This is a genomic window from Mucilaginibacter myungsuensis, assembly GCF_015222005.1.
In the GTDB taxonomy this organism is placed as follows: Bacteria; Bacteroidota; Bacteroidia; order Sphingobacteriales; family Sphingobacteriaceae; genus Mucilaginibacter; species Mucilaginibacter myungsuensis.
The window spans coordinates 1-168818 of sequence record NZ_JADFFL010000011.1; the positions used below are offsets into that span (position 1 = coordinate 1).

Annotated in this window: 138 protein-coding genes, 1 tRNA gene and 1 pseudogene; 80 read left to right on the forward strand and 60 right to left on the reverse strand. The window is 45.8% G+C overall.

Annotation, left to right across the window (positions count from 1 at the left end; genetic code table 11):
- Nucleotides 1-191 precede the first annotated feature (191 nt).
- Nucleotides 192-2672, reverse strand: coding sequence for a zinc-dependent metalloprotease (locus IRJ16_RS20620; protein WP_194113550.1), 2481 nt, complete (start codon nt 2670-2672; stop codon nt 192-194).
- Between the two features lie 224 nt (nt 2673-2896).
- On the opposite strand from IRJ16_RS20620, the gene IRJ16_RS20625 reads away from it, so the two are divergent.
- On the forward strand, nt 2897-4117 hold the full coding sequence (locus IRJ16_RS20625) for a GAF domain-containing sensor histidine kinase (protein ID WP_194113551.1): 1221 nt from the start codon (nt 2897-2899) through the stop codon (nt 4115-4117).
- A 212-nt stretch (nt 4118-4329) separates the two neighbouring features.
- On the opposite strand, the gene IRJ16_RS20630 is transcribed toward IRJ16_RS20625, so the two are convergent.
- Complete coding sequence (locus IRJ16_RS20630; protein WP_194113552.1) at nt 4330-6420, reverse strand: heavy metal translocating P-type ATPase; 2091 nt, start codon at nt 6418-6420, stop codon at nt 4330-4332.
- A 151-nt stretch (nt 6421-6571) separates the two neighbouring features.
- Here IRJ16_RS20630 and IRJ16_RS20635 point away from each other — a divergent pair, with 151 nt between their 5' ends.
- The 14 genes from IRJ16_RS20635 (at nt 6572) to IRJ16_RS20700 (ending at nt 36916) form a co-directional block, all read left to right on the forward strand.
- Entirely contained in the window at nt 6572-8155 is a 1584-nt protein-coding gene (locus IRJ16_RS20635; protein WP_194113553.1) for a glycoside hydrolase family 172 protein, read from the forward strand.
- Nucleotides 8156-8171: 16 nt separating this feature from the next.
- Nucleotides 8172-9020: an SGNH/GDSL hydrolase family protein gene (locus IRJ16_RS20640; RefSeq protein ID WP_194113554.1), complete on the forward strand. Its 849-nt coding sequence runs from the start codon at nt 8172-8174 to the stop codon at nt 9018-9020.
- A gap of 136 nt (nt 9021-9156) precedes the next feature.
- On the forward strand, nt 9157-10278 hold the full coding sequence (locus IRJ16_RS20645) for an SPFH domain-containing protein (protein WP_194113555.1): 1122 nt from the start codon (nt 9157-9159) through the stop codon (nt 10276-10278).
- A gap of 12 nt (nt 10279-10290) precedes the next feature.
- The gene (locus IRJ16_RS20650) at nt 10291-11421 is read left to right on the forward strand and encodes a PepSY domain-containing protein (protein WP_194113556.1); all 1131 of its coding nucleotides are present in this window, start codon (nt 10291-10293) and stop codon (nt 11419-11421) included.
- A gap of 18 nt (nt 11422-11439) precedes the next feature.
- Nucleotides 11440-11988, forward strand: a complete 549-nt coding sequence (locus IRJ16_RS20655; protein ID WP_194113557.1) for a hypothetical protein — start codon at nt 11440-11442, stop codon at nt 11986-11988.
- Between the two features lie 135 nt (nt 11989-12123).
- Complete coding sequence (locus IRJ16_RS20660; protein WP_194113558.1) at nt 12124-12804, forward strand: hypothetical protein; 681 nt, start codon at nt 12124-12126, stop codon at nt 12802-12804.
- Between the two features lie 341 nt (nt 12805-13145).
- On the forward strand, nt 13146-21692 hold the full coding sequence (locus tag IRJ16_RS20665; protein ID WP_194113559.1) for a carboxypeptidase-like regulatory domain-containing protein: 8547 nt from the start codon (nt 13146-13148) through the stop codon (nt 21690-21692).
- 113 nt (nt 21693-21805) lie between these two features.
- The gene (locus tag IRJ16_RS20670; protein WP_194113560.1) at nt 21806-24589 is read left to right on the forward strand and encodes a carboxypeptidase-like regulatory domain-containing protein; all 2784 of its coding nucleotides are present in this window, start codon (nt 21806-21808) and stop codon (nt 24587-24589) included.
- Between the two features lie 82 nt (nt 24590-24671).
- A complete protein-coding gene (locus IRJ16_RS20675) occupies nt 24672-27470 on the forward strand; it encodes a carboxypeptidase-like regulatory domain-containing protein (RefSeq protein WP_194113561.1) in 2799 nt (932 codons plus the stop codon).
- A gap of 52 nt (nt 27471-27522) precedes the next feature.
- On the forward strand, nt 27523-30327 hold the full coding sequence (locus tag IRJ16_RS20680; protein WP_194113562.1) for a hypothetical protein: 2805 nt from the start codon (nt 27523-27525) through the stop codon (nt 30325-30327).
- Between the two features lie 41 nt (nt 30328-30368).
- The gene (locus IRJ16_RS20685; RefSeq protein ID WP_194113563.1) at nt 30369-33215 is read left to right on the forward strand and encodes a carboxypeptidase-like regulatory domain-containing protein; all 2847 of its coding nucleotides are present in this window, start codon (nt 30369-30371) and stop codon (nt 33213-33215) included.
- Between the two features lie 172 nt (nt 33216-33387).
- Entirely contained in the window at nt 33388-34944 is a 1557-nt protein-coding gene (locus IRJ16_RS20690) for an amino acid permease (protein ID WP_194113564.1), read from the forward strand.
- Between the two features lie 119 nt (nt 34945-35063).
- Nucleotides 35064-36338 carry an MFS transporter gene (locus IRJ16_RS20695; RefSeq protein ID WP_228080379.1) on the forward strand — a complete coding sequence of 425 codons (1275 nt, stop codon included), beginning with the start codon at nt 35064-35066 and terminating at the stop codon, nt 36336-36338.
- A gap of 8 nt (nt 36339-36346) precedes the next feature.
- Nucleotides 36347-36916 (forward strand): MarC family protein, encoded by a 570-nt coding sequence (locus IRJ16_RS20700; protein WP_194113566.1) that lies wholly within the window; start codon nt 36347-36349, stop codon nt 36914-36916.
- 175 nt (nt 36917-37091) lie between these two features.
- Here IRJ16_RS20700 and IRJ16_RS20705 read toward each other — a convergent pair whose 3' ends face one another.
- On the reverse strand, nt 37092-38024 hold the full coding sequence (locus tag IRJ16_RS20705) for an outer membrane beta-barrel protein (protein WP_194113692.1): 933 nt from the start codon (nt 38022-38024) through the stop codon (nt 37092-37094).
- A 345-nt stretch (nt 38025-38369) separates the two neighbouring features.
- Between IRJ16_RS20705 and IRJ16_RS20710 the strand changes: the two genes are divergently transcribed.
- The 5 genes from IRJ16_RS20710 to prmA all read left to right on the forward strand — a co-directional run bounded on the left by IRJ16_RS20710 (nt 38370) and on the right by prmA (nt 42256).
- Entirely contained in the window at nt 38370-38618 is a 249-nt protein-coding gene (locus tag IRJ16_RS20710; RefSeq protein ID WP_194113567.1) for a type B 50S ribosomal protein L31, read from the forward strand.
- Nucleotides 38619-38685: 67 nt separating this feature from the next.
- Nucleotides 38686-39873: a putative sugar nucleotidyl transferase gene (locus IRJ16_RS20715; protein ID WP_194113568.1), complete on the forward strand. Its 1188-nt coding sequence runs from the start codon at nt 38686-38688 to the stop codon at nt 39871-39873.
- Nucleotides 39874-40006: 133 nt separating this feature from the next.
- Entirely contained in the window at nt 40007-40771 is a 765-nt protein-coding gene (gene tpiA, locus IRJ16_RS20720) for a triose-phosphate isomerase (protein ID WP_194113569.1), read from the forward strand.
- Nucleotides 40772-40871: 100 nt separating this feature from the next.
- A complete protein-coding gene (locus IRJ16_RS20725) occupies nt 40872-41366 on the forward strand; it encodes a hypothetical protein (RefSeq protein WP_194113570.1) in 495 nt (164 codons plus the stop codon).
- 53 nt (nt 41367-41419) lie between these two features.
- Complete coding sequence (gene prmA, locus IRJ16_RS20730) at nt 41420-42256, forward strand: 50S ribosomal protein L11 methyltransferase (RefSeq protein ID WP_194113571.1); 837 nt, start codon at nt 41420-41422, stop codon at nt 42254-42256.
- Nucleotides 42257-42259: 3 nt separating this feature from the next.
- On the opposite strand, the gene IRJ16_RS20735 is transcribed toward prmA, so the two are convergent.
- Together IRJ16_RS20735 and IRJ16_RS20740 are read right to left on the reverse strand one after the other, a co-directional pair.
- Entirely contained in the window at nt 42260-44107 is a 1848-nt protein-coding gene (locus IRJ16_RS20735) for a chloride channel protein (RefSeq protein ID WP_194113572.1), read from the reverse strand.
- A 59-nt stretch (nt 44108-44166) separates the two neighbouring features.
- Entirely contained in the window at nt 44167-44880 is a 714-nt protein-coding gene (locus tag IRJ16_RS20740; RefSeq protein ID WP_194113573.1) for an energy transducer TonB, read from the reverse strand.
- A gap of 139 nt (nt 44881-45019) precedes the next feature.
- On the opposite strand from IRJ16_RS20740, the gene IRJ16_RS20745 reads away from it, so the two are divergent.
- The 3 genes from IRJ16_RS20745 to IRJ16_RS20755 all read left to right on the forward strand — a co-directional run bounded on the left by IRJ16_RS20745 (nt 45020) and on the right by IRJ16_RS20755 (nt 48695).
- Nucleotides 45020-45610, forward strand: a complete 591-nt coding sequence (locus IRJ16_RS20745; RefSeq protein ID WP_228080381.1) for an acyl-CoA thioesterase — start codon at nt 45020-45022, stop codon at nt 45608-45610.
- A gap of 2 nt (nt 45611-45612) precedes the next feature.
- Nucleotides 45613-47514: an ATP-binding protein gene (locus IRJ16_RS20750; RefSeq protein WP_194113574.1), complete on the forward strand. Its 1902-nt coding sequence runs from the start codon at nt 45613-45615 to the stop codon at nt 47512-47514.
- Nucleotides 47515-47627: 113 nt separating this feature from the next.
- Nucleotides 47628-48695, forward strand: a complete 1068-nt coding sequence (locus IRJ16_RS20755) for a fatty acid desaturase (protein WP_194113575.1) — start codon at nt 47628-47630, stop codon at nt 48693-48695.
- A 76-nt stretch (nt 48696-48771) separates the two neighbouring features.
- On the opposite strand, the gene murA is transcribed toward IRJ16_RS20755, so the two are convergent.
- Nucleotides 48772-50082 (reverse strand): UDP-N-acetylglucosamine 1-carboxyvinyltransferase, encoded by a 1311-nt coding sequence (gene murA, locus IRJ16_RS20760; RefSeq protein WP_194113576.1) that lies wholly within the window; start codon nt 50080-50082, stop codon nt 48772-48774.
- A 107-nt stretch (nt 50083-50189) separates the two neighbouring features.
- Nucleotides 50190-50933, reverse strand: coding sequence for a DUF4290 domain-containing protein (locus IRJ16_RS20765; protein WP_194113577.1), 744 nt, complete (start codon nt 50931-50933; stop codon nt 50190-50192).
- A gap of 250 nt (nt 50934-51183) precedes the next feature.
- Here IRJ16_RS20765 and IRJ16_RS20770 point away from each other — a divergent pair, with 250 nt between their 5' ends.
- The 3 genes from IRJ16_RS20770 (at nt 51184) to IRJ16_RS20780 (ending at nt 55086) form a co-directional block, all read left to right on the forward strand.
- Nucleotides 51184-52239 (forward strand): mandelate racemase/muconate lactonizing enzyme family protein, encoded by a 1056-nt coding sequence (locus IRJ16_RS20770; RefSeq protein ID WP_194113696.1) that lies wholly within the window; start codon nt 51184-51186, stop codon nt 52237-52239.
- Nucleotides 52240-52246: 7 nt separating this feature from the next.
- A complete protein-coding gene (locus IRJ16_RS20775) occupies nt 52247-54490 on the forward strand; it encodes an alpha-L-rhamnosidase-related protein (protein WP_228080383.1) in 2244 nt (747 codons plus the stop codon).
- Between the two features lie 83 nt (nt 54491-54573).
- Entirely contained in the window at nt 54574-55086 is a 513-nt protein-coding gene (locus IRJ16_RS20780; protein ID WP_194113578.1) for a DinB family protein, read from the forward strand.
- Nucleotides 55087-55164: 78 nt separating this feature from the next.
- On the opposite strand, the gene IRJ16_RS20785 is transcribed toward IRJ16_RS20780, so the two are convergent.
- The 4 genes from IRJ16_RS20785 to IRJ16_RS20795 form a co-directional block, all read right to left on the reverse strand.
- Nucleotides 55165-55488, reverse strand: coding sequence for a hypothetical protein (locus IRJ16_RS20785; protein ID WP_194113579.1), 324 nt, complete (start codon nt 55486-55488; stop codon nt 55165-55167).
- Nucleotide 55489: 1 nt separating this feature from the next.
- Entirely contained in the window at nt 55490-55624 is a 135-nt protein-coding gene (locus IRJ16_RS23075) for a hypothetical protein (RefSeq protein ID WP_262893682.1), read from the reverse strand.
- A gap of 281 nt (nt 55625-55905) precedes the next feature.
- Complete coding sequence (locus tag IRJ16_RS20790; RefSeq protein WP_194113580.1) at nt 55906-56337, reverse strand: hypothetical protein; 432 nt, start codon at nt 56335-56337, stop codon at nt 55906-55908.
- 131 nt (nt 56338-56468) lie between these two features.
- Complete coding sequence (locus IRJ16_RS20795) at nt 56469-57839, reverse strand: dipeptidase (RefSeq protein WP_194113581.1); 1371 nt, start codon at nt 57837-57839, stop codon at nt 56469-56471.
- A gap of 295 nt (nt 57840-58134) precedes the next feature.
- On the opposite strand from IRJ16_RS20795, the gene IRJ16_RS20800 reads away from it, so the two are divergent.
- Both IRJ16_RS20800 and IRJ16_RS20805 read left to right on the forward strand, forming a co-directional pair.
- Complete coding sequence (locus tag IRJ16_RS20800) at nt 58135-59100, forward strand: SGNH/GDSL hydrolase family protein (RefSeq protein ID WP_194113582.1); 966 nt, start codon at nt 58135-58137, stop codon at nt 59098-59100.
- A gap of 161 nt (nt 59101-59261) precedes the next feature.
- Entirely contained in the window at nt 59262-60692 is a 1431-nt protein-coding gene (locus IRJ16_RS20805) for a tetratricopeptide repeat protein (protein WP_194113583.1), read from the forward strand.
- Between the two features lie 89 nt (nt 60693-60781).
- On the opposite strand, the gene IRJ16_RS20810 is transcribed toward IRJ16_RS20805, so the two are convergent.
- From IRJ16_RS20810 to IRJ16_RS20825, 4 genes are all read right to left on the reverse strand, one after another.
- Nucleotides 60782-61150 carry a helix-turn-helix domain-containing protein gene (locus IRJ16_RS20810; RefSeq protein ID WP_194113584.1) on the reverse strand — a complete coding sequence of 123 codons (369 nt, stop codon included), beginning with the start codon at nt 61148-61150 and terminating at the stop codon, nt 60782-60784.
- Nucleotides 61151-61357: 207 nt separating this feature from the next.
- Nucleotides 61358-63637, reverse strand: coding sequence for an ATP-dependent helicase (locus IRJ16_RS20815; protein ID WP_194113585.1), 2280 nt, complete (start codon nt 63635-63637; stop codon nt 61358-61360).
- 175 nt (nt 63638-63812) lie between these two features.
- Nucleotides 63813-64211 carry a hypothetical protein gene (locus IRJ16_RS20820; RefSeq protein ID WP_228080385.1) on the reverse strand — a complete coding sequence of 133 codons (399 nt, stop codon included), beginning with the start codon at nt 64209-64211 and terminating at the stop codon, nt 63813-63815.
- Nucleotides 64212-64304: 93 nt separating this feature from the next.
- Nucleotides 64305-67232: a S9 family peptidase gene (locus tag IRJ16_RS20825; protein WP_194113586.1), complete on the reverse strand. Its 2928-nt coding sequence runs from the start codon at nt 67230-67232 to the stop codon at nt 64305-64307.
- A 165-nt stretch (nt 67233-67397) separates the two neighbouring features.
- Between IRJ16_RS20825 and IRJ16_RS20830 the strand changes: the two genes are divergently transcribed.
- The 3 genes from IRJ16_RS20830 to IRJ16_RS20840 all read left to right on the forward strand — a co-directional run bounded on the left by IRJ16_RS20830 (nt 67398) and on the right by IRJ16_RS20840 (nt 70499).
- Complete coding sequence (locus tag IRJ16_RS20830; RefSeq protein WP_194113587.1) at nt 67398-67829, forward strand: nuclear transport factor 2 family protein; 432 nt, start codon at nt 67398-67400, stop codon at nt 67827-67829.
- Between the two features lie 32 nt (nt 67830-67861).
- Nucleotides 67862-68206 carry a DUF2185 domain-containing protein gene (locus IRJ16_RS20835; RefSeq protein ID WP_194113588.1) on the forward strand — a complete coding sequence of 115 codons (345 nt, stop codon included), beginning with the start codon at nt 67862-67864 and terminating at the stop codon, nt 68204-68206.
- 943 nt (nt 68207-69149) lie between these two features.
- On the forward strand, nt 69150-70499 hold the full coding sequence (locus tag IRJ16_RS20840) for a PhoH family protein (protein ID WP_194113589.1): 1350 nt from the start codon (nt 69150-69152) through the stop codon (nt 70497-70499).
- 4 nt (nt 70500-70503) lie between these two features.
- On the opposite strand, the gene IRJ16_RS20845 is transcribed toward IRJ16_RS20840, so the two are convergent.
- Nucleotides 70504-72504, reverse strand: a complete 2001-nt coding sequence (locus tag IRJ16_RS20845; RefSeq protein ID WP_228080387.1) for an FUSC family protein — start codon at nt 72502-72504, stop codon at nt 70504-70506.
- A 372-nt stretch (nt 72505-72876) separates the two neighbouring features.
- Between IRJ16_RS20845 and IRJ16_RS20850 the strand changes: the two genes are divergently transcribed.
- From IRJ16_RS20850 to IRJ16_RS20865, 4 genes are all read left to right on the forward strand, one after another.
- The gene (locus IRJ16_RS20850; protein ID WP_194113591.1) at nt 72877-75459 is read left to right on the forward strand and encodes a phosphoenolpyruvate carboxylase; all 2583 of its coding nucleotides are present in this window, start codon (nt 72877-72879) and stop codon (nt 75457-75459) included.
- A 321-nt stretch (nt 75460-75780) separates the two neighbouring features.
- Entirely contained in the window at nt 75781-77697 is a 1917-nt protein-coding gene (locus IRJ16_RS20855; RefSeq protein WP_194113592.1) for a PAS domain-containing hybrid sensor histidine kinase/response regulator, read from the forward strand.
- 8 nt (nt 77698-77705) lie between these two features.
- Nucleotides 77706-78284 carry a Crp/Fnr family transcriptional regulator gene (locus IRJ16_RS20860; protein WP_194113593.1) on the forward strand — a complete coding sequence of 193 codons (579 nt, stop codon included), beginning with the start codon at nt 77706-77708 and terminating at the stop codon, nt 78282-78284.
- Nucleotides 78285-78354: 70 nt separating this feature from the next.
- A complete protein-coding gene (locus IRJ16_RS20865) occupies nt 78355-78795 on the forward strand; it encodes a carboxymuconolactone decarboxylase family protein (protein WP_194113594.1) in 441 nt (146 codons plus the stop codon).
- A gap of 112 nt (nt 78796-78907) precedes the next feature.
- Here the strand turns inward: IRJ16_RS20865 and sppA are convergent, their stop codons facing one another.
- A complete protein-coding gene (gene sppA, locus IRJ16_RS20870; protein WP_194113595.1) occupies nt 78908-80695 on the reverse strand; it encodes a signal peptide peptidase SppA in 1788 nt (595 codons plus the stop codon).
- Nucleotides 80696-80787: 92 nt separating this feature from the next.
- Between sppA and folK the strand changes: the two genes are divergently transcribed.
- On the forward strand, nt 80788-81267 hold the full coding sequence (gene folK / locus IRJ16_RS20875) for a 2-amino-4-hydroxy-6-hydroxymethyldihydropteridine diphosphokinase (protein ID WP_194113596.1): 480 nt from the start codon (nt 80788-80790) through the stop codon (nt 81265-81267).
- Between the two features lie 23 nt (nt 81268-81290).
- On the forward strand, nt 81291-81659 hold the full coding sequence (locus tag IRJ16_RS20880) for an Hpt domain-containing protein (protein ID WP_194113597.1): 369 nt from the start codon (nt 81291-81293) through the stop codon (nt 81657-81659).
- Between the two features lie 151 nt (nt 81660-81810).
- On the opposite strand, the gene purS is transcribed toward IRJ16_RS20880, so the two are convergent.
- The 3 genes from purS to rho form a co-directional block, all read right to left on the reverse strand.
- Nucleotides 81811-82065, reverse strand: coding sequence for a phosphoribosylformylglycinamidine synthase subunit PurS (gene purS / locus IRJ16_RS20885; protein ID WP_194113598.1), 255 nt, complete (start codon nt 82063-82065; stop codon nt 81811-81813).
- Entirely contained in the window at nt 82046-82765 is a 720-nt protein-coding gene (locus tag IRJ16_RS20890; RefSeq protein ID WP_194113599.1) for a CDP-alcohol phosphatidyltransferase family protein, read from the reverse strand. Before IRJ16_RS20890 ends, purS begins: the two co-directional genes overlap by 20 nt.
- Before the next feature lie 97 nt (nt 82766-82862).
- Nucleotides 82863-84503, reverse strand: a complete 1641-nt coding sequence (gene rho / locus IRJ16_RS20895; protein WP_194113600.1) for a transcription termination factor Rho — start codon at nt 84501-84503, stop codon at nt 82863-82865.
- A 276-nt stretch (nt 84504-84779) separates the two neighbouring features.
- Here rho and pyrF point away from each other — a divergent pair, with 276 nt between their 5' ends.
- Nucleotides 84780-85613 carry an orotidine-5'-phosphate decarboxylase gene (gene pyrF / locus IRJ16_RS20900; protein WP_194113601.1) on the forward strand — a complete coding sequence of 278 codons (834 nt, stop codon included), beginning with the start codon at nt 84780-84782 and terminating at the stop codon, nt 85611-85613.
- Nucleotides 85614-85681: 68 nt separating this feature from the next.
- Here pyrF and IRJ16_RS20905 read toward each other — a convergent pair whose 3' ends face one another.
- Together IRJ16_RS20905 and IRJ16_RS20910 are read right to left on the reverse strand one after the other, a co-directional pair.
- On the reverse strand, nt 85682-86182 hold the full coding sequence (locus tag IRJ16_RS20905) for a pyridoxamine 5'-phosphate oxidase family protein (protein WP_317174019.1): 501 nt from the start codon (nt 86180-86182) through the stop codon (nt 85682-85684).
- Nucleotides 86183-86430: 248 nt separating this feature from the next.
- The gene (locus tag IRJ16_RS20910) at nt 86431-87813 is read right to left on the reverse strand and encodes an exonuclease domain-containing protein (protein ID WP_194113603.1); all 1383 of its coding nucleotides are present in this window, start codon (nt 87811-87813) and stop codon (nt 86431-86433) included.
- Between the two features lie 109 nt (nt 87814-87922).
- On the opposite strand from IRJ16_RS20910, the gene IRJ16_RS20915 reads away from it, so the two are divergent.
- Nucleotides 87923-88483 (forward strand): sugar O-acetyltransferase, encoded by a 561-nt coding sequence (locus IRJ16_RS20915; RefSeq protein ID WP_194113604.1) that lies wholly within the window; start codon nt 87923-87925, stop codon nt 88481-88483.
- Nucleotides 88484-88564: 81 nt separating this feature from the next.
- Here IRJ16_RS20915 and yidC read toward each other — a convergent pair whose 3' ends face one another.
- Both yidC and IRJ16_RS20925 read right to left on the reverse strand, forming a co-directional pair.
- On the reverse strand, nt 88565-90400 hold the full coding sequence (gene yidC, locus IRJ16_RS20920; protein WP_194113605.1) for a membrane protein insertase YidC: 1836 nt from the start codon (nt 90398-90400) through the stop codon (nt 88565-88567).
- 8 nt (nt 90401-90408) lie between these two features.
- A complete protein-coding gene (locus IRJ16_RS20925; RefSeq protein ID WP_194113606.1) occupies nt 90409-92019 on the reverse strand; it encodes a CTP synthase in 1611 nt (536 codons plus the stop codon).
- A gap of 207 nt (nt 92020-92226) precedes the next feature.
- On the opposite strand from IRJ16_RS20925, the gene IRJ16_RS20930 reads away from it, so the two are divergent.
- Nucleotides 92227-93639, forward strand: coding sequence for a TlpA family protein disulfide reductase (locus IRJ16_RS20930; RefSeq protein ID WP_194113607.1), 1413 nt, complete (start codon nt 92227-92229; stop codon nt 93637-93639).
- Here the strand turns inward: IRJ16_RS20930 and IRJ16_RS20935 are convergent, their stop codons facing one another.
- From IRJ16_RS20935 to trpS, 7 genes are all read right to left on the reverse strand, one after another.
- Nucleotides 93640-94962, reverse strand: a complete 1323-nt coding sequence (locus tag IRJ16_RS20935) for a M23 family metallopeptidase (RefSeq protein WP_194113608.1) — start codon at nt 94960-94962, stop codon at nt 93640-93642.
- A 74-nt stretch (nt 94963-95036) separates the two neighbouring features.
- The gene (locus IRJ16_RS20940; RefSeq protein WP_194113609.1) at nt 95037-95642 is read right to left on the reverse strand and encodes a YgdI/YgdR family lipoprotein; all 606 of its coding nucleotides are present in this window, start codon (nt 95640-95642) and stop codon (nt 95037-95039) included.
- Between the two features lie 14 nt (nt 95643-95656).
- Nucleotides 95657-96382, reverse strand: a complete 726-nt coding sequence (gene kdsB / locus IRJ16_RS20945; RefSeq protein ID WP_194113610.1) for a 3-deoxy-manno-octulosonate cytidylyltransferase — start codon at nt 96380-96382, stop codon at nt 95657-95659.
- Entirely contained in the window at nt 96379-96912 is a 534-nt protein-coding gene (locus IRJ16_RS20950) for a hypothetical protein (RefSeq protein ID WP_194113611.1), read from the reverse strand. Before IRJ16_RS20950 ends, kdsB begins: the two co-directional genes overlap by 4 nt.
- On the reverse strand, nt 96909-97568 hold the full coding sequence (locus tag IRJ16_RS20955; protein ID WP_194113612.1) for a hypothetical protein: 660 nt from the start codon (nt 97566-97568) through the stop codon (nt 96909-96911). Before IRJ16_RS20955 ends, IRJ16_RS20950 begins: the two co-directional genes overlap by 4 nt.
- A gap of 12 nt (nt 97569-97580) precedes the next feature.
- Entirely contained in the window at nt 97581-98195 is a 615-nt protein-coding gene (locus tag IRJ16_RS20960; RefSeq protein WP_194113613.1) for a deoxynucleoside kinase, read from the reverse strand.
- Nucleotides 98196-98320: 125 nt separating this feature from the next.
- A complete protein-coding gene (gene trpS / locus IRJ16_RS20965; RefSeq protein WP_194113614.1) occupies nt 98321-99316 on the reverse strand; it encodes a tryptophan--tRNA ligase in 996 nt (331 codons plus the stop codon).
- Nucleotides 99317-99477: 161 nt separating this feature from the next.
- On the opposite strand from trpS, the gene IRJ16_RS20970 reads away from it, so the two are divergent.
- The 3 genes from IRJ16_RS20970 (at nt 99478) to IRJ16_RS20980 (ending at nt 101334) form a co-directional block, all read left to right on the forward strand.
- Entirely contained in the window at nt 99478-100116 is a 639-nt protein-coding gene (locus IRJ16_RS20970) for a lysophospholipid acyltransferase family protein (RefSeq protein WP_228080389.1), read from the forward strand.
- Between the two features lie 53 nt (nt 100117-100169).
- The gene (gene gatC / locus IRJ16_RS20975; RefSeq protein WP_194113616.1) at nt 100170-100457 is read left to right on the forward strand and encodes an Asp-tRNA(Asn)/Glu-tRNA(Gln) amidotransferase subunit GatC; all 288 of its coding nucleotides are present in this window, start codon (nt 100170-100172) and stop codon (nt 100455-100457) included.
- A 154-nt stretch (nt 100458-100611) separates the two neighbouring features.
- Nucleotides 100612-101334: an ABC transporter ATP-binding protein gene (locus tag IRJ16_RS20980; protein ID WP_194113617.1), complete on the forward strand. Its 723-nt coding sequence runs from the start codon at nt 100612-100614 to the stop codon at nt 101332-101334.
- A gap of 155 nt (nt 101335-101489) precedes the next feature.
- On the opposite strand, the gene IRJ16_RS20985 is transcribed toward IRJ16_RS20980, so the two are convergent.
- From IRJ16_RS20985 to IRJ16_RS21005, 5 genes are all read right to left on the reverse strand, one after another.
- Nucleotides 101490-103145: a S10 family peptidase gene (locus tag IRJ16_RS20985; RefSeq protein WP_194113618.1), complete on the reverse strand. Its 1656-nt coding sequence runs from the start codon at nt 103143-103145 to the stop codon at nt 101490-101492.
- 114 nt (nt 103146-103259) lie between these two features.
- A complete protein-coding gene (locus tag IRJ16_RS20990) occupies nt 103260-103991 on the reverse strand; it encodes a hypothetical protein (RefSeq protein WP_194113619.1) in 732 nt (243 codons plus the stop codon).
- Between the two features lie 82 nt (nt 103992-104073).
- Entirely contained in the window at nt 104074-104244 is a 171-nt protein-coding gene (locus tag IRJ16_RS20995) for an Arc family DNA binding domain-containing protein (RefSeq protein WP_194113620.1), read from the reverse strand.
- Nucleotides 104245-104254: 10 nt separating this feature from the next.
- Nucleotides 104255-104782 carry a hypothetical protein gene (locus IRJ16_RS21000; RefSeq protein WP_194113621.1) on the reverse strand — a complete coding sequence of 176 codons (528 nt, stop codon included), beginning with the start codon at nt 104780-104782 and terminating at the stop codon, nt 104255-104257.
- 5 nt (nt 104783-104787) lie between these two features.
- Entirely contained in the window at nt 104788-105642 is an 855-nt protein-coding gene (locus tag IRJ16_RS21005; protein ID WP_194113622.1) for an SPFH domain-containing protein, read from the reverse strand.
- Between the two features lie 112 nt (nt 105643-105754).
- Between IRJ16_RS21005 and IRJ16_RS21010 the strand changes: the two genes are divergently transcribed.
- The gene (locus IRJ16_RS21010; RefSeq protein ID WP_194113623.1) at nt 105755-107842 is read left to right on the forward strand and encodes an HD family phosphohydrolase; all 2088 of its coding nucleotides are present in this window, start codon (nt 105755-105757) and stop codon (nt 107840-107842) included.
- Nucleotides 107843-107931: 89 nt separating this feature from the next.
- On the opposite strand, the gene IRJ16_RS21015 is transcribed toward IRJ16_RS21010, so the two are convergent.
- The 7 genes from IRJ16_RS21015 to IRJ16_RS21045 all read right to left on the reverse strand — a co-directional run bounded on the left by IRJ16_RS21015 (nt 107932) and on the right by IRJ16_RS21045 (nt 115298).
- Nucleotides 107932-108795 (reverse strand): SDR family oxidoreductase, encoded by an 864-nt coding sequence (locus IRJ16_RS21015; protein WP_194113624.1) that lies wholly within the window; start codon nt 108793-108795, stop codon nt 107932-107934.
- A gap of 101 nt (nt 108796-108896) precedes the next feature.
- Nucleotides 108897-109466 (reverse strand): Crp/Fnr family transcriptional regulator, encoded by a 570-nt coding sequence (locus IRJ16_RS21020; protein ID WP_194113625.1) that lies wholly within the window; start codon nt 109464-109466, stop codon nt 108897-108899.
- Nucleotides 109467-109698: 232 nt separating this feature from the next.
- Nucleotides 109699-109788 (reverse strand) — tRNA-Ser (locus tag IRJ16_RS21025).
- Nucleotides 109789-110090: 302 nt separating this feature from the next.
- A complete protein-coding gene (bglX, locus tag IRJ16_RS21030) occupies nt 110091-112388 on the reverse strand; it encodes a beta-glucosidase BglX (RefSeq protein WP_194113626.1) in 2298 nt (765 codons plus the stop codon).
- A gap of 40 nt (nt 112389-112428) precedes the next feature.
- A complete protein-coding gene (locus IRJ16_RS21035; RefSeq protein ID WP_194113627.1) occupies nt 112429-113781 on the reverse strand; it encodes a glucoamylase family protein in 1353 nt (450 codons plus the stop codon).
- A gap of 64 nt (nt 113782-113845) precedes the next feature.
- Nucleotides 113846-114766, reverse strand: a complete 921-nt coding sequence (locus IRJ16_RS21040) for a glycerophosphodiester phosphodiesterase family protein (RefSeq protein WP_194113628.1) — start codon at nt 114764-114766, stop codon at nt 113846-113848.
- Between the two features lie 103 nt (nt 114767-114869).
- Nucleotides 114870-115298, reverse strand: coding sequence for a protease (locus tag IRJ16_RS21045; RefSeq protein WP_194113629.1), 429 nt, complete (start codon nt 115296-115298; stop codon nt 114870-114872).
- Between the two features lie 159 nt (nt 115299-115457).
- Between IRJ16_RS21045 and IRJ16_RS21050 the strand changes: the two are divergent.
- Both IRJ16_RS21050 and IRJ16_RS23005 read left to right on the forward strand, forming a co-directional pair.
- Nucleotides 115458-117847: pseudogene (locus IRJ16_RS21050) on the forward strand (family 78 glycoside hydrolase catalytic domain); the annotation flags it as partial.
- Entirely contained in the window at nt 117839-118234 is a 396-nt protein-coding gene (locus IRJ16_RS23005) for an alpha-L-rhamnosidase C-terminal domain-containing protein (protein ID WP_228080397.1), read from the forward strand. The pseudogene IRJ16_RS21050 and the gene IRJ16_RS23005, both read left to right, overlap by 9 nt.
- Nucleotides 118235-118264: 30 nt before the next feature.
- On the opposite strand, the gene prmC is transcribed toward IRJ16_RS23005, so the two are convergent.
- Nucleotides 118265-119125: a peptide chain release factor N(5)-glutamine methyltransferase gene (gene prmC, locus IRJ16_RS21055; RefSeq protein ID WP_194113630.1), complete on the reverse strand. Its 861-nt coding sequence runs from the start codon at nt 119123-119125 to the stop codon at nt 118265-118267.
- A gap of 33 nt (nt 119126-119158) precedes the next feature.
- Here prmC and ribD point away from each other — a divergent pair, with 33 nt between their 5' ends.
- From ribD to IRJ16_RS21095, 8 genes are all read left to right on the forward strand, one after another.
- Nucleotides 119159-120205: a bifunctional diaminohydroxyphosphoribosylaminopyrimidine deaminase/5-amino-6-(5-phosphoribosylamino)uracil reductase RibD gene (ribD, locus tag IRJ16_RS21060; protein ID WP_194113631.1), complete on the forward strand. Its 1047-nt coding sequence runs from the start codon at nt 119159-119161 to the stop codon at nt 120203-120205.
- Between the two features lie 8 nt (nt 120206-120213).
- Nucleotides 120214-121146 (forward strand): EamA/RhaT family transporter, encoded by a 933-nt coding sequence (locus tag IRJ16_RS21065; protein WP_194113632.1) that lies wholly within the window; start codon nt 120214-120216, stop codon nt 121144-121146.
- Nucleotides 121146-121760 carry an IMPACT family protein gene (locus IRJ16_RS21070; protein ID WP_194113633.1) on the forward strand — a complete coding sequence of 205 codons (615 nt, stop codon included), beginning with the start codon at nt 121146-121148 and terminating at the stop codon, nt 121758-121760. Before IRJ16_RS21065 ends, IRJ16_RS21070 begins: the two co-directional genes overlap by 1 nt.
- Nucleotides 121761-121853: 93 nt before the next feature.
- The gene (locus IRJ16_RS21075; RefSeq protein ID WP_194113634.1) at nt 121854-122135 is read left to right on the forward strand and encodes a hypothetical protein; all 282 of its coding nucleotides are present in this window, start codon (nt 121854-121856) and stop codon (nt 122133-122135) included.
- Between the two features lie 89 nt (nt 122136-122224).
- Entirely contained in the window at nt 122225-123562 is a 1338-nt protein-coding gene (gene mgtE / locus IRJ16_RS21080; RefSeq protein WP_194113635.1) for a magnesium transporter, read from the forward strand.
- A 29-nt stretch (nt 123563-123591) separates the two neighbouring features.
- Nucleotides 123592-124593, forward strand: a complete 1002-nt coding sequence (gene bioB / locus IRJ16_RS21085) for a biotin synthase BioB (RefSeq protein ID WP_194113636.1) — start codon at nt 123592-123594, stop codon at nt 124591-124593.
- A 199-nt stretch (nt 124594-124792) separates the two neighbouring features.
- Nucleotides 124793-125899, forward strand: a complete 1107-nt coding sequence (locus IRJ16_RS21090; RefSeq protein WP_194113637.1) for an AAA family ATPase — start codon at nt 124793-124795, stop codon at nt 125897-125899.
- Nucleotides 125900-126292: 393 nt separating this feature from the next.
- Nucleotides 126293-127207 (forward strand): tetratricopeptide repeat protein, encoded by a 915-nt coding sequence (locus IRJ16_RS21095; RefSeq protein ID WP_194113638.1) that lies wholly within the window; start codon nt 126293-126295, stop codon nt 127205-127207.
- Nucleotides 127208-127278: 71 nt separating this feature from the next.
- Here the strand turns inward: IRJ16_RS21095 and IRJ16_RS21100 are convergent, their stop codons facing one another.
- A complete protein-coding gene (locus tag IRJ16_RS21100) occupies nt 127279-127461 on the reverse strand; it encodes a hypothetical protein (RefSeq protein WP_194113639.1) in 183 nt (60 codons plus the stop codon).
- A gap of 260 nt (nt 127462-127721) precedes the next feature.
- Between IRJ16_RS21100 and IRJ16_RS23080 the strand changes: the two genes are divergently transcribed.
- Nucleotides 127722-127850 (forward strand): hypothetical protein, encoded by a 129-nt coding sequence (locus IRJ16_RS23080; protein WP_262893683.1) that lies wholly within the window; start codon nt 127722-127724, stop codon nt 127848-127850.
- Between the two features lie 475 nt (nt 127851-128325).
- Here the strand turns inward: IRJ16_RS23080 and IRJ16_RS21105 are convergent, their stop codons facing one another.
- Nucleotides 128326-128592, reverse strand: a complete 267-nt coding sequence (locus IRJ16_RS21105) for a hypothetical protein (RefSeq protein WP_194113640.1) — start codon at nt 128590-128592, stop codon at nt 128326-128328.
- A gap of 259 nt (nt 128593-128851) precedes the next feature.
- Between IRJ16_RS21105 and rpsL the strand changes: the two genes are divergently transcribed.
- The 6 genes from rpsL to IRJ16_RS21135 all read left to right on the forward strand — a co-directional run bounded on the left by rpsL (nt 128852) and on the right by IRJ16_RS21135 (nt 133367).
- A complete protein-coding gene (rpsL, locus tag IRJ16_RS21110; protein ID WP_067063087.1) occupies nt 128852-129265 on the forward strand; it encodes a 30S ribosomal protein S12 in 414 nt (137 codons plus the stop codon).
- A 19-nt stretch (nt 129266-129284) separates the two neighbouring features.
- Nucleotides 129285-129752 (forward strand): 30S ribosomal protein S7, encoded by a 468-nt coding sequence (gene rpsG / locus IRJ16_RS21115; RefSeq protein ID WP_173413763.1) that lies wholly within the window; start codon nt 129285-129287, stop codon nt 129750-129752.
- A gap of 104 nt (nt 129753-129856) precedes the next feature.
- Nucleotides 129857-131968 carry an elongation factor G gene (gene fusA / locus IRJ16_RS21120; protein ID WP_194113641.1) on the forward strand — a complete coding sequence of 704 codons (2112 nt, stop codon included), beginning with the start codon at nt 129857-129859 and terminating at the stop codon, nt 131966-131968.
- 137 nt (nt 131969-132105) lie between these two features.
- The gene (gene rpsJ, locus IRJ16_RS21125; RefSeq protein ID WP_022830652.1) at nt 132106-132411 is read left to right on the forward strand and encodes a 30S ribosomal protein S10; all 306 of its coding nucleotides are present in this window, start codon (nt 132106-132108) and stop codon (nt 132409-132411) included.
- Between the two features lie 136 nt (nt 132412-132547).
- Nucleotides 132548-133069 (forward strand): hypothetical protein, encoded by a 522-nt coding sequence (locus IRJ16_RS21130; RefSeq protein ID WP_194113642.1) that lies wholly within the window; start codon nt 132548-132550, stop codon nt 133067-133069.
- 91 nt (nt 133070-133160) lie between these two features.
- Nucleotides 133161-133367: a hypothetical protein gene (locus IRJ16_RS21135; protein ID WP_194113643.1), complete on the forward strand. Its 207-nt coding sequence runs from the start codon at nt 133161-133163 to the stop codon at nt 133365-133367.
- A 71-nt stretch (nt 133368-133438) separates the two neighbouring features.
- On the opposite strand, the gene IRJ16_RS21140 is transcribed toward IRJ16_RS21135, so the two are convergent.
- Both IRJ16_RS21140 and IRJ16_RS21145 read right to left on the reverse strand, forming a co-directional pair.
- A complete protein-coding gene (locus tag IRJ16_RS21140; RefSeq protein WP_194113644.1) occupies nt 133439-135064 on the reverse strand; it encodes a RagB/SusD family nutrient uptake outer membrane protein in 1626 nt (541 codons plus the stop codon).
- Between the two features lie 12 nt (nt 135065-135076).
- Nucleotides 135077-138097 (reverse strand): SusC/RagA family TonB-linked outer membrane protein, encoded by a 3021-nt coding sequence (locus tag IRJ16_RS21145; RefSeq protein WP_194113645.1) that lies wholly within the window; start codon nt 138095-138097, stop codon nt 135077-135079.
- A gap of 565 nt (nt 138098-138662) precedes the next feature.
- On the opposite strand from IRJ16_RS21145, the gene IRJ16_RS21150 reads away from it, so the two are divergent.
- From IRJ16_RS21150 to IRJ16_RS21165, 4 genes are all read left to right on the forward strand, one after another.
- Nucleotides 138663-139499 carry a sulfite exporter TauE/SafE family protein gene (locus IRJ16_RS21150; protein WP_194113646.1) on the forward strand — a complete coding sequence of 279 codons (837 nt, stop codon included), beginning with the start codon at nt 138663-138665 and terminating at the stop codon, nt 139497-139499.
- Between the two features lies 1 nt (nt 139500).
- Nucleotides 139501-139884, forward strand: coding sequence for a DUF1634 domain-containing protein (locus IRJ16_RS21155; RefSeq protein WP_194113647.1), 384 nt, complete (start codon nt 139501-139503; stop codon nt 139882-139884).
- A 69-nt stretch (nt 139885-139953) separates the two neighbouring features.
- Nucleotides 139954-141252 carry an alpha/beta fold hydrolase gene (locus tag IRJ16_RS21160; RefSeq protein ID WP_194113648.1) on the forward strand — a complete coding sequence of 433 codons (1299 nt, stop codon included), beginning with the start codon at nt 139954-139956 and terminating at the stop codon, nt 141250-141252.
- Between the two features lie 55 nt (nt 141253-141307).
- Nucleotides 141308-142234, forward strand: coding sequence for a glycoside hydrolase family 43 protein (locus IRJ16_RS21165; RefSeq protein ID WP_194113649.1), 927 nt, complete (start codon nt 141308-141310; stop codon nt 142232-142234).
- 78 nt (nt 142235-142312) lie between these two features.
- Here IRJ16_RS21165 and IRJ16_RS21170 read toward each other — a convergent pair whose 3' ends face one another.
- Entirely contained in the window at nt 142313-142777 is a 465-nt protein-coding gene (locus IRJ16_RS21170) for a type 2 periplasmic-binding domain-containing protein (RefSeq protein WP_194113650.1), read from the reverse strand.
- Nucleotides 142778-142832: 55 nt separating this feature from the next.
- Nucleotides 142833-144773, reverse strand: a complete 1941-nt coding sequence (locus tag IRJ16_RS21175) for a heparinase II/III domain-containing protein (protein WP_194113651.1) — start codon at nt 144771-144773, stop codon at nt 142833-142835.
- A 255-nt stretch (nt 144774-145028) separates the two neighbouring features.
- Between IRJ16_RS21175 and IRJ16_RS21180 the strand changes: the two genes are divergently transcribed.
- Nucleotides 145029-145850, forward strand: a complete 822-nt coding sequence (locus tag IRJ16_RS21180; protein WP_194113652.1) for a hypothetical protein — start codon at nt 145029-145031, stop codon at nt 145848-145850.
- 79 nt (nt 145851-145929) lie between these two features.
- Here IRJ16_RS21180 and IRJ16_RS21185 read toward each other — a convergent pair whose 3' ends face one another.
- Entirely contained in the window at nt 145930-146880 is a 951-nt protein-coding gene (locus IRJ16_RS21185) for an aldo/keto reductase (protein WP_194113653.1), read from the reverse strand.
- A gap of 421 nt (nt 146881-147301) precedes the next feature.
- Here IRJ16_RS21185 and IRJ16_RS21190 point away from each other — a divergent pair, with 421 nt between their 5' ends.
- Both IRJ16_RS21190 and IRJ16_RS21195 read left to right on the forward strand, forming a co-directional pair.
- Entirely contained in the window at nt 147302-148231 is a 930-nt protein-coding gene (locus tag IRJ16_RS21190; protein WP_194113654.1) for an MBL fold metallo-hydrolase, read from the forward strand.
- 49 nt (nt 148232-148280) lie between these two features.
- Nucleotides 148281-149528, forward strand: coding sequence for a cation:proton antiporter (locus tag IRJ16_RS21195; RefSeq protein ID WP_194113655.1), 1248 nt, complete (start codon nt 148281-148283; stop codon nt 149526-149528).
- A gap of 1 nt (nt 149529) precedes the next feature.
- On the opposite strand, the gene IRJ16_RS21200 is transcribed toward IRJ16_RS21195, so the two are convergent.
- A complete protein-coding gene (locus IRJ16_RS21200) occupies nt 149530-150147 on the reverse strand; it encodes an FMN-binding negative transcriptional regulator (protein ID WP_194113657.1) in 618 nt (205 codons plus the stop codon).
- A 13-nt stretch (nt 150148-150160) separates the two neighbouring features.
- Nucleotides 150161-151837 carry an ArnT family glycosyltransferase gene (locus IRJ16_RS21205; protein ID WP_194113659.1) on the reverse strand — a complete coding sequence of 559 codons (1677 nt, stop codon included), beginning with the start codon at nt 151835-151837 and terminating at the stop codon, nt 150161-150163.
- 159 nt (nt 151838-151996) lie between these two features.
- On the opposite strand from IRJ16_RS21205, the gene IRJ16_RS21210 reads away from it, so the two are divergent.
- From IRJ16_RS21210 to IRJ16_RS21220, 3 genes are all read left to right on the forward strand, one after another.
- Entirely contained in the window at nt 151997-152512 is a 516-nt protein-coding gene (locus IRJ16_RS21210; protein WP_194113661.1) for a GNAT family N-acetyltransferase, read from the forward strand.
- A 50-nt stretch (nt 152513-152562) separates the two neighbouring features.
- Nucleotides 152563-152964 (forward strand): BLUF domain-containing protein, encoded by a 402-nt coding sequence (locus IRJ16_RS21215; RefSeq protein WP_194113662.1) that lies wholly within the window; start codon nt 152563-152565, stop codon nt 152962-152964.
- A 108-nt stretch (nt 152965-153072) separates the two neighbouring features.
- Nucleotides 153073-154341, forward strand: a complete 1269-nt coding sequence (locus tag IRJ16_RS21220) for an alkaline phosphatase family protein (RefSeq protein WP_194113664.1) — start codon at nt 153073-153075, stop codon at nt 154339-154341.
- A 425-nt stretch (nt 154342-154766) separates the two neighbouring features.
- Here the strand turns inward: IRJ16_RS21220 and IRJ16_RS21225 are convergent, their stop codons facing one another.
- Complete coding sequence (locus IRJ16_RS21225) at nt 154767-155474, reverse strand: SRPBCC family protein (protein WP_194113666.1); 708 nt, start codon at nt 155472-155474, stop codon at nt 154767-154769.
- A 153-nt stretch (nt 155475-155627) separates the two neighbouring features.
- Between IRJ16_RS21225 and IRJ16_RS21230 the strand changes: the two genes are divergently transcribed.
- Together IRJ16_RS21230 and IRJ16_RS21235 are read left to right on the forward strand one after the other, a co-directional pair.
- Nucleotides 155628-156200 carry a DUF6580 family putative transport protein gene (locus tag IRJ16_RS21230; protein ID WP_194113668.1) on the forward strand — a complete coding sequence of 191 codons (573 nt, stop codon included), beginning with the start codon at nt 155628-155630 and terminating at the stop codon, nt 156198-156200.
- A gap of 76 nt (nt 156201-156276) precedes the next feature.
- The gene (locus IRJ16_RS21235; RefSeq protein WP_194113669.1) at nt 156277-156978 is read left to right on the forward strand and encodes an SIR2 family NAD-dependent protein deacylase; all 702 of its coding nucleotides are present in this window, start codon (nt 156277-156279) and stop codon (nt 156976-156978) included.
- Here the strand turns inward: IRJ16_RS21235 and IRJ16_RS21240 are convergent.
- Both IRJ16_RS21240 and IRJ16_RS21245 read right to left on the reverse strand, forming a co-directional pair.
- The gene (locus tag IRJ16_RS21240) at nt 156961-157242 is read right to left on the reverse strand and encodes a hypothetical protein (RefSeq protein WP_194113671.1); all 282 of its coding nucleotides are present in this window, start codon (nt 157240-157242) and stop codon (nt 156961-156963) included. The genes IRJ16_RS21235 and IRJ16_RS21240 overlap by 18 nt on opposite strands.
- Before the next feature lie 281 nt (nt 157243-157523).
- The gene (locus IRJ16_RS21245; protein WP_194113673.1) at nt 157524-157772 is read right to left on the reverse strand and encodes a hypothetical protein; all 249 of its coding nucleotides are present in this window, start codon (nt 157770-157772) and stop codon (nt 157524-157526) included.
- A gap of 80 nt (nt 157773-157852) precedes the next feature.
- Between IRJ16_RS21245 and IRJ16_RS21250 the strand changes: the two genes are divergently transcribed.
- Genes IRJ16_RS21250 through IRJ16_RS21270 form a run of 5 tightly spaced genes read left to right on the forward strand, consistent with a single transcriptional unit; the run spans nt 157853 to nt 161884 of the window.
- Nucleotides 157853-158329 carry a GAF domain-containing protein gene (locus IRJ16_RS21250; protein ID WP_194113674.1) on the forward strand — a complete coding sequence of 159 codons (477 nt, stop codon included), beginning with the start codon at nt 157853-157855 and terminating at the stop codon, nt 158327-158329.
- Nucleotides 158330-158983: an alpha/beta hydrolase gene (locus IRJ16_RS21255; protein WP_194113675.1), complete on the forward strand. Its 654-nt coding sequence runs from the start codon at nt 158330-158332 to the stop codon at nt 158981-158983.
- On the forward strand, nt 158980-159585 hold the full coding sequence (locus IRJ16_RS21260; RefSeq protein ID WP_194113676.1) for a DNA-3-methyladenine glycosylase: 606 nt from the start codon (nt 158980-158982) through the stop codon (nt 159583-159585). Before IRJ16_RS21255 ends, IRJ16_RS21260 begins: the two co-directional genes overlap by 4 nt.
- A 57-nt stretch (nt 159586-159642) precedes the next feature.
- The gene (gene kynU, locus IRJ16_RS21265) at nt 159643-160929 is read left to right on the forward strand and encodes a kynureninase (protein ID WP_194113677.1); all 1287 of its coding nucleotides are present in this window, start codon (nt 159643-159645) and stop codon (nt 160927-160929) included.
- Nucleotides 160930-160981: 52 nt separating this feature from the next.
- Entirely contained in the window at nt 160982-161884 is a 903-nt protein-coding gene (locus IRJ16_RS21270) for a histone deacetylase family protein (protein ID WP_194113678.1), read from the forward strand.
- Between the two features lie 18 nt (nt 161885-161902).
- Here the strand turns inward: IRJ16_RS21270 and IRJ16_RS21275 are convergent, their stop codons facing one another.
- The 4 genes from IRJ16_RS21275 to IRJ16_RS21290 form a co-directional block, all read right to left on the reverse strand.
- Nucleotides 161903-163303: an MBL fold metallo-hydrolase gene (locus IRJ16_RS21275; RefSeq protein ID WP_194113679.1), complete on the reverse strand. Its 1401-nt coding sequence runs from the start codon at nt 163301-163303 to the stop codon at nt 161903-161905.
- A gap of 73 nt (nt 163304-163376) precedes the next feature.
- Complete coding sequence (locus IRJ16_RS21280; RefSeq protein ID WP_194113684.1) at nt 163377-165236, reverse strand: ABC transporter ATP-binding protein; 1860 nt, start codon at nt 165234-165236, stop codon at nt 163377-163379.
- Nucleotides 165237-165272: 36 nt separating this feature from the next.
- Nucleotides 165273-165791, reverse strand: a complete 519-nt coding sequence (locus IRJ16_RS21285; protein WP_194113687.1) for a hypothetical protein — start codon at nt 165789-165791, stop codon at nt 165273-165275.
- A 12-nt stretch (nt 165792-165803) separates the two neighbouring features.
- On the reverse strand, nt 165804-166580 hold the full coding sequence (locus IRJ16_RS21290; RefSeq protein ID WP_194113702.1) for an SAM hydrolase/SAM-dependent halogenase family protein: 777 nt from the start codon (nt 166578-166580) through the stop codon (nt 165804-165806).
- Between the two features lie 101 nt (nt 166581-166681).
- Between IRJ16_RS21290 and IRJ16_RS21295 the strand changes: the two genes are divergently transcribed.
- Complete coding sequence (locus IRJ16_RS21295; protein WP_194113688.1) at nt 166682-167644, forward strand: PhoH family protein; 963 nt, start codon at nt 166682-166684, stop codon at nt 167642-167644.
- A gap of 88 nt (nt 167645-167732) precedes the next feature.
- Nucleotides 167733-168677 (forward strand): phosphoribosylaminoimidazolesuccinocarboxamide synthase, encoded by a 945-nt coding sequence (locus IRJ16_RS21300; protein ID WP_194113690.1) that lies wholly within the window; start codon nt 167733-167735, stop codon nt 168675-168677.
- The last annotated feature ends 141 nt before the right edge of the window (nt 168678-168818 follow it).

Sequence of the window (168818 nt, forward strand, 5' to 3'; positions counted from 1 at the left end):
GATCGCTTAATATCTTATTCCCACGGCTAACAAGTCTTTTATCCGCAAGGTCCCTAAAATTACGTAATGACATCGGACACGAAACTAATCATAAAAGATGTGTCCACACGATAGGCTCAAGCGGGGAAGCGAGACTTAATGATCGCTGAAAAGTCACTTGCTACTCGATACTAAATACTCGTTACCCGTTACTAATACCTCTCAAACACCTCAAAAGTCCTATCAGGCATACCGATCGGCGCTCCCGGTGGCATTTGAGCTACCGGCGTAGGTTGGAATTTGTTAGGATCTTTTTCAAACTCGCCGATCTGTTGCAGGCCGAAGAGTAAAGTGGCTTTCTCCTTGCCTTGGGTACTTGTCAGTTTGCCGGCCATCCAGTCTTTCAGTTCGGTCACTTTAAGCAGGGCTTCTCCGCGCACGTTCTCGCCGCTGCTGCTGTCGGCGGCAAGGCCAAGCAGTTTTTTTAAGATCAGGTTGTTCACCATTATTTGCAGTTCGCCTTTGTAGCCGGGTTGTAATGGGGCTTTCCAGGTAAGATCAAGCATTTTGTCCACTATGGCCAGCAGGCTTGGGTTTTTAGCATCACGGGCGTTGTACTCAATAATGCGGGCGGCACGTTCGCTCATTAGCAAGTTATCCAAGGTTGCTCCGGCGGCGCTTTCGGCGGCGGCTATCGGGTCAAAAGTAGGGCCTGTGTTGCCGCTGAAGGTCTCTACACTGCCGGGGAAACCTTCGGGGCGCGGTGGTATCTTCTTGATCAGCTCTTCGGGTAAGGCCAATGCATCCGGGGTGATAGTAGCCATCAGCGCGTCAAAAGCACGCCACTGCTCGGCCGGGTCTACCATTTTTGTCGGGGCCTGTCCATCGTTCTTAACCGCATGGGTAAAATACAACCCGCCAATCCATTTAGCCACGGCTTCTACCTGGAAACGGTGTAATAGGTACATCGGCACCAAAACCTCGTTCAGGGTAGCCATGGGTGCATCTTTTGGGATCGCTTTCTCCGAGAAGTTATCCAGCACATGGCGGCGCACCTTCATCAATTTATTCAACTGGTCGATGGGGTTGGTGCCGTCCTCCCATTGGTTAGACATGGGGTGGGCATAGCCGCCAATATCAGGGATGTATTGATGCCCCTCGGCCAGTGTCTGTTTCATGATCTTATCCAGTGCGGCATCCTCGTCAACTCCTTTGGCAAAGTCTGAGTAGCCCCAGATGATCGCTCGTTTATCCCATGTGCCAATGCCTTTGGCGTAAGCGTCGGACAGGTCGATAGTGCCGTCGGTTTTTAAATTAAAGCGTGGGTAGGGGTAATCCATTACCGATGCACGGTCTTTAAAGCTGGCGGCAAAGTTATGGGTGAGGCCCAGGGTATGGCCTATCTCGTGCGCGGATAACTGGCGGATGCGAGCCAGCGCCATTTCTTCCATTTGCTTAGGGATCGGTTTGCCATCCACATAAGGTTGCAGCAGGCCTTCGGCGATCAAAAAATCCTCACGGTGACGATCAGACCCTAAGGTCACCACCCCTTTAATGATCTCGCCGGTGCGCGGATCAATGTATGATGCCCCATACGAGAATGCTCGTGTAGGCGAACCGGAGCGTGTTACCCAATTCACTACGTTGTAGCGGATGTCCATGGGGTCGGCACCTTCGGGCAGTTCTTTGACAATAAATGCATTTTTATAACCGGCCGCTTCAAAAGCCTGATTCCACCACGCGCCGCCTTCCATCAAAGCTTTTTTAATGATCGGTTGCGCACCACGGTCGATATAATAAACAATAGGCTCCACAGCCTCGCTCACCGCTGCTGATGGGTCTTTTTTGGCTAATCGATGGCGCTCTGTAAATTTCTTATTGATCGGCTCGGTCATAGGTGCGGCAAAGTCCAAATACTGGAAAGCAAAGAATCCAGCCCGTGGGTCAAATTTGCGCATCTTATAACCTGCCAGCGGTGGCAGCTCCACAAAAGCCTGATGCTCGTTCAGCGTTACCGACGAGTTATCCGGCGCCATTCGTCCACGGCCGCTGCCGGCAAAGGTAAGCATCGCTTCAAACTCAGTATTTTTTGGGAAGTTTTTGGTATTATCCATATAAACTACCGACCGCGAGTCATCCAAGCGATAACCGCCACCTCCCGTAACTGCCGAACCGCGTCCTAAACCGTCGCCAACTTTCATCACATCGCGCACGATAAAAGAGGTCAGATCAACCAGCGACTTACCACCTTCGGTAGCAACAGCCGTAAAGGCGAACAATACTGACTTAGCAAAGTTGGCCTCCACGGCTTTCTTCTCATCCGCATTGCCGTTAACGGCGCGATAGGCGGTGACAGGTTGGATCAGGAATATCTTAGGCCCCATCTTTACAAATTTGGTCACTGCCGATGATGCCCCGCCTCGCTCGGAGTTGCCGTTGCCAACGCCACTCACCAGCGAACTGAAGTATAGGAATTCGGTATCGAACTTATCTATCTCCAGGTACATCTTGCCGCTTTTATCGTCATAATAAAAGTTGAAGTAGCCATCGTACTTCTTCATGTTTTGGGTGAACGATGCGATGGTAACCGACTGACCTGCTGCCGGTCGCGCTTCTGCACCGGGGCGGTTCTGGGCAATGGTGATGGTCGATGCCGAAAGTAATGAACTAAGGATGATCAAAGTTTTCTTCATACAGGTAAATTAGGGTGAAAGGCCATGCCTATTTGGTAAATTTAATCATCATTTGCATAAGTTGGTAATGATGAGCGGGTTTTATAGCGGTCATGATATCGTCAGATAGGAGCAACGCAATCGATTTTATTCCTAAAACGAATAAGCTTGATCATTTATTAAAAACCAATATGGGGATGATCGTGTAGATTTGGTTGCTATATTATTAACTGATACGCCGATATATGAGCCAAAGCACCTATCAATCTCCGATGCCTGTTAACGAAATGGACAGGTTGGAAGCATTAGCCGACCTTGATCTTGATTACACCGATCTGCAAAAAAGCTTTAGTGAGCTTACTAAGCTGGCCGCCAAGGTGGCCGGTACAGATATTTCAATGATCAACCTGATAGATATGTACACCCAATGGACAGTATCTAACTTCGGTTTGGACCTGGATCAAATGCCCCGCGAGGATTCGGTTTGCCAGCATACTATTATGCAGGATGAGGGATTTGAGGTGAATGATCTTTCTGCTGATGACAAGTTCAAGGATAAGTTTTACGTTACCGATGCCCCCAATTTAAAGTATTATTACGGTTTGCCATTGCAAACAAGCAATGGCAGCAATATTGGTGCGCTGTGCGTATTGGATACGCAGAAAAAGGATATCACGCCGGAGAAATCGGAGATGCTGAAGATCATTGCCGACGAGATCGTTAACCGGCTCAGGGCGATCAAAGCTATCCAGAAGCTCAAGGTAGACCTTAAGGAATCGAACGAAAAACAGAAACGTGTCGCTCATGATATCCGCGGACCTGTGGGCGGTATCATTGGTCTGGCCCGTATCATTGCTGAGCAGGGTGACGAGAACACGCTGGATGAGGTGTTGGAATTTATCACCATGATCCAAAAGAGCGGCCATTCTATCCTGGAACTGGCCGACGAGATACTAAGCGCCGATAACCCTAAAAAGAATGTAAAGCTTGGCGCCGATGAGTTTAACCAACTCCTGCTGAAGGAGAAACTGGAAAAGCTATACACGCCGCAAGCGATCAATAAACAGATTAACTTTAAGGTGATCACCAATGCCGAGACCGAGGTGATCCCATTCTCTAAGAATAAGTTGCTGCAGATCATCGGTAACCTGGTATCAAACTCGATGAAATTCACGCCGATAAGCGGCAGCGTGACCGTACGTATGGAGATCAAACTACGCGAACATAATAACGACCTGCACATTTTTGTAGAGGATACCGGTGTAGGTATGGATGACGCCAAGAAAGCCGAGATATTATCAGGCGATTGCAAATCGACCGATGGTACTTGTGGCGAGAATGGTTACGGCTTTGGACTGGCGCTGGTTAAGCATTTGGTAGACGGATTGAAAGGCTCGATGAATATCACATCGGTACAAGGACAGGGAACCACCTTCGAGATCGTGCTGCCGCAGGGGAAGTCTTAAGGTCTAAGTCGGAAGTCTTAGTTCAAAACGTCTTGATGCCAGTACAAGCCTGTGGCTTGTACTAAACTTCTATTTAAGCGTCCCGCTTAAATTAATAAACGATGACTAAGAATTTAAGCGACACGCTTAAATTCTTAGTCATACAAGTCACAGACTTGTACGGGCTTAGCAAACGTTAACGGACTTTTGACTTAAGGCTCCCGACTTAAGACTTATCTCAAATTCTTCACCTTCAACCTCAACGAATTCCCGATGACTACCACATCCGAAAATGCCATAGTGAACGCGCCCAGCATTGGGCTCATAAAGCCGCAGGCGGCTAATGGGATGGCTACCACGTTGTACGCAAAGGCCCAAAACAGGTTCTGTTTGATGGTGATCAGCGTGTGCTTGCTGACCCGCATAAAGAATAACAGGGAGTTAAGATCGGTATTTAGCAGGATCACACGGGCCGATTGGATGGCGATCTGGCTGGCATCGTTCATGGATACACCGACGTCGGCTTTGGTAAGGGCTGGGGCATCGTTAATGCCGTCGCCGATCATAATAGTTTTGCCTTTTTGTTTGTAAACGTCTATAATGGATAGCTTTTCGTCAGGTAGTTTTTCGGCGTGGACCTTTTCGATGCCGAGGGCTTGGGCCACGGTTTGACAGCGATCGGTCTTGTCGCCGCTTAACAGGACAGGCTTAATCCCTAATTTCTTCAACTCACTGATCAGGTTCGCCGCACCGGGTTTAATGTCGTCGTTAATGGCGATCCGCGCTACCGGCTGCTGATTTTTGTACAGCGAAAGGTTGAAAGCCGTGTCAATTTTGTCTTTTGATGCACCAAGGAAATAGTTATTGCCATCGCTATCCATTGCCCGCATGCCCAGGCCTTTCTCTTCGGATACGGTTTTTAGTATCACTTTTTCTTTAGCCAGCGGTTTCAATTGTTCCACTAAGGACTTGGCTATAGGGTGGTTAGAGCGTTCTTCGATAGCGGTTATTACACCGCGTATTTTTTCTATTGGCGTTTCGTCTAACACGTTGATATCTTGCAGTTTGAATTTACCAGTGGTCAGCGTACCGGTCTTATCAAACACTACGTATTTTGTATTGGCGACGGCTTCTATCGTATCACCGCCTTTGATCAAGACACCACCCTTTGCCGCACGGCCCAAGCCCACCATTACAGCGGTAGGTGTAGCCAAGCCCATAGCGCAAGGGCAGGATATGACCAGTACTGCAATTGCGTTCATCAAAGCGGTTTGCATCGATGTGCCAACGGCGTAATAAGTAATGCCGAAAGTCAGCAATGATATTAAGATCACTACCGGTACGAAAATGCCCGCTACCTTGTCACCCAGTTTTTGGATAGGCGGTTTGGCGGCTTGGGCACGTTTCATCAGATCAATGATCTGGGCCAGTACCGAATGCGAACCAACTTTGGTAGCCACAATACGGATACTCCCCGACTGTAAGATCGTCCCGCCGATCACGCTGTCGTATTTCTTTTTGTCGACGGGTAAGCTTTCGCCTGTCAGCATCGATTCATCTACCGAGGCATCACCGTCAATGATATCGCCATCTACAGGGATCTTATCGCCGGTGTTGATCAGCAGGATATCGCCCGACTTGACGTCGGTCGCATGGATCACCTCGACCTCGCCATCAATAACGCGGCGTGCATCCACCTGCTGAAATTTCACAAGATCCTTAACAGCCGAAGTGGTTTGAGTTACCGATCGTTTCTCAAACAGGTTACCCAATAGTACCAGGGTTATAATGGTAGCACAGGTCTCATAAAAAAGATAATTCTCGCCAAGGTTCTGTATCGTACCAACTAAGCTGTACACAAAGGCGGCGGTAGAACCGATCATGATCAGCACGTCCATATTGGGCACGCCGCCCCTAAGCGAGTTAATGGCGCTTTTGCCAAAATGCAGGCAGCCGACGATGAACACCGGGATACAAAAGGCTAACTGAATAGTGGAGTGGTGAAGCCAATGCCATGGCAAAACCATGTGCAGCAATAGGGGAGCAGTGAATATGGCGCAGAAAATCAGCTTGTTATCTACTTTTTGATAGAATTTTTCGTGGTGATTGGTGGCATCCTCTATTACGTGGTAACCCAGGCCTTCTATGGCGGCAATAACCTCGGGGACGGTAACCTGCTCGTTAGTGCTGAACTTTACTTCCTCGCTTGCAAAGTTGACAAGCACGTTCTGCAAGCCCTTCTTTTCTAAAAGCTTATGCACAGATATAGCACAGTTGTTGCAGTGCATCCCGGTAACGTTCAATTCAACCAACTCATTTGCCATAGCAACAAAGCTACCCAATAGTTTAGACGGCTTCTAAATACTTGCGTAAACGTTTTGTCATTTGATAATTAGAGTGAGATGATAATACAAGTTATACATCGGGCTTATTTAATATATTTGGATGTCTGCCACCTATTAAACCCTCATTACCGTGAAAAGAAACCTGTTATTATTTGCCTTGCTGTTGCCACTGAGCGTATTGGCACAAAAGACCGTCACCTTATCAACTTTATTAAAAGATCTTGGTGACTATGGTGCCGTTGCCAAATGGCCCGATCCAATGTACAAAGAAATGCAAGCGAGTAGCTACGACCGCAAGTCGGTATCGCCGGATCAGCCCGGCTGGTTTGCTAATGACGACCGCACACAATACATCCGCGAAGAGACTAATGAAGGTCGCAAAGAGCGGGTAATGATGGATGTGGATGGCCCCGGCGCTATCGTCCGTTTTTGGCTGACGACCTATAAACGTAACGGCAATATCCGTATCTATTTTGACGGACAGACCACGCCCGAGATTACCATACCTGCCTATGATCTGATGAAGAGCGGCCTGCCTATCGGCTCGGGACTGTTGACACGCCATTCCAGCTACGAGGCTAAAGAGAAAGGCGGTAGCAACCTGTACCTGCCCATGCCTTACGCTAAACATTGCAAGGTGACCTTTGAGGAGTTGGAGAAGAATTTTGAACCGAGATATTATCAGATCAATTACCGCCAGTATCCTAAGGGGACAAAGGTGGAGACGTTCACGTTGAAACAGTTAGAAAGCGCCAATACATTGGTAGCCGGTGCTAATTATAAATTGTCACATCCGCCAGGTGCGCCAAGGTCATCTACCCAAAAGAACGATATCTCTTTAGCATCAGGTAAGAGCAGGAGCTTAGCCCTGCCGCCGGGCCCTAACGCGGTGCGTTGGTTAACCATTGATCTGAAAACAGAAAAACCCGAAGATCGCGATCAGGCTTTACGCTCGGTGGTGCTAAAAATGGTATTGGATGGTGAGCAGACAGTGAATGTCCCGGTCGGCGACTTTGGTGGCGCAGGGGCAGGCGCTAAACGCTTGCAAAGCTTTTACCGCACTATTGCCGACGACGGCAAGATCATTAGCCGCTGGGTGATGCCCTATCAAAAGTCGGGCGAACTTATTTTAGAGAACACCGGGGATATAAATGTCTCCTTAACTTGGTATGCTTACTCCGCCCCGTGGCAATGGGATGCCCGCAGCATGTATTTCCACGCCGATTGGAAAAATGAAGAGAAAGTTCCATTCAAACATAACGAGGAGAATAAACCCACCGATTGGACCATGATCAGCATTACCGGCAAAGGTGTATTTGTTGGCGATGCCCTGGCAGTTTACAACCACTCGCACAAATGGTATGGCGAAGGCGATCAAAAGCTCTGGATAGACGGCGAAAAATTCCCGTCCGAGTTCGGTACCGGGGCCGAGGATTATTACAATACATCGTGGGCACCGGTGGTGCTGTACCAAACACCATTCGCCAATGCGCCGAGGGCGGATAATCCCGATTCGTTCGGGCATAACACTTTTACCCGTACGCGTAATTTGGATGCTGTGCCGTTCACCAACTCTTTCAAATACACCTTAGAGACGCTTGGTTGGGAGAATAACGCCGCCGACTTTGCACCGACAATTTACTGGTACGGCTTCAAAGGTGCTAAGAGCGATATTTCGGCGCAGCCGATGAAGCCGGGTAAGTTGCCGCAATAATTTAACATCTGTATAAATGAAAATATTATATACTGTCCGTCGTGCTGTTTTGGCGTTGATCATCTTAATTCCTTTGGCTGCCTTCGCGCCTGAAAAGAAGTTACGCTGGATGGCTATCGGCGATTCTATCACTTATCATAACAGCCACATCGGCGATACCAAAGGTCGCATCAAGCATGGTTATATGGATTATTTGGTGGAGCAACTACCCAACATCAGCTTTGCCGAGCATGGTCGCCCGGGCTGGACAGTGAAAGGCATTGCGGAGAATATCGGCCAGTTCGGTTTGGAAAAAGCCAACGTTTACTCCATATTTTTAGGCACTAACGATTGGTGGGTGGATCTACCGATAGGAACCCTTGCCGACTATCAAAACAACACTGGCACAACTACCGCTTACGGCGCTTACAGGGTGCTGATCGACTATATCCGCAAGCTAAATGCCGATGCGCATATTATCCTGATCACCCCAATGCAACGCACCGATTTTGTGGATCTGAATAATCAGAACAGTATAATTTACGGATCATACAAACCCAACAGGTCGGGGCATTATCTGTTAGAATATGCGGATGCAATAAAGACCATCGCCAAAGAGGAGAAACTGGACCTTGCCGATCTTTATTACAAAAGCGGCGTCACGCCTAAAACAGCCGTCGCGTATAAGCGCCTAAAAGATCCTAAAACGGGGGAGTACCGCAACTATAAATATCCTGACTATCTGGACGTGCCATTTGATCCAAAAACTGACGAATATCCATACCCGGTGGATGCGATGACGATGACCTACGACGGCCTGCACCCGTCGGACAAAGGCCATCAGCTAATCGCGAAGATGCTGGCCAAGATCATGAAGAAATATTGACATGGTGAAATGCATCTGCGCTCTTCTTGTAACAACTGTAAACCCGCGCTGTCCAAATATCAAATATTAACGATAGGATATTGCCGCGTATAATATTTTCTTTATATTTAAAGTATTAAACCTTGACTACGCGATCATGAGCTTTTTTAATAAACTCTTAGGAGAATTTATAGATGTTATAGAGTGGGTAGATAATACTCAGAATACGCTGGTGTGGAAATTTCCGCGTAATGATAATGCCATTAAAATGGGCGCCAAGTTGACCGTCCGCGAATCGCAAGCCGCCATTTTTGTGAACGAAGGCAAAATCGCCGATGTATTTATGCCCGGCATGTACGAGTTGCAAACATCTAACATGCCCATCCTCACCACGTTAAATAGTTGGAAGCATTTGTTTAACAGTCCATTTAAAGTAGACATTTATTTTGTGAGCCTTCGCCAGTTCACTAATCAAAAATGGGGGACCAAAAACCCGGTGATGATCCGCGATGCGGAATTTGGCCCCGTGCGCTTGCGTGCTTTCGGTTCATTTAATTTTAGGGTATTTGACCCTAAAATGTTCTTTACCGAGGTATCGGCCACCAACCCGAACTTCAATGTCGAGGATATCAGCGAGCAATTGCGCAACACAGTAGTGTCCCGCTCGATGGATGCCGTGGCGCAATCAAAACTGCCGGTGCTTGATCTGGCCGCCAATTACGATGAGTTAGGCGCCTTGATCACCAAAGCCGTACAGCCGGATATGACCGAGATAGGTCTTAACGTGACCAAGCTATTGGTCGAGAATATTTCGTTGCCGGCCGAGGTTGAACAGGTGCTGGATAAGCGCAGCAGTATGGGCATCATTGGTAATTTGGGCGCTTATGCGCAATTCCAGGCCGCTAACGCGATGGAGCAAAACGCAACCTCGGGTAATTCAATTGGCGGTACGATGGCATCGGCCGGTATTGGCCTGGCTACCGGGGCGGCTATGATGGGGCAGATGGGCAACGTTTTTCAGCAGAACCAGTTCGACCCTAACCAAGGCCGTAACGAAACACCACCGCCGCCACCGCCTGCGCCGGTAGAATTCCATGTGGCTGTTGATGGTAAGTCGGTAGGGCCGCGTAGCCTGAGCGAAATTGACGCTATGATAAGCAACGAAGCCATCACCCGCGATACACTGGTTTGGAAAAAAGGCATGGCTGGTTGGGCGGCCGCAAGTACGGTTGCCGAACTGGCCGATCTGTTTAGTAACGAACCGCCACCGCTGGCCTAACTACATCTTTTTATGATAGACGAAGCTAACGCGGCCCAGTTAGATAAAAACTCGCTGAAGTGCGGCGGGTGCGGCGCTTTGCTGCATTTTAAACCAGGCACACATAGCCTAAGCTGCCAATACTGCGGCGAGACCAACGAGATAAAAGGCGATGGTACCGAACACCATATCATATCGCTCGATTACGAAAAATTTGTAGCCGGTATCGATTCAGCCAGGCAGGATGACGGGCACAAGGTGGTCAACTGCAATAATTGCGGCTCTACGACGGTGCTGGATCAGTTCGTCTCATCTGAATGTTGTCCGTTCTGTGCCTCGGGTTTAGTGTTGGATCTCAAGGGAGGACAACAATATGTGCCGCCGCACTATGTGTTACCCTTCGGTATTAATCAGCAGCAGGGCATAGCCTTTTTTGATAAATGGCTGAAAGGCCTGTGGTGGGCGCCCAATGATCTGTCTAAGAAAGTGCGCAGCAGCGCATCGTCGCTTAGGGGCGTTTACATACCGCATTGGGCTTATGATACTTATGCCGTTACCGATTACACCGGCGAACGTGGCGACTATTATTACACCACTGAGCGTTACACGGTAACGATCAATGGCCGGCAGGAATCCCGCACAAGGCAGGTTAGGCATACCCGCTGGTCGTACGCGTCGGGGACAGTAGCAAGGCAATTTGATGACGTGCTGGTAGCGGCCAGTAAGTCGTTGGATGAAAAAACGCTGACCAAACTTGGTCCCTGGGACTTCGGTGCGATGGTGAAATTTGACGAACGTTACATGAGCGGTTTCCGCTCCGAGACCTATCAGATAGACCCCCAGACAGGGTTTGGGTTAGCGGCCAACATCATGCACCCGCAAGTACTATCCGACATCCGCCATGACATTGGCGGCGACGACCAACGCATCGACAGCACCGATACCGACCATCAGGACAAAATGATCAAGTACGTAATGCTGCCGGTTTGGGTGAGTGCGTACAACTATAACAACAAGGTTTACCAATTTACCATCAACGCCAACACCGGAGAAGTGATCGGTCAGCGGCCGTTAAGTTGGATCAAGATCACCTTGGCGATATTGTTTGTACTGGCCTTGATCGCTTTGGCTGTGGTGTTTTTTCAGATGCAGGAGGGGAGATAGTATTATCGGTCTTATAATATGAACACTAAAGAAATGATGGAACTGAAGCAGTTCGACCTTAATTTCGATAGACTTCACTATACGATCCAACCTTCCGGTATCAGATTAGTTAATAAAGGCATGGCATCAAATTCTGATATCTTTGTCAAATTCGAATCTGTTGGATCCAAAGTAATAGTTGAAAATACCCGAAACCTACGTTGGCTTGGTTGGTCAGTATTATTTTTAGTGATCGCCATAGCTATTTTTGTGATCCGGTGGTTAGGAGAAGATGTGGAACGAGGTGCCGAAATACTCTACTTTAGTATCTCTATGTTCTTGTTGACAATATTCTTACTAACGAATAAGAAGCGTGTCTTTCTTGCCAGAGAAGATAACACTGGTGCAGTAGAATTTATCAATACTAAAAGATATAGACCGAAAGTGGATCAATTTATTAAGGTGCTTTTATTGGCGAGAAATACATATTTGATAGATAAATATTCCAAAATGGATGAGTACATTCCTTATGATCAACAACACGCAAACCTTACTTGGCTTTACAATTTAGGATTGATGACTGAATAACAGCTAACTGAAAGAATAGATGAGTTGGATATTATATCTAAAGACCCTGAAAAACCGATCCGTGTTGTAAAGGTTAAGGGTTTTAGGGATAATCATTGATCGCCAAGTTTTCATCTATTCAAACTAATACCCCCCATGCCACCCCACCACCTCCCCGCCGACGGTGGCCTCATCTACACCGAGACCAACGTTGATCATTTCTTTCCCGAGCCGCTGAATATGGTTACCTCGGCTTTGTTTTTGATCCCGGCTTTGTACTGGCTCATCAGGTTAAAGGGGTTTGATAAGCGTTATATCTTCCTCAGCATAGCCACCTACTTTTTGCTGACGGCCTGCATTGGCAGTACGGTCTACCACGGTTTGCGCCGCTGGGCCTTCTTTATCTATATGGATTGGCTGCCTATTGCCGCGCTGTGCCTGCTGGCCAGCGGGTACTTTTGGTATAAGGTATTGGGCAAATGGTATTACGGTGTGCTGGCCTTTGCGGCTTTCATTGCTACGGTGTTCGGCATACGCACGTTTATGCCGGTGCAGAATTTGCAATTGTCTATCAGCTTAAATTATGGGGTAATGGGGCTGATGATCGTACTGCCGCTGTTCCTGTTATTATCGCGCATGCAGTGGCGCGGTGTCGGCTTGGTTTTAACTGCTCTGCTTGCCTTTGCTACAGCCCTGTTTTTCCGCGTGGCAGATCAGTGGGCCTGGGTAAGTTTCGGTACACATTTCTTATGGCATTTCTTCGGTTGTGGGGCAACTTCGGCCATCTTCTTGTTCATCTACAGGCTTAAAGACCTCCCATCGTTAGCTCTTCGTTAAAATTCCTGACCAATCTGTCAGTATGGGTGTCGGCGGCATCTCTCGACGCATAAAAAATATCGTCGCTAACGTGCCCTTTTTGAAATTTGCGCCACTAACTGTCTAAAAAACAATTAAAACCAAAACTATAAGGATAGTGCACCGCTATTGTGTACTTTATAATAATACTATGCTAACATTGTAATAATGTTAACAAATGTAGGGCTGACAATTGATAATTTTATTAATAACTGTCTTATTTACAATAATTTATATTAAAAAATGTCATAAAAAATTATGAATTTATAATTCTTTATCTCTAACATTGTCTTACCCTAAAGCCAATTAAAAACCATCTACCTATGTCGGGCTTTCAACCTAAATTCACTAAACTGTTCGGTCATGCTTTAATGCTGGCCGTTCTGATGCTGTCGTTCGCTTTCACTATAAAGAAAGCGGACGACCCTATCGACAAACTTATCGCCGCCCTGCAAAAATGGAGTACCATCAACCCGCAAGAAAAGGTGTACATCCACATGGATAAACCTTACTATGCGCTTGGCGATACCATCTGGTTCAAAGGTTATGTAATGACGGGAAGTCGCCACCAACTATCGGCCGTAAGTGGTGCCGTGCACGTGGATCTGGTGAACGACCGCGACTCGATCATCCGCTCACTAAAACTTCCGGTCAGCGCAGGCATGGTTATGGGCGACCTGGAGTTGGGCGACGGTTTTACTGAAGGCAACTATCGCCTGCGTGCCTACACCCAATGGATGCGCAACGCCGGCGAGGAGTACTTTTTTCATAAAACATTCACAGTCGGCTCTATTATTAGTAATAATGTGATCACCCGGTCAAGCTACCAATACGTAACCAATAACAACAAAACCGAATTACAAGGCACACTTACTTTCACCGACGATAAAGGCAGCCCGCTGGCTAACACCGATATCCTATACCGCTACTTTGTCAACAAAAAAGCCGCCTGGCGCCGCGAAGGCAAAACCAACGCCAAAGGTGAGTTGCTGTTGACTATCGATACTGATAAGAACACCGAACTTGCCGGTACATATATCCGCGCCTATCTGCAAAACGCCGATAAAAGAACCATTATTAGAGATTTTCCTGTTAAAGCGTCGTTATCAAAAACTGATGTACAATTCTTTCCTGAGGGAGGGCAACTGGTCAACGGTATCACCTCTCGTGTTGGCTTTAAAGCCTTAGGTGTTGAGGGGCTTGGTGTAAAAGTGACCGGCAAGGTTACAGATAACGAAGGTAAGGAAGTCGCCGTCATCAACAGCGGTTTTGCGGGGATGGGCAGCTTTGTATTAAGGCCGCAAACTGGTAAGATCTACAGTGCTAAACTGGTTTTCGAGGATGGCTCTAACCAAACCATCGCTTTGCCTAAAGCTGCCGATCAGGGCTATGTGCTTAGCGTTATTCAGACCCGTAAGGATAGTTTACTGGTGAGAATAGGCGCGTCGGCCGGTATGGTGTCGCAAACGATCAATGTGATCGCGCAGACGGGCGGTGAAACGGTATTCGCTTCGCCGATCACTGTGCAAAGCCAGGCTACGTCTATCTGGATGGCTAAAAAAGATTTCCCTTCGGGTATAGCCCAGTTCACCATTTTTAATGCCAACGGCGACCCGTTGAACGAGCGTGTGGCTTTCATTAAAAGTAACGACCAATTACAGCTAAGTGTTAAAAGCAACAAAGCCGAATACAAAAGCCGCGAAGCCATTTTCCTGAATATCGACGCGTTGAACGGCACAAAAAAACCGGTGGCGGGTAACTTCTCGGTATCAGTGATCGACGAAAGTAAACTGCCTTCGGATGAACGGTCAGAGAACTCTATATGGGCCAATACATTGCTTACAGCAGACATTAAGGGTTATGTAGAGAAACCCAACTACTATTTTTTGAACGATGATGATGTCACCAACGCCGAGCTGGATAACCTGATGCTGACCCAGGGATATCGCCGTTTTGTTTGGAAAGATATCATGACCAATATGGCAGCAACCGAAGCGGCTAAACCAAAATTCGAGGCGGAAGGTCTTGGATTTAAAGTGACTGGCCGTGTGCTGACGCTGGGTAAAAAGCCATTGGAAGGTGCGCTGGTAAGGATGATGTCGCGAGTGGCCAATGTTAGCTTAGCCGATACAACGGATGCTGAAGGTAAATTTAAGTTCGACGGGATATTCCTCACTGATAGCATCAAATTTGCGATCCAGGCGCGCGACCAAAAGAATACCGATAAGGTGATCATCCAACTGGATACCCTGCCGAAGCTTACCCTGAACAAGAATCCCAACCTGGCCGATGTAAATACCGACATCAACACCACGATGAAGGAATACATCGCCATCAGCAAAAAGCAGGATGAGGTGTATGAAAAGGCAGGTATGTTTGACAAGGTGCAGCGCTTGCGCGAAGTCCGCATAGGTGCCACAAAGTCCAAACCCGAAGCGTTGGCCCCTCAGGGTATGTTCACCATACCCGAAGGTACCGCCGATTTTTCTATGAAGCTGGAATCGCCCGAGCGGGCAGGTACCTTGCTTGATGCTTTCAGGATGAGGATGCCGGCCGGTACAAGGATACAGACCGCCCCCAACGGTACATTAGTGTTACAAGATCTGAGGGGTGTTAAACTTAACCTGATCGTTAACGGCCGTCGTATCACTAATGATGATGAGATATATGAAGAGTTGGACGGCGGGATAGTTCCAACCGATGTTGCCCGGATAGACGTGGTACGCACCAGTCAGGCCCAGATAAGCAGATTGGGCGGCCCGGCCATCATGATCGTCACTAAGGCGGTGTCTACCAGGCAACAGGCGTATACACCCAATATCGCTAATATATCGCCTAAAGGTTTTAACCGTGCAAGGGAGTTCTATCAGCCTAAATATGGCCGCCCTGGCGAAGCCAGTGTAATGCCCGATCTGCGTACCACTGTTTACTGGAACCCATATCTTAAAACCGGCACCGACGGTAAAGCCACCATAGCTTTCTTTAATGCCGATGGCCCGGGCGATTATAAAGTGATCGTAGAGGGCATTGATGCCGACGGACAGTTGGGCAGGCAGGTGTTACGCTATAAAGTAAGTGGTGGTGCGGGGATAGCGTCGTCAACCTCAACCCCGATGGCTAAGGCCGCGGCGGGTGCCCCGGTAATGATCGCTACCGCCCTGGATACCATGCGCCAAAAATTACCGATAGAAAAAGTGTACCTGCATACAGATAGGCCATACTATAATATCGGCGACACGCTGTGGTTCAAAGGCTACCTTACTGATGCTGAAGGTCGTCCGTCAAAACAGAGCGGTATGCTTTATGTAGAACTGGATAATGATAGTACCGAAGCCGTTCGCCGCGTAAGTTTAAGAGTAAAGGATGGCATGGCCACCGGACAGATCCCATTGCTGACGAACATTTTCAGGGAAGGCGGTTACACGCTGCGCGCCTACACCAACTGGATGCAAAACTTTGGTCAGGACCTGATCTACAGCCAGCGCTTTTATCTGGGCGTACCGGCTACAGATGCCTGGCTGGTGAAGTCGAGCGCGGGTATCAAGCGCGAGGGCGATAAGGACAGGTTAGACGTGGAACTAAAACTTAACCGCGCCAATAACAAGCTATCACCTTTGGCCATGAAAAAGGTAGAGGTGAAGATATACGAAGGCGACCGTTACTTGTACCGGGAAGAAATGCAGACCGGCGTGGACGGCAGCCTGAAACTTGGCAAGGCCCTAAAAGATAAGCTGGACGGCCGCATTTTACGCGTACAGATCAAAAGCCTTGAAGCTGATGATAAAGAAAAGACCGTGCAAGTACCGCTCCGCATTAACCGCAGCCAAAAGACCGACCTGCAATTCCTGCCCGAAGGTGGCCATCTGGTGGCGGGGTTAAAGTCGGTAGTGGCGTTTAAAGCCATTGGCGAGGACGGGAAGAGCACGCCTGTGATCGGTCAGGTCACCGATAGCAAGGGTAACAAGGTAGCCGACTTTACCACCCTGAACAAGGGCATGGGCCGTTTTGACATTACCCCGGTAGCAGGGGAGACCTATATGGCCAAGATTATGCAGCCCGCCGGTATCGCACAAACTTATAAATTACCCAAGGTGAACGCGGCCGGTACGGTATTACATATCGATAACGAGGAGAGTACCGATATGGTAAAGATCAGCATTGCGGCAAGCGCGGGAGTGGCCGCAAACCCTGCTTTACCTGCTGATAGTGGGTATAACCTTATCGGGACATCGTCAGGTGGCAGGATAATTTATTCGGGCAAGGCCGAGTTGAATGGCGCGGCTGTGATGGTAAAGAAACAAGACCTGCCTGCAGGGATCACCCGCTTTAGCTTGCTGAAAGGCAAGACCGTGCTGAACGAGCGAGCGGTATACATCGAAAATAAAGATCAGCTCAATATCAAAATAGCCACCAATAAGACGGCTTACGCTAAACGCGACAGCGTTGCCCTGGAGGTGACCGTTACCGATAAAACAGGCGTGCCGGTGCAAGGCAACTTCTCGCTGGCTGTTACCGATAATACCCAGGTTAGGCCGGATAGTATCCTGAATAATGGTATTGCCACCCGACTGTTGCTGAGCGCAGGTTTGAAAGGCCATATCGAGGATCCGGGCTATTATCTGGACCGCAAAAACAGGGTGGCTTTAGATAACCTGCTGCTCACCCAGGGATGGACAGGCTATGATTGGAAAGATATCTTCGCTCAGCAAGCGCCTAAATACAAAGCCGAAAAGGACTTTGTGATCGCCGGTAAAGTGGTCAACCTGAGTAATAAGCCGGTGCCCAATAGCGAGGTGATGCTGTCATCGCAAAAGCCAAACTTTTTAAAGACCACGCAAACAGATGCAAACGGGCGCTATGTGTTTAACAAATTGCCGCTGACAGATTCGGGTTCGTTCTTTTTGCAGGCCAATGGTAAAAATGGTAAGGCAAGGTCTTTCGGTGGTATCACCGTCGAGAAGTTTGTACCGCTACCTGTCCCCGAAACTTTTAGGGATCCGGTATTGCCGTGGAATGTGAATAGCGATACTGTTCAGTTAAATTACGTAAAGCGCGTAGGTCAGCAAAAAGATGCCAATGTGCAGGGGCTGGGTACTATGCTTAGGGAGGTGAACATCAAAAATGGTAAGGTCATCAAAAACTCAGCCAACAGGGCAGGGCCTGGCCGGTCAGATCTTTCTTTTGACGAAGCCGATATCAAAGCATCATCTGTACTTAACCTGTGGGAGTTGATGCGCCAAAAATTACCGGGATTGAAGGTGGTGGAATATCACAACATGCCAACCTTAAAGCTGAACAACTTTTTAGTAGTAATAGATATCGACGGTGGTGGCCTGCCGCTACAATTGGCCAGCCCGCCTACTGTCGACGACCTGATCGCTGAATTAAGTATGTACCAGATAGCCACCTTTGCGGGTATGGAGGTGCTGTACAGCAGGCAGTTTATGGCCAAGTATGCCTTTAACGGAAATGTTGGCCCCTATAAAGGCACCGAAATATTGGAGTCGGAGCAAAAGGTGATCGGTTCTTTACCCTGGGATGAACCAACTGATGCATGGCGTTACGGCGGTCCATTCTATGCCGGAGCCAGTACTACACGCCCCGGTTATTTGGAGGCAAGGGCTAATGTACTTACCAACGCCGCTGTAGACATAGCGGTTATTGTGATCACCACCAAAGGTGGCACAGGCTGGCAGCGCGGTGATGCCCCAGCCAATGTAACTTACCGCCCGTTGCCGGTAATGCAGGCGCAGCGATTTTATAGTCCACGTTATAAGGTGGATGCAAAAGATGCAGGCATACCCGATTATCGCGCTACCGTACACTGGGACCCTAATGTGGTTACCGACGTTAATGGCAAAGCAAAACTATCGTTCTTTACTTCAGATCTGCCTAAGGATTATACCATCAACTTTCAGGGGATGACCCCTAACGGCGAGTTGGGTAGCATGGTGAAAAAGATGGGTGCCGGCGATAAGAACCCGCCGGTTGCAGTTGGGGAAGCCCCGCCGGCAGCAAAGCCTGTTATTGATGGTTCGCCCTCACCCGGGCCGTCGGCTCCGGTGACTACTAATAACGATGCCGAACAGATCAAGCCCGATCCCGGCACCATGTCGCCGGTGGCAACGGCCATTGATGACCTGCAAAAGAAGTTACCGATGGAGAAAGTATATGTGCATACCGATAAAGCCTACTATAACCTTGGCGATACGCTATGGTTCAAGGCTTACATAAAGGATGGCGAGAACCGCCCGTCTAAACAAAGCGGCCTGCTTTACGTGGAAATGGATGATGATAGTACCGAGGCTGTTAGGCGTATGGCTATCCCCGTAAAAGATGGCGTTGCCTGGGGCGAGATGAAACTCTCGCCTAAGATATTTCAGGAGGGCGGGCACACCCTTAGGGCTTATACAAATTGGATGCAAAATTTTGGCGATGACAAGTTCTTTCGCCAACGTTTTTATATAGGCATGCCTGTGCGGACAGCCTGGCTGGTAAAGTCAGAAGCAGGTATTAAAAAAGTTGAAGACAAGAACCAACTTGAAGTGGATATCAGACTGACCTATGGCGATAAGCGCCCCATTGCGCTAAAAGACCTGGAGGTGAAGATATACGAAGGCAAATACTACCTGCATAGAGAAAAATTACGTACCGGGGTTGATGGCAGCCTTAAACTGAACCATATTTTAAAGGACAAGGTAGACGGCGGCAACCTGCGCGTGCAGTTGACCAGCCTTAACGAAGCCGATAAAGGCAAACGCCTGCAAGTGCCGCTTACTATTAAACGAGCAGGCAAGACCGACCTGCAGTTTTTACCCGAAGGCGGGCAGTTGGTAGCAGGCTTAAAGTCGACCGTGGGTTTTAAGGCTTTGAGCGAGGACGGCAGGGGGATGGATCTGAGTGCCGATATTTTTGACAGTAAGGGCACCAAAGTTACATCCATCAGCAGCCTGTACAATGGTATGGGGACTTTTGAGCTGACATCCCTTGCAAATGAGGTTTACACCGCCCGCGTTACCAAACCGCTGGTTGCCGAAAAGGAATTTAAACTGCCGGCTGTAAAAGCTGTGGGGACTGTACTGCATATCAGCAATCCCGAGCAGAGCGGTGCCATTGAGGTCAATATAGCCGGGTTGACCGGTGTACAAGGGACCGAACCATTTTACCTGATAGCTACATCAGGGGGCAAGGTACGTTACTCGCAAACCATCGATGAGCAGAACAGCGTTTTAAAGGTATCCAAACAATTGTTCCCTACTGGGGTGGCCAGGTTCACGCTGATGAAAGGCCGCCAGCCATTGAACGATAGGATGGTTTTTGTTGATCACCGCGAGCGTTTAAGCTTTAGCATAGCATCTAACAAAAAGCGCTATAATAAACGCGATAGCGTGGCGCTGGATATTGTGGTGAAAGATCCGACAGGTATGCCGTTAAAAGGCAATTTCTCGTTAGCGGTTACCGATAACTCTATGGTGAGGCCCGATACCGTGGGCAATAACAACATCGGGACAAGTTTGCTGCTGGGTTCAGAATTGAAAGGCTTTGTAGAGCAGCCGGGTTACTATATTAATCGCACCGACAAAAATGCCTGGCAGGCTTTAGATAACCTTTTGCTGACCCAGGGCTGGAATAGCTACGATTGGGGCGATGCCTTTAAACCTGAGAAAAAGCCAAAGTACGCCGCCGAGAAAGAATTCGCCGTAGCGGGCCAGGTGCTTGGTTTAACCGGTAAGCCCGTGCCCAATAGTTCGGTACTGATATCATCTACCAAAAGTAATTTTGCAGCAACCACCTTTACCGATGCCGAAGGCCGTTTCAGGGAAACCAAAGTTCCGCGCTTAGATTCGGGCGCTTTCTTTATACAGGCGCAAAATGCCAAAGGTAAAGAGTTGACCTTTGGTGAAGTGGTGGTGGATAAGGTGATATTCCCAAAAGTGCCCGAATCGCATCGCAATACGGTAATGCCCTGGTACGTAAACTCGGATACGGCACAGCTGAACCTGGTAAGGCGTTTGGCGCAAAAGGCTGATATGTCTAACATAAAGGGAGTTGGGACGATGCTAAGGAATGTGGAGATAAAAAAAGCTAAAGTAATAAAAGGTTCTTTGAATCCATATCGCGGGGCTGATCTGGCTTTTGACGAGGCAGACATCCTTGAGTCAGAGGCTACATCGCTGTGGCAATTATTAAAGCAAAAAATGCCAAGCCTGCAGATCGTGGGTGTGATCATGTTGGATCAATATCATGGGGTGCCGGTGCTTAAATACAATCACTATCTTATAAACGGGGGCAGCCCGGCAACCTTTCATCCCACATCGTTTGCCATATCGGGCGATGTGCCGGTGCCTGACAAAAGGATAGGCACGTCGTCTGCTAAGGACTTACGTATGGATGGCAGTCAATTGATCTTATGGCTGCCGGAAGTTACCAAGGAAGCCGTGCTACAGGCAATGATGGAGATACAGATACCGATGTTAAAAGGTATGGAGATAGCGTACAGCACCGATTACGTCACTCAAAACCGTAATTATTATTTTGCATCTATCGAACTGACTTCCAAGGGCGGCGTTGGCTGGTTCAGAGAGCGCCAGCCTAACGTGGCTTACTATCGTCCGCTGCCCCGATTTGTACCACGGGAATTTTACAGCCCAAGGTATAAATTGAATGCTCCGATCAAAGGCGAGCCTGATTATCGGTCTACCTTATACTGGGAGCCTAACCTGATCACTGATGTGAATGGAAAAGCACGGGTGTCATTTTTTACGTCGGATCTGCCAACTAATTATACCATTAACATACAAGGTACCAGCGGCGATGGCTACATAGGTGGCGCGGTATTGAAATTGCCCGACTTATTAAAACAGTTGTAATTAAAAGGAGAGGAACGTTACATAATTGGGTTGATGTTAATTACATTAACCGTACATAATTAATATATTTAGCATCTTCAAAACCAATTATATAACCTAAGCATGTTTATCAAATGCCCCGATCAATCTCGTTAACACACCTCGTGGTGGTCGTAATGACCACTTTCGCGTCATTAGGGTCTTCGGTCAAGGCCGCAGGGAACTACCAAACTCAGACTTTAAACGATACCCTTCAAAAAATAAAGGCGGGTTTAGACACCATGCGCAAGCATTTGCCGGTAGAGAAAGTCTATCTGCATACCAATAAGCCCAATTATAGTTTAGGCGATACGCTTTGGTTCAAAGGCTATGTGACAGATGCTAATGGCAGGCCATCAAAACTAAGTGGCCTTCTTTATGTAGAGTTGAACGATGATAGTACCGAAGCCGTAAGGCGTATCAGTTTACCTATAAAGGAGGGTGCGGTACGCGGGCAGATACCACTTACCCGGGTAATATTTCACGAGGGAGCATACACACTGCGTGCATACACCAATTGGCAGCAAAACTTGGGCGATAGCTACTTTTTTAGCCGGCGTTTTTATTTGGCCGTGCCCGCTGCTTCGGCTTGGTTAGTTAAGTCGGTGGCCAACATAAATAAGATAGATGGCCGTGAACAGTTGAATGTGGAACTGAAACTAAGCGATAGCGACCGCAAACCTTTAGCGCTGAAAGATGTGGAGGTTAAGCTGTATGAGGGTAGGTTTTATCTGCTTAAAGAGGTGATGCGTACCGGCGTAGATGGCAGTATTAAGTTGAGGAAAAAATTGCGTGACAGTGTGGATATCAGCTATCTGCGCGTACAGGTAACCAGTTTGGACAAAAAGGATAAGAATAAGCGTATCCAGATCCCCCTTAACGTTGCCCGCGAGCGCAAAATAGACCTGCAATTTTTGCCCGAGGGTGGTAATTTGGTAGCCGGCCTAATATCCAAAGTAGGCTTTAAAGCTATAGGCGAGGACGGCCACGGGGTGAATATCAGCGGGGATATATTGGATAGTAGGGGCCAAAAGGTGGCAACATTTGCCAGCGGATACAAAGGTATGGGCAATTTTATGTTCGCGCCGGTGGCAGGGGAGCGTTATACTGCAACTATCAACAAGCAAAATATCAGCACCAAAACCTTTAACCTTCCCGCTGTGCAACAAGTTGGAACAGTGATGCAGGTAGACGCGGTTAGCGATACTGCCAATATTAGCATCAATTTGCAAGGCATAAAAAATTTTACTGCCGATGGTACTTGTTACCTTATTGGTAGCAGTGCCGGTAAAGTGCAGTATGCCCAAGCTATTGATGGTAATGAAAGTAGCTTTGTATTGCCTAAAACACTCTTAGCGACGGGAGTGGTCAGGTTTACATTATTAAAAGGGAGCAGGCCGCTGAATGATCGTGTGGTGTTCATTGATCATTGGGATAGGGCATTCATAAATGTAAAACCCCATAAAAGTATTTACGGGAGGCGGGATAGCGTCGCGTTGGAGATCAGCGTTAAAGATCGGATCGGCATGCCGCTTAAAGGGAACTTTTCAGTGTCTGTTACCGACGATTCGCAGGTAAAGGCCGATGTGGGTGGTAATTTCAATATCGCGGCAAGTTTATTATTAAAGGCAGGATTAAAAGGGACAATAGAAGAACCCGGCTATTATTTTAAGAGGAAGGACCAGGCAAGCTTACAAGCCTTGGATAACCTGATGCTCACCCAAGGCTGGGTCGGGTATGACTGGAAAGACGTTTTTGGCGCGCCATCTACACCAAAATTTGTTTTGGAAAAGGATCTGAAGATCACTGGTAAGGTGGTTGATGCTTGGAACAAACCCATGCCTAACGCCCCGGTGATGATATCATCGCAAAAGCCAACTTTTGTGACCACCACCATGGCCGATGCCGACGGAAAATTCACCTTTAGTGGTTTGCCGGCGATAGATTCGGGTTCGTTCTTTTTGCAGGCCAACAACAAAAATGGAAAGCACATTAAGTTTGGCGGGTTGATCGTAAATAAATTTAGGGCGCCCGATGTGCCCGATACCCAGAATGATGTTGTGACGCCCCGGTACGTTAATAGCAACGATGAGCAGCTAAATTATGTAGCCCGGATAGCGCAACGGGCCAATGCAGACAATACGGATGATGTGATCACCGCGGGGACACTGTTAAGAAATGTGACCGTTAATAATGTAAAACCTATAAAAGGCTCATGGTACAACATGGGCTCTATAAAACCAACAGCTGCGTTTGATGAAAGAGACATACAGGAGTCGACCGTAACAGACCTTTACCAATTTGCAAAGCAAAAACAACCGGGATTTAAGGTCATTCGTGGAAGGGATGGCCTGGCCAAAAGCGTTATTGACGGACGGACCCCGACAAGGTTCGGTTTTGTTGTAGACGGACCCAATTTTTTGCCGATGATCATTACCGATCCAACCTCGGTAGATGAGTTGATAGATGAATTGAAAAATTTTAAAATGGCTACTTTCAGCGGGGCCGAGATCTATCCTTGGATCGAAGAATTAAAGTCTCCGGGGATAGCCCTTATCTCTAAAAGCGATGCCGGCTGGTTCCGGAATAATACTACCGGCACCGCTAAATACCGCCCGTTGCCGCTGATGTATCCGCAGCAGTTCTACAGCCCCCGGTACAAAGCGGGCGAGCCGATCGTAGGCCTGCCCGACTACCGTTCAACCATTTACTGGGCGCCCGATGTTTATACCGATTTTAACGGCATAGCTACGGTGTCGTTCTGTACGTCGGACCTGCCGGCTAATTACACCATCAATATACAAGGCAATACGCCGGACGGTGAATTGGGTAGCGCGGTTTTAAAATTGCAGGAGGCGGTAAAAACTGTTGTTAAATGATGTTTTAAATTTTACTGAATTGAAATTAAGTTATTTAGCGGATATATTTAAACTGATATGTTTTTGTTTGATAGTGTTGAAAATGTCGCTTTTCGACGCCGGGCAAGCTATTGCTGCTCCGCGATATCAAACTGTTACCGACTCACTTAAACAGATACGATCCAAGTTCGATGATCAGCGCAAGCGCCTGCCGATCGAGAAGGTTTACCTGCATACCGATAAGCCTTATTACAATATCGGCGATACGTTGTGGCTAAAAGCTTACGTTACTGACGGAGCCAAACACGCGTCAAAGTACAGCGGCCTGCTTTACATAGAACTGAATGATGACAGTACCGAGACCGTCAGGCAGATCAGTATCCCGATCAAAGAGGGTTTGGGCATGGGGCAGATACCTTTGCCGCGCAAGATCTTTCACGAGGGTGGCTACACGTTAAGGGCTTACACCAACTGGCAGCAGAACTTTGGTGACGGCTTTTTCTTTACCCAGCGTTTGTATTTGGGCGTACCCGCCCGGGCTACCTGGCTGGTAAAGTCGGCGGCGGCGTTAGAACACGTAGGTGACAAGGATAGGTTAGATGTAGATATCAAACTCAATTTGGGCGACCGCAAACCCGTATCCCTCAGCGATGTGGAAGTGAAGATCTATGAAGGCCGCTATTATTTATTTAAAGAAAATTTGCGTACGGGAATAGATGGTAGCCTGGTATTTAGTAAATTATTAAAAGATAAGGTAGATGGTCGCAACCTCAGCATCCAGATAAGCAGCAGGGATAAAGCCTTCCCTAATAAAGTGATCAAGATCCCGCTTGTGATCAACCGCGATGCTAAGATAGACCTGCAGTTTATGCCCGAAGGCGGCAAACTGGTAGCCGGCATACCATCGGTAGTAGGGTTTAAAGCGTTAGGAGAGGACGGGAATAGCATCGACATCAAAGCCTCGATAATTGACAGTAAAGGCACAAAAGTTGCCGATATCGTCAGCTTTTATAAAGGTATGGGTTCTTTCACCATTACACCCGAAGGAGGGCAGACCTACATGGTCAAACTGATCGGTGGCAGATCTAATAATAAAACCTACAATTTGCCTGCAGTAAATCTTATAGGTATGGCGATGCATGTGGATGCGCCCGAAGGCCCCGATGCCATTAAAGTTAATATCAAAGGTTCAAACAATACGATCGGCGAATACTACCTGACCGGTCTGTCGGCCGGGAGGATCTGCTATGCCGAGAAAGTTGATCTGAACAACAAAGAGATCAGCATTGATAAAATGACCTTCCCGACGGGGATCACCCGTTTAACATTGTTCAACGGGATGCCGCCCGTGGCAGAGCGGCTGATCTATATCGACCATAAAGATCGCCTGGACATCCGTATTACGCCTAATAAAACTACCTATCAAAAGCGTGATAGCGTTAGCCTGGATATCGAAGTAAAGGATAGTGGCGGTATCCCGGTGCAAGGTAGTTTCTCGTTAGCGGTAACGGACAATACACAAGTTAAGCCCGATACGATGGGCAATTTTAATATCACTACCAATTTGTTACTACGGTCTGAATTGAAAGGTAATATCGAAACACCCGGTTATTACGTAGACCGCAAAGACCCTAAAGCATGGCAAGCATTGAACAACCTGCTGCTCACCCAAGGCTGGACCAATTACAATTGGGCCGATGTTTTTACCCCTACCACCCAACCAAAATTTGCGATGGAAAAAGACCTTTCTATTACCGGTACATTAGTTAACGTGCTTAATAAGCCTGTTGCCGATGCACTGGTCATATTATCATCGCAAAAGCCGCAATATACCGCTACAGCGTTCACCGATACGGCTGGCCGTTATTCGTTCAAGAACTTACCGCAGACAGATTCGGCAGCTTTCTTTTTGCAGGGGAATACCAAGAGTGGAAAGAATATGAGTTTTGGGGCTGTCAATGTAAACAGGGTAGAGCTGCCATCTGTGCCCGTAATGTACCGGAACCCGATCATGCCCTGGTTCGTTAACAGTGATACCACCCAGTTGAACCTGGTAAAACGCTTATCGCAAAAGGCCAATTTTACCGACATGGATGGCGAAGGTACTATGCTACGTAACGTAAATATCAGAACGGCCAAGGCGATCAAAAATTCCCAAAACCCTTATGGGCCGGGCATGTCTGATATGTCCTTTGATGAACAGGATGTCAAAGAGTCGGCCGTGATGAATTTGTGGCAATTACTACGGCAAAAAATGCCGGGGTTGATCTGTTATGGCTACCGGTTCATCGATCAGTCAGGTAGACGCATACCTTTGTTAAGATGGGGCAATTTTTACATCAACGGAGCGCCCCCAACAGCCATTATCCCCCCCGGGTTTGATCTTAATATCGACGGAAACGTGCTAAGCACACAGGCCGGAGAATCTGACTCAGAATTGTTAAAGTCTGTACCGGCAGCAGTGATCAAAGGCATCGAGGTCATTTACAGCACCAAGTTTACTAACCGTTCGGTGCAGGTAGGTGGCGGTTTAGCCAAACCGGGCTATCGCGATTATCAGTATGCCAAAATAGAGATCACCACGAATAACGGTGTAGGCTGGTACAGAAAGAATTCTCCGGGCAGGGCGGTCTATCGCCCATTGCCGGTAATGCATCCAAAAGAATTCTATCGCCCCAAATATACGGCTAAGGGCTCGGTATCAGAGCCCGACTACCGCTCAACGATCCATTGGGAACCGCAGATCTATACCGACTTTAACGGCAAAGCCCGCGTTACATTTTACACATCCGACCTGCCAAACAATTACACCATCGACATACAAGGGATGACCCCCGAAGGGGAGTTAGGCAGTGCGGTCTTAAAATTCCCCGAGGTTAAACCCGAATTAAGAACGCCGTAGTTAAATGATAGCGGTATATTTATAGCACAACACAAACCATTTATCGACCCTTATGCCAAAACCTGAACTCAGATCTTTGATATACCGTTTGATATTTTTGGTTATTACGATGGTTTTTGCTGGGATATCCGGTCGGGCCGAAGTAGCTATTGTTCAGCAAGGTCAGACGGTTACTGATTCACTCAAACTGATACGATCGCGGCTGGATACGATGCGCAAGCGTGTCCCTATAGAGAAAGTTTACCTGCACATCGATAAGTCACACTACAATTTGAGCGATACGCTTTGGTTTAAAGCTTATGTTACCAATGCCGATAACAGCCCAACTAAGCAAAGCGGCCTGCTCTATGTTGAATTGATAGATGACAGTACCGATGTGGTAAGACGTGTGAGCTTGCCGATAAAGTTTGGTACGTGCGATGGAAACATCTCCCTAAACCCCAAGGTTTTTCACGATGGCGCCTACACACTCAGAGCCTATACCAATTGGATGCGGAACTTTGGTGATGATCAGTTCTTTGATCAGCGGTTCTATCTGGGTTCGTCGCCCCAAAAGGCTTGGTTGGTGAATGCTAAAGCTGCGTTAACTAAAGTAGACGGGAGCGACCGCCTGGATGTGGACGTGAAATTGAACAACCCCGACAGGTCTGCTGTTACCCTGCGCGATGTTAAGGTGAAATTATACAGCGGTAATAAGTTGATCTTGGAGGACGATATCCGCACCGGTATCAACGGCAGCCTAAGAGTGACCAAAGACCTAAAAAAGGTTACGGACCGCAAGAACCTGATGTTGCAGGTGCTGACGCGTAATAAAAGTAAGCTGGTACAGATCCCTGTATTTGTTGATAGCGTTAAACAGATAGATCTGCAATTTATGCCCGAAGGCGGCAATTTGGTAGCGGGGCAAACATCGGTACTTGGTTTTAAAGCCATAACAGATGCCGGCAAGGGGATACAAGTGAACGGTGCCATTTACGATAGTAAGAATATTAAGGTTACAGACATCGCCAGTTTATACAGAGGCATTGGCGAAGTGTCCTTTACACCGTTACCGGGCGAGCGCTACGTAGCCAGACTCTCCACGCCGGGAATAGTTGCCAAAGAATATCAGATCCCAGCGGCTATGCCTGCCGGTACATTGCTGCAGATCGATAACGTGACCGATACTGATAGCTTAAAAGTGAGTGTTCGCGGCATTGAAAATAACGGGCTGGCCCCATCTTATACAGTTCTTGGCACAGCGCGTGGAAGGCTCTATTTTACCCGGCAAATTCCAGCGGTAAACAGGTCTTTCGCCATAAGCAAGCGGGAATTTCCAACGGGGGTTACGGCTATCACACTAATGAGGGGCAATATCCCCCTGAACGAGCGGCTGGTATTTATAGACCATCAGGACCGGCTGAATATCCGGGTGACCAGCGATAAGATCGCCTACGGTAAACGCGAATTGGTCAACTTAGAAATAGCGGTGACCGACCAGGCGGGGGTACCGGCGCAAGCGGATCTTTCTTTAGCGGTGACCGACCTTGGCCAGGTAAGGGCTGATACTTTGGGCAACAATAACATTGCTACCTCGCTATTGCTTAAGTCGCAATTAAAAGGCGATATCGAAACTCCAGGTCAATACTTTGCTAATAACAACGTTAAAACCAGGCGGGCCTTAGATAATTTAATGCTTACGCAGGGCTGGTCGGCGTACGGGATCAGGGCCGCGTTAAGAGGCTTCCCAACGCGGTATCGTGCCGAAGGTCCGTACGAGATAGAAGGCACTATAGCAGATCAATATTATAAACCGATACCCAATGTCCCGGTCTTTATATCATCTAAAATACCACCGCTGATCGCTAAAACAATGGCCGATTCTACCGGCAAATTCATTTTTAAAGGTTTGGTGCCAAACGATACCACTTCTTATTTTATACAGGCCCGGCGCAATAATAATAAAGAACTTAGGGAAGGAAGGGTATTAGTGAACAACAATTGGCCCCTGGTGGTGCCCAACACCAAAGCGAATGTACTTGTCCCCTGGTACGTAAACAGCGATGAACTTTCTTTAAGACAAGCCAAGCTGAGCTATACGCCTGCATTTGACGACGACGTAGAGGCTGAAGGTACTTTGCTGCGGAATGTAAACATCGGCGCAAAGAAGTTTATCAAGGGCTCAAGGAACCCGTTCGGCGAAGGCCGCTCAGATCTTGCTTACGACGAGGCTGATCTGCGTGAGTCGGGCACTACCAATATTTGGCAATTTTTGAAGCAAAAGCTGCCGGGAATATATGAGACGGTGGTATCGATATTTGTGCCCGAGAATCCTATCCCTTATCAATATCCCAGAATGAACGTGCTTAAATTGGGTCAGCATTACGTTGCCCAAGGTGATCTGGCGTTGAATGGTGTCGCGATATCAGTTAGTAAATACATGCTAATGAATATGACCATACAGGATCTTGCAGGGATAGAAGTTAGCTACAGTAAAAAATACACCAACTCTACTACCTTGCATTTACGGAGACCGCCGACCTACAATATTGCCCGGATAGATATCACTACAAAAGTGCAAATTGAGTTGGGGCGACGCCCCGACAATATTAAATATAGCGTGGCCATCTTTCGCCCTATGCCGGTAATGTACGGACAACAGTTCTATAGCCCGAAGTACACATCAAAAAACAATGATGCTATACCCGACTACCGCTCCACGATATTTTGGGAACCCAACCTACGCACAAATTTTAATGGTCGTGCCAAGGTGTCGTTTTACACTTCAGATCTTCCTCAAAATTATGGTGTCAACATTCAAGGCCTGTCGGCCGAAGGCGAATTGGGTAGCGCAGTGATCAAGATGCCGAACAAATAAATTATCGCTATATTTATAAAACCAACAAACCTAAAACCCGCATGCCAAAACCAACACCTATACCGCTACGCCTTATCACACTGTTAATGCTTGTGCTTATACCTGTATTTTGCAGAGCGGCAAGTATTAGTTTGGTATTCCAAGACAGAACGACCGACTCTATCAAATACGTTCAGTCGCGTTTGGATACTATGCGCAAGCGTTTGCCTATCGAGAAAGTTTACCTGCACACCGATAAAGCCTACTACAACATCGGCGACACACTCTGGTTCAAAGCCTATGTTACCGATGCGGGCAACCGTGCATCCAAACACAGTGCCTTACTTTATGTAGAGATGTATGATGACAGCGCCGACGTAATGCGCCGCATCAGCATCCCCATCAAAGAAGGTTTGGGCATGGCCCAGATACCCTTGCCGAGAAAAGTATTTAAAGAGGGCGGCTACACTTTACGGGCCTATACCAATTGGATGAACAACTTTGGCAGCGACTACTTTTTTACCCACCGCTTCTATTTGGGTATGCCTACGCAAGCTACTTGGTTGGTTAAGTCGACAGCGGCGATCGAACACGTGGGCGAGAAGGACAGGCTGGATGTGAACGTCAGGCTGCATTTGGGTGACCGGAAACCCGTATCGCTCAGTAATGTAGAAGTAAAGATCTACGAAGGCCGCTATTACCTGTTCAAAGAAGAGATGCGGACGGGCATAGACGGCAGCCTTAACTTTAGTAAACTATTAAAGAACAAAGTAGACGGCCGCGATCTGAACATCCAGATCACCAGTCTGGAGAAAGCTTTCCCTAATAAAGTCATCCGTATCCCGCTCAGCATTAACCGCGATGCCAAGATAGACCTTCAATTTTTACCCGAAGGCGGTAAACTGGTCGCGGGTAGCCCGTCGGTAATTGGCTTTAAAGCCATAGGTGAGGATGGCAAGGGGATCGATGTAAAAGCCACCATTCAGGATAGTAAAGGCAACAAGGTGGCAGAGATCAACAGTTTTTATAATGGTATGGGGTCCTTTAAATTCACCCCCGAAGCCGGGCAGAGTTACGTGGCCAAGATCAGCGGCGGAAGGTCCAATAACAAAACATACAGTTTGCCAGCAGTTAACGCCACGGGAACAGTGCTGCATATAGATAACCCCGAGCAAGATGGTGACATTAAAGTCAACGTAAAAGCAAGCGTCAACATCAGCGCGGATAGCAGCTATCATTTGCAAGGCATGATGAACGGACGGATCTATTACACCGAAAAGATCGGGAATAAAAGCAGTGACCTCGCCATCAGCAAAATGACCTTCCCATCAGGTATCGCAAGGTTTACTTTATTTAAAGGAATTATTCCGATAGCCGAGCGTATGGTGTTTGTTGACCATAAAGACCGATTGGACATTCGTGTAACACCCAACAAAACAAGTTATCAAAAGCGCGATAGCGTGAGTTTGGATATCGAGGTAAAAGACGCGACAGGCATCCCCGTACAAGGGAGCTTCTCGTTATCAGTTACAGATAACACCCAGGTAAAACCTGATACGATGGGCAACTTCGGTATCGCCACGCAATTGTTGTTAAAGTCGGGGTTAAAAGGGGATATCGAAACACCCGGCTATTACCTCCACCGCAAGGATGCCAAAGCTTGGCAGGCACTGGACAATTTAATGCTGACCCAGGGGTGGACGGCGTATGATTGGAAGGACGTTTTCGCACCTGCCACTAAGCCTAAGTTTGTAGTAGAGAAAGACCTTTCGGTAACGGGTACTGTGGTTAACGTGATGAACAAACCGGTACCAGATGTGTCGGTTCTGATATCTTCTCAAAAGCCGCAATTTACGGCTATCGCTTTTACGGATAAGGATGGCCGGTATTTGTTCAAGAACCTGCCGCAAACCGATTCCGGTTCATTCTTTTTACAGGGCAATAATAAAAAGGGCAAAATGATAGCTTTCGGGGATATCACGGTCGATAAGATCAATATCCCCAATGTGCCCGAGATGTATCGCACCCCTATCATGCCCTGGTTCGTTAACAGCGATACTTCACAACTGGACTACATTAAACGCGTAGCGCAAAAGGCTGCTATTTTAGCAGACCCGGTAGGTGAGGGTACGATGTTGAAAAACGTAACCATCAGCAAAGCGCGGATAATACCGGGCGGAGAATTGAACGGCCGTACCGACCTGGGTTTTGATGAAGCCGAGATCAAGGAGTCGACCACGCAGACCCTTTATCAATTATTAAAACAAAAGATACCGGGATTCAGGATCAGGCAGGACTGGGCAAATCATAAAGGAGCGGCTACGATAAGGATGGATGGTTACAGGATGATAGGCGGTGTAAGAGAATACAGCGAGCATTTTATAGATTTTTTAGTTATAGACGGTCTTGAACGCGATTTTCGTGGTCCGGACCCGTATTCTGTTGAACAATTTAAAGAGAATCTAAGTAACGTTATCGTCCCCGGGCTGAAAACCCTTGAAGTGGTCTGGAGCCCCGAATTTGTTCCGGCAAAGTACAACAAACTCAAGCTTTTGTCCTATTATTTCGGCATGGTATTTATTAATACCCGGTCTGGCGGAGTATACGTTAAATCTAAGAATGGCACAACCACCTATCGGCCTTTACCGGTAATGCAACCCAAGCAGTTTTATAGTCCAAAATATATTGCTAACACCGCTACGCCAATTCCCGATTACCGCTCCACCATCCATTGGGAACCCCAACTGTACACCAATGTTAATGGCAAAGCCAAAATATGGTTCTACACATCCGATCTACCTAAGGACTATACCATCAACATACAGGGTATGGGGAAGGAAGGCGAATTGGGTGGCGCAGTGATCAAACTTGGTCAAGGTGCAAAACCGCTGATAGCCGGCAGTAATTAGCGCATTAATTTTGCAATTATTTAAAAACTATTTAATTAAGTTAAGAAATTTTAAACAGATCACAACAAAATTTTGTTTTTGCGTCCATTTGTTACGATCGGGTTTTTACCATGTAGCAAAAAATAAGTATGTTTGGGACGAATGAACAAAACTTTACAACTTAACTAAACAAATGAAGTTATTTATTAAAAAACCTATTAAGCAGCTTATGGCGGCATCGGCCGAGACGGAGCATAGCTTAAAAAGGACCCTGGGTGTTACCTCCCTGATCGCCCTGGGTATCGGTGCCATTATTGGTGCAGGTATTTTTGTGCGTACGGCTGCCGCCGCTGGTCATCACGCTGGTCCGGCTGTTACTATTTCGTTTCTGATCGCTGCTGCAGGTTGCGCGTTGGCAGGTTTATGCTACGCCGAGTTTGCCAGTATGATCCCTATCGCCGGTTCGGCCTACACTTACTCTTACGCCACCATGGGCGAGTTCATTGCCTGGATCATAGGCTGGGACTTAGTGTTGGAGTACGCTTTAGGTGCGGCAACGGTATCAATTGGCTGGGCACAGTATTTTAACGAGTTTTTGGATACGTTCTTCAACGTCCATATACCCTTTCAGTGGTGCCACTCGCCGTTCGAGAAAGCCATTAGCACCACCGGCATGTATGCCGATCAGGTTGGTATACACGGTATCGTAAATCTACCGGCCATTGCTATTGTGTTCTTGCTAACACTATTGCTGATCAAAGGTACTGCAGAGTCGGCTGTTGTAAACAATATCATCGTTATTGTTAAAGTGGCTATCGTGTTAATGATCATAGGCTTAGGCTGGCAGTTCATTAACCCGGCTAACCACACGCCATACATGATACCTGCTGATAAACCACCAGTACACACCAGTACCGGTATCGTTGACTACTCAAGCATGTTCAACCACGGATGGCTGGGTGTATTGCGCGGCGCGTCCGTAGTGTTCTTTGCATTCATCGGTTTCGACGCGGTGTCTACCGCTGCTCAGGAAGCTAAAAACCCTCAGCGTGATATGCCTAAAGGTATCCTGATATCTTTGGCTTTCTGTACTATCTTGTACATCTTGTTCTCGCACGTATTAACTGGTTTAGCGCCTTATACCGACTTTTTGATCAACGGTAAAGAAGCATCTGTAACTTACGCTATCAAAACCTTTATGACCGGTTACGGCTGGTTAGGTAAATTGGTTACCGTAGCTATCCTTGCTGGTTTCTCATCAGTTATCCTGGTGATGTTGATGGGCCAGACCCGTGTATTCTATACCATGAGTAACGACGGTTTGATCCCTAAAGTGTTCTCTGAATTGCACCCTAAGTTCCGTACGCCGTACAAATCTCAGTGGTTGTTCTTCGGTTTCGTATCTATCTTCGCCGGCTTTATCCCTGATTCTGTAGTTGGTGACATGGTGTCTATCGGTACCCTGTTCGCTTTCGTACTGGTATGTCTGGGTATCATGATCCTGCGTAAGACCGATCCTGAGTTAGAACGTCCGTTCCGTACACCTGCTTACATGATCGTTTGTCCGTTGGGCGCACTGATCTGCTTGTGTATGATCGCCAGCGAAGGTTGGGAGAACTGGGCACGCTTGTTCGGCTGGTTAGCTATCGGTTTCATCATTTACTTTGGCTACTCGGTTAAACACTCGCATGTACGCCACGGTAAGGTTGAAAAACCTAACGACCCGATCAACCCTAAATATGTTGAATAGTATCCGCTAAGGATATCGACAATATCGCAACGCCCCGAAGGTTATCTTCGGGGCGTTGTTTGTTTTGGGGAATTTGTCTGAACCCCTACCCAAAGTAAAATCCCCGTGACCATCACTTTTTGCATACTTACAACCTTACTCTAAACGCTATATTTACGCCAACCCTGCAAACCTTTTGCAGCCCGACCAATTATACTACTGCCCGACACCAAACATTAATGAAAGCCGATAAGAACCTGTGGATACTGGTATTGATATGCGTGATCAACTCGTTAGGGTTCGGTATCATTATGCCGCTGCTTTACTCGTACGGCAAAAAGTTTGGCGTTAACGAGCAGACCATTGGTTTGCTAACGGCGGCGTTCTCTATCGCCCAATTTTTTGCTACCCCGGTGATGGGAGCCATGTCTGATAAATTTGGGCGGAAGCCCTTATTGGTCTTTAGTCTAATCGGTACATTGATATCTTTCCTGATGTTCGCCTGGGCGGGGAGTATATTTGTGCTTTTCGCCGCGCGGATACTGGATGGTTTGACGGGCGGCAATGTATCGGTTGCGCAGGCCATGGTGTCGGACACAAGCACATCTAAAGACCGTGCTAAAAAGTTCGGTATCCTTAGCTCGGCTTTCGGGGCGGGATTTGTATTGGGCCCTGCGGCTGGTGGCTTGCTGAGTGAACTGGGCGAGCAAGTGCCGTTCTTCTTTGCGGCGGGGATATCGCTGATCGGCACACTGTGTACGATATTTTTCCTCAAGGAAACCCATCCGCCGGATAAGCGCGGGGAAAAAAAGACCAAGTACAAATTCACTTTTATGTCGTTGATCAGTACTTTGAAACGTAATGTGATCGGCACCACTATCTTTATTGGTTTTTTATTGGCGATGGCGCAGTTCACCATGATCACGGGTTTCCAAACATTCAGCGTGGACGTGTTGGAACTTAACAATATTCAGATCGGCCTATTCTTTGCCGCATTTGGAGTTTGCGGTATACTGGCGCAACTGGCTGTGCCATTGATAACTAAGCTGATACCGTCCAAATCCTTGATCTTGCTGATATCAACGGCGCTTTGTTGCGGCTCGATGGTGTTATCGGGCTTTACATCAGTGTTCCTGATGTTCGCGGCTTGCATGTGTGTTTACTCACTCTTCAACGGCTTACGCAACCCTATGCTTAATGCCATTATTGCTGATCATAATGATGCCGCCCGGCAGGGAGAGGTAATGGGCGTCAACCAATCCTATGCTTCAATTGGTCAGACTTTAGGACCGATCACGGCCAGTGCGGTCATTGCCATATCAATTCATTCGCCGTTCTTTTTATCGGGTGTTTATATTTTTATTGCACTTTTGCTTAGCTTTAGGCTTCTGGCTAAAGCTAAAAAAGATAAATAACACCGCCTATGTTCACTTTCGACCCTAAGCAGATCCTGTCCGTCACCATGATTCTGTTCGCCATTATCGATATCCTGGGCACTGTCCCCATTATCGTCGACCTGCGCAGAAGGGTAGGGCATATCGAGTCCGAAAAAGCATCGGTAGCCGTTTTGGTGTTAATGATCATGTTCCTCTTCGTCGGCGAGCAATTGCTGAATATCATCGGTCTGGATATTCCCTCATTCGCTATAGCAGGTTCGCTGGTGATCTTCATCATCGCCATGGAGATGATACTGGGTATCCGCTTTTTTAAGGAGGAAGTATCCAACACAGCCTCCATCGTGCCATTGGCATTCCCGCTGATCGCTGGTGCCGGTACCATGACCACGTTGTTATCCCTTAAATCCCAATACGCCACGCAAAACATCATCGTAGGCATCATCCTGAATACGATGTTCGTTTACCTGGTGTTAAAGAACGTAAAATACCTGGAAAAGCTATTCGGCGAGAATGGCATCGGCATCCTGCGTAAAGCTTTCGGAGTGATCTTATTGGCTATCGCTATTAAGTTGTTCAGGAGTAATACGCATTTGTAGGGCCTGCATGTCAGATCTGAGAATTACGTCGCTTGGCAGATCCCTCCTTGGGGAGGGGCGTGCCGGGAATGAGCGGTGGCAGGGAGGGGTTTAACCGCTTTGCAAATGGCCAACCCCTCCCTGCCAGAACACTTGGCGACCGCACCCCTCCCCAAGGAGGGATTTACTATTCCTATCAATTATTCCCTCCAAAAAATCTTGGATAGTAAGCCAACCCGACCAAAAAATACTGTTGCAAAGCATTAGTACGCCTCACAACCAGCGTGTTGGCGTTTGATGAGGTATAGATGCCTTGCGTTTTGTTCAGGATATCGTTAGCGGTAAACTTCACTTCGTAGTTCTGCTTTTTGCCCATGCGGTAACTCATTTGGGCGTTCCAGATCACAAGGTCGGTGCCGGGCAGGTTGGTGGCGCGGTTATGCGTCATCCGTGCCGAACTGTTTAGGCGGATGCCTTTGGGTAGGTCGGCAACAAACTCCAGGCCGTTGCTGATGGTCATATTCTGATTCGTCCGCGCGTCGCTACCAAATTTCGACTGCCGGATATCCAGCGTAGATAGCAGGTAAATACCTAAATAAGTACTGTAAGTATAACCCAGTTCAGAGTTGGCTGTTAACGATTTTTGCTCGGACGTGACCGGCAGGTTATTTGCAAACAACGGCACACTTCGCGAACTTATCCTGCTATTGAGCGCGTAAGTGATCTGTTTTTTATTGATAACAAAGGCTTTGGTAAAACGCATATCGGCAGCGTGATCGCGGTAGCCGCTTACGTTTACGGGGGTATTGATGTTCACGCCGCGGTTATCGTAATAGTTGCTGTCGGATATGTAATTCTCTATGGACACCGCGTTGATGGCTAACCTGATCGAGGCCGGGTAGGTGTTCTCCTGCTGCCAGCTGGCCGATAGCTCGAAGTTGTGCTGATAGTTAGACCGTAAATTTCGGTTACCCAATTGGAAATAGTACAAACTGCTACTATCAATAAATTGCGCCAGCTGATCTACGTAAGGTATGTCCGAACTTGTTTTGTAGCCAGCTTTAATTTCCCAATTGCGCGCGCCCGTGATCCTGTCGGTGTAGGTTAAGCTGGCCTCGGGTATAAATATTCTTCATGACTTTCATTAACACTAACTGCTCAACCTAAACCCGATAGGACGGAAAGCTTTTGCGAAGCATGGTACATGAGCGCCTGGGCAAAACTTGGAGGGATAGCGGGGCTGGTGGTGCCGATGACACGCCGGGCCGTTCGTTTTCTGATGACCTGACCGCAAAGTTCAAAAAGAAAGGGGCGCCTAAAAGACACTGATCTTAAGTAGGTTTTATATCTTTGTGGCGAGAGGAAACTCTGCTTTATGGTTTCCCGTAATTAATTTGAGAAATATTTTAAAGAGGTGATTTAGAATTTAAATATTTTATTATCTTTGCACCTCTTTTAGAAGGAATATATAGTAATGAAAAAAGACCTGCATCCAAAAAATTATAGATTAGTTGTGTTCAAAGATATGTCTAACGAGTATTCTTTCATCACCAAATCTTGTATCGAAAGCCGCGAAACTGTTAAGTGGGAAGATGGCAACGAGTATCCATTGATCAAGTTAGAGATCTCTCACACTTCTCACCCGTTCTATACAGGTAAGATGAAATTGGTAGATACCGCTGGTCGTATCGACAAATTCCGTACACGTTACAACAAAAAGTAATCAGATACTTTTAAGTATATTTGAAAAGTCTCCCAATAAAATGGGGGACTTTTTTATTTTTGCGCCCATGGCCATCATCCTATTCGACGATAACGCTTATCAAAACTTACTGCCTTTAGTTTATACCCGTCCGGTCGGCGACCTGCGTGTGGGTATCTTAACTATCGCTGAAAAATGGGCCAAGCATTTAAAACAGGGATATAGCTGGCATACCCGCCCGTATCTTCAAGGTAAGTTCCAGATCAATATCACTGATGATAATCTGTTCATTAACGGCGGTGTTTGCCCGGATGATACCTTGCTTGAAGCGATTGACAAGCTAAAAATGGGCGAGGCGCTAAACAATGGCGATCAGCTGATCGCCGCCCGTTTGGATGCTACCGATGCCAAAGGTTTCGACCCGGCGACCAAGTATCTGGCCGCAAGCACTAAGCATTTGCCGGTGATCATCCGCTATCCTGAATATATCTTCAGATATAATGATATAGAGTTACGCAAGGATTTTGCCTTGATGACAAAAGGCCGCAACAGTGCCTCACTTAGCAGTACCAATACGATCATTGGCGATAATTTTTTTGCCGAAGAAGGTGCGCTAAGCGAATGCAATACTTTTAATACCACCAATGGTCCTATCTATTTGGCTGCAGGCAGTGAGATATGGGAGGGGACTAACATTCGTGGTGCGTTTGCTATTCACAGCAACTCACAAGTAAAGATGGGTACCAAGATCTACGGCGCTACGACTATTGGTCCGTATTGCAGGGTAGGTGGCGAGGTGAATAATGCGGTGATCTGGGGTTATAGTAACAAAGGCCACGAAGGTTATCTGGGTAATTCGGTATTGGGTGAGTGGTGTAACCTTGGGGCCGATACGAATAACAGCAACCTGAAAAACAATTACGCCGAGGTGAAGCTGTGGGATTATGCAAGCGGCCACTACCGTAAAACAGGCCTGCAATTTTGTGGCTTGATCATGGGCGACCATAGTAAGAGTGGTATCAACACCATGTTCAACACCGGTACGGTGGTAGGCGTAGGCGCTAACGTTTTCGGCGCAGGTTTCCCGTTGAACCATGTGCCTGATTTTACCTGGGGCGGCGCAGGCGATCTGCAGGAATATCGCATCAGCAAAATGCTGGAAACCACGGCTAAAGTTTTTTCGCGTAGAGAGAACCGTGATTTTAACGAGACCGAACAGGCGATATTGAAAGAGGTGTATGAATTGAGCGCGCCTTTTAGAGAGGCTTGGGTATGAGTTTAATGTGCAGATGCGGGAGTATGCAGATATGCAAATTAGAATATAAAGTAATTAAGTAGATGAGCAGAATCGGTGAGATCAATACCAGATCTGTGAAATCAAGAAAATAATCTGTGAAATCAATAAAAAAATGAGAAAAAAAATTGTAGCCGGTAACTGGAAAATGAACATGGATTATAACGAAGGCCTTTCGTTATTTTCTGAAGTGGTAAACATGGTTAAGGACGAGGTGACCGGCGATCAGACCGCTGTAGTTTGTTCTCCTTTCATTCACCTGCATAGCTTAGTTGCTTTGGCTAAAGGTTATCCTAAAGTTGCTATTGGTGCACAAAACGCACATCAGGCTGAAAGCGGTGCTTACACCGGCGAAACTTCGGCTAAAATGATCAATTCGGTAGGTGCAACTTACGTGATCTTGGGCCACTCAGAGCGTCGTCAGTACTTTGGCGAGGATAATGCTTTGTTGGCTAAAAAGACCGACACAGTATTAGCTAATGGCCTGAAACCGATCTTCTGCATTGGTGAGACCTTGGACGAGCGTAACGGTGGTACCCACTTCGACGTGATCAAGTCACAATTATCAGAGGGTGTTTTCCATTTAGACGAGGCTCATTTTAGCCAATTGGTAATCGCTTACGAACCTGTTTGGGCTATCGGCACAGGTGTTACCGCATCGTCTGACCAGGCGCAAGAGATCCACGCCTTTATCCGTGCCGAGATCGCTGCCAAATATGGTCAGGGTGTTGCTGATGCTACTACCATCCTTTACGGCGGTAGCTGTAACCCTAAAAACGCTGCCGAACTGTTCGCGCAAGCGGATATCGACGGTGGTTTGATCGGTGGCGCGTCGTTAAAATCACGCGATTTTGTAGACATCGTTAAAACGTTTAATTAATTTTTTAGTGAGTAGTTGAATGAGTTGGTTATGTGAGTAGTTCATTTTTTTCTAAAACATAATCAACCCATTCTAACTTTATCAACTACTCACTTAACGCATGCGCTTCCTAAAGGTCATACTACCCCCATTAATAGCTTTCGCGGTATTTGCGATACTGATCAAATATGATCCGTTCCATTTCTCGTTGGATGGTTTGGGCGATATCGGTAATGGCTATTCGTCGGGATTGATCAATTATTACAAGATCTTCGCGCCGTTCCAATTTGTGGTGGCCTTGCTCACACAGTATCTGATCATCTTACCTATTTGGGATGCTATACTTCGCAAGCACCTTATCGCTTTTACAGTTTTTGCATGTATGATGGTGGTTTGTCTGTTGGCAGCCTCTGGGTTATCATATATCATTTGGGATCCGGCTACCGGTAACGATCGGCTGGTAAAGATCACTTTGTTTATGGCCGCCGTGCAAGCCATTTATTGGGCCATCAATTTCTTATCTTTGGCGATATTGGATTGGAAGACGCTCCAGTCAAGTCAGAAGTTAAAAGTCGAAAGTCAAAAGTCTGAAGCAGAAAATGAGAGGTCGGAATAGATTTCCGAAACTTCTGTCTCATATCTCAGATCTAACATCTTATATCTCACGAAATGAATTATTACGAATTACTGTTCACCACTATACCTACTGAGGATTACCAGCAAGATCTGCTGATCAACGCTTTGGGCGAAATAGGTTTTGATACTTTTGAGGAGGTTGAGCTTGGCTTTAAAGCCTATATCCCTGTGGATAATTTTAACGAAGAGGTTTTGCAGGAAGCTATAGCGCCATATAAAGACCTTTTCACTTTTAGTTATGATGTGACCTTGGTGCCGCAAAAGAACTGGAACGAGGTATGGGAAAGTAATTTTGAACCGATGCAGATCCGGGATCAGATATTTGTGAGGGCTACTTTTCACGAGGCTCGTCCGGAATTTCCCTACGAGATCATCATCGACCCTAAAATGGCTTTCGGTACCGGCCATCACGAGACCACTACCATGGTAATGGATCTGATGCTGAACGCCGATCTGAAAGATAAGAACGTATTAGACATGGGCTGTGGAACCGGTATCCTGGCTATCCTGGCATCTAAACTTGGCGCTAAGAGCGTTACCGCTATTGACTATGACCCGGTTTGTTATGACAGCACGATCGAGAACTCGGCCTTAAATCATATCGACAACATCACACCGCTTTGCGGATCTAAAGAGGTTATCCCTAACGATCAGTATCATACCATCCTGGCTAATATTAACCGTAATATTTTACTGGATCAGATACAACGTTACAGCGAAGTATTACTGCCTGATGGCGAGATCTATTTCAGCGGATTTTACGAAACGCCCGATCTAGAGATCATCACCGACGAAGCACGTAAGTACGGACTGAAATACATCAGTCACCTGAAGATGAAAGATTGGGTAGCAGCTAAATTTGTTAAATAAAGATCAGGCCGAGTGTTCTTTCAATAACTCGCGGTATTGATTTAATACCGTGGATCTGGAAATAAAGCCAATAAACTTGCCCGACTGTACTACCGGGAGATTCCAGGTATTAGTTTCGTCAAACTTGCTGATGATCTGCCGCATATCGTCTTCGATATTGATCGTAGCTGGCGCTTGTATCATTACATTACGGATGGCCAAACTTTCGTAAAGGTCCTTTGCGAATAGGTAAGGGCGTACGTCATCCAACCGGATCATCCCCACTAAATTTTCTTCATTATCTACTACCGCAAGGTGGTTACGTTTACCTACGCGTATCAGATCGATAAGGGTGGTAAATGGCGCGTCGATATGTACCGACTGGATATCCTTGTCGATGAGTTCAGATGTATGAAGTAACGTCAACAGGTTTTGATCATGCTCTTTGGTGAAGATCTGTCCTTCATCAGCTAAATGTTTTAGATCTAAAGATACAGGTGCAAACCATTTGGCGATCAGATAAGATATCACCGATACGGTCATCAATGGAATGAACAGATCATACCCAAAGCTCGACTCAGCGATCAGGAAGATCGCTGTCAGCGGTGCGTACATTACCCCGCTCATCACCCCGGCCATACCAACCAATACCATATTGGTAACCGGCACATTGGTAAAACCTAATTGCATCAGTAGGATAGCCAAAAAGTAACCAACCGTTCCGCCTGCAAATAGCGACGGCGCAAAGTTGCCACCGGTGCCACCACTGAATATGGTGATAGACGTAGCAAATACTTTAAACAGGCAAATCAAGCCAAGGAATAGCAGCACGAACCACTCCTGATAATCAAAGTATTTAAGGAAGCTGGCGCTAATTGTATTATTCACTTTACCGTCGGCCAGATCTTTGATCGTTTGATAGCCTTCGCCGAACAGCGGAGGGAACAGCACGCAAAGTAAAGCCAATAATGAACCACCCAGCACAGCTTTTTGTAATTTATTTAAACTAAGGTGTTTGAAAAAAAGCTCTACCCTGTAGGATATCACGGTGAAATATCTGGCATAAAGTCCCGTTATCAAACCCAGCAAAATATAAAAGCCGATGTTTTTGTAATTGAAAGCGTGCCGGGAGTGGAACTGGAAAAGTATCTCCTCATTCAATATGATCCGGGAAACCAAACTGCCACATACAGCAGCAACGGCCAGAGGAATAAAATCGGTAAAGACCACTCCGGTAAGTAAGATCTCAAAAGCGAACATCATTCCAGCTATGGGTGCGTTAAATGCCGAAGCGATGCCCGCAGTAGCGCCTGCAGCCAGTAATAACGTACGGTCTTTATAATCAAGGTTATAAGTTTTAGAGAAATTTGACCCAATGGCAGACCCGGTGACCGCGATAGGACTCTCCAATCCCGCCGAACCACCCAGGCCTACGGTGATGGCGCTTTGGATGATCTGCGAATACATTTTAACGGGGGCAACAAAACTTGAGTTTTGGGCAATATCATACAAAATAGCTGGTACTCCTTTTAACTCGCTGCCTTTTTTATTGAAGGTCATGGCAGCGATAGTAGCCAATACGATACCTGCTAACGGGAACACGATGTAGAAAAAGATCTGCTCTTCAAATTGGAATTTGGCTGTAATGAGATAGTGGATGTAGTGGACCAGCATTTTCAGGATCACACCTGCTAATCCTGCTGAAAGGCCGACCAATATGCCGGACAAGATAAGAAACTGGGTGCGATTGAGATATTTGTGCAGCCAGTGCAGCACGATCTCGTAACTGCGAACTTTGCGTAGGCTGTTGGCCCTAAATTCTTTTTGAAATTTATAGCTATGGAAACGTTTTAACTTGCTGTATTCGGTCACACTGGGATATGTTTTGCGTCAAAGTTAAGGCCTATGGCCTTGGGATGGGCAGTTAATGTTCAATTAGTTTCAGTAACCTCCCACTTTTGCATGTCGCTAAGCGATATCAATTTTCCGCCCATGGTCATTTTACAAGGGATGATAATGGTAGATTGTATCGGCTGGCCGTTCTTGGTGGCGGGGACAAAACGTTTTTCATCGGCGGTCAATAAGTTTAAATTAACATTCAGGTCAAGGCCATCGATGTGGATGACATAATCTGCCAGGTTACCGCCCGGGCTAATCAATAGTTCTACAATGGCTGGTATTTGCAAAGAACCGTCCATGCCAATGTCAGCGGGGCGTTTAAATAGTTTTAGTATTGGGAGATATCCGTAATAACGTCCGCCTATTTTGATGGGCCTGATAACGGAATCTTTCTCGGTGAATTTTTCATCGATACGATAATTGAAATGCATGATGGGGGAGACCGCTTCAGGAGCCTCGAAGGTCACTTGGTTCTTGTCGTAATCAAAGTTCTGGAGTATTTTACCCTTGCTATCGTAAAAATGCCATACACCTGTCCGTTTATCGTTGCGGTAGACGCCGCTGGCTACCGCTGTTTTCTTTTTATAACGCATTTGGTATAAGCCCTCACGCGTTTTCACGTCTCTCTTCAATACCCGGAAAACTTCCATGTGTTCCTTGTCAAATTTCGACATAACCTCCATCGTTTCCTGGGCAAAGACGGGGGCGGTGAACAGAACGAGATAAAGGTTGATCAGTGTTTTCACAGGTTGAATATTTTAAATACAAGATCAGGTTAGATGCAAGCTAAGTTATGGGACAGCGATAACAGGAAAAGGTTTAAATTTTTTATTTTTTTGGCTGATCGATCCGTTTGATTAACATTGTAACCTCTTAATACTGTTGATGATGCCTAATGCTGAAGAACTAAAATTGCCGTTCAAAAAAGTGCGGTTCTCCAGGACGACTATTACCGAGCTGATGATACCATCATACGCCAATTTTGGTGGTAAGATACACGGTGGCGTGCTGTTATCCCTGATGGATAAGGTAGCTTACGTGTGCGCGGCCAAACATGCTGGAAATTACTGTGTAACAGCATCTATAGATACGGTAAACTTTTTAGCACCTGTGGAAGTTGGTGATCTGGTATCCTTAAAAGCATCGGTCAATTACGTAGGCAAAACGTCATTGGTGGTCGGCATACGGGTCGAATCGGAGAATGTAAAGACCAACGTCATCACTCATACCAATACCAGCTACTTTACCATGGTAGCAAAAACGGATGATAACCGACCCGCCGAAGTTCCGGGCCTGATATTAGAGAACGAGGAGCAGGTGCGCCGTTTTGAAGAATCGCGAAAGCGCAAAATAGAAAAGCTGAAACAGGTGCATGAAATCCGCACATCGCGGCCAAATTTCGATATCGAACAAGCCAAACAGACGCTGGCTTCAGAACGCTGCATAATTACTATCGACCAAAAGGAAAACAAGTAGTAATGAGAACCGCTATCGCTTCACTGTTTTTATGGCTATGCTGTCTCTCTGCCTTCGCACTGAAAAAGGAGAAAGCTACGGCTGTTAAAATTAGTAATGCAGAGATAGATAAGGTACTTAAACAGGCCGACGCAATGGCCCTTAAAAAACCGGATTCGATACGCGCGGTCGCCGAGCGGATGCTGGTATTTTCAAAACAGAACAACTACCGTTACGGCATCGGCAAAAGTTTTAATGTGATAGGTCTTACGTATTGGGTGCAGTCGTTAGTGCCTGTTAGCCAGTTCTATCTGGTTTTGGCTGTTCCATATCTTAACGGTAATAAAGCTGCTTTAAGCGATTGTTACCGCAACATAGCCCGCAACTACACCGATATGAAAGACTATGAGCCGGCTAAACGATACTTTATGCTTAGTCTTAAACAGGCCGGTAAAGATGTGGGCATGCGGGCGGCCATTTTTACGGAGATGACATCCATCTTTAACGCTACTAATGACACCGCGAATGGACTGGTCCATATTAAGCTGGCTATGCGCTATGCTGTTAAAGCCGCCAAGGATAATTTGAGGGGTATATTATACAGTCGCTATGCGCAGATCTATATCAAACAAGGTAAACTGAGCGCTGCTGAGCTCATGTTAGATACCGCATTCAGCTTCGCAGCTAAACTTAATAACAATCGCTTACTATCGGTAGCGACCATCGACAGATCGAAGGTTTACTTACAGCGCAATGATCTGAAAAACTCACTTGTATTTGCCAAAAAAGGGTTTGACTTGGCCGAGACGATCGGTTCATCTAATTTGGAGTTGCGGGCGTTAAAAGTACTTTCGGATATCTATAAAAAGCAGGGCAACATGGCCGCGCAGGCCGCCAATCACGAAAAGCAGACGGCAATATATGACAGCGTTAGAAATTTCTCGAATCGGAAAACGCTCCAACTTATCCAAGACTATGACAAGCTGAACGGCAAACTAAATGATATTGAACAGGTAAGCCGCAGTAGTAAGGCTAATGTTGCGCTTATTAAAACCCAACACCGCACCATCGCGCTGCTCGTTACGTTTTTGTTAGTTGCTGTGGTTTTCCTTTTTGTGATATTTATCTACTATCGCCAAAAGAATAGGTTGAACAATAAGCTGCATGTACAGCATAAGGAACTGGGTTTGCAAAAACAATTAATAGAAGCCCAACGTGCCGACCTGCAAGAAGTAAATAAATTGAAGGACAAATTGTTGGGTATCATCGGTCACGATCTCCGCACTCCGATAGCTAACCTGAGTAGCATCATCGATCTGTTTGCCGAAGATTATGTTACTGCTGATGAAGTAAAAAAGCTAATGTTGGACATTGCACCCGTAGTTAAAGGGGCCGAACTAACATTATCTAACCTAATGGACTTTGCCTCGGGGCAGATCAAGGGACAAACGGTATCTGCTACTAACATCAACCTATTTTTGATAGCTGTAGAGATGAAAGTGATCTTTGAGCATCAGCTACAGCAAAAAGGGATAATCTTAAACAATAATTTCGATGCTGATATTTCTGCTTGGGCTGATGCTAATCATGTTAAAGTAGTGCTTAGGAATTTGCTGAGCAACGCCATTAAGTTTACCGGTAATAACGGGCAGGTAAGCGTATCGGCAAGTTTAAAAGAAGGCATGGTAACCGTTTGCGTGCGCGACACCGGCGTAGGTATGAGCCAGGCCGAGATAGAACAACTTTTTAAGACCAATTCGCATTTTTCACACAGTGGCACATCCGGCGAGAAAGGTACTGGCCTGGGCTTACTACTGAGTAAGGAACTGGTAGAATTAAATAAAGGTACCATTTGGGCCGAATCTGATCCCGGCTTGGGCAGCAAATTTTGCTTTACAATACCTTTAGCATTTTTAGAAATATAATCTTTTCTTCGAAATATTTTTGATAAGTATCCGTTCTTAATATGTAAAGTGTATCTTGCAGATATTTGACACTCCCCTGACATTGGTGAATCCATAAATTTCAAAGAAAATTAATGACTTTTTTAGACAAAGTGCTCGAGCAGCCATCGTATGGCTGGAGAGATAGTGAAGGTGATCTGGTGAGACCTACTCCTAAACAAATTATCACAGAATTTTTTCATAGACTGAACATCTTCCGCGATAAGAAAAACTGGCTATCATTCACCAGTTGGATGATGATATTGGTGTTAACGCCCTGCCTGTTTCTTTTCATTTTTAAATTTTTTAGCATTAAATTGCTGATCGCTGCTTTTGTTTATAGCATGATCGTGCTTGGTACGCATGGCACCATTTGGCATCATCGCTATTGCACCCATCGTGCTTACAAGTTCAGGAATAACTTTTGGCGATTTGTGACCCAGAATTTGACCATTAAGATCATCCCCGAAGAGATATATGTGATATCGCATCATGTGCATCATGCTAAGTCAGACCAACCAGGGGATCCTTACAATGCTTCGGGCGGATTCCTATACTGCTTTTTAGCAGATGTTAATCACCAGCCCATCGCCCGTAACATGGACGAGAAAGACTACAACCGTTGTGTTAAGTTGATGAAACATACCGGTGTAAACGTAAATACCTATGCCCAGTACAAAAAATACGGCACGCTTGCCAATCCATTACGCACCATGGTGTCGATCATACTAAGCTGGGGTTTTTGGTTTTTAGTGTTCTTTTTGATCGGCGGTTTTGGTTTAGCTTTTACCTTATTTGGCGCTGCAGGTTTTTGGGGTGTTGGTGTACGTACCTTTAATTACGAAGGGCACGGCAAAGGCGAAGATAAACGCCGCGAAGGTGTCGATCATAATTGGGAAGATATGTCGGTAAATCAGGTATGGCCGGGTATTGTAGCGGGAGAATGGCATAACAACCATCACCTGTATCCAAAAAGTGCACGTTCCGGCTTTAAACCACACCAGGTAGATCTGGCCTGGTACTACATTAAGACTATGAGTGTTTTAGGAGCGGTAAGCGAATATACCGACCACAAAAAACGGTTCTATGCAGAGCATATCCGTCCGGTACCGGCAGTAGAACTTATCCCGGTTACCGTTGAAGCCGGGCCGGCAACGATATAAAATATTAAGAGATCATAAACAAAGACGGCGGACCATATCGGTCCGCCGTCTTTGTTTTATCTATCGTGTGTTTAAATTACACTCTTTTGATATCAGCACCTAAAGCACGCAAGCGTTTATCTATGTGCTGGTAACCACGTTCTATCTGTTCGATATTGTAGATGGTAGATTTACCCTGAGCCGATAAAGCAGCGATCAGTAACGAAACGCCTGCACGGATGTCAGGTGATGTCATGGAGATGCCGCGTAATTTTACTTGTTTATCCAAGCCAATAACCGTAGCACGGTGCGGATCGCAAAGGATGATCTGCGCGCCCATATCCAATAGTTTATCCACAAAGAACAAACGGCTCTCGAACATTTTTTGGTGGATCAGTACAGATCCTTTGGCTTGTGTAGCAACTACCAAAACAATGCTCAACAGGTCAGGCGTGAAGCCCGGCCATGGCGCGTCGGCAATGGTCATGATAGAACCGTCAATGAAGGTCTCTATCTCATAATGGTCTTGCGCAGGGATAAAGATATCATCGCCGCGCAATTCTAACTTGATACCTAAACGGCGGAAGGTGTCAGGGATGATGCCCAACTCTTTATATTGTACGTTCTTAATGGTGATCTCTGACCCGGTCATGGCCGCTAAACCAATGAATGAACCGATCTCGATCATATCCGGCAGCATACGGTGCTCGGTACCGCCTAAACGCTCAACGCCTTCAATGGTCAGTAAGTTTGAGCCGATACCGCTGATGTTGGCCCCCATGCGGTTAAGCATTTTGCAAAGCTGTTGCAGGTAGGGCTCGCAAGCGGCATTGTAGATGGTGGTTGTACCTTTGGCCAGAACAGCAGCCATCACAATGTTGGCCGTGCCTGTTACTGAAGCTTCGTCCATCAATATGTAAGTGCCTTGCAGGTTAGATGCATCTACATTGTAAAAGCCGGTGTTAGCATTGTAATCAAAGCGTGCGCCCAATTTTTCGAAACCTAAGAAGTGGGTATCCAAACGCCTGCGGCCGATCTTATCGCCGCCCGGTTTTGGGATAGATGCTTTACCAAAGCGGGCCAATAACGGGCCAACGATCATTACCGATCCGCGTAAGCTGCCACCTTTTTGCTTGAACAGATCCGACTCAAAAAAGTCAAGGTCGATGTTCGATGCCTCGAAAGTGTAAGTGTCCTCGTTGATACGTTCCACCTTTACACCCATATCACCTAATAACTCGATCAGTTTGTTAACGTCCTTAATATCCGGTACGTTGCCGATGGTCATTTTCTCCCCGGTCAGCAATACGGCTGATAGGATCTGCAGCGCCTCGTTTTTAGCGCCTTGTGGTATAATTTCGCCTTTAAGCGGCTTGCCGCCTACAATTTCAAATGCGTCGTTAGTCATTTTTTTGATAGTTGATGGTTCGTAGCTTAACGGCTCGCGACCGATAAACCTGGGCAAATATAGCAAGTCCGTTAAGACTATCTGCCCCAAACCAGATCTAAAAAATATTAGTATTTACGGCCACCGCCGCCACCGCCTGTATTACGGTTACGGTTGTTTTGGTTGTTATTGTTATTACGTGGATTGTTGTTCTGTCCGCGATTATTCTGGTTATTATTATTGCGCGGATTGTTATTGTTGCTGCGCGTGTTGGTGCTGTTACGCTGGTTGTTGATAGGTGTACGGACTTCTACCTTATTCAGGTTGATGTTCTCTTCCAATTTCAATTCGCCGCGCGATAGTTGGTGCAGGTCGGCCAAAATGCTCTCGTCCGATACCGAATCTTTGTTCCATTGCACATAAGCCATCTTCATAAAATTAGCTATCGCTTGCACCATGTGCTGCTTGCGGGCCGGCTCATCAATAGCCTTAGCCTTCTCGATCATTAGCTCGATGGTTTTACCGTAGTGCTTGTAGCGGATACGTTGGTTGGGGTAGCGCAAAGGCTCGGGCTTAAAATGGATAGCCTCGGTAGACGGGATCGGGTATGGCGAATCTACATCTATCTTAAAATCAGAGATAATATGCAGGTGATCCCACAGTTTGTGCTTAAAATCGGCCACGTCGCGCAGGTGCGGGTTCAAAAAACCCATCAACTCTATCACCACCAGGGCATATTTATTTCTTTCCTCTTTAGAGGGCAGTTCCACAATGTATTTCACCATGTTCTGCACGTTACGGCCGTACTCGGTCAGTAACAATTTCTTCCGCGTGGAATTATAGTCGAACTCAGGCGTTGGTTTTATAGCCATGCTAATCGTTTTAAATAAAATTTTTTGTGGTGTCGTCGCCTAGCTAAAGAGCCGAAAGGGCGAAAACGAAATGATAATTACTTATACTTGTAGTAACGCAAAGATAGGTTTAATGTGTTAATGTGCAAAAAATATTCACTTAGCAAATTATTAACACATAGCCTGCAGGAATATCATCTATAAAATATCTGCCTTGACTGCCAAACAACTCATCATCACCGGGATAGACATCTACCGTTTCAGCATCCCCATGGAGCCGTTCACCATCGCTACGGGCACTATGGACCATGCGCAAAATACCTTTATACGCGTACATACCGATGCCGGTTTTTACGGCGTAGGCGAATGCTCGGCCTTCCCCATGATCGTAGGCGAAACCCAGGATACCTGCCTGGTGATGGCCAAAGAGTTTGCCAAATTATGGAAAGGACAGGATGCTTTAGATATCGAGGCACGCCTTAGCCAACTCCACAGTTTTACCGCAGGCAACACCACTATCAAAAGTGCTTTTGATATGGCTTTGTACGATATTGCGGCCAAACACGCCGGGCAACCGCTTTGGAAATATCTTGGCGGTAAACCAAAAGTAGTAGAGACCGACATCACAGTAGGTATTGCAAGCCCTGAAGTGATGGCTGAGCGTGCCCTGAAATTCCACGAGCAGGGAGCCAATTATCTGAAAGTAAAACTGGGTAAGGGTGCTAAGGAAGATGTAGAACGTATCCGCAGGATACGCGCTGCGGTAGGTCAGGATATGCTGATCCGCATTGATGCTAACCAAGGCTGGAGTTTTGAGGACGCCGTTTACGCCCTGCAAGCCTTGGGTGAATACAATATCGAATTTTGTGAACAACCTATGCGCACCTGGTTCGATGACCGGCTGCCCGAGTTGATGTTGCTATCGCCGGTAAAGATCATGGCCGACGAAAGCGTTTATAACTACTACGACGCGCTAAAACAGTTAAAGACCGGATCTTGCCATTATATCAATATCAAAATGTCCAAATCGGGCGGGATACACGAGGCTAAAAAGATCCATGATGCCGCCGCTCAATACGGTGTCCCATGTATGATGGGAGGGATGCTGGAGAGCCGTATTGCCTTAAGCGCCAAACTACATTTTGTTTACTTCAGCCCAAATATCCGTTTTTATGATATGGACACCTGCATGTTGGGCCACCTGCAAGACCCATGCGTGGGCGGCGTTAACTACGACGGCTTCTTCCTGAAAATGCCTGATGCTATTGGTATAGGTGCCGATGCCGACGACGATTTTTTAGAACATTGCGAATATTTTAAAGGCTAACCCTACCATGCATAAGATCTTATCACTCACCGTTGCTTGTTTCTTCAGTGCATCGGCACTGGCTCAAACTAATAGTTTATCGACGCCATCGGGCTTAATGACCGACCTGATGGCGCAGCCGAATTATCAATCCATCAATGGATATGCTACACAGTCGTCGCCTGCTAACTTGGCCGATAGAACGATCAGGTCAGTACTGATCGGTAATCGAAACCCGGGATTTAGTTGGGAGATGAATAGCAACAGCAATAATGTGTTTCAGACGGCTTACCAAATCTTGGTGGCGGACAACTTAAAGGACCTAACCACTGACAAGGGTAACGTTTGGGATAGCGGCAAGATATCAAGCGCATCATCAAGCGGGGCGAGATATAAGGGTACTGCCTTAAAACCATCCACCGCTTATTATTGGAAGGTGCGCGAATGGGACAATAAAAGCCAAGTAAGCCCTTACTCCAAACCACAAACTTTTTATACCGATACTGTTTTAGCTGATCACAAGTCGGCCTATTATCCGCAACAGGTTACGGAGGAAAAGCCGGTTAAATTTGGTAAAGTTGCCGACGTTTATCGCGTCGACTTTGGTAAGGATGCATTCGGTCAGTTGAAATTGCGATTGTATTCAGATAAGGAAACTGATACCATTAGATTACGGATATGCGAGATTGTTGACGCTAATGGCAATATAGATCGCAGACCACCCGGGACGATACGTTACGCACAATATTTGCTGCCATTAAATAAAGGCTGGCATCATTACAAGATAAAGCTGAAAAAGAATGAAATAAACACCCGCCCGCTGGCTATTAAAATGCCGGAAGATATAGGCGAGGTAACTCCTTTCAGATATGCTGAGGTTGAGGGTTACAATCACCCGCTAAAGGCTGATGATATTACGCGGTTATTCGTTCATTATCCATTTAATGATGATGTGGCAAAATTTCACTGTTCGGACAGTACCTTGAACGCGATATGGGAGTTATGTAAGTATTCGATGAAAGCGACATCTTACCTGGGCACTTATGTAGATGGCGACCGCGAGCGCCTGGCTTATGAGGCTGATGCTTACATTAACCAGTTAAGTCATTACGCTGTCGATAAGGAATTTTCCATCGCAAGGAAAACGTACGAGCATTTGATCAATACACCAACCTGGCCGACGGAGTGGATATTGCAATCGGTACTGATCGGTTGGAATGACTACTTGTACACAGGTGACATCAGTTCTGCCAAATATTTCTATCAAGATCTGAAAGCCAAAAGCTTGACCGCTTTGGAGGACTCGACCGGACTGATCAGCACCAAAAATGGCAAGATGACGAAAGAACTGCTCAAGTCGGTACATCACGATGGCGATCTGCGGGATATCGTGGACTGGCCGCATGGGTCAGAAACGGATGGCTTTGTTTTTACAAAATACAATTCGGTCGTCAACGCGTTCTACTATCGTGCATTGGTGTTGATGAACAGATTTGCAAAGGATATGGGTAACGCGTCGGACGAGGCTTATTATCTTAAAAAGGCCACGAGCGTTAAAAAAGCCTATCAAAAGATGTTCTTTAACGGTAAGACCGGAATCTACGTTGATGGCGATGGTACCGACCATTCATCGTTGCACACCAATATGTTCGCGATGGCTTTAGGCTTGGTCGATCAAAAGTATCAGCCAAAGGTTTTAGAATTTATCAAGTCCCGCGGAATGAAGGCAAGCGTTTACGGTGCGCAATTTTTATTGGATGCGGTTTATGATGCCGGTGATGCTGACTATGGTCTAAGCTTGCTAACGTCTAAAAGTGACCGTGGGTGGTACAATATGATTAAAGTGGGTAGTTCCATTACCTTAGAGGCCTGGGACAATAAATACAAGCCCAACCAGGATTGGAACCATGCCTGGGGAGCAGCGGCCGGCAACATCATATCGCGCAAGCTAATGGGTATAGAGCCATTGACGCCGGGCTGGGATACCTTCAGCATCAAGCCACAGACCGGTAGTTTGGATAACGCCAGTATAGACGTGCCGACGATTAAAGGTACGATCAAAGTAGCATGCCAGCGCGACGGGGTATCTTTTGTGATGAATGTAAATATCCCCGCTAACACAACAGCTCAGGTTTATTTGCCGCTTAAAAAGACGGGCAAATATCAGGTTTGGATGGATGATAAAAAGGTGAAAGGTAAAGTTGTAGGCCAAACCATCTTATTGGATAAAGTAGGTTCGGGCGAGCATTGCTTTACCATAACTTATTTATGATCAAGTTGCCGTAGGTATCAGCGGAAACCATTCGGCGTGGGGTTTGTTGTTTGTTCATCAGTCACTTATAAAATGTAATTACTATGAACGACATAATTTTTGCCGAAAACCTGGCACTCGAATTAAGCTCTGAAGCACCGTCGACCATCAAATGCCTGGAGCATATACAACCCGAACATTTTGGTTTTAAACCGCACGAGCGCTCCATGGAAATGGGCTATTTGGCTATGCTGGTTGGTGATATCCCTAATTGGATATATTATATCATCGAAAAGGGTGAGGTCAATTTCGCGACCTACGAACATGTAGAATCGAAGGATGGTGCAGCAATGGTAGAGCGATTTGAAAGTAATATCGAGGCCGCCAAGAAAAGCCTGGCATCGGTAACCGAAGGTTCGCTCGACGAACCATTTTATCTTAAAAAGGGAGATGAGGAATTACTTAAGTCCACCAAGCGCGAACAGTTAGAGAGCGTGATCAACCATATGGTACACCACCGCGGGCAATTGACCGTTTACATGCGCATGAATGACATACCTGTACCCGCAACCTATGGACCGTCGGCCGATGATAGGAGCTACGGGTTCAAATCGTAGGTATCGCTCTATTAGTCTAAATAAAATGGGCCATCTAAACTTGTAGGTGGCCCATTACTATTATTTAAGATTACAATGTCAGTGCCTTGCACGCTTAGGGTTAAATGCTACCAGGTATTGTTGCTCGTCGGTATTACGTTTAGCAACCTCTTGGTTATTTGGTATGTTAGATGCACTTTGGCTTAAACCACCTTTTACTAAGCCAAATATCTCAGCCGAAGCTTCAGGCTTAACTTTGATAGAGATGGTTGGATGGAAACGTTTTTCGATGGTCGTTTTCTCTTCTTGGGTCGCAACATTCAGTTCCCAACCTTCGTCTGTTTTAAAGCCGAACTCTTTTGCTGTATTGTTCAGGTCGTATACATATATACGGGCCTGCATTTGTGTGTCTTGCGCGGCCATCTTATTTCTTTTTAATTGGAGCGTTGTCTACAGATGATGTACGCGTTTTGCCCGCCTGATAATCTGATGGTGCGCCTTTGCCAACCGGATTAGGTAATTTCTTTGCTTCTTTTTTGCCGCCTTTGTCTTTACTCATAATATGAAGTTTTTAATAGTTAATAAGAAATGGAATTGTGAAATAGAGGGGGAAGTAGAAAGTGCAGAGCACAATGATGTTGCCTTTGTCATAGTTTGTTTTGTTGTTAGTATAGCAAATGCTTAAATACTGCCGCAACAAAAAGGCAATGCCTAAGTAAATAGGAATGTGGTGGGTGTTATGGAATTGCTTAAAGGTAAGCAATTAAATGCAGCAATGCCTGCCTGCCAAAAATAAATAATGGACGGGCAGGCATTAGTGAGAAATAACAGAAAGGAAATTTATTCGAACACAACCTCTTCTGGTCCCGACGTCTTGGCTACGTGGCAAGCGCATCCGCCTGCTATCTTGAAGGTCGCTGTTTTGGTAACGTTGGTAGCAGGATCGGTTGCTGACACCAAGATCTCGTCGCCGGCATCCGACAATTCTTTTAAATTATTGTCGCTCGCTACAATGTAATAGCCAGGCATTTGGTCGGCATTAGGCATAATGCCGGTGTTCTTTAGTTGCTGACCGGTCCGTTTATTTACCGCTTTGAAATTTTGGACGGCTAAACCCTGTCCGCTCTTTACGAATTTTACGCCGACACTTCTAAATTCCATCGTGCAAGCCTTGGGCGCACACGGGGTGCTGTTATCTGGGTCTGTAGCTTTTTTCTCGCAGGCGGTTAGTGCTGTTACAATGATCAGTCCGGTTAATATCAATTTACGCATGGTTGTAAGTTTTTATAGGATTACGCCGGATAGCAACCTAATGCTACATCATCACCAAATTAATAAAAAAGGCGACAGTATTAACACTATCGCCCTTCAGCTGTTCCAAACTGATCACTGATCACTGATCACTATTTCGACAACTCCGCAAAATATTTATGGAACAATGGAATGGTCTCAATGCCTTTGTAATAATTGTAAATGTCATACTTCTCATTAGGAGAGTGCAATGCATCGCTATCCAAACCGAAGCCCATCAATACGGTCTTAATTCCTAATTCAGCTTCGAATAAAGCTACGATAGGGATACTGCCACCGCCTCGGGTAGGAATAGGCTCTTTGCCAAACGATTCGGCAATGGCTTTTTGAGCGGCTTTATAAGCAATGCTATCAGTAGGGGTAACCACCGGTTCGCCACCATGGTGCGGGGTAACGGTGACCTTTACGTACGACGGGGCTATCTTTTTAAAATGATCGGTAAAAAGCTGAGTGACCTTTTCTGATGTTTGGTTAGGCACCAAACGCATAGATATTTTGGCGTTAGCTTTGGATGGCAACACGGTTTTAGCACCCTCGCCAATGTAACCACCCCAGATGCCGTTCACCTCTAAGGTTGGGCGTGTGCCTGTACGCTCGAAAGTAGAGTAGCCTGTTTCGCCCCAAACTTCGTCGATACCAAGGTCCTTCTTAAATTCATCTTCGCTGTATGGCGCCGAGTTCAGTGATGTTTTTTCGGCATCGGTCAGTTCGATCACATCATCATAAAAACCCGGGATAGTGATATGATTGTTATCATCGTGCATGGATGCGATCATCTTGGCAAGTATGGTGGCCGGGTTAGCTACCGCGCCCCCATAAACGCCTGAATGCAGATCGCGGTTAGGGCCAACAACTTCAACCTCCAAATATGATAAGCCGCGCAGGCCGGTCTCTAACGACGGGTTTTCCATGCTGATCATAGATGTGTCGGATATCAATACCACATCGGCTTTTAAACGTTCTTTATTAGCTTTAACGTAGATGCCAAGGTTGTTAGAGCCTACCTCCTCCTCACCTTCGATCATAAACTTGATATTGCATGGCAAGGTGTTGGTATTAACCATCAATTCAAACGCTTTAACGTGCATGTAAAATTGGCCCTTGTCGTCGCACGCACCGCGGGCGTATATCTTGCCATCACGCACAGTCGGCTCAAAAGGTGGGGTGTGCCAAAGTTCAAGTGGATCAGCAGGCTGTACATCGTAGTGGCCATAAACCAATACGGTAGGCAGGGCTGGATCAATGATCTTTTCGCCATAAACGATAGGGTAACCCGCTGTAGGGCAAACCTCAACGTTGTCCGCACCGCAATCACGCAATTTTTGCGCTACGTAATCGGCAGTTTTAAGCACATCGTCCTTGTATTTAGGGTCGGCACTCACGGATGGAAAGCGTAACAGATCGAACAATTCTTCGAGCATGCGGTCTTTGTTGGCCTGTATATAATTTTTAATGTGTTGCATAATGAGATCGTTTGTGGACAAATATAACAGATGCGGGAATGAGAAAAGCCGGTGTGTAAATTTTTCCTTTTAATTCCCCAGTTGCTTATTGATGATAAGGCTTAAAATGAACGGCTTTGTAACGCTTTAGCCCTAACGATCGTCTAAAGCATGTTACTTATTGGATAATATACCGGTGGTATAACATTTGCCTTATGGTTTAAACCGGCTATATGTAATATTCAACTTTCTGTTGATAGATAGATAATAATCGGCGGCAATATTTGTATATTTGAAAAGCACTATTGGTTAAACATTGAAAACATTAAATAAAAGGCATCTGAGGATACTATACTCCGCGCTCTTTTTATTATCTGTTACCATATCGGCCCTTGCACAGACGCCGACCTGTAGTTCTGCCGCCAAATTTTACAGTAAGGACAGTATCAATATTACCACCTTTGGGGCCAGCACGGTTGCCGGTGTTGGAAGTTTCGCTTTTCAGCCGGATCTTAAACAAAACTTTCAGAATTGCTACAATGGCAAGGTCATTGACGTGACCAACAACGGTATCCCCGGCGAAACCACCACGCAGGGACTTATACGATTTGTTAAGGCGATAGAGAACCGCACCGGTTTTTTAGTGATCATTATGGGCGCGAATGATGCCCAGGCTATCGCTAATCGTAAGATGCGCTTGTTCGACACCGAACGGAACATGCGTTATTATATAGAGGAATCGTTAAAACGTAAATTGACACCAATAGTTGGCACTATTCAGTTTTACAACGATCAAAACAATCAATTCCTTAAAAACTGCAACTTAATAGTAAAGCAAATAAACGCGCTTTATAAAAGATTGGCTGAGGAGTATCATGTTTACCTTGCTGATCTTAACGGCTCATTAGGTAGGGATTTTAGCTTGTATCAGGACTTGGTGCACCCCAATGCTAAAGGTTACAAGCTGATAAGTTTTGTATTGTTCGATGCGATAAATGAGGCCATCGAAGAAAAATTCCTGTTGATCGGTATTCGTCAAAATTACCCCAACCCGGTTAGGGATGTTACAAAGATCGGCTATAGCTTGTCGCAAGCGGGTAAAGTGCTGATCAAACTCTATGATATCCTCGGCGTGCCAGTAAAATCTCTAGAGGATGAATACCAGGGAGCGGGCAATCACGAACTTACTGTCAATTTAGGCGACCTTAATGCCGGGATGTATATATATGTAATGAAGGTGGGCGGACAGCAAATAAGTAAAAAGCTGCTGGTAGTAAAATGATGTCTGTCGGGGATGTGTTGTTTGTATGTTGTTGTTTTATAGTTTGTTATTTAAATTTGTTTGTTTGTGATACCTGCAAATTATTTAAAGATAAGTTGTTGTTTTTTTTGTCAATAGCCCTTATCTTCATCACCGATTCAAACTAAATTATTCGCTATCAGATGAAACTTTTCTACTCAGTTCTTCTTAGTGTATCATTGCTATTATGGTTTGAGCGTTCTTATGCCTATCAAACAAATAAAAATGCCGATTCTGTTGAGGTTGTAATGTTAAATAAGCAGGCTTTAGCAAATCTGCGCACCGATACGGCGCAAGCTTTTACGCTGGCCAATAAAGCTGCGGGCGCGGCCGGTCGGTCTGAATATTTTGTTGGCTTAGGTGAATCTTATCGGATACTAGGGATCTTGTATAGTTTGAAACCAGATCATAAGTATGCTTTTGAATATTTCTCTAAGGCTCTAAAGCTCTTCGGAAAACGGGGATACAACATAGGTGTTGCTAAAGTTAAAAACGATCTTGGAACGTTGTATAAGGCTAATGACCCTAAAGAAGCTTTAACCTATTTCTCCGAAGCGTTACCAATTGCGCAAAAAGCAGGCGATAGTGTACTCATTGCTACCATAAATGTAAGTATCGCTGATGTAAATTTCCATCAAAAGCGGTTTGCTGCAGCTTACCAAATCTACAAAGCTTCGCTTGGGATATTTAGCAGAGCCGGAGAGGAGCAGGAAGAGATCAGTTGCGCCATAAAAGCAGGTGCCTGCGGTACTATATTAGGAAAGTATCAGGAGGCACAAAGCTTGTTGACCGATGCTGATACAAAAGCACGTGAGTTAAATAACGCCGCGCTATTAGCCGAGGCATCGTTGGCTTTAGCAGATCTTTACACTGCTCAAGAAAAATTTGATCTGGCAAACAAATACTTGGGCGAAGCCGGCCGGATAAATGGCGGAAGTAAACTGCGTACCGATCTGTTATACACCGCTTACAAACTGGAGTTTAAAAAAGGAAACTTTAAAAAAGCGGCTGAGATATTAAATAACCTGCATTTAGAAGACATTGAAGAAACCAAGACAAAAACATTAGAACAGATAAACCTGGTGCAGAAAAAAGGCGAACAGGATGCTGAACTGGATGCCGCCAAAGCACTTTTGTCTCAAAATAAATATAGCTTTAACCTTTTTGCAGGCGCTGCAGTGTTGGCCTTGCTTGCCATATCATTGGTGATGTTGCTTATCCTGAATGTTAAGCGGAAAGCCGAGACCAACAAAAAACTCTCCGAACTTAACGCCGAGGTATCGCGCCAAAAAGATAACCTGAACCGGATCAATCATCATCTGGAGGAGATCATAGACGAGCGTACTAAAGATCTGCAGATCAAGAATAAAAAACTTTCAGAATACTCGTCTTACCTGTCGCACCAAATACGTGGACCTATTGCTACGCTTAAAGGTTTGATGAACCTGGAGAAAGAAGGTTTGGTAGATAAAAAAGAGTGTATAAATATGATGAACAAGTGTGTATCCGAAATAGATGATAAGATCATTGATATGAGCGATATGCTGCACGATCCGGATAGGGCAGGGTTTTGATATTGTCTGTAACTTGGTAGAAACAGGAAAAGCTTGATGAATATTCATCAAGCTTTTTTTATGGATAAACCAGCGGGGTATCGAAATGCTTATACTAAGGCCGAATTGCGTTGGCGCAATTCTTCGTATAAGCCAATAACTTTGCGTTGTAATTCAACTATTTCTTCTTCGCATTCTTCTAATTTTTTACGGGCATCCGTCAGGTCAGAAGATGTGTATTCGGTGTGTTCGTCATCAAAAGATAACAGCGCTACCAAACTCATCTCAAAAATGTCGGCGATCTGCTGTAGCCTTGAAAGGTTAATGTCTGTGATCCCTGTTTCTATCTTCGAGAAGGCCGGTATAGATATACCAAGTTTATTTGCAACATCCTCCTGACTCCAATTATTTTGATGCCTAACTGCACGGATGTTTTTGCCTGCGGTTTGGTTAGATCGGGTTTTAAAGTTCTGGTTCATCAATATCAATAGTTTATATTATCAGATATAAACTATATCCAAAGGCTGTGCCATAAACGTAAGATGGCTTTATTGCCTGAAAATGTGAGTTTTGTAGTGAAAGTTAAAATTAGTGGGGAATTACGTCCCCACTAATTGGGTAATTCGGTGTGGAATTTTAACTAATAATACCCGTAATGAGATAATTATTACATGCGGGTAAAACTTTTAACCCACAATACGTAGTTTGGCAAATTTTAAAAGCAGTTGCTTGTTGCCTATTTCTTTAAAAAATATCGTTGCCTTAATATCGGGCTTGTTGCCTTCTAATTGCAATACCTTACCAAAGCCGAAACGTTCGTGCTCTACTTCCATACCTGTCTGTAAATTAGATGTATCAGAAGGTGCGAACCCTGGTGTTGGTATGTGAGCTTTGGCTAACATCGATGTTGTTTTAGGCGGTGTCGATGGTTTGGACGTTGGAGCTTGTGGCTTAGAGAAAGTATCTTTACGCGCCCATTGTTGGCGCTCATTCTCAAAGAAAGAACTTGCAGCTGGTTTGGCCGAGTAGTCCAGTTCTAAATACTTAGCATCTATCTCATCTAAAAAGCGACTCGGCTCGCAATTGATCAGCGTACCGAATTTAAAACGTGATGTGGCATAACTGATATTCAGTTTGGTTTTCGCCCGCGTTACAGCCACGTAGAATAAACGGCGTTCTTCCTCAAGGTCGCTGCGCGAATTCAACGACATCTGCGACGGGAACAGGTTCTCTTCCAACCCCACCACATATACGTTAGGGAACTCCAAGCCTTTGGATGAGTGTATCGTCATTAAGGATACGGTCTCGGCGTTCGGGTTCTTGTCGTTGTCGTCGTTGGTCAGTAAAGCGATGTCCTGCATAAACACGTCCAAACCCTTTTCTTCAATATCTTCGCGCTCGCTGAACTCTTTAATACCGTTCAATAATTCCTGGATATTCTCGTAACGGTTCAAGCCTTCTACCGATTTGTCATCGTATAGGTCTTTTAACAAACCCGAGTGTTGCGCGATATGCAAAGCGGCATCATAGGCGGTCATATTTTTGGTGACCACCTGAAAGCTTTGTATCAGTGTACCGAAGGTTGCGACCGGACCGGCACTGCGACCATCCAGGTACATCTGAGCACTTGTGATGATCTCCCATTGCGTCAACTTATGCTGATCTGCGCTGATAATGATCTTGTCGATCGTAGTATCGCCGATAGCTCGTTTTGGATAGTTGATCACCCTTTTCATCGCCACCTCATCGTTAGGATTAAATGTCAGGCGGAAATAAGCGATCAGATCCTTGATCTCTTTACGCTGATAGAAGGACAATCCACCATAGATCTTATAGGGTGTGCCCATCTTACGCAGGGCCTCTTCCATCGCACGCGATTGCGCGTTGGTTCGGTATAGGATAGCGAAGTCGCTCCATTTAAGGCCGTTGGTACTGCGGTCTTGCATGATCGCCTCGGCTACCATTTTGCCTTCTTCGTTATCGCTGAAGGCACGCATCACTTTTATTCTGTCGCCAACCTCGTTCTGGCTGAAAACGTTCTTCTTCAGTTGCTCCTTATTGTTGGATATAATACTGTTAGAGATATTTACGATGTTCTGTGTACTGCGGTAGTTTTGCTCCAGCTTAAAGATCTTGGCATCAGGGTAATCCTTCTCAAAATTGAGGATGTTTTGGATATTGGCCCCACGGAACGCATAGATACTCTGCGCATCATCACCAACTACACAAATATTCTCAGTAACAGCGGCCAATTTCTTCACAATTAGGTACTGCGAAAAGTTAGTATCCTGATACTCATCCACCATTAGGTACTTGAATTTGTGCTGATACTTGTTCAGCACATCCGGATAGCGTTTTAGTAACTCATTTGTCTTGAAAAGCAAGTCGTCAAAGTCCATCGCACCTGCTTTAAAACAGCGGGTAGCGTAGGTCTCGTAGATCTTGGCCATCATTGGGCGACGGCTTTCATTATCGTCAGCCAAGATCTGCTCATTTTTGGCATACTCCATCCAGCTGATCAGATTGTTTTTGGCCGATGAGATGCGACTTAACACATGGTTTACGCTATACAACTTATCGTCCAGATTCATTTCTTTCAAGATGGCACGCAGTACGCTTTTGCTATCATCTGTATCGTAAATGGTGAAGTTGCTTGGGTAGCCTAATTTTTCGGCTTCTACCCGTAATATCTTGGCAAACACCGAGTGGAAAGTACCCATCCAAATATTCCTGGCCTCGGTGCCAACCACGTGGGTGATACGCTCACGCATCTCTTTGGCGGCTTTATTAGTAAAGGTCAATACCAATATATTAAAAGCGTCGACACCGCTGCGGATCAGGTGTGCCACACGGTAAGTGATCACACGCGTTTTACCCGATCCAGCACCTGCAATGATCATCACCGGGCCTTTAATTTGTAAAACAGCTCCTCTTTGTTCGGGGTTAAGTCCCTCTAAATAATCCAAATCTCGTCCTCTTTTCTTAGTGACTGCGAAATTACTTCATTGAGGCGAAAGGTAAAAGGATAAAGGCGAAAGGTTTTGAACACATCGGCCTGCGCGTGAGGTGTATACGGTGGAGATATACAGCGTATATACTGGTATGCACTTGTTAAGTAATTGATATTTAGTTGTTTGCTTATTATGGTAATTTGTCTTTTACTGCCATCCACATCACCCATCCAAAAGGAACCAACCAGATCAGGTCATTCCAAACATTTACCCAAAGGAATGATACTGGCAACTGACCAACATACATGTAGTACGCCGTCCCAAAAGGACCTAAGAACTTACCGATAAAGCCGACCAATATCAAAGGCCAATAACGCTCGGGGTCCCGCGATGCGAACCAATAAGCGATACCATAAACACCCACCAACATGCCAACGCATCGCAAAATGATCAGCAGGAAAGGCGTGGGCGGATTACCGAACAATAAGATATCAGGATATAAAGAAATGACCGCTCCCCAAAACAGGTTGTAAATGGCGGCCAATAACATGATCAGTTTGGCGAGTTTGAGTTTGGTATCAGGTTGCATGGTGCAAAGGTAGATAACTTATCCTCGTCACCGTAAATAAAAAATGCCCCCGAATAACTTCGGGGGCATTTATATATCAGATCAAAAATGAATTTATTTATCCAAAGCAAATCCCCAATCCTTGCCTTTATCAACGGCAGGTACACCTTTGCTCATCCAAACAGGCATTGGCGCTCCTTTAAGGAAGTGGTCAAAGAATTGTGCCTCGCGGATACTGATATCTTTACGGTTTTGACGTTGCACCAGGTTGTGGGCTTCGTTATTGTATTGCAACAACCAAACCGGTTTGTTCAGGCGACGTAGAGCCGTGAACATCTCGATACCCTGATACCATGGTACGGCACCGTCTGCATCGTTACTCATGATCACTACCGGAGTATTCACCTTAGGTAAGTGGAACAACGGCGAGTTCTCAACGTACAATTCAGGTTTTTCCCAAAGCGTGGCACCGATACGGCTTTGCGTTTTCTCATACTGGAACTGACGGTTAACGCCGCTTTCCCAACGGATACCGCCGTAAGCCGAGGTCATGTTGGCCACAGGAGCACCGGCCCAGGCAGCAGCGTACATGTTATTAACAGTGATCAGGTAAGCTACCTGGTAACCGCCCCAGCTTTGGCCTTGGATACCGATATGCGCGCCATCTACCCAAGGATTTTTCTTTAAAGCCTCGACACCTGAATTGATGAACTCCACAGCCGACTGACCCGGATGGCCAACTTCGTAGCTGATATCAGGTGTGAAAACCAAATAGCCATTGCTCACAAAGTACGATATCGGCAAACGCGACGGCGTAGGAGCAGGGGGCATGTAGTTGTTGATGGTCTCCGAAACTTTCTCGTAAAAGTAGCAGATCATCGGATATTTCTTGTTGGGGTCAAAATCCTCAGGCTTAAACAGCACACCGTCGGCTTTGTAACCTTTTGGTGTTGTCCAATGCACCAATTCGGCTGTACCCCAATTATATTGGGATTGCTGTGGATTGATCGCGCTGATCTTGGTCTCCTTTTTCAGATCGGTCGATACGTACAGATCCGGCGAATGCTGATAGTTCTGTTTAATGTAGATAAATGCCTCGCCGTCTTTAGCCTTCTGCAGGGTGCTGATGTTATAGTCGCCCATTACGATCTTTTCGGGGGCTTTATCGCCATTCAGTTGGGTTTTGTAATAACCCCATTGTTTGCTCACCTCGTTTTGTGTAAGCAACATTAAAGGCTGCTTATCGCTGATATATTTTAACTCTTCCAACAAAGTCGCGCCTTCGCCACCACGACCACCGGCCGCTGCACCGCGTGCAGGTTTACGGGCGATATTCACATAACGGAAGATCAGTTTATTAGCACGGCCAAAACCTTTGGTCAGGTTAGTGGCTTTACCTGTAGCTGCTTCTATTTGCCACAGATCATAACGATCGTTAATGATCACATTCTTGTCGCTTGCTGTCCAACCGGCGATGCCGTAAGATCCCGGGTCATCGGGAACGTCGTTATCCTCGTCGCCCATTTTAACGCCGGTAGTTGCGGTCAGGTTAGTTTTTTTGCCTGTCTCGATGTTGTAACTAAAATAGTTCTGCTCCTTCGAGTCGAACCAAACAACATAATTTCCCGTAGGCGACATGCTGTAACGTGCTTTAGCGCGACCGTTCAGTAATTTGCGCTCGCCGGTTTTGGTATCGATCAGATAAGCGACCGAGTTACCGCCACCGCTCCACTGCGCTTGTACACGGGCGCCGGTATCGGTAATACCTAATATATAATGCGCATCGCTATTTTCAGGCAGGGTCACTTGCTCAATATATTTATCAGCTAACTGCACCAGCTTCTTATCGCTATCACCCGGTTTGATCACCGCTAAATAGCTGCGACGGATATCGCGTTGCAGGTTTTTCAACTGCTCAGGTTGCAGGTAATCATCTTTGTAATTCCAAATATCCAGTTGCGCTACTTCAAAGTCAACAATAGTAGTATCAACAGGCTTAGGGATAGGAGCGGTACCAAAGAATAAACTACTGCCATTGCGACTGAACGACACACGTCCCTCACCTGCAACCGACCATTTATCGGCCATTCCTTTAGAACCCGGACCAGCGATAACCTCAGCGCTATCTTTTTTGAGGTTGTAATAGTATAGCTTATATGGTTTTACCTGTGCTTTTTCAGGATTCTTCTCAGCTGCGAAGGCTATCTGCGAACCTGCATCATCAAACACCGGTGCGCGGTAAGTTCCTTTACCTGTGCTGATGGCTTTGATGGTATCTTTCTCAATGTCGTAAACAAACACGCCGGTCTTAGCATCTTTAGGCGCGTTCTTGGCAGGGGCGACCGCAACAAAGGCTAACAATTTGCCGCTTTTATTAAAGGTGTAATCGGTCACGTATTTGATCACGCGTTGCTTACCGCTGATCAGCTGCTTTACGGTCAGTTCTGAACCTTCGCGCGCGTTAGCGCCACCGGCTGCCTGAGCTCCGCCCGCTAGGCGACGACCGCTTACTGGACCTGTCGGTACAGGGGCAGCCGCGGCATTCGCTGCTTTTTTAGAAGTGTCGACCGCGTTAGCCGGGGTAGAGGATAAGTAGGCGATGATAGATGCTTTCTCGGCTATTTTGAATGACTTTACCGCCGGTACTTTGGTGATAGCATTATTACCCAGCGTGATAAAACCTAAAGTATCCTTGGGCATATCGGCAGCGGCTTTCTTTTTGATCTTGGCCGTGCGCACATCAGCGTATGAAGGACGGATGAGGAAGATGCCGTATTTAGAGTCCGCCGTTAAACGGGCCGTATCCGCACGGTGGATCTTAAAATTGTAAGCCAATTTGGGATCGCTGATGATCAGGTCGGCATCGCCGGCCTGTGGTTTGACCACATAGACGATCCATTTGCCGTTCTCGCTGATGATCTGATTAGATACGCTTTGCCAACCGTCGTACACCGAATGGTCGATAGGCTTTTTGCTTGCCGTTTGGGCATGGGCACCCAAACCAGCCGCCGACAGTAAGCCGAGGAGTAAAAATTTACGCATAGTTTAAATCTGTGTTAAATTAACGCTACAAGATACGGAGGGGAGGCCAAAGGTTAAAGGCGAAAGGATAAAGGTTTTGTTACACTTGATGGGAGGTGAAAGGTTAGAGGCGAGCGCTCGTTTGACACAAAAGAATTATCTTAGCGAAAACCAATACGAGACCTAATGAAAAAGTTGCTATCATTATTTATAGCCGTCCTATGTACGGTAGGCTCTTTTGCTCAAACCAAAGATGAGCAGGAAGTTACCGCCGCTGTCGACTTTCTAAAAAAAGCGATGATCGACGGCGACCGCGCTAACCTCGCCAAAATAGCTGCCGAAGAATTGGTCTACGGTCACTCCAGCGGCAAAGTGCAGAACAAAGCAGAGTTTGTAGAGGGAATTGCAAGCGGCGGTTCCGACTTCGTAACAATAGACCTTACCGATCAGCTGATCAAGGTCTCGGGTAATACGGCCGTTGTTCATCATAAATTATCAGCCCAAACTAACGATGGCGGCAAACCCGGCAGTGCTAAGATCGGCGTGATGCTGGTGTTTCAAAAGCAAAAAGGGCAGTGGAAGCTGTTGGCGAGGCAGGCGTTTAAGCTGCCGGTTTAGGTTAGAGGTTGGTTAATTAGAGATTAAGATAGATGACCACAAAGAAGTTTAAGCTTGACAAAGAAGAGATCAAGCAGTTGATCAAGCCGATAGGAGGTTGTTTCGCAACTGATAAAATTACCGTGAATGGTGAACAGGTTGGTTATATGTATAGAGAAGAACCGGAAGATGACGAACGGTCATGGCATAGTGGTTGGTTTTTTAATTCGGGAACTGAAGATCAGGAATACATTGACAACCCGGATAATATCATGATATACGATGTCAATACGATAGCTAACTACGATAGCGTGATCATCCCATATCTGCAACTTCCATACGGTACCCAGTTGGAGCGAATCAGGGGGACTGATGAATTTATATTAATAGAGGAGTAGTAATTTCACTGCCTATTCAACCTAAACCCGACCGGCGGGAAAGCTTTTGCCTGCTCGGGGTTCGCGCGTCGGGAGGCAAAACTTGTACAGAGGGCGGGGCTACCGGCCGCCACTGGTTGCTATCCGTTCATTTTCAAATAGATAATTCATTGAAATTCTTTCTGAAAAGTGCCACTGAAAATTAAGTTTTTAGGGGTCGGTCTCCATTTTAAGGAAATTTCTGTTCGTGAAATTCGCATAAATTAGTCCAATTTGTGCATAACTCAATTGTTAATAAACTCCGCTTAATTTGGTTAATCAGTTAATTATCAACGTAAGTAATAGATTATGATATGTTGATAACTCACATTTTACTGTTCATAACCTGTCCATAACTTCCGTACGATTTTACTTGACACGGATAGCTTAGGCTGCTACCTTAGATAACATCAAGAACGACGTATTTTGACAGCCTACAGTAAATGAGCGTGTGCATCGGACGAACCTTCGGGGGAGTTAAAGAACACAAAAGCGGTACTGAATTACCCGGGAAACAATAGGGCCGCAAGGTTCAATTAAACAAAGGGATAAGAAAAAAGGCATTACCATGAACGCGGAGAGACCACGGTAAGGAAGCGAAAACAGGTAACAGGAGCATTGAACTTCGGAGTTCGCAAAGAGGAAGATAACAGTGGCAGAAAGGTCGGGTATCCGCAAGGAGAAGGACACAGAGGCCCAACATTCGGAAAGTTTGCAATGGACAAAGAAAGGATCGCGACAGTCAGAACTACACAAAACTTGATACCCTCATGAAGGCTATGGCCGGACAGGGGATAGAGAACGGAAGTTTGCTCGAAAGATGCGGCTTCCGTTTTCGCTTTTTATAGGGTTTGCTCAACCTTTAAAGTCTCAAATCTCATATCTAACTTCTCATATCTCCTCCCAATTCCCTACTTTTATTTTTATGAGTAAAGAGGGCAAGGTTAAGTCGACCGGCAAAAAAAAGATCTTTGTTTTGGATACTTCGGTTATCCTGTATGATCATAACGCTTTCGAGAATTTTCAGGAACATGATGTGGCCATCCCCATTCAGGTGCTGGAGGAACTGGACAATATGAAATCTGGCAATGATACCCGCAACTTTGAAGCGCGGGGTTTTATCAGGCTGATGGATAATTTATCGCGTGAGCATTTGCTTAACCAGTGGCAACCGCTTAACGGCGAAAGTAAAGGCAACTTTAAAGTGGTGATGGACACTAAATCGGCCGATATGGATGCCGAAGCCATTTTTGGTCAGGGCAAGATCGATCACCGTATCCTTAATGCCGCACTTACCCTACAAGTAGAAAATCCCGATAAGAAAGTGGTATTGGTATCTAAGGATATCTGCTTGCGCCTGAAGGCTAAAGCCCTTAACCTTAACGCTGAAGATTACGAGACCGGTAAGGTTAAAAATCTGGATGAACTTTATACCGGAACTACCGTAGTAAAAAGCACGGATAAGTTTGTTAAACAGATCAGTAAAGCGCCCATCGTTACTGCAGGGGACCTGGGTTTGAATTTGAGTCGCGGTAACCACTTTTATTTATTGAAAGGTAAGACCGTTTCGTCGGCTTTCTTTTATAGTGCGCAGATAGATCATATCGCAAAGGTTAAAGAAGAGACCGTATTTAAAATATCGCCAAAAAATCCTGAACAAGCGTGCGCGCTGCATGCGTTATTGGATCCTGATATTAAATTGGTCACCTTACAGGGTAATGCCGGTACAGGTAAAACGTTGTTGGCCCTCGCAGCAGCTTTGGAACAACGCAAATATTATAGGCAAGTTTACATTACCCGCCCGGTTGTACCCCTCAGTAATAAGGAGATAGGCTTTTTGCCTGGTGATGCCAAGTCCAAGGTCGACCCTTATATGGCACCGATCTGGGATAATCTTAAATTTATCCGTGAGCAATTTGCTGATGACGAAAAGATGCAGCAAAAGATAGATGAACTGGTGACCAATGATAAAATATCTATCGCACCGCTGGCATTCATCCGTGGGCGCACGGTGACCAAGATCTTTTTTATTGTTGATGAAGCACAAAATCTTACGCCGCATGAGGTGAAGACCATTATATCCCGCGCAGGCGAGAATAGCAAATTCGTCTTCACCGGCGATATTTACCAGATCGATACGCCTTATCTGGATGCGGAAAGTAATGGCCTATCTTACTTGATAGATAAAGCGAAAGGGCACCCTCTTTACGCGCATATCACCCTGCAAAAAGGGGAGCGGAGCGAGTTGGCTAATTTGGCTAATGATCTGTTATAGTTGATCAGGCTAAATAATTATCGGTCACCTTAGCTATATCGGTAGCTACTTTATTGATGAAGCCTAACTGTTCTTTCAGTAGCTTTTCATCGGCATTAAGTTCGATAATGGGGAGTTCGGTCGCCTGTGGGGGAGACGGTGTTTTCTCGGCTATAGCTACCTCTACGGTCTTTGCATTCAATTTCTTACCGGTATCATTTAATACGGCCACACTACGGCGTATCAATTTCAAAAAATCCGGGTGGGGTTTGCCTTGTATATTAGGCGAGAATGCAGCCGAGGCCACCGTCGCCAAATAACTCGACAGGATGTGGTTCAGCACCACAAACTTGTGTACCTCTTTACTTTTCCGTTGTTTGCTCTTCGGTTCGGATGTCATCCGCTCAAAGGCTGCCGATAAGTTGGCCGATGTTACGTAAACCTCTTTACGCGCCAGTTTGTAATCAGTACTACTTGCAGATCCGTTCATTACGGCGGCTATGCGGTTAAGATATTGAGTATTAGCATGCAATACATCGCGTAAAGCTGGCGTTAATTGGTCCGACTCCCAGGTAGGGAAGATGATGTTGCTGGCGATGAAAGCGATGATCGACCCAATAATGGTATCCACAATACGTTCCTGGGCAATGTTCAGTTGACCTACACCCAAAAACTTAAATAGGATCAGCACATATGGTGTCATCATGATTACGCTTACCACATAATTTAAGCGCTGAAAGCTGTAAGCGCCAACCATAAAGATGATGAGGAAGATGAACTGAATGATGGTATTATTAATGTAGATCAGTATGGCTACACCTATCAGTCCGCCTACGATTGTGCCGGTCAATCTCTGGTAATTGCGTTGTTTGGACAGGCTGTAACCCGGTTTCAGGATAACGATAATAGTCAACAATACCCAATAACTATGGTATCCGAAAACCAGTTTTCGCCCGGTAATGTAATCGGCCAGCATCATCACTTCGGCACTTTTGGTGATAAAGAAACCAAAGATACATACCAGCGCCACCCGTACAGAATGTTTGAATGCTGCCGAATTCAGAGAGAGGTTATCTACAAATATCTCCGTCGAATAATCTTGATGGCTTACAAATTTGGTGTACTCAACTTTAGCGGCGCGCTCAAGCAACGCCTCCGAATCTTTAGTTTGGAAGTAGCCAAAAATGTCGGCAATACGGCGGTTAAGATCACGCAGGTTGATCAATACTTTTTTCAGGACCAGGTTACTGGTGCCGGGTTCGTTAACGCCAACGGCATCTATCTTGGCTTTTAAGGCCTCCAACTTTTTATCGAAATTTTTAAGATGATTGTAGCGCGTGTTGGATAGTATGGCAAAGCCGATATTATCCAACTCGTCGGCCATACCTTGCAGGATCACGCTGATATCCTCAAGTACTCCTGTGTAACCAAATTTTTCGCGGATATCGGTATAATCATAATGCGTCGCCATGATCTGCTCGTAAAGGTCTACCAGATCCACAAATGTGATCACCAAAATACGGCTGGCGTAAGTCGATTCCTTTACGGTTATGCGGCTTTTAAAAAGTATCTCGCGCACCACATCCTGGTGCTGGCTTACCTGTATCTGTTGCGATACCAGCTTGCGGTAGTTATCGTCAAAGTCGGTACCGGTCTTGTAAAATTCAGCTTTGATGCGCAGGAATTTCACCACGTCCAGCATATTCTCTCCAAGGGCTTGTTGAGCAGCACGGTAGGGGCGTATACGGAAGAAAAGTAAGCTTTGCAGCATGTACCATATCCCGCCGGCAAGCAGTGTGAAACTGTAAATGAATATCTCGCCGGCGGTGTTATTCTCTTTATCCATCATAAATATCATGATGAGTAAAGACGCTGTACCTACCGATGCCGCCCGATTTCCGTAGACCGTAAACATAGAGAAAAGGAACGAGAAGATGGCTATCTCGATGCCGAGCGCATATAAGTTAAAACGCGCAAAGCCGGTGATGATGCCCACCAAAAATATCAACCCATTACAAATAAGCATGGCGTTGCGTTTATGAAGAGCAGGGCCGGGAACATCGACCACGCAAATACATAGTGCTCCGAGAGAAAGCGTTAAGCCTGTTTCGAAATAACCGAACTGTAAAAGGACAATTGTGGGTAGCAGGACGCCCAAGGTAATGCGCACCCCGTCAGAAAAATACTGGCTGTAAAAAAAGCTTTTTATTTCTCTGGTTTGCGGGATCATAATTATAGACGGGGTATTGGATGCAAAATTAAACAAATTAGTCGGTACAGGGTTTTCAGATCACCATATTCTTAATAATTTAACCTTTTGATGAAAATTATATCAATTTTAGTAACTTAAACCCCATAAAAATGGTCGAGTTTAACCGGCCAACATCAACCGAATTATATGCCGTCTACTACCAAGTTAAGTCAGCGCGAAACTATCTTTAACCAGGAGGTTGAAAGCCGTTTCCAACTGTACGACAGTCTTTTTTTGACCCTGCCATTTTACCAGGTTAAAGATACCGGTATTCTGCTGCCATTCTTCAGTTCGCATTGCGAAAAAGAGACCATTGCCGAAAAGTCGCCCAGCGAGACTATCGAGTCTTTTTTTAAAAAGTATGTTCCCGGTATCGATCAGGAAGAGCAGATCAATCGCTTGTTCCGCTTTATTCAATACATCGAGCGCCAGGTGGTATTGTTCGACGCGATCGAAGATTCGGCTTTTGATAAATTAGGCAACTTTGATAAGAGCGGTACCCTGCAAACCCTGATCCAGCAGGTTGACGGTAATGAAGAAATGCGTAAGGATATAGAGGAGAAACTGAGATCTATTTCTCTTCGTTTGGTTTTGACCGCTCACCCGACACAGTTTTACCCGAGTACGGTATTAGGTATCATGACCGACCTGATCGAAGCGCTTAAAACTAACGATATACAGGCTATTAACCTGTTGCTACAACAGTTAGGTAAAACGCCTTTCTTTAATAAAAAATCGCCTACCCCGGTTGATGAGGCCATCAGCCTGGTTTGGTTCCTCGAGAATGTTTTTTACCATGCGGTAACCGACATTCAACGTAGACTGTCTGACGAGTTCGATATCAAAGAATCAAAGAACCAGATCGTTGAGCTTGGCTTTTGGCCGGGCGGCGACCGTGACGGCAACCCTAACGTAACTACCGAGAGTACAAGGTCTGTCGCGGCTATTCTGCGTCAACGTGTGTTCCGCAGCTACTATCGTGATTTCAGGATATTGAAACGCCGTGTCACCTTCCGCGGTGTAGAAACGGCCATGGCACAATTAGAGGCCATCATTTATCCTAATGCCTTTAATGAGCAGGTACAAGGCGTAGATCTGCAGGATGATATGTTGTCGCTGCTTAACTCCATCCGCGATGTGTTGAACAAAGAGCACGATGGACTTTCTGTTGACCTGGTAGAAGATATGATCTACAAAGTACAGGCGTTCGGTTGCTATTTTGCTACGCTGGATATCCGTCAGGATAGCCGGGTGTTGCGCAGCGTGTTCAAATATTGCACCGAGGGTCACCAGATAGATCCGCTGATAAAAGATGGCTATCTGGAACTATCTGAAAAAGATAAACTTAAAGCATTGACCTTTAACGAAGGTAACCTGTTTGCCGGTGATGATGCCGACGACCTGACCAAGGATACGCTGAACACCATCCGATTGATGAAGGCCATTCAGCAAAGCAACGGGCAAAAAGCGTGTCAACGTTTTATTATCAGCAACTGCCAGCAAGCATCAGATATTTTGCAGCTGATAGACCTGTTCCTTTGGAGTGGCTGGACCAAAGAGAGCCTGACCGTAGATTTTATGCCATTGTTTGAGACGGTGGGCGATCTTAAAGTTGCGGCGGAAGTAATGGAGCGCCTTTACGAGCATCCGTACTATCAGGAACACCTTAAACGCCGCGGCAACAAGCAAACCATTATGCTTGGCTTTAGCGATAGCACCAAAGATGGCGGTTACCTGATGGCCAACTGGTCTATCTACAAAGCTAAGGTTGAGTTGACCGCGATGGCCCGTAAGCACGGCATTCAATTAGCTTTCTTTGACGGTAGGGGCGGCCCACCTGCACGTGGTGGTGGCAAAACACATCGTTTTTACGCATCAATGGGTAACGATATCGCTAACGATCATATTCAAATAACCATACAGGGGCAAACGGTAAGCTCGCAATATGGATCGGTTGATACTGCCCGTTTCAACTCCGGCCAGCTGATCAACGCAGGACTGGTATCAGCGCTGAACCCTAACAGGCACGATCTGTTGGATAGCAGCCACAAAAAGATGATATCAGAAATGGCCGACGAAAGTTATGCAACCTTCTTAGCGCTGCGCGAGGATCCGTTATTTATCGATTATTTGGAGGAGATGAGTCCGTTGAAGTTACTTTCAAGGATAAACATCAGCAGTCGCCCTACCAAGCGAAATGCCGATGCCAAGCTGAAACTGGAAGATCTCCGGGCGATCAGCTTTGTAACATCATGGGGGCAAATGAAACAGAACATCCCGGGTTTCTTTGGCGTAGGTTCGGCCCTTAAAAAGATGAAAACTGAAGGCAAGTGGGCGGAGTTGCAAAAGCTTTACACTAATTCGGGCTACTTTAAAACAGTGATCGATAACTGTATGATGTCGATGTCTAAGTCCGACTTTAGGGTAACGGCACATTTAGCTAAAGATAAAAAGTTTGGCGCGTTTTGGAATAAATTAAAGAACGAATACGAGCTCACTAAGTCGTTGACTCTGGAATTGACGGGTAATACCAGCTTGATGTCTGAATACCCGATCGAAAAAAGATCTATCGCTTTGCGCGAGCGTATTGTACTGCCGTTAACCATCATTCAGCATTATGCCATTAATAAGCTAAATGATCATCCGGATGATGAACTGACCGACGTCTACAAAAAACTGATCATCCGTACCGTGTATGGTGTGGTTAACGCGGGCAGGAATTCTGCGTAAGCAAAAGGATATAAGATAGATCCGCCGGATGGTATCGCTTTGCCGAATGCCATCCGGCTTTTTTTTGATGGGATCGTCACAATTTACTATCGGCCAGCGTCAAATGGGAATTATTCACTTTACCATCCCACAAAACGACGGTGTAGTTTAGAAATAAAAGATCATTTTGTTTACGATGTTTCCCGGAGGGGAATCGCTTGTTTTTGATTGCTAACAAATATAGTAAAAGTACTTTAAATTATCAATAGCAAAGTGCATTTTATATTAAGACAAAATTAAAGATAGCTTTGCTTTTAGGTGAATAGCCCTTAAATTCGCCGTATGCCCGTCACCCTAAAAAGATCACTGCACGATGAACCGCTGTCCGGTTATTGGGAGTGGGATATGACGGGTACACGGCCCTTTAATAACAAAGCGCTGATCGGTTTACTGGGTTACGATCAGGATACATCCGTCCATCAAGCAGTAATAGCCGAAAGTGTATTTGAAGAAGATCTGGCCACCGCCCGCCAAATGATAGCCGAGCATATAGCCAGCTTTGGCGAGCAGCCATTTATCTTCGAGGCGCGTTGCCGTCATTCGGACGGGTCCATGGTCTACCTGTTGCTTACCGGCCATGCGCAGTGGAACGGCATGGGGCAACCCATAATCATGTCAGGTAGTTTTGTGAACATCACCCGCCAAAAGCAGACCGAGCAGGAATTGATCCTGGTGAAGGACCTGCTGCACAAAACTAACGAGGCCGCCCGTGTAGGCGGTTGGCAACTTGACCTGGAGACAGGTGCAGTTGTATGGACCAACCTCACCAGAAGGATCTTTGGTGTGTCTGATGATTTTATCCCTCAACGCGGTTCTGCAGCTACTTTCTTTAAAGAGGGGCACGACCGCGATACCCTGCGCAAAGCTTTTGTCGACGCGATAGAAAATGGCATCACTTACGATCTTGAACTTAAAGTTATCAATACCGCCGGAGTCGAGATATGGACGCGTACCATTGGTCAGCCAGAGTTTGAGAATGGCAAATGCGTTAGGTTATACGGTATCTTTCAGGATATAAACGACCGTAAGAACGCGGAGCAGGAGCTGATCCGCGCCAAAGAGGAAGCTGAAGCGGCAGTTAAAGCCAAGTCGCAATTCCTGTCCGTAATGAGCCATGAGATAAGGACACCAATGAATGCTGTGATCGGCTTTACCAATCTGCTGCTGAAAGACCCGAGGGATGATCAGCAGGAGTATCTGAACGTCTTAAAATTCTCGGCCGAGAACCTGATGGTGATCATTAACGACATTTTGGACGTTAGCAAGATAGAGGCCGGTAAGATCGAGTTCGAGCAAGAGGATCTTGACCTGAAAGAACTTATCCACAATATCCACGCGGCTCAATTACCTGCTGCTATCAATAAAGGTATCAGCTTGATGACGGATGTGGATCCGCGTATCCCGGTTCTTATTAAAGGTGATAAAGTTAGGTTAGGGCAGATACTGAACAACCTGGTCAACAACGCCGTCAAATTTACGCGGGAGGGGAGTGTGACGCTTAGTTGCAAGCAGCTATCGCGTGACGGGCAGCAAGCCATAGTTTATTTTGAAGTGCGCGATACGGGCATTGGTGTCCCTGTTGATAAGCGCGAATACATCTTTGACATTTTTGCGCAGGCCAGCGCGTCTACCACGCGGCACTTTGGTGGTACAGGTTTAGGCTTGGCTATCAGTCAGCGCTTGGTGAATATGATGGGCGGTAATATTTTGCTGGATAGCGAAGTGGGTAAAGGGTCGGTATTTTACTTTGATCTGGTACTGACCGTCGCCGAACAACCGGAAGTGCCCATCTCTGTTATTCTTCCTGCAAGACAAAACACCTCGTTGGAGGGGCTGAAAGTATTACTGGTTGAGGACAATCAGATAAACGTATTGGTCGCCCGTAAATTTTTAGAACGTTGGAAGGTTATTTGCGATTGCGCGGTTAACGGATTGATCGCGTTAGAAAAAGTACAACAAAAAGACTATGATCTGGTACTAATGGACCTACAAATGCCGGTGATGGATGGCTATCAGGCCACTACTGCTATCCGCGCCCTGGGCGGTAAATATAAAACATTGCCCATCTTGGCATTGACTGCATCGGCCTTGTTAGATAAACGGGAAGAGGTGATGGCTAAAGGCCTGACAGATTTTGTGAGCAAGCCCTTTAAGCCCGAAGAACTGTACGATAAGATCTGCTTCTACGTCAACCAATAACCACCGCCATGCTTTACCCCGAACTATTGGCACACGTACGCCGCTACATAAAGTTGACCGAACAGGAGGAAGAATTGTTGTGCAGTAGGATGGAGCTGAAACGGTTCAAGCGAAAAGAACACATCCTTGAACCCGGTAAACATTGCTCCGGCGAGTACTTTATCATCAAAGGTTGCGTACGGCAGTATATGGTCAACACTAAGTTGAACGAGCAGGTGATCCAGTTCGGCTTAGAAAGTTGGTGGATAGCCGATCATGAAAGTTTGCTGAACTATACGCCGGCCAAAACCTACATCCAAACCATCGAGGCGACCGAAATGCTATTGCTCACACCTAAAGACCGTGCGTATCTCTTTGAGCATATCCCTAAACTTGAAAGCTATTTCCTCATCATGATGCAGAAGGCTTTTGTGGCATCCCAACGCCGCATCGGGTTCATCTTTAATATGAGTGATCAAGAGCGTTACCGTTTCTTCATTCAGCTGTTCCCGGCCTTTGCTAACCGGGTGCCGCAATACATGCTGGCATCTTATCTTGGTTTTACGCCACAGTTTATGAGTAGGCTGCGGGCCAAAAAAGTTAAGTGATTTCTTAAACTCAGTTCATTTTTTCGAGGGGGGGTTGTCCGCAACTTTGTGGTATCAAAACATTACAGAAATGAGCAACAGAATTAGAGTAAACCAAGCCGACCCCGCCGCTTTTAAAGCCATGATGGGTCTCGAAAATTATTTAGCTACCAGTGGTATCAGCAAAAAGCATAAAGAACTGATCAAGATCCGCGCATCGCAGATCAATGGTTGTGCTTACTGTTTAAACATGCATACCATTGATGCCCGCAAACTTGGCGAGACCGAGCAACGCATCTACACACTGAGCGCGTGGCGCGATACACCTTTCTTTGATGAGCAGGAGCAAGCCATTTTAGCCCTGACCGAAGAGATGACCCTGATCAGCAACCACGGCGTAAGCGACGAGACCTATAAACGAGCCGCCGAACTATTCGATCCGGCCTATCTATCGCAGATAATTATGGCAGTAGTGACCATTAACGCCTGGAACAGGATAGCTATTACGACCTTGATGGTACCGGGAGAGTAAGTCTCAAGTCTTAAGTTCAAAGTCAAAAGTTAAAATTAAAAAGCCATGCGAGGTGTTGAGACCAAGCATGGCTTTTTTGACTTAAGACTTCGGACTACCGACTTAAGACTTCCTACCTTATCTCTACCAGGTACGGCATCCGTGCCTGTGGTGCGCGCATCATTTTGGTGATGCCTTTTACCTGCTCGTAAACTTGATAGTTGTCACCAAGTTCAGACTTTAGCATACGGGTCTTAACTTCTGCACTAAAGCCTTGGCCAAACTTGTTGAAGAAGCTCTTTTGCTCAGGGTAGTTCACGATCTTGTAGTCGCTTAGTTTGGCTTTTTTAGCGGCTATGTTGATCGCGTCGTTAATGTTGCCCAAACGGTCTACCAAACCTAATTTTAAAGCTTGGGTGCCTGTCCAAACACGGCCCTGACCAATGCTGTTAATATACTCTTGCGACTTTTTGCGGCCGTCGGCAACGTGTTTGGTAAAGTCATCATAACCACGGTTCACCTGGTTCTGCAGGATAGCGCGTTCTTCGGGTGTCAACGGGCGACTGGTTTCGCCCAGGTCGGCGTACCTGCCGGTCTTTACGCCATCGAAGGTGATACCTAACTTGTCGTTGAATAATTTCTGCATATTAGGCAAGATAGCAAAGATGCCGATAGAGCCTGTGATCGTATTAGGCTGTGCCACAATAGAATCGGCCGCGCAGGCGATATAGTAACCGCCTGATGCAGCGTAATCACCCATCGATACAATGATCGGTTTGCTATCGTGGGTCAGTTTAACTTCGCGCCAGATCACATCCGAGGCTAACGAACTGCCGCCCGGCGAGTTAACGCGCAGTACCACTGCTTTTACATTTTTATCATTACGGGCTTTGCGCAAAGCGCGGGATACTCCTTCAGAGCCGATGCTGTTGTCATCGCCCTCGCCGCCGGCTATCTCGCCTGATGCATAAACCACAGCGATCCGGTCTTTGGCTGATGTAGTTTCCTCTTCGTCGTTAGTAGCGGTGCTATTGGTGTAATCGGCTATTTCAACAGCTTTTACATTATCTTTCTTATCGATAGATGTGCGTTGTTTCAATTCGTCCAACACCTCGTCCTTGTATTTCAATCCGTCAACCAATTTGTATTTCAATGCATCCTCCGGATATTGCACCAGCATATTATTGGCGATATTGAACAAGCTATCCTTATCGATCTTACGCTTGGCAGCGATGCCGGTAAGGAAATGGTCATACAACGAACCTACATAAGACGTTACCTGCTCACGGTTGGCATCACTCATCTTGTTAAGTATAAAAGGCTCTACAGCGCTCTTATAAGTACCTACTTTAATGATCTGGGCTTCGATACCCAGTTTATCCAACGCACCTTTCAGGAAAGTGACATTCTGACTAAATCCGCTGAATTCGAATATGCCTTTTGGATTGATGTAAACTTTATCAGCTACAGATGCCAGGTAATAGAAGCCCTGGGTGTATATCTCGGAGTAAGCGATGATGAATTTCCCCGACTTTTTAAAATCGAGCAATGCGTTGCGTACCTCCTCGGTAGTGGCTTGGCCCGACATCATATAGCTTTCATCTAAATAGATGCCTTTTATCTTATCGTCGTTCCTGGCTTTTTTAATGTTGGCTAAAACATCGTTCAGGCCGATAACCTTGTTTTCGTCCATCCCGAACAGACCAAGGCCCGCAAAGGGATTATTGGGCGTACGCTCGGGGATAGGCGCTTTAAATGACACGTGCAATACCGAGTTAGATGCAACCTCAACGGTTTTATCGCCGCTGGTGGCACTGGCTACAATAGCCATCAGGATACCGATACCCACAATAAATAATAACACGGACGAAATAACTATCCCGACCACCGTGGCCAATACGTATTTAAAAAATTGTTTCATTTATAGCAGCGATGTGTTTATCTATGCAAACTTAATAATTCAGGGCACATTTAGCTATGCTAAGAGCGCCGGGCATCAATTATTGTTACAACATGTTTGATATTTTTTTGTTATTGGGCAGCAACCTTGGCGATAGGCGCTTGTTTTTGCAGCAAGCCATTAATAGGGTAGGTGTTGAGGTGGGCGTAGTAACAGAGGTTTCGTCGGTTTACGAGACTCAATCCTGGGGGAATACCTCAGGACCGGATTATCTTAACCAGGTGATACGCGTTCAGACCCAACTTTCGGCACGAAATGTGCTTAACAAGGTCTTAGCTATCGAACTGGAGTTTGGCCGCGAGCGTAAAGAGAAATGGGGTGCACGTACGCTCGATATCGATATCCTGTTTTACGCAGATCATATCGTGAACGAGCCGGGGCTTACAATTCCGCATCCGTATTTGCAAGAAAGGCGTTTTACGATGGAACCATTGGCCGAGATAGCTCCGCTTTTACAACACCCGGTTTTAAACAGAACGATGTTGGAACTTAAAAACGAGTTAACAGATAGCTTAATTGTGAAAAAATTATAAATTTGAGAAGATAACGAACTAATATGTCAGATATTAAAGAACTTGACCTTACCTCACTATACGAGATAACCGACGGCAGCGACGAATTTCTGGTAGAATTTATGGATATGTTCCTGCAACAAGCACCGGAATTACTGAGCACCATTGGCACGGCTATAGCTGCCGGCGACTGGGCCACGGCAGGTGGTGCCGCACACAAAATTAAACCTAACCTGGCCATGTTCGGTATGCCCGATTGCCAGGCCACCATACAGGAAGTAGAATTGCTTTGCAAAGCAGGCGGACAAGACCCTTACGAGATAAGTACCAAATTTAATCAGGTACGATCGGTTGTAAGCGAAAACCTGGTTAAGCTAACTAAGATCAGGGATGATGTGGCAGCGAAGTTGTGAGTCTTGAGTTAGAAGTCTTAAGTCGGAAGTCAAAAGTAAAAACCCAGCAGGGGTAAATAAAAAAGGCTAAAGCAAACACCGGGATATCCCGGAAATGCTTTAGCCTTTTATTATTAATCAAAGACCTTTTACCTTTCGCCTTTTACCTACCTTAAACGGCAGTAACGGTGAATGTATAACTCTCCATTATCAGGTTAGCCAGCAGGCTTTTGCATGCCTGATCAACTTTTTGAGTAGCTGCGGCTTCGTCAGCTGCTTCAACCTCTAAAGATATATGTTTACCAATGCGGATATTCTGGATCTCGGGTAAACCTAAGTTTTTCATGCTGCCGGTAACCGCTTTACCTTGCGGGTCAAGAATTTCTTTTTTTGGCATTACGTCGATCTCAGCCTGGAATTTTGTCATTTTTGAATTTGAATTGAATGATAGATAGGGCGATGTAAATGAATATCACCACCGGTACAGCGGCAAATTTAAAAAATAGTATCAATATAGCCGAAACTAACAGCAACAAATAACGGTAAAGGTTGCGCGGGTCGCGTGGCTTAAACTTTAAACTCATCAACGGTATCTCGGCGACTAACAATGCGCACATCACCACAGTGAGGGTAGTTAGTGTGTATCTGTTCAGGATGTAGTGATCGAACGCTGAATAATGCTCTAAGATAAAAGGGATAGAGGCGATCAGGATAGCATTGGCCGGCGTAGGCAAGCCAATAAATATTTCGGCCTGGCGGGTATCGTTATTGAATTTGGCCAATCTTAAGGCCGAGAACACCGCTATAGCGAACGATATAAAGCACAGGTAACTATCAATTGGGTAAACCTGTGGTGAACGCAGAAAAAGCTGATATAAAATGGCCGACGGCAAGAAACCAAAGCTCACCATATCGGCCAGCGAATCCAGGTCCTTACCTATACCCGAGAAGGCCTGTAAAACACGGGATGCGAAGCCATCAAAAAAATCGAATATGGCCGACAGGAAGATACAATAAGCTGCAAAAACAAGGTTATCGCTGAAAGCAAAAACAATACCTACACACCCGCTGAACAGGTTTGCACAAGTAATGGCATTAGGGACATGTTTTTTTACGCGTTTCCTCATTGGCGGCGTGAAGTTACAAAGATCTTACAAAAGGGCAACAAAAAAGCGTCCTGAATGATCAGGACGCTCTAATTATATTTTAATGGATGGTTCGTGACTACGAATTCATCGATATCAGGAACTCCTCGTTGGTCCTGGTACCACGGATCTGGGTCTGTAAGAACTCCATCGACTCTTGCGAGTTCATATCCGCCAGGTGGTTACGCAAGATCCAGATGCGTTGTAAGGTATCGCGATCCAATAACAGATCGTCGCGACGCGTGCTTGATGCGGTAAGATCAATAGCAGGGAAGATACGTTTGTTAGACAATTTACGATCCAACTGTAACTCCATGTTACCTGTACCCTTGAATTCCTCAAAGATAACCTCGTCCATTTTAGAACCGGTCTCGGTCAATGCCGTGGCTATGATGGTCAGTGAACCACCATCCTCGATGTTACGGGCCGCACCAAAGAAACGTTTAGGCTTGTGCAAAGCGTTAGCATCCACACCACCTGACAATATCTTACCTGATGCCGGAGCAACAGTGTTATAAGCACGGGCCAAACGGGTGATAGAGTCTAACAAGATCACAACGTCATGACCGCACTCTACCATACGCTTAGCTTTCTCTAAAACGATATTGGCGATCTTTACGTGGCGCTCTGCAGGCTCATCAAATGTCGATGCAATAACCTCAGCACGTACGCTACGGGCCATATCGGTAACCTCCTCAGGGCGCTCATCGATCAATAGGATGATCAGGTAAACCTCGGGGTGATTTTTGGCGATCGCGTTAGCCACATCCTTTAACAACATAGTTTTACCCGTTTTAGGCTGCGCCACGATCAAACCACGCTGGCCTTTACCGATAGGAGAGAACAGGTCCATGATACGGGTAGAATAGTTACCCGGGTCGGTGAACAAGTTCAATTTTTCAGACGGGAAAAGCGGCGTCAAGTGGTCAAAAGGCACACGGTCACGCACCTCTGCAGGTACACGGCCGTTAATAGCTTCTACACGTACTAACGGGAAATATTTTTCGCCCTCTTTTGGCGGACGAATGCTACCGCGAACAGTGTCGCCGGTCTTCAGACCGAACAGTTTGATCTGCGATTGAGATACGTAGATATCATCCGGAGAGGTCAGGTAGTTATAGTCTGACGAACGCAGGAAGCCATAACCATCAGGCATGATCTCCAGAACGCCCTCGTTAACGATCACGTTATCAAAATCAAGATTGATCTCGTCTTTTTTGGATTGTTGACTTTGCTGCGGCTGACGGCGCTCAAATTTTGGCTGGCGTTGTTCTACCGGCGTACTTTCAACACGCGGTGCCGAAGGTTCATCATCGTCGCCGGTGATCACTTGCGGCTCGCCGGCGGCAACCGGAGTTTCTTCGTCCTGAGTGTAAGGCGGCTCCTCTTCCTGGTCAAAAACGTTGGTATCGCTCAAGTGTACCTCGGTACGCGGCGCGGTAGAAGACTTAGCCTTAACAACACGCGTACGTTTGCGGGGTTTATCATCAGCCTCAGTTGCTTCGGTTTCGGCCGGGGCCGGGGTGCCTATCTCGGCATAGTTGCTTGCCAACATGCTTTGTTGTTGACGGGCCATTTCTATTAACGACTGCTGTTCAACAATGCGAGTAATTAATTGGGCTTTGCGTAGCTCATCTGCCTCGGTAACACCTAAGCTTTTGGCCATATCACGCAACTCTGAAACGAGTTTATCGTTCAATTCTGTAGTAATATCAGACATTGGGAATTATAATTCAATAAGGATCTTAAAATTGAGAGATCTTTCGGTCGGCACAAAAAAACGAAACGGAAAAATACCTGCGATTATTTAATAGTAAACAAAGTGGGATCTTAAATTGTTTCTTTGGTGCAAGAAAAATTCTAAGGATAACGATGCAATGTTAAATATTAATATTTGTTATTTCAAAATTTTTCAAAAAATAACGACAACTTAAAGGTAGAACTCGCTTATTTTTAGTTTTTTTGACGATCCGGACACAAAGGACCGTTACTATATATGCTATCAAGGGAACAACTCATCGCTCAGATCAAACAGAAAAGATCATTTTTATGCGTCGGCCTCGACCCTGATCTGGACAAGATCCCCGAATTTTTAAAAGGCTATCCCGACCCGATATTCGAGTTCAACAAACGTATTATCGACGCTACCAAAGACCTCTGCGTAGCCTACAAACCAAACTCAGCTTTTTACGAAGCTTATGGCATTAAAGGCTTGCAGAGTTTGATATCGACCAGCAAATATCTTCCTGCCGACACCCTAAATATCATTGATGCCAAACGCGGTGACATAGGCAATACATCCGATAAGTACGCTAAGGCCTTTTTTGATGACAGCGATTCTGGTATGGATTTCGACGCGATCACCATTACGCCATACATGGGTAACGATAGTGTGACGCCGTACTTAAAATACGATGGTAAATGGGTGATCATCCTGGCGCTGACCTCATCTGTAGGTAGTAAAGACTTCCAATATTCTGAAGTTGACGGCGGTTTCTTGTATGAGACAGTCATCAAAAAATCCAATACCTGGGCCGGTGCCGACCGTATTATGTACGTTGTAGGTGCTACCAAAAGCACCGAGTTTACTAACATCCGCGCTCACGCTCCTGATAATTTCCTGCTTGTACCCGGCGTAGGTGCCCAGGGCGGTAGCCTGGAAGACGTATGCAAATACGGCATGACCAAAGATTGCGGCCTGCTGGTCAATTCATCACGTGGGATCACCTACGCAGCCAACGGCCCCGACTTTGCCGATGCCGCCCGCGCAGAGGCATTAAAACTGCAACAGCAAATGGAGCAGGAACTTGCTCTTGCCGGAATAATTTAGATTCAAGATAACGAGTAAAGGATCAAGACAGAAGTTCGTCTTGACCCTTGACTCTTTATTCCTTGGATCTAATCAATAAGCTTTCCTTCTATCGAGTCATCAAACGTTTGCCCGATAATAGCACCCGCCACCATTTTTACAAAGGCGATTGCGTTACCATGTTTGTTATCCCAATAATAACCTTGGGTAGGGGATACTTTGATCACGCTGATACGCGGGTCATCTTTACCTTCGGTGAACCAAACTTTTAGTAAAGGGTCCCACAGTTCGTCGATGATGGCCTTGTCCTCGGTGATCTCAGCTATACCGTACACATCTAAGAAACCAGAATGTGCTGATGCTTGAAAGAACATCTGCACCATCGGGTCTTTGGCAATGTCGGCATTCTTGCGGCTATCATTGGCGCTCAGGAACCATAGCGTGCCATCATCGTCTATTTTCTGCGGCGACATTGGGCGCGAGTTTGAAGGCAAACCGGTTTTGATGTTCGTTAGGAAAAAACAGCTTTCGGCTTTCTCAGCCAATTCTTTTAATTTCGACCAAGCTTGCTCGCCAGCAAGGTCTTCCATGTTATGTTCCGGTTGTTGTTGGTTAATGCTATCCATGTTTTTATTTCGGTTATAATGTATAAGGATAACCTTGCCAAATGGATATTGTGTTGTGGGAAATAAAATTAATTATGTAGAAATCACTGTTGGTGAATTAACCAGGAAGGGCAAAAAGGTTTTCACGAAGGGCACAAAGGTATTACTGAATTGCTATCACATATAACAAAGGCTTTGTGTTTTTTGTGCTTCTCCCTTTGTGTGCTTTGTGGTTAACTAAACGCCTCCACTAATTCAAATTCCACTTTCCTTGCCGGATAGCGTTCAGCGAAAGCTACTACCAGGTTTCGGATATAACCATTATCCGGATGAGGGGCTAAGCACGCCTTCAGCGCGTCGAAATTATTGACCTCGAAATCGTTGGGAATATAGCCCATGCCGTAAAATCGGCCATTCTCGATCAGCATACAGCTTTGCTCTTCCCAGTTGCGGCCTTTATCGCGGATGGCGAAGGTGGGCAGTTGTTCTTTCAAACTTTCTATCGCGGTGTTGACCTTGTGGTTGTATACATCAACTTCCTCGTGACCGGTACAAGCGCACAGTTCACCACTTGGACTGCCGCATACTTCATTGTTCTTTTGGATAAAGCACAGCTTAGGGCAAAGACCAAATTCTTCCATCAGCAAATTCAGCATGGAATAACCTTCTAATAACGAGCGGCAATTATGCACAGGATGCGCGTGCTTACGGTTTTTGTCGACAGCTAAGCGCAGATAGCCACGCTGGTCCTCGTAAGTGTACAAGCCGAAGGTATGTTCAAAACGTTTGAGTGAGCGGTTGTATTTAGGCCACAGGCGTTTGATCTCGATAGCTTCCAACGCTAAAGACATCAACTCCGTACCACATTCGCGATGGGTGATGTGGTAGATGTTCTTTAAAAACTCCTGACGTTGCAAGTTTGGGTTATTGCCACTGAAATGGCTGCATACCCGTTTTTTGATATTAACGGCTTTGCCAACATAGATCACCTTGCCTTTTTGATCATGAAAGTAATACACGCCGGGCATCATCGGCAACGAGTCGATCATGCCTTTTGGCAGATTGGCTGGTAGGTTCTGCTCTTTAGAGTTCTTTTTAAGCGAAGCGAGAATATGCTTATTGCTATCGCTCCGTAATAGCAGACCGAACAATTCCGCAGTAGCCTCAGCATCACCGCCGGCACGGTGGCGGCTTGTGTTACCGATCCCTAAATGATGGCAAAGTTTGCCTAAACTATAGGAGGGCAGCCCGGGCAATATCTTACGACCTAACCTGACCGTGCAAAGTTTATTGCAATTCAGGTCGTACCCTGCGGCCGATAAGTGGTACCTTAAAAATGAATAATCAAAGTTGACGTTATGGGCTACAAAGATCTTGTCGTGCAGTAGCTGATAGATCTCGTGCGCTACCTGGTTAAAAGTAGGCGCATCATCCACCATCTCGTTGGTGATGCCGGTCAGGGCGCGGATAAATACCGGGATGTCGCGCAGCGGATTGATCAGCGTTTCGTAACGGTGTGTCACCTGCATACCATCGTGGATACGGATAGCCACCTCGGTTATCCCGTTGGCGCTGGCGTGACCGCCGGTGGTCTCAATATCTACGATCGCATACATTGCTAACAAATTTAGTTAATATTCTGAAAGAACAATATCTCTCAGCAAAAAAAACTTAACGCCTGTTAATGTCTTTTTATTACCATTGCTATAAAGCAAATATTACTTAATGAAAACCGAAAAAGAAAAAATGATATCCGGCGAATACTACCTCGCGAACGATCCTGAATTGGTTAAAGAACGCGCCGATTGTAAACGTCTCCTCAAGCAATTGAACGTAGACGAATATGTGGTGGGTGATGGCACCAAAGCCGTTTTAGCCAAATTGATCCCCAATGCGCCCTCAAGTTTATATATCGAACCGCCGTTCCATTGCGATTACGGTTATAACATCACCTGCGGCGAGAATGTCTACTTTAACGTCAATTGCGTGGTGTTGGATGTAATGCCGGTAAAGATCGGCAATAATGTGTTTTGCGCCTCGGCAGTGCAGATCTACACCGCTACGCATCCGTTGGAGGCCGACCAACGCCGTGTATTGGAGAATGCTAAACCTGTAGTGATCGGTGATGATTGTTGGATAGGGGGCGGTGCGATCATTTGTCCGGGTGTTACTATTGGTGACAGATGCGTCATCGGTGCAGGTTCTGTAATTACCAAAGGTATCCCTTCGGATTCTCTGGCGGTAGGTACTCCGGCGCGGGTCATAAGGAAGATCGATAACAAATAACTACTATAACAAAAAAGCGTCCCGATAAATTCGAGACGCTTTCCATATAGTCGAGATGCTTAAGCGCTTATCTCTAAAGAATTACTTCTTTCCTTTAGTCTGCGCTTGTTGTTGCTGGCGCATCATTTCTTCCATTTTAGCGGCAAAACCAGTTTTCTTTTTGGTCTTGTCCTCAGGTTTCTTTTTGTTCTCCTGTATCTGAGCGTGGATCTTCTTGTCATCAACCATAAATTTGATCAGGTATTGTTGTAAGAAGGTCAGCATGTTGGCCAGGAAGTAATAGTAGTTCAGGCCGGCTGGGTAACCGTTCAGCGCGCCGAAGAAGATGATCGGGGTGATGTAACCTATGTATTTCATCTGACCGGTAGCGCCCGATATTTGATTATTAAAATAGGTATAGATCAGCGTACTGATGGTCATTAGTAAACACATTAAACTGATGTGTGTCCAACCGATCAATGGTAACGGTGCAAAGGTCACCAGAGTATCATAAGTAGACAGGTCATGCATCCACAGGAAACTTTGACCACGCAACTCGAACAAGCTTGGGAAAAAGCGGAAGAACGCTATCACGATAGGCATTTGCAGCAATAGCGGCAAACAACCACCCAGCGGGTTCACACCGGCCTTTTTGTACAATTTCATGTACTCCTGTTGTAGCAGGGTAGGATTATCCTCGCCAACTTTCTCTTTTATCTCGTCCATCTCAGGTTTTAACACCCTCATTTTGGCCATTGATAGGTAAGACTTATAGGTTAACGGAGACAGGACTAATTTCAGGATAATGGTCAACGCCAGGATGATCATACCATAGTTCCAGCCAAATTGCTGTAAAAAGGTGAACACCGGCAATACCGCAAAACGGTTGATGTATTGCAGCGGGCCCCAACCCATGTTGATCTGTTTTTCCAGCTCGTACTTATCACCCTGATCTTTCAGTGTGCTGTATTTATTAGGGCCAAAGTAGAACGTCAACGGGAAATTACCCACGCTACTTTTAGGTACTACCAAACCGGCTTTCATTTGCTTGATGTGGGTAGTATCCGCAATATCAATAGCAACAGCCAGATTAGATTTTGTAAAACCCTGGTCACTGATCAGCGCGCTCGAGAAGAAGTGCTGCTTAAAAGATACCCATTGCATCTTTTTATCGGCTATTTCTTTCGCGTCGTCCTTACCCTCGCTCAGGTAATCAACATCGTGCTCGGTAGTTCTCCAGTAAACGGTCGAGTACTGGCGCTCCAAAACCATGTCCTTTTCTAACTTGTTAGGGTTAGCGGCCCAGCTCAGGTTTATCTCGTTGCTATTAGCAACTACGTTATCCAAACCGGTCGGGGTGATGGTCAACCCAACTTTAAAGCCTTCACCTTTTAACGTGTACACGTAATCCAGGTATTGCGTTGGGCTGTAGCTTAAGCGCATGGTCACTGATGTTGAATCGGTACCTGTTACCTTTGCCGATGGCGCGCTTGGCGTAAAGTAATAATCGTTGGTGTTGATGTATTTATCACCGGCACGCAGGTTAAGGCCAAAGCTGTTACCTGCACCATCGAACATGATCAATGGTTTTTTATCGTGGGTAAAAAACTTCTTTAGCTGTACCGAGTAAACACGGCCGCCTTTAGCGCTTAGTTTGATCAGTAATTCGCTGTTCTCTAAAGTAACTAATTGGTCGGTACCTACGGTAGCAGCGCCAAAAGGTTGTTTAAGAACGGCAGAGTCTAAAACCTTGCCTGCTTTTGTGCTGTCGAACTTTGCTGTAGTGGCAGGTAATGGTTTACCAGCTTTCTTTAACGAATCCAGATGCGCGCGCTCTTGTTCCTTTTTTATCTCCGCGTCCGACGGCTTAAGCAGGTAGAACGAACCTGCTATAATGATCATGATCAGGAATAATCCTGTAAATGTATTCTTATCCATTAATTTAATTATTTCTTGCGGGCGTAAGCCAGCGAAGCGGCGACAAAGTTAACAAAAAGTGGGTGAGGATCTGCAACTGTCGATTTTAATTCGGGGTGGAACTGCGCGCCTACAAAGAACGGGTGATTTTTCAACTCTACTATCTCAACCAGACCGTTATCCGGGTTCATGCCAGATGTGCTCATGCCGCCCTCTTTATATTGTTTCAGATAGGCGTTATTGAACTCGTAACGGTGACGGTGACGCTCGCTGATGTGGGTTTTGCCATATATCGCGGCTGCTTTACTGCCTGCTTTCAGGTCGCAAGCGTAAGCGCCTAAACGCATGGTACCGCCCATGTTTTTAACATCCTTTTGGTCTTCCATCATCGAGATGACCGGATGAGCGGTTTGCGGGTTCATCTCTGTACTGTTAGCTTCGGCCAGACCCAGCACATTGCGGCCGTATTCAACCACAGCGCATTGCATACCTAAACAAATACCAAAGAATGGGATGTTATTCTCGCGTACGTATCTGATCGCCTCGATCTTACCTTCGAAACCACGCTCGCCAAAGCCTGGAGCGACCAATACACCGCAAAGGCCTTTCAGCTTATCGATGGCGTTCTCCGGGGTCAGGTTACCGGATTGGATGGTGACAACCTTTACTTTACACTCGTTCTTAGCACCGGCATGTACAAACGCCTCAATGATAGATTTATAAGCATCAGGAAGTTCAACATATTTGCCTACCAGGCCAATTTGTATCTCGGCAGTAGGGTTTTTAAGGCGGCCCAAAAAGTTTTTCCAGCTATCCAGGTTAGGCTCGTTCTTGGTCGGCAGTTTTAATTTTGCCAAAACGGTCTTATCCAGTTGTTCTTTCAACATCAGCAAAGGCACGTCGTAAATCGTCGACGCGTCTATCGATTCGACAACGGCATTGATATTAACGTTACAGAACAGGGCTATCTTTTTACGGATATCCTGATTGATATGGTGCTCGGTGCGGCAAACCAAAATATCAGGCTGGATACCATACTCTAACAACATCTTAACCGAGTGTTGGGTAGGTTTGGTCTTTAACTCGCCGGCAGCAGCAAGGTATGGGATCAGCGTTAAGTGGATGACGATGGCGTTGTTAGAGCCTTCTTCCCACTTGAACTGACGTACAGCCTCAACAAATGGCAGCGACTCAATATCGCCTACGGTACCACCTATCTCGGTGATCACGATATCGTACTGGCCATTTTCGCCAAGGATACGGAAGTTACGTTTGATCTCGTCGGTAATATGCGGAACAACTTGCACGGTCTTACCCAAAAATGCGCCCTCACGCTCACGGTTGATCACATTTTGATAGATACGACCGGTAGTGATGTTGTTTGATTGCGAAGTTGGTGTATTCAAAAAACGCTCGTAGTGACCCAGGTCAAGGTCGGTCTCGGCGCCGTCCTCGGTCACATAGCACTCGCCATGCTCGTACGGATTAAGCGTTCCCGGGTCAATATTAATGTAAGGATCGAATTTTTGAATAGTAACACGGTAACCACGTGCCTGAAGGAGTTTAGCCAGCGAAGCTGAGATAATGCCTTTACCTAATGATGAGGTAACGCCGCCCGTAACAAAGATGTATTTAGTCATGTAAATTGTTTCTGTACGGGATACAAAGGTAGCAAATTTCGGCGGATGTTTGGCGGCTATCTGTAATTGTTGAAAAGGCGGTAACTTGTTGATAAGAAAGGGGAAGCAGATCTAACGAGCGCATGGCCCGTGTCACAAAGAGTTTATTTGCGGAATATCTTGACCATTGTTCTTGATAAACTAAATATTTAGTTTTATGTTTGGGGTATGAAGAGCATCGTCAGACTTGCCTTTTTCCTGTTAGTTGCGGCAACATTCAATGCGCAAGCCCAGGAGAAATTTCCGGGCAAGACATTAAGTTTGATAGGGGAGCCGGCAGTTACTGTTTTTAAGAACGAGTCGGCAGATACTTTGAAGATAAAAGGTATGTTCTTTAACTGGCTGCCGTATGTAGAGACCAATTTTGACCTGCGTATCCCGCCCAGCAAGCAAGATAGCCTGACTTTGTTATTCAATTTTCTAGATCATATAGCTATTAACGGCACGTTCAGGATACTGAACGCCCCGGGTAAACGGGTGGTCTGTACTGTCAGAAGTATCAAGCCCAAGGCTACCGATGTTGAATTTGAAGGTGACCTGCACATGGAGAATACTTATTTGTTAAGTTATTCTAACTTTTTGGGTATCAACGATAATGAGAGCCGCGCCTATTACAACATGGGCGATAAGATCAAAGACTTTAATTTGTTCCCGGCCATAGCCGATTCCATTACAAAAGTTAGAACAGATTTTTTGGAACGGTATAGTCCGCCGGTATCGCCCTGGTTCAAACGCTACGAATACGATCGGTTAATGTATAACGGTATGATGCGTAAAGACAATGTGCTGATCAGTAAACGCTTTTACCGCGGCAAACCAATACCCGTGAATGATAATTATTATGATTTTGAAAAGGACCTGAGTTTAAAATACACCGGCGAGCCGATAACCACCGAGTTCCTTTGGACCGCTGATACTTATCTATTCCGCCAGGCAGAGAAAAAGAAGATCCCCGGCCTGGGCGGAATGTTAAAGATGACGGACAGCATTGCCGGTAACACCTCGTTGGCAGATGTGATCAAGACACGCAGGTTAGGTACATTCTATACACATAAGCGCGAAGATTACGAACGCGAAATGGCCGTTACTAAGTTAAGTACAACTGTGGTTAAAACCATGGTCGATTCCATTATTCAGGCAAGGTTGGGTTTTCCTAAGGTCGGTAAAAAAGCACCGGATATGACCTTGAAGGATATAGACGGCAAAACGGTTAGTCTGGCATCATTTGCCGGGCATCCGGTCATTATTAACTTTTGGGCCGAATGGTGCGGACCGTGCAAAGCCGAATTCCCGATGGAAAATAAGCTGTACCAGCAATATAAAGACAAAGGTTTGGTGATCATCAATATCTGCCTGGAAACCAAAGAGGAAAGCTGGAAAGCCATCACCAAACGGGATGATTTGCAAATGGTCAACCTGTTTGCTGATGCAGAGAGTTATAAAAAGATCAAAGCGGCTTATAATATAGGGGCGATCCCGCGAAGTATAGCTATTGGAAAAGATCAAAAAGTGATAGCCAATTATTATCAGCGTGCAAGTTTGTTAAAGGATGCAGATATAGCAGCGCTGCTTAAGAACTGATCACCTGCTGCTACTGATCCAGCCGGTGGTGTCTTTGTATTCCACCAAAAAGTAATTCTTGTAGGTGCCAAGTATATCTACTTTGTCGCCTTTATCAATAGTCAGTTTATGCGCTGCGGTACTATCAGGCTTATCATAAAGCGGACTATCGGTTTTTAACGCCAAGTTGCGGATAGGGGAGATCGAAGCGGTCTCTTTTGCGCGAACAAAACCAGCCGTTCCATCCGGCAGCGCAACTTTATACCAACCATCTGTAGCTGCGTCCACAGTTAACGGAGTATGTTGACTTAAAGGTGAACCAGTACTTTTAGGGTCGGGTAAAGTGTAAATAGTCGACTTGCTGTTATTTCTTACGGTAGCGTTCAGATTTGTCAAGGGCGCCGTAACCGGCAAAGGCTGTTTGATATTTCTGTCGATGAATGGCAGCGGGTCAACCGCGCCCTGGTTGGTGTAAATGCCAAAGTGCAAATGAGCGGGTGTGGTTCTCGCGTTACCCGTATTGCCCACCAAGCCGATCACATCGCCGGCCTTCAACGTTTGCCCATCGCTCACTAACTGACTATCTAAATGGGCATAATACAAACTATAGTCGCGCCCCTCGGGCCGGAAGAACACCACCTTTCCGCCCAAATTATTTTCACCGACACGGTTTACCGTCCCGGGGTCTGTAGCTATGGCAGGGCTGCCTTTGGTCGCGAAAATATCCACGCCTTCATGCTTGCGGCTGTCGGCGTCGCGGCCGTCGCCCCAAAAGCTACCGATGCGTGGTTTGCCAACATTTGATACCGGAAAGCCCAATGATGGCCCGGCGGTTATGGTGAGGGTGTATTCGCCGCCACGCAACAGTTCGGGTTGCAGGCGCAGGATATATTTACCGGTTTGTTTTACCTCGTAATTGATGTCAGCACCAAGCGTATCTGCTGATGCCACTACTTTGGTTTCGTTATTTTCTTCAACCTGCATCAGGTCTGCATAAATAGCAAAGTTTAGGATAGGCTTTCTGCGGATAGCGACGCGGAGCATTTGTCCACGTTTGGCATCGAACTTTAAGGCTGTCGCCATGATCTTGTCAGATGCAAAGTAACCAGTTTCCTGGTAAGGGATTGTGATGTTAAGCGTTTTGACTACGCTCTCGTTAGCTTTGCTCAACCAACTGTTGCCTAATGCGGTCTTATGCAATCCCGCTTCTATCAGCCGCTGACCGTATTGATCATGCGGAGATAATTTCTTGAACATGGCCAGTGGCCCACGGTCGCTACAGGCAGACCAAAGTAGAGTGGTCAATAGTAGCGAAGTATATAGTAGTAAATGTTTGCTTTTCATAGCGATGCCTCAGATCTTAAACCTGACGCATCACTATAAAGTTTTTTTTAAGTTTTTAGAAATGTCCGATACCGTTAATACCACTTGTTCATATCGGCTTCGGTATCTCTTTTTATCACTTTAGGTTTATAAGGCTGACCGGTATTGTATAAACTCACCAGATCAAGGATCTTGTTGAAACTCAGTTTGTCGATAGCGGTGTATTTGTTATAGATCTCTGGTTGGTCTTTTAACAGTTCGCCAAACCCGTCTTTTGCTTTGGATGTAGTGCCGGTAGATATTAGCACGCCTCCTTTAATGTTGAAAGGTTTGCCATTGTCTTTATTAACATACCAATTAAGGGATGTTAACAGGGTGCCGATAGCGCCCGCATAATTGTTCCCAACTCGTTGGTATAAACTGATCGGGCCGTTTTGTATCACATGGATAAACTCGGGTTTGCCATTATCGTTAATATCCAGGGCTCTGAACAAGATGTCATTGCTCTGCTGATAAAATTCTTTAATAGTTTCGGTCTTTATCTTTTCAGACTTGCCGCCGGGGACTTTATACTTTAGACTCCAGGTTACACTGACCTCGCACTTGATAGTATCACCATTGGTGGTGATCACATAGTCGTCTGTTTGAGCAACAGCTGTGAAAGTTGATAGGGCTAATAGAATTGCGATAAGGTATTTCATTTAGGTGAGGGGTTTTAGTATTTCAATTTCTCCAGATCTTCCGGAACATCTACCGCGTGGCTTTCTTTGTCCGTTAGCGCTACTTTTATTCGATAACCGTTCTCTACCCAACGCAGTTGTTCCAAGCTTTCGGCTTTTTCTAAGGATGATACAGGCAGGCGAGTAACCTGTTGCAGTATGTCACTTTTATATCCATAAATGCCGATGTGCTTGTAGTACGTGTTATGATATAGCCAGTTCTGCGGTTCTTCGCCACGTATGTGCGGGATGGCTGAACGTGAGAAATAGATCGCCTCGCTTTGGCTGTTAATGATCACCTTAGGGGTGGCCATGTTATAAAGCTCGTCGGTACTTTCTATCTTTTTGATCAAGGTAGCCAATTGCGTTCCCGTCGTGTCGAAACAACCCGCTACCAGGCTGATCTGCTCGGGGTCTATAAAAGGCTCGTCGCCTTGGATGTTGATGATCGTATGGTATTCGGGATGTTTAGCTGCTACCTCGGCACAGCGATCAGTACCGCTGGGGTGGGTCGAGGCCGTCATCACCGCTTTACCGCCGAAGGAGATTACATGGTCAAATATCAGCTCATCATCCGTCGCCACAAAAACATCGGCTAAAGCCTCGCACTTTTTGGCTTGCTCATAAACGCGTTGGATCATGGTCTTACCACCAATATCGACCAATGGTTTGCCCGGAAAACGGGTAGATGCATAGCGGGCGGGGATGATGCCTAATATCATTTATCGTTGCGTTTAAATTTAATGGTTTTGAAAGCGGCTAAAGCGGCGGTTTGATCTTCTAATGAGAGGCTATCGCCACTCAATTGAAAGTCAAAAGAAGATGACTCACTCTTGCAATAGATCCCAGTCATTCCTTTTCTGGTCGATTTTGGCCAAATGATCTTGATAGAGTATCCGTTTTCTTTGTATTCATCAAAGTTATGAGCATTTATTACGGCCGTATCACTAACGTACCGTTGTTTGTCATTTTCATATTCGGACTTAGATGGCACGAGCGAACTTGCATAACCATGATAACTTAGATCAAACGATAAATAGGTAGAGTCGCCGATCTTTATATCACCCACAAAAGAATCGATGCCCCGGGCTTCGATATAGGCCCAATGCTTCAAAACTACGATTGTAAATTCTTTGACGTCCAGTACTTTGAGGCCTTTCTTTTCAAGTTCCTGTTTGCTAATACTGTACGACCTATTTTGATCACATCCCAGCATTGTTAGTGCAAGAATCAGAAAGAACCAGGCTTTCATTGCTGATCGTGCTTAAACTTAACAGTTTTGAACGCCAACAAAGCCGATTCCTGGTCTTTTTTAGCAAGGTCAGAGCCGCTTAGCTGGAAATTCATTGCCGAAGACCTCGACCTGATATAAATGCCTGTAACCCCTTTGCCGGCTACTTTGGGCCACGTGGTCTTATAAACGTATTTATCGTTGCTATCTACCTTAAAGTTCTGCGCGGCGATGTCTTCCGGCAACTCTATCGGGAGGATACCTGTTTTAGCGCCGTATTTTAAGTAAGCGATATAACTGGCTTTAGGATATTTTTTTTTCTGTTCGGTTGTTATTGGTTTTATCTCCTTATCAGCCTGACTAACGTAAAAAGCGAAGACCTCTTTCCACCATTTGTTAGTGGCAAGGTATTCCTTTTCGGTCAATGGTAACCTGTCTATAGGTTCTCGTGTGTTCAAATCAAAACCCATTAGCACATTAGGTCCGGCTATCTTACCCGAAATAGCGTACGGAAAGCCGCCGGGTTGCTCAAACATCCAATCCCCCGGCACCCGGATGGTGAAAACGTCCAGTCCTAGTTGCTGCCAATTGGCGGGAATGATAACCTCCGACTCATCCCTATTGCTACCCGTACAACCTAACAATAAAAACGGGAGAAGATATAATAGCTTCCTCATAGCAAATATCGCTTAAAACAAACCGTTAACCTCACGCTCGATCAGTTGAATGATAGTACCCATGTCTTCCGGGTTATTAGCGAAGTCCAGATTGTCTTTATCCAAGATCAGTAACTTACCTAAGTCGTAGTTGTTGATCCATTTGTCGTACTTCTCATTCAGTTTAGACAGATAATCTATACGGATACCTATCTCATACTCACGGCCACGGCGCTGAATATTGTTCACCAGCGTTGGCACCGACGCTTTAAGGTATACCAGAAGATCAGGCGGTTTAATGTAAGCGGTAATGTTATCAAATATCGCGCGATAGTTCTCGTAATCGCGGCTGGTCATCAGCCCCATATCGTGCAGGTTCTCAGCAAATATGAAAGCGTCCTCATAAATGGTACGATCTTGCAGGATGTTCTTATCACCCGCCTGTATATCCACGATCTGGCGGAAACGGCTGTTAAGGAAATAGATCTGCAGGTTAAAGCTCCAGCGTTTCATGTCGCTGTAAAAATCTTCCAGATATGGGTTATTATCTACCGCCTCGTAAAGCGGTTCCCATCCATAATTTTTGGCCAGCATGCCCGTAAGCGTGGTTTTGCCGGCGCCGATATTTCCTACAATTGCAATGTGCATTTAGCGAATAGTTAATGGTTCATAGTTCATAGCTGTTGTACGAACAATGCCCCCGGTTGGTTTAAAGATCAGTACAGGTTCCTAAAATACACTATGAACCATGAACTATCAACAATGAACTTAAATTAAAACTTCATAAAACCGATGATCTCTCTAACCTCGCGGATGGTCCTTGTCGCGCTTTCGCGGGCTTTGTCGGCACCTTGTGCTGCAACTTTACGCAGAAATTCTGAGTCGTTTGCGATATCGTTAATGCGGTCGCGGATAGGGGCGGTGGCTATGATCATGTCTTCGGCTAACTGTTTCTTCAAGTCTCCGTAACGGATCTGCATAGAGTTATATAGGTCGTTAAAATGATTGTAAGTATCCGGTGTCGAAAGGAATTTTAACAGGTCGAACAGATTCTCAATCTCGGCAGGTTTTACTTGGTTTTCAATTAATGGTCCGCCATCGGTAACGGCACGCATTACTTTTTTGCGGATCACTTCAGGAGCGTCTGATAAGTACACTGCGTTAGCTTCACCTTCCGATTTACCCATTTTACCTTTACCATCTAATCCGGGGATCTTTACTAAGCTTTCGCCAGCGCTAAATGCGTAAGGTTCAGGGAAATAATCGTGGTTATATAAACGGTTAAATCGATTACCGAAGGTGCGTGCCATCTCTAAATGCTGCTCCTGATCTTTACCTACAGGTACTTTGGTTGCTTTATGGATCAGGATGTCGGCCGCCATTAATACGGGGTATGTCAACAGACCTGCATTCACATTATCCGGGTTGGCGCGTACCTTATCTTTAAAAGATGTGCTGCGTTCCAATTCGCCCATGTAGGCGTTCATATTCAGGTACAGGTACAGTTCCGATATCTCCGGGACATCGCTCTGTACGTATATTGTAGCCTTGTCCGGGTCGATGCCTGCTGCCAGATACTCGATCAATACGGTCTTTACGTTATCGTGCAGGTTAGCCGGGGTAGGGTGTGTGGTGAGCGAGTGCAGGTCTGCTATAAAGAAATAGCAATTGTACTCGTTCTGCATTTTTACAAAGTTCTGTATCGCTCCGTAATAATTCCCCAAATGTAATTTCCCGGTCGACCGGATACCACTAACAACAGTTTCCATAATGGTGGCGAAAGTAAGTATTTTTTATATTTTTGATAACGATGAAATTGATGTTCAAGAGGGCCCACGTTTACTTTTACGGGGGATGTGTAGGATTGCTGTATTTTTTGCTGTGGCCGCTGTTCTACTATTTTTCCCGAAAACCAAGTCGATATCACACCTTGAACAGAATCAGAGCTTTTTGGGGACGGTGCAGTTCGGGAATGGCGGGTTTCTTTTACAGTTTTGAGTACGAGACCACTATAGATTGGAGCCGACCTTATATCATCTGCCCCAACCATACCTCCAACCTGGATATCACGGCCATGTGTATTATGGTAAAGAATGACCATTGCTTTATGGGCAAACATCAATTAGTGGACGGCCTGGTGACCGGCCTGTTCTTCCGTACGGTAGATATTCCCGTTAATCGCGAAAGCAAAATGGCATCGTTCCGTGCCTTTAAAAAAGCCGAGGAGCGTTTAAAAGAGGGCATTACCATGATCATTTTTCCCGAAGGTTCTATCCCCGACGTTTATCCACCTGAACTGGACAGCTTTAAGAACGGGCCGTTCCGTTTGGCGATAGAGCAAAAAATACCCATCATTCCCGTAACTTGTGCGGATGCCTGGAAGTTCCATTGGGACGACGGTACCGAATACGGCACCCATCCCGGCGTCGCCACTTATTATATGCACAAACCAATCGAGACAGCCGATCTGACCGTTGCAGAGGCCGACGCATTGCGTGATCAGATACATGCCATCATTAGCAATAAATTGGGTTTAAAAGAGGACGACGCGGCAGCCGTTGCCGTATGATCACCGCACCAAAAGTTTTTATGTAGCTTTGTTGCTACCCGATACATCTTGATATGAAGATAAACGAAGATACCGTTAACAAAATAGCCCAACTGGCACGCCTGGAACTATCGGCCGATGAAAAGGCCGAGACCATGAAAGACATGAACCGCATCCTTGACTTTATGGATAAGCTGAACGAGGTTGATACCACGTCCGTTGAACCATTAGTTTACATGAATGCCGACGTGAATGTACTGCGCGAAGATGTTGTCCGTCACGATATTTCGCATGAAGAAGGCCTAAGCAATGCTCCTGAAGCGGATAATGACTTTTTCCATGTGGCGAAGGTGATAGGGTAAGGAGGTCCGAAAGTCGGGAAGACGGAAAGTCCGCAAGATGTTTGGCGTCATTTACTACTCCTGCTTTCGGACTTTTCGACTTTCGGTCTTCCGGACTTTTTCAAAATAGCTGTAACATTCATACCCAACAAGCGTCAAAGCAACAAAAATATTCATGGAGCCACTAATAACCATTAAAGATATCGGACGTAAATATGTGATCGGGGCGGAAGTAATTCACGCGCTTAAATCTGTATCGCTGGCCATCAATAAAGGCGAATTTGTGGCGTTGATGGGGCCATCGGGTTCCGGCAAATCTACATTGATGAATATTTTAGGTTGTTTGGATACGCCTACTAAAGGTCAGTACATTTTGAATGGTATCGACGTAAGCCACATGACCGATAATGAATTGGCCGAAGTTCGCAACTCCGAGATCGGATTCGTATTCCAGACCTTTAACCTACTGCCCCGTAATACTGCTCTAGATAACGTGGCGCTGCCGTTGATCTATTCAGGCACCAGTAAAGAGGACCGTAAAAAGCGTGCCGAAGCTGCCTTGAAGAACGTAGGTCTGGGCAATCGTATGGATCACAAGCCTAACGAGCTTTCGGGCGGTCAGCGTCAGCGTGTAGCCGTAGCCCGTGCATTGATCAATAACCCTTCGATCATCCTGGCCGATGAGCCGACCGGTAACTTAGATACCAAAACATCCATCGAGATCATGGGGCTGATCGAAGATATCCATTCAAAAGGCAACACTATCATCCTGGTAACACACGAAGAGGACATTGCCCAACACGCACACCGCATTGTACGTATGAGAGACGGATTAGTAGAGAACGACTACCTGAACACCGATATCCACACCGTAAAAAGAGAAAAAATAGAAGAGTAGATTAACTACAATTTTCAATAAACGAGAAAGCATCGCTCAAAACTAAGCGATGCTTTCTCGTTTTTCACTAATCACTAATCACTAATCACTAATCACTGATCACTGATCACTGATCACTGATCACTGATCACTGATCACTGATCACTGATCACCGACTAATACTTAGCTGGTGTTCCCGATTTGGGTACTGATGCTTTAAAGAATTTGCGCAGGTTCTCGTTAGCCTCGGTAGCGTCGGGTTTGCGCAGGTACATCATGTGCCCGCTTTCATAGCCTTCCCATTTCATGCGGTCTTTCAATCGGCCGCCCGGGTCCATTTGCCACATGCTGTATTTGGCATTAAAGTAATCGCAAGCGCCATCATAATAGCCTGATTGTACCAACAGGTGTAGGAACGGGTTCTCGGCCATGGCCAAACGCAGGTTCTGACCGGTGCGGTTAACGGTGCTGTTCCATGGGTAAACCGATGCGTAAACCTGATACTCCAGATCGGTTTTGTATTTCAATTCATCTTTCAGGTGGATGTGTATAGCAGGGGTAAAGGCATGGCTCCAGGATTGTTGCTCCTGGTTATAATCAGGGCGGGTGCCGGCGTTATCGCGGTCCATACCACGGTAGCGCGAATCTAAACGCCCAACGGTAAAGCCTTTGTCGCGTAATAGTTCTTTCCAAAAAAAGTTGGTGCCTATCGTTAAATTGTTGTCAAGTACCACCTGCTCTTTAATGCCAATGTATTTCGATAGTCTGTTGGCTATGGTCTTACGTTCGGCCGCAGGTAGCATACCGCCCTTGGTTAAGGCCGGAACCAACTCGTTGATGGTGAACTTTTCAACCTCGTCCAAGTACTTCTCTAAAGGTCGTTTTTGATATTCGGGAGCTAGCGCATTATGATACCAGGCCGTAGCAGCCTCGTAAGGAGTATAAAGGGCCGCGCCTAATGGTCCGGAGCGTTCGATGCCCAAGTCGGTAGGCGAAACTAATACCACACCATTCAGATACATCCAGTGGGCATCCTGTAACTCTAACGCTAAGCCGGATACACGGGTGGTGCCATAACTTTCGCCGATCAAAAATTTAGGCGATGCCCAACGATTTTTGCGAGATACGAATGTGCTGATCCAAGTTGCCAGATATTTAATATCCTCGTTCACGCCAAAAAACTGCGATTTGTTCACCTCGCTGTTAGCCACGCGCGAGTAGCCTGTATTGATTGGGTCTACATAAACAATGTCGGCGACATCCAGTATCGAGTTGGGATTATCCTTTAAGCCGTATGGCTGGATAGGGTAGCCTTCAGGGTCGATATTTAGCATACGCGGACCGGTATAGCCTAATTGCATCCATAGTGATGCTGTGCCCGGCCCGCCGTTAAAGGATACTACAAAGGGGCGCGTAGCGCGCTCCTCGTCGCTAATGTCGGTACGTTCGTAATAAGTATAAAATACGCCCGCGATGGCCCGTCCATCCTCATCCCAAACCGGCATAGATCCTGCTGACGCTGTGTAAGGTATATCTTTGCCTTTAATAGTAACGTTGTGTTTGGTGGTAATGGCCGAATCTAATAACAGGATGCGGCTTTTGCTGATCTGCAAAGGGTTTGAGGCGACCGTGCCAGAACCCGAAGATGCTGGCGCTGCACCCCCACGGGTAGTTCCACCCGGTGCAGCTGTAGTTGGCCCTGCGGTAGCTCCGCGACCTGCCCCGCCTGGTGCACCTGCTCCGGTAGTGCCGCCTCCGGCACCGCGTTGTGCCTGCGCGGTTAAAAACGATCCGCAAAATGCCAGACCTAATAAAAAGTAATTTTTCTTCATAAATGATAATAGTTTGAGAGATGGGCGGTCGGGTTGACCACAACCGCAGTCCTAAACTATTAATTTAAAAGATATGATCAATATAAATTTATTGATACACAGCGGAGAGCACGGCTATTGATCAATAGGTTTCTCTAATGCTTGCACTACCCGTTTCTCTGGCGGCAACTTCATAAACTCTTTATAGCAAGTGTTAAGGTAACTAACAAGATTAAAACCCGCCGCGGTGTAAGTGGCTACCGAAGGGACATAAAGCACCTTAAAGGCTTCTAACTCGGCATCTTTAAGCGGGAGGTATTGCGCCAGATTTTTTGGCGTAAAGATCTTGTCGATCTCAGAACGCTTTTCTTCGATACGTTCTTTTTCGGCATCGGCCTGGCGTTTTTTCTCGCCGCTGTTATTGAACAGGCGGAGCGCTATGCCACCTTTATAATTACCTGCAGCGTCGCGCTTATAAACCACGGGTTGGTTGTGAAATTCGGGCGTGCCGCCGAGTCCAAGCCCGCCGGGAATCTTTATCTCTTTTTGGGTAACGTTCACTTGTTTTAGCATTTCGCCCCGCGGCTGTAAAAAGAACTCGCGCGATGTAAGGTCTACCAATAGCACAGTATCGCTCATGTAAGCAAAACTGCTTAATACCATCAGGTCGTTAGCCTTGGCGTTGATCGTGAAATCCCCCGCTTTATCGGTAAATGTGCTTGCTTTGCTGGTCAGGTTCTGTATTCGCACGCCAAAGATCGTGATGCGGGTCTTACTTTCTAATACCCGTCCTTTAAATGCCTGCTGGCAAAATGCCGGGCGGATAAATAAGGTTAAGGCAATAACGATGAACAAGTAACGAAACATGCCTAAAGGTACGGGCTTACACCCATCTGCCCCAAATTTAAAATGTTAAAAAAGGTTAATACGAAATATAAAAGGAAGACCGTTATTGGTCTTCCTTCTTTTTTTTATTGGTCTTTTTGCGTTCCAGCAGGGCTTTTTGCAATAGGTATTCTATTTGCCCGTTGGTGCTACGGAATTCCTCGTTAGCCCAATGCTCTATCTCTTTAAGCATATCCGGATTTATCCTCAGGACAAAGGGTTTTTTCTCTGCCATAATAATTTTATTACGCGGCGGCTGCCTGTTGTTGCCTCATCAGCACCAGATATATCCCTAACAAAAAAAGTAAGGGCATATCGGTAACGGCTTTACTCACGATAGGGTCAAAGCTGATCTTAAATGGCGTTTTCATTTTCCAAAGTTTGGTCTCTATATCAAACAGGTCGCCGTGTTGGGCATTCATCATGGTGTAAGTGCGAGAGAATACCTTCTTCATTGTAAAAAACGCGTCGAAACCATTGGTCATCTCCAGCTTTATTTTACGGCCCCATAATTCGGGCCTAACCTCACCGATCACCTGATCTACATCGGGCATACTGATGTACAGCGTACGACTGAACAAACCTTTAGGCGTGATATGCCAGCTATTGGTGGCGGTCTCTAACACACCTGTTGGCTTGAACCAACCGGTGTAACTTAGTTTACCGTAAACGAACTGGCCATCGGTCAGGGTATAACACGGCCTGACAAAACCATGCCTGATCACGGTAAGTTCGTTCACACGGACCTGGTCAAATGGGCGGAAACTCTCCATCGCTATTAATGATATAATGTACCTGTATTAACCACCGGTGATACTGCACGTTCGCCGCACAATACTACTAACAAATTACTTACCATACTTGCTTTACGTTCTTCATCTAATTCAACGATCTGTTTTTCTGATAACCTGTCCAGCGCCATTTCAACAATACTTACTGCGCCTTCAACGATCAGTTTACGGGCAGCTATGATGGCTGATGCCTGTTGACGTTGTAACATGGCGTTAGCGATCTCGGGCGCGTAAGCCAGGTGCGATATACGTGCCTCTACTACTTCTATACCTGCGCGGGCAAGGCGTTCGTTCAGTTCTGCTTCCAGGATGGCACTCACCTCGTCCGCACCGTCGCGTAGGGTGATGTCGGCCGATTCGTCTTCCAAATTATCGTAGGGGAACGAGTTGGCTAAATGGCGTACCGCGGCTTCGCTTTGGATGTTTACGTATTGCACATAATTCTCTACCGCGAAGACGGCTTTGGCCGTGTCTTTAACCTGCCAAACAATTACGGCGGCTATCTCGATAGGGTTACCGGATTTGTCGTTCACCTTTAGTTGCTGACCGTTTAGGTTCAACGCCCTTAACGATAATTTCTTTTTAGTAGTGAAAGGGTTTACCCAATAAAAGCCGTCTTGCTTAACCGAACCAGTGTACTTGCCGAAAAGCGTCAGCACTTTCGACTCATTAGGGTTAACAACGATAAATCCCCCGGTGTAAAGTAGCGCCACTATGGCGACGATGATAGTTGAACCGATATTGCCGTTAAGGCCCAGGGCTATGGCTGCAGCTACTAAAGCCAGAAATATGAACAAGGCTAAGTAGCCTGATTGCGGGTTGATAGTTTTTTCAGATTCCATGTTTTTTTGTGATTTAATTTGATATCATAAAGATATCAAACTTCAGATCAAATAAACAAGAAAACAGTTTTTATTGGCCGACTTTGCTATTTTTGGCTTAACATAACTCATAATGGCTACACTTTCAGCATCCCGCCAAAAGGCATTGTTCCGCAAATACGCGCGGAATATCAAGTACTTTATGATGTTTTTGAGTATATGCCTTATTGTATATACGCTACCTAAACAGGCCAAATTCCGTTATGAATTTGAGAAAGGGAAGATCTGGAACCAGAAAGATCTGATATCTCCGTCTAACTTTGCCATCCTGAAAACTACACAGCAGTTAGCCAACGATCAGGAGGCAGCGCTACGTAGTGTACTGCCGTATTATCAGTTATCCCCCGAGGTGGCCGACCAACAGCTGAATGGTTATAAGAGTGATTTTGATATTAAATGGCAAAATGCCAATATCAGTGATCGTTTTAAACAACGTTATTTTCAAACGGGCTATAATTTGCTGAAGGATATTTACGATCGGGGCTTGCTGTCGCTTGTGTCTAAATATCAGCGTAGCGGTACTAATTACCCGGTAATGGTGGTGCATAAAAATGCTGGTACCGAAAAAAATACTGCCGACCTGTTTACCCGCGAACGCGCTTTGACCTTTTGCGCCGACTACCTAAAAGCACACCCAGACCTTGACGAAGCCTTTGTATTAGGACTAATACAGAACCGACTGCAAAATAACCTCACCTACGATGATAAACTTACCGAAAAGCAGGAAAAGGACGTATTAAATAACTTGGCCCTTACCCGTGGTATGGTACAAAAGAACGAGGTGATCGTTGCTAAAGGAACAGTTGTTAACGATGCTATCTATCAAAAACTGTTGTCATACAAAAAAGCATTTGAGGACAGCGCCCGTGTTAATGGTGATCCGCTGCTTATTTTATTAGGGCAGTTTATATTGGTATCGATAGCTGTCGGTTTGCTGATGGCCTTCCTTTATCTGTTCAGGAAAGATATCTATGCGGACAACCGTTTGGTTAGTTTGATATTACTCGTGGTAACGGGCATGCTGGTGACACTGTCGATAACCATCCGCATGAAGGAATTCAGTGTGTACTTTATACCTTATTGTATAGTGCCCATTATTGTCCGCATTCTTTTTGATACCCGTTTGGCGCTTAATATACACTTGTTGGTAGTATTGATCGCCGGCTTTTTTGTACCGAACAGTTTCGAGTTTGCTTATTTCGAGATAACCGCGGGGATGATATCTATCTATAGTATCAAAAATCTGGTGCGCAGGGACCAATTCCTGGTGTCGGCCTTGATCATTACGCTTACCTATTTCTTGGCTTTTATCGGTATATCATTCATTAGGGATGGCAGCTGGTCGGCTATCGAATGGATGGATTTCTTCCCGTTTTTAGTTAGCGTTGGCCTGACTTTATTGGCGTATCCGCTTATCTACATTTTTGAGCAGCTATTTCAGATCACATCTGATATTACGCTGATCGAGTTGACCAACACCAATGCCACTTTGCTGCGCGACCTTGCTTTTAGCGCACCAGGCACTTTTCAACATTCGCTACAGGTGGCTAACCTGGCCGAGAATGCTATTTACAATATCGGGGGTAACTCATTATTGGTTAGGGCAGGGGCTTTGTATCATGATATTGGCAAGATAGAGAACCCGCTTTACTTTATAGAGAACCAAACATCCGGCTTTAATCCGCACGATAAACTGTCGTACGTAGAGAGTGCCCAGATCATAATTAAACACGTGAGTAACGGCGTGGAGATGGCCCGTAAGGCCGGTTTGCCCGAGATCATTATCGATTTTATCCGCACCCACCACGGTAATACCCGAGTAGATTATTTCTACCAATCATTCCTGAAGAATTTCCCGGAACGATTTGTGGACGAAAATATTTTCCGCTATCCGGGGCCGATACCATTCTCTAAAGAGACTGGTGTACTGATGCTGGCCGACTCGGTAGAAGCTGCCTCACGGTCCCTGAAAGAGCCGGACGCACAGTCTATAAGTGATCTTGTGGACCGTATTGTAAACTATAAACTGAATCAGGGGCAGCTAAACGACAGCAATATCACGCTAAAAGATCTCGAAACGATCAAGATCATCTTTAAGAAGATGCTGATGAGTATCTACCACGTGCGGATAGATATGCCGGACAGTAAAGCGATACAGTAAACCTATTGAGCGTTATCAAACCAAAACAGCTGGGAATTAAATCCCGGCTGTTTTTGTTGATGTATTTATTTACGACGAGGGGTGGGACCTCAGGTCAATAGCTCACCCATGCCGAACAATGTTAAACCAGGCGCAAACTGCTCCGCGACCGCCTGATTCGCAGCCTCGATGTATTTACCGGTGATCGGGTCGACTACCGTACGTAAAGGCCTTTTACCTTTTTCTGCATTGATCAAACCGACAACAGCGTCGGCGACCATTTGTGGATCTGGCTCGTGGCTTTGGATCAGCCCGCCAAGCGCGGCCATCATTTTACCCGGCATATCGGCTATGACACCATAGCCTTCAAAAACTGCCTGATCTGAGGCGTATTGGGTCTTTTGGTTCATTTCCGTGGGGAATGCGCCCGGTTCTAATATTGCTACATCTATCCCCAAACGCTTTACCTCGTAATGCAAGCCTTCACTGATACCCTCTAAACCAAATTTAGAACCGGCATAAATAGTTGCAAATGGGAAAGATACCCGGCCAAAGCCGCTGGTCACGTTAATGATCAGTCCGTCCGCTTGTTCACGCATTGCTGGTAGCACTTGCTTGATGAATCGCCAGGGCGCAAATACATTCACGTCAAACAATCCTTGTACATCAGCGGTAGTAAAACTTTCTGCCACTCCGTTCAGCGAAACGCCCGCATTATTGATCAATACATCGATCCTGCCGGCTTCAGCGATCACACGCTTTACAGCTTGTTTCACGCTTTCATCGTCAGTCAGTGTAACATCCAGCACGGTCACATTTTCCAATGCTGACAAAGCTTCTGCTTTTTCCGCATTTTTGCCCTGCGTATCCCTCATGGTCGCATAAACCTGGTGCCCTAAAGCGGCCAAACTATGCACGGTCAGCCAGCCGAAACCGCTATTAGTTCCGGTTATCAAAATTACTTTTTTGCTCATTTTTTATAATTGAAATTAAATAATGAAGCAAAAGTGAACAACACCGGAACGGAAACATTTACCATTTGGTAAAAAGCGCGACGGTTAATTAAAACAGACAATTATCGGACATTCCGTCTTATCCGGCTCAGCGATTGCTGCGTAATGCCCAAGTAAGAAGCCACATGAGAAAGCGGTACCCGGTTCACCAGGCCGGGGAAATGTTCATTAAAAATGGAGTAACGACTGGTCGCGTCTTCAGAGACCAGGGGACTACGGCGTTCGATCGCTTTTAGCAAACAATTTTTCAAGATAAGGTTCTCAATATCCTTCCAACTTAAAATGGTATTACCGATCTCGTCCCAGGCGTTTTTAGAAAAAACCAGGAACATGCAATCTGTCTCGGCCTGTATGTATTCGGACGAAATGATCTGCGCCTCGAACCTTTGCTGGTCGGACACAAAATTGTTTTCCTCCACAAAGGAATGTGTGATCTCTTCTCCCTTATTGTTGTAATAACAAAAACGCACCACTCCCTCCAGAAGGAAACCCACATATCGCGGGATCTTTCCGGCTTCCGAAAAATACTCCTCCTTTTGCAATTTCAGCACTTTAGATCTGCTCAGGATAAAGTCGGTCTGTTGTTTGTTGAGATTTCCGAATTGAAGGATATAGTTAATAAAGGGTTCCATCAGGCAAAGATCGATGATCTGTACGGCAGTTCATTTACCATTTGTTAAAAATGACCGACCTGCGATAAAAAAGTGGTCGTATCCAAAGTCAAATGTTCGGGCCCGAAGCCTGTGGGTTTAGATGATCACTGGAAGTTCCATATCTTCAGATCTCAAATTAGATCCAAGTTGGTGAAAAAATAAAAGCCTGCTATCGTTCGATCGCAGGCTTTTATTTTTTTATTATAAAATTTGGCGGTGAGGGAGGGATTCGAACCCTCGGTACAGTTTCCCGTACGTCAGTTTAGCAAACTGATCCTTTCGGCCTCTCAGGCACCTCACCATTTTAAAGAAATATTCCCTTTTTTTCGGGACTGCAAATATAGTAATTCAAGTTACCCGTCAAAAAAAAAAGTGGATTTTTAGTATTGTTTTTTCATTTATTTTTTGATGCTGGTTACACTGTATTCATAACCAATCTTTTAGAAGATACCTCAGCGCTTTGGTAAATTGATGATCCCTGCCCCGTCGTTCATATTATCGTTAGCCAATAAAATGCAGAACGGGCTGATCGCATAATTTTGCTATCAGCCCGTTCTTGTTCGGGTTCTGTGATCTCGTTAAAGGCACAGATGAATTATTATATTACTTCAACGTAAAATGGCTCTCTTTTATATCTCGCGAATTCGGTCCGATGAATACTTTGAACTCGCCGGGTTCGGCTACAAATTTTAGCTCGGCGTTGTAAAACTTTAAGTCTTTTTCGGTGATGGTAAAGTTTACCTCTTTACTTTCGCCGGGTTTCAAGCTGATCTTTTTAAAACCCTTCAATTCTTTTACAGGGCGGGTGATGCTACCCACCAGGTCACGGGTGTATAACTGCACGATCTCTTTACCTTCGACATTGCCGGTGTTGGTCACCGTTACACTTGCGGTGATCGACCCTCCTGCTTTTAAAGCAGGGCCGCTTAGTTTTACACCACTGTAACTGAACGTGGTGTAGCTTAATCCGTAGCCAAACGGATAAAGTGGCTCATTACTTACGTCCAAATAGTTAGACTTGAATTTGCTGAACCAGGCTCCATCAGGCAATGGTCTGCCTGTATTTTTATGACTATAAAAGATCGGTATCTGACCCACGTTCTGCGGGAAGGTGACCGGTAGTTTACCCGATGGATTAACATCGCCAAACAATACATCGGCAATAGCCAACGTAGCTTGCGAGCCACCGAACCACACATTCAGGATGGCAGGTACCTGATCGTTCTCACTTTTTAAAGCCAATGGGCGACCGGTGAACAGTACCAACACAACAGGCTTGCCTGTCTTTAATAAGGCAGATAGCAAACGTTGTTGAACAGCAGGTATCTCGATATTGGTACGGCTTGATGCTTCACCACTCATTTCTGATGCTTCGCCTAAAGCGGCTACGATCACGTCCGCTTTTTCGGTCGATTTGATCGCATCATCTATGATGGCTTGTTCAGGACGGTTATCCCTTGGTATTTCGCGACCGAACATCGTGGCGTTTTTTTGTTCTGTTGCATCGCCCAATAAGTTAGAACCTAAACTGTAGGTGATCGTGGCCTTGTCGCCTGCAACGGCTTTTAACCCTTCGATCAATGATGGGGGAGTGCTAAGGTCAGCGTTAACAGCCCAGGTGCCCGGCATATTGGCGCGGGTATTACCAAGCGGACCAACAACGGCTATTATACCCGCTTTTTTAAGTGGCAGTGTGTTGTTCAAATTCTTCAGTAGTACAAAACTCTGCGTAGCAGCTTCGCGAGCCAGTTTTAAATGCTCAGGAGTCAATATCTCGTTCTTAGCGCGCTCCTCGCTGCAATATTTGTAAGGATCGTCGAACAAGCCCAGTTTATATTTGGCTTCCAAGATCAAACGGCACGAGGTGTTGATGTCGTTTATTGACACTTTTCCTTGTGCTAACGACTTTTTTAACGTTGTTAGGAAACCTTCGCTTACCATGTCCATATCAGTACCAGCTTTAAGGGCAAGGCCTGATACCTGTTGCAGATCGCCAAGGCCGTGGTCTATCATTTCGCTAACGCCGGTGTAGTCGGATACAACAAAACCTTTAAAGCCCCATTGGTTACGCAATAGATCTTTTAGCAGCCATTTGTTTGCTGTGGCGGGCGTGCCGTTGATATCGTTGAATGATGCCATCACGCTCCCTGCGCCTGCATCTAAAGCAGCTTTATAGGGAGGTAAGTATTCGTTATACATGCGGTTAAGGCTCATGTCGGTGGTGTTGTAGTCGCGACCGCCTTCGCCGGCACCGTAAAGCGCAAAGTGTTTAACGCAGGCCATAATGGTGTTGGCTTTTTTCAGATCATCGCCTTGATAGCCGTGTACCATTACTTTGGCTATCTCAGATCCCAGGTAAGGGTCTTCGCCGCTACCTTCGGCAATACGTCCCCAACGTGGATCGCGGGCTATATCAACCATGGGCGAGAATGTCCAGTTAATACCATCGGCACTGGCTTCAACAGCCGCTACGCGGGCGGTACGTTCTATCAAAGGCATGTCCCAGCTCGATGCTAACGCCAATGGAATAGGGAACGAGGTTTTGTAACCATGGATCACATCCTGACCAAATATTAAAGGGATATGCAAGCGACTATTATTTACCGCTATCTCCTGGGTTTTACGGATTTTTTGTGGTGTGGTCAAACTAAAGATCCCACCTATCTGGCCGTTTTTGATCTTAGCTTCGACATTGGTACTCACAACCGACCCGGTGGTAGCCTCGCCGCCGGTAACCAAATTTAACTGACCGAGCTTTTCGTCGACGGTCATTTTGGCCATCAGCCTATCTATATAACTCTTCATTTTTGCCTGCTCGATATCGGCAGGCTTTTGGGCTTGCCCGTAAACTATTGTCGCGGTCAGGGCGGTCAGGCACCAAAAGGTCAATGCTCTTTTCATAGTTTGTTATTACAATTGTTTTTGAGGGTGATGTGGTTCGCTATTTTTTTAGATACGGGCTTTTAAAACCTAATTTTTTTAATCCTGCCTTAACTTCGGGGCTGCTCATGAACAAGTTCCATAAAAGTCCTGTCCGGCCGTTCTCTATCATGATCACGATAGGGCCCTGGTCAATTCCCAGATAGCGTTTAGGGTACCAATTGTCCGTCTCGCTGAAGGCATCATAAAAACCATATTGTCCCCAAACCTTATTTCCAAGGTCCTCATATAAATGGCGGATCACTTTCATGGATTCTTTCGGCGTATAGCAATAAGATGACAATGCAGCCGTCGGGGTGATCACCCCAAGATCTTCCTGCGGGCTGTGCCCTGCATAGCCTTTTACCGAATAGCTGGCTGTCAGCCCCCAATTATCCTCACCATAGCCTTTAAATTTTTTAGGGTTATCAATGCAGTAGGCACGGTTCACTAAGGTGTTGTTACGGTTCTCTTGCCAGTAGTCAGCATATTTATCTACCAAACCCTTAGGGTTTAAGCCAAGGTAAGAATATTGCGCCCAGAACAGAGAGCCTACGCTGCCCGGAGCACCATTGTGTTTTAGGCGGATATCATAACCGTAAGGTTTTACCAAAGTATCGATAGCCCCGCCACGCGCCCATCCATTATGGTAAACCGACGCCGGGATAGTATGGGTGGGAGAGGCCGCCGCCATAATGTACATGATCATGCACTCGTTAAAGCCTGTCACGGCAAAGTTCATTTTCCAGCCTATATTTGGCGACCAATGCCAGTAAAGCACATCCTTACCGCCGTTGCGGTACCAATCCCACTCAATGCCTTTCCATAGTTTATCAATACGGGCGGCCAGGGCTTTTTCGGTCTTATTATTCTTGTTCAAGTATTGGCGAACACATAACATGCCTTGAGCCAAATAAGCCGTCTCGACCAAGTCACCGCCGTCATCGTTACGCCCGAAAGGCTTTACTTTACCTGTGTTATACATCCAGTGGGGCCATACACCATGGAAACGTTCAGCTTTTTCTAAGAACGATATCTGGCGGGTCAATCTTTCTACACCCTGTTTACGGGTGATGAATCCCCGTTGCATACCAACTACTATCGCACCAAAACCAAAGCCTGCCGCGCCTGTGGCTATCACGTCCTTGTCATTCTGTTCGTACACGCCGTCGGCATGGTAACGCTCGCGGGCCAATCCGGATAGCGGTTCGGCCCCGTCCCAAAAGTAATGAAAGGTCTGTTTTTGTACTAAGGTGAGCAATTGTGCATCCGTCAAACCTTTTTTTATTGTCAGGTCGGCTGGTCGGGGTTGCGCATTTACCGAAAGGCATCCGATAATGACGGACAATAACGCTAAGCTGAATATCTTTTTCAAGGTGGATAATATCAATTTATTGATAAAGTCAACTAACTGGTGCAAAATAGGTATACTGCCGCTTCTATTTTAAAACTTCGGACAGATAATTAGGGAAGTCGGTTATCACACCGTCCACTTTAAGGTTCAGCATGCGTTTCATGTCGGCTTTGTCATTCACCGTCCACGGGCAAACCAGCATTTTCTTGTCATGGCATTCTTTCATAAATTCGGCTGTAATTACGCTATAGTGTGGGTTGTAAAACGTAGGCGTAAAACCCATATCAGCCAAATGTTGGCTTACACTGATCTTAGCATCACCGATCAAAAATCCGGTAGCCACCTTGGGGTAACTTTTGTGGACCTCCTTCAACTGGCGCTTATCAAATGATTGGATGATCAACCGATCGCCCAGTTTTTTAGGAGCTAAGGCATCCATCACACGTTTAACAAACTCGGCAGGTGCAGGCTGGTTAATGCCGTCTTTTTTTTCGTCGGCCTTTATTTCTACTAAGTAATACACCTTTGGCAATTTATTCACTTTGGTGTAGCGGTCAACCGAGTCCACCAATTCTGCAAGCAGTGGGGTATAGGTAGCAACGTTTTGTTGCAACGGGTAAGGCTTATATTTTTTTGTCCCGATAACGAATGGCTTGATATCGGCATAGTTCATTTGGTAAAAAATATAGTTATTGCGCGTTTTTGGATCTATCTCGCTGCCATCAGGCATCAGGGTATAGTTGGGGTCGAAAGAGTCATCGTGATAGACCACTACCTGGCCATCTTTACTGATATGCACGTCCAATTCAACCACGTTTGATCCAAATTCCACGGCTTTGGTCATTGATGGGATGGTGTTCTCGGGCATCATCCCTCGCGTACCGCGGTGACCTATCTTTAGGAAAGGATAGCCTTTTACTTTATCCAAGGTTTTAAAATTTAGGGATATGAATGTGATACCTAACAGGGATAACACCATACCTGTGTATTTTAATTTGTTCATCATAATTTAAATTTCGGGTACGAAATAATTGGCAATAGGTAAAAGCAAAGCTATGGAAAGAAAATCTTTTTCCCATCTCGCCAGGACTTTTATCGATAGGTATGTATCAACGTGAAATATATATCGATAATTTACTGCCTGCTGCAAGTCCGCTAACACCGCCACCGGTATAAGAAATACTGTATTTGTCGGGCGCTAACGAATAATTATCCGCAAGGTTGATCGTGGTTTTAACAGAATCGTGTGCAGGTACTTCAATATAAGCCTCGGGCGGCGGAGGCATTACCCGCCTGGCCATAGCGCCTTTAAAGTCAGCTTCTTGTCCGGCGCTGTTAACTATCTCAAAGTATTTACCCAGCCGTGGTTCAAAAGGGGTTTCCCATTTACAAAAACGTTGAGTGCGATCGGTAGTGTTCACCACGGTAAAAGTTAAAAATAACGAGTCTTTTGTTGTTGGTTTGGCAGACAATGCCATGCTTGTTCGCAAGCCTGATACATTGGTTGTAGTTGCTTTTTGGCTACTGCAGCCTGTCATAACAAATATTGCTGCGATGATATTAAAAAGGACGTATCTCATATACATTACATACGCACGATAGCCGGTTTTGTTACAATAGTTGGTAGTTGATACACAAGATCTCCTTAAAAATGAAGATATTTACAACTATAGCCCAACTACCTTTTTAAACCTTTTATGACAAAAACTTCCATTCTGATATGGCTGCTCATTGCGGTCTGTTTGCCGGCCATAGCCCAAACTTCATCAGTAAAGGTACGCGACCTTAGGTACGAGTACTTAGCTACGCCATCGGGGCAGGATGAACCGACCCCACGTTTAAGCTGGAGTTTGGAAGCGACATCAGCAAAGCAATTCGGGCAGAAGCAGACCGCTTATCGCATTTTGGTGGCAACATCGGCAGAGGCATTGAAAACCCAAAGGGGCGATGCTTGGGATCCCGGCTGGATACGGTCGAACCAGATGAGCATTGTTTATAAGGGAAAGAAACTCAATTCGGACCGGCCTTACTTTTGGAAGGTAGCCGTTAAGGATGAGGCCGGGCGCGTATCGGCCTGGAGCAAGATAGCTCAGTGGAGTACGGGTATCTTCGACCCCAAAGAATGGCAAGCGCAATGGATCGGCAGCGATCAGCAATTTGATCCTACCAAGCGGGATTGTAATATTATTGACCCTTGGTTACGTAAAACGTTTGACCTGGCTGACAGACCGCAAAAAGCGACCCTGTTCGTTGCATCCGTAGGTTTTCACGAAATTTACGTGAACGGCAAGCGCATTAGTGACCACGTGATGGCCCCTGCGGTGTCCGACCATAGCAAACGGGCGCGATACATAGCCTACGATATCGATACTGCTTTGGTGAAAGGTAAAAATGTGATAGCCTTATGGCTGGGTACAGGATGGTCTATCCACGGCCCATATGTGGTTGAGGGGCGGCCGAATACCCCAATTGTATCTGCTCAGGTGAATTTCTATGAGCAAAAATATCCTTCGTCATCAACCAGTCCCGTGCTGACCATTGAGACCGACGAAAGCTGGAAGACCCACCCAAGTCCCAACCGTTTGTTGGGCGTTTGGGATTCTAACTTTATGGGTGGCGAACTATGGGATGCCCGTAATGAGGACGATAACTGGGATACCATTAACGGCAGTGAAAAGGATTGGAAGCCGGTCACAGTTTATAAACCGAATTTAAAGTTATCCGCCCAGCAGGTAGAACCCAATAAATTATATCGCAAGATAACCCCTGTGTCCATACAAGCCCGACCTGACGGCAGTTATCGCATAGATATGGGGGTTAATTTTGCCGGTTGGACAGAGGTAAAGCTAAAAGGTGCTCCCGGCGATACCATCCGTTTCCAATATTCGGAGCGGGAGCAAAATGATATGACCTTTAGACTGAACAGCGCTTACGTGATCGGGAACAAAGGTGACGGTGTCTTCCGTAACCGTTTTAATTATAGTTCGGGCCGGTGGGTAACCATCAGGGGCTTAAAATACAAGCCCCAACTGAGCGATATCAAAGGTTGGCAGGTACGCACCGCATACGACCAGGCTACAAGCTTCGCTTGCTCGGATACGCTGCAGAACTGGATATATAACACCGTTAGGTGGACTTACGAGAACCTGTCGTTAGGGGGCATGGTAGTAGATTGCCCGCAACGCGAGCGACTTGGTTACGGTGGCGATGCCCACGCCACGGTCGAGACCGGGTTGTTCAACTATAAGATGGGCGCTTTTTATACCAAATGGATGGAAGACTGGCGCGATGTGCAGGGGACAGAATCCATAGTGGGTAATATGTATGATGCATCTTTCGCACACAAGAAACTGCAAGGCGGCAGGCCCCTGCATCCGGGTATTTTGCCGCATACCGCGCCTACCTGGGCGGGGGAGGGCCGGCCTGGGGCGGTATTGTGGTTACGTTGCCATGGTTCGTTTATCAGCATCAGGGAGATAGGCGCATCTTAGGGAAAAACTACGGTTTGATCAAAGGCTGGCTCGACTTTTTAGACACCCAAACTAAGGATGACCTGCTGACACGTTTCGGCGGTCCCTGGGATTTTTTAGGCGACTGGTTATGGCCCAATGCCACGGCAGAGGGTATGGACAACAACAAACCCCAGGCGCTGTGCTTTAATAACAGCTACCGGGTGTTTAACTTGCGCACGGCCGCCAAAATTGCCCGCATGTTAAACCGAACGGCAGATGCGGAACGTTGGGAGCGACAAGCCGATGCATCGGCAAAAGCCATCCATGCAAAATATTATAACGCGGCTGATCATAATTATGCAGATGGTTCGATGTCCAATCTTGCAGCTGCCCTGTTGGCTGGCGTACCGCCTGCGAACGAGCGCAAAGCGATATTCGACAAGCTTGAGAACGAGATATTAATAAAGCGAAACGGGCATATCCACGTAGGAATTACCGGCGGCGCTTTGCTGTTTAAACTACTGCGGGATGAAGGCCGCGACGATTTGATCTACAGCATGACATCGCAAACCACCTATCCCGGATGGGGCTATATGAAAGCCAACAACGCCACCACCATTTGGGAGATGTGGGAGAAAGACCTGCCCGGACACTCCTTACTGCACAGCTCTTACCTATATCCCGGTGCATGGTATATCGACGGAGTAGCCGGCATTAAACGAGATCCCGACCATCCCGGTTTCCGGCATTTTATTATCCGTCCGCCACATCTTAACGAAATACAAATGCAGTGGGCCGAAGCATCTTTCGATTCGCCTTCCGGTATCATCAAAACGCATTGGCAACGGCAAGCTGGTCGACTGTCGATGCGGGTGACTATACCGCCCAACTGTACCGCTACCTTGCAATTGGCTTCTAATAATGGGGCTGTAAAGATCAACGGAAAGCTGGTTAGTGCAAATACTAAAGGCGGTTATCGGTTAGTAGCAGGCACTCATCAGATAAATACAGTAATGCCTTAAACAATGCGACAAACTTACGGCGATGATATATCAAGATAGGGTAATGGCCTTTATCATCCTATCCCGTCCCGGCAGATCTTTCCGTAATTCGATATCTACAAACCCTTTGCTTGAAAGCATATCGGCGGTCTCCGAACCATAATTTTCGTTGATCTCGAAATATAGTTGGCCGTTTGGGCGAAGATATTCTAAAGCGAAGTCGGCGATCGCTTTATAAAAAAGCAGCGGATCATTGTTGGGTACAAACAGCGCGACATGCGGCTCAAAATCGGTCACATTGTTATGCATCTGTTGTTTGTCGATGCCGGTAACATAAGGCGGGTTACTAACGATGATATCAAATTTTGACAGTTGGACAGATCTGTCAAAGTTCAGGATGTCTGCCTGAATAAAATTGATGTCCACCTCATTAAGTTCGGCGTTTGACGATGCGGTAGCTAACGCGGTAGGGGAGATATCGATCGCAAATGTATCGGCATCGCGTAAACTCTTTTTCAAGCTGATGGCGATGCATCCGCTTCCTGTGCCGATATCGAGGATAGTTTTCGGCGATGATGTTTTGGCACCGGTCAATATCCAGTCTACCAATTCCTCGGTCTCGGGGCGGGGTATAAGTACGGATGGATTGACATTGAAGGGTAAGCCATAAAATTCGGTCTGCCCTAAAATATATTGGACAGGTTTACCTGTATTTAGTTCTGTTAAGATGCCCTCAAATTTGGCCGACTGACGGTCGGTCAATTCTTTTTCGGGGAACGCTTTTAAACTTGCTTTGGATATGTCCAGTATCTCACTTAAAACCAATAGCGTAAGCGCTTCTGCTTCAGATGCGTTGTAAATATCGCCGAGGCTATGTTTGTAAGTTGTAAATACATCCTTAACAGTTTTCATGCAACAAAGAAACATAAAACATACTTTTGCAGCATGGCTGCCCATCATAAATATTTACAGCGTTGCCTTGATCTGGCCAAACTTGGCGCTGGTTACGTAAGCCCTAACCCAATGGTGGGTGCAGTAATAGTTTGTGACGATACCATTATTGGCGAAGGCTACCATCAACGCTATGGCGAAGCCCATGCCGAGGTGAACGCGGTGAACATGGTGCTGGACAACCACCTAAATGCTGCCGAACTGCTGCAACGTTCTACTATCTATGTTTCTCTTGAACCATGCGCCCATTACGGTAAAACACCACCTTGTGCCGATCTGATCATCAAGCACTGCATCCCGACCGTAGTTGTTGGTTGCCGCGATCCGTTCGATCAGGTGAATGGCAAAGGTATCGAGAAATTACGCGAAGCAGGAATCGAGGTGATCACCGGTATCTTAGAGCGCGAGTGTTTGGATCTTAACAAACGCTTCTTCACCCACGTACAAAAGCAACGCCCGTACATCATTTTAAAATGGGCGCAAACCGCAGACGGTTTTTTTGCGCCGAGTGATGGTTTGCAATATTGGATCACCGGCCCCGAAGCACGCAAGTTAGTTCACAAATGGCGGAGCGAGGAAGACGCGGTTTTGGTGGGTAAACATACCGCAGCCATAGATAACCCGCAACTGAATGTGCGCGACTGGCAAGGTCGCTCACCTAAGCGGGTGGTGATCGACAGGAAGTTAGAGTTAAGCACTGACCAGCATTTGTTCGATCAGTCGGTAGATACTTTTGTGTTTAACGAGGTGAAGACCGATGTGGATGGCAAGGTGAAATATATTTCGCTGGAAGACTTCGATAATTTTGTACCACAATACATCATGTTTCAGTTGTATCTGCAGGATATCCGTTCGGTGATCATTGAAGGCGGCGCGGCTACGTTGAAAGCATTTATTGATGCGGGTCTATGGGATGAAGCCCGCGTATTTACCGGAATTATGCAATTAAAAAGTGGTATATTAAGCCCTGATATTAAAGGAACTATCCAAGCCACTACTCCCGTTGGCAATGATTCCTTGCAGATAATTTTGAACAATTGACCTATTGAATGATATACGTATTTTTAAGTGTTTGTAGCAGTGTCCTGGTGTCGGTTTTGTTAAAGCTGGCCCGTCGTTACCGCATAGATGTTTTTCAGGCCATCACTTGGAATTATTCTATCGTGGTCATCCTTTTCTTTTTTAAACCGCAACTCACTAATATCCATCAGGCACCTATCCTAACCTATAGCGCGTTAGCTATTTTGCTACCGGCAATATTTGTAGTAATGGGTCTGGCCGTCCGCACTGCAGGTATCGTAAGGACCGATGTGGCACAACGGCTATCGCTATTGATATCGCTTAGCGCGGCATTCTTTGTGTTTAACGAAACCTTTAACCCGCTTAAAATGGTTGGTATTGGCTTGGGCGCTGTCGCCATAGCTTGTGCTATCCCTTGGCAAAAACAAAGTTCGAACGACGAAGGTAAAGGCAACTCATGGTTATACTTGTTGACCGTATTTTTCGGGATCGGCGTTATCGATATCCTCTTTAAACAGATCGCGCTTTATAAAGAGGTTCCATATACCACTTCGCTATTCATCATTTATGCCATGGCGTTCACGGTATCGATGCTGGTGTTGCTGTATATGGTAGTCACCAGAAGGGTGAAATTTACGTGGCGGCACATCCTGTTCGGGTGGATATTGGGTTTTGCTAATTTTGGTAATATCTTGTTTTATTTGAAAGCGCATCAGGCTTTATCAGCTAACCCATCAATAGTGTTCTCGGCTATGAATATCGGTGTGATCATTATTGGTACTTTAACAGGCGTACTTATATTTAAAGAAAAGTTAACTACGCTGAACAAGATCGGGATATCGCTGGCAATTGTGGCCATTGCTATTATTGCATACGCTAAAACCTTAGAAAAAAAGGATAAAGTAGACCGGTCTTCTGATAAAAAGATCAAAACTGAACTATTAATAAGGAAGCTTAATTAATGCTTTTCGACGATACCTATCAAACCATAGCCAATCCAGCTGAGGCCATTTTTAGAGATAAGGGCAGCAAGTTTTTGTCGTATGCTTACCCGATACGAACGGACGCTGAGGTAAAGCCGCTGATCGAGAAGCTTAAGAACGAACACCCGAAAGCCAACCACCATTGCTGGGCCATGCGCTTAAGTCCTGACCGTTCGGTTTTTCGCGTTAATGATGACGGTGAACCATCAGGCACTGCGGGTCGGCCGATATTGAATGTATTGCTGTCGAAAAATATAACTAATGTGTTGGTCGTTGTAGTACGCTATTTTGGCGGCACACTGTTGGGTGTTCCCGGGCTGATCAATGCTTATAAAACGTCGGCAGAAATGGCTCTGGCCGAATCGAAAGTTATCGAGCAGACCTTACAGGACGTCTATACCGTCAGCTTCGGTTATTTGCAAATGAACGAGGTGATGAAGGTGATCAAAGACGCGCAGCTGAATGTTATTAAGCAGGACTTTGATAACAATTGCAGCATCACCATCGCTATCCGCAAAATGCAGGTGAACCCGGTTTTGGCCAAGCTGGAGAGTATCGATGGTTTATCTGCTAAATTCGACCATACATTTTAAATTTTATTCCTAAAAAGATCAACGTCCCCGCAAACAAGTAGGGTAGAACCGTGTTATTGCTAACAGTTGTTACCAAAAAACCTGTTACGCTATATGAACCCTGCTTTACCTATTGGAATTTATCTGGAGAACGAAAAGAAATTCGAGTTTGATTTTGCCAAGCATTTACTTAGCATTAAAACCTTTACAGAAGGACGTATTGCCGGCACCACAGTATCGCCTTTCCGGTTGATCAAGACCGACGATGGCATGCAATTGTTGATCCATAATTACGATCGCACCGGCGACCGCAAAATGATGATCGAATCAATGGCGGACGGCGAGCTGATCATTAACGACGACAATACATCTTACAAATTACGCAAAGTAGCCTAAGCTCTTAAAAGGCTAAAATGACACTGTGGGGCGAATAACATCGCCCTTTTTGTTGTCGCTTGCTCATATTATCCTTACTTTGTGGGCTTATGCAATCGTTCGAGATAAACCGGTCCGACTTCCTGAAGATACAGGCAGCACTTGAAGGCAGCGACGAAGAATTGGCGCTGGCCCTGAAAGAGTACCACTCGACCGAGATCGCTATCCTGTTCGAGAAACTCTCTGTCGAAGATCGCGAGCGCATCATCAATATCCTGCCTACCGAAGAAGCATCGGACGTAATATCCGAAATGGACGAGGAGCACAACCCCGGCGAATTGCTGGTAGGTTTGGATCCTGAAAAACGTTCGGAGATCATCGAGGAGCTTGATTACGACGATGCGACAGACATCATTTCACAACTTGATGAAGAAGACCAGCAAGAACTTTTAGCCGATATAGACCAGGAGGACGCGATCAACATCCGCGCCCTGATGAGCTACGCCGAAGACAGCGCCGGTGGTTTAATGAATACCGATCTGATCAAGATCAACATCAATTCAACCAAAATGCAAGCGCTGGACGAGGTGATTCGTCAGTCGGAAGAGATGGAAGAGTTGCATACCATCTATGCGGTGGATGATGCTGATGTTTTACAAGGCATCGTATCGGTAAAAGATATCATCAAAGCGCGGGTTAATACCACAGTCGGCGAGTTAATGATCACCGACTACGTTTACGTAAAAGCCGAGCTTGATCAGGAAGAAGTAGCCAAGTTAATATCGCAATATAACCTCACCAGTATCCCGGTAGTTGATGATGATATGCGTTTACTTGGTCGCGTAACTGTAGATGATATCATCGATGTTATGGAGCAGGAAAGCACCGAGGATATCTTGAAAATATCCGGTGTGTCCGAAGATGAGGAATTGAGCGGTAACTGGAAAGAGGCGGTAAAAAGCCGTTTGCCATGGTTAATAATAAATCTCGCAACTGCGTTTTTGGCAGCGTCTGTCATCAGACTTTACGATGCTAAGGGGCCTATTATGGCCTATATCACCATCATTGGCGGTATGGGAGGGAATGCTGCTACTCAAGCCCTTGCAGTGACTGTGCGTCGTATTTCTCTTAGCGATTTGAGCGACAAACAAGCGTATGTAACCGTATTAAAAGAATTATTAGTTGGTATGACCAACGGGGCGGCCAACGGTCTGGTGGTTTCGTTATGCGCGGTTTTTTTTGATGGCAACCCGATGCTGGGATTAGTGCTGTTTTTGGCGATGACAGGCAACCTGATCGTGGCCGGATTAACAGGTTCGGGTATCCCATTGATTTTAAAGCGGGTAGGGATAGACCCCGCAGTTGCATCGTCTATAATTATCACAACTTTTACAGATTGTATCGGTTTTTTGCTGCCATTGTGGTTAGCAAGCAAGCTTTTATTATAAATTTGAACCCTGAAAACGACATTTGAGATATGACTGAAGTACGTTACGATTGGACAAAGGAAGAAATTGCCGAAATATATAACACCCCACTGTTAGACTTGGTTTACCGCGCGGCTACTATTCACCGAGAAAATAAGGATTACGCCGAGGTGCAGATCAGTTCGCTGATATCTATCAAGACCGGCGGTTGCTCTGAGGATTGCGCTTATTGCCCGCAAGCGGCACGCTACAATACCGGTGTTAATGTGCACGCGATATTACCTAAGCACGAAGTTGTTGCTGCTGCCGAGAAAGCTAAAGCCGGAGGCGCATCACGCTTGTGTATGGGTGCTGCCTGGCGGGAAGTGCGTGATAACCGCGACTTTGACAAAGTGATCGAGATGGTGCAAGCCGTTAACGAGCTGGATATGGAAGTTTGTTGTACCCTTGGTATGTTGACCGAGCATCAGGCACAGCGTTTGGCAGATGCGGGTCTGTACGCTTATAACCATAACCTGGATACATCTGAAGAGGATTACAAACGCATTATCACCACCCGTACTTATGACGAGCGCCTAAAGACCTTAGAGCACGTACGTAAAGCTAAGATCAGCGTGTGCAGCGGTGGTATCATTGGTTTGGGCGAGACTGTGGAAGACCGCATCTCGATGCTGAGGACGTTATCTAACCTGCCTAAACACCCCGAGTCGGTGCCGATCAATGCTTTGGTGCCTGTTAAGGGTACGCCATTGGCCGATCAGGCAAGGGTATCTGTTTGGGATATGGTGCGTATGGTGGCTACCGCGCGTATCGTAATGCCTAAAACGGTGGTCAGGTTGTCGGCTGGCCGTACGGAGATGAGTACGGTAGAACAGGCTTTCTGCTTTATGGCAGGTGCTAACTCTATTTTTGCGGGCGAGAAGTTGCTGACCACGCCTAATCCATCTTTTGATACTGATATGGCGATGTTCGAGTTGTTGGGATTGAAGCCACGCGAGGCTTTCAAGAACGGCAGACCGGCTAATACGCTTAAAGAAGCGGTGGTTGCTTAAAAGGTACTTGAGTTGAATAAATTAAAAGGCGCCGCGAGCGCCTTTTTTTTGTGGCTTGTAGGTGTATACGGAACGGGTGTATACACTACCTACACTTTTAATTTGCTGATAGTCAGTCCGATAAAATTTAATATAAATTCTTTATTCTCTTGTATTTATAAAGAATAATCTTTATATTTGTAGCCTAACCTTTTACATGATGGATGGACTACGACCTTTAGAAATAGAAATGATACGTGCTGATGTACGGAAAGCCAATGAAAAGATAACTAAACAAGGTTCGCAAAAATACTCGTACGAGTGGGGCGAACATGGGCAGGGGTTGTTCCGCACCAAGCGGGCGCATGACTGGCTGATCGAAGAACGGGGTAAACCCAAGGCCGAACAGTTATTCGGTGCGTTGTGGTACGAGGGCGAGCTGTGTATCATGTTCGCTGATACCAATTTGGGTAAGTCGGTTTTGGCGGTGCAGATAGGGGATGCGATAAGTAAGGGGCACCACATAGGGCCGTTCCACAATTTTTTGCAGCGACCGGCGGCTGTGCTTTATATTGATTTTGAGTTAAGCACCCGGCAATTTGAGGCACGTTATACTAAACACAACTACGGCATGCACCAGTTTGCCGACCGGTTTTACCGCGCCGAATTCCTTCCCGGGTCTTTTCATCCTCAATTTAATAAGGATTACGAGGGCTATGTGGAGCGCAGCATAGAGAAGGCGCTGAACAAGACCAAGGCCAAGATCCTGATCATTGACAATATCACCTACATGAGCAGCGGTACCGAAAAAGCTAACGACGCGCTGGCGCTGATGAAGTCGCTAAAGGCGCTGAAAGAGAAGCATGGCTTATCCATACTGGTGCTGGCGCATACGCCCAAGCGCAATGCCGGCCGCCCGCTCACGGTGAACGATCTGCAGGGCAGTAAAATGCTTATCAACTTTGCCGACAGTGCCTTTGCCATTGGTCAGAGTCTGTTGCAGCCACAAAAGCGTTATCTAAAACAGATCAAACAACGCAACGGCACCGAGCAATATGGCGAGGATAATATTTGCCTGATGACGCTGGTAAAGCCATATGGCTTCCTCTACTACCAATTTGCCGACGAAGACTACGGCCGCGAACGCGACCACCTGCGCCTGCACGCCGCCACCACACCGCAAGTTCAGCAACAGATCCTCACCCTGCACCAGGAAGGTTCGTCGCTTCGTAAGATAGCCGCAGAGTTGAATATCCATTTTACTACGGTGGCGAAGGTGGTGAGGGTGATGAAGGGGAGTGAGGAGGTTACAAAGACGCAAACTTAAAAGCCCAATGCCAGCGCACGCGTGCAGCGTGTAACTTTGTTCTAAGGGCGTTCCGCGCTCGTTGAAAAGTGGAGATGCGCGGCAAGCGCAAGGATGGTTGTCACACGCGGCACGCGTGCACCAGCGGGGGAGGGTGATGAAGGGGAGCGAGGGAACCCAGGAAACGCAAACTTAAAAACTGAATACCGGCCACGTGTGCCGCGAGCGATATGGTTTCTTAGCGCGTTCCGCGCTCGTGGCAAAGTGGAGATGCGCGGCATGCGCAAGGATGGTTGGCACACGCGGTACGCGTACGCAGGCAAGGGCCACGCTCGTTGCGGAATGGATAAAGAAAAATGTATATTTTTATGGGATCATAAGCTATCCTGCATCCTAACCTAAATTGTAAGCAATATGAAAATTCTCATAACCCTTTTATTTTTATTGCCGTTCCTTGGATTGGCGCAGACAAAGCCACAGGTTAAAGTTGCAGCAAATGATACCACGCTAAAATTCAATAAATTGCCCATGTTTTGTGAGCGTCAATGGGTAGCGGAGTATGGGAATGGCAAAGAACATCCTTTCGGCTATATGTATGTTGACGGTTCGGAAGGGATCATGTTTCAACAAGTTGGCAGCTTTAGCATTAGCAAGGCCGGAAAGTATTTATTGAACAAGGCTGATCAAAAGCGGAAATTTTCGCGTCGCAGGATCAAAACATCATATCCAAGTTATACGATCATTCCTCCTTACGTCGCCGTATTGTCGGTTAAGCAAGCTAAGGTTTTAAAAATAAAAGGCGATCCTAAATGGGTGAAGCCATACTACACTTATACCGATACTGTGGAACATAATTATAGATGGGGAGTGATCTACAGCGATGAACAGTGTTTTAGCTGGGCTGTCAAGTTTTATGAAAAGTCCTATCGATTAGATCCTCACTATGCGGGGGTAAAAGTTCTTGCAGATGAGCAAAGGGGTTTCTTTAACGATCGCGGTATTGAATTTAAGCTGGCTGAAGCCTACGTACGCAGTGATAAACAAACTCAGGCGATCGCTGTCTTAACTGCGGCTATCACTTATAACCCGTCGAACTTGTCTTTTTACATGAAGCTTGGTTTGATCTATGACAGCAAAAAAGAGTGGTCGACAGCTATCGATATCTACAAACAAGGACTGGCGCTGATCAATGAGGATAAAACCTATCAAAAAAGCTGGTTTGCAGGTTGTATCAGTAATATGTACGGCGAACTGAAGAATGAAGCGGAAAAGAAATACTGGCGCGCTAAGTGCGATGAATACAACCCCACTCCAGGCGTATTGTACTGAGTTCAACTATAAGTTGGAGCCTATGCATGCCGCTTATGATAAACAACTTAAGTTCATTTCGCTCTCACAATCTAAACCAACAACGTCACATCAACCAATCCTTTACCCTCCACATAATCTATAGCACTCGAATATTTCCAATGATATCCCTTGATCACATAACCCGCCACTACGGGATTTTGATGGAGATAGTTGGCCTTTTGTTTAATTACCCTACCGGTAAATAACTCGATAGGTGGTTGTCGTTTTGCCAAAATTGATGATTGCTTACGTTGCTGCTGCCTTTGGCCGCAAACTTGTTCAGCACCCCACTTGCTTAGTAGCGAAATTTTAGGGCCGACCTGCCTGATGGGTTCCCGAAACAAGTTCGGGATGATCTGTCGGTTCGATCTGAAGATCAGTTGAATATAGTTGGGCAGGATGCGCCAGCAACAAGTATCAGTCGATTAAATAAACTTTAGCTTAAACAATTTTTCATCACGGTTTATTATATCATAAACCAACACTACCAAACATGAAAAAAACATTCATCGGCATGTTATTACTTGGAGTGATAACTGCATCGTTAAGTACCGGCTGTGGCATGCAACGCCCGGCTGCACCACCAAAACCACCCGGCGCTCCGGCTCCGCCGTCGAGGTGATGGGGTTTTAAAAATACTCGCCGCCGAAACTCCTTGATAAGGAGAGAGGTTTAGGGGTGTGTCCGTTCTGCTTTGGAGTGGGAGGGATGCGCCCCTATATTTTTTCTTGTATTTGTAATATGCATCGTGGCTTTGCATACGCCGTCCTTTTTCTTGACAAAAAGGACCAAACCGAGCTATAGCGAGCTCATGAATGCCTTCGAAAAAACAATAATTTGTGAATAACTCAAGACAGCGCTAATGCTTCCCGCACAGGCCTTTACCCTGCAGGCGACCAAATTGCCCGTACCGCACAACCAAATGCATTGGCCGCCTCGCCTGAAGCCGTACCGCTGTCGGGGAAAGAAAGTACGCGCAAGACTTTCAACCTAAACCCGGGTGGAGCGGATACCGGCCCTGAGCGTAAGGCCTGCAGGCGTATGAGCGGAAGACGGGGCTGCCGGGAGCTATGGAATGCTGAATGTTCTTTTTCTGCTTATTTATCGGTCCAAACCGATTCGAACTGCTCTTTTGTTATCAGATGATCTTTAAACTCATCCTTATCTAATGCAACTTCGGATAAGCCACCATAACTATCTTCCAAGTTTATTACATCGTATTTCAGCTTCGGGCCATGTTCATAAACCTCTATCTGACGAGTTGGATAATCATCATCTCCAACTTCGAAATACCAAATTGAGGTTCCCCAATGATCTTGTTCGTCACCTCTCAATTCGTCCCATTTCCTTTTATAATATACCATAAAGCAACACCGATATTATTCTAACGCAAAGCTAATTACTTTCATTGATGTTATGTAGAACCTTAACCTGATGCAATAAGCTCTTAACAACCACATTATGATAACTTAATACATTGGCAGAACTGTATATAGCCAACTAAAAATATATTCTCCGGCACACTTGAAAATTTGGAAATATCTTTCTACTTTTGCAGTCCCGAAAAGTGCCTGCCGTGTTGGCGGGTTTGAACGGGAAAATTAATTAACAAAAAAAGGAAGAATGCCTACTATTCAGCAATTAGTTAGAAAAGGTAGAGTAGCTATGGTTGACAAGAGTAAGTCACCAGCGTTGGACAGCTGTCCACAGCGAAGAGGCGTGTGCACCCGTGTGTACACCACTACCCCTAAGAAACCAAACTCAGCAATGCGTAAAGTTGCCCGTGTGCGCTTAACCAACGGTAAAGAAGTAAACGCTTACATCCCTGGTGAAGGTCACAACTTGCAAGAGCACTCGATCGTGTTGATCCGTGGCGGTCGTGTTAAAGACTTACCGGGTGTACGTTACCACATCATCCGTGGTGCACTGGATACATCAGGTGTTGCCGGTCGTAACCAACGTCGTTCTAAATATGGTACTAAACGTCCTAAACCGGGTCAGGCAGCTGCCGCACCTGCTAAAGGCAAAAAGAAATAATTAAAGGAGGATAGTAATAATGAGAAAGTCGAAACCAAAGAAAAGGATCCTTCTTCCTGACCCCAAATTTAATGATGTTTTGGTAACCAGGTTTGTTAACAACATGATGTACGATGGTAAAAAATCTACCGCGTATGCCATTTTCTACAACGCTGTAGAGATAGTTGAAAAGAAAACAAGCGAAAACGGGTTAGATACCTGGAAAAAAGCTTTAAATAACGTTATGCCTGCTGTAGAAGTAAAGAGCCGTCGTGTAGGTGGTGCTAACTTCCAGGTGCCTACCGAAGTTCGTCCTGAACGTAAAGTAGCTTTAGGTATGAAATGGCTGATCAGCTATGCTCGTCGTCGTGGTGAAAAGACCATGATGGAGAAATTAGCTGCCGAGATCATCTCTGCTGCTAAAGGCGAGGGTGCTGCAGTTAAGAAGAAAGAAGATACGCACAAAATGGCTGAGGCTAACAAAGCGTTCTCTCACTTCCGTTTCTAAAAATAAAATGAGTGAATTTTGAATGAGTGAATGAGTGAATAAGGGTTAATGTAATAAGCATTCACTCATTCACTCGATCACTCATTCACTCAATAAAACACAACATGTCAAGAGACTTAAGATTTACAAGAAATATTGGTATCGCTGCCCACATTGATGCGGGTAAAACTACCACTACCGAGCGTATCCTTTATTACTCTGGTGTTAGCCACAAAATTGGCGAGGTGCACGAAGGTGCAGCTACCATGGACTGGATGGCACAGGAGCAGGAACGTGGTATCACCATTACATCGGCTGCTACTACCGTTAACTGGAAATACAGGAACCAAAATTACCATATCAACATCATTGATACCCCGGGCCACGTGGATTTTACCGTAGAGGTGAACCGCTCGCTGCGTGTATTGGATGGTTTGGTATTCTTATTTAGCGCGGTTGATGGTGTTGAGCCTCAATCTGAGACCAACTGGAGGCTTGCTAACAACTACAACGTTGCCCGTATCGGTTTCGTTAACAAAATGGACCGCTCTGGTGCGGACTTTTTGAAAGTTGTTAAACAGGTTAAAACCATGTTAGGTAGCAACGCTGTTCCATTGCAATTGCCTATCGGTGCCGAAGACCAATTTAAAGGTGTGGTTGACCTGATCAACTTCCGCGGTATCGTTTGGAATGAGCACGATAAAGGTATGACCTTTACCGAAGTACCTATCCCTGACGATATGTTAGAGGAAGCTACTGAGTGGAGAGAGAAATTGTTGGAATCGGTTGCTGAGTACGATGAGTCGTTAATGGAGAAATTCTTTGACGCTCCTGAGACCATCACCGAGCGCGAAGTTCTTGACGCTTTACGTAAAGCTGTATTGGACGCTAAGATCGTTCCGATGACCTGTGGTTCTTCTTTCAAGAACAAAGGTGTACAAACCATGCTTGACTATGTGATGGAATTACTTCCTTCACCTATGGACGTTGAGGGTATCGTTGGTACTAACCCTGAGACTGGCGAAGAGCAATTGCGTAAACCGGATGTTAAAGAGCCATTTGCAGCTTTAGCATTTAAGATCGCAACTGACCCATTTGTAGGTCGTTTGTGCTTTATCCGTGTTTACTCTGGTAACCTTGATGCCGGTTCGTATGTACACAACATGCGTTCGGACAATAAAGAGCGTATCTCTCGTATATTCCAAATGCACGCTAACAAGCAAAACCCTATCCCTAACGTAGGTGCAGGTGATATTGCTGCGGTAGTAGGCTTTAAGGACATCAAAACCGGTGATACCCTTTGCGACGAGAAACACCCTATCGTGTTAGAGTCGATGAACTTCCCTGAGCCGGTTATCGGTTTGGCGATCGAGCCTAAAACTCAGGCCGACGTTGATAAATTGGGTATGGCTTTAGGTAAATTATCTGAAGAGGATCCAACCTTCCACGTTAAATCTGACGAAGAGACCGGTCAAACCATCATCTCTGGTATGGGTGAGCTTCACTTAGACATCATCATGGACCGCTTAAAACGTGAGTTTAAAGTAGAGGTTAACCAAGGTGCTCCACAGGTAGCTTACAAAGAGTCTATCACAGGTACTACGCAACACCGCGAAACTTACAAGAAACAAACCGGTGGTCGTGGTAAATTCGCTGATATCCAGGTTGTATTATCACCTAACGACGACGGTAAAGAAGGCTTGACCTTTATTAACGAGATCAGCGGTGGTTCTATCCCTCGTGAGTTTATCCCATCTGTACAAAAAGGCTTCGAGGCTTCTTTGGCAAATGGGGTATTAGCTGGCTACCCGCTTACCGGATTAAAAGTTCGTTTGATCGATGGTTCATTCCACGCGGTCGATTCGGATGCTTTATCTTTCGAGTTAGCTGCTAAGATGGCTTACCGTGAGGCTTTACCTAAATGTAAACCGATGTTGTTGGAGCCGATCATGAAGATCGAGATCTTAACACCAGAAGAGAACATGGGTGACGTTATCGGTGACATGAACCGTCGTCGTGGTCAACTGTTAGGTATGGATTCTCGTGCCGGCGCACAGGTAATTAAAGCTACTGTACCACTTTCTGAAATGTTCGGTTATGTAACTCAGTTACGTACCATCACTTCGGGCCGTGCTACTTCAACCATGGAGTTTGATCACTATGCTGAAGCACCACGTAACGTACAGGACGAAGTAGTTGCCAAAGCAAAAGGCAGAAGAGCCGCTGGTAATAACTAAGAAATAATTAGTGAATGAGTGAGTTTTGAATGAGTGGATGTTAAATTTACTCATTCGCTCCATCACTCATTCACTCAATAAAATAAACCGACTCCCCTAATAAATAGCTCTTAGGGATGGTCATAAAAACAAATAACATGAGCCAAAGGATCAGGATCAAATTGAAATCTTACGATTACAACTTGGTAGACAAATCTGCCGAGAAGATCGTAAAAACAGTAAAGCCAACAGGCGCTGTAGTTAGCGGACCACTTCCGTTGCCAACCGAAAAGAAAATTTTCACTGTATTACGTTCTCCGCACGTAAACAAGAAAGCACGTGAGCAGTTCCAACTGTGCTCTTACAAGCGTTTATTAGACATCTACAGCTCTAACTCAAAAACTGTAGACGCGTTAATGAAGCTTGAATTGCCAAGCGGTGTTGAAGTTGAGATCAAAGTGTGATTGTACCGGAAGATCCGGAGTTTAGAATCAAGAACATAGAGTCAAGATTCAAGACATATTCAAAAGCCATTCTTGAGAAAGAGTGGCTTTTGTTGTTTTGAGCTTACATCTTAAAAAGATGTGATATATTAGCTGCATGAAATACCTTTACACTTTATCACTATCGCTGTTGCTTTTTGGTTTTATAACTTCGTGCAAAAAGTCCGCTGAAACAAATACCTATCAGTCTCTGCCCGATAGCGGCACATACACGGTAAAAAGCGGGACGATAACTTTAGGATCTCCATTTGCCGTAACATATACAGCTCCAGAAGATGTAATAACCGTAAATACGTCCTCCTACGGGCTAAGTATCATCGCCTACAGGGCGAAGTCGGTGGTACCGCGAACAAATATTTTACTTTCAATCGTGCCTTTACCCGGTGATCAACGATCTGCCCAAGATATTCAGTTGTTTAGATTGGACTATTTTGAAACGATGAGCAAAGGATATTCAACCCATGGGCAGGAGCTTGAATTTAAAGGTACGGACTTTAATAATATCGAAACAGGAGTCTTGTTGACCGGGGATCTTACTGCTGCACTATATCAAACGCCCGGCACAGATGAAAAAGTTGTAGTGACGGGTAGTATTGATCTGAAACTTAATAAAAAGTGATCTTGGTAAATTGATAGGTTAATATTCAAAAGCCATTCTTGTGAAAGAGTGGCTTTTGTTGTTTAGTTTTGAATTGAAACGATCAAACACGATGAAATACATTATCCACCCAACACCCGCCGAAGAAGAACGCCTGATCGCCTTTTTAGAAGCAGAAGATATCATTTATTACACCGAAGACCTGCCTGACTTTATGCTGCACGAAAAAAAAGACCAGGATGAGTTAAAAGCAAAAAACAACTCCACCTTAAGCGACCTAAGGAAACGACTGGAAGAAGGTGACGACGATGGAGAATAGTTGTAACTGCTACAAAATAAAAAGGTGCTTCCATCACTGAAAGCACCTTTCTCGTTTTTATTAAAATAGCCCTACAACGGGTTCTGTCTCAACTTAGGGTTAAGGTCGCGTTGTACCTGTGGTATAGGGTACAAGGCTTTGTTGGCGCTTGTTGGGTTATGATCCCACCAACTGCCTGTGGTGAACCTGCCAAAACGGATAAGATCGTCGCGACGGAAGCCTTCAAAGATGAACTCGCGGCCACGCTCAGCTAACAATTCCGTCAGCGTCAAGGTAGCTGTAGTATACGGGACAAAGTTTGCTGCGGTAAATGCCCGGCGTTTGCAATCATTGATAAGTTGAACGGCCTCGGCGTTGGCGTTACCACCATTTTGGCGCATAATAGCTTCAGCTTTGGCAAAGTATATCCAGGTAAGGCGATAGATGTTCCAGTCGGTGTTGTTATAATTCGGGTCGGCTGGGATGCCCGGCCCGGCCAACTGATTGCCCAGTTTGTACTTGTTGAACCGTACGCCGCTGTTCTCTTCACCTTCGCTCATGTTAGATGTAGTGCCCCCGGTGCTGTTACGGCGGATATTGTCTACAAATACCAATGGTTTGTCACGGTATTCTTCTGTCGCCAATACCGGCTGGGTAGGATCTACAAATCTGAATTGCGGGCCGATCAGCAACCAGGTAGAGCGGCGCAGGTCGTTACTATCGTAAGTGTCATATACACCCGGTATCACTACGATGCCGTCGTTACCGTTACGGCCACCGCCGTAGATCTCGCGCTGATTAAAATGATAGAATTCGCCCGTCCACGATGGCTCAAAACCGGCTGTAGAAAAATCATAAGCGATCGAAAATATCACCTCTTTAGATAACTGATTGGTCGGCTTAAATTGGTCGGTAATATTGGGGTCTAAACTCATTGCACCGTTCTGACCGCCACCTATATTGTTGATCAGGTCTGTAGCCGCCTTTTCGCATTCTGCCCATTTAGCTGTGCCTGTCCATACTTCGGCATTCAAATAAAGCTCCACCAACATCGCGTAAGCACTTGCTTGCGACATGCGTCCCAGTTGATCCATAGACAGTTTTGGCACCAGATCTATATTTTCTTTGATCTCTTTTTCAACAAATGCAAACACCTCTGCACGCGGCACAGTTTCGGGTTGCAGCGGAACGCCGACCTGGGTCACTACCGGTACGTTACCAAAAAGGTCCAATAGTTTTAAATAGTGGAAAGCCCTCAGGATCTTTAGCTCGGCTATGTAAGCGTCTTTCTCTGCTTGGGTGATACCCATTTGAGCAATGTCACGTTTGCCAATGTTCTCTATCGGGTCGTTGCAATAACCAATACCGGTATAGATGAGTTTCCAGGCTTGGTTAAAGCCAGGTTCGTCAACGGTCCAGGTATGGTAATGCAGGCGTTTCCATTTACCGCCGTCCTCGCCATGGCGGCCTTTGGTAGGCCATGCCAGTTGGTCGCCGGAAAGTTCGGCCTGCCGCCACCATCCATCTTGCCCGGACGGTGTTGCCCAAGCATTAGCGTGCGTGTATGGCCTTAATAAGGCCGATATAACTTCTGTTTTACTGTTATAAAAATTATCTGTGAGCAATACGCTGTAAGCTTTTTCTTCCAATTGTTTTTTGCAGGCCGTGGTGCTTAACACACCTGTTAAGGCTGCAAGTATGATGTATTTATTCTTCATTACTGTTTTTTGTTAAAATCCTACGTTCACACCAAAAATGAATGATCGGGTACTGGGGTAAGCGCTTCGGCCATCAACACCAGCATTCATACCTGTATCCTGAACAAAATCTGGGTCGGTACCGCTATAACCTGTGATGGTGGCCAGGTTCTGTCCGGTAAGGTATAAACGCAGGTTACGTATAGCTTTCACCTTTGGTTTAAAATTGTAGGCAATGGTCAACTCGTCCAGTTTTACAAAACTGCCACTCTCCAGGTAGTAGTCAGAGTACATGTAGGTATCTTTTATCTGCGCATCCTTGTCAAAGGCCCGTTGCAGTAAGTTACCTGTCCAAGTGTAAGCATTGCCGTAGGACAGCGCGTTGGTATTCAGTATGCTATAATCAAATTTACCGCGCAAGAATGTCCTTAAGCTCCATTGTTTATAGTTGAACGTGTTGGTCCAAGATGCATAGTACCTCGGAATAGCGTTACCAAGTTTTACAATATCTTTAGTTGCACTATTTGGGTTCACGTCTATTTCTGCGTTAGAAACTTTCTCTCCTCTATGGTTATAGAACAACCATTTGCCATCAGGTGTGAAACCGGCAAAGCGTTTACCCCAAAATTCGCCTATCTCTCGTCCCTCGTATGTTACAACTGCATCTCTAAGATCTCCCGCCCCGCCAATAGGGGCGAAGGTTTTGTAAGTGACCTTGTAAAAATCGTTCGAGTAAGAGTCGAGCGTGTTTTTAAGCGTACTGAACGTTGCATCCATGTCCCAAGAGAAATCAGCACGTTTCATAGCCTGGAAACCAAGCCCCAATTCGATACCTTTTGATGACATTTGCCCGACGTTGGTATAGATACGATCCTGAATGAAAGGTGGCTGCGGTGAAGTGTAAGTATCTAACAGATCCTTTGTAGTACGGTCAAAAACGTCCAGCGTACCTCTTAGCCTATTGTTCCATAAGCTAAAGTCCACACCAAAGTTCAGCTCGTGTTTAACTTCCCATTTCAAATTAGGATTTGGGTTTCGGTCCGGCCCGTAAGTTTGGCGATATTCATTATCCGGGAACAAATAGATACCCCCCGTATTCATCGTCACTTTAGAGGCATAGTTCTCAAAACCACTGTTACCAGTAATACCGTAACCAGCTCTCAATTTTAAATTATTTACAAAGGTCCATTTCTTGGCAAAGTCCTCGTCTGATATGATCCAACCGGCCGATACCGATGGGAAATAACCGAACTTGTTGTTATCACCAAACCTTGATGAACCCTCGCGACGGATAATGAACTGAGCCAGATACTTGCCATTGTAAGCATAGTTTACCCTGGTAAGTAAAGCGATGAGGGTGTTATCGGTTTTATTAGAGCTTATGCTGGTTGTTTTGATGTTAACAGGGACTGCTCCCAGATTGTTCTCCTCGAATGAATCGTTTATAAAACCGGCGTTGGCCAGGCTGGCGCTTTCGGCTACTTGATAACGATAACTGTAGGCTGCTAAGGCCGTGATACTATGTTTTTCGGCAATGGTGGTTTTGTATTGCAATTGAGGTTCGAATGCAAAGTCCTGCTGCAAAAAGTCGCTTTTAAAACCATAGCCGCCGCCTACAGAAGAAGAATTCTCCGTAGAGAATTCGCTGGCTTTTTTTCGGTAGCCACCGTCAACCCGGCTATCACGCACCACCGAACCAAATACGGTACCTGTTAAGCCTTTCACGATATCGATATCGACCTTTCCGTTAGCCGAAGTGGTTTGTTGCCTGCGGCGATTGGTCTCTTGAAACAAACGCGCATATTCGTTAGTGCTGGTCGGATAAAAACGATAGCTGCCATCGGCATTAAAATTAGATAGAGTAGGATCCCGAGTCTGCTCATTCTCCCAGCCGCCGCCGCCTAATAAATTGGCATTGTTAAAGTTGGTAGCAAGATCCACCTGTGCCCTAACGCGGCCTTCCAGTGCACTTTGGTTCATGGATAACCGTAAGGCGTACTCCTTACGGCCGTTCTCTTTGGCTATACCCTCAAAGTTGTTATAGTTCAAACTGGCGCGATAGCTGCTGTTCTCGCCGCCGCCCGAAAAGGCCAGGTTATGGTTTTGCGAGAAATTGCCGTGGTTGATCAGCATGTCCACAAAATCTGTTGCGCCACCGGCATCTGGTCGGTTAAGTTGGCCCGAAGCGATCTTGGCTTTGTATTCGGCTGGGGTAAGGAAATCCAGTCTGCGCTGAAGATATTCTTTACGATAATAAGCCGAATAGTCTACCTGGGTAACACCTTTCTTGCCGCGTTTTGTGGTAATGATTATTACGCCGGCGTTGGCCGTGGTACCGTAAATGGCAGCACCCGAGCCGTCCTTCAAAATGTCGATAGATTCGATATCATCTTGTTTCAGAAGGTCAGGATTACCGCCCGGGATACCGTCGATAACGAATAACGGGCTGGCACTGCCTGTAACGGTGACCGCGCCACGCAGCTGTACCGAGATACCGCTGTTAGGGTTAGATCCGCCCGTGCGGGTTAGGTTAAGGCCGGCCACTTTACCCTGGATAAGATCTAACGGGGTACGGGCGCCGCTTTGCCTGAAATCTTCAGGTCCAACGTGGGCCACGGCGGATGTTACCTCGCGCACGGCCTGTGTACCGTAACCTACGCCAACCACCTTCACTTCTTTAAGTTCGGTTTGAGCAGGCACTAATTTAAAATTCAAAGCAGTTTGTGTACCTACTTTTTGAGTGGCCGTCTGATAACCCAAAAACGAAATGCTGATGGAGTCTTCTGGACCGGCTTCGAGGGTGAACTTACCGTTCACATCTGTTTGTACCGCCTTTCCGGTGGTCACATTTTTAACGGTTACGCCCGGCATAGGCAGGTTCTTCTCATCGAGTACCGTACCTGTAATGGGGGCTACTTCTTTTTGCTTGGTCTCCGTCAGCACAAAATGCCTGGCAGCGTTACGCGCGGCAAAGCCTGCTGCATTGGCAGCATCGGGGTGGTTAAACAAAAAGAGCAACGAAAGTGCCGAGATCTTGGAAAAATTGATCTTCATTGATTTTTTGATTTGTTAGAACATAGGTTTTGTAAAAGGACATGCTTGCCGGGTAGGTAGATGCACAAAACATCCCCGAGCCTTAAAAAAGGTTACCGCTTAGGCAAGCGTTCGGCACAATAGCTGCTACAGCGCCGCTGAAATGATCATAAATGGTAGTAGACTTTCTTATAACATAATTGATGAAGTAGATCAATTAGGGTTTGATGCCAAAACGATAATTAATAGTTAATGTTTTTGGCATAAAGTCGCCAGTTGTCTGAATTGTGGAATTTTATGTAACTTTTGGTTAATAATGTGGGTTGCGAAATTTCCGTAGCGATGCCTTTAACTGTCTAAGGGTTCGGCGTTTAAACTTTAGCTTGGTGTACCGAGGTGACCGAAATCGTAGTTGTTGAAATTTTTTTGAAAAAAAAATTAAAAAAGTGTCGTTTTGATGGCGTGGAGCTGGTTTTAAGAGGTCAGGATATAAAGCCTATCGGCTTGGTGGGATACTTAAATCGGGCTAAAAACGCTCCCCGGCATAATATAATTGTTAATTTAGCCATCCGATACCCGCTAAATTATGTCTGTAATTGTACTCACGCTCATCATCCTTGTTGGATCCTATTTTGCCGGATTGCTTGGGTCGCTGACGGGTTTAGGCGGCGGGTTCATCATTATCCCATTGCTCACTTTGGGCCTTAATGTAGATATTCATTACGCGATCGGTGCCTCACTTATTTCGGTTATTGCTACATCATCAGGTGCGGCTGCCGCCTATGTTAAAGAGGGCATCACTAATATCCGCATCGGCATGTTCCTGGAGATAGCCACTACCATTGGCGCGTTTATGGGGGCTACCATTGCCCTGCATATCCAAACACACTATATCGCTATACTTTTTGGTATGATACTGGCTTTTTCGGCCGTCATGTCATTCGTGAAAAAGAAGCAGGAGATATTACCGGAGGGTAGCCCTATGGCCGACAAATTTAAACTGAACGGCAGCTACCCAACACCCGATGGTGTAGTGAAATATGGCGTACGTAACGTAGGCGGTGGTTTTTTTATGATGGTTTTCGCCGGGACGATATCCGGATTGTTGGGCATTGGTTCAGGCGCCCTGAAAGTTGTGGCCATGGATTCGATCATGCGCATCCCGTTCAAAGTATCGACAACCACCAGTAACTTTATGATAGGGGTTACGGCTGCTGCCAGTGCGGTGGTTTATTTGCAACGGGGTTACATTGATCCGGCTATTTCTATGCCCGTTGTTGTGGGGGTATTGTTGGGTGCGTTGAGTGGTTCTAAAATATTGATCAACGCCAGGTCGGCCGGGTGGTTACGCTGGCTGTTCACCATCATCGTAAGCATATTGGCAATCCAGATGATCTATAACGGTTTAACGGGGAGGTTGTAACATGGCGGCAGGCAACTTTAAAGATAAAGACATGCAAAGCATCATTGGTTGGATCCTGCGCGTTGGCGTGATCGTATCCATGACCGTGGTTGTTTTCGGCGGGGCTGTCTACCTGTATCGCCACGGCCATAGCATCCCCGATTATAGCGCTTTTAATGGCGTTCCGCAATTTGTATATCCATCAAATATCATTAGCGGGATACTGGCTTTTCGGGGGCGCGCTATCATCCAAGCTGGGATCATCTTGCTAATATCAACACCGGTGTTGCGGATCATTTTCTCATTCATCGGTTTTATTATTGAGAAAGACCGCTTATACACATTCATTTCGTTATTGGTATTGCTTATCATCGTGGCCAGTATGCTGAGCGGACATGCCGGTTGATCTTTAATAGTATGCAATTTAAACCTTCGGTTCACAACCAAGTCCTTTAATTTCGTTATTTTGTGCTTGATGAAAAAATTGCTATCTCTTTTATTTTTCCTGTTTATCATTAATTTGGCAGCATTTGCGCAGACCGAACCCACCAAATACAAGGCGACCGTAGAAAAATATAAACTTTACCATAACACCAACAAGCCTGATAGTCTGTACAAACTTTTTGGCGGACAAATGGCCGTAGCGCTAACACTGGAGCAGACCAGGCAGCAATTTGGCGGCCTACGTACGCAGTTAGGGAACTTAGTGTCGACGGAGTTTATCAACTACGCTAACTCAGTTGCCAGTTACGAGGCAACTTACGAGAAAGGCCAACTGGCCATGTATATGGAACTTGACGAAGCCGGGAAAATAGTCGGTTTGCGATTAGCCCCATCTACACGTAAACCTGTACAAGCACCGGTAACCCCAACGGTTACCGACCCTGATATGAATGAGACACCGGTATCGGTAAAAGTATCAGCTGGTAATATATCGGGCACTTTAGGCATGCCAAAAACCATACAAGGGAAGGTCCCGGTAGTATTGATCATAGCCGGTTCCGGACCGACCGATCGCAATGGCAACAATCCGGCAGGAGTAAGCGCTAACAGCTACAAAATGCTGGCATCGGCTTTGGCAAAGAATGGCATTGCCAGTTTACGTTATGATAAACGGATGATCGGCCAAAGTGTTAGCGCTACCAAAGAGAAAGATATGCGTTTTGAAGATTACTCAGACGATGCCCGAGAGATCATCAAAACGCTTACTTCCGATGCCCGTTTCAGCAAAGTGATCGTGCTTGGCCACAGCGAAGGTTCTTTATTGGGGATGATAGCCGTGCAGGAGCAGCCTGTAAAAGCATTCATCTCAATAGCCGGGGCAGGGGACAGGATAGACAAAACTTTGATCGATCAATTGAAGGGCCAATCACAATTGGTGCGCGATGGCGCAAAGACCATTATCGATAGCTTACTCAAAGGCAAGACCGTCGATAAGATAGACCCGCAATTGTACTCCTTATTCCGCCCGAGTGTACAGCCGTACATGATATCGTGGATGGCACACGATCCTATCAGAGAGATCAAAAAGTTAAAAATGCCCGTGCTGATCGTACAAGGCACTACAGATATACAAGTGGGAACTGCCGATGCCGAAAAGTTGAAGAAGGCTAAAAGCGACGCGCAACTGCTGATCATTGCGGGTATGAACCATGTTTTAAAAGATGCGCCTGCCAAACGGGGAGCCAACTTTGCTACTTACGCCAACCCAGATCTGCCCATCAAACCCGAGCTGGTAAACGGAATTGTTACGTTCATAAACAAGCTGAAATAAGCTAATGGTTTGCGCTGATCCAAATTTTAACTAATTTCCCGCTGAAATATAAATTATGAAAAAACTGCTCAGCATTGCCGCCGTGCTTTTCTCGCTAAGTGCATCGGCCCAAAAAAATCCTATCATCGAGGGTTGGTACGCCGATCCGGAAGGTATCAAATACGGTAACACTTATTGGGTGTACCCCACCTTTTCGGATAAGTACGAAAAACAGGTTTTCTTCGACGCCTTTTCGTCAAAGGACCTGAAGACCTGGACCAAACACCCGCGCATTTTAGATACTGCCGCTGTTAAATGGGCTAAAAAAGCAATGTGGGCACCTGCCGTATTAAAAAAAGGCAGTAAATATTACATCTTCTTCGGTGCTAACGATGTGCATAAGGGCGAAGTTGGTGGTATCGGCGTAGCCGTAGCTAACAAACCGGAAGGCCCATATAAAGACTTGATAGGTAAACCACTGATCAACGATATTGAGAATGGTGCGCAACCTATCGACCAGTTCGTTTTTAAAGATAAAGACGGTACTTATTACATGTACTACGGCGGTTGGGGCCACTGTAACATCGTGAAACTGAAAGACGATTTCACCGGTTTGCAGCCATTCCCTGACGGTACCATGTACAAAGAAATAACCCCTAAAGGTTATGTGGAAGGCCCTTACATGTTCATCCGCAACGGTAAATACTACTTTATGTGGAGCGAAGGCGGCTGGACAGGTCCGGATTACAAAGTTGCTTATGCTATCGCTGATTCGCCGTTCGGTCCATTCCAACGCCTGGAGACTGTTTTACAGCAAGATCCGGAGATCGCTAAAGGTGCCGGTCACCACTCGGTGATCCACTCTGCTAAGGATGATAAGTACTATATTGTTTATCACCGCCGCCCTTTAACAGAGCGCGCTGCCAACAACCGCGTTACCTGTATCGACGAAATGAAATTTGATGATAAGGGATTTATCCTTCCGGTTAAAATGACCAAATAAATTTCATATAATGCTATAAAAGGAAAGGCCATCTGGATAACAGATGGCCTTTCCTTTTATATGATGTCTGGTGTGGGTTTACTTTTTGTAGTTAACGCGGTAGGTTATATGCTTCATTCTGTTGTAGATGTAGATGTTTTCGTCTTTGCCTTCAGTTAAACAAAGCCCCTTGACTGTTGATGATATATTCAGTTTGCTATCAACAGTCGTATTTTGATCAACAGGTCTAAATGTCAACGATAGCAGATCTCGCTCTTTCTGCACAATTGAGAACGTGCCATTTTTGTAACGCGCCGGTAATTGATTTCCAGAGTATTTGAGCGAATGCGTTTCGGCCACGCCGATTTGCGACGACACTGACTTACCCACAATATCATCCGACGGAACTACCGAAATTTCAAATCCTTCCGGGACTTTAACATCTGAAATGGGGGAGACCTGGTCGGGCGCATAGAACGCTTCGCGTGCCATGGGGGCAATGATCAGCAATGCGGCAGTAGCTAACATTGGGAGGAATGAGGTGAGCAGGTTCTTGTTTTTCATTGGTTTTGCAGGGCTTTTCTTCAGGTGAAAAACAGCCTTGCATATCCAATGCTGTTTAACGGTGTATTACGTACTTTACAACTTTTATGTTTGTAACGATCTTGTTGGATAGCGTTATACGGTAAATGTCTTTACGATGCCAGTTGCTTTTTATACCCTCATCTTCGGGGGTAGTTAGGTTTACTTTTTCTTGCTTTGCGTCGAAAAAAGATGCGTCATAATCCATTGTGACGGTCTTTCCATTAGGTAAGCCGAATAAAAGTTTGCCGGGTACCGATATATCGGTGGGGCAGATGGTCATTATAAATTGGTCGAATTGTTTTACGGGATATTGGCTTTTAAAGTTATCTGTAATTTCAATTTTTCCATTCTTGTTCGCGGCTACTTTTCTTTGCAAAATATCGACGCCGGTGGCAGGGTAGGCCTGCCCGATATCCATCGTTAGAGATGCTGTAGCTTTGGTCTGATCATATTTAACATTGGCGGCGGTGAACTTTTTACCATTATTTTGTTGCCTGCCATTGATCAGAGGTACATTATGGTAAGCCGACGTGTTGAACCAAAGATCATACCGTTGCTTGCCAAAAGTGCGCGCGGTATACGTTCCCGAACCGACATCCATAATTACAGGATATCCGTCGGCGTAAACCATAAAGTCGCCTACATCATTATGATTATGGCTCTCTCCGTTATGCCCGGCATGTGCCGCAACAAACAAACCGTTGTTAGTGCGGGATATCATCATTTCAATATCGCCGAACCAGGCGTCAGGCACATCTGTAAACTGATCGTTGTTGGCCTTGACCTCCTCTGCTGTAAAGAAATTGTATAGCTGCCGGGTGCGTTGAAATGGTCCGTTACTTACCGAGTTGTGTTGTAAATTATGGAACGACCAACTACCGAAAGCCTTCATCCGAGCATCCGCAATAGCTTTACCATAACGGTAGATCATCACACCATCGGGCACTATCTCGGGGTGGGCATCGGCCACAGGGATGAAATGTGCGCCTGCAATATGCACTTTGTATATATACGATGCCATTTTTTGCGTAAATGGTTCTTTATAGATGCTTACCTTACCGCCTGTCGCGTCATCTAAGATATTCAATACATCAAACACTGCCGCACCTGCCGCGAACCAGTAACCCGGTCCTTCGTCGCACCCGCCGTCCTCTCCAAGGCCATTCATATATTGGTCGGTGATCTTGATAGCCCTGTTGACGATGTCGGCACGTTTGGCCTCGTCGTTTTCTAAAAGCAGACCTGCGGCAAGGTAGTTGGCCATGATCCAGGGGGCCCAGTTGTTTAGCACGGCGTTGGGGTTACCACCACCCATCCAGCTGTATTTGGCAGCTCGCATAGGGGTGAGGATGCGCCGGTCGGTCTCGTACCGTATGCGTGGGCGGATCAGTTTAGATATCTTTTCCAGCTTTGGCCCAACAAAATAGTCCGTCCATGCCATAATGGCCGCAGTTTCCGCGGCGAAGAGGTCAACCGTTGGTTCCTCCACATCAGGCAATCCCGGCCCGGCCTTTTGATACCCCATATGGGCGTTGATGCCCCAAAAACTTTCCTCGCAGACGGACCATATCCCGTCAACAATATGGTCGGTAAAACGGCCTTTATCCTCAACGGTCTCTGCTAACACCATGTCAAATAACTGCTGACGTTTGGCGAAGGACAACGCCTCGTAATGGCTTCTGTTTCCGGTACGGACAAACTCCAGCGCCACGGTAGCGGGGATATTATTAAAAGGCTTGTTTAGCGATGCTTCTCCGTTTTTAATGATAGCATTGATCAGGCTATCCGGCAGTTTTTCCCGCCAATCCGCAGCTTTTTGCGGGAACGGTTTCCATCGGCTTTGCGGGATCAAGGCCGTAGATACCTGATCCCCTGCGGCATTCTGCAGTAAGTTGCGCGGTGTTATCTGCGCATGGGCTTGCTGACCAATAATTAGCAAAAAGACCATGGAGGATAAAAGTGATGTTAATTTCATGAGCAGGGTTTATATGGAGGGCTTTTATAAATATCTTAAAAAAAGATCAAAATTTTGCTTAGATCATATTTGAAATAATTTTATGCTGATAAATAAGCCAAATTGGAAATTTTAAGAAATTATATATTGAATATATTGTAACATGCAGAATATAGTTTTATGAAATTTAGATGAAACGGAATGTGTAGTATGTTTTGATTAAACCATTGCCATCGGTCATCGTCTATCAGTGTATAAAACAAAAACGTACAGACGATGAAAAAGCTAATTATACTTTCGGCGATGGTGATAGGTGGTTTAAGCTTTAACAATAAGGCTAACGCCCAGGTAGGCATCCGAGTAAATGTGAACTTGGGTAGTGGCAGGGTATATGTTCCGGCTCCTCCTCCTCCGCAACCGGTGATCATTAACGAGCCTGTTTATGATGATTATTATTACCTGCCCGAGGTTGAGGCATACTATAGAGTGGGCGAACGTTGCTATTATTATAACGATGGTGGCCGTTGGATAACCGCCGCTTACTTACCAGGCTATTACCGCAATTATGACTGGAGGACGGCGAGAAGATATGTGGTTCACGCTAATCGGCCTTACTTACGTCACGATGCTTACCGTGGCAGGTTTGGTGGTTATGTTAACAGGGAAGATTTTTATGCAAGGGCTTACCCTAACAGAGGCCGTGAACAATATAGCGACCGCGGCCGTCAGCAATATGATGATCGTTATAACAACGATCGTGGTAGGGGCCAAGGGAATTATGGCCAGCCAAACAGAGGTAACGACCGTAACGATCAGCCCGGAAGGAATCAAGGCAGCTATGGCCAGCCTAACAGGGGCGGCGACCGCTACGAACAACCTAACCGCAACCAAGGCGGTTATGGCCAGTCTGATAGGGGCCGTGGCGGGGACGATAGGCAAGATCGCGGACGTGACAATGATAGAAGAGAGAACAGCAACGGTAATGGCCAGCCAGCCCGTAATATGGGACAAGGCGGCAGCTATGGCGACCATTTTGCGGCCAACAGAGCAGGTGGGGCACAGGACAGAGGAGGTTTTGGCCGCCCGGTACGCCAATAAAATTACCACCCCTAATATATATAGTAAAGGCCGCCCCGAACAGGGGACGGCCTTTCATTTTTTTAAGCGTTTATACAGATCAGTAACTACTTGCTTCGGTAAGCAGCGTAACGGCTTCGTCGCTCAAATTTAGTTCGGTGGCTTTTACCAGGTCCTGTAGCTGTGCTAAACTGGTAGCGCTGGCAATAGGGGCGGTAATGCTCGGCCGGGCGATCAGCCAGGCCAAAGCTACACTGGCTTGCGAGGTGTTGTACTGATCGGCTACCTTATCTAATGCATCCAATATGCGGACTCCCCGGTCATTTAAATATTTGCCCATTACCCCGCCGCGTTTGCTTTTACCAAAATCGGCTTCGGAGCGGTATTTCCCCGTCAGGAAACCGCTGGCTAACGAATAGAAGGGAACTACGCCTAAGCCTTGGTCCAAGCAAAGATGCTCAAGATTGGTCTCGTAGTCTTCGCGTGCGTAAAGGTTGTATTCGGGTTGCAGGGTTTGATAGGTAGCCAGGCTTTTGCTTGCGCCAACTTGTAAGGCTTCGGCAAGGCGGTCGGCAGTGTAGTTTGATGCGCCGATCACTCTAACCTTGCCTTCTGTGATCAGTTGGCTGTAGGCTTCAAGGGTTTCTTCAAATGATGTTTCTTTGTCGTCATCATGCGATTGGTAAAGGTCTATATAGTCTGTCCGTAACCTGCATAACGATGCTTCAACCGCTTGTTTAATGTATCTGGCAGATAAACCCTTTTTTCCTTCGCCCATCTCTTTGCCAACCTTGGTAGCCAGTACGATCTGGTCGCGCTTACCCGAGGCTTTCAGCCAGTTGCCAATGATGGTCTCAGATTCGCCGCCGCTGTTGCCTTGTACCCAGCGCGAGTAAACATCAGCTGTGTCAATAAAATTCAGCCCGGCATCGATAAAGGCGTCCAGTATTTTAAAAGAGGTGGCTTGATCTATCGTCCAACCGAAAACGTTACCGCCAAACATGAGCGGACTTACATTGATGCTTGTTTTTCCTAATTGTCTTTTATTCATGGGGTAGATATATTATTGTCTTAATGCTTCAACTTGTTCGGCCAATTTATCGGCCCAGCCCGAAAATACGGCTCGGTACCGGTCACGCGGTGCCAGTGGCCCTCGGTATCTTTGGTAATGACCAGGTGCAAGGTCTCGTCTAACGAGCGGAACTCAAAGCGGGCACACCCTCGTAGATCGTTTTGTAGGCCACACCCTCCACTGGGCTGTCAGACCCGGTTAGGGTCACTTCAAATAGTGTATCCATACCAGATGTTTTAATAGGTAACAGCAATTTTAAGCAATGTGTTTAAGCTGATCCATCACGGCAATGTTAATTAATGGGCGATCGTGGATAAATCCCCTACTCCTAAACCGCTTATACCAAAACCATTAGCCAAGGCTGACGTTAGTTAACATTAAATTAATAAAATTTAACAAGATGAAATATTTTCAGGTTGCGCAGGGTGTTTGGGGGATGAAGTTGCTGTTTGTAAATGTGTACATCATCGCCAATCGTAAAAGCTTGAATAAAGGCTGGATACTGGTAGATAGTGGGCCGCAAGGGTCGGCAGGTAAAATAGCTGCCATGGCTGAAGCCATATTTGGCAAAGGCACCAAGCCTGCCGCAATTCTTTTAACTCATGGTCATTCCGACCATTCTGGGTCAGTGAAAGAGTTGGTGAGGAGATGGAACGTACCAGTTTACGCGCACGAACTGGAGTTGCCATACCTGACCGGTCGCTCGCAATATCCGCCACCTGATCCAAGCGTAGGAAATGGTTTGATGAGCCTGATGTCTGTGTTCTTTAACCGCAAACCGGTTGATCTCGGCAATATGATCCGGCCGATAGCTATGGAACAAGGCCTCGCCGAATTGCCCGAATGGAAAGTGATCCCAACGCCGGGCCATTCACCAGGACATGTGTCGCTATTTTTTGGTCTGAACAGGACATTGATCGCGGGCGATGCTTTGGCCACAACTAAGGCTGAATCCGCTGTGGCGCTATTCGGAGGGTTAAAAAAACTATCCGGTCCGCCCATGTACATGACCCCTGATTGGGATGCCGCAAAAGCGTCGGTACAAACACTGACTGACCTGGAACCACGCATAATTGCCGCCGGACACGGCCCGGTGATGCGCGGCCGCGAGGTAACCGAAGCCATCGTCGAACTTAACTGTGATTTTGATGAGGTAGCCATCCCCAAAAGCGGACGCTATGCTGATAAACCTGCCGAGGCTAATGAGGAGGGTGTGCAATATGTACCACCATTTGCTATCAGCAACCAGTTCAAGGTTGCCGGTTTAGTGATAGGTTTAGTTGCGGGATACCTTTTGGCAAGGCAGATAAACAGATATGATAAAACTTAATGCCTATATTATTGCTTATAAAGTATTGTGATATTTAGCCCAACCCCCTATGGACATTTTTTTTATCATCGCATTACTGGTCATAGTAAGCACCTTTTATTCGTATTTAAATGCCCGTTTTATAAAATTGCCCGGTACTATAGGTATTATGTCTCTGGCTATAGTTGGATCCATAATGATCTTGCTGGTAGATTATTTTAACCCCAGCGCGGCCAAATACTTGACGCTGTTAGCCAAAAACATCAATTTTCCCCGGGCAATGCTCAATATTATGTTGGGCTTTTTGCTATTTGCCGGAGCATTTAATCTTAACGTTAAAAAACTGAAGAAGGAAATGCGCCCGGTAATGCTGCTCAGCACGCTGGGGGTTCTTATATCCACGGCGGTATTTGGTACTTTGTTCTATTATATCGCTCCGCTGTTCCATATTTATGTACCCTTTATATATTGCCTGCTCTTTGGGGCGTTGGTATCGCCAACAGATCCTGTAGCAGTGGCAGCTATCGTAAAACGTTCTAATCTTCCGCCGCATTTATCAACCATAATTACGGGCGAATCACTATTTAATGATGGTATCGGTCTGGTGCTTTTTATTACGCTGTTAGAGATCACTGAGTCAGGCGTTAATGATATCGACTTTGCCAAAGCAGGGTTGCTGTTTGTTCAGGAAGTTTTTGGCGGTATCGCAATGGGTTTGGTATTCGGGTTTTTGGCTAACCGCTTAATGCGGTCGATACAGGATTTTCAAACTATTGTGTTGGTATCGCTGTCGTTGGTGATGAGTATATCTTGGGTGGGTACTACTTTACATTTATCTGTTCCGTTGGCGGTAGTTTCAGCCGGGTTACTGGCCGGTAACCGGTCGATCAACTTAGAAGAAGGCGAACGATCTCATCAAGCCTTAGAGCGTTTTTGGGAACTGATAGACGAATTGCTCAACACCATCCTATTCGTGCTCATCGGTATCCAAATGATCAATTTCCCTTTCATTAATAACTATTGGATAACCGGAAGCGTCGCCATCGTATTCATACTTGCCGCGAGATGGGTGAGCATTACCCTGCCGCTGACGTTCTTAAAACGGTCGCTCAATATCAATTATGGGAGCGTAAAAGTGCTCACCTGGGCGGGACTGCGCGGCGGGATATCTATCGCCTTAGCGCTATCGTTACCAAGCACCAAATACCGCGAACTGATCTTAGCCGGAACTTATTTTATCGTGATCTTCTCGGTGATCGTTCAGGGTTTGAGTCTGAATAAGGTGATCAATTCGATATATAAAAAAGATGATGCTTAAGCTATTGGTGGCCTTTCAGGTCGGTCATATACCGGGCAATATCCTGTTCGGCCGTGCCCTTACTTGTGTTTAAGTTATCGATGATGTTGTCGCGCTCAACTTCTGAGCGATTTTGGCTGAGTTTGTATTTAGCTTGCAGGTCGGTAACCTTTATCTCGAAAGCTACGATACCATTGATCATTTTTAATTTATAGTCCATCGGTAATCCGCCCCACTGTTGCAGATAAGCTTGGTCGTAAGATGTTATCATTTGTCCCAGGCTAAATAGCTGGGCATCAATATTTGCAACGATGGTCGCGTTGCCGTAGGCATGCACCGCGATATAGTTCCAAGTAGGCACATTCAGCTCACGCTCGTAATTGGACGGCGAAATATATGCATGCGGCTCACCAAATACCACCAATGGTTTGGCATCAGCAATATGCTGTGCCTGCGGATTTGCTTTTGCAAAATGCGATGACAGGATGATGTTACCGTCGCGTTCATCGATAGTGAATGGCAGGTTTGTAGCTTCGGGATAGTTATCTTTTGCGGTCACCAAGGTGGCAAAACTATAACGGCGCATAAACGCGATAGCTTCAGCTTTGTCTTCGGACCGGAAATGTTTGGGGATATACATGATGGCGAGATGATCAGGGTTTCCTTATCAAATAAACTTTCTCTAAAGTTTGGCTGCGGGTTTGGTGGTTAACAAAGGCCGGCAAAAGGTTCTCCTGCGGATAATCTATAAATTCGGCAATAATGCGGTAGCCGAACTTGTGCTGATCAAAATAGTTAATAGCTTCCTGGTCTGCGTAGAAAACAGCATTTTTTTCGGTAGGCGTTCGCTGATAATTCTGGAACTGGACGTATTTAACAGGGCGATCTACATAGAACTGGAAGCCGTTATTTAAACTCTTTAAACTGTACACAACCTGGTTAGCGGGGATAGCCCTGTTCACCTCCTCGGCCGCTTTAGGCTGGCCCTTATGGTCGACTAAAATAGGGTAGAAGGTAGTATTGAGATAGAACGCTACAAAAAGCATCACCATACAGCTAAGCATGAATACTTTCAGTTGCGACGCTATCTTTTTATTGCTTAGTATAAAGTAACCTCCAACCACCAGTAAGATCAGGTCGATGTTCATCAACAGGCTGCTGTTAGGCTTCAGAAAGAAATGGATAACGAAGATCACCAGCGGGAATGCTACGATATAAACCTGCTGCGCTACCCGCCTGAAAACCTGCTCACCTTTGATGCTTAAGTTCTCGTTACAGAAGTTAGCCACCGGTATAGCGAATAGCGGGAAGATGATATTGGTGTAGAACGGTAACTGGAACGATGAGATCGAGAAAAGTAACAGCAACACCATACTACCGCTAAATGCATAATATTCGGGCTGTTTAACGCCTTTTATCATACGCTTAACGGTCCGACCGGTCGCGTAATAAAATATCAGGCACCAGGGGGCCAGTGCCCAGAGTAGGGTATGTACAAAAAAGAATGGGTCGCCGCTGGGGCGGGTGATGGGGCCGTCGTTATTAAAACGACCAAATTGGCTATCGTATAAAAACCATTTAATGCCTGATACGCCGGTCTTTTCAAACACGACTTTCTCAGGATGCAGGTCGAATTGTACATACAGGGCATAGACCTCGGGCAGGGTAAATATGATGGTCAGGATGATCAGTGCTAACCATTTTAAACGGAATACCTCTCTGAATTGGCGGGTCAAAAGCAGATGTCCTCCTAACGCTGCTCCGATCGGTATGACCACGAATATCCCCTTGGTCATGATGGCGAAGGCCGTTAAGAGTGCGCAAAGCAGCAGATCTACAAGGTTAAAGCGTTCTTGCAGTTTGGCGATGTGATAGATAGCCCCGGTAATAAAGGCCATCAGGTAAGGCTCGGCCCGTACATCGGTGTTGGACATGATGATATGCAACGATGTACTTACGATCAGCATGGCCATAATGCCCACTCGTTCGCTGTAATATTTTTTGGCGAACATCCAAGTGTACAACATGCTCAGCAGGTAGCAAATAATGGCCGGAAGCTTATACGACCATGTACTGATGCCGAATAGCTTAAAGCTAACAGCAATGGCCCAGAACGGAAAATGGGGCTTATCCAACCAATCTACACTGTAAGAATACAGATCCCAAATAGTGTTGTGGTATATCAGTTGTTTGGCTATTGAGCCATATAGAGCCGGGTCGTCAGAGAAAAATCGCAGGTTGATGGTAGCGAAATTGACCACCAGTGCCGTAAAAAACAATATCCATAGTACCCTGTTGGTTTGCGTGGTATCGGCAGATGGTCGCGTCATGTATATAGCTATTGGCTCTGAATTTTTATGTGTTGAAACTGCAATATTACTAAATAAAAAACTTGACTTTTAAACCCTGTAAATTATAGGTGGACTTATTAGGGACTTCATACACTAAGTGTTTGCAGTTTAGTTAATAACCACTACGTTTGAAGCAACATGCCTGTTACTATTGCAACCCCTATTAATGTTACGGCGTTAACTATTATTGTAAACACAGCCTACCGCGGCGAAAGCTCACAACGCGGTTGGACCAGCGAAGCACATCTGTTATCGGGCAGCCGGATAGATGAAACTACGATGGCAGGCTATTTTACGGACCCTAACGTAACGATCCTGAAACATACTGACAATGAGGACAGTATAACGGGTTGTGTGTATCTGGAAGCTAAACAAAATAAACTTTATTTAGGTATGTTGTCTGTACATCCCGACCTGCAGGACGGGGGTATAGGCCGACAATTGTTAGCAGCAGCTGATGAATTTGCGACACTTCATCAGTTGCCGGTAATTGCGATCACTGTAATATCGACACGAACAGAATTGATCGAATGGTATGAGCGAAGGGGATTTGTACGTACCGGCGGGGAATTGCCATTCCACGCGGGCGAAAAATTTGGCAAACCCCATCAGCCTATTGTATTAATTGAAATGGAAAAACGTTTGAAGGGATGAGCAGCCCCAACGAGCGTGATTATTTGTAAACCGATAAACAAACTAAGATCTTGGAATATTTGATCTACATAAGCACCGCCAAGCACCTGCTTAGCGATGACGAACTGGTGGAAATATATACAGTAAGTCGAGAGAAGAACCAGCTGCGCAACATCACGGGCGTATTATTGTACGCTCAGGGCACCTTTATACAATTAATTGAAGGACCGGAAGAGGCGGTTGCGGTAGTATTTACCGCTATCAGTAAAGATGACCGCCACAAAAATATCATCAAGCTCGCGCACGAACCCTCAGAAGAACGCGCATTCCCCGACTGGACGATGGGTTTTAAAACCCTCAACCCTGATGAGATGAAAGAATTGGAAGGTTACTTTGACCCGTCCGACCGTAAATTTGACGGGCATGATCATCCGGGTATAGCCATCATCAAAACTTTTGTAGATAGCCATTAGTAAGCGTATTCTTTTTTGCAGTGAAAGGGAGCGTATATCTAATAGTTAATGTTACATAAATTTCACATCCGTTATTTGCAAGATGCATTATCTTAGCGGTGAAGTGATATGACGAAACTTGTAACTACCATTTTTTTCTGCTTATTAACTGTTTTTAGTTATGGGCAAGACACTATCCAGCAGATAAATACCACACGGATCAATAGCAAAGATCAGCAAAAGAAGCCCTATGTGATCCTGATATCGGCAGACGGTTTTAGGTACGATTATGCCGAAATGTATAAGGCGACACATTTATTAGCACTGGCTAAACAAGGCGTAACAGCCGAGGCGCTGATCCCATCGTATCCTTCGATCACTTTTCCTAATCATTACAGCATCGTTACGGGGATGTACCCTGCACATCACGGTTTGGTTGGGAATGGGTTTTACGACAAAAAGGTCGGTAGGTCATATTACTATAAAGGCCCAACCACTACCGAAGCTGTTTGGTATGGAGGCACACCTTTATGGGTATTGGCTGAGCAGCAGCAAATGCTTACTGCAAGTTTTTATTGGGTAGCTTCAGAAGCACCCATCCAAGGGATATTGCCTACTTATTATTATCATTACAATGAAAAGATGGCTATTGCCGACAGGATCCAAAAGATAAAAAATTGGTTATTGTTATCTGATGAAAAAAGACCCCATCTCATCACCGTTTATTTTCCGGAGGTAGACAAGACCGGCCACAAACAAGGCCCGGATGCGCCGGAAACTGAAAGATCCGTCCGGCTTATAGATTCCGCGGTTTACGAAATGACCAAGGCAGTTAAGTCTACCGGGCTGAACGTAAACTTCATATTCTTGTCCGATCATGGAATGACAAATGTTTCTCATAATATCGCCATTGAATTGCCTGCGATCGATACGGCAAAATTTATAACCGCTTTTGAGAATTCAATAATTAACATTTATGCCAAGTCTGCATCAAAAGGAGATATTGGTGCTCTTTATAATGCACTCAAACAGGGTGCATACAACTATAAAGTGTTTCTAAGATCCGCCGTTCCGGAAAGTCTCAGATATGATACAAAAAACGACCGGTACGGGCGTGTTGGCGATATAGTACTGATGCCCGATCATCCATATGTATTTCTTCCTAAAAGTAAGAAAGTAGATCCCGGCGCTCACGGTTATGATCCTGATAAGGTGAAAGATATGCACGCCACCTTTATGGCTTGGGGACCAAATATTAAAAAAGGCCTGACCATTCCAACTTTCAGGAATGTGAACGTTTATCCCATCGTAACTAAAATATTAGGCTTAAAGCAGACCGCCAAGATAGACGGGGCGGACGAAGTGGCTAAGAAGATCGTAAGCCCCCCAGCCCCCTAAAGGGCAATGTCATTACATCAAGAGAACCTTTTTAGGTTTGAGTTTGTAGCGTCATAAAAACAGACGATGAGCTGCACCATAGGTACTGAACCTAAGTTGGGCACCTGCGACGCGCATTGGTTTACATGCATTTAAATTATTTTACGAGCAAAAATGATCTGTAACTAAGAACGTCTATATAAAATCCAATTTTTGTAAGTAATTGATTGCCAAATATTTACAAAAATTGGATCCTAAAAAATGTTAACCTTTGTAAACTTTCGCCCGTTGTTTGTGTCCCCACAAACGACCGGTCGCGAGGGTAGCTATAGTCGCCTGTGGGGACACAGGCGACGTGGCGGATAGTCTTTTATTTCTTAACCTAATGACATTGCCCTAAAAGGGGAGCTTTGTTGAATTGTATATCATTTGCATCAATACCCCCTTTAGGGGGCTTCTTCAATCACCGCTGCAATATCCATGTAGCGTTTAAAATTTTGGATATCGTCTTCGATCATTTTTGTGAACAGCGGATTAAATATTTTGGCGACCCCGGCACCCAGAGCCCCGGCGGGTGGTTGATAGGTCAGTGTAACATGCACCAGGGTTTGATCAGGCTCGCTGGTATCTATAAACCTGACAATACCCGATGTATCGATAACGCTGTCTGATAATGAGGACCACTCAATCAGTTCGCCGGGGATGTCTTCTAATATCGAGGCATCCCAATAGATATCAGCTACATCTATAGGTAATTTTAATGACCAATATGAGCGCGAGTCGTTCATTACCTCTACACTTTTCAGGTGACTCATAAATAAGGGCAGATTACTCAAGTCCCGCCAAAACGCGTAAACTTCTTCGCGTGGTTTATCAACGATAACTGAGGTGTTAATGTTCACGGATACCGGTTCCAGCGAGGTTTTGCCGGCCATATCATACAGTTCGCAATGGCCGGTAATACCCCTGCCTAATAGGTAACCACCTGCGCCTATCTTTAAGATACTGCTCCCCGGGTTTTTGAATAGATTCTTAAACCCCCATAAACCTATCTGTACCCCGGCCACCACCGAGATAACACGCTCGGGCCATTTTAAATTGATATGCTTAACAACTGATATTGTCTGATCTGTTGGTAGAATTAATGTTTCCATAGTAAATTAAGAACCAAGCAGACGATGCAAAGTTTTATGAATTAAGCCATAAGTTAATATTGATGCTTGATAACAAGCTTTTTGCCGTGGTTTTATGCGCCGTTTTTATATCCGGCAATTAATTGATAGTTTTGTTCTTTGTTAAAAATATCCATGTCGACACAGAAGATAAATACCCGTACCATCGTACTTATTGCAATGATCGTTGCTTTGATCCCGTTCCGTCTGGTCACTTTCAAATATCCAGAGTTAAGTAATTTTACGCCATTTGGTGCGATAGCTTTATTTGGCGGCGCTTACTTTACCGATAAATGGAAAGCCTTTTTGGTGGTATTTGCGGGTCTGTTCGTAAGCGATATCGTGGTGAACTATTTGTACACTAACAAATGGGTGATCTTCCATAGCGTATCTGTTGCGGTATATCTGCCGTTCTTATTGATGGTGGCTGTGGGGATGTTCATTAAAAAAGTGAACTTTGTGACCGTAGGTACAGCGTCGCTGGTTTCGGTACTGATCCATTGGCTGATCGCTAATCACCCTATATTTTACGGTACTTACTACACGCACGATATGGCAGGCTACATGAAGTCATTGACCTTAGCTATCCCGTTCGAACGTAATATGCTATTGGCCGACCTGATTTACGGCTCGGTATTGTTTGGCGGATTTGAATTTGCCAAGAGCAGATACACCGTGTTGCGTACTCGTGGCGAGTTAGCTATTTAAGATATCAACATAAAATTATAGAAAAGCGTCCGTTAGCTAACGGACGCTTTTTTTATGCCCTATCTTTACCCGTATCATGAAAAGGATAGTAGTATTGACCGGCGCCGGGATAAGCGCGGAGAGCGGCTTAAAAACCTTCAGGGATAGCGATGGCCTGTGGGAGGGTTACAATATTGAGGACGTGGCCACTCCGCAAGCCTGGGCGCGTAACCCTGCAATGGTGCAGCAATTCTATAACGAACGCCGTAAGTCGGTTTTAGAAGCCAAACCCAATGCAGCCCATTTAGCTTTGGCTGGATTAGAAAAAGCTTATGATGTAACTATCGTTACCCAAAATATCGACGACCTGCACGAGCGCGCTGGGTCTACGAATGTGCTGCACTTACATGGCGTGATCACTCGCTCACAGTCGAGCCTTGACCCGACCTTGACCTACCCGATAGACGGCTGGGAAATAAAAATGGGTGACAAATGCGAATTAGGTTCGCAACTTCGTGCCCACGTAGTATGGTTTGGCGAGGATGTACCTATGATCAGCAAAGCCGCGCAGATCTGTCAAAAGGCGGATATCTTTATTCTGGTAGGGTCATCATTGGCAGTGTATCCAGCAGCGGGATTGGTAAATTATGTTCGGCCGGAAGTGCCAAAATACATCGTCGACCCGGTGATACCGGATATGCAAGGCGGCAGGCATTTTACTAAGATAGAGGAAAGGGCGAGCGTGGGCGTGCCGAAGTTGGTGAGGGAGTTAATAGAAAACTCAATTAAAAGCCATTGATAACACAATAGCCATTATCAAACCATTACCAGCTAAACCAGCAATATGGATCATCATATTCTCGACCGTAACTGGACGGAAACGCATAATATCTATAAAGGCGATAAACCCGCCGATTAAAAGCGCAAAGCCACTTGTTATAAATGGAATAGGGGCGGTGTGCGTGCCAGTAAAGCCAGCCTTTATCCCGAAACCGATAGATGCTATAATACACCCTCCGTATAGTAAAGAAAGTATTATCTCTCGCGGTGAAAAATCATTCATAAGGTTTTTCAGTTAATGGTGTTAAGTATTTGACTTTGCTAGAATCTTGATAATTACGGGCAAACCTCCCACTTATTTGGCTAAAAAAACGACCAAATATAGTTTTGTTAATTATCATAACATTCAGTATGTCAATCTAAAATAACGAAATCTTGAAAATTAACTTGATATAAACAGAAATTAACCTTTAAGATGTTGGTTAAATATATGTCAGAATGCCAAATTAAATTCTGTTTTCGATATACATGCCTTATAAGTAGCTGTTGTTTAGGTAATTGTCGTTAATAGTTATACCTGAAATAAGCATCTTTGTAATCTTTGCTCATCTGCTTAAAACGTTCACTTACGGAGGCTAAAAATGGTTCGTCCAATAGCTCGAAGACGCTATTCACTCCGTCGGTCAGATCCATCTCGGGCACTTTAAAGGTTTGTTCGTATACCCCCTTCTCCATCTTCACAATAAACTTTTGGTTCATGCTCATGATGGTGATCTTCATATCGGGGTGCGGTAGTTCGGCAATAACTCTCATGTTGGTATGCTGTTGTCAATTAAATTGTCAAATATGATCATTCATGGCGTAGAATGGGCAGGCATTTGTAAATTTGACCTATGGCAGAAGACTTAAGCATCAGCATATCCACAGATAAAGAAGAACAATATCGTTCCCTCCTCCCGCAAATTGAAGCATTACTCTATGGCGAGACCGACCTGGTAGCCAATTTAGCCAACGTTTGCGCGGCGCTAAAAGAGCAATTTAAATGGTTTTGGGTTGGCTTTTACCTGGTGAAGAACAGCGAGTTGGTTTTAGGGCCTTTCCAGGGACCTGTAGCTTGTACCCGCATCGACAAAGGTAAAGGCGTGTGCGGGGCGGCATGGGAGCAGGCTCAAACACTTATCGTTCCTGATGTGGAAGCTTTCCCGGGGCATATCGCTTGTAGTTCATTGTCAAAGTCAGAGATAGTTGTGCCTTTATTCGGCGACCTTGGTGTGATCGGCGTGTTGGATGTCGATGCTGAAGAACTAAATCAGTTCGACGAGTTCGACGCGAAATACCTGGAGCAGATCGTAAAACTGATCAACTTCTAAATGCGCCGTATCTTTTTTATTCCTGGTCTGGGTGCGGACAAACGTATCTATCGCCACATCAAAGCCGGTACCGATGCGGATGAATTGGTCTATATCGATTGGATAGAACCCGAGCGCATAGATACTTTAACAAGCTATGCGCAAAAGCTTATCCAGCAATATAATATCACCCAAAATTCTATCGTTATCGGCAATTCCTTAGGTGGCATGTTGGCGGTTGAGATTGCCAATCAAATACGTTTGGATAAGGTTATCTTACTGTCGAGTATCAAGACCATTGATGAAGCCCCGTTCTATTTCAAATTGTTCAGGACCCTGCCCGTTCATAAACTGATCCCGGGTAAATTGTTCTCAAAAATGGGCGCGTTGATATCGCCGATATTTGGTAAGATGTATTCTGTAGATGCTTTCCTATTCAATAGCATGTTGCAAAATACCTCCCCGGTATTTTTAAAATGGGCCATGGGTGCGGCCTTGCATTGGCAAAACAAAACCATCCCGGCAAACCTTTATCACATCACGGGCGATAAAGATCATGTTTTCAATTACCGTAAGATCAAGTCGCCGACAGTGATCCCGGGCGGTACGCACATCATGATATTTGACCGTGCCGAAGAGATAAACGTGATCTTAGCTGATATTTTAAAAGATTGAAACTGCCCGAAGCATATTACCAAAGTGACGATGTGGTCGGCCTCGCGAAGGACCTGATCGGTAAATACCTGTTCACCCGGTTCGATGGGATGGTCACAGGCGGATACATCGTCGAAACGGAAGCATACGCTGGTGTGATCGATAAAGCCTCGCACGCTTTCGGAGGCCGTAACACGCCGCGTACCAGCACCATGTATCTAAATGGCGGCGTCGCCTACGTCTATCTTTGCTACGGTATTCATGAAATGCTGAACATTGTGACCTCAGTAGAAGGCCAACCGCATGCAATATTGATCAGGGCGATCAACCCGACCCTTGGACTGGATGTTATGCAAGCAAGACGCAACATGGCGGTAATTAAACCCAATATCACCATGGGGCCCGGATCTGTAGCTAAGGCTTTAGGTATATCCCGTAAAGTAAACGCTATCAGTTTAAAAAGTGATATTTTATGGTTAGAGGATAAGGGTCTTGTGATATCTGAAAGCGATATTATTGCCGCCCCGCGTGTGGGTGTAGATTATGCCGGGGACGATGCGTTATTGCCTTATCGTTTCTATGTAAAAGGCAATCCTTACGTAAGCAAGCCCCGCAAACCATAGCAACAATTTAACAATACCATAATTTCCTGTTACCTTTGAAGAAACAAGATCAGACTTATGATATTTAAGAATGACCTGCAATTTTCCCGCTCTTTAGATGAGCAGGACCCGCTCAAAAATATGCGCGATGCGTTCATCATCCCGCAGCATAACGGTACCGATGCTATTTACCTTTGCGGTAATTCTCTCGGCCTGCAACCCAAAGCTGTACAAACCGAAGTAGCCAAACAACTAAGCGCCTGGGCCACCAAAGGGGTAGAGGGCTGGTTTGATGGCGTCGAGCCATGGCTCGACTATCAGCAAAGCCTGAAAGGAACGCTGGAAGATATCCTTGGGGCCGGAGCTCACGAGATCAGTATCATGAATTCACTTACAGTAAATCTTCATTTACTGATGGTAAGTTTCTATCAACCAACAAATAAACGATATAAAATATTAATGGAAGGCGGCGCTTTTCCGTCTGATCAGTATGCCGTAGAAAGTCAGGTGCGTTATCACGGACTGGAGCCTGATGATACAATTATCGAGGTGTTCCCTCGTGAGGGAGAATATACTTTACACACCGAAGATATCATCCAGGCTATCAATGATCATGCGGACGAATTATCTTTGGTGTTGTTTTCAGGCATTAACTATTACACTGGTCAATTTTTTGATATCAAAGCTATTACAGAGGCCGCCCATGCGGTTGGTGTTTGTGCTGGTTTTGATCTTGCCCATGCCGCAGGTAACGTACCTTTGAAGCTGCACGAGTGGAAGGCCGACTTTGCTTGCTGGTGTTCTTACAAATATCTCAACTCAGGCCCGGGTGGTATCAGCGGCATTTTTGTTCACGAGAAACACCATAGCGATATCACTTTAGACCGCTTTGCCGGCTGGTGGGGCAATCGTCGCTCCACCCAGTTTAAAATGGAAAAAGGTTTCGACCCTGAAGCCGGCGCCGATGGTTGGCAGGTAAGCACCGCGCCGATTCTGCTTATGGCGGCTCATAAAGCCGCTCTAAGCGCTCATGGCTCGGCGGGCGGCATAGGCAAGCTTCGTCAGAAAAGCTTGCGCTTGACGGGTTATTTTGAGTTCCTGATCAATAGTGTAAATACTGGAATTGGTGAAGAGCTATTTAAGATCATCACCCCAACAGATCCTGAGCATCGCGGAGCGCAACTTTCTATCATTTGTCAGCAAAACGGCAAGGCGATATTCGACTATCTGACAGAACATGGCGTGATTGGCGATTGGAGAGAGCCTGACGTGATCAGATTAAGCGCTGTGCCATTGTACAATACTTTTACTGAAGTTTATCTTACAGGTCAGCTATTAGCTGAAGCCGCAAAGAAATTCAATTAATGACAGCGAAGCGCAATGACTCAATGACAGGCGCAGCCAATTATTGCGAAGCATGCTGAAAATCGCGTACGACCCTATCTACGCTCATCCGCTGCCGGAGGGGCATCGTTTCCCGATGTTGAAGTACGAATTGATACCGGGGCAATTATTGCATGAGGGCGTCATCACGCAAGAGAACTTGTTCTCGCCTGATGAATTGGATGATGAAACTATCCTGTTAACGCACGATGCTACCTACTATAGAGAGTTAACTGAACTGACATTGTCGCCTAAAGAACAACGCCGTATAGGTTTTCCATTGACCGCAAAATTAGTAAAGCGCGAGCGGAGGATCGCTAAAGGGACGATAGACGGCTGTAAATTTGCAAGGCAGTACGGAATAGCCTTTAACGTGGCCGGTGGTACCCATCATGCCGGTACAAATTGGGGCGAAGGTTTTTGTATGTTAAATGATCAGGCTGTCGCGGCTAATTGGCTACTGAAGAATGAACCTGAACTTTCGATACTCATCGTTGATCTGGATGTGCATCAGGGGAACGGTACTGCACAAATATTTGAGCATGACTCGAGGGGGTTCACCTTTTCCATGCATGGGGCTAATAATTTCCCCTATCGAAAAGAACGGTCGGATCTCGATATCCCTTTAGAGGATGGCACAACAGGAGATAAGTTCCTGAGCATTCTTTCCGAAACGCTTTCCAAACTGATCGCGCAACAAAAGCCCGACTTTATCTTCTACCTATCAGGTGTTGATGTGTTGGCCACGGATAAATTAGGCAAACTATCTTTAACGCTTGATGAATGTAAAGAGCGCGACCATATCGTCTTTCAACAATGCTTCAAAAACAACATCCCGGTGCAGGTAAGTATGGGCGGAGGTTATTCGCCAAATATTAAAGATATTGTTGATGCGCATTGCAATACCTTTCGGTTAGCCAATGAGTTATACTTCTAAATGTAAATTGATATTGGATCAAATATCGTAGCTGATACCATTTTCAGGTATTACCACCTCGTAACCGTCCGCGCTCAGGTCATCAGCCATTAATTGCATGCTCGTACCTTCGCCGTGCACCAAAAAGACCTTCTTTAATTTCTGCTTATCCAGTTGCTTAATGTTGTTTACCAGGTCCTCGTGGTCGCCATGGGCGCTCAATACATCAGTTTGTTTGATAGTGGCATATACAGATAATTCCCTGTCTTTGATGCGAACGATCGGGTCGCCGCGTAAAAGGCGATGACCAAGAGTCCCCTTTGCGCAATAGCCGATGAATAGGATAGTGCAGTAATAGTTCTGGATGTTGTTATACAGATGGTCCTGTATACGGCCACCTTCTAACATACCGGCAGACGATATGATGATGCAAGGCTCAAAGTAATTGCTGATCTGCTTGCTCTCTGTCAGGTTCTCGATATAGGTCAGGTTCTCAAACTCGAATTCGTCGCCCTGATCTTTGTAAAATTGCTGCGCCTCTTCGTTCACCAGGTTATGGTGTTTGCGATAGATCGTCGTTGACCGGTTAGCCATTGGGCTATCTACAAATACGGCAACTTTAGGCAGCTTACCCGAACTGAATATCTTATTCAGCGTAAATACCAATGATTGTGTCCTGCCAATACTGAACGCCGGGATGATCAATCGGCCCGATTCTTTGATACAAGCCTTCTCGATCACCTCGATCAACGTTTCCTCAACCGACTTGCCCTTGGTATGCATCCGGCCGCCATAGGTGGATTCAGAAACGATATAATCAACATCGGGAAGTGTTTCCGGATCATTCAATACAGGATAACCTTTACGACCGATATCGCCTGTAAAGGCTATCGTTCTGTCTTCGCCATTCTCCTTAACCTTTAACACAGCCGCCGCGGCACCCAATAGGTGACCGACAGGGATAAAGGTCAATTCGATATCACCCGTTATTCGGAATGGCTTATTAAAGCCGATGGTCACAAACCTATCCACCGTATCCATCACATGTTTTGCTAAATACAAAGGTTGTGCAGTATTACCACCGCCATGATGACGGCCCCGGCGATGCTTGCGGCTCTTTTCCTGTTTGCTCATAAAGATGCTTACAGAGTCATAAAGCAAAACCTCGGTCAGGTCGGCTGTAGGGGCGGTGCAAAGGATCTGCCCGTTATAGCCCATACGTACCAGCGTCGGTAAGTTACCCGAGTGGTCGATATGTGCGTGGGTCAAGATAACCACATCGATCTCGGCCGGGTTAAAATTGAAATCCTCGTTAGCGAGTAAGTGTTTCTCTTTCTCGTAATCTAAACCGCAATCTATCAGTATCTTATATTGGCCCACCTGCAGCAAATGCATGCTTCCGGTAACTTGCTGCGCGGCGCCGTGTATAGTTAGTTTCATCTGTTAGTCCATGGACCATGGCCGATAGACCATGGCTGTTTTGGCGTAAGATAGTATTTTGGACGAATCTTCGTTATTTTTCGTTTTCCACAGGCTCTCGCAGGCTCTCTTTTGAGTCGGTTTGTAATTGACTTAGGTATCTGTAAAGACCACCCTCGTTCTCCATCAGTTTGGTATGGCTACCTGTTTCAACAACTGTACCTTTCTCGATCACAACGATCTGATCTGCTTCGCGAATAGTAGACAAACGGTGGGCGATGATGATTGAGGTGCGGCCTACCATCAGCTCCTCTAAAGCCTCTTGTACTAAACGTTCCGATTCTGAGTCGAGCGATGAGGTGGCTTCGTCAAGGATCAGGATAGATGGGTTTTTAAGCAATGCACGTGCTATCGCGATACGTTGCCTTTGTCCGCCCGATAGTTTTACACCACGTTCGCCGACAACGGTCTCATATCCTTCCGGGAAACCACTGATGAATTGGTGGGCATTGGCACGTTGAGCCGCTTTGATGACCTCATCATTGGTAGCACCCATTTTGCCGTACGCTATGTTCTCTAATATCGTCCCACCAAAAAGCAATACATCCTGCGGAACGATGGCTACCTGATTGCGAACATCGGTCAGTGAATAGCTATCAGCATTACGACCATCGAATTGGATATTGCCTTCCTGCGGATGATAGAATTGCAGGATGAGCGATGCCATGGTAGATTTACCGGAACCACTTGGGCCGACAATGGCCACTTTTTGACCAGCTTTGGCATCAAAAGAAACATACTTCAATACAGTGATCTCTGGACGGGAAGGGTAGTGGAAGGTGATATTTTGGAAAGACAGGTCGCCACGGATCATCTCTACAGTGGCGTTCTCTGCTTCGATCATAGATATCGGCTCGCCTTGCTCGCCTAATATCTCTAATACGCGCTCGCTTGCGCCGATGGCTTTTTGCAGGTTGGCGTACAGATCAGGGAAGCTGCCCATGGCTGCGCCCACAAAGATCGAGTACATGATAAACGTGGTCAGTTGACCAACATTGATATCGTGGTTTTGTATTAGTGTCGATCCGTACCAGATCACGCCGACAAAAGTACCGAACAAGCAGAATACGATGAACGATGCAAATATCCCACGGAATTTAGCGCCTTTAACGGCTATACCGACAACCTCTCGCAGGATCTTATCATAACGGTTAGCTTCATAAGCTTCGTGCACAAACGCCTTTACATTGGCGATGCCTTGTAAGGTTTCCTCTACAACAGTATTTGACTCTGCTAATTTATCCTGGGCCTGACGAGATAGTTTACGAATGAATTTACCGAAAACTACTGCGAAAGCGATAAGGAACGGCAAGATACTCAACAGCATCAAAGTCAACTTACCAGATACGATCACCAATAAGGTTACGCTGCCTGCCATGATCACCAATTGACGGATAACTTCGGCAATGGTAGTGGTCAGTGTATCCTGTATCTGCGAAAGATCGGCAGATATGCGGCTGTTCAATTCACCAACGCGGCGGTTGGCAAAGAAATTCATTGGCAGGGTGATCAGTTTAAAATAAGTATCTCTGCGGATATCGGCTAAAGATTTTTCGGCTACCTGCACAAAAAACACTACCCTAAAGAAGGAAACAAAAGCTTGCCCAAAAAGTAAAGCGAAACCAAATATACCAATTGCATTAAGGCTATGTGGGAAGAATTTGTTTTTGTAAATACCCTGAGCAGCATCTATCAAAGCACCAAGGATAGCGGGAAACGCCAATCCTGTTAAGCTGGAAAGGAACAGCAAAAACATCCCGAAGATGAATTTTGCCCGATACGGCCTGAGGTAACTTAGCAGCCGGGCTACACGTTTTAAACTTTCACTATTGATCTTTGCTTTTGGCAGTTCTGCTTCTGCCTTACTTCCACTATTTAATCGTCCGCGCGCCATTTATCTCTTTGGTTCTGTTTGTTCAAACCCCCAAATTTACGTTTTAGCGGGACGTTTTCGTGTAAGTAAGTATAAAAGTGACAATATTAGGATACCGACGATGACGTATAAGATGGTTGTCGACCGGTCGTGAGCCTTTTCACTCGTCTCTATATCAGCATTAAGCTTGGTGACTTGTGCACGTAGTTTATTGATAGTGGTCATGTAGGCCGTTACGGTCTCCTGTAACTCGTTCGACTTGGACTCTACCTTTTGCTGTTCAAATACCCGATAGTCCAGCAATATCTTGGTCTCACGGAATATGCTCTCATCGGTCTTGGTGATTTCCATCAGTATCTCGTTAGATCGACGGATGTCTTTTTTGGTCTGCAAGCCAAAGATACCAGTATGTTGGCTCAGGCTCTCGGTGTATTGACCAAAACGTTGCTCGCGAGTGGCAAGCATCTCGTTTATTTTTTTACGTTGCAGTTGGTAAGCGGCCGAGTCAGTATTATTTTGCGCGATGGCTGGAGTGACTGATATCAGCAATAGCAGAATAATCAGGAAATTGTTCATAGTTAAAAGGACCTATTCAAAATCAATGATGACACTGTCACCAAGGTTCAGTCCTAATAACCCGCTCGCGTTGCCTTTGTTTATAGCTATCTCTAAATGGTCGCTAATGCCGAAGAGGCAAAGCTTTTCGCCCTCATCCACCTCGTTGTAGTACCAGCTTAGTTTGGTGATGGTCTCGTTGCGCTTGAAATACAGAGTGAACTTGCGCCCCTGCTGTATCTTCATGAATAGTTCTTTGGTGATATTGGTGATCACATTTTGGAACGAATCGATATAAATAACCATACCGCGGATCTGGTTCTTTTCGATCACGGGCTGCAGGTTCATTTTCTTTTCGATACCATCTACAGGTTCGCCTATCTCCAGTAAACTTCCTCCTTTAGCTAAATGGCAGGCGGCTTTTACAAAGATATCGGTAAGCGGGAAATGCAGATATTTAAGGTCCTGCATAATGGATATCTCCACCATCTCGTCAGGGTCGGTGTTGAACATCAGACAAAAGATGCCATTATCCGCACCCACAAAATAGTGGTTGTTAAATTTTACTGCAAGGTATTTAACGTCCTTATTGTAGACCGTATCGATACCAATAAGGTGCACCGTATTGTCAGGAAAATAGTAGTAACTATTTTTTAAAACAAAGGCCGCTTGTTGTATATTGAAGGCGGGAATAGAGTGGGTAACATCAACTATGTTGGCCGTTGGCAATACCTTCAGGATGCTCCCTTTTAGGGCAGCCTGGTAGATATCCTTGTCGCCAAGATCAGTAGTTAAAGTAATTATCCCTATCAATTTTTTAATATTTATTGCTAATCTTGTACAAGAATTAAGCGGTGCAAATATTCAAATTTTTTGATCAAAAGATTAGGTAACTATAAAATCAATTGCCGTTGAACGAATTAAAATTATCATTAGAACACGTAAATCCCGCGGTGGTGTGGGGGCCGAATAATGACCATTTCGAGATCATTAAAAAGCAATTCCCTAAGCTAAAGATAGTTGCCCGCGGAAGTGAGGTAAAGATCCTGGGCGACGAGCAGGAGCTGACGGCCTTCGGTACAAAATTTCAACAACTGATAGATCATGTAGATAAGTTCGAGTCGGCTACCAGCATCGATGTCGAGCGAATCTTTGGTGCTAAAAGTTCACCCAAGACCGAAACAACTACCGAAGCCGGCGACAAGTCAACAACGGGAGAGGTAATTGTGTTTGGCCCTAACGGTATTATGGTCAAAGCCCGCACAGCCAACCAGCGCCGTATGGTTGATACCATTGCTAAGAACGATATTTTGTTCGCGATCGGTCCGGCAGGTACGGGTAAAACATACACGGCTGTTGCACTTGCGGTGAGGGCGCTAAAGAATAAAGAGATCAAGCGTATCATCCTGACCCGCCCCGCAGTAGAGGCAGGGGAGAACCTTGGCTTTTTACCCGGCGACCTGAAAGAAAAGATCGATCCGTACTTGCGCCCGCTTTACGACGCGTTGGACGATATGATCCCGGCTGAAAAGCTGAAATTGTACCTGGAGAACCGCACTATCGAGATAGCGCCTTTAGCCTTTATGCGTGGCCGTACGCTGGATAATTGCTTTGTGATCCTTGATGAGGCGCAGAACGCCACCGATATGCAATTGAAGATGTTCCTGACCCGTATGGGGCCGTCTGCTAAGTTTATTGTAACAGGCGACGTTACCCAGATAGACTTACCTAAAAAACAAATGTCTGGCTTGCATACTGCCCTACGCATATTAACAGATATCAAAGGTATCGACATTATTTACCTTACCGGCGAGGACGTTGTCCGCCACAAACTTGTACGTAAGATATTAGCCGCTTACGGGGACATACAATAGAGATATGAGATGTTAGATGTGAGATATGAGATATCGAGGCGGAAAACCTGTCTCACATCTCATATCTCATGTCTCAAATCTACCAACCATGAACGCAATAAAAGAAACCAACTTTAATTTTCCGGGACAGACCAATTTTTACAAAGGCAAAGTACGCGACGTTTATACCATCAGCGATAAATATCTGGTGATGGTGGTGTCTGATCGTATCTCAGCTTTTGATGTGGTGCTGCCTGAACCAATTCCATATAAAGGACAAGTACTTAACCAGATTGCTGCTAAGTTTTTGGCCGCAACACAAGATATCGTTCCTAACTGGGTGGTGAATGTACCAGATCCAAGTGTAACGATAGGCCGAATTTGCGAGCCGTTTAAAGTAGAGATGGTGATCCGTGGTTATTTAGCCGGCCATGCATGGCGTGAGTATAGTGCAGGCAAACGTGAGGTTTGTGGTGTTGCTTTGCCCGAGGGTTTAAAAGAGAACGATAAACTGCCACAACCTATCATTACACCCACAACAAAAGCGTCTGTGGGTCATGATGAAGATATCTCTAAAGAAGACATCTTAGCTAAAGGCATCGTATCTGCTGATGATTACGAGCAATTAGAAAAATATACCCGTGCGATATTTGCCCGTGGTACCGAGATCGCAGCCGCCCGTGGTTTGATCTTGGTGGATACCAAATACGAATTTGGCAAGGCCGACGGTGTGATCTATCTGATCGATGAGATCCACACGCCTGATTCTTCACGTTATTTCTACAGTGAAGGTTACGCAGAGCGACAAGCAGCAGGTGAGCCCCAAAAGCAGCTTTCTAAAGAATTTGTAAGGAAATGGCTGATCGAGAATAGGTTCCAGGGTAAAGATGGTCAAACCGTTCCGCAAATGACACCCGAGATCGTGGAATCGATATCTGAACGTTACATTGAATTATTCGAGCAGATAACCGGCGAGGATTTCGTTAAGCCGGAGGCTGGGCACGTGTTGGATAGGGTAGAAGGTTCGGTAAATAAAGCATTGGCCGAGTTGTAATTAAATGATCAACTTGAATCGTCCTGATATAAGTTGACAGATTTTACGATAGTCCCAGTTACAAGAGTAGCTGGGATTTTTGTTTATAAACACTTTGCGGTGTTTTCATTTTCAAAGATAAGTGCGGCCTGTAATTATTGT

What these genes read in the sequence shown, in the direction of transcription:
- IRJ16_RS20620 (WP_194113550.1), bottom strand. Translation starts at nt 2,672, where the DNA reads ATGAAGAAAACTTTGATCATCCTTAGTTCATTACTTTCGGCATCGACC.
- IRJ16_RS20625 (WP_194113551.1), top strand. Translation starts at nt 2,897, where the DNA reads ATGAGCCAAAGCACCTATCAATCTCCGATGCCTGTTAACGAAATGGAC.
- IRJ16_RS20630 (WP_194113552.1), bottom strand. Translation starts at nt 6,420, where the DNA reads ATGGCAAATGAGTTGGTTGAATTGAACGTTACCGGGATGCACTGCAAC.
- IRJ16_RS20640 (WP_194113554.1), top strand. Translation starts at nt 8,172, where the DNA reads ATGAAAATATTATATACTGTCCGTCGTGCTGTTTTGGCGTTGATCATC.
- IRJ16_RS20645 (WP_194113555.1), top strand. Translation starts at nt 9,157, where the DNA reads ATGAGCTTTTTTAATAAACTCTTAGGAGAATTTATAGATGTTATAGAG.
- IRJ16_RS20650 (WP_194113556.1), top strand. Translation starts at nt 10,291, where the DNA reads ATGATAGACGAAGCTAACGCGGCCCAGTTAGATAAAAACTCGCTGAAG.
- IRJ16_RS20655 (WP_194113557.1), top strand. Translation starts at nt 11,440, where the DNA reads ATGAACACTAAAGAAATGATGGAACTGAAGCAGTTCGACCTTAATTTC.
- IRJ16_RS20660 (WP_194113558.1), top strand. Translation starts at nt 12,124, where the DNA reads ATGCCACCCCACCACCTCCCCGCCGACGGTGGCCTCATCTACACCGAG.
- IRJ16_RS20665 (WP_194113559.1), top strand. Translation starts at nt 13,146, where the DNA reads ATGTCGGGCTTTCAACCTAAATTCACTAAACTGTTCGGTCATGCTTTA.
- IRJ16_RS20670 (WP_194113560.1), top strand. Translation starts at nt 21,806, where the DNA reads ATGCCCCGATCAATCTCGTTAACACACCTCGTGGTGGTCGTAATGACC.
- IRJ16_RS20675 (WP_194113561.1), top strand. Translation starts at nt 24,672, where the DNA reads ATGTCGCTTTTCGACGCCGGGCAAGCTATTGCTGCTCCGCGATATCAA.
- IRJ16_RS20680 (WP_194113562.1), top strand. Translation starts at nt 27,523, where the DNA reads ATGCCAAAACCTGAACTCAGATCTTTGATATACCGTTTGATATTTTTG.
- IRJ16_RS20685 (WP_194113563.1), top strand. Translation starts at nt 30,369, where the DNA reads ATGCCAAAACCAACACCTATACCGCTACGCCTTATCACACTGTTAATG.
- IRJ16_RS20690 (WP_194113564.1), top strand. Translation starts at nt 33,388, where the DNA reads ATGAAGTTATTTATTAAAAAACCTATTAAGCAGCTTATGGCGGCATCG.
- IRJ16_RS20700 (WP_194113566.1), top strand. Translation starts at nt 36,347, where the DNA reads ATGTTCACTTTCGACCCTAAGCAGATCCTGTCCGTCACCATGATTCTG.
- IRJ16_RS20710 (WP_194113567.1), top strand. Translation starts at nt 38,370, where the DNA reads ATGAAAAAAGACCTGCATCCAAAAAATTATAGATTAGTTGTGTTCAAA.
- IRJ16_RS20715 (WP_194113568.1), top strand. Translation starts at nt 38,686, where the DNA reads ATGGCCATCATCCTATTCGACGATAACGCTTATCAAAACTTACTGCCT.
- tpiA (WP_194113569.1), top strand. Translation starts at nt 40,007, where the DNA reads ATGAGAAAAAAAATTGTAGCCGGTAACTGGAAAATGAACATGGATTAT.
- IRJ16_RS20725 (WP_194113570.1), top strand. Translation starts at nt 40,872, where the DNA reads ATGCGCTTCCTAAAGGTCATACTACCCCCATTAATAGCTTTCGCGGTA.
- prmA (WP_194113571.1), top strand. Translation starts at nt 41,420, where the DNA reads ATGAATTATTACGAATTACTGTTCACCACTATACCTACTGAGGATTAC.
- IRJ16_RS20745 (WP_228080381.1), top strand. Translation starts at nt 45,020, where the DNA reads ATGATGCCTAATGCTGAAGAACTAAAATTGCCGTTCAAAAAAGTGCGG.
- IRJ16_RS20750 (WP_194113574.1), top strand. Translation starts at nt 45,613, where the DNA reads ATGAGAACCGCTATCGCTTCACTGTTTTTATGGCTATGCTGTCTCTCT.
- IRJ16_RS20755 (WP_194113575.1), top strand. Translation starts at nt 47,628, where the DNA reads ATGACTTTTTTAGACAAAGTGCTCGAGCAGCCATCGTATGGCTGGAGA.
- murA (WP_194113576.1), bottom strand. Translation starts at nt 50,082, where the DNA reads ATGACTAACGACGCATTTGAAATTGTAGGCGGCAAGCCGCTTAAAGGC.
- IRJ16_RS20765 (WP_194113577.1), bottom strand. Translation starts at nt 50,933, where the DNA reads ATGGCTATAAAACCAACGCCTGAGTTCGACTATAATTCCACGCGGAAG.
- IRJ16_RS20770 (WP_194113696.1), top strand. Translation starts at nt 51,184, where the DNA reads ATGGAGCCGTTCACCATCGCTACGGGCACTATGGACCATGCGCAAAAT.
- IRJ16_RS20775 (WP_228080383.1), top strand. Translation starts at nt 52,247, where the DNA reads ATGCATAAGATCTTATCACTCACCGTTGCTTGTTTCTTCAGTGCATCG.
- IRJ16_RS20780 (WP_194113578.1), top strand. Translation starts at nt 54,574, where the DNA reads ATGAACGACATAATTTTTGCCGAAAACCTGGCACTCGAATTAAGCTCT.
- IRJ16_RS20785 (WP_194113579.1), bottom strand. Translation starts at nt 55,488, where the DNA reads ATGGCCGCGCAAGACACACAAATGCAGGCCCGTATATATGTATACGAC.
- IRJ16_RS23075 (WP_262893682.1), bottom strand. Translation starts at nt 55,624, where the DNA reads ATGAGTAAAGACAAAGGCGGCAAAAAAGAAGCAAAGAAATTACCTAAT.
- IRJ16_RS20790 (WP_194113580.1), bottom strand. Translation starts at nt 56,337, where the DNA reads ATGCGTAAATTGATATTAACCGGACTGATCATTGTAACAGCACTAACC.
- IRJ16_RS20795 (WP_194113581.1), bottom strand. Translation starts at nt 57,839, where the DNA reads ATGCAACACATTAAAAATTATATACAGGCCAACAAAGACCGCATGCTC.
- IRJ16_RS20805 (WP_194113583.1), top strand. Translation starts at nt 59,262, where the DNA reads ATGAAACTTTTCTACTCAGTTCTTCTTAGTGTATCATTGCTATTATGG.
- IRJ16_RS20810 (WP_194113584.1), bottom strand. Translation starts at nt 61,150, where the DNA reads ATGAACCAGAACTTTAAAACCCGATCTAACCAAACCGCAGGCAAAAAC.
- IRJ16_RS20820 (WP_228080385.1), bottom strand. Translation starts at nt 64,211, where the DNA reads ATGCAACCTGATACCAAACTCAAACTCGCCAAACTGATCATGTTATTG.
- IRJ16_RS20825 (WP_194113586.1), bottom strand. Translation starts at nt 67,232, where the DNA reads ATGCGTAAATTTTTACTCCTCGGCTTACTGTCGGCGGCTGGTTTGGGT.
- IRJ16_RS20830 (WP_194113587.1), top strand. Translation starts at nt 67,398, where the DNA reads ATGAAAAAGTTGCTATCATTATTTATAGCCGTCCTATGTACGGTAGGC.
- IRJ16_RS20835 (WP_194113588.1), top strand. Translation starts at nt 67,862, where the DNA reads ATGACCACAAAGAAGTTTAAGCTTGACAAAGAAGAGATCAAGCAGTTG.
- IRJ16_RS20840 (WP_194113589.1), top strand. Translation starts at nt 69,150, where the DNA reads ATGAGTAAAGAGGGCAAGGTTAAGTCGACCGGCAAAAAAAAGATCTTT.
- IRJ16_RS20845 (WP_228080387.1), bottom strand. Translation starts at nt 72,504, where the DNA reads ATGCTTATTTGTAATGGGTTGATATTTTTGGTGGGCATCATCACCGGC.
- IRJ16_RS20850 (WP_194113591.1), top strand. Translation starts at nt 72,877, where the DNA reads ATGCCGTCTACTACCAAGTTAAGTCAGCGCGAAACTATCTTTAACCAG.
- IRJ16_RS20855 (WP_194113592.1), top strand. Translation starts at nt 75,781, where the DNA reads ATGCCCGTCACCCTAAAAAGATCACTGCACGATGAACCGCTGTCCGGT.
- IRJ16_RS20860 (WP_194113593.1), top strand. Translation starts at nt 77,706, where the DNA reads ATGCTTTACCCCGAACTATTGGCACACGTACGCCGCTACATAAAGTTG.
- IRJ16_RS20865 (WP_194113594.1), top strand. Translation starts at nt 78,355, where the DNA reads ATGAGCAACAGAATTAGAGTAAACCAAGCCGACCCCGCCGCTTTTAAA.
- sppA (WP_194113595.1), bottom strand. Translation starts at nt 80,695, where the DNA reads ATGAAACAATTTTTTAAATACGTATTGGCCACGGTGGTCGGGATAGTT.
- folK (WP_194113596.1), top strand. Translation starts at nt 80,788, where the DNA reads ATGTTTGATATTTTTTTGTTATTGGGCAGCAACCTTGGCGATAGGCGC.
- IRJ16_RS20880 (WP_194113597.1), top strand. Translation starts at nt 81,291, where the DNA reads ATGTCAGATATTAAAGAACTTGACCTTACCTCACTATACGAGATAACC.
- purS (WP_194113598.1), bottom strand. Translation starts at nt 82,065, where the DNA reads ATGACAAAATTCCAGGCTGAGATCGACGTAATGCCAAAAAAAGAAATT.
- IRJ16_RS20890 (WP_194113599.1), bottom strand. Translation starts at nt 82,765, where the DNA reads ATGAGGAAACGCGTAAAAAAACATGTCCCTAATGCCATTACTTGTGCA.
- rho (WP_194113600.1), bottom strand. Translation starts at nt 84,503, where the DNA reads ATGTCTGATATTACTACAGAATTGAACGATAAACTCGTTTCAGAGTTG.
- pyrF (WP_194113601.1), top strand. Translation starts at nt 84,780, where the DNA reads ATGCTATCAAGGGAACAACTCATCGCTCAGATCAAACAGAAAAGATCA.
- IRJ16_RS20905 (WP_317174019.1), bottom strand. Translation starts at nt 86,182, where the DNA reads ATGGAAGACCTTGCTGGCGAGCAAGCTTGGTCGAAATTAAAAGAATTG.
- IRJ16_RS20910 (WP_194113603.1), bottom strand. Translation starts at nt 87,813, where the DNA reads ATGTATGCGATCGTAGATATTGAGACCACCGGCGGTCACGCCAGCGCC.
- IRJ16_RS20915 (WP_194113604.1), top strand. Translation starts at nt 87,923, where the DNA reads ATGAAAACCGAAAAAGAAAAAATGATATCCGGCGAATACTACCTCGCG.
- yidC (WP_194113605.1), bottom strand. Translation starts at nt 90,400, where the DNA reads ATGGATAAGAATACATTTACAGGATTATTCCTGATCATGATCATTATA.
- IRJ16_RS20925 (WP_194113606.1), bottom strand. Translation starts at nt 92,019, where the DNA reads ATGACTAAATACATCTTTGTTACGGGCGGCGTTACCTCATCATTAGGT.
- IRJ16_RS20930 (WP_194113607.1), top strand. Translation starts at nt 92,227, where the DNA reads ATGAAGAGCATCGTCAGACTTGCCTTTTTCCTGTTAGTTGCGGCAACA.
- IRJ16_RS20935 (WP_194113608.1), bottom strand. Translation starts at nt 94,962, where the DNA reads ATGAAAAGCAAACATTTACTACTATATACTTCGCTACTATTGACCACT.
- IRJ16_RS20940 (WP_194113609.1), bottom strand. Translation starts at nt 95,642, where the DNA reads ATGAAATACCTTATCGCAATTCTATTAGCCCTATCAACTTTCACAGCT.
- kdsB (WP_194113610.1), bottom strand. Translation starts at nt 96,382, where the DNA reads ATGATATTAGGCATCATCCCCGCCCGCTATGCATCTACCCGTTTTCCG.
- IRJ16_RS20950 (WP_194113611.1), bottom strand. Translation starts at nt 96,912, where the DNA reads ATGAAAGCCTGGTTCTTTCTGATTCTTGCACTAACAATGCTGGGATGT.
- IRJ16_RS20955 (WP_194113612.1), bottom strand. Translation starts at nt 97,568, where the DNA reads ATGAGGAAGCTATTATATCTTCTCCCGTTTTTATTGTTAGGTTGTACG.
- IRJ16_RS20960 (WP_194113613.1), bottom strand. Translation starts at nt 98,195, where the DNA reads ATGCACATTGCAATTGTAGGAAATATCGGCGCCGGCAAAACCACGCTT.
- trpS (WP_194113614.1), bottom strand. Translation starts at nt 99,316, where the DNA reads ATGGAAACTGTTGTTAGTGGTATCCGGTCGACCGGGAAATTACATTTG.
- gatC (WP_194113616.1), top strand. Translation starts at nt 100,170, where the DNA reads ATGAAGATAAACGAAGATACCGTTAACAAAATAGCCCAACTGGCACGC.
- IRJ16_RS20980 (WP_194113617.1), top strand. Translation starts at nt 100,612, where the DNA reads ATGGAGCCACTAATAACCATTAAAGATATCGGACGTAAATATGTGATC.
- IRJ16_RS20985 (WP_194113618.1), bottom strand. Translation starts at nt 103,145, where the DNA reads ATGAAGAAAAATTACTTTTTATTAGGTCTGGCATTTTGCGGATCGTTT.
- IRJ16_RS20990 (WP_194113619.1), bottom strand. Translation starts at nt 103,991, where the DNA reads ATGTTTCGTTACTTGTTCATCGTTATTGCCTTAACCTTATTTATCCGC.
- IRJ16_RS20995 (WP_194113620.1), bottom strand. Translation starts at nt 104,244, where the DNA reads ATGGCAGAGAAAAAACCCTTTGTCCTGAGGATAAATCCGGATATGCTT.
- IRJ16_RS21000 (WP_194113621.1), bottom strand. Translation starts at nt 104,782, where the DNA reads ATGGAGAGTTTCCGCCCATTTGACCAGGTCCGTGTGAACGAACTTACC.
- IRJ16_RS21005 (WP_194113622.1), bottom strand. Translation starts at nt 105,642, where the DNA reads ATGGAATCTGAAAAAACTATCAACCCGCAATCAGGCTACTTAGCCTTG.
- IRJ16_RS21010 (WP_194113623.1), top strand. Translation starts at nt 105,755, where the DNA reads ATGGCTACACTTTCAGCATCCCGCCAAAAGGCATTGTTCCGCAAATAC.
- IRJ16_RS21015 (WP_194113624.1), bottom strand. Translation starts at nt 108,795, where the DNA reads ATGAGCAAAAAAGTAATTTTGATAACCGGAACTAATAGCGGTTTCGGC.
- IRJ16_RS21020 (WP_194113625.1), bottom strand. Translation starts at nt 109,466, where the DNA reads ATGGAACCCTTTATTAACTATATCCTTCAATTCGGAAATCTCAACAAA.
- bglX (WP_194113626.1), bottom strand. Translation starts at nt 112,388, where the DNA reads ATGAAAAGAGCATTGACCTTTTGGTGCCTGACCGCCCTGACCGCGACA.
- IRJ16_RS21040 (WP_194113628.1), bottom strand. Translation starts at nt 114,766, where the DNA reads ATGATGAACAAATTAAAATACACAGGTATGGTGTTATCCCTGTTAGGT.
- IRJ16_RS21045 (WP_194113629.1), bottom strand. Translation starts at nt 115,298, where the DNA reads ATGACAGGCTGCAGTAGCCAAAAAGCAACTACAACCAATGTATCAGGC.
- IRJ16_RS23005 (WP_228080397.1), top strand. Translation starts at nt 117,839, where the DNA reads ATGTGGGAGAAAGACCTGCCCGGACACTCCTTACTGCACAGCTCTTAC.
- prmC (WP_194113630.1), bottom strand. Translation starts at nt 119,125, where the DNA reads ATGAAAACTGTTAAGGATGTATTTACAACTTACAAACATAGCCTCGGC.
- ribD (WP_194113631.1), top strand. Translation starts at nt 119,159, where the DNA reads ATGGCTGCCCATCATAAATATTTACAGCGTTGCCTTGATCTGGCCAAA.
- IRJ16_RS21065 (WP_194113632.1), top strand. Translation starts at nt 120,214, where the DNA reads ATGATATACGTATTTTTAAGTGTTTGTAGCAGTGTCCTGGTGTCGGTT.
- IRJ16_RS21070 (WP_194113633.1), top strand. Translation starts at nt 121,146, where the DNA reads ATGCTTTTCGACGATACCTATCAAACCATAGCCAATCCAGCTGAGGCC.
- IRJ16_RS21075 (WP_194113634.1), top strand. Translation starts at nt 121,854, where the DNA reads ATGAACCCTGCTTTACCTATTGGAATTTATCTGGAGAACGAAAAGAAA.
- mgtE (WP_194113635.1), top strand. Translation starts at nt 122,225, where the DNA reads ATGCAATCGTTCGAGATAAACCGGTCCGACTTCCTGAAGATACAGGCA.
- bioB (WP_194113636.1), top strand. Translation starts at nt 123,592, where the DNA reads ATGACTGAAGTACGTTACGATTGGACAAAGGAAGAAATTGCCGAAATA.
- IRJ16_RS21090 (WP_194113637.1), top strand. Translation starts at nt 124,793, where the DNA reads ATGGATGGACTACGACCTTTAGAAATAGAAATGATACGTGCTGATGTA.
- IRJ16_RS21095 (WP_194113638.1), top strand. Translation starts at nt 126,293, where the DNA reads ATGAAAATTCTCATAACCCTTTTATTTTTATTGCCGTTCCTTGGATTG.
- IRJ16_RS23080 (WP_262893683.1), top strand. Translation starts at nt 127,722, where the DNA reads ATGAAAAAAACATTCATCGGCATGTTATTACTTGGAGTGATAACTGCA.
- IRJ16_RS21105 (WP_194113640.1), bottom strand. Translation starts at nt 128,592, where the DNA reads ATGGTATATTATAAAAGGAAATGGGACGAATTGAGAGGTGACGAACAA.
- rpsL (WP_067063087.1), top strand. Translation starts at nt 128,852, where the DNA reads ATGCCTACTATTCAGCAATTAGTTAGAAAAGGTAGAGTAGCTATGGTT.
- rpsG (WP_173413763.1), top strand. Translation starts at nt 129,285, where the DNA reads ATGAGAAAGTCGAAACCAAAGAAAAGGATCCTTCTTCCTGACCCCAAA.
- fusA (WP_194113641.1), top strand. Translation starts at nt 129,857, where the DNA reads ATGTCAAGAGACTTAAGATTTACAAGAAATATTGGTATCGCTGCCCAC.
- rpsJ (WP_022830652.1), top strand. Translation starts at nt 132,106, where the DNA reads ATGAGCCAAAGGATCAGGATCAAATTGAAATCTTACGATTACAACTTG.
- IRJ16_RS21130 (WP_194113642.1), top strand. Translation starts at nt 132,548, where the DNA reads ATGAAATACCTTTACACTTTATCACTATCGCTGTTGCTTTTTGGTTTT.
- IRJ16_RS21135 (WP_194113643.1), top strand. Translation starts at nt 133,161, where the DNA reads ATGAAATACATTATCCACCCAACACCCGCCGAAGAAGAACGCCTGATC.
- IRJ16_RS21140 (WP_194113644.1), bottom strand. Translation starts at nt 135,064, where the DNA reads ATGAAGAATAAATACATCATACTTGCAGCCTTAACAGGTGTGTTAAGC.
- IRJ16_RS21145 (WP_194113645.1), bottom strand. Translation starts at nt 138,097, where the DNA reads ATGAAGATCAATTTTTCCAAGATCTCGGCACTTTCGTTGCTCTTTTTG.
- IRJ16_RS21150 (WP_194113646.1), top strand. Translation starts at nt 138,663, where the DNA reads ATGTCTGTAATTGTACTCACGCTCATCATCCTTGTTGGATCCTATTTT.
- IRJ16_RS21155 (WP_194113647.1), top strand. Translation starts at nt 139,501, where the DNA reads ATGGCGGCAGGCAACTTTAAAGATAAAGACATGCAAAGCATCATTGGT.
- IRJ16_RS21160 (WP_194113648.1), top strand. Translation starts at nt 139,954, where the DNA reads ATGAAAAAATTGCTATCTCTTTTATTTTTCCTGTTTATCATTAATTTG.
- IRJ16_RS21165 (WP_194113649.1), top strand. Translation starts at nt 141,308, where the DNA reads ATGAAAAAACTGCTCAGCATTGCCGCCGTGCTTTTCTCGCTAAGTGCA.
- IRJ16_RS21170 (WP_194113650.1), bottom strand. Translation starts at nt 142,777, where the DNA reads ATGAAAAACAAGAACCTGCTCACCTCATTCCTCCCAATGTTAGCTACT.
- IRJ16_RS21175 (WP_194113651.1), bottom strand. Translation starts at nt 144,773, where the DNA reads ATGAAATTAACATCACTTTTATCCTCCATGGTCTTTTTGCTAATTATT.
- IRJ16_RS21180 (WP_194113652.1), top strand. Translation starts at nt 145,029, where the DNA reads ATGAAAAAGCTAATTATACTTTCGGCGATGGTGATAGGTGGTTTAAGC.
- IRJ16_RS21185 (WP_194113653.1), bottom strand. Translation starts at nt 146,880, where the DNA reads ATGAATAAAAGACAATTAGGAAAAACAAGCATCAATGTAAGTCCGCTC.
- IRJ16_RS21190 (WP_194113654.1), top strand. Translation starts at nt 147,302, where the DNA reads ATGAAATATTTTCAGGTTGCGCAGGGTGTTTGGGGGATGAAGTTGCTG.
- IRJ16_RS21195 (WP_194113655.1), top strand. Translation starts at nt 148,281, where the DNA reads ATGGACATTTTTTTTATCATCGCATTACTGGTCATAGTAAGCACCTTT.
- IRJ16_RS21200 (WP_194113657.1), bottom strand. Translation starts at nt 150,147, where the DNA reads ATGTATATCCCCAAACATTTCCGGTCCGAAGACAAAGCTGAAGCTATC.
- IRJ16_RS21205 (WP_194113659.1), bottom strand. Translation starts at nt 151,837, where the DNA reads ATGACGCGACCATCTGCCGATACCACGCAAACCAACAGGGTACTATGG.
- IRJ16_RS21210 (WP_194113661.1), top strand. Translation starts at nt 151,997, where the DNA reads ATGCCTGTTACTATTGCAACCCCTATTAATGTTACGGCGTTAACTATT.
- IRJ16_RS21220 (WP_194113664.1), top strand. Translation starts at nt 153,073, where the DNA reads ATGACGAAACTTGTAACTACCATTTTTTTCTGCTTATTAACTGTTTTT.
- IRJ16_RS21225 (WP_194113666.1), bottom strand. Translation starts at nt 155,474, where the DNA reads ATGGAAACATTAATTCTACCAACAGATCAGACAATATCAGTTGTTAAG.
- IRJ16_RS21230 (WP_194113668.1), top strand. Translation starts at nt 155,628, where the DNA reads ATGTCGACACAGAAGATAAATACCCGTACCATCGTACTTATTGCAATG.
- IRJ16_RS21235 (WP_194113669.1), top strand. Translation starts at nt 156,277, where the DNA reads ATGAAAAGGATAGTAGTATTGACCGGCGCCGGGATAAGCGCGGAGAGC.
- IRJ16_RS21240 (WP_194113671.1), bottom strand. Translation starts at nt 157,242, where the DNA reads ATGAATGATTTTTCACCGCGAGAGATAATACTTTCTTTACTATACGGA.
- IRJ16_RS21245 (WP_194113673.1), bottom strand. Translation starts at nt 157,772, where the DNA reads ATGAGAGTTATTGCCGAACTACCGCACCCCGATATGAAGATCACCATC.
- IRJ16_RS21250 (WP_194113674.1), top strand. Translation starts at nt 157,853, where the DNA reads ATGGCAGAAGACTTAAGCATCAGCATATCCACAGATAAAGAAGAACAA.
- IRJ16_RS21255 (WP_194113675.1), top strand. Translation starts at nt 158,330, where the DNA reads ATGCGCCGTATCTTTTTTATTCCTGGTCTGGGTGCGGACAAACGTATC.
- kynU (WP_194113677.1), top strand. Translation starts at nt 159,643, where the DNA reads ATGATATTTAAGAATGACCTGCAATTTTCCCGCTCTTTAGATGAGCAG.
- IRJ16_RS21270 (WP_194113678.1), top strand. Translation starts at nt 160,982, where the DNA reads ATGCTGAAAATCGCGTACGACCCTATCTACGCTCATCCGCTGCCGGAG.
- IRJ16_RS21275 (WP_194113679.1), bottom strand. Translation starts at nt 163,303, where the DNA reads ATGAAACTAACTATACACGGCGCCGCGCAGCAAGTTACCGGAAGCATG.
- IRJ16_RS21280 (WP_194113684.1), bottom strand. Translation starts at nt 165,236, where the DNA reads ATGGCGCGCGGACGATTAAATAGTGGAAGTAAGGCAGAAGCAGAACTG.
- IRJ16_RS21285 (WP_194113687.1), bottom strand. Translation starts at nt 165,791, where the DNA reads ATGAACAATTTCCTGATTATTCTGCTATTGCTGATATCAGTCACTCCA.
- IRJ16_RS21300 (WP_194113690.1), top strand. Translation starts at nt 167,733, where the DNA reads ATGAACGCAATAAAAGAAACCAACTTTAATTTTCCGGGACAGACCAAT.